The following is a 225463-nucleotide window of genomic DNA, read 5'->3' as shown; positions in this document are numbered from 1 at the left end:
ACCGCAACGCCGCGCTGTCGCTCGCGACCAACCTTGCGGTCGCTGCGCTGTTGCAGGCGCACCATACTGGGCTGTTCCGCGTGATGGCCGGGCCGGACGATCGCGCAGTGCAACGGCTGCGCAATGTCGCGCTGGGGCTTGGGTTGGAGTGGCCGGCCGCGCTGACGCTTCCGCAGTTCGTCGCGACGCTGTCTGCCGCCGAACCGGCGCAAGCCGCCTTCATGATTGCCGAGCGCCGCAGCGGGGGAGGGGCGACCTATACGCCGTACCGCGACGGCGTGGTCCCGTGGCACGCGGCGATGGCGGCGACCTATGCGCATGCGACGGCGCCGCTGCGCCGGCTGGCGGATCGCTATGTCGTGCGCGCCGCGCTGGCGATCGCCAACGGACAGCCAGTTCCCGAGGTGGTGACGCAGGCGTTCGAGACGCTCCCGCCGGTGATGGCGCGCGCCGATGCGATCGGCGGGCGGATCGACCGTGCGGTGATCGACCTGGCCGAGACGGCGGTGCTGCAGGGGCGCGAGGGCGAGATCTTCTCCGCGGTGATCGTCGATGCGGATGCGCACGGCGCGCGGATTCAGTTGTGCGATCTTGCGGTACTGACGAGCGTCAAGACCGAGGGCAAGCCGGGTGAGACGATCTCGGTGCGGCTGGTGGCGGCGGACACGACGGCGCGGACTTTGAACTTCGAGCGGGTTTCTTGAGGAAGATCTTTCACGCGAAGGCGCGAAGGCACGAAGAAAAGGCAGAAGATTCGTTCGCGCAGAGGCGCGGAGGACGCGGAGGCGGTGCGTTTGCCGCGGAGCGGCCTTCGTAAACTTGGGCTACGGAAGGGCGAGATGCCCGTGCCGAGTGCGCTGCCTCTCTGCGTCCTCCGCGCCTCTGCGCGAACAAACCCTTCTTCGCGCCTTCGCGTCTTCGCGTGAATCCTAAAAAACCGGCTCCTCACCCGGCTTCTCGGGCACATGAATCCCGCACTCGACCTTCTCCCACCCGCGCCAGCGGCCCGAGCGCGGGTCTTCGCCGGGAAGCACCTTGCTCGTGCACGGCGCACAGCCGATCGAGGGATAGCCTTCGGCTTCGAGCGGGTGGCGCGGGAGCTTGTGCTCCTCGAAATAGGCGTCGAGCTTGGCCTTGTCCCATGCCGCGAGCGGATTGAGCTTCAACCGGCCCTCATCCTCCTCGAAGCGCGGCATCGCCTGGCGCGTGCCCGCCTGGAAGCCCTTGCGGCCCGAGATCCAAGCATCGAATGGTGCCAAAGCCCGGCGCAGCGGCTCAACCTTGCGCAGGTCGCAGCAGCCGTCGGGGTCGTAATTCCAGCGCAAGCCCGTCGCATCCTTCGCCGCGAGCAGCCGCGGATCGGGACGAAACACGCGCAGATCGGTGAAACCGAGCGTCTCGGACAGTTCGTCGCGGTACGCGAGCGTCGCGCCGAAGATCTTCTGCGTGTTGAGGAAGATGACCGGAATGTCCTTGTCGACCTGCGAGATCAAGTGGAGCAGGACCGCGCTCTCCGCGCCGAACGACGAGACCGCCGCGACGCGCCCCTTGAGCTCACCCGTCAGCAACTCGCCGAGCATGTCGCGCGTGTCGACGCCGGCGAAGCGCGCTTCCATCGCCGCGGCATCGGCGGGGGAGAAGGGCGCGACGTCGATCAGGTCGAGCTTGCGCAGCGCGTTACCCATGCCGCCGCGCCCAGATCGGCACGCGGCCGTCGGCGGCCTTCTGATAGACGTTCTCGTAGCGCTTCAGCGAAGCCTCGAGCGTTGCCGGGTCGATTTCCGATTCGGGCGCGAAGCTGTCGAAGCCGCAGCGTTGCATCAGCGGCATCTGGTCGACCAGTACATCGCCCTGCGCGCGCAATTCGCCGGTATAACCCGCCTCGCGCAAAATTCGCGCCGACGAATAGCCCCTCCCATCGCGGAAGCTCGGGAAGCTCACCTCGATCAGCGCGATCCGGTCGAGATACGGCAGCAGCGCGCGCGCGTCATCGCCCGCCTCGAGCCGCACCGCGGTCGCGTTGGTCTGCGAGTCGAGAAACGCGTCGAGCGTCACTGCGGGTTCGTCGTGCTGGTTCTCAACCATAAAGCGCTTCCTTGAACGGCTCCATGCCGATGCGGCGATAGGTATCGAGGAAGCGTTCGCCGCCCTCGCGCTGCGCCAGATAGACGGTGGTGACCTTTTCGACGGCGTCGACCACGCCGTCCTCGTCGAAGCCGGGGCCGGTGATCTTGGCGAGGCTCACGTCCTCCGCGCCCGATCCGCCGAGCGAGAGCTGGTAATTTTCGACGCCCTTCTTGTCGACGCCGAGAATGCCGATGTGCCCGGCATGGTGATGCCCGCAGGCATTGATGCAGCCGCTGATCTTGACCTTCAACTCGCCGATGTCGCGCTGGCGGGCCGGATCGGCGAAACGCTCGGTGATCTTCTGCGCGAGCGGGATCGAGCGCGCATTGGCGAGGCTGCAATAATCGAGGCCGGGGCAGGCGATGATGTCGCTGATCAGGTCGAGATTGGCGGGTGCGAGGCCGGCCGCGTCGAGCTGCTGCCAGATCGTGTAGAGATCGGCCTTGCGGACGTGCGGCAGGACGATGTTCTGCGCGTGTGTCACGCGCAGTTCGTCGAAGCTGTAGCGCTCGGCGAGATCGGCCATCAGGTCGATCTGCTCGGCGGTCGCGTCGCCGGGGATGCCGCCGGTCGGCTTGAGGCTGATCGTGACGATCGCATAGCCCGGCTGCTTGTGCGCGGCGGTATTCTGGTCGACCCAGACCGCGAAATCGGGGTCGCTGCGGTCGATCGCGTCCGCTGCATCCGCTTCATACGCGGGGGGTGCGAAGAACGCAGTGATCCGGTCGAACTCGGCCTTGGGCGGATCGAGCCCGAGCGCCTTGACCGCGACGAACTCCTCCTCGACCTGGCGGCGATAGTCTTCGGGGCCGATCTCGTGGAGCAGGATCTTGATCCGCGCCTTGTAGATATTGTCGCGCCGACCGTAGCGATTGTAGACGCGCAGGCACGCCTCGAGATAGCTCAGCAGATCGTCGCTACCGACGAAATCGCGGATCTCGTGGCTGATCATCGGCGTACGGCCCATGCCGCCACCGACGAAGATCTTGCCGCCGAGCTCGCCGCCCTGGCGAACCATCTGGATGCCGATGTCGTGCAGCCGCATCGCCGCGCGATCCTCGTCGGCGCCGATCACCGCGATCTTGAACTTGCGCGGCAGATAGGTGAATTCGGGGTGGAAGGTGCTCCACTGGCGCAGCAGTTCGGCCCACACGCGCGGATCGGTCACTTCGTCCGCGGCGGCGCCGGCATATTGGTCCGACGAGATATTGCGGATGCAATTGCCGCTCGTCTGGATCGCGTGCATCTCGACCGTCGCGAGTTCGGCGAGGATGTCGGGCGCGTCCTCGAGCTTGATCCAGTTGAACTGGAGGTTCTGCCGCGTCGTGAAATGGCCGTAGCCGCGATCGTATTTGCGCGCGACATGGGCCAGCATGTGCATCTGGCGGCTGTCGAGCGTGCCGTACGGGATCGCGACGCGCAGCATATAGGCGTGGAGCTGCAGATAGAGCCCGTTCATCAGCCGCAGCGGCTTGAACTGGTCCTCGGTGATCTGGCCCGCAAGGCGGCGCTTCACCTGGTCGCGGAATTCCTCGACGCGGGTGTCGACCATCTGCTGGTCGTATTGGTCGTATTTGTACATCTCAGATTACCCAGCTTCCAGCCATCGGATCGGCCGGCTTCAACGTCAGATCGGCGCGCACCGTAGGACCGAGCGCGCGGATGCGGTCCTTGATGTGCGCGGGGCGGGGGCCGTCGGCGGTGAGCGTCGCGTCGATCACATAGGGGACGTTGACGCGGCGCGCGCCCTGCTCGGCATGCGCGATGCTCTCGCCCTGGTCGGCGACGTCGCACGCATCCTCGATGTGGCGCGACCAGCCCGAGCCGGTCCACCACACCACGTCGCCTGTCGGCAAATCATTCCCGGTCAACACTCTCACGCAACGGACTCCGCAATCTTGGCCCAGGCGCCGAGCTTATCCTCGGCGTCGGACAATTCGACGACTTCGCCGACGACGATGATCGCCGGGCTCGCCACTGTCTCGCGCGCGACCATCTGGCCGAGATCGGCGAGCAACGTCCGGATCGCGCGCGTGCCGCTGAGCGTCCCGCGCTCGAGCACCGCGACGGGCATTTCGGGGGCAACGCCATCGCGCATCAATTTGTCGGCGATGTCGTCGGCAGTGGCCACGCCCATATAGATGACGAGCGTACGGCCCTTGCCTGCCAATCCCGACCAGTCCTGGTCGGACAGCCCCTTGCACTGGCCCGCGACGAAGCTGACCGCGCTTGCATGGTTGCGATGGGTGAGCGGCAGCATCGCCTCAGCCGCGCAGCCGAGTGCGGCCGAGACGCCGGGGATCACCTCGACCGGCAGGCCGGCGGCGCGCACCGCTTCGACTTCCTCGCCGCCGCGCCCGAAGATGAACGAATCGCCGCCCTTCAGCCGTACGACGACCGCGCCGGCCTTCGCCTGCGCGACGATGAGCGCGTTGATCGCCTCTTGCGGCAGCGTGTGGCGCGCGCGCCGCTTGGCGACCGAGATGCGCTGCGCGCTGGCAGGCGCGAGATCGAGCACGCGCGGATCGATCAGCCCGTCATGCACCACGACATCGGCTTGGCCGAGTGCCGCAACCGCGCGGACGGTCAGCAGACCGGGGTCGCCGGGACCGGCGCCAACCAGGATAACGCGCCCGCGCGCGGTAGGATCGAGCAATATGGCCATCGTTGTCAGATGGGCTGGACCAGCGCGCGCTTCAATTCAAGCTTGCTTGGGGGCGGGGTAGCCAAACTTTTGCCGACCTCTCCGCTGGGGGATCACGCTTTGTCGTGCAACTCCTTGACGCGCCGCGCGAGTTTGGCGGCTTCGTCGATCAGCATCGCGGCGACTTCGGGCTCGCGTTCGCGGATCGCGATGGCCAGGCAGTTGTCCGACTCGAGTTTCAGTTTGCGCGCGCGGGGAGTGGGGCCATCGGCCACTTTGTCGTGTTTCACGCCAGGCCCAAAGCATTGGAACGCCTACGGTTCCACGGCTTTGCGACCAAAGGTGCCGCTCAGGCCAGCAACGCCCCCATTTCCGCGGCGAAGCGTTCGAACAGCGCCGCTATGGCCGGAGTGCCGATCGATCGGGGCTGCGGATCGATCGCGCACAGCGTCCCGAAGAATGTGCCGTCGGGCAGGCGAATCGGGAACGAGATATAGCTCTCGAACCCGGAGAGCATCGGCGTCGGGTGCGTCCGCCAATCGGGATTGCCCGACACCGTGTCGATGATCACGGCGCGCCCGCTTCCCCGGATCTCGTCGCAGATCGTGGTCTTCAGCGCGAGTTCCTCGCCCGCTTCGAGCCCGAACTCGATCCTGTCCACGACTTGGCAGGCGATCCACTGAGTATCGGTGACGCGCGCGACGGCGGCGAAGCCCATCGTGGTGATGTCGCAAATCCGCTCCAGCATCGCAGCGACCGCGGGATCCGCCCGCAACCGTTCGACGCGGAATGCGTCTTCACCCATCGCGTAACCCCACCCCGATGCTCGCGCGCGCCTGATCGGCTTCGCTCGATACCACAGGGTAGGCGCAATAGTCCGCCGCATAATAGGCACTCGGACGGTGGTTGCCCGACCAGCCGATGCCGCCAAACGGCGCCTTGGACGAGGCGCCGTTGGTCGGCTTGTTCCAGTTGACGATCCCGGCGCGCGCATTCGCCCAGAACTGGTCGTACAGCGCCGGGTCCTGGCTGAGCAGCGACGCCGACAGGCCATAGCGCGTGTTGTTCGCCTCGGTGATCGCATCTTCGAAACTGGTCTTGCGGATCACCTGGAGGATCGGCCCGAACAGCTCGATATCGGGCCGGTCGTTCATCTCGGTCGTGTCGATCAGCGCGGGGCGCAGGAAGGGACGGTTGGCGATCGGTCGTTCGAGATGCTGGATCGGGCGACCGCCGCGCATCATCAGTTCGAGAAAGCTTTCGGACAGCAGGTCGGCGCTGTCATTGTCGATCACCGGGCCCATGAACGGCGCCGGATTGGCGTGCGGCTCGTCGACGATGATCCGCTTCATCAGTTTGGTCACCTCGGCCATCAGCGGATCGTAGAGCTTCTGGTCGACGATCAGCCGGCGCGCGGCGGTGCAGCGCTGGCCCGCCGAAGTGAACGCCGATTGGACGACGACGACCGCGGCGGCGTGGAGATCGGGCGAATCCCACACGATGATTGGGTTGTTGCCGCCCATTTCGAGCGCGAGGATCTTCTCGGGGCGTGTCGCAAACGCGCGGTTGAGCGCGATGCCGGTGTGCGCCGATCCGGTGAACAGCAGCCCGTCGATCCCGTCATGCGCGGCGAGCGCCTTGCCCTCGGCCGCGCCGCCGATCAACAGGCGCAGGCAGCCCTCGGGAATCCCGCCGGCATGGAAGCAGCCGACGAGGAATTCGCCCGTCGCGGGGGTCTTTTCCGACGGCTTGAACACCACGGCATTGCCCGCGAGCAGCGCGGGGATGATGTGCCCATTGGGCAGATGCGCCGGGAAATTGTACGGCCCGAGCACCGCGAGCACGCCGTGCGGCTTGTGGCGCAGCGCCATGCGGCTGCCCATCTGCGCCTCGAGCCGGCGCTGCGGGGTGCGTTCGGCATAAGCCGTCACTGAGATATCGACCTTGGCGATGACCGAATCGACTTCGGTATGCGCTTCCCACAGCGGCTTGCCGGTTTCGCGCGCGATGATGTCGGCAAAGGCGTCGGCACGGGCGCGCACGACATTGGCGACGCGGCGCAGCGCCTCGACGCGATAGGCGAGCGGTTGCGCCGCCCAGCCGGCCCAGCTGGCGCGCGCGGCGGCGACTTCGGCATCGACATCGCCGATCGCGCCGCGCCAGAGCTCGGCGCCGGTGGCGGGTTCGTAGGAAAGGAGTTCTGACGACATTTATTGGGTCTTTGCCTGAGATTGCGATGGGAATCTACTCTTCTCCCTCTCCCCGTGTGGGAGAGGGAAGGGGCCCGCTCGCGTAGCGAGTGGGAAGGGTGAGGGGGACGTCGATGGCGCGGCCGCCGCTATACCCCCTCACCCTTCCGCGCCTGCGGGGCTCCCTCCCTCTCCCACAGGGGCAGAGGGGTTAGGCCAGCGCTTCGCCCATAGTGCGGATCTGCGTGACCTTGGCGTCGAACGGCGCCCAGTCGTCGCGCTGGTTGATCGCCGCCCAGATCGCCTCGACCTCGTCGATCAGCATCGCGCACGGCTCGCCGTGCCAATAGCGATGGTCGCGGCCTTTTCGCGGCGCATACGGCTCGAGCGCAGCGCGCAATTCGTCGAACGCCGCGCCGTCGGGCGCGAGGCCGCCGAACGCGTCGAAATAGAAGCGGTCAATCCCCAGGCCGCTCGTGCGCAACCCGCGCTCGATCGTCTGGACGAGCGCGCGGTCGCTCGTCGGATCGCGCGGCACGACGCCGAGCCGCCACAGGATCGCCGCCGAGACGGCACTCTGATAGCGCTCGGCAAAGGTATCGAGCACCGCGATCAGCGGCTCGGCCTCGACCAGCGCGCGCAGCGAGATCGCGAGTTGCGTCGCGTTCCAATGGATCGCCTCGGGCTGGCGGCCGAAGGCATAAAGCCCGGCATGGTCGAAATAGGCGGCGGTGAACGCGGGGTCCCAGGTTGGCGCGAAACGCCAAGGGCCGTAGTCGAAGCTTTCGCCCGTCACATTGATGTTGTCGGTGTTGAGCACGCCGTGGACGAAGCCCGCCGCCATGTAGCTGGCGGCAAGCGTCGCGGTGCGATCGACCACCAGATCGAGCAAGCGGACTGGCGCATCTTCGCCCGGTTCCTCGCCATACAAGTTGCGCAGCACATAGCCGACGAGCCGCTCCATCGCTTCGGCATCGCGCAGATAGGCGAGCCGCTGGAACGTGCCGATGCGGATATGCCCGTGGCTGAGCCGCACCATCACCGCCGAGCGGGTGGGCGAAGGCTCGTCGCCACGCTCGAGCGCTTCGCCGGTCTCGATCAGCGAGAAGGTGCGCGAGGTATTGACGCCAAAGGCTTCGAGCATCTCGGTTGCGAGCGCTTCGCGCATTCCGCCCTTGAGCGTGAGGCGTCCGTCGCCGAAGCGGCTCCACGGCGTCGTCCCCGAGCCCTTGGTGCCGAGGTCCATCAGCCGCCCATGATCGTCGCGTAGCTGCGCGAAGAGAAAGCCGCGGCCGTCGCCGATCTCGGGATTGTAGTTGCGGAACTGGTGGCCGTGATAGCGCAGCGCGAGCGGCTGATCGAGGCTGCCGGGGAGCGGATCGAACCGCCCGAAATGCCGCAGCCAGTCGGCGTCGCTCACGGTATCGAGCCCGACCTTGGCGGCGGCGCGATCGTTGCGGAAACGCAGCAGCGTCTGCGGAAAGTCGGCGGCGGCTACCGGATCGTAGAACCCGACGCCCAATTCGAGGATGGTGGTTTCGGGCCGAGAGTCTTGCGGGGGGATGCTCATGCGTGGATATGGAGGGCGCCGACCGCCCGACGCAACCCCGTGAAATTGGCCCCAGCCGCAGGACCAGACCATGTCGCCTTACGAAAATCGATATTGGTGGTCGAAGGACGGCGTCCGGCTGCATTGCCGCGATTATCCGGGGCCAGCCGATCGCCCGCCGATCCTCTGTCTGCCGGGCCTGACGCGCAACGCGCGCGATTATGACGCGCTCGCGCGTCGGCTCTCGCCCGCGTGGCGCGTGATCGCGATCGATCTGCGCGGGCGCGGTGAGAGCGGCTACGCCAAGGATCCGATGAGCTATGTCCCGCTCAGCTACGTCCAGGATGTCGAGGCGCTGCTCGGCGAGCTCGGTGTCGATCGCTACGTCGCGTTCGGCACGTCGCTCGGCGGGATCGTGTCGATGCTGCTCGCCGGTACCGGGCATGAGAGTGTCGCGGGCGTGCTGCTCAACGATGTCGGGCCCGACATCATGGCCGAGGGCTTGTCGCGGATCCGCGGCTATGTCGGCAAGTCGAACACCTGGCCGACCTGGCTCCACGCCGCGCGCGCGGTCGCCGAGGCGAATGGCGACGTCTATACCGGCTTCACGCTCGAGGATTGGCTGGAAATGGCCAAGCGGTTGTACCGGCTCAACAGCGCGGGGCGGATCGTGCTCGATTACGACATGAAGATCGCCGAGCCGTTCCGCGTGCCCGGCAACGAAGCCGGCCCCGACATGTGGCGCGCGCTCGCGGTGCTGAAGGACGTGCCGACGCTGATCGTGCGCGGTGCCGCGTCGGACGTGCTCTCCGCTGCGACCGCAGAGAAAATGGTCGCGGCGCTCGACCATGGCGAGCTTGTCACGATCGACCAAGTCGGTCATGCGCCGACCTTGGGCGAACCCGCCGCGGTGGCGGGAATCGATCGATTATTGTCACGGATCGCGGTCTAGTTTCCTCCCCTCCCTGGAAGGGAGGGGCTGGGGGTGGGGCGGCCTGAAGAGAGGTCCGCCGCCGCCGCGGGCCGACCCACCCCCGACCCCTCCTTTCCAGGGAGGGGAGAAGAAGACGCGGAACCGCGCGCACATCGGCGCGTCTGCATACGACATAACAGGAGCCCTGCATGAAGACCGTTACCGACGCGCATACCGCCGTGACCAGCCTGAAAGGCAAGCGCGTCGCCATCACCGGGGGCACCACCGGAATCGGTCGCGCGATCGCGGTTCTCCTCGCGGCCGAGGGTGCCAAGGTGTTCATTTGCGGGCGCAATCCCGAATATCTCGACGATGCGCTCGAGCGGATCCGCGAAGTCGGCGGCGAGGCCGACGGCGTCACCACCGAGCTGTCCGATCCCGAGAACGTGCTGAGCTTCTTCAAGCAGGCCAGCGACTATCTCGGCGGGATGGACTGCGCGGTCATCAACGCCGCGGTCGCTGCCGGTGGCCTCACGCAAATGAGCGAGCCAGAGCTGCGCTATGCGATCGCGGTCGATTTCACCGCCTATCTGCTCAGCGCGCACGCTGCGGTCGACAAGCTCGCAGGGCACGGCGACATCATCCTGATCGGCTCGATGAGCGCGCACGTGCTCGGGCCGAGCTCGACCGTCTATGCCGGGATCAAAGCGGGCATCGCGGCATTCTCCGAGGCGCTCCGCCGCGAACTCGGCCCCAAGGGGATCAAGGTCGGCTTGATCGAGCCCGGCAAGACCGGCTCGAACATGCAGCTCCCCGACATCACCCCCGAGGAGCAGCGCAAGATGATCCACGAGGAAACCTCGCTCCGCGCCGAGGACATTGCGGTCGGCGTGCACTATATGCTGACCCAGCCACGGCGGACCGTGATCCAACAGCTCGTGATTTCCCCGCGGGCGCAGGAGGGTGAATGACCTTTTCGCATGATGCGCTGATCTTCTCGCCCGGCGACGTCGATCTTTCCCGCTCGCCGCTGGCGGGGAAGGTCGATGCCGAGACCTATGTGCTCGGCGCGTTCAACCCGGGGATGACGCGGCTGCCGGGTGGCAATCTGTTGCTGATGGTGCGCGTCGCCGAGGCGCTCAAGACGCCGATCCACGACCAGCACATCCATGCGATCCGCTGGACCGAGCACAGCTATGCGCTCGATGCCTGGCCGCTCGAATACGTCGACACCGCCGACCCGCGCAAATTCATGATGCGCGGCGGCGGGTGGAAGGTGATGGCGCTGACTTCGCTGTCGTGGCTGCTGCCGGTCGAGATCAATGCCGACGGAACCAAGGTCGAGCAGGTCCATTACGACAAGGCGATCGCGCCGCGCGCGCCATACCAATGCTACGGCGTCGAGGATGCGCGGATCAGCAAGGTCGGTAATCGCTATCTGATGACGACCTGCTCGGTCAGCCCCGAGCGGCATGCGACGACGCTGTACAGCTCGGCCGACGCGCTCGACTGGAAGCTCGAGGGGATCGTGCTCGATCACCAGAACAAGGACATGCTGATCTTCGAAGGGCTGATCGGCGGCAAATATTATGCGCAGACGCGCCCGCTCGGCGATCTGTACTTCGCCTATCCGCCGGGGAGCGAGTGGCGTTCGGGGCCATCGATCAACCTCGCAAGCTCGCCCGATGCGCTCCACTGGAAGCCGTACGACAAGCCCGGCATCCGCCCGCACGCCAAGACGATGGCGACCGCGCGGATGGGCGGCGGCGCACCGCCGATCCTGACCGAGGAGGGTTGGCTAACGCTGTGGCACGGCGTCGAGCCGATGGGCGTGGTCGGCGTGTACCGCACCTATTGGTCGGTGCTCGATCGCGACGATCCGAGCGTTGTGCTGCGGACCTGCCATGATCCGCTGATCGAAGCCAACCCGGCGTTGACCGAGCCGATCAAGGATCTGATGTATCTCGACAATGTCGTGTTCACGACCGGGATCGCGGATGCCGGCGACCGCTATGTGGTGGCGAGTGGCGAGGCGGACCTCGGCTGCCGGATCACGCATATTGCGAAGAGCACGTTCGCCTGATTTGCCTCATTCCCCCTCCCGCTTGCGGGAGGGGCTAGGGGAGGGACCGACCTGGAACCTCCTGCGCTGCGCCCGCGGCACGTCCCTCCCCCAGCCCCTCCCGCAGGCGGGAGGGGAGCAAGAAGCAGGAGGGCGGTCTTGCTCCCCCACACCAACAGATGACGCCGCCGTCATTTCACGCTAACGCCGCGCGGAAATGAGCCGGCCCGTCAACATCCTGCACTTGCACTCGACCTTCTCGCTCGGCGGCAAGGAAGCACGTGCGGTGCGCCTGGTGAACGCGTTCGGCGACCGTGCACGCCACACGATCGTGTCGAGCATGGATGGCCAGTACAGCGCGCGAGACGCGATCGCCAAGGGCATCGATTACGAGATCGCGCAGAACCCGCCGCCGCTGACCGGCTCGCCCTCGGTCAAGCGCTACGAGGCGATCGCGGCGTACATGCGCCGCTTCGACCTCGTGCTGACCTACAATTGGGGCGCGATCGACGGGGCGATGGCGCGGCGCGTTTCGTCGAACGGCGTGCCGCCGCTGGTGCATCACGAAGACGGCTTCAACGCCGACGAGGCGAAAGGCCTCAAGGCCGAGCGCAATATCTATCGCCGCTTCGCGCTGACCAAGGCCGCCGCCTTGGTGGTGCCGTCCGAGACGCTCGAAACCATCGCGCTGAAGACGTGGAAGCAGCCGCGCGAGCGTGTCCACCGCATCGCCAACGGCATCGCCACCGCGCGCTACGCGATCCCGCCCAAGCCCAATGCGATCCCCGGCTTCAAGCGCAAGCCCGGCGAACTCGTGATCGGCACGCTCGCGGGTCTGCGCGAGGTCAAGAACCTCCCGCTGCTGGTGCGTGCGTTCGGCGGCATGTCGAGCCGCGCGCGCCTCATCATCGTGGGCGAGGGGCCCGAACGCCAGGCGATCCTCGATGCCGCCGAGCGGATGGGCGTGGCCGAGCAGCTCGTGATGCCCGGCTTCCTGCCCAACCCGCACGAGTATATCGGGCTGTTCGACATCATGGCGCTGTCGTCAAAGTCCGAGCAATTCCCGATCTGCGTGCTCGAAGGCATGGCGGCGGGGCTGCCGATCGTCTCGACCCCGGTCGGTGACGTACTCAAGATGGTCGCGCCCGAGAATAGCAGCTTCATCGAACGCCGCGACCAGGAAGTGCTGATCCGCGACGCACTCGAATCGCTCGCGCAGGCGACGCCCGAGGGTCGCAAGGGGCTCGGCGAGCTCAACCGGCGCAAGGCAGTCGCCGAGTATGACGAAGCAACGATGATCGCGCGCTATGCACAGCTCTATGGCAGCGTTATCGGACGTCCCGGGGCGTTCGGGGATTAGAGATTTGCCCGATCGGGCGTCCAAAGCGTATAACAGAACGTAAGTTAAGTCGGAGGCGGTCACGTTGTTCACTGGTTTGAAGCCCATCGTCTATGGCGGCCGCGAGGTCTGGCCGCTCGTCGAGGGCGGCAAGGGCGTCGCTGCGACCAATCATGCGAGCGCGGGCGCCTGGGCGGCGGCGGGCGGCATCGGCACGGTGTCGGCGGTCAATGCCGACAGCTATGACCCCGACGGCAAGATCATCCCGCAGGTCTACAAGGCGCTGACGCGGCGCGAGCGCCACGAAGAGCTGATCGAATACGCGATCGAGGGCGCGGTGCAGCAGGTCCGCAAGGCGTTCGACATTGCCGGCGGCAAGGGCGCGATCAACATCAACGTGCTGTGGGAAATGGGCGGCGCGCAGCGGATCCTGCACGGCGTGCTCGAACGCACGCGCGGGCTCGTCGCGGGTGTCACCTGCGGCGCCGGCATGCCGTACAAGCTGTCCGAGATCGCGGCGTCGTACGAAGTCAGCTACCTCCCGATCGTCAGCTCGGGCCGCGCCTTCCGCGCACTGTGGAAGCGCGCCTATTCGAAGGCAGCCGACTGGCTGTCGGCGGTGGTCTATGAGGATCCGTGGCTCGCGGGTGGGCATAACGGCCTGTCGAACGCCGAAGACCCGCTCATGCCGCAGGATCCGTATCCGCGCGTCAAGGCGCTGCGCGACACGATGCGCGAGGGCGGGATTCCCGATAGCGTGCCGATCGTGATGGCAGGCGGCGTCTGGTACTTGCGCGACTGGGCGAACTGGATCGACAACCCCGAGCTCGGCACGATCGCCTTCCAGTTCGGCACGCGGCCCTTGTTGACGCAGGAAAGCCCGATCCCCCAGGAGTGGAAGGCGCGGCTGACCAACATCCAGGAAGGCGAAGTGCTGTTGCATCGCTTCTCGCCGACCGGATTCTATTCGAGCGCGGTGCTCAACCCGTTCCTGCGCCATCTGCAGGAGCGGTCGGACCGCCAGATCGCCTTCTCGACGCAAAGTGCGGGCGATCACACCTATCAGCTCGACGTGGGCGTCAAGGGCAAGAACTTCTGGGTCACGCGCAACGACCTGCTGCGCGCGCGGCAGTGGTTCGGCGAAGGCTTCACCGACGCGCTCAAGACGCCCGACAACACGCTCGTCTTCGTAACCCCAGTCGACAAGGGCGTCATCCGCAAGGATCAGGCCGATTGCATGGGCTGCCTCAGCCAGTGTGCCTTCTCGTCCTGGTCGGACACCGAGACCAACTCGACCGGCCGGCTCGCCGATCCGCGCAGCTTCTGCATCCAGAAGACGCTGCAGGACATCGCGCATGGCGGCGATGTCGAGCAGAATCTGATGTTTGCGGGACATGGCGCGTATCAGTTCAAGCGCGATCCGTTCTACTCGAACGGCTTCGTCCCGACCGTCAAGCAGTTGGTCGATCGCATCCTCACCGGAGACTGATCCGGGTCAGAAACAAAATGCAACATACGGACTTTGCGAAATCTTTACGCCCGTCCGGCTATGGCTGGACGGGATGACAACGCCCGTATTCCTGACGATCGACACCGAAGTGATGTGGCGGCACCACAGCGATGGCCTCGCGAGTGCCGAGATCTTCGAGCGCTCGCTCGAGCCGGCCGGTGTCGGCGTCAGCTACAAGCTCGAGATGCTCGCGCAGCACGGGCTGAAGGCGTGCTTCTTCGTCGATCCGATGCCGGCGCTCACCTTCGGGCTCGCGCCGCTGCGCGGCATCGTCGAGAAGATCCTCGCCGCGGGGCAGGAGGTGCAGCTCCATCTCCACCCCAATTGGACGAGCGCGGTGTCGGGCGACGGCGGCGCAAGCGCATCGCGCTTCGAGCTCGCCGAATACAGTTTCGCCGAACAGCGCGCGTTGATCTCGGGCGCGACCGACTTGCTCACCGCGATCGGCGCGCCCAATCCGATTGCATTCCGCGCCGGGTCGTACAGCGCCAACGCCGACACGCTGCGCGCGCTCGCCGAGCTCGGTTTCAGCTATGACGCCAGCCACAATGGCGGCGAGCATCCGTGGCCGAGCGCGATCGACTTGCCCGCGCGCCACATCGCGCCGGTGCGGATCGACGGCGTGATCGAGATTCCCGTCACGGTGATCGAGGAGCGGCCCGGCGCGTTGCGCAACTTCCAGATCTGCGCGCTGTCGGTCGGCGAGATGCGCGCCGCGCTCGACCATGCCGAGCTCCATCGCCATGCCGCAGTGAACATCGTCAGCCACGGCTTCGAGCTCGCCAATCGCGCGGGGACGCGGCCCAACACGGTGCATGTCCGGCGCTTCGAAGCGCTGTGCGGCTTGCTCGCCGAGCGCGCCGAGGCGATGCCGACGGTGCATTTCGCCGATCGCCCCGCGCTCCGGCTCGAGCAGAACGACGTGCCGCTCGGCCCCGATCCGCTGCGCACGCGCTGGCGCCAGGCCGAGCAATTATGGTCGAACATGGTGGCCGAGCGCGCGGCGTGACGCCGCTTGCTGCGGAAGCGGTTCCGCTACGCTTCCAGATCGGCGCGCGCACGCTGGGCTCGATTGCGCGCCGGCTGGTGCGGTTTCCTTTGTCGCTCGACACGGTGCTCGACGGCCCGCTCCCGATCCTCCCGCCGCTCGCGCGCGGTGCCGATGGCTATGCCGTGACCTCGCTTCCGGAACACGGTCTCGCGTCGCTGCGCCGCGCGGCGGGCGGGATGATCGGCTATGTCCGGCAACGCTATCCGCGGCATTATGCCGACCTGACGATCGGCTTTGCGGCCTATCAAGCGGCGCTGTCGGGCAACACGCGCTCGGGGCTCAAGCGCAAGACCAAACGCGTGATCGCGCTGTCGGGCGGCGCGCTCGACGTCCGCCGCTTCCGCACCGCCGACGAACTCGGCGCCTTTCACGCAGTCGCGCGCGGGATCTCGCAGCGGACCTATCAGGAGCGCTTGCTCGGCGGCGGCTTGCCCGACGATCCGGCGTTCGTGCGCACGATGACCGCGCTCGCGGCGGCGGGCCAAGTGCGCGCCTGGCTGCTCTACATCGCAGGCGAGCCGGCGGCGTATCTCTACTGCCCGATCGAAGGCGGGACGGTCCGCTACGACCATGTCGGGCACGACCCGGCGTTCAACGATCTGTCGCCTGGCGGCGTGCTGATGCTCGAGGCGATGCGCGACCTCTATGCCGAGCCCGGCCTCACCCGTTTCGATTTCACCGAGGGCGACGGCCAGCACAAGCGCAGCTTCGCCACCGCCGGCGTGGCGTGCGTCGATGTGCTGCTGCTTCGCCCGACGCTCGCCAACCGCGCGACGATCGCCGCGCTCGAGGCGTTCGACCGGGGCGCGCTGTGGGCCAAGCACGGCGTGACGCGGCTGGGCCTCGAGCGGGTCGCGCGGCGGCTGCGGCGCTAGCGCACGCAGAGCGAGTGCGACGAACCGGGCTTGCTTGGCTCGATTGGCCTCGCGGTACTGGATGGCAGATTTTACGCCGCCGGGTGGGTCAGTTCCGACACTTTCAAAGCGAGGGATCGGTGCGGCACAAATCGAGTGTGCAAGACCGCGGCGGTGCGGTTGGCACGCCCTGCAAAGAGAAACGCCGCCCGCCTACTCCTTGAGCGGTCGCAGCTCTTTGATGAGATCGATCAACAGCCGCAGCCCGGTCGGCAAGTGCCGACGCCCCGAATAATAGACGTGGAAACCGCTCCCGACGGTCGTCCACTCCGTCAGCACCGGCTGCAAGGTCCCACGCTCGAGATGCGCGCGGAGAACCGCCTCGCTTGCATAAACGATCCCCGCGCCGCACAGCCCGAACGCGACGGCGGCGTGGCTTGAGTCGACCGTCAGCGGGCCGGGTGTCGCGATCGCGCAGTCATGACCGTCGCGCTCGAACTCCCAGTCATAGACCTGGTCGTTCCCCAGGCGGATGCCGACACAACGGTGGTTTCGCAGGTCTTGCGGGTCGGCCGGCGCACCGAAGCGCGCAAGATAGTCCGGGGATGCGGCGGCGACCCAGCGAAGCTCGGGCGACAGGCGCTGCGCAATCATGTCCTCGGGCACCGTGCCGCCATAGCGGATGCCGGCATCGAAACCGCTGCCGACGACATCGATCAGGCGATTGCTGATGCTGATGTCGATCGCGACGTCGGGATAGCGGTCGACGAAAATTGGCATGACCGGCTTGAGCAGCAGGTCGACCGCATCTTCGAGGACGTTGATCCTGACGCGGCCGGCGGGTGCGTCGCGATACCGGTCGAGGGTTTCGCCGGCGGCGGCAATGCTCTGCATCGGCGCTTCGATCGCCGCGCGGAGCTCTTCGCCGGCTGCGGTCAGCGCGACGCTGCGCGTCGTTCTGTTCAACAGTCGAACGCCGCGGCGACCCTCCAGCGCGGTGATCGCGTGGCTGAGGGCAGACGTGGTGACGCCCATCGCGAGGGCAGCGCGTCGGAAGCTCCCATGTTTGGCGATCGCCAGAAAATAGGGAAGTCCGCCAGGTCCGCTCGGCTCAGCTGCATCCCGACCTCCTACACCATTGTTGAACACTGTTCATCGTCTCGTTGCTGGCGAAGCCGCTAATTCGGGCGCTTCCCCCGCCCTATCTTGCCAGTCGTGACGGTCGTCGGTGTGACGATCGGCGGATCGAGAAGGCGGCACCCCCCATGAAGATCGGCCTTTTGCCGCTTCGCGGCGCTGCTGTCCGTCACCGCGCAGGCGCAACAAGGAGCGACCGACATGAGTATCGCACGCAAGGCGGAGCTGAAGACCGTCGACGGACCGGCCGCGTATTTCACCGGCACGGTCACCATCACCGGCCAGTTCCAGCGCGAGGCGCCATCGCGCGTGTCCGGGGCGATCGTCCATTTCGAGCCCGGTGCGCGGACCGCGTGGCACAGCCACCCCGCCGGCCAGACGCTGATCGTGACCGAGGGCGTCGGCTGGACGCAGATCGCGGATGGCCCAAAGCTCGAATTCCACGCGGGCGACATCCTGTGGTGTCCCGCCGACCACAAGCACTGGCACGGCGCGACCGTGGATCAGGCCATGACGCATATCGCCATCCAGGAAGCGGTCGACGGCACCCCGGTGACGTGGATGGAGCCCGTGACCGAGGCGGACTATCGCGCGCCGCTTGTCACGGAGTGAGATCGCGCCGCGAGTCATCATCGTCGCGCGCCCCCGACTGACTGCCCTCAGCACCGCCCCTAGAAAGGTTTCCCCATGTCCCACACACACCGTTTCCCCGGCAAGGTCGTCTTCATTACCGGTGCCGCCAGCGGCATCGGCCGTGCCACGGCCATCGCGTTTGCGGCGGAGGGCGCACGCGTCGCCATCCTCGACCGCACCGAAGACGGTCTTTCCGAAACCGCGGATGCCGTGCGAAGCGCCGGCGCCGACGCCTTGGTCATCGCGTGCGACGTGTCGCAGCCCGACCAGGTTGAGGCGGCCGTCGGCCGGGTGGTCGAGACCTTCGGCCGGCTCGACATCGCCTTCAACAATGCCGGTGTCGAGAACAAACCTGCGCCGGTCCACGAGATTTCGCTGAGCGAGTGGGACCGCATCCTCGACATCAACTTGCGCGGTACCTTCGTCTGCATGAAGCACGAGCTGGCGCAGATGGTGCGGCAGGGCAGCGGGGTCATCATCAACACGTCGTCGGGCGCTGGCGTCCGCGGAGTGGCGGGTGGCGCGTCCTACACCGCCTCTAAGCACGCGATCATCGGGCTGACCAAGGCCGCCGCGCTCGATTATGCCAAGCTGAATATCCGCGTGAACGCGATCCTGCCGGGCAATATCGAGACGCCGATGATGGACCGCTTTACCAACGGCGACAGCCAGAAGGCGATCGATCTCGAGCCGGTCGGGCGCCTCGGGAAGCCCGAGGAAATCGCCGATGCGGTGCTATGGATGAGCGCGGATCTCGGCGCGTTCGTGACCGGCGCGGCGATCTGCGTGGATGGTGGCTGGTCGCTATAAGGGGGGGCGGTGGCCGCGCACGCGCCAACACGGTGGCGGAGGCTCAGACATCGCCTGCGCGCCATCCGCCCCCTAGCGTATCCCCCCACCCACGTTAAACCGCCGCCATGCACCTGCGCGTCGAAGCCCTGATCCTCGCGATCCGCCATCACGGCGAACACGGCGCGATCGTGCGGGCGCTGACCGCCGAGCATGGCCTGCAAGCGGGCTATGTCCGCGGCGGGCGCTCGACGCGGATCCGGCCGATCCTGCAACCCGCCAACCGCGTCATCGGCGAATGGCGGGCGCGCACCGATGACCAGCTCGCGAGCCTCACGGTCGAGCTCGTCACCAGCCGCGCACCGCTCTACGCCGAGCCGCTGCCCGCGCTTGCGCTCGAATGGGTGACCACGCTCACCGCCGCCGCGCTCCCTGAGGCGCAGCCGTATCCGCGGCTCTATGCCGCGCTCGACGGGACGATCGGCGTGATCGCGGCGGCGCCCGCCGCGCGCGGCTGGGCGCTGGCGCTGGCGCGCTACGAACTGCTGGTGCTTGCCGAGCTCGGCTATGGGTTGGAGCGCGAGGCGCTGCCGCCCGCGCTGACCACGGGTGTCGCGCCGGAGTGGGACGAAATCTTCGAGGCGCTCAGGCTGACCGGCGGCGCGCTCGAGGCTTCGATCCTGGTCGATCGCCGCGCGGTGACGCTCGCCGCGCGCACGCGGCTGGTCGAGCGGCTGAAAAGGGCGGTTGCGTGACGCGTCGCGGCTCGGCATTGGCTGGGCAATTGAAGGGAACTGCACCTTGGCACTGATCGCGATCCTCGCCGGCGACGGCATCGGCCCCGAAGTCACCCACGAAGCCCGCCGCGTGCTCGAAGCGCTCGGCCTCGACCATCAGTTCGAACCCGGTCTCGTCGGCGGCGCGGCGTATCGCGCGCTCGGCCATCCGCTCCCGCCACAGACGCTCGAGCTCGCGCACCGCGCCGATGCGATCCTGTTCGGTGCGGTCGGCGATCCCGAGATGGACGGGCTCGAGCGCACGCTGCGTCCCGAACAGGCGATCCTGGGCTTGCGCAAGGCACTCGGCCTGTTCGCAAACTTGCGCCCCGCAACGATGTTCCCGGGGCTGGAGGACGCCTCGGCGCTGCGCCCCGAAGTCGCGCGCTCGATCGACATGGTGATCGTCCGCGAGCTGACCGGCGACGTCTATTTCGGCGACAAGGGCCGCGGCCACACCAAGATGGGCCTGCGCGAAGGCCATGACATGATGCGCTACGACGAGGCCGAAGTCGCCCGGATCGCGCGCGTCGGCTTCGAGATGGCCAAGCGCCGCAAGAAGATCCTGACCTCGGTCGACAAGGCCAACGTCCTCGAAACCTCGCAGCTGTGGCGCGAGATCGTCAACGAGGTCGCGCTCGATTATCCCGAGGTCAAGCTCACCCACATGTATGTCGACAACGCCGCGATGCAGCTGGTGCGCAACCCCGGCGCGTTCGACGTGGTGGTGACGGGCAATCTGTTCGGCGACATCCTCTCCGACCAGGCGAGCATGTGCGTCGGCTCGATCGGGATGCTCCCCTCGGCTTCGCTCAACGAATGGACCGGGACGTGCGGGCTGTACGAGCCGATCCACGGTTCGGCGCCCGACATTGCCGGGCAGGGCAAGGCCAATCCGTGCGCGGCGATCCTGTCGGCGGCGATGCTGCTGCGCCATTCGCTATCGGACGAGGCGTCGGCGCAGCGGATCGAGGCGGCGGTGATCGCGGCGATCGGCGCCGGCGCGCGGACGCCCGATCTCGGCGGCACCCATTCGACGAGCGCGATGGGCGATGCGGTGCTGGCCGCGCTGCAATGATCCCACGCCTCGAGCTCGCGGTCGTCATCCCGACGTTCAACGAGCTGCGCAACGTTCCGCTGCTGATCGCCAAGCTCGACGCGGCGCTCAGCGGGCGTGCGTGGGAGGCGATCTTCGTCGACGACGACAGCCCCGACGGCACCGCACAGGCGGCGCGCGAGCTCGGCCTGACCGACCCGCGCGTCCGCGTGATCCAGCGTTTCGGGCGGCGCGGGCTGTCCTCGGCGTGCATCGAGGGGATGTGCGCGACCGCTGCGCCCGTCGTCGCGGTGATCGACGGCGATCTGCAGCATGACGAGACGATCCTGCCCGCGATGCTCGACGCGCTGCAGGCCGATCCGGCGCTCGACGTGGTGATCGGCTCGCGCTTCGTCGCAGGCGGCGGGACGGGCGATTGGGACCAGGACCGCGTCAAGAAATCGGCGCTGGCGACGCGGCTGTCGCGGCGCGTGCTGAAAGCCGATCTGAGCGATCCGATGAGCGGCTTCTTCATGCTGCGCACGCAGATCGCGCGCGACCTGATCCCGCATCTCTCGGCGATCGGCTTCAAGATCCTGCTCGACATCATGACCGCGAGCCCGCGGCCGCTCAAATTCCTCGAACTACCCTACACCTTCCGGCTGCGCACCGAGGGCGAGAGCAAGCTCGATTACGTCGTCGCGATGGAATTCCTGATCGCGCTCTATGACCGGCTGTTCGGGCGGATCGTGCCGGTCCGCTTCGTGATGTTCACCGGCATCGGCGCACTCGGCGCGCTGGTGCATCTCGCCGTGCTCTACGCGCTCTACCGCAAGGCGGGGGTCGCGTTCGTGTCGGCGACGGTCGTCGCGGTGGTGCTGGCGATGACCTTCAACTTCTTCCTCAACAACGCGCTGACCTACCGCGAACGCCGCCTCAAGGGCGCGCGCGCGTTGCTCGACGGGTGGATCTCGTTCTGCCTGGTCTGCTCGGTCGGCGCGGCGGCGAATGTGGGGGTGGCGTTCTTCCTGTTCCGGATGGAGCATGGGACATGGGCCTTTTCGGCGGTCGCTGGGCTGCTCGTCGCGGCGGTGTGGAATTACGCGCTGTCGTCGCGGTTCGTGTGGGGGCGGTATTAGGGGGCTAGCTACGGCCCGCGTCCACTGGGGTGCGTGAGTGTCCGAAAGTGGTGGAAAGCTGCCGTTCGGCTGTGAGTGATCGCGCTTACAATGGCGGTCGAACGCTAGTTGCATTGCCTTCTGTAGATGTTACGATGTTACCTCCCTGAATGAGCTTGGCACAATTTCAGGATCGGCATCGTCTGGAGGAGATTCCAAAATGCGACGTCTATTGATCCTTCTGGCAGCTTGCTCATTGGGCGGCTGTAGCACCGAGAATCGCCATCTCACCGAAGTTTGGAATACATCAAATACCCGAATTGAGGTGCGCTATTCGGACGCGAAACAGCATATATTGCATCTTGCTTCTATCGATCCCGGAGAAAAAGCATCTCTAGCGCCTAACCGCCGTTTCGCCGACTTAGAGCGACTAGAGTTTTTTCAGGGGGGAAGAAAAATAACGGTTCCGGGTTGGAGAGATTACCATAGCAAATTGGGCTGCGCAGACCAGTGCAGGATCAAGTTTACACCCGATGGTCGCGTAGGCCTGCTGATCGATCCGAAAGACCGAGTTTAAGATAACCGCCGAATATCCGGAAGGGTCTGCATGTTGGTCGATTGCGACCGCCTCTGCCGTCCAATTCTGACCGGTGCGAATGACCGACTTTGGTCGATTCGCGCCCATCAGCTTTCCCGTCCGATAGCGGACGATCGGCTCTTGGGAGCGGTGATCGCGCTGGTGGCGCTCGAACAGCGATAGTTGGTGGATTGCTGCCAGTCCGCTTACGGGTCGCGCGAGCGTTCAGCCTTCTCCAGCGTAGTCGGTATCAGCCGTTGCATAAATCGGCGGAGCCGGGTCGGACGGACGTAGGCAACCGTCAGACCGATGCAGGTAACAAACCAGAGCATACCCCCAAGGGTCGCATGCCCAAACGCCGCGAACGCTAGGTAGATTGGTGAAACTACGGCTGCGAATATCAGCCCTACAATCCTTGGCCGCGACCAGTGAAACTCGCTGCCCGTATCTTTGACTTCGACCATTTTGCTACCTCGGACAAAGGCCGTTTTCGGTCGGCCTAGCATTGCCTATCTCGGCTGTCGAACGACCAACTTTGGTCGAAAGCGGACAAGGCGCTGTCCTACATCTGCTGTTCATGGTATGTACCAAGCTGCTCTTTGAAATCGTCGAACCCGGATCGCTGCATTAGCGCAGAAACGGAAACGATCGCGATCGTAAACATCACGTCTTGGGGTCAATCGAGTCAACCAACTTGCGCGCTGCCGACACCCGCTAGACCCAGCTCGGAAACCACGTCCATACCCGGAACGCGTTCGGGCCCCACAGCGGCAGCGCGGAGAGGATCGGGTAGAACACCGCGAACAGCGCGACGCATCCGCCGAGCACCGCCATGTCCCACTGTCGCCTGCGCCCGAAATGGTCGAGCGCGACGGAAAGCGCGATGCACAGGAAGATGCTCGGCAGATAGTAATAATAGAAGAAGCCGATCGACTTGGGGATGATGATCCACACGACATAGCTACCGATCCACAGCCCCGCCGCCGCAAGCAAGCGCAGGTCGCGCGCGCGCGCGCCGCGATACAGGCATGCCGCGACCGCGACGAGCCCGCCCCACAGCACGACCAGATTGCCGATCAGCAACACGCCGCGCTGCGCGCCGTCGGTGCGTTCGTAGAGATACCAGATCGGGCGGAGCATCAGCGGCCAGCTCCACCAGCGCGACTGATAGGTGTGCGATGGGAGCACTTGCGTCTGCTGGGCGTACATCGTCACCTGGAACGGCAGCAGCGTGCGCCAGGTCAGCGGATCGATCGTATAGAAGAAAGCCGGTGCGAAGGTCGCGCCATAGACGCCGATGCTGACGACTCCCAGCACCAGGATCGCCGGGATTGCCGCCATGCCACGCCAGTGGCGGTGCGTGCCGCCGGTGGGGCGGGCGTTGAGCGCAGCGAAGACCGAGCGCCCGCTGCGCCGTGCGTCGACCAGCCGCACGATGACGAAGCCGATCGCGGCATAGGCGACGAACGGCGCTGCGATCCATTTCGCGGCGACCGCGAGGCCGAGCAATGCGCTTCCCAGGATCCAGCGCGCCCAGGCGCCGCGCGCAGTCTCGGCGCGCATCGCCCATAACAGGCTGGCGATGCCGAGCAGCGTGAACGCCGCCATGAAGCCGTCGAGCATCGCGATCCGCGCCTCGACGAAGACGGTGAAGTTGAACAGCGCGAACAGCGCGGCGAACACCGCCGGCCGCACGCGCCCGAGCATCAGCCAGACGATCGCGAACACGCCGAGCACCGTCGCGGTCCCGGCGAGCGTCGAGAAGAAGCGCCACCCCAGGCTGTTGTCGCCGAGCAGCAGGATGCCGCCCGCGATGATCTCCTTGGCGAGCAGCGGATGCTCGATGTTGCGCGGCCCCGCCAGCGCGATCAGCGTGCGCGCGGCGGGGACGTAATGGACCTCGTCGAACATCAGCTTGGTCGGGATGGTGAGGCGATAGCTGAACAGCAGCTGCGCGAGCAGCGCGATCAGCGCGGCGGCGCGATACGGGCGGGGGTGTGCCGAGAGGGAGGGGGCTATGGAGGAAACGGCGCTCACCTGCGCATCTATCCCGCCGAACAGCGCGGCTTTCAAGCGCATAGGCCGGCACCCCATTGACGCGCGCCCCCCGCCACCGGCAAAGCAACGCCCATGAAACGTCGTACCGGCCAGGACCAGAGCATCACGCGCCAATGGCGCCCCGCCACCCAAGCCGTGCGCGGCGGCACCGCGCGCAGCGAGTTCGGGGAGACGTCCGAGGCGATCTTCCTCACCTCGGGCTATGCCTATGATTGCGCCGCCGACGCTGCCGCGCGCTTTGCCGGTGAGCAGGACGGCATGACCTATTCGCGGTTGCAGAACCCGACGGTCGAGATGCTCGAAGGCCGCATCGCCTTGCTCGAGGGGGCGGAAGCATGCCGCACCATGGCGACGGGTATGGCGGCGATGACCGCGGTGCTGCTGTGCCAGCTGCAGACCGGCGACCATGTCGTCGCCGGGCGCGCGGCGTTCGGGTCGTGCCGCTGGCTGGTCGATACGCTCCTGCCCAAGTTCGGGATCGAGACGACCGTCGTCGATGCGCGCGACCCGCAAGCGTTTGCGGATGCGGCGAAGGCGAATACCAAGGTGTTCTTCTTCGAAACGCCTGCCAACCCGACGATGGACATCGTCGATCTCAAAGCCGTGTGCGACATCGCGCGCGAACGCGGCATCACCTCGGTGGTCGACAATGCGTTCGCCACGCCCGCGCTGCAGCGGCCGATGGAATTCGGCGCCGACGTCACCGCGTATAGTGCGACCAAGATGATGGACGGGCAGGGGCGCGTGCTTGCAGGGGCCGTCTGCGGGACCGAGGATTTCATCACCAACACGCTGCTGCCCTTCACGCGCAACACCGGGCCGACGCTTAGCGCGTTCAATGCCTGGGTGGTGCTGAAAGGGCTCGAGACGCTCGACCTGCGCATTCGCCGGCAGAGCGAGAACAGCCTCAAGGTCGGTGCCTTCCTCGAGACGCGCGTGCCCCGCATGCTCCATCCGGGGCTGGCGAGCCACCCGCAGCATGCGCTCGCCATGGCGCAGATGGACGCGTGCGGGCCGATCTTCGCGTTCGAGGTGGCCGATCGTAAACAAGCGCATGCGCTGCTCGACGGCCTGCGCCTTGTCGACATCTCGAACAATATCGGCGATTCGCGCTCGCTGATGACGCATCCCGCGTCGACGACTCATTACGGCGTGTCCGAGGACAAGCGCCTCGAAATGGGCGTGACCGAGGGGCTGCTGCGCTTCAACGTCGGGCTCGAGGATCCGCAGGACGTGATCGAGGATCTCGACGGCGCCCTGACGGCGGCCGGCTTGTGAAGGCGCTGTTCCCGTACGTCGCCGAGACGCGCGGGGTCATCGTCCGCGTTGCGGTGAGCTTCCTGCCCGAGCAGTCCGAGCCCGCGCGCGGGCGGTGGTTCTGGGCGTATCATATCCGTATCGAGAATGCCGGCGCGATGGGCGTCCAGCTGCTGACGCGCCACTGGGCGATCACCGATGGGCGCGGCGCACGACACTCGGTCGAGGGCGAAGGCGTGATCGGCGAACAGCCGATGATCGCGCCGGGCGAGAGCTACGATTATGTCTCGGGCTGTCCGCTCTCGACGCCGACGGGGTCGATGCTCGGCAGCTATCGGATGATCGCCGAGGATGGCTCGGCATTCGATGTCGATATTCCTAAATTCGCGCTGCTTGCGCCGGCGGTGGGGGCGTGAAGCTCGCCAAGCATCGTCACCCCAGCGAAAGCTGGGGTCTCTGGGGCGAGGTGCGCGCGCGCTCCCGTGAGATGCCAGCTTTCGCTAGCATGACGGATGTGGGGCGTGGCATCGCATGAAACGCACGCACCTCCCACTCAACGGCTTGCGCGTGCTCGACGCCGCCGCGCGCCACCTGAGCTTCACGCGCGCCGCCGATGAACTCGCCGTCACCCCCGCCGCGGTCGGGCAGCAGATCCGCGCACTCGAGGATACGCTCGGGGTCGTGCTGTTCCGCCGCACCACCAAGGGGCTCGAACTGACGCCGGAAGGCGAGGCCGGGCTCGCGCCGCTCCGCCACGGCTTCCTCCAGTTCGAGGAGGCCGTCCGCGCGATGCAGGCGGGGCAGACGAGCAAGTCGCTGACGATCGCCGCGCCACGCGATCTGACCGAGAAATGGCTGATACCGCGGCTCGCCGATATCGCGCGCGGCGATGGCGAATTGCGCTTCGTGCTGATCTCCGCCGACGACATGATCGACTTCACCGAAGCCAATCTCGATCTTGCGATCCGCTGGGGCGATGGCCCGGGCGGGCATGAGGGCGAGGCGATCGCCTCGGCCGGAATGGTGACGGTCGAGGCGGCCGGCGGTGGCGTCGATACGCGGATCGCCTGGCCGGGCTGCGTCGACGACGAAGCGACTTCGCTCGTGCGGGTCGGCGACGCAGGCCTTGCGCTCGATGCCGCGGCGCAAGGGCTGGGGCGCGCGACCGTGCCCGAACTGCTCGCCGCTGCCGATCTGGCGAGCGGGCGCGTCGTCGCCTTGGGCGAGGCGAAGGCGTATCGGCTCGGCTATTGGCTCGTCGCGCCGACGCCGCAGTGGCGGCAGAAGAAGGTCAAGACGCTCGTCGCCGCGCTGACGGCATGACGCCGATCCCGGTCCTCGAAACCGCCCGGCTGCGCTTGCGCGAGCGCACCGTCGCAGACGCCGAAGCGCTGTTCGCGAGCTTCGCCGATCCCGAGCTGATGACCTATTGGTCGCACGGCCCGCACGTGTCGGTCGAGCAGACTCGCGCGAAGTTCGCTGAGTCGGACAATGGGTGGCGCGGCTGGGCGATCACGCTGCACGGCGACGATCGCGCGATCGGCTTCGTCGCGGCGGGCGAGAAGCGGCCGGGCGTGGTCGAGATCGGCTATATGCTGGCGCGCGACCAGTGGGGCAGCGGGATCGCACGCGAAGCGGTGCGCGCGGTGCTCGATCAGCTGTTCCGCGTCGAGCAGCAGCGCCGTGTGTTTGCCGATACTGACCCCGACAATACCGCCTCCAACGCGCTGCTCGAATCGCTCGGCTTCCAGCGCGAGGGACGGCTGCGCGCCGAATGGGAAACGCATATCGGGGTCCGCGACACGATCCTGTGGGGACTCCTCGCCAGCGAATGGACGAATCGATGACGCAAGACCCGGCCGCCGCGCCGCCGCCCGATCTCAACGACCCCGTACAGCGCGCCGCCTACAAGGCTGAGCTGCGGATGGTCGCGCGGCCGATCCGCTGGATGGGCGTCGCGCTCGCGGTCGCGGGCGCGCTGCTTGCGGCGTTGCGCGCACGCTATTGGCCGCAAGTGCCGATGATCCTGCCGCTGTTCCTGCTAGGCGTGGCAGCGCTGCATCTGCTCGCGGGGATCGTCGTGCGCGCGAAATACCATCAGGCGCGGATGCGGGGTTAACGCGGCTCCGCGTCGGATGGCGGGGCTTTGGCCGCAGGCTCGTCGCGCGACAGATCGAGGATCTCGATCTTGGGTATGGGTGAGCGCACGCGCATCCGCGAACCGACATAGGTCGTCCAGGTTGCGGTATAGGTATAACGCTCGACCCGCGGCGCCGATTGGATCCCGGCGCCGAGCGGTGCGTAGCGGCGTCCGTTGATCGCGGTCAGCACGGGCTTGATCCATTCACCTGACAGCTTCGGGCTCTGGCGCAGCACTTCGGCGGTGCTGACCTTGCCGTCGGCGCCGACCTCGAAGCCGATATCGACCCATTGCCCGTCGAAATCACCCATCGCCATCTTGCCGAGCGTCTCGCCGCTTCCGCTTTCCATTCCCGACAGATCGGGCTGCTTGATCTCGGGCGCATAGAGCAGCACCGGCGACGTCGCGCCGACCGCGAGCGCCCGGTAAATGTCGATCAGCCGGTCGATCGCGTCGGGGTCGCCATTCTTGACGCCGAGCTTGGCTTTCAGGAGCTTGGCCGCGCCGACAAAGGGCGCCGCCGCCGGATCGGTCAGCGCGACGACGGTATCGCACGCCTTGATCGCCGATACGTAATAGCCGTCGTTGCGCGTCCGCGAGATCGCGGAATAGGCACTCGCGACGCGCAGCAGCGCATAGCCCTCGACATGGCCAAGGTGGAGATCATGCGCCTGGCGCGCGACCTTCTTGTACATGTCGAGCGCGCTGTCGGATTGCCCGGTCTTGAGGAAGGCGTCGCCGAGTTCGACGCGCGCATCGAGCACGCGCGGATCGGTTTCGGGCAAGCCGGCCTTGAGCGCGCTGACGACGTCGAGCGCGCCCGAGCGATACGATTCTGCCTCGCCGAGATGCACCGCAACGCGCGAATTGGCGCGCAGCAGGTCTGAGACGGGGACGGGATAGGTCTTGGCAAACCGCTGGTTGCGGCCGATCGATTTGGCCATCACTGCGCGTGCAGCCTTGTAATCGCCCGCGACGAACTGCGTCTCGGCCACCGCGAGCGTGGCAGCGATATCGCGATCGGGCGGGCAGTGCTGCTCGAGGCAGCGCGCCAATCCGGCTTGCGCATCCTTGAGCGAAATTCCGGTGACCACGATGTCGGGGCCGGAGGTGGGAACGGGGGGCGCTTGCTGCGCCAGCACGGGTGCTGCGGAGGCGAGCGCGATGAGCGCGAGGATTTGCTGTCGAACCATTGCACCGTCGCCTCGCCTGTCTTGTGGAAGGCTATCGCTGGTCGCGCAGAAGGTCCATCCCGCGGGGCGCGGGAACTTTCTTATTTATCTGCCGCTTGCAGCGAGATCCACCGCCCTGCTGACCAATGCCACGAAGCGTGCATCGTCGACCGCCGCCGCGGGATCGTTCCAGCTTGCCGCCAGCGCATACCAGGCGCCCGCCTTGGACTGCAGCAACAGCGTCATCACGATCACTCCCGGCTCCGACCCGCCCTTGTAGCCGACATAGCCCCAGCGCGCCGCTTGCGCCGGGCCGACCCCGGGGTTGACGCCGAGGATCGCGCGAGCCTCCGCGCCGGGGCCGGTTTCGGTGTTGCGGCGGATCCAGTCCATCGTGCGAACGAGGTCGGCGGGGCTGGCGAACCATTCGATGTCGAGCATTACCGGTACGCCCCGCTGGAACATCCGCGGGTCGATCGCGCCCAGCGGCGTTGCGGCGATGTCCTTGGCGAGCAGCGCACGGCGTCCCGCTTCGTCGAGCGCCAGCCATCGCTTGCCGAGTGCTCCGCCCGGAATCCCCTTGAGCTTGAAGACGTCGAGTGTGCCGAGCAGCGGGCGATTGCGCGCAGCATGGCGCCAGCCGATCACCGGTAACATCGCCTCGACCTTCGCGCGGCCGAGCGCTGCGAGCAGGATGTCGGTCGCGCTGTTGTCGCTGACCGAGATCATCTTCTGCGCGAGTTCGCGCAGCGTGACCTTGGTGCCCGCAGGCTGCTGCGTATAAAACCCGCCGGGGAGCGGGGCGCCGTCGAGCGTGACGAGATCGTCCCACCGCCGTTCGCCCGCATTGGTTGCGCGGATCGCCTCCGACAGGATGGCGAGCTTGAACGCCGAGCCGATCGCGAAGTCGGTGTCCGGCTTGGTCGCTTGCATCACGCTCGGCGTGCCGTCGCCGAGTCGTGCGAGCGCGAACCCGGCGACGCCCGGCAGCGTGCCGATCGTCGCGACGATCTGGTCGAGCGATGCCTCGCGCGAGGTCGTGCCCGTGACGAGCAGGCCGGTGATGCGATGCGCCGCGCTCGGCTCGACCGTCATCGTCATCGCCACGCTTCCACGCGCATAGCGGACGGTGAGACTGGCTTTCTGCGGAGTCGCAGCAGTCAGCGACTCGATCGCCAGCGGCGCACCGAAGGCCTCCGACAATTGCTTGGCGATCGTGCGGATCTTCGCGTCGGGGATTTGCGCCAGGAAAGTCGGGTCGAACTCCGCCGCGGTGTCGCCGCCGCCGCCGAGGATCCCGAGCAGCGCCTGCGCGCGCGTGCGGAGCGGGTCGCTCGGCATGGTCGCCGCCGCCGGCGGGGTCTGCGCAACGGCGGGCGCACCCAGGCCCAAGACCGCTACCAGCAAAACGACCTTGCGAATCATCGTGTGTCCCCCGTCACATAGCCTGGATCGCAGCGTATCGCAGCGGTGCGGGGTCGGGAAGCCTCGCTCAGGCGTCGATCGCCGCTTCGTCGAGCCGCGCGGCATTTTCCTGGATGAAGGCGAAACGGTGCGCGGGGTTGGTGCCCATCAGCCGGTCGACCAGATCCTTGACGCCCGCACGCTCCTCATATTCCTGCGGCAGCGTGATCCGCAGCATCGCGCGCGACTTGGGATCCATCGTCGTTTCGCGCAGCTGCATCGGGTTCATCTCGCCGAGCCCCTTGAAGCGCCCGATCTCGACCTTCTTGCCCTTGAACTCGGTCCGCTCGAGCTTTTCGCGATGCGCATCGTCCATCGCGTAGAGGCTCTTGGTGCCCGAGGTGAGGCGGTAGAGCGGCGGCTGCGCGAGATAGACGTGCCCCGCGCGGACGATCTCGGGCATTTCCTGGAAGAAGAAGGTCATCAACAGCGTGGCGATATGCGCGCCGTCGACGTCTGCGTCGGTCATGATGACGACGCGTTCGTAGCGCAGGTTTTCAGCCACGCATGTCTTGCGCGTCCCGCAGCCGAGCGCCTGGATCAGATCGGCGATTTCCGAATTGCCCGCGATCTTGGCCATCGTCGCCGACGCCACGTTGAGGATCTTGCCGCGGATCGGCAGGATCGCCTGCGTCTTGCGATCGCGCGCCTGCTTGGCCGAGCCACCGGCCGAATCCCCCTCGACGATAAAGATCTCGGTGCCCTCGGGTCCGGCCGAGGCGCAGTCGGTGAGCTTGCCGGGCAGGCGGAGCTTGCGCGCGCTGGTCGCGGTCTTGCGCTTGACCTCGCGCTCGGCTTTGCGCGCGAGCCGCTCGTCCATCCGCTCGATGACATAGGTCAGCAGCGCCTTGCCGCGCTCCATATTGTTGCTGAGGAAATGGTCGAAATGGTCGCGCACCGCTTTTTCGACGAGCGGCGTCGCCTCGGGGCTCGAGAGCCGGTCCTTGGTCTGGCTCTGGAATTGCGGATCGCGGATGAAGACCGAGAGCATCAGCTCGCTGCCGGTCATGATGTCCTCGGCCGAGATTTCCTTGGCCTTCTTCTGCCCGACCAGCTCGCCGAACGCGCGGATGCCCTTGACGAGCGCGTTGCGCAGCCCCGCTTCGTGCGTGCCGCCATCGGGGGTCGGGATGGTGTTGCAATACCAGCTGTACGAGCCGTCGCTCCACAGCGGCCACGCGACAGCGCATTCGACGCGACCCGCCGCGCCGGGGAAATCCTGGCGCGTGACGAAGAAGTCGCTCGTCGCGCACTCGCGCGCGCCGACTTGTTCGCGCAAGTGATCGGCAAGGCCGCCGGGGAACTGGAACACCGCTTCGGCCGGCGTGTCGTCGCTGATCAGTTCGGGCGCGCACTTCCAGCGGATCTCGACGCCCGCGAACAGATACGCCTTCGAGCGCGCGAGCTTGTGCAGCCGCGCGGGCTTGAAGCTCATCTCGGGGCCGAAGATCTGCTCGTCGGGGATGAAGCTGACCATCGTGCCGCGCCGGTTGGGTGCCGCGCCGACATGCTCGATCGGCCCGAGCGTCTCGCCGCGCGAGAAACGCTGGCGGTAGAGCTCGCGGTTGCGCGCGACCTCGACGATCGTGTCCGACGACAGCGCATTGACGACGCTGACGCCGACGCCGTGCAGACCGCCCGACGTCGCATAGGCCTTGCCGTCGAACTTGCCGCCCGAGTGCAGCGTGGACAGGATCACTTCGAGCGCCGACTTGCCGGGAAATTTCGGATGCGGATCGACCGGGATGCCGCGGCCATTGTCGACGATGACCAGCCGGTTGCCCGGATGCAGCTCGATCTCGATCCGCGTGGCGTGCCCCGCGACGGCTTCGTCCATCGCATTGTCGAGCACTTCGGCGGCGAGATGGTGATAGGCGCGCTCGTCGGTGCCGCCGATATACATGCCCGGTCGGCGGCGGACGGGCTCCAACCCCTCGAGCACCTCGATCGAGGAGGCGTCGTAATCGGTCGGCTGGTGTTTGGGGGTGGCGGCGAACAGGTCTTCGGACATGTCCTTGCTATAGGACCGCGGTGGCACCGCTGCCAACCACTGCGTGATGGCGCGGTCGCAGCGGCCGGGTGTGATATTTTCGCATCAACATGACAGAATGTTCATGTCGATGCGGCCAAGCGCCGCGCTCGCACGTCTCTCCTGCGCTGAAGCAGCAACCCAGGAGTTTCCATGCGTACCAAGTCTCTTCTTTCCGCCGCCACCATGCTGGTTGCCGGCCTCGCTTTCGCCGCCCCCGCCCTGGCGCAGGAGGCCGATCCAAAGCCGTTCGACGGCCTGTATGTCGGCGGCACCGTCGGTTTCGACGCGCAGCCCAACGATGTCGGTTCGAGCATCCTGTTCGACCGCAACCGTGACGGCAATTTCAACGAGCTGGTAACGACCGCAGCTGGCGCGAATGCCTTCGCCCCGACCGCTGCGCAGCCCGGCGCCGGTTTTTGCAACGGTCGCGCGACCAGCACCGGCGCGCTGACCGGCTGCACCAACGACAAGGACAATATCAGCTATTCGGGCCGCATCGGCTTCGACAAGCAGTATGGCCATTTCGTGATCGGCGTCGTCGGCGAGTTCGGCAAGAGCCAGGTGCGTGACAGCGTCTCGGGCTTCAGCACGACGCCTGCCAGCTATGTCATGACGCGCAAGGTCGACTTCGACGCCAATGCCCGCCTGCGCGCCGGCTATGCGTTCGACAAGACGCTGTTCTATGCCACCGGTGGCGGCGCCTATGCCAAGACCAAGTCGAGCTTTGCCACGAGCAACACCGCCAATGCCTTCGCCGACAATGGCAGCCGGCATGACGCATGGGGCTTCGTCGCGGGCGGCGGCATCGAGCAGAAGCTCGGTCGTCACTTCTCGATCGGTCTCGAGTATCTGTACAACCAGTATAAGGACGATGAGTATCGCGTTCGTGTGACGCAGGGTACAGCGCCGGCGACCAATCCGTTTGTGCTCGCACCGAACACTGGCGGTACCGACTTCAAGCGCAGCGACGACAAGTTCCGCTGGCACAGCGTGCGTGCGACCGCGAACTTCCGCTTCTAGGAACCGCGACGCGTCACTCCGGGCGTTTCCCGGGGTGACGAACGCAAGCAAACAAAAAGGGGCGCCCGGCATCTGCCGGGCGCCCCTTTTTCGTAACGCTTCGCGTGCGTTCAGCGCGCGCGCGGGCCGCCGAACGGGAGCGGCGGGGCGGGGCGGCGATCGCGGCGCGGCAGCTGCGCCTGATACGCGTGGCCACAATGCCCGACGCAATAGGGGAAACCGGGGTTCACCTTCTCGCCGCAGAAGTGGAAGTCGGGTTCGCCCGGGTGGCCGATCGGCCATTTGCAGATCTTGTCGTTGAGATCGAGCAAGGTCGTCTTGCCCGCCATTTCGGCCGAGGGCTTGGCGGGTACGAGGCGGCGTGGCGGCGCGGGCGTGATCGGCGCTTGCTGCTCGCCGGGTGCCTGGCGCAGGAAGCCGCCGGGGCCGACCGAGCGCAGGATCGGGGGCGCGGGACGCACGACGACGGGGGCTGCGTCAGCCTCGTCGGTGTCGTCGTCGCTATCGGCCTCGACCGCGACCTCCTGTTCTTCAGCCTCGTCTTCGATCTCAGCGACCGGGGGCGCTGCGACGACCGCCGGGCGCGGGGCAGGCGGCGCTGGCTTGGGTGCGGGTGCGACCGGGGCCGCTGCCTTGGGCGGTGCTACTGGTGCGGGCGCGGGGGCCGGCGTCGGTGCGGGCGCGGCGGCGGTGGCGGCCGCTGGCTCGTTCGGCTTGACCGGCGAGGGACGCGACTGCAGGCCAAGGCGGTGCGCCTTGCCGATCACCGCGTTGCGGCTGACGCCACCGAGTTCCTCGGCGATCTGGCTTGCGGTCTGGCCTGCTTCCCAGCGCTTGCGCAGCGTATCGATGCGTTCGTCGGTCCAGCTCATTCAATTTTCCCAATCGTCATGCCGGGGTTGCGGGCGGCGGCGGCAGTCTTTAGCGACACCCCCATGAGCAGCCAGCCCCCAATCGGCGAAATTCGTACCCAAATGAACGCTCCCGGCGTTCCGGTCATCCGGAATGTCAATTGGGGCGGTCTTCGAACGCTCTATATCAAGGAGGTGCGCCGTTTCTTCAAGGTGCAGCTGCAGACGATCTGGGCGCCGGCGATCACGACGCTGCTGTTCCTGATCATTTTCACCGTCGCGACGGGCGGAAAGCGCCCGGTGATGGTCGGTGGGGTCGCGGTTCCCTTCGCTGATTTCATCGCGCCCGGGCTGATCGTGATGGGGATGCTACAGAACGCGTTCGCCAATGCGAGCTTCTCGCTGCTGGTCGGCAAGATCCAGGGGACGATCGTCGATTATCTGATGCCGCCGTTGTCGACCGCCGAGTTGCTCGTCGCGATGGTCGGTGGTGCGGTGACGCGCGCGATTTGCGTCGGGCTTGCCGTGTCGGTCGCGATGGCCTTGTGGCCGGGCGTCCATATCGTGCCCGTCCATCCGCTCGCGATCCTGTGGTTCGGGCTGCTCGGCTCGGCGTTCCTGGCGCTGGTCGGGGTGCTGACCTCGATCTGGGCGGAGAAGTTCGATCATGCCGCCGCCGTGCAGAATTTCGTGATCGCACCGCTGACGCTGCTGTCGGGCACCTTCTATTCAGTCGATACGCTCGCGCCCGCGTTCCGCGCGTTCAGCCATGTGAACCCCTTTTTCTACATCATCTCGGGCTTCCGCTACGGCTTCCTTGGCACCGCCGACTCGCCCGTGCTGGTCGGCGGCGCGGTGATCCTCGCGATCGACGTCGCGCTCGGGACGCTGTGCTACGCGCTGCTGCGCTCGGGCTGGAAGATCAAGAACTGAGGCGTTCCGTGTTGCGCGCGCTTGGCGTAGCGCGCGGGCAGAAGGAGTCGGTGATGCGGATCTGGTGCGCGCTGGGAATGGGGCTGCTCGTTGTGGCGTGCGGCAAGGCTGCGCCAAACGCCGTCCCGACGGCGGGGGCGGGGGCGGGGGCGACGGCGCAAGCCCCGCAGGCACCGCAAGTCCGCATCGCACAAGTCGGCGGGACGGTGTTTGCCGCAACCGTCAGCGGACCCGGCACGGTCGCCGCGCGCGCGGTCGAGGCGATGCCGGGGACCGCGGCACCGGGGGCGAAGGCCGCCAACGCCGGCTATGCCTTGCTCGCCACGCTGCCCTGGGCGGACGCGGCGCGCATCACGCTCGGCGCAAGCGCGCAAATCCGCTTTCCGGCATTCCACGGCGATGTCGTCGTCGGGCGCGTAATCCGGATCGCGCCGCCCAAGGCGGGCGCATCAGAGGTCGAAATCACCTTGCCGCGTGATTCGCGTTTCGCCGCTGGCCAGTCGGCAACCGCGCGAATTGTCGCGACGGGCGCTGGCACGACGATGCTCGCGGTCCCGCCGAGCGCGATCCTCGGTCCGCATACAGGCGCGGCGGCGGTCTATGTCGTCGATCTGGCGAGCGCGCGGGTGCAGCGGCGCGCGGTGACGCTCGGCGAACAGACGCCCGACGGCATCGGCGTAAGCGCCGGGCTGCAAAAGGGCGAGTGGGTCGCGCTGACGCGAGTCGATCAACTCGGCGACGGCATGAAGATCGCGCCGGTCGGCCCGTCGCAATAGCGTCTTCCCGGCCGATGCCGCGCGGTGTTGCGCTTGCGGCGGCATCTTCGTAAAACGGGATTCGGGCGACCGGTTGGGTCGCCCTTTTGCTTTTTCAGGAGACGGCCCGTGTCGACCCCCGCTTTGATGCCTGTGTACCCGCGGTGCGGCGTACGCCCGGTGCGAGGCGAAGGCTGCTATCTGTACGGCGAGCAAGGCGAGCAATATCTCGATTTCGCTGCCGGCATCGCGGTCAACGCGCTTGGCCACGGCCACCCCAAATTGGTTGAGGCGATTGCCAAGCAAGCAGCCACGCTGATGCACGTCTCCAATCTCTACGGTTCGCCGCAGGGCGAGCATCTCGCGCAGCGCATCGTCGAGCATTCGTTCGCCGACACGGTGTTCTTCACCAATTCGGGCACCGAAGCGGTCGAATGCGCGATCAAGACCGCGCGGCGCTATCACTATGCCAACGGCAATCCGCAGCGCACGACGCTGATCACCTTCAACAACGCTTTTCACGGGCGCACGATGGGGGCGATCTCGGCGACCAACCAGCCCAAGATGCGCGACGGCTTCGAACCGCTGCTGCCGGGCTTCGCCTATGCGCCGTTCAACGATCTCGAAGCGGCGCTCGCCCTGATCGACGATACGACGGCTGGCTTCATGGTCGAGACGATCCAGGGCGAGGGCGGCGTCTCGGCGTCGACGATCGAGTTCCTGCAAGGGCTGCGCAAGGCGTGCGACGAGCACGGCCTGCTGCTGGTGCTCGACGAGGTCCAGTGCGGCTATGGCCGGACCGGCAAGATGTGGGCGTATGAACATTACGGCATCACCCCTGACATCCTGTCCTCGGCCAAGGGCATCGCCGGCGGTTTCCCGCTCGGCGCGTGCCTCGCGACCGAGGAAGCCGCCAAGGGGATGGTATTCGGCACGCATGGCTCGACCTATGGCGGCAACCCGCTGGCGATGGCGGCGGGCGAGGCGATCCTCGACGTGATGCTCGAGCCGGGGTTCCTCGAGCATGTGACCGCGATGGGCGAGCGGTTGCGCGCCTCGGTCGAGCAGATGATGCCGAATTACGACCAGATCTTCGACAGCTTGCGCGGCAAGGGTCTGATGTTCGGGATCAAGCTCAAGGATGCCGTCGTCGCACGCGATTTCGTGGCGCATCTGCGCGATCATCACGGGCTGCTGACGGTCGCGGCGGGCGAGAACGTCGTCCGCGTCCTGCCGCCGCTGGTGATCGAGGACGCGCATATCGCCGAGTTCGTCCAGAAGCTGAGCGACGGCGCGCGCGATTTCACGCCCGTGGCGGTGGCGGCGTGAGCTAAAACTCCCTCTCCCTTTGGGAGAGGGAAGGGACCCGCTCGGCGCAGCCGGGTGGGAAGGGTGAGGGCAGCGCACGCCAACACCCTGTCCTCACCCTTCCGCGGCTTCGCCGCTCCCTCCCTCTCCCAGAGGGAGAGGGAATTAAGGATTTAGGATGCGTAACTTCCTCTCGCTTTCCGATGCCGGCCCTGACGGCGTGGCCGCGATGCTGGCCGATGCGCTCGACCGCAAGGCGGCGCGCGCCGGCCGGCCCAAGGGCAAGCCCGATGCCGACGCGCCGCTCGCCGGCCACACGCTCGCGATGGTGTTTGAAAAGAGCTCGACTCGTACGCGTGTGTCGTTCGACATGGCGATCCGCCAGCTCGGCGGCAGCTCGGTGATCCTCGACTCCGGCACCACGCAGCTTGGCCGCGGCGAGACCGTTGCCGACACCGCGCGCGTGCTGTCGGGCTATTGCGACGCGATCATGCTGCGTACCGACGATCACGCCAAGCTCGAGGAAATGGCACAGTATGCGACGATCCCCGTCATCAACGGCCTGACCGACGATTCGCATCCGTGCCAGATCATGGCCGACCTGCTGACGATTCTCGAGGCGGGCAAACCGCTCCCCGGGCTCAAGGTCGCCTGGCTCGGCGATGGCAACAACGTCCTCGCCTCGATCGTCGAGGCCGCCGGGCTGATGCAGTTCGACGTCGTCGCGGCGTGCCCGCAAGGGTTCCAGCCCGACGATGCCGTGATCGGCCGCGGCGCGGGGCGCGCGCGCGTCGTCTCGGACCCCGCCGAGGCGGTGGCGGGTGCCGATGTCGTCATCACCGATACCTGGATCTCGATGGGGCAGGCGCATGCCGACACCAAGCTCAAGGCGATGCTGCCGTATCAAGTCGACGCCGCGCTGATGGCGCAGGCCAATCCAGCAGCGGTGTTCCTCCACTGCCTCCCCGCGCATCGCGGCGAGGAGGTGACGCCCGAGGTGATCGACGGGCCGCAATCGTTGATCTGGCCCGAGGCGGAGAACCGGCTGCATGCGCAGAAATCGGTGCTGCGCTGGTGCTTCGGTCAGATCGGTTGAACCCGCGCTGAGCGTCCACCATATCCGTCATCCCGGCGAAAGCCGGGATCTCCTGGCTGTAGGGCGCTCCCGAGCCCCATGAGACCCCAGCGTTCGCTGGGGTGACGAAAGTTTGCGATGACCGATCCGATCACCACCGACACCGACCGCGCGCTCGGCTTCACCATCCCGCAGCGCCACGCGCGCGGTCGCATCGTGCGGCTCGGGCCGGTGCTCGACACCATCCTCGCCGCACACGCTTACCCGCCTGCGATCGAGGCGTTGCTCGCCGAGGCACTGACGCTCGCCGCGTTGATCGGCTCGACGCTCAAGGATGCCGGCGGTCAGCTGACGATGCAGGCGCAGACGCAGAACGGTATCGTCACGCTGCTGGTGTGCGATTATCGCGGCGGCGAACTGCGCGGCTATGTCCAATACGATGCCGAGCGGCTCGCCGCAGGGCCGGAAGAGCCGAGCCTGTTCGCGCTGTTCGGTGCAGGCTATCTCGCGATCACCTTCGACCAGGCGACGACGGGCGAGCGCTATCAGGGCATCGTCCCGCTCGACGGCAGCTCGCTGAGCGAAGCGGCCGAGCATTATTTCCTCCAGTCCGAGCAGATCCCGACGCTGGTGCGCGTTGGCGTCGGTCGCGCGGCGGACGGCAAGCGCGTCGCGGGCGGGCTGCTGCTCCAGCATCTCCCCGAGGGCGAGGATGGCCGCGAGCGGCTCCACACCCGGCTCGACCATCCCGAGTGGGAGCATGTCGCGATCCTGGGTGGGACGATGGCGGCCGACGAACTTGCCGACCCGGCGCTGCCGCTCGAGACGCTCGTCTGGCGCCTGTTCAACGAGGAGGAGGAAGTCCGCCTCCACGGCGAGACCGCGTTCGCGCGCGGCTGCCGCTGCTCGCCCGATTACATCGCGCAAGTGCTCGGCAAATTCCCGCCATCCGAGCAGCAGGCGATGGCCGATGAGAACGGCGTGATCTTCGTCGATTGCGCGTTTTGCGCGACCAAATTCCCCGTTCCCGCCGCGAGCGAGATCGTTACGTAAACGCATTGTAACAGGCCGGGTGTATCCCCAGATACGCGTCTGGAAGCGAGCCGGCCGTGCGGAGGCGCGCCGCCGGACAGGGATCGATACAATGCAAGTGCGAAACGTGGTGCGCGCGATGATTGCGGGCTTGGCAGCGACGGGCGGCTTGGCCGCCGCAGCGCCAGCGGGCGCGCCGACACTGGCCGCGCTGGCGCGGATCGAACCGGGTGAATGGCAGTTCAAGGCGCTCGATAGCGATGCGCCGCCGCGGTCGATCTGCATCGCCGATGCACGCCCGCTTATCCAGTTCGGGCATGGCAACGCGCAGTGCCAGCACAAAGTCCTGGTCGACGATGCCAATGTCGCGCGGGTGACCTATGTCTGCCCCGGGACCGGCCATGGGCAGACCAGCGTCAAGGTCGCGACGCAGCGCAATTTCAATCTCGAGACGCAGGGCATTCTGAGCGGTGCGCCGTTCGACGAGCAATATGAGGCGCGTCGCGTCGGCGACTGCGCGGCAGGTGTCGCGCGCCTTAAGTGATCGCGGTAAAGGTCTTTTCAATCTTTCGGCACTAGGACGGGTTCGTGCAATTCTTGTGAGCGCACGCTTTTCTCCCAATCGCCCAGAGATGGGCATCCCCTGGGCCGCCTAAGGGCGGCCCGTTTTTCTGACGGGGCTATACTTGCGTAATGCGAGGGCGAGGGGTACCCGCGGGAGATTATGACAAACGAAAACATTTCGGCAGCGCCTGCAGGCGCCGCACCGCTTGCGGTCGTCTTGGTCTCAGGCGGTCTTGATTCGATGGTCGCGGCGGCCTTTGCGCGCGAGGCGGGCTATCGGCTGCTCGCGCTGTCGGTCGATTATAACCAGCGGCATCGGCTCGAGCTCGCTTCGGCGCGGCGGATCGCGCATGTGCTCGGCGCCGAGCGACACGTCATGTTGCCGCTCGATCTCGCGGCGTTCGGCGGATCGGCGCTGACCGCCGATATCGACGTGCCCAAGGACGGCGTCCAGCCGGGGATCCCGGTGACCTATGTGCCGGCGCGCAACACGATCTTCCTCAGCCTTGCGCTCGGCTGGGCCGAAGCGGCGGGCGCGCGCGATCTGTTCATCGGCGTTAATGCGCTCGATTATTCGGGCTATCCCGATTGCCGTCCCGAATTCATCGCTGCGTTCGAGGGGCTTGCCGAACTTGCCACCAAGGCAGGCGTCGAGGGCAGCCCGTTCCGCATCCATGCGCCGTTACAGGACATGACCAAGGCCGACATCGTCCGCGAAGCGGCGCGGTTGAAGATCGATCCGGCGCTCAGCTGGTCGTGCTACGACCCCGCGCCGGGTGGGTTGCATTGCGGCGTGTGCGACAGCTGCCGGTTGCGCAAGAAGGGCTTCGCGGAAGCCGGGTTTCCCGATCCCACCGCCTACGCGGTCTGATCCGATGTCGTACGCGGTCAAGGAAATGTTCCTCACGCTGCAGGGCGAAGGCGTGCAGGCCGGGCGGCGCGCGGTGTTCGTCCGCTTTGCCGGGTGCAATCTGTGGTCGGGGCGCGAGCAGGACCGCGCGAGCGCGATTTGCCGCTTCTGCGATACCGATTTCGTCGGGACCGACGGCGCGGGCGGCGCGAAATTCGCCGATGCGGTCGAACTGGTCGCGGCGGTCGCGGACTTCTGGGGCGCTGACCCGGCGCATCGCTTCGTCGTGCTCACCGGCGGCGAGCCGATGCTGCAAGTCGACGATGCCTTGGTCGACACGCTCCACGCCGCGGGTTTCGAGATCGCAATCGAAAGCAACGGGACGCTCGCGGTACATCCCGGGATCGACTGGGTGTGCATCAGCCCCAAGGCCGGGAGCGAAGTTGTCCAGCGCAGCGGCGACGAATTGAAGCTCGTCTGGCCGCAGCCGGGCAGCGATGTCGCCGAGTTCGAAAGCTGGGACTTCGCGCATCATCTGATCCAACCGCTCGACAGCATCGCTGCCGAGGCCAATCACGCCGCCGCGATCGACCTCGTCATGGCGCGCCCGCAGTGGCGGCTGACGCTGCAGGCGCACAAGGCGCTGGGCCTGCGCTGAGGCAGGCCCCGACGCACCGCGTCAGCGGAACGTCGTCGAGAATTCCCCGCACTTGCGCTGGAGCCAGGTGCCGCGCTTGTCCCAGCACACGTCGTCGAGCCGCGGCAGCGACAGCCGCGTGTCGACGCGGACGCGGCGCGCGAAGCGTTCCTCGCCGAACGGGATGAGCGCATTGCGCAGCGAACTCATGTCGCGCACCGCCACCTTGTACAGCTCGCCGCGCGGTGCGTAAGCCGCATCGGTCGCGACGGCTGCCGCGGTCTGGCAGAAGCCGAGCTGCGCGTTGACCGTGGTGAACGCCGAATAGGTCTTCGTGCCATAGCGGTCCATCGCCGCCTGGCCGGGCTTGAGGCCCTTGTTTACGCGCGTGAAATATTTGGTCAGGATGTCGAGCGACTTCTTGAACTCGTCCTTATGATTGATCAGCGAGATGTTGTAATTCTCGACCGTCAACAGGCTCGGTTCGAACTGGCACTGCAGCGCCGCGACGTTGAGTGCCGAGCGCATGTTCCACACCAGGTTCGCCCGAACTTCCTCGTCGGTTGCACCCGGCAGCGTCGGCAGGCCGGGCTCGTCGCCGCGGATCGGTGGGCCACTGAAATCATGCGGTTTGAAAAAGAACTGTGCCGACGCAGGGGTGACGGCGAGGGCGGCGCCCGCGATTGCGGTGATCGCAGCCAGTTTACGCAACACGGTCATTGAAAGCCTCTCGTTAACGATGCTGCGATTACGGCTTTTTGACGCGCAACCCAACTCTTTTCGTTTCATCGCATGCCGATGCCCGGGCGTTCTGCGCTGGAATCGAAAGGGCCGCCCGGTTGCCCGGACGGCCCTCGCCATAATCGTTCCCTGACGGGAAGATTACATTGCGTTGGTGGTGGTCGTGGTCGTGGTGTTCGAGGTCATCATGGTGTCGTTTGCCATCATGCCTTCGTTGCCAGCGGCGTCGGTCGACGTCATCGTGTCGTTGGTCGTCGCGCCCATCGTGTCGGTCGAGTTCATGTCGGTGACCATCGTGTTGTCGGTCGTCGTCGTCTCGGTCTTCGGGGTGCATGCCGAAATCGCGATCGCCGCAACAGCGATCATCGAACCAGCAGCGACCTTGGAAATGAATGCACGCATTGGAAAGCTCCCTAGATAAATGGTTGGTTGGCCTCGAGACCTTTAATACCCAAACCGTGGTGGACATTAGTCCGGAAACGCCTGACCCTCAAGCCCAGTTTTGTTGCCTGATAGAATGAGTTTGCAGGAACGCTGCAAGGCGCAACGCCAAGGCTGCGTCAAAAGTTGCATAATCGGTCGGCCGGCCGAGCATCTCGGCGCTCGTCACCGCGAAGTCGGGGAGGCCGCAAGGCACGATCCCGCCGAAGTGCGCGAGGTTGGGCGAGAGGTTGACCGAAAAGCCGTGAAGCGTCACCCAGCGCCGAACGCGCACGCCAATCGCCCCGATCTTGGCCTCGACCGGGTCGCCGCCGAGCGGGCCAGCGATGTGCGTCCAGATGCCGACGCGGCCCGGCGCACGGAAGGCGGTGATGCCGAGATCGCCGAGCGTGTCGATCACCCAGCCTTCGAGACCGTGGACGAACTGGCGTACGTCACGCCCGCGCTTGTTGAGATCGAGCACGACATAGCCGATCCGCTGCCCGGGGCCGTGATAGGTGTAGCGCCCGCCGCGCCCGGTCTGCACCACCGGGAATTGCGGGTCGCGCAGTTCGCTCGGGTCGGCGCTCGTCCCGCCGGTGTAGACCGCAGGATGTTCGAGCAGCCAGATCAGCTCGCGCGCTCGGCCTTCGACCACCGCCGCGGCACGCGCCTCCATCTCGGCGAGCGCCTCGGCATAGGGGATCGGCGCGGGGGAAATGCGCCATTCGATGTCGTCGCGAAGATCGGTCACCTGCGCGATGTGGCCCGGCTGCAGGCCGGACGCAAGTGATTGGCAAGCGCGGCGGCGTCGGTCTAAGAGCGGGCGCGCGGTCGGGGCCGCGCGGTGAAGCGGGGAGGAACGACGTGAGCGTGACGATGAGCACCGTGTGGGATCGGACCACGGACTGCCTGAGCGAGCGCCGCGCCCCGATGCTGCCGATCGTGCTGCTCGGGCTGTTCGTGCCGCTGGCCCTGATCGGTACGCTGATGCCGCTGATGGGATCGAGCGGGCATGGCGGCGACCTGTTGCTCGGCATCATCGTCTTGCTGCTGTCGCTGCTGACGAGTTGGGCGGGGCTCGCGCTCACCGCGCTCTCACTCGATCCGGCGATTTCGCGCGTTGCCGCGGTGCAGGCCGCCAATCGCCGTTTCCTGCCCGTGCTCGGGATCGGGCTGGTGACGCTCGCGGTGGTCGTCGTGCTGGCGATGCCGATCGGGATCGTGCTTGGCCTGAGCGGGATGAACATGGCCGCGCTTTCTGCCGGCACGCTGCAGCCGGGCGACGTCAATGGCGGCGCGCTGGCGTTCGTCTCGCTCTACAGTGTTGTGCTGGCCGTGCTGCTGTTCTGGGCCTATGCGCGCTGCGTGGTGCTGGTGACCCCGATCGTGCTCGAGGAGCGGCGCGGATTGGGCGTCTATCGCCGGAGTTTTGATTTGACGCGGCATATCGCGTGGAAGGTGATCGGCGTGGTGATGCTGTACGGCGTGGTTTCGTGGGTCGCCTCGGCGGCGGCCAAGAGCGTATTCGGGACCGTGTTCGCGCTCGTCCTCGGCGGCGAGGGGACCGTCACGCTCGCCAGCATCCTGACGCAGATCGTCGTGGCGGGCGTCTCGACGCTGTTCTCGCTGCTCGCGGTGGTGTTCCTCGCCAAGCTGTATCTCGCCGCCCGCGAGGCGATCGTCGCGCGCTCATGAAGCTCGATGCTGCCGCCGTGCTGCGCGACGCCTGGGCGATGGCGAAGCGCGATCGCGACCTGTTGATCGCGGTCGGGGGCGTCTTCCTGCTGGTGCCGCGGGTGGCGCAAGTGATGTTCGTCGACCCGACCCCGCCGCTGCCTGCGTCGAGCTCGGATCCGGTCGCGCTGCAGGCGTGGCTCGATGCGGTCGCTCTGTGGTCGAGGCATAACGATCTGCTCGTGCTCGCGTTGACGCTGGCGTCGTTGTTCGGAACGCTGACGCTGCTGCTGCTCTATACCGATCGCGACCGCCCCGATGTCGCCGGCGCGTTGCGCAAGGCTTTGCCGCTGTTGCCGCGCTACATCCTGCTGGCGCTGGTGGTGACCTTCCCCGTCAACATCGCCTCGCTGCTGCTGATTCCGGGCCTGTATCTGAAAGGGCGGTTGATGCCGATCGGCCCGGCCTTCGTCGCCGAGCGGCCGCTCGGCGTGATCGCGGCGTGGCGGCGCAGCTTTGCGCTCACGCGCGGGCATGGCCTCACGCTGATGGCGTTTGCGTGCGTGCCGTTGATTGCGGGCGACGTGCTGGCGCTGCCGTTCGAATTGCTCGGCTCGGCGATGAACGGCGCGCCGATGGCCAACCCGGTCGTCGCTGCTGTGCTCGACGTGTGCAATGGCGGCGCGCGCAGCGTCGCGACGGTCGCCGCGATCCTGCTCGAGATCGCGCTCTACCGGCGGCTCAGAAGCGGAATCTGAGGCGCCGTCTCGGGCGGGAGATGCCCGGTGATGCGCGGATCGGCGAAGGTCTCGATCGTCCGCTGGATCGCGGTGAAGCCTTGCGCACGGTAGAAATTGAGCGCGCTCGGATGGTCGAGCGTGCAGGTGTGGAGCCAAACGCGCGCGATTCCCTTGGTCCAGGCGCGCGCGAGCGTTTCCGCCATCAGCCAGCGGCCAAAGCCCTGACCCGCAAGTTCGGGGATGAGCGCGAAGTACGAGATTTCGCATGTTGCGGGCTGGCGGAAGTCGAGCTCGACCATCCCCACTTCGATCCCCGCGGGATCGACCACGGCATAGATCGCAATGTCCGGATCATGAATGATCGCGCGCAGGTCGGCTTCGTCGATCACGAGGCGCGAGAACCATAGCCACGGCGCGCCGACGCGGCGGAACAGAACGCGGTAGCGATCGGGCGTCGGCGCCTCCCAGCGCGCGAGCCGTAGCCGCGAGGCGGGGAGGGGGCGCAGCGGCGGCTTGACCCGCATCTCGAGCGTCGTGACGATCGCCGCGACCTCTCCGTCGCGGACCGGGGTCAGCCCCATTGGCTCACGACCAGGTCGCGAGCGGCGGCAAGCTCATCAGGATCGCATCGATATTGCCGCCGGTCTTGAGCCCGAACAGCGTGCCGCGATCATAGACCAGGTTGAATTCGGCATAGCGCCCGCGCCATTCGAGCATCTGCGCCGCGTCGGCGGGCGTGAAGGGCAAGTTCATCCGCCGCCGCACGATCTTCGGGTATACGTCGAGAAACGCGCGGCCGAGATCCTGGATGAAAGCGAAATTGGCGGCGAAATTGCCCTCGAGATGGTCGCAGAAGATCCCGCCGACGCCGCGATGCACCTTGCGGTGCGGGATGTAGAAATAGTCCTCGGCCCATTTCGAATAGCGCTCGTAATAGTCCGCGCCGTGCGGGTCGCACGCGGCCTTCATCGCGGCGTGGAATTCGGCGGTGTCCTCGGGATAGGGCAAGGGCGGGTTGAGATCGGCGCCGCCGCCAAACCAGCGCTTAGTGGTCACGAGGAAGCGGCAGTTCATATGGACCGCGGGCACATGCGGGTTGGCCATGTGCGCGACCAGGCTGATGCCGGTCGCAAAGAAGCTCGGGTCTTCGGCCGCGCCGTGGATCGACTTGGCGAATTCGCCCTCGAACGCGCCACCGACGGTCGACACGTTGACGCCGACCTTTTCGAACACGCGTCCCTTCATCACGCCGCGCACCCCGCCGCCGCCGTCACCACCGCTCGGGTCGGTGCGGTCCCACGCGGTGTAGTCGAAATCGGCGTCCGAGCCGGCCTCGCGTTCGATCGCGACGAATTCGGCGCAGATCTGGTCGCGCAATTGCTCGAACCAAAGGCGGGCGGTGGTTTGTTCGGGGTCGAGTTGCATGCCGCTGTTGTGACGAGGGATCGCGCCCAAGTCGAGATGGCTTTCCACATCCTCCCCCGAGTTCCGGGGCAGATTTAGGCGGGCCAACCGCCGGTCTGGCGCAGCGCCTCGCTAAGCGCGATTCCCGCCGCCACCGCGATATTGAGTGAGCGCATTCCCGGTACCAGCGGGATCCGCACCGCAAGATCGGCCTGATCGTGCACCGCGTCGGGCACGCCGCTGCCCTCCGATCCCATCAGCAGCACGTCGTCGACGCGGAACGCTGCGGCGTCGAGCCGCACGCCGCCGCGCGTCGACAGCAGCACGATTCGCCCCGGCACCGTCGCGACGAACGCCTCCCAGTCGACATGTCGCCGCACCTCGACCAGTTCGGCATAATCCATCCCCGAGCGGGCGAGCGCCTTCTCGCTCCAAGTGAAGCCCGTCGGCTCGATCACGTCGACGCCGACGCCGAGACAGGCGCCGAGCCGGAAGATGGCGCCGACATTGCCGGCCATGTCGGGTTGATAAAGAGCAATACGCATGCCGCCCCGCTAGCACCCTTAAAATGCAGTTGGCAAAAGCTAGGCGGCCCGGCTAACAGAGCCCTCAAGCTTCCCCGATCGAGGGAAGCGTTCAGGCGTGCCTGTGGATCCGTCGTGCAGGGCGTCGTGTCAAAAATTGATCGCTCGACCGCGCGCAGTGGCGGGGGGCGAAGAACAAGGGCGAGTGGATGGCAAGCGGAAACACCCTGGACGTTCCCCTACACGAGGAACCGCACCATGACGGGGAGCCGCGACGTCGCGATTTCCTCAACATCGCGGCGGTTTCTGTCGCCGGCGTGGGCGCGCTCGCCATCGTCGTCCCCTTGATCAACCAGATGAACCCGTCGGCCGACGTGCTCGCGCTGGCGACGACCGAAGTCGATCTCAGCAAGGTCGAGGCCGGGCAGGGCGTCGTCGTGTCGTTCCGCAAGCAGCCACTCTTCGTCCGCAACCTGACGCCTGCGGAAATCTCCGCCGCCGACAAGGTCGACATCAAGTCGCTGCGCGACCCCGAAACGCTCGAGCAGCGCACGCGCGGTCAAAAGAACTGGCTGATTACGCTCGGCGTCTGCACGCATCTCGGCTGCATCCCGCAGGGCATCACCAGCGGCGAGGATCGCGGCCAGTTCGGCGGCTATTTCTGCCCGTGCCACGGGTCGCAATACGACACGGCGGCACGCATCCGCAAAGGCCCGGCACCGAAGAATCTGCTCGTGCCGGATTACAAATTCACGTCGCCAACGACGGTCGTGGTGGGTTGAGGATAGCGATATGAGTTTTCCCTGGGCCAAGCATTACGAACCCAAGAGCGGGTTCACCAAATGGATCGACCAGCGCTTGCCGCTCCCGCGGCTCGTCTACGGCGCGGTCGGTGCGGGCTATCCCGTGCCGCGCAACCTCAACTATTTCTGGAACTTCGGCGTGCTCGCCGGCGCGGCGCTGGCAATCCAGATCGTCACCGGCATCGTTCTCGCGATGCACTATGCGGCCAATGGCGGCGTGGCGTTCGATTCGGTCGAGCACATCATGCGCGACGTCAACGGCGGCTGGTTCCTGCGCTATGCGCACGCCAACGGCGCCTCGATGTTCTTCGTCGTGGTCTATATCCACATCTTCCGCGGCCTCTTCTACGGATCGTACAAGGCACCGCGCGAGATGATCTGGCTGCTCGGCGTCACGATCTTCCTGCTGATGATGGCGACCGCGTTCATGGGCTACGTCCTCCCCTGGGGGCAGATGAGCTTCTGGGGCGCGCAGGTCATCACCGGCTTCTTCTCGGCGATCCCGGTGGTCGGCGAGACGATCCGGATCTGGCTGCTCGGTGGATACGCCCCCGATGACGCGGCGCTCAACCGCTTCTTCTCGCTCCACTACCTGCTGCCGTTCGTGATCGCGGGCGTCATCATCCTGCACATCTGGGCGCTGCACATTCCCGGCTCGAACAACCCGACCGGCGTCGACGTGAAGGGCGAGCAGGACACCGTCCCGTTCCATCCGTATTACACTGCCAAGGACGGCTTCGGGCTCGGCGTGTTCCTGTTCATCTTCGCAGCGCTCTTGTTCTTCGCGCCCAACAGCCTTGGCCATCCGGACAACTATATCCCGGCAAACGCGCTGCAGACGCCGGCGCACATCGTCCCCGAATGGTATTTCTGGCCGTTCTACGCGATCCTGCGCTCGTTCACCGCGGATTTCCTGTTCATTCCGGCCAAGCTGCTCGGCGTGCTCGCGATGTTCGGCTCGATCCTGATCCTGTTCTTCCTGCCGTGGCTCGACAGCTCGCCGGTGCGGTCGTCCAACTATCGCCCGCTGTACCGCATCTTCTTCTGCGTCCTGGTGGTCGACGTGCTGGTGCTCGGCTGGGTCGGTGGATCGGAGATCTCGCCGTTCAAGGTCGCGCTCGGGCAGATCACCGCAGCCTATTATTTCGCACACTTCCTGATCATCCTGCCGATCGTCTCGCGCGCCGAGCGGCCGCAGCCATTGCCGAACTCGATCACCGAGGCGGTGCTGGCGAAAAAGGGTGGCACCAGTCCGGCTCATACCGCGCTCAGCGGTAGCCCGGTTCCGGCCGAATAAGGGGCATTCAGACCAATGGTTCGCGCAATCGCAATCCTCATCGGCGCCGGTATCGTCGCCTGCCTCGCCTGGGCGCTGTTTGGCACCGTCTCGGGCGCCATCACCGACCCGGCGCCCCCCACCGCGGTCGAGGAATTCCATCGCCATCCCAAGGACGTCGAGCTCGCCTCGAACGGCTTGCTCGGCACGTATAACGAGCGTCAGCTCCAGCGCGGCCTGCAGGTCTACAAGGAAGTCTGCTCGAACTGCCACTCGCTCAAGCACGTCGCGTTCCGCGACCTGACCCAGCTCGGCTATTCGGCAGGCCAAGTGAAGAAGTTCGCGGCGGACTGGGCGGTCAAGGCCAAGCAGTTCGACCCCAAGTCGGGCGACACGACCGAGCGTCCCAACACGCCGGCCGATTATTTCCCGGCGGTCTATTATCCCGGCACCGGCAACCCGCCAGATCTCTCGCTGATCACCAAGGCGCGGCATGAAGGCCCGGCCTATGTCTATTCGCTGCTGACGGGGTATCAGGATCAGCCGGCCGCGTTGCTCAAGCACTTCCCCGACGCGAAGGTGCCCGACGGCCTCTACTACAATCCGTATTTCGCGAACCTCAACCTCGCGATGCCGCCACCGCTGACGCAGGATGGGCAAGTCACCTATCTCGACGGCACCAAATCGACCGTCGACCAGAATGCCAAGGACGTCGCGGCATTCCTGACCTGGGCGGCCGAGCCAAACCTGCCGGCACGGCATGGCTATGGCCTCGCAGTCCTCGGCTTCCTGCTGCTGTTCTGCGTGCTTTCCTACGGCGCCTATCAGAACATCTGGCGCGACATTAAGCACTGATCCATACGTCGCCCCGGCGAAAGCCGGGGCCGCTGCGTTGACTCGCGGAACGCCTGGTTCGCGAACCGACATAACGGCCCCGGCCTCCGCCGGGGCGACGAGGAATTTTCGTGTCCGACAATGACGACCTCAAGGCGCTGATCCGGACGATCCCGGACTTCCCCAAGCCCGGCATCCAGTTTCGCGACATCACGACCTTGCTGCTCGACCCGCACGGCTTTGCGCAGGCGATCATGCGGATGGCGGCGACGACGCTCGGGCCGATCGATCTCGTCGCCGGGATCGAGGCACGCGGCTTCATCTTCGCCGCCGCACTCGCCCGCCCGCTAAACGCCGGCGTGCTGCTGATCCGCAAGGACGGAAAGCTGCCCGGCGCAACGATCGCCGAGGATTACGCGCTCGAATATGGGACCGACCGCATCGTGATGCATGCCGATGCGCTGGCACCTGGCAAGCGCGTGTTGCTGGTCGACGATCTCATCGCCACCGGTGGTACCGCGCGCGCCGCGCTGCGGCTGCTGCGCAAGGCAGGCGCGGTGGTCGAACAAGCGCAGTTCCTCGTGGATCTGCCCGATCTGGGCGGCGCCGATGCGTTGCGCGCCGACGGCGTTACGGTCGATTCGCTGATCGCCTTTCCCGGGCACTGAGCACCGGACAGGAACCAAGCACGGGCCGCCGGGTTGAGGATCAACCCCCGCGCCCCGCATGATGTCCGGCGCGTCGTCCAGCAGGAACGCGCCATGTCCTTTATCAAGCTAACCCTCGCCGCAGCCGCCCTTGTCACCGTCGGCGGCCTTTCGGGCTGTGTCGACGATTACGGTTATGGCGGCGTCCAGGTCGGCTACGGCGCAAGCGCGTGGGATCCCTATTATGGTGGCTACAGCGCCGATCCGTATTGGGGCTGGCAGGGCGACTATTATTATCCCGGCTCGGGCTATTACGTGTACGATCGCAACAATTACCGCCACCGCTGGAACGACCAGCAGCGTGGCTATTGGCAGGGGCGCTCGCAGCAGTGGCGTGGTGCGCGGCGCGAGATTCGCCCGATGTGGCGGGATTACGGCATCCAGGGGCGCCCGGGCGGCGGGTTCCGCGGGTCGCCAGGGCGCGGGCCACAGGGCGGTGGCGGCTATCACGGCGGCGGCAATCGCGGCGGTGGGCGTCACCGCTGATCGTCAGTCGTCCTTACTGAATCCGCCGCGTCGAACCATTACGCGGCGGGTCGGGTGCGAATGAGGCCGATCGAGACGAAGGTCATCACCGTGACATCGTCCTGGTTGAGCACGGTCATCCGGCTGCGATAGCTCCCCATCTCGGGCCGGCTCTGCGATGCGCGCTTGTCGAGGATTTCGGTTTCGCAGCGCAGCGTGTCGCCGGGATAAACGGGCTTGAGCCAGCGCAGTTCGTCGATCCCGGGCGAGCCGAGACCGGCTTGATCGTGTGCCTTGAGGTTCTCGACAACCATCGCCATCGTCATCGCACAGGTGTGCCACCCACTCGCCGACAGCCGGCCGAAATGCGTCTCGGCGGCGGCCGCATCGGAGAGGTGGAACGGCTGCGGATCATAGGCCTTGGCGAATGCGACGACCTCGTCGTGCAGCACTGCATACTGGCCGAACGACGCTTTGGTACCGACCACGATATCTTCGAAATATTGCATCGCGCGAGTGTCCGTCGCGCGCGCGTTGAAGGCAAGCGCTACTTGGCGAGCGCCGCGCGGAACGGCGCGTCGTCGCCGTCGAGTCCGGTCCCCGCGGGCAGGCCGAGCACATCGCGGATCAGCGGCGCGACATCGACATTGTCGAAACCGGGCAGCGTCCCGAGCGGCTTGATCGCCGGGCCGCTGGCGATGAACAGCGCGGCCATTTCGGGCGCGGTATTGTCGAAGCCGTGATTGCCGCCGGGCTTGGCATCGGGCTTCGGCTTACTCGCGGTGAGCGACCAGCCCGTCTCGGCCAGGCAGAAATAGGGCGGCACGCGCGGGTTGGCGCCGTAGTGCAGCCGCGCCGGGATCTCGCGCTTGCGCCAGCAATCGTAATGCGCGTGATGGCCGAGCAGCGCCCTTTCGAGCGCCGCCTCACGTCCCGGCACCGCATAGAGGCTGGCGAACGGCCCCGATTCGAACAGGCGATAGTCCGCCGGGTTGGCAATGCTGTCGAGCGCGATGGCGCGTGCCGGGCTGGTCGCCGCCATGCCGTGATCGGCGACGATTACCAGATTGGCAGGCTGGCCGAGCGCGCGCAGGCCCGAGACGAGCGCTCCGATCTGGGCGTCGACCTGCTTGACCGCTTCGGTCGTCTCGGGCGCGTCGGGGCCAAAGCTGTGGCCCGCACTATCGACGGTATCGAAATAGAGCGTGATGAAGCGCGGGCGCTGCGCCGCCGGACGGCGCAGCCAGTCGAGCACGCCCGCCACGCGCTGTTCGCCCGGCACCGCCTGGTCGAATGGCCACCAATCCTCGGGGCGCACCCCGCCATTGGTCGCGCCGTGACCCTTGAGTGTGCCGCCCCACGCGACGTTCGAACCCGGCCAGAACATCGTCGCGCTGCGCACTCCCCCGCGCTCGGCAGTGACCCAGAGCGGCTCGGCGGCGTTCCACCAGAAGGGGTCCTTCGAATCCTCCATCGTGAACTTCTCGCCCGGCCGCGCGACGTCCTCCATCGCGTTCGAGACGATGCCGTTGCGATCGGGCCGGAGGCCGGTGACGAGCGTCCAGTGATTCGGGAAGGTCTTGGAGGGGAAAGACGGCCGCATCGCCGCGCTGATCCCGCTTGCGGCGAGCGCATCGAGGTTCTGCGTCACCCCGCGGGTGCGGTAATCGGGGCGGAAGCCGTCGATCGAGACGAGGATCGTGACGGGCGTCCGCGCTTCCTCGCGCAGCGCGCTGGGGCGTGGTCCGGGGGCGGGCGCGGTGACGCAGGCCTGGAGAGCGGCGCACAGGGCGGCGGCAAAGATCTTGGTGGTAAAACGCATGTGCGATTCCCTGCGACACGATTGCGTCGGCGCTATGACAGGGTGCGCTGGGCGCGCCTAGCGGGCGCCGCCTGCTGTTCTCCCTTTTGATCCTCCTTCTTCCCCGGCGAAGGCCGGGGCCCAGTCGTGGAACGATGGCGAGAAAGCGCGGCGCTCGCTTGCGATCGGCTCGCTCCCGGACCCCGGCCTTCGCCGGGGAAGAGAAGAAGAAAAGGGGAAAGGGTAGACGAGAAGGGCAGGCGCGATGGTGCGCCTATCCCCCCAGCGAGACCTTGGCGAACAGGCTGACGCTCACCGGCATCTTGCCATACGCGGCGTCGAGCGCCGCCGGCTTGGCGAACACTCCGACCGAACCGCCGAGCGCGAGATCGAACGGCCCGACGAACGGCAGCCGATAGGCATAGCCCCCCTCGAGCTTGCCGACGCGGAACTTGCGGTCGTGCAGCGGGTCGGTCCGGTCAGGGAACAGCTCGTCATTTGCGACATTCTCCGCGCGCGCGAAGACCGTGTGGTGCCGGTCGATGTCCCAATTCGCCTCGGCGAGCCATGCGGTCAGCGTGCGCCCGGGCAACAGATGTTTGTTCGAGAAAGCGAGCAGCGCCGAGACGCCGTGCTGCGCATATTGCACGCTCGCGGTGGTGCGCGCTTCGTCGCGGTCGGGCTCGAGCTGTTCGGGGCTCTTGAGCCGGCCGTGGCTGACCTGCACCGCCCAGGCGGGCGAGGGGGTCCAGGTCGCGCGCACGCTCCACGAATCGAGGCTGGGGCGCTCGATGTTCCAGCGAAACTGGTCGGGCTCGCGTCCGCGAAACGCCGAGGCCTCGAGCTGCCAGCGCGGCGCGGCATAACCGAGCGTCACCACGCCGTAGCTGATATGCGTGCTGTCGAACCAATGGTGCGTGATCGGCGAGAGCGGCTGATAGGTCGCCGAGGTGCGGTGCATGAACGCCGACGGTCCGATCGCCGGCTCGGCGACGGGACCGCCATAGACGAACACGCTGCCGGGCCCGGCATCGACATCGAGCCGCGCCGACAGCTCCATGAAGAGGTCGTGCGGATGCTGGCGATCGGTCAGCTGGATCCTGCCGTCGGCGGTTTCGCCGGTGGCGAAGAGGTTGGGGTAGCCCTTCGCGCCCATCGCTGGTTCAAGGCTCATCATCGAGCGCAGCTGCAACCGCGCTCCGCCATAATCCCGCGCGGCGGAGAGCATCGCCATCGAGGTGACGAACGCTTCGTTCTCGCCGCGCGGCCCGCCCTGGTCGGTATAGACGCCCCAGGCATAGCCGTGGAGCATCAGCATCCAGTCGCCCGCCATGAAGTGCGACCCCCGCATCGCCCCATCGTTGCCGGGGTTGCGCGCGGTGCCCGAGCCTTCGGCATAGGCACCGTCGGGCGGGCCCATCGTCATGCCGGGCATGGCAGCCATGTCTTGGCCGGTGTGCTCGGTGTGGCCGACGTGGTCCGCGTGGTCGACCTGCCCTGTGGCGGCGGGGGCTGCCGGCGGCATCGCCATGCCAGGCATCGCCTCGGATGTCGGATCCGTGGCGGCATCCCCGGCTTGCTTCGCCGGCGACGGCCGGGGCGAAGGCGTGGAGGTGGGTGTCGGCGCGTGCTGCGCGTGATTTTCAGCCGCTCGCGACTGGGCCCCGGCCTTCGCCGGCGAAGCGGAAGGGGGGAGGGGGGGAGTGGCGGGAGCCGTGGCGGGCGTATGCACGGGTGAAGCGTCATGCTGATGCACCGGTGCCGGAACCGCGCGTTTCGGCTTCGGCTTGGCGGGCATCGGCATGTCCATCTTCATGCCGGGCATCATCTGCGCGAGCGCGCCCGTCGGCAGCAACGCCGCCACGGCACAGCCCGCGATCATCATCGATCGAGTCATTGTCGGTCCTCACGAACAAGAAAGCAAAGCGGGCACATGGCCCGCCGGTTCAGGCTTTCGAGCGCGGAGGGGGCAAAGCGGGCGGCGTGCCCGACGCCGGGTCGAACGCCGCGGCAACGATGCGCCGTGGCGGTGCGGCGGGTGCCAGCGGCGCGGTTACGCCGCGCGCGGCAAGGCTCGCGGGCGGGATGCAGCCGATGCACATGTGCGGGATGGTCGCATGGTCGTCGCGGACCGGCACGGCGTGGCCGGCATGATGCATCGCCGTGGCCTTCGGCGCGGGCGCGTCATGGCACGGCGCGCTCGCGAATGCCGGGAAGGCAAAGGCTGCCAAGAGCAGCGCAAGGATCAGGCGGGCGAACACGGGAACAGCGCTACGCCGTGTCCGCCCGCACGACAAGGTCAGACGTTGAAGCGGAAGTTGAGCACGTCGCCGTCATGGACGACATACTCCTTGCCTTCCTGACGCAGCTTGCCGGCATCGCGCGCGCCGGTTTCGCCGCCAAGCGCGACATAGTCGTCATAGGCGATCGTCTCGGCACGGATGAAGCCGCGCTCGAAATCGGTGTGGATCTCGCCCGCTGCCTGCGGGGCCTTGGCGCCGGCATGGACGGTCCAGGCGCGCGCTTCCTTCGGGCCGACGGTGAAGAAGGTGAACAGCTTGAGCAGCCGATAGCCCGCGACGATCACGCGCGTCAGGCCGGTCTCGGTCAGCCCGAGCTCGGCCAGGAACTCGCCGCGCTCTTCGGCGGCCATCGTCGCGATCTCGGCTTCGATCGCGGCGGAGACGACGACGGCTTCGGCGCCCTCGGCCTTGGCCTTTTCGAACACGCGCGCCGACTGGCTGTTGCCGTTGGCGGCGCTCGCTTCCTCGACGTTGCAGACATAGAGGACGGGCTTGGCGGTGAGCAGCCGCGCCTGGCTGAAGGCGCGCGTCTCGTCCTCGTCCTTCGGCACAGTCAACCGCGCGGGCTTGCCTTCGCGCAGCAGTTCGAGTGCTTGCCCCAGGACCGAGGCGGCGACCTTCGCCTCCTTGTCGCCCTGCGTCGCCTTTTTGAGCAAATTGGGGACGCGCTTTTCGAGGCTCTCGAGGTCCGACAGCATCAGCTCGGTCTCGACCGTCTCGGCATCGGCGATCGGATCGACCTTGCCCTCGACATGCGTGACGTCGTCATCCTCGAAGCAGCGTAGCACGTGGACGATCGCATCCACCTCGCGGATGTTGCCGAGGAACTGGTTGCCGAGCCCTTCGCCCTTCGACGCGCCGCGCACGAGCCCGGCAATGTCGACGAAGCCGAGCTGCGTCTCGATGATCTTGGCCGAGCCCGCGACCGCGGCGAGCTTGTCGAGCCGCGGATCGGGCACCGCGACGTTGCCGACGTTCGGCTCGATCGTGCAGAACGGATAGTTCGCCGCCTGCGCCGCCGCGGTCTGCGTCAGCGCGTTGAAGAGGGTGGACTTGCCGACATTGGGCAGCCCGACGATGCCACAGCGAAAACCCATGATATTCCTTGGTGTGCGATGATGTGCGTGAAAGCCCGCCCGATACGGCGTTGCGCCGCGAAAGACCAGCCTGTCGCACCATGAAGGCCCTTGATGAAGGCCCTTGCCGGGAACCCGCAAAGGCATAGGCTGTTGATTCTGGATCAAGTCGCTCGCTTGCCGAGTCGTACGTCGGAGTTTCTTGCTGGGGTCAATGCGATGCGCCGAAAGTCTCTGCAGAGCTGTTGTGTCACGATCCTGCTTTCGGGCGCAGTGCCGGGCGTTGCCAGTGCGGCCGACTTCGAATCGCACATCGTTTCGCTCGAGGATCCGGCGAGTACGCAAGGCCCCGCCGCTCTGCGCGGCACGACCGCTCATGCTCTCGTATCGATGTCCCCGCATATCGAAACGGGTGACCAGCCTGCGGTTTCCTACGATCTGCGGCTGGCGCGGGGCTATCAGGCGAACGCGGTGACGACGCTCAAACAGTCTCTGCGCGCGCGCGGCACCGGCATGAAGGACGCCTATGCGCATGGCGATCGTGGACTGCGGGTGTCGGTCGGATCGAGCTATCATATGCGGTACCGCGCTTCGGATGTCGGGCCGGGCGCCGCGGCAGGCACGGCCGCGCTGATGCGGCTCCCGGTCGGCGCGGTAAATTTGCGCGACGGCTATGAGAATTACGCGCCGGTCGCGATGCTTGGCTATGACGCCGCGGTCAGCGGGCGGATGAAGGTCGGGATCGAGGGTGGCATGATGGTCGGCCGCTCGACCGCGATGTACGCCGACGAGACGGTCCCGGGCCTGCGCGAGGAGAGCCATAGCGCGCGCAATCCGGTGGCGGATCTGGTGATGACCTACGCGTTTTGAACGCGGAGACCCCGCATGCGTCACCCCGGCCTCGTGCCGGGGTCTACCGTGCCGCGTGTGCTGAGGCGGCAGGATGCGCATCCCGGTGGACCCCGGGACAAGCCCGGGGTGACTGTTTAGGAGTTTCGAAGGGGATGGTCGGTCGGCTTAACGCCGCTTACCAGCGATAGTTGAAGCTGATGCTCACGCGTTCGGTCTTCGCGGTGCCAGGCGCGACCTCGTGGCGCAGCCAGCTTTCCCACAGCAATACGCTGCCCGCCTGCGGCTCGACATAGACGAAGGTCTTGAGCGCCTCGGCGACATCGGCGCGGCGGCGCGGGGCGGCCATCATCATCGGTAGCCGTGGATCCTCGAACTTGATCGCGCCCGCGCCCGGCGGGACGGCGATGTAGACCGTTCCCGAGATCACGCTGTGCGGGTGGATATGCCCCGAATGCGTGCCGCCAGGCTTCATCACATTGACCCACAAGCTGTCGAGCTTGAGCTTGCCGCCGTCGAGTTCGAAGCCACAGTCCTCTGCGAAGGCGGCGACATGCTTGTTGAGCAGCTTCACCAGGTCGGCGAACGCCGGGTCGCGCATCGGCAGGTCGTTGAGCGAGGCGTAGGAGGTGTAGCCGCGATAGCCATGCGCCTTCGACCAGCTCCGTCCGGCGCGATCATCCTCGGCGAGCGCGTGGCACGAGCGTTCGAGATCGGCGACCAGCGCCGCGTTCTTGAGCTTCGCCTCGTAGAGCGGGGTGGCGAACAGGCTGCGGGTCGAGGCATTCTTCATGCTGCGCCCTATCCTCCAGTGCGACGCCGTTGCCAAGGTGTCGGATGCACGTCTAGATTTCGCGCGTGACCTTTGCAGATCTCGTCGCGCCGCTCGACAGCGCCGTCTTCCAGTCGAGCTATTGGGGCGTGCAGCCCGTGCATATTCCCGCGCCGCCGGGCGGGCGGGACGCTCTGCTCGATTGGGCGCGCTTTGCCGAACTGCTCGGGGTCGGCGCGCACTGGACCGCGTCGAACCTCAAGCTGATCCTCAACAGCCGACCGATCGTCCCCGATTTCTACCTCGACGGCGATGCGACCATGCCGATCGAGGCGCGGCGGGTCGATCCGGCACGAGTCGACGTGTTCCTCGGCATGGGCGCCAGTCTGGTCGCCAACGATATCGAACGCATCGCGCCCGAAATCCGAGACTGGACGCAAATGCTGGGCGAGCAGTTCGCCGCGCTGACCAACGCGAACGTCTATTGCTCGTTCAAGGGCGTCCAGGCGTTCGCCACGCATTTTGACGTGCACGACGTGTTCGCGGTGCAGTGCGAGGGCGAGAAGGTGTGGCGGGTCTATCAGAACCGCGCCGACGCGCCGCTCGTCGCGCCGCACGGTGGCGAAGAGGTGCAGCGCCAGATCGACGCGGCGCGCGGGCCGTTGCTCGCCGAGGTGCGGATGCGGCCGGGCGACGTGCTGTATCTGCCGCGCGGCTGTTACCATGATGCCTTGGCGCAGGACGGCGCGTCGCTGCACGTCACCTTCGCGGTCGCGCCGTTGACGGGCATGACGCTGCTGCGCGTGCTCGAGACCGAGGCGCGGCGCGATCCGCAGTTCCGCGCGTATCTCGAGGATGCGCGGGTCGATGCGGGCCAGCCGCTCGGGGCGCAGTTGCACGCGCTGGCGACGCGGCTCGGCGAACTCGCCGCCAGTCCGCTGGTGCGTGATGCGGTGATCGACGCGCAGCGCGCGCGGATTCGGCCCATCCATGCCTTCACGCTGCCGCAGCGTCCCGCGCTCGAGTCCTATGCGCGGACGCAACGGCCAGCACGGATCGATTGGCGCGATAGCGGGATGGTCCTGCTCACGCAGAGCGGTGCGCATCCGCTCGGGACGTTCGGCGCGGTGGCGGAATATGCGCTGTCGCGGCCGGCCTTGTCGGCACAGGAATTGCGCGCGCGGTTCGCGCACGTGCCGGTGGCCGAGCATCAGGCGCTGATCGCCCTGCTGGTGCGCGAACGGCTGTTCGAACGCTACACGCCCGAGATGTGACAGCGCGGCGGGCGTTCAGCCCGCGAGGCGCACTGCGACGTCGCTCATGAATCGCCCGTCGTCGCCGCTGGCGAGCCACGGCGACTCGGCCGCGACCGCGCCGAGCATGTCGGCGAGCGGATCCATTTCGGCCTTCGCGTAATTGCCGAGCACGTACGGGCTGACTTTGTCTTTATGGCCGGGGTGGCCGATCCCGAGGCGGACGCGGCGGAAGGCGTTGCCGATATGCGCTTCGGTCGAGCGCAGGCCGTTGTGGCCAGCGGTGCCGCCGCCGGTCTTCACCTTGACGCGGAACGGGTCGAGGTCGAGCTCGTCGTGGAAGACGGTGACGTCGCCCTCGCCAAGCTTATAGAAGCGCATCGCCTCGCCGACGCTGCGACCGCTTTCGTTCATGAAGGTGGCGGGTTTCAGGAGCAGGATCTTTTGCGCGCCGATGCGGCCTTCCTGGGTCCAGCCCTGGAACGCCTTCTTGACCGCGCCGAAGCCGTGCATCTCGGCGATCGTGTCGAGCACCATGAAGCCGACATTGTGCCGGTTGAGCGCATATTGCGCGCCGGGATTGCCGAGACCAACCCAGATTTGCACGGCGAATGCCTACCTTTTCAAACGAACGGGGCAGCGAAAGCGTCTGCTTCCGCTGCCCCGATTGTGCGCATCCCGCAAGGTGACAGCGGCTGCTTACTCGGCCTTGTCGCCTTCGGCTTCGGCTTCAGCTTCGGCGGCTTCAGCTTCTGCTTCAGCCGACTGAGCTTCGGCAACGGCAGCCTCGAGCTCTTCGTCCTCGACGGTCGGGACCGTCGGCGGAACGATCGTCGCGATCGCGAAGTCGCGGTCGGCGATCGCCGGCGTCACGCCCTTGGGCAGCTTGACGTCCGAGATGTGGATCGAGGCACCGACGTCGAGACCTGCCAGCGAGATCGTGATCTCGGTGGGGATGTCGGCCGCGTCGCAGACCAGCTCGAGCTCGTGGCGCGTGATGTTGAGCACGCCGCCAGCCTTGGCGATACCGGGGGCATCGTCCTCGTCAGCGAACACGATCGGCACTTGCACGTGCACGGTGGTGTGCGCGCCGATGCGCAGGAAGTCGACATGCGTCGGACGATCGGTGACGGCGTCGAACGAGACGTCCTTCGGCAGGGTGCGGATCTGCTGGCCACCGGCGTCGACCATGACGACCGAATTCATGAAGTGACCCGTCATGAGGAGACGCATCAGCGCCTTTTCCTCGACGTGGATCGAGAGGGGTTCTTGCTTGTTGCCGTAGATCACGGCGGGGACGCGGCCTTCGCGACGAAGCAAACGGGAGGCTCCCTTGCCAACCTGTTCGCGCGTCTCGGCTGCGAGCTCCAATTGGTCGCTCATTGCATTACTCCGAAATACGGTTGTGGTGTTTCCGGCCAAGCCTCCAGGGATGACCCTGGCCGAAGCGCGGCGCTATAGGGGAGGCGGGGCTTAAGTGCAAGACGACGGTTCGGCGCTTCCGCCCCACACGTCACCCCAGCGAAAGCTGGGGTCTCCCGGAAGGCGCGCACCCGAAGAACCACGAGACCCCAGCTTGCGCTGGGGTGACGGGTGGAGGGTGAGCCTTCGCACGATATCGCCCGCCCGTTATCCTATTCGACCCGCTCGACCTTCAGTCCCCGCGCCTGCAGCATCGCAACGACCGACCCCGGCCCTACCAGATGCCCCGCGCCAACCGCGACGAACACCCGCCCCGGCCGCGCCAGCCGACGCACGATCGCGCTCGCCCAGCGGGCGTTGCGATCGGTCACCAGCGCCGCCCCCATCGCCGGATCGCGCTGTAACGGCGCGACATCGGCGGCGAGCCCCGCCGCATCGCCGTCCTTCCACGCGGTGCGCAGGGCGGCATCGCCCTTCGCCGCCGAAAGGGCGTCGCGCGCTGCAGCGATCAGCAGCGTCCGCTGCGACTCGGCGGGGAGGCGGTCGAACAGCCGCAATTGCCCCTCGCGGCTCTCCAGCGCACCGATCGCCTTGCCGGCGAATGCCCGCGTCAGCACCGCCTCGACGCCGTTGGCGGCGCCGGAGTCGGAGAGATGTCCGGCCCCGGCGGTGATCGTCAGCGCCGCCGCCCAGGTCTTCAACCGATCAAGCGTTTCCGGCGATTGCCCCGCGACCGCCATGCCACGCGCGAGCGTCGCGCGATCGGCCGCCGCCACCCGGTCTAGCACCGGCGGCAAACCCGGTTGCTCGGCCAGCGCCAGGAACTGCGCGCGCGCTGCGGCGTCGTCGCCGGGCGGCACTTCGAGGATCAGCGTGTCCGCCGCCGCGATCGCGCCCGCCACCGTGGGCGTCTGCCAGGCGACGCGGGGCGGCAGCGCGTGGATCGATCCGAACAGCCAGATCGTCGTATCGCGGTCCGCCACGCGCCATAGTGCCGGATGCGCGGGCGTTTCGGGCGCCTTCGCGCACGCGGCGAGCGCCAGGGCAAGTCCGATCGCAAGACCTGCGCGGATCAATAGCGGATCCGCGTCGCGACGATGCGATGCTTGGCGAGCTGCGCCTGGACGCTATCCTTGCCCGCGAGGTGCCCAGCGCCGACCGCGATGAACACCGTCCCCGGCGTCTTCATCCGCGAATCGATCCAGTCGGCCCAGCGCGCGTTGCGATCGACCAGCAGCACCTTGTAGAGATTCTTCTGCCCGGTCAGATCCTCGTTCATCAGCTTGCTCAAGCCCTCAGCGTCGCCGGCTTTCCATTTGTCGACCATTGCGTTGATCGTGGTGTCGAACTTGTCCAGGTCCTTCACGCTTTCGAGCAGGAAGGCGATCTGGTCGGCCTGTGGCAGATCGTGAAAATAGCCGAGCTGCTGTTCGAGCGTCTCGAGCCCGGTGACTGGCTTGCCCGCGGCCTTGGCGGCGGCGTCGAGCGCCATCTCGGCACCGTCGGCGGCGCTGTAGCCCGCCTTTTGCAGCGAGATTTGCGACATCGTCACCGCGGCGAACCACGGCTCGAAGCGATCGAGCGCGGCGGCGGGAACGCCGAGCTTGGCGAGCGCGGCGGCGTAGGCGGCGCGGCTCTTTTCGGGGAGCTTCTGCGTCAGCGTGGGGCCGGTCGGGTCCATCGCGAGAGGTCCGATCACCTTCTGCGCCTGCTCGGGCGTGGGCAACGGGATTTCGAGCACGAGCTGCCCGCTCGCGTCGAACGCCTTGCGCACCGCCGAATCGAACCAGCTGAGGTTCGGCTTGAGCGCATGGACCGTGCCGAACAAATAGATCGTCGTATCCTTGTCCTTCACCACCCAGAGCGCGGGGTCGGCGGGAACGGTGGCGACGGGCGCGGGCGCCGCCGGGGCAGGGGCAGGAGCTTGGGGCGCGGTGTTGGCGGCGAGCAGCAGTGCGGCGAGCGTGATCACCGTCTGCCCGAAATCGAGCGTCTTCATGGTTCGATCCTTCTTAAAGGTGTGGCGAGGTCAGCGCAGCTTGCGCCAGGCATAAGCGAGGCCGGTCGAGACCAGCACCGCGAGATACAGCGTCATCGCATCTGGGGCGGGGACGAGGCCGCCCTTCCAGAGGATCAGCCAGACGGGATAGGCCATCAGCAGCACGTTGGCGCCCATCGTCGCGGCCCAGTAATTGTCGAGCCGCTGGAGCTCGTCGATCGTGCGGTAATAGACGAGGCTGCCTGCCGTCACCGCGCCGATCAGCAGCGCCGCGGCAAGGATTGCGAACCACGCCGGCAGCGAGCCGCCGGTGGTTAGCGTCGCCTCGTGCGGCTCGATCAGCGCGGCAGTGAAACCGACCGCACCGCCGAGCACGCTGAGCACGGCGAAGGTGATGAACGTGCGGCGCGAGCGCGCGCGATCGGCGGCTTCGCCGGGGCCGATGTCATTCTGCGGCATGGCTATCTTCGGTCTGGTCATCGAAAATCTCCTCGATCGGCATTTCGAACAGGCGCGCCAGCTTGAACGCGAGCGGCAGCGACGGATCGTATTTGCCGGTTTCAATCGCGTTGACCGCCTGCCGCGATACGCCGAGCCGGCCGCCGAGCTCGGCCTGGCTCCAGTCGCGTTCGGCGCGCAGCACCTTCAAGCGGTTCTTCATATTGGTTTCCATCGGAGCCGCATCGTCAAGCGAGCGGCGAAGTCGGGCTTGCTGGATGATCGTACATCGGTCCCTCCATCATGCGACACTGACACTCTGTCAGCTGTCCTTGACTAAATGACAGTGAGTCGTGTCCATGTCAAGAAGCCCTTACAAAAGGTCAGTGCAGGCTGACCGGGGGCAGCAAAGCCCAACCCCTGGTTGAAATTCCCGTCGCCCTGCGCCAAAGCCCCCCCCGTGACCGACATCGTGACCGACAGACCCCTCAGCTTCCAGGGCATGATCCTCAAGCTCCACGAATACTGGAGCCAGCATGGCTGCCTCATCCTCCAGGCCTATGACATGGAGATGGGGGCGGGGACGTTCCACACCGCCACGACGCTGCGCGCGCTCGGCCCCAAGCCGTGGAACGCCGCCTTCGTCCAGCCGTGCCGCCGCCCCACCGACGGCCGCTATGGCGAGAACCCCAACCGGCTGCAGCATTACTATCAGTATCAGGTGATCCTGAAGCCGAGCCCGTCGAACCTGCAGGAGCTGTATCTCGGCAGCCTCGCGGCGATCGGCATCGACCCGCTGGTCCACGACATCCGCTTCGTCGAGGACGATTGGGAAAGTCCGACGCTCGGCGCGTGGGGCTTGGGCTGGGAAGTGTGGTGCGACGGGATGGAAGTCACCCAGTTCACCTATTTCCAGCAGATGGGCGGCTTCGACATGAAGCCCGTCGCGGGCGAGCTCACCTACGGGTTGGAGCGGCTCGCGATGTACGTGCAGAATGTCGACAACGTCTACGACCTGGCGTTCAACGATGCCGGCGTGACCTACGGCGAGGTGTTCCACGAGAATGAGGTCGAGATGTCGACCTGGAACTTCGAGGTCGCCGACACCGACAGCCTGTTCGACCAGTTCCGCAAGCATGTCGCCGAGTGCGAGAACAGCCTCGCCGCCAAGTTGCCGATCCCGGCCTACGAGCAAGCGATCAAGGCGAGCCACGTGTTCAACCTGCTCCAGGCGCGCGGGGTGATCTCGGTCGCCGAGCGCCAGGCCTATATGGGCCGCGTGCGCGATCTCGCGAAGGGCAGCTGCCAGGCGTGGATGGACAAGAATGCGGAGGGCTGGAAGGCCGAATATCCCGCGTGGAGTGCCGCGTGATGCTCGGCGCCGCAGGCACTCTGCCTCTTCCTTCGTCTCTCCGCGTCTCCGCGTCTCCGCGAGAACCAAATTTCTTGTTCACGCGGAGACGCGGAGACGCGGAGAAGAAGAGTTTCTTCGCGTCTTCGCGCCTGCGCGTTTCGATCGCTGACGGGGTGCGCGCATGACGGACTTTCTGCTGGAGCTGCGCTCCGAGGAAATCCCCGCGCGTATGCAGGACCGCGCGCGTGAGGATCTCGCCAAGCTCTTCACCGCCGAGCTCGCCAAGGCTGGCCTCCAGCCCGGCGCGCTGCAGACCTACGCCACCCCGCGCCGCCTGGTGCTGATCGCGCGCGATCTCCCCGCGCAGACCGCTGCCGTGTCGGAAGAGACCAAGGGCCCCAAGACCAGCGCGCCGCCGCAAGCGCTCGAAGGCTTCCTGCGCAAGACCGGCCTGACGCGCGAGCAGCTCGTCGAGCGCGACGGCATCCTGTTCGCGGTGATCGACAAGCCCGGCCGCGCCACCGCCGACGTGCTGGCAGCAGCGATCCCCGCGATCGTCCGCGCCTTCCCCTGGCCCAAGGCGATGCGTTGGGGGGCTGCCTCGACCACGATGGAATCGCTGCGCTGGGTTCGCCCGCTGCAGGGGATCGTCGCCTTGTTCGGCGACGGCGTGATCGACTGCGAGATCGCCGGCATCACCAGCGGTGCCGCGACCGTCGGGCATCGCTTCCACCATCCGCACGTCATCACGATCGGCAGTGCGAACGACTATGTCGAGAAACTCCGCGCCTGCCATGTGATCGTCGACCAGGCCGAACGCCGCCAGATCATCGCGCTCGGCGCGACGATGGCCGCGCGCAAGGCCGGGCTCGAGCTGGTGCAGGACGAGGGGCTGCTGAGCGAGAATGCTGGCCTCACCGAATGGCCGGTGCCGCTGCTCGGCCGCTTCGACGAGGCGTTCCTCGAGGTCCCGCCCGAGGTGATTCAGCTGACGGCGCGCGTGAACCAGAAGTATTTCGTGTGCCGCTCGGCCGACGGCGCCTTGGCGAACGCGTTCATCTGCACCGCCAATATCGACGCGGCCGATGGCGGCGCGAAGATCGTCGAGGGCAACCGCAAGGTGCTCGCGGCACGGCTGTCCGACGCGAAATTCTTCTACGAGACCGATCTCAAGGTGCCGCTCGAAGAGCAGGCGGCCAAGCTCGACCGGATCGTGTTCCACGAGAAGCTCGGCACGGTCGCCGACAAGGTCGACCGTGTCGCCAAGCTGGCGCGCTGGCTGGTGGAGGAGGGGATCGTCACCTCTTCTGCTCCCCTCCCGCTCGCGGGAGGGGCTGCGGGAGGGCCTGTTCCACTCGCCGACGCCGCCAGTGCTGACGGCCCCTCCCCTAACCCCTCCCGCAAGCGGGAGGGGGACCTGTCGCGCGCGGAACTGGCCGACCTCGCCGAGCGCGCCGCGCGCCTGTGCAAGGCCGATCTCGTCACCGGCATGGTCGGCGAATTCCCCGAGCTGCAGGGCTTGATGGGCGGCTATTACGCTGCCGCGCAAGGCGAGCACCCCGCCGTCGCCGCGGCGATCCGCGATCACTACAAGCCGGTCGGGCAGGGCGATGACGTCCCGACCGATCCGGTGACGGTGGCGGTGAGCTTGGCGGACAAGCTGGATACGATTTCTAAGTTTTTTGAAATAGGCGAATTGCCTACTGGTTCGAAGGACCCGTTTGCGCTCCGCCGAGCAGCGCTTGGCATTGCTCGCCTCATTCAGCAGAACCAAATTCGGATACAGTTGAGACCAATCTTGGCGGGCCAGGTCATGATTGGGGATGCTTCACCCGACATGCACGAGATTGTTCGCATAAGCTTTTGGTCGCAAACATGGGCTGAGATTCAACATGCCTATGCGTGGGGCCAGCCTCACAACGCGTATCCTGAACCGCTAGAAAGTCTTCCGGTAACGGTCGATGCGCTCCTCGACTTTTTCGCAGACCGCCTCAAAGTCCAGCAACGCGAAGCCGGCGTCCGGCATGACCTGATAGACGCGGTGTTCGCGCTCGGCGGCGAGGACGATCTCGTCCGCCTGCTCGCGCGCGTGCGGGCGTTGCAGGGGTTTGTCGGGACCGAGGATGGGGCGAACCTGCTCGCCGGGTACAAGCGCGCGGCGAATATCCTGAAGAAGGAGGGCTTCGGCACGTCCGCCCCGGCCGTCACCCCAGCGAAAGCTGGGGTCTCCGCGGCGGGCGCGCACCCGGAGAACCACGAGACCCCAGCGTTCGCTGGGGTGACGGTTGAAGAGAGCGCGGGTTCGCACACTGCACCGTCCTACACGCCAGAACCTGCCGAAACCGCACTCGCCACGGCGCTCGACGCGGCCGAACCGGCAGCCTCCGCAGCGATCGCGCGCGAGGATTTCGAAGCCGCGATGGCCGCGCTCGCGACGCTGCGCGCCCCGATCGACGCGTTCTTCGAAAGCGTCATCGTCAACGACCCCGAACCCGCCAAGCGCACGGCGCGGCTCGGGCTGCTTGATCGCGTTCGTGCTGCGGTGCACAACGTGGCCGACTTCTCGAAGATCGAGGGCTAGCCCCCGCGATGATGTGATCATACCGCGACTTTTGCCGACGCCTCCCCAGCGAAAACCCAGGCACTGAGTAGGGAATATCCATGACGTACGTATATCGGTTCGGCGGCGGCGTTTCGGACGGCGGCAAGGGCGATCGCAACCTGCTGGGGGGCAAGGGCGCGAACTTGGCCGAGATGGCGTCGATCGGCCTGCCGGTGCCGCCGGGCTTCACCATCTCGACCGATTTCTGCGCGGTCTATTACGACGAAGGCGGGCAGTTTCCGCAAGGCCTGCGCGACGAAGTCGCCACCGGGATCGCGCATATCGAGGGCGTGACGGGCAAGCGCTTCGGCAATGCCGCCGATCCGCTGCTCGTCTCGGTCCGCTCGGGCGCGCGCGCCTCGATGCCGGGCATGATGGACACCGTGCTCAACCTCGGCCTCAACGACCAGACCGTCGAGGGCCTCGCCACGACGAGCGGCGACGCGCGCTTCGCGTGGGACAGCTATCGCCGCTTCATCCAGATGTATTCGGACGTCGTGCTCGAGCTCGACCATGACGCGTTCGAGGAAGCGCTCGAAATCGCCAAGGAAGACCGCGGCTACTTCCTCGACACCGACCTCACCGCCGACGATCTGCGCACGCTGGTCGCCGAATATAAGGCGCTCGTTGAAAAGCAGTGGGGCAAGCCCTTCCCGCAGGACGTCCACGATCAGCTGTGGGGCGCCGTTGGCGCGGTGTTCGGCTCGTGGCAGTCCGAGCGCGCCAAGGTCTATCGCCGCCTGAACGACATCCCGGCATCGTGGGGCACCGCGGTCAACATCCAGGCGATGGTGTTCGGCAACATGGGCGACACCTCAGCAACGGGCGTCGCCTTCACGCGCGACCCCGCCAAGGGTGACCGCGCGTATTACGGCGAATTCCTGATCAACGCGCAGGGCGAGGACGTCGTCGCCGGCATCCGCACCCCGCAATACCTCACCACCGCGGCGCGTGAGGCGGCGGGTGCCAAGCCGCTGTCGATGGAAGAAGCGATGCCGGTGGTGTTCGCCGAGCTCGCCAAGGTGTTCGACCTGCTCGAGACGCATTACCGCGACATGCAGGACATCGAATTCACCGTGCAGCAGGGCAAGCTGTGGATGCTCCAGACGCGCTCGGGCAAGCGCACCGCCAAGGCCGCGCTCAAGATCGCGGTCGACATGGCCGAGGAAGGGCTGATCACGCGCGAGGAAGCCGTCCAGCGGATCGATCCTGCCGCGCTCGACCAGTTGCTCCACCCGACGCTCGACCCCAAGGCGCCGCGCGACGTGCTGACCAAGGGCCTGCCCGCATCGCCCGGCGCGGCATCGGGGCAAGCGGTGTTCGACAGCGACACCGCCGAGAAGCGCGCGAATGCTGGCGACTCGGTGATCCTGATCCGCACGGAGACCTCGCCTGAGGACATTCACGGCATGCACGCGGCGCGCGGCATCCTGACCGCGCGCGGCGGGATGACGAGCCACGCCGCCGTCGTCGCGCGCGGCATGGGGCGGCCGTGCGTTTCGGGCGCTGGCTCGATCTCGATCGACGCCAAGGCCGGCGTGATGAAGGTCGGCGACCGGACGATCCGCGAGGGCGATCTCGTCACGATCGACGGCACCACCGGCGAAGTGATGGCGGGCGAAGTGCCGACCGTGCAACCCGAACTGTCGGGCGACTTCGCCGCATTGATGGTGTGGGCCGACGGCGTGCGCCGCCTGAAAGTCCGCGCCAATGCCGAGACCCCGCTCGACGCCAAGGTCGCGCGCGAGTTCGGTGCCGAGGGCATTGGTCTGTGCCGCACCGAGCACATGTTCTTCGATGCGCAACGCATCACCGACGTGCGCCAGATGATCCTCGCCGAGGACGAAGCCGGCCGCCGCACCGCGCTCGACAAGCTGCTGCCCGCACAGCGCAGCGATTTCGTCCAGCTGTTCGAGGTGATGGCGGGCCTGCCCGTCACGATCCGCTTGCTCGATCCGCCGCTCCACGAATTCCTGCCGCACCAGGAAGCCGAATTCGCCGAGGTCGCGCGCTCGGCGGGGATCGATATCGACGTGCTCAAGCGTCGCGCTGCCGAGCTCCACGAGTTCAACCCGATGCTCGGCCATCGCGGCTGCCGCCTCGGCGTGACCTATCCTGAAATCTACGAGATGCAGGCGCGCGCGATCTTCGAGGCGGCGATCGAGGTCGCGGTCAAATCGGGCGCGGCACCGATCCCCGAGGTGATGATCCCGCTCGTCGGCACCGCGCGCGAGCTCGAGCTGATGAAGGCCGTGGTCGACAAGGCGGCGGAGGCCGTGTTCGCCGACAAGGGGCAACGCATCGAATATCTCGTCGGCACGATGATCGAGCTGCCGCGTGCCTGCCTGATGGCGGGTGAGATTGCCGAGATCGGCGAGTTCTTCTCGTTCGGCACCAACGATCTGACGCAGACCACTTTGGGCGTCAGCCGCGACGACGCCGCGCGCTTCCTCACCACCTATGTCGAGCGCGGCATCTACGCGCGCGACCCGTTCGTCTCGCTCGACGTCGAGGGCGTCGGGCAGCTGATCGGGATGGCGGCAGAGCGCGGTCGCGCGGCGCGCCCCGGCATCAAGCTCGGCATCTGCGGCGAGCATGGCGGTGACCCGGCGAGCATCGCGTTCTGCGAGGCGACCGGGCTCGACTACGTCTCGGCCTCGCCGTACCGCGTGCCGATCGCGCGGCTGGCAGCGGCGCAGGCGGCGCTGGCAAAACAGGGCTGAGCGGGCTCGGCCGCACCGCGTTGCGCGCCATGCTCCCGAAACCCTCCTCCGCATAGCGGGGGAGGGGCGCCGCCAGCCTTCTTCAGGCTGACGGTGGAGGCGGTACCTCACGCGCCTGCAGTGCGCCCGTTTCGACGTGTTCCCCCGGCGCATCCGCCGATCCGGCGCGAAGCGCCGCAGCCTGCGCGCGCCATTCGTCGCGCGCCATCAGCCCTGCGGGCAACGCGAGCCGCTGCTCGAGCGCGATCTCGTCGGCGGCCGAGAGCTTCTCGATATCCTCGAACCGCACCAAGCCGAGGCTGAACAGTCGCGTCGCAAGCAACGCGTCGATCCCGCGGATCCGCGTCAGATCCTCGCGCCCTGGGCGCGGATCGACTCTGGCGTGGGGGATGCCGTTGTCCGCTTTGACAACAGGCTCGTGGGGCGGCGCAACCGCCGCCGGCACGACCTCTGGTGCAACATCGTGCTTCGCGCCGCTCCGCAGCCGCGCGATCGCCTGCTCGGCGTCGGCATGGTCGGCGCGGAGCGACGCGAGTTCGTCCTTCAGGTCGGTCGCGCGCTGCTGTGCCGCGCGGAGCTTGTCCTCGGCATCGCGGTGATAGGCCGCGTAGCTGTCGGCCTGCGCCCGCGCGCGCCGCTTCCATTTGGCGGCATTCGGTGCGCTGGCAAACCCGATCAGCCACCCGCTCAACAGCACGATCGTCAATACGACGAACTGCTCCGATGTAGTAAACAGCATGGCCTGATCCCTCGACAGAACGTCGCGGGATAAAATGCCGGTAACCGCGTCGTGCGGCAAGGGCGCTTGCCGGCACCCCTGCCGCCGCGGTCGTCAGTGGTTGAACGCGTCGGAGATCGAGCAGGCCGCCGGGCCGAGAATGACGACGAACAGCGTCGGCAGGATGAACAGGATCAGCGGGATCGTCATGATCGCGGGGAGGCGAGCGGCCTTTTCCTCGGCGCGCATCATGCGTTCGTTGCGGAACTCGCCCGACAGCACGCGAAGCGCAGACGCCAGCGGCGTGCCGTATTTCTCGGTCTGGATCATCGTCGTGACGACGCCCTTGACCGCGTCGAGCTTGACGCGCTGGGCGAGGTTCTCGAACGCCTGGCGCCGTTCCGACAGGAAGCCGAGTTCGATCGCGGTGAGGGTGAATTCGTCGCCCAGTTCGGGATAGGCGCGGCCGAGTTCGCGCGCGACGCGGTTGAACGCGGCGTCGACGGTGAGTCCCGCTTCGGCACAGATCACCAGCAAGTCGAGCGCGTCGGGCAAGCCCTTCTGGATCGCCTGGGAGCGTTTGGTGACGAGATTGTTGAGGTAGATATCGGGCGCCTTGTACGACAGCACGAAGTTCATCGCGACCAGCGCGTACGCCTTCCACGGCGTCCAGCCGGCGAACATCTCGGTGCCGTACACGACATAGACGCCGAACACGCCCCAGGTGAGCGGCAGCATCAGCCGGCCGAAGATCACCGCGACGGCATATTCCTTCGAGCGGATGCCGGCCTGCATCAGCTTGACTTGCGCCGCCTTGACCTGGCTGTCCTGAAGCACCTTGAGGCCCGACAGCAGCGCCTTGATCCGGTCGGTCGTCTCGTTCTTGGTGACGAGCTTGGCGCGGCGCTTGGTCGAGGCGGTAATGCCCGCCTTCAACTGCTCGCGCCGGTCGTTGAGCGCCTTGACGCGCTTGGTCATCGGGTCGCGCGCAGTGGTCGCGGCATAGACCGCGAGCAGCACCATGAACGCCGCGATGCCGGCGAGGAAGGTCGCGACGGTGAAGACGTTGACGCCAAGGATGACGGGGCCAGCGGGATGATCGAGTGGGGTCATCGCATCAGATCTCGAAATTGACCATGCGGCTCATGATGAACGCGCCAAGCCCCATCCAGAGAAGCCCTCCGCCGCCGACGACCATCAGCCGCTGGTCGACGAAAAAGTTCTGCATGTAGCTGCCGTTGATCATCCAGATCATCCCGAACACGATGAACGGCAGCGATCCGACGATATAGGCCGACGCCTTCGACTCGGACGACATCGCCTTGATCTTCAACTTCATCTGACTGCGCATGCGCAGCACATTGGCGAGGTTGGCGAGCGTTTCGGCTAGATTGCCGCCCGTTTCGCGCTGGATCGCGATGGTGATGACGAAGAACTGGAATTCGGGCGTGCCGAGCCGGTCGGCGGTTTCCTGCAGCGCGGCGTCCATCGTCCGGCCGATCTTCATCTTGTCGGTGATGCTCTTGAACTCGACGCCGACCGGACCGTCGACCTCGGCGCCGACGACCGCGATCGTCTCGGTGATCGGCAGGCCCGAGCGCAGGCCGCGCACGAGCAGCTCGATCGCATCGGGAAACTTGCTGGTGAATTGCGCGATGCGGCGCTTGATGAAGAAGCCGACGACCATGTGCGGCACGCCACCCCCGATCACGACGCCGAGCAGCAGCCCGAGCAGCACCGGCAACCCGATGATCGACAGCAGGATCGTCACGCCCATCACGATGCCGATCGTCGCCATGCCGTATTGGCCGACGGTCCAGGTCTTGCCCGTCATCGCCAGCCGCTTCTTGAGCAGGGCAGGGCGGGGCAGGAAGCGCGCCGCAGCAGCATCCATCTTGGTGCCTTGCAGCGACGAGATGCGGCGCATCTGGGCGTCGACCAGCGTATTGGCCGAATCGCCGTGACGCGCGCGCATCGCCGCGACACGCCGCGTTCGAGCGCGTTCGGGCGAGGGGCCGGCAAAGGCGAACGCGACCAGCATCAGCATGATCAGCGCGCCGCCACCCAGCGAAAGAATGGGCATCAAGTCCATGAGCCTATCAAGCGCTCCGCTTCGTTACGACGGCGTTTACGGCGCCCCCAAAAACTGACCCAAAAACCGACATCGGCGTGGCTTCACGCCTTCTTCTTGCGCGACACCAGCGCCTTGAAGTCGAATTTGCCGACGAGCGAAGTGCCCTTGGCGGCAGGTTTCTTCTTGCCGCCGGTATCGATCGACTCGGCCGAATCGCCGACCGCCATCAATTTGGTCGCGAGGTCGATGATCGGCAGGATCGTCTTCGAACCCTTGCCCGCCTCGGCAAACGGCTTGCCGAGCTTGGCGGACTGCGCCGCGAGCTTTTGATCGAACACGATGCTGAAATCGATCTTGCGCTCGATCGACCCCTCGAAGTCCTTGCGGCTGATCTCGAGCTGCGCGACCGGCTGGACGCGGTTGGCGACGACCACGACTTGCGTCTGCGGCGCGTTGGACTTCATCCACGATAGCAGCCGGATCGTGTCGCGGGCGGCCGCCAGCGTCAGTTCGGTGACGATCACCGCGACTTGAATGTCCGAGATCAAGTGCGGATGCTGGACCAGCATGGTGCGCGGCAGATCGACCACGGTGCATTCGAACGCGGCGCGCATTTCCTCCTGCAACTGATAGAAGGCCGATCCGTCGGTCATCAGCGGCGAATTGATCGGCGCCTCGGCCGACAGCACCGACAGCCGCTCGCTCGATTTGACCATCGCGCGTTCGATGAACAGGCCGTCGATACGGCTGGGATTCTCGATCGCGTCGGTCAGGCCGCGGCCGGGCTCGAGATCGAGCGACAGCGCGCCGGTGCCGAAATGCACGTCGAGATCGAGCAACGCCGTGGTCCGCGCGCCCTTTTCGCTCAGCACCCAGGCGACCGAGGTCGCCAGGCTCGACGCGCCGACGCCGCCGCGCGCGCCGATAAACGCGGTCGAGATATGCGGACGCTCGGTCCCCGCCTCGACCGCTTTCGGCGCGTTGAGGATCGCCTGCGCGTTGGTGAAGGCCTCGCGCAGCATGTCGGGGTTGAGCGGCTTGAGCAGATAATCCTGGATCCCGCTGACGACGAGATCGCGATAGAGCCGGACGTCGTTGACCTGGCCCGCCGCGATCACGACGGTGCCGGGCTCGCACACTTCGGCGAGCGCATTGATGTCGTTGAGCGGGTCGCCGCTTTCGGAGAGATCGACGAACAGGATCTGCGGCGAGGCCGAGACCGAGAGCGATTGCACCGCGTTGCGCAGGCCGCCCTTGTTCACCTTTTCGGGCGCCCAGCCCATTTCGGTGACGATCGGCCGTAGCGTCTCGGCGGTGGTCTCGTCGCAGACATAAGCGGAGAAGGGATCGCGAAGACCCATCCGGCCGGGATTGAACGGTGCGTTCATTATTTGCCTCCGGCGCTTTCGGCCTTGATGGTGGTGCCGCCGGCGCCGCTCGGCGGGGCCTTGCGGAAGCTGTCGATCGCCTTTGCCGAAGCGGACTGATCGGCGACGCCGTTGCCCGTCTGGCCGAGCACGAGATCGGCTGGGTTGGCGATCATCGCAGCGAGCGTCGCGTTGCTCGCACAGCCATGATTCGAGGACGTGTTCGCCTCGAAATCGGTCGAGCTATCACGGCTGAAATCGGGGCAACCGGGCACGCTCGCCTTCATCCGCGTCACCACCACACGGACGGTGCCCGCGGTGATCGGCGCGTTGGTGACGGGCGCGTCGTCCGAGACGAGCAAGCCGTAATGCGCCACCTGGCGCGCCACCGCCTCGCGCACGCCAGCGCCGTAGGGGTTGGGATCGTCGATCGCGACTCGGTCGCCATAGCCGACGCGGAGCGAGGCCATCCAGCCGGCGAGACGCTGTTCTTCGCCGGGGGCTAGGTCACCGCCGCTGGTCGCGACGTCGAGTGCATAGTCGCTGCGGCTGACGACCGGCTGGTGGACCGATTCGAGCCCGCGATTCTGCGTGCCGGCGCATGCGCCGACGAGCAACGCGGGGGCGAGGGTGGTCGCGATCAAGAGACTGCGCTTGAACATGATCATGTTCCTCCGGCCTTAGTTGCTGAAACCGGGCGCGACATTGGCGCCCCTTTTGGGCTTGCCCGCGGGTGCGGGAAGAGCGGGCAGCGGTGCGCTGTCGCGATCACCCGGTGCCGAAGGCGCGCGCTGCGGCACTTGCAGCGCGGCCTGGAAGGCGGGCTGCAGCGGGTCGCGCGGGGCCATTGTCGGCTTGGGACGATCGCCGCCGGTGGTGCCGCTTCCCAACTGCCCCATGAACACGCGGCCGAGATCGGTCGGCGCCTTGTAGCCATCGGTCGGCAGGACGATGTCGGCGGCGTTGACCGGCTTGACCAGATACGGCGTGATCACGATCACCAGCTCGGTCTCGTTGCGCTGGAACGCGTTCGAGCGGAACAGCGCGCCGACGACGGGCATGTCGCCGAGCGCCGGCGCCTTGTCGATCGAGTTGTTGTGGTTGTTCGACAACAGCCCGGCGATCATCATGCTCTGGCCCGAGCCGAGCTCGACCGTCGTTTCGGCGCGGCGCGTCGTCAGCGCGGGGATGCTGACGCCCGACAGCGTGACCGCGCCTTGCGACGACAGCTGCGACACTTCGGGGCGAACGTGGAGCGAGATGCGCCCGTCGGAGAGCACCGTCGGCGTGTAGGACAGGCTGACGCCATATTGCTTGTAGTCGACCGACACCGCGCCGAGCCCCTGCGAGATCGGGATCGGGAATTCGCCGCCGGCCAGGAACGAGCCGGTCTCGCCCGAGATCACGGTGATGTTCGGATTGGCGAGCGTCGAGACTTGCCCGTCGCGTTCGCCCAGATCGAGCGAAGCGAGCAGATCCATGCCGAACGCGCGGCCCGCAATCCCGAGCGCAGTGCCCATGCCGGTCGCGGCCGGGAAGGCGAATTGCGTCTGGCCGGGCTTCAGGCCGCTCGCGATCAGCGTCGGATCGCCGGGCACGCCAGGGACGGTCGTGATGGATGCGGCGCGGCCTTGATTGAGGTTGAAGATCGCGCCGCTGCCGATCTGGCGGTTGGCGAGATTGACGCCGATATTCTTGACGAAGCTGCGGCTGACTTCGGCGATCCGCACTTGCAGATTGACTTGCAGCGGAGTCGCCGCGCGCAGCCGGTTGATCACGCCGATCTTGAGCCCGGTCTCGGCCCCTGGCACGACGCCGGGGTTGAGCAGGCCGCTCACCAGCCGCTGTGCCTGGGCGCTGTCCTCGGGCGAGGCGACGGTGCCGGTCAGCACCGCGATCTGGCCGACCGTGGTGACGCGGATGTCGCTGTCGGGCATGGCGAGCTTCACCATGCGGTCGATCGAGGTCAGGTTCTGGCTGACGCGGATGTTGGCGGCGTAGATCACAGCACCGCTCGCGCTCGTCGCGAAGATCGTCGACTCGCCGAAATCCTTGCCGAACAGATGGATCTGGTGCGGGTTGCTGACATAGACGTCGGCGACACCCGGGTTCGAGATCCACACGTCGCTGACGCTGGCGGGCAGATTGATCAACTCGCCCTGGCCGGTCGACAGCGTAACCTCGTTGGTCGGGCGGACGGTGCCCGTGGGGGCCGATCCGATATGCGTCACGGCGTGGCTGGCCGGGCGGGCGGGCGAGCCTCGCCGCGGTGGCTTGCCGCCTGCGGCGAGGAGCGGAGCGGGTGCGCTGGCGACCAGCGCTGTCAGGACCGTCGCCGAAACGGCGCGGTGCAGGAAGCCGAGGTTGCGCATCACTTCTTCCCCTCAACGGCGACATCGGTCACCGCATTGCCGCGAACGATATGGACCATCGGCCCGGCGCGTACCGCACCCCCCCCGGGAAAACCGCCGCTTGGAGCGACCATGCCAGGGGCCCCTGGAGCGCCGGCCTGGGCTACTTTTCCCGGAACCGAGCTGCGCTGGAAGCGCGAGACATCGGCACCCGTCGCCATCGTGCCGCCACCCGCCGAGGGCGAGGCCGCGATGCGCGTGAGCATCGCCTTTTCGGCCTTGGGGTCTTCGGGCATGGTGACGTTGCCGCTGGCGATCGCCTGTTCGAGATCGCTGTTGTTGTCGGCGATCGAGCGCAGCGACAGCGACAGCGAGCCGAGCGTCTGCGCGACGGCAATCTGTTCTGCGATCTTGGGCGTTGCCTCGATCGTCACGTTCGAGAACGTACGGACGACCGACTTGCCGTCTTCGCCGACGCCATTGTCGGTGCGCTGATCGGTGGCGAGCACGCGCAGGTTGCGCATGATCGTCTCGGCCGCCTTGAGCGGGGGACCATCACCGCCGCCGACGACGGCCTGCGTCAGTATCAGATCGATTCGGTCGCCCGGAAACACGAAGCCCGCGACGCTCGTCTGAGTCTGCACGGGTACGGTGACGGCGCGCATGCCAGGCCCGAGCGCTGCAGCGAGGAACCCGCGGTCGCCCGGCTTGACCAGCGCGCCTTGCGTCAGCGGCTGCCCGGCGGTGATCGCGTTGCGCACCACGGTGCCAAGCAGCGTACGCTGGTCAAAGCCGCCCTTCTTGATGAAATAGGCATTCTCGACGAGCTCCTTTGGCCAGGGCTGGAACTTCAGCGCGGTGGCATCGAGGATCGTGCCGACCGGCAGCGCCTTGGTCGCGACGAGCACTTCGGGCCCGTCGACCACTGGAGCGGCGACCACGGCATTGGCTTGCGGCGCCGAACTGCCGACGATCAGCGATCGCGCCATGAACGCGGTGATCGCAGCGACGATCAGCGCTCCCACCAGCAATAGGACCTTGCGACTATCCATCTCGAACCTTTCGAACGTGGGCAGTTGAGCCCGCGTTAAGCATTCACACCAAAGTGGTTAAAAAGCGGTTCACGAAGCGCGAACAAGGCGGCGATTGCGATCGCGACGCCATAGGGGATCTCGACCGGGGTGGTCCGACGCCGGAGACGATGCTCGATCATCACCACCGCGGTCAGCGCGCCGCCGACCAGCGACATCACGATCAGCATCCACACCAGCGGCACCAGCGGCAGCCACAAAGCGAGCGCACCGATCATCTTGACGTCGCCGCCGCCCATCCAGCCCAACTGGAATGTGGCGATGAACAGCGCGAACACGATCAACGCGAGCCCGAATTGCGCGGCCATGTCGGGCCACACCGCGAGCCCGCACGCCCACCAATAGAACGGCGCGAGCAGTGCGATCGCGGCGTTTTTCCAATTTGCGATCTCACGCGTGCGCGCGTCCTGGATCCCGGCCGAAACCAGGATCAGCGCCAATGTCGCCACCAACACGATCGAAAGAGTATCCCCACGCATGCGGGAAAGGCCTAGACGACAGGCCTTTCGAAACCGTAACCATGACCCATGGTTTCCCCCCAGCTGTATCGACGCGCGATTCCCGCCGCGGCGCGGATCACGCGCTGGACCGCGCCCGATGGCTGGGCGCTGCGCCGGTTCGACTGGCCAGCGAACGGGCCCGCGCGCGGGCGGATGCTGTTCCAGGGCGGGCGCGGCGACATCTTCGAAAAATATCTCGAGGCGTTCGCGCATTGGCAGGCGCAAGGCTGGTCGATCACCTCGTTCGACTGGCGCGGGCAGGGTGGCTCGGGCCGGCTGTCGCCCGATCCGCATGTCGGGCACGTCGACGATTTCCAGCTCTATATCGACGATTTCCGCGCGTTCTGGGCGGAATGGCGGGCCGAGCGTGCGGCTGGCACTGGCGGGCCGCATGTCGCGATCGGACATTCGATGGGCGGGCATTTGCTGCTGCGCGCGCTGGTCGAGGGTGCGGCGGAGCCCGATGCGGCGGTGCTGGTCGCGCCGATGCTGGGGCTACACAGCCCGCTCGGTGCGACGCTCGGCGAGCGCCTCGCGGTTCTGCTCGGCGGGATCGGCGATGCCGCGCGGCCGGCGTGGCGCGGCAATGAAAAGCCTGCGACGACCGAAACCCGCCAGGCGCTGCTGACGCACGATCAGGATCGCTACGAAGACGAGCTCTTCTGGCAGGCGAGCAAGCCAGATTTGCTGCTTGGCCCGCCGAGTTGGCGCTGGGTGATCGAGGCATTCCGCTCGACTCGACGGTTGCGCGCCGATTCGCGGTTGAAAACGCTCTCCGTGCCGCTGCTGTTCGTCGTGCCCGAGAACGACCAGCTCGTCGCGCCCAAGGCCGCTTACGGCGTCGCGGCAAAGCTGCCCGATGCGCAGATCGCGCGCTTCGGCGTGGAATCGGCGCACGAAATTCTCCGCGAGGTCGATGCGGTGCGCAATCGCGCGCTGGGCGCGATCGACGGCTTTCTGGCGGCGCGGGCGCCCGGGCCGCGCGCATGAAGCACTACGATGTCGCGATCGTCGGTGCGGGAATCGCGGGCGCGAGCCTTGCCGCCGCGATTGCGCCGTTCGTGTCGGTCGTGCTGCTCGAGGCCGAGGACGTGGCGGGCTATCACGCGACGGGGCGGTCGGCGGCGTTCTGGTCGGAAACCTATGGCGGCCCGGGGATCCAGCCGCTGACCACGGCGTCGGGGCCGGCGCTGCGGGCAGGTGGGTTCCTGCAGGATCTCGGGTCGCTCCATATCGGCCGCGCCGAGGATGCGCCCGCGATCGACGCGTTCCTCGCCGAATTCGCCGGGAGCGGCGTCGCGCTCGACCGAGTCGACCCGCACGCACTCGTTCTCGGCCTGCGTCCCGAATGGACGCTCGGCGTGCTCGAAGCGAGCAGCACGTACATCGACGTCGCCGCACTGCACGCCCATTATCTCGCCCAGGCCAAGCGCGCGGGTGCGACGCTGCTGGTCGCAGCACCGCTGCAAAGCGCCGAGCGGCGCAACGATTGCTGGGAAGTGCAGACCGGGGGCGGGCCGGTGAGCGCGCCGATCCTCGTCAACGCCGCGGGTGCCTGGGCCGATCAGGTCGCTGGGCGCGCCGGAGTCGCGCCGATCGGGATCACCGCGTACCGCCGCACCGTCGTGCAGCTCGCGACCGACCCGGCCGCACCCGAGACGTTGCCGCACATCGCCGACATTTCGGGAAGCTTCTACTTCAAGCCGGAAGCCGGCGGGCGGTTGTGGCTGAGCCCGCATGACGAGACCGAAGCGCTCCCCGGCGATGCCCAGCCCGAGGAACTCGACGTCGCGATCGCGATCGACCGGTTCGAGCATGTCGTCGACTGGACGATCACGCGCGTCGAGCGGCGCTGGGCGGGATTGCGCAGTTTCGCGCCCGATCGCTTGCCCGTTTATGGCTTCGCGGCCGAGTCGCCGGGCTTTTTCTGGTTTGCCGGGCAGGGCGGATTCGGCATCCAGACCGCGCCGGCCGCCGCCGCCCTGGCCGCTGCGCTGCTGCTCGGCAGGGAGCCCGATCCAAGCGTCGCGGGAATCGATCCCGCGCGATATGCTCCGGGTCGGTTCGTCGCGGTAGCGTAACGACCGAATTCGCGCTATGCCTGCGGCGCATCCGGGAGAGCGATGATGGCGCATAAGTTCGTGATCGAGCAGAACAAAGCCGGCGAGTACGTCGCCAAGTTCAAATACAATGCCGAGCTGATCTGGTGGACCGAAGGCTATTCGAGCAAGGCCGGCGCGAAGAACGCGATCGAGTCGGTGCTCAAGAACGGCCCGGGCGCGCCGGTCGAAGAGGCCTGAGGCCGAGGCCTTATCCGCGCCGCCCGGCGAGCACCGCGGCATCGCTTGCCAGCCGATCGGCGCGCTCATTGTCGGGGTGGCCGGCATGGCCCTTGACCCACACCCAGTCGATCCGGTGCGGCTTGGCGGCGTCGAGCAGCGCCTGCCACAGTTCGGCATTCTTGACGGGCTGCTTCGCGGCGGTCTTCCAGCCGTTCTTCTGCCAGCCCTTGATCCACTTGGTCAGCCCATCCATCACGTAGCGGCTGTCGGTCGACAGCGTGACGCGGCACGGGCGCTTGAGCGCGTTGAGCCCCTCGATCGCCGCCATCAGCTCCATGCGGTTGTTGGTGCTGGGATTTTCACCGCCCGACAGTTCCTTTTCGGTCGCGCCCGAACGAATCAGCGCACCCCAGCCGCCGGGGCCGGGATTGCCCTTGCACGCGCCATCGGTGGCGATTTCGACGCGGGTCATTTCGGCGGCAGTATCGGTCATGGGAAGAGGTCGTCCGTTCCATAGGTCTGGAAGCGCCGCAGATAGGCCAGCGGATCCTTGCGTGTCACCAGCGCATCGGCCGGGGTGTTGAGCCAATCCCACGCGCGCGACAGGAAGAAGCGCAGGCACGCGCCCTTGGCGAGCGTGCTGAGTTGGCCGCGTTCGGCATCCGACAGGCCAAAGCTCGCATCATAGCCGTCGATCAGCGCCGCGCCGACCGCGCGATCGACCGAGCGGCCCTCGGCATCGAACGACCAGGCGCTGTGTAGGATCGCGACGTCGAACGCGCGGATGTCGGTGCAGGCGAAATAGAAATCGATCAGCCCGCTGACCTGATCGCCGCGCATCAGCACGTTGTCGGGGAACAGGTCGGCGTGGATCGTCGCGGTCGGCAAGTCGCTCGGCCAGTCGCGCAGCACCGTGTCGAGCATCGCACTTGCCTCGGCGTGGAGCCCCGGCGCGATCGAATCGAGATCCGCGCCGCAGTGTTCGAGCAGCGGCTGCCACGTTGCGACGCCCATCGAATTGGGGCGCTCGCGCGTGAAATCGGCGAGCGCGGCGTGCATCCGGCCCATCGCCTGCCCGGCGGCAAACGCTTGCGCCGGGGTCGGGTGCGTCACCGATACGCCCGGCAGGAACTGGATCAGACAGGCAGGGCGCCCCTCCAGCATCTGAATCGCGGTGCCGTCGCGGTCCTTGATCGCAGGTGGTACCGGATTGCCGCTTGCGGCGAGATGATCGAGCAGATCCATGAAATAGGGCAGGTCGCCGCCTTCGACGCGCTTTTCGTAGAGCGTCAGGATGAAGCGGTCGGTCGTCGTGTCGACGAGATAGTTGGTGTTCTCGACCCCCTCGGCGATGCCCTTGGAGGAGACCAGCTCGCCGACGTCATAGCGCGCGAGGAAGGCGGCCAGCAGTTCGGCCGAGACGGGAGTGTAGACAGCCATCGGTCAGGCAGCGGCGGCGGCGTCGAGTTCGCGCGGCAGCTTGAAGATGATCGTCTCGCGCTTGGTCTCGACCTCTTGCTCGCTGACCGCATAGTGTTGGCCGAGCAGATCGACGAGTTCGCGCACCAGCAGTTCGGGGGCAGACGCACCGGCGGTGATGCCCAAAGTCTTGACGCCATCGAGGAAGCCGAAGTCGAGGTCGGCGGCGCGTTCGATCAGCCGCGCGGGCGTGCCCTCGCGCTCGGCGACTTCGACAAGCCGCACCGAATTGGACGAATTGGGCGCGCCGATCACCAGCACTGCGTCGCACGCATGCGCGATCGCCTTGACCGCAGTCTGGCGATTCGACGTGGCGTAGCAAATGTCCTCGCCGCGCGGCGAGAGCATCGACGGGAAGCGCCGCTGCAAGGTCGCGACCACTGCGGCGGTGTCGTCCATCGACAGCGTCGTCTGCGTCAGGAAGGCGAGGCTGTCGGGGTCGGCGGGGGCATAGGCCTCGGCATCGGCGACAGTCTCGATCAGCGACATCGATCCTTCGGGCACTTGGCCGAAGGTGCCGATGACTTCGGGATGCCCGGCATGGCCGATGAACACGATGTGCCGCCCCGCCTCGACCAGCCGCTCGGCCTGGCGATGCACGCGCGAGACGAGCGGGCACGTCGCATCGAGGAAGATCATGCCGCGTTCGGTCGCCTTGTCGGGGACCGCCTTGGGAACGCCGTGCGCCGAGAAAACGACGGGTACGCCCTCGGGCACTTCGTCCAATTCCTCGACGAACACCGCACCCTTGCCGCGCAGCATGTCGACGACGAAACGGTTGTGGACGATTTCGTGGCGGACATAGACCGGCGCGCCGTATTTCTCGATCGTCAGCTCGACGATCTGAATCGCTCGGTCGACCCCGGCACAAAAGCCTCGCGGGGCGGCGATGATCAAATCGAGTCTAGGCTTGGAAGCGGGCACCATCAGGCATGGAGCCTACGCGATTGCTTGCGCGGGCGGAAGGCGGTTCCTATGGTGAAGCGCCCTCTGTGCCGAGAATTCTCATCGGCCAGCGGATTCCTTTTGCATGAATAAGGTGCGTGCCCCCGTGACACTCCGGAAATCGACCATCGCCGCTCCAGTGTTCCTGCTGTCGGCGCTTTCGCTGCTCGCGGGGTGCAAAACGACGGGCGACTTCGACGAAACCGGCGGCATCACCGCGATCCGCAGCGCGTGCCCGAGCGTCGCTGTCCCAGCGCATACCGGCGACATCACGCTGTTCGACCCCGTCACCAGCCGCGATTCGAGCGCGATCGACGTGACTGCCGTGCTGACCAATGTGCGTTCGACGTGCGACGATACCGGCGCCGACGTGGTGACCACCGTCACCTTCTCGGTCGAGGGGCGACGCGTCCGTACCGAGGCGGCGCGCGACGTGACGCTGCCGTATTTCGTGACCGTGGTGCAGGGCGGCAACGCCGTCGTTGCCAAGCGCATCGGCCGTTCGGTGCTGCATTTCGACGCGGGCCAGGCGCGCGCCGTCGTCCAGGGGACGGGCACTGCGACGGTATCGCGCGCTGCGGCGACCCTCCCGGACGACGTCCGCAAGAAGCTGACCGAGAAGCGCAAGGCCGGCGGCGACGATGCTGCGGTCGATCCGCTGAGCCGCCCCGAAGTCCGCCAAGCGGTGCTCCGCGCGACCTTCGAGGCGCTGGTCGGATTCCAGCTGACCGACGATCAGCTGAAATATAACGCGACGCGGTGATCTGGCGCGTTGACTCGCTTGCTGCAGCGCGTCAAACCGAATTGGTCGATGCAGGGCAACTTGGATAGGCACGCGCGGGAGAGTGTTCGGGGGTCCGCAAGGATCAGCCGGGCCGCCGAAGGAGCAACCGCCCCGGAATCTCTCAGGCAACCGGACCGCGCGGGCTAACGACACTCTGGAAAGCGCTTCCGCCGCGTTGGTGGGGCCACCGAAGGGGTAAGCCTGCAATACGCAGGTCAAAGCTCTCAGGTATCCGTGACAGAGGGGGCGGTGTGGGTATCGGCGCAATCGCGTCGAGCCGCGCCGTAGTCCCAGCACGGAAGGCCCGACATGAGCGACACCGAGATTCCCGACGAGATCGCGACGCAGACGCTGCCGCTCGACGCATGGCACCGCGCGCAGGGCGGGCGGATGGTCGAATTCGCCGGCTATCACATGCCCGTCCAGTATGAAGGCATCATGGCCGAGCATCTGTGGGTGCGCGAATCGGCCGGGCTGTTCGACGTCAGCCATATGGGCCAACTCGTCTTCCGTGCAGAAGGTGGCGCCGATGTCGTCGCCGCGCTCGAAGCACTGCTCCCGGCCGATATTGCCGGGCTTGCCGAGAACAAGCAGCGCTACTCGCTGCTGCTCGCCGAGAATGGCGGCATTCTCGACGATCTGATGGTCACGCATCTGCCGCGCGAGAACCCGTTCGCCGCGGATGACGAAGCGGCCGAACCCGCCGAGCCCGCAGGCTGGTCGCCGCTCGACGCGTCGCCGACCGATCCCGACGCGCCGACCTTCTACATGGTCGTCAACGGCGCGACCAAGATCGACGATATCGCGCATCTGCTCGAATTCCTGCCCGATGGCATCGCGATCAACCATCTCGAGGAGCAGGCCTTGCTCGCGCTGCAGGGGCCCAAGGCGGCCGATGCGCTCGCGCGGCTGGTGCCGGGCGTCGAGGCGATGGTGTTCATGACCGCCGGCGCGTTCGACTGGAACGGCGTGCCGCTGTGGATCAGCCGCTCGGGCTATACCGGCGAGGACGGCTTCGAGATTTCGGTGCCGGGCGAGCATGTCGTCGCGCTTGCCGATGCGCTGATCGCCGAGCCCGAGGTCAAGCCGATCGGCCTTGGCGCACGTGATTCGCTGCGGCTCGAGGCAGGGCTGCCGCTTTACGGTCACGATCTCGATCCCGAGACGACGCCGGTCCAGGCCGATCTCGGCTTCGCGCTGTCGAAGCGTCGCCGCGAGGCGGGCGATTTCATGGGTGCCGAACCGATCCTCGCCGAGCGCGCCGCCGGTGCAACGACCAAGCGCGTCGGCCTGCTGATTGCCGGCCGCCAGCCGGTGCGCGAGGGCGCGACCGTCGTCGATGCCAGCGGCGCCGACATCGGCCGCGTCACCAGCGGCGGCTTCGCGCCGAGCGTCGGTGCGGCGATCGCGATGGCCTATGTTCCGGCCGAGCTCGCGACGCCAGGCACCACCGTTTCGCTGTCGCAGCGCGGGAAGGTCCACACCGCGACCGTCACCGCAATGCCCTTCATTCCCCACCGCTACGTTCGTGCAGGAGGCAAGTGATATGAGCCGTTATTTCACCGAAGACCATGAATGGGTCGATGTCGACGGCGATGTCGGCACCGTCGGTATCTCCGAATATGCGCAGAGCCAGCTCGGCGACATCGTGTTCGTCGACGTTCCCGAAGAGGGCAAGGCACTGACCAAGGGCGACGAAGCCGCCGTGGTCGAATCGGTCAAGGCCGCATCTGACGTCTATTCGCCGGTGTCGGGCACCGTGATCGAGGGCAATCCTGCGCTCACCGAGACGCCGGGCCTCGTCAACGAGGAGCCCGAGAGCGACGGCTGGTTCTTCAAGCTGACGCTGTCCGATCCGGACGAGCTGAGCGGCTTGATGGACGAGATCGCCTACGCGGCGTTCGTCGAGAAGCTTTAAGATGCGTCGCCCCGGCGAAGGCCGGGGCCGCTGGGTTGTCTTGCCCGGCGCGTAATCCAAACCTAGCGGCCCCGGCCTTCGCCGGGGCGACGGGAATTCTGATGCGCTACCTGCCCCTGACCCAAATCGATCGCGACGCGATGCTCGGCGTGATCGGCGTCGCGACGATCGACGATCTGTTCGTCGACGTGCCCGAAGCCGCTCGCCTCGAGGGCCCGATCCCCGGCCTGCCGATGCATGCGAGCGAGATGGCGGTCGAACGCCACATGACCGCGCTGTCGCGGAAAAACCTCACCGCGGGGGAGGTGCCCTTCTTCCTCGGCTGCGGCGCGTACAAGCATCATGTGCCCGCTTCGGTCGATCACCTGATCCAGCGCGGCGAGTTCCTCACCGCCTACACGCCGTACCAGCCCGAGATCGCGCAGGGCACGCTGCAGATGCTGTTCGAGTTCCAGACGCAGGTCGCGCGGCTGCTTGGCACCGATGTCGCCAACGCCTCGATGTACGACGGCTCTACCGCCTGCTGGGAGGCGATCGGCATGGCGCGGCGCATCACCAAGCGCGGCAAGGCGCTGCTCTCGTCGGGGCTCCACCCGCATTATGTCTCGGTCGCCAAGACGATGGCCAAGTTCACCGGCGATGCGCTTGAGACTTCGGCGCCGACGCTCGGGGCGGACACCGATATCGATGCGCTGATCGCGGCGATCGACACCGATACGTCGTGCGTCGTGGTGCAATATCCCGACATTCTCGGCCGCATCGCCGATCTGAAGCCGCTCGCCGATGCGTGCCATGCCAACAAGGCACTGCTGATCGCCGTCGTGACCGAGCCGGTCGCTTTGGGCGCGATCAAGGCCCCGGGTGAGATGGATGCCGATATCGTGGTGGGCGAGGGGCAGTCGCTCGGCGTCGGCCTGCAGTTCGGTGGGCCTTACGTTGGCCTGTTCGGCTGCAAGGAAAAGTACGTGCGCCAGATGCCGGGCCGGCTGTGCGGCGAGACGCTCGATGCCGACGGGCGCCGCGGCTTCGTGCTGACACTCAGCACGCGCGAGCAGCATATCCGCCGCGAGAAGGCGACGTCGAACATTTGCACCAATAGCGGGCTGTGCGCGCTGGCGTTCTCGATCCACATGACCTTGCTCGGCGAGGCAGGCCTGCGCCAGCTCGCGGCGATCAACCATGCGGGCGCTGTGGCGGCGGCCGAGCGGCTGTCGCAAGTGCCGGGCGTCGAGCTGGTGACGACGCACTTCTTCAACGAATTCACGCTGAAACTGTCCAAGGAAGCACGCCCGATCGTGCGCACGCTCGCCGATCGCGGGATCCTTGCGGGCGTGTCGCTCGGGCGGCTCTATCCGGGCGAGGATTCGCTGGCGAACGGTCTCGTCGTCGCCGTTACCGAGACGACCACCGCGGAGGACGTCGAAATCCTTGCCGCTGCGCTTCAGGAGGTACTGGCATGAGCATCAACGCAAGCGGATGGCGCCCCGAAGCGCCGATCTCGGGCGGTAAGGCTGCGCCCACGACCACCGGCAACAAGGCGCTGATGCTGGAGGAAGCGCTGATCTTCGAGATCGGCGATACGACGACCACAGGCGTCGACCTTGTCGAACCCATCGCCGCCACCTCGCGGCTGGGCGACCTCGCCCGTACCGCGCCGATCGGCCTTCCTGGTTTGTCCGAGCCCGAGACCGTCCGCCACTACACGCGCCTGTCGCGCCAGAATTACGGGATCGACCTCGGCTTCTTCCCGCTCGGCTCGTGCACGATGAAGCACAATCCGCGCCTCAACGAGAAGATGGCGCGGCTCCCTGGTTTCGCCGACATCCACCCGCTCGCGCCGGTGCAGAGCGTGCAGGGCGCGCTCGAGGTGATCCAGCAGCTCGCGCACTGGCTCGTCACGCTCACCGGCATGGACTCGGTCGCGATGAGCCCCAAGGCGGGCGCGCATGGCGAATTGTGCGGCGTGCTCGCGATCCGCGCCGCGCTCGAGGCGCGCGGGGAGGGGCATCGCAAGATCATCCTCGTCCCCGAGAGCGCGCACGGCACCAACCCGGCGACCGCGGCGTTCGCGGGCTATAGCGTCGAGGACATCCCCGCGACCGCCGACGGCCGCGTCGATACCGAGAAGCTGATCGCGCGACTCGGCCCCGACGTGGCGGGCGTGATGATTACCAACCCCAACACTTGCGGCCTGTTCGAGCGCGACATGCGCGTGATCTCGGACGCGGTGCATGCGGCGGGCGGTCTGGTCTATTGCGACGGCGCCAACTTCAATGCGATCGTCGGGCGCGTGCGTCCGGGCGATCTCGGCATCGATGCGATGCACATCAACCTGCACAAGACCTTCTCGACTCCGCATGGCGGCGGCGGGCCCGGCTCGGGGCCGGTGGTGTTCTCGAAGGCGCTCAGCCCCTTCGCGCCGCTGCCGTTCGTCGAGAAGACCGACGATGGCTTCCACCTCGTCGAGGAGGAAACTGCGGGCGAGCATCATGCCGGCGCATTCGGCCGGATGGTCGCGTTCCATGGGCAGATGGGGATGTTCACGCGCGCGCTGACCTACATCCTCAGCCACGGTGCCGATGGGCTGCGGCAGGTGTCGGAAGATGCGGTGCTCAACGCGAACTATATCCTGCGCAGCCTCGACGAGACGCTCGAGGCGCCGTTCGGTGGTGCGGGGCCGTGCATGCACGAGGCCTTGTTCTCGGATAATGGCCTTGCCGACGGCTTCTCGACGATAGACGTCGCCAAAGGGCTGATCGACGAGGGCTTCCACCCGATGACGATGTATTTCCCGCTCGTCGTCCACGGCGCGATGCTGATCGAGCCGACCGAGACCGAATCGAAGGCCGCGCTCGACCAGTTCATCGTGGCGCTCCGCTCGGTCGCCGAGCGGGCGAAGGCGGGTGACGTCAGCCTCAAGTCCGCGCCGCATTTCGCGCCGCGCAGCCGGCTCGACGAAACGCTGGCGGCGCGCAAGCCGATACTGGTATGGAAGGACCCGGGACTCGCGCAAGCCGCGGAATAACGGGGGGAATATATGCAGATGCATCAGGTTCAGGCCAGCTGGCAGCAATATGCCATCATGGCCGTGGTCTTCGTCATCGTCTTTGCGATCCGCGGACGGAGCCTGATGCGCGTGCGGCCGCTCAAGATCGAGCAATTATGGATCGTGCCGGCGGTCTATGCGCTGGTCGTGGCCTATCTGTTCGTCCGCTTCCCGCCGAGCGCGCTCGGTTGGGCCGTCTCGGCGCTCGGTCTGGTGGTCGGCGGGGCGATCGGCTGGCAGCGCGGCAAGACGATGCGGATCCATCTCGATCCAGCAACCGGGCTGCTGATGCAGAAGGGCTCGATCTGGGCGCTGGCGATCATCGTCGTGCTGATCGCGGTCAAGACCGTCGCGCAGGCCGAGGGCAGCGCGCTCCATTTCGACGTCAGCGTGCTGGTCGACGGGCTGGCGGCGCTGTCGCTCGGCATCTTCGCGGTGCAGCGGCTGGAGATGTACCTGCGCGCCAAACGCCTGCTCGAAGGCGCCCCCGCTTGAGCGAGCCGTGGATCCCGGCCGAGGCGGGCGTCGAAGCGCGGCGCCATGCGCCGGCAACCTTGCGCAACCGGATGACGATTGCGGACACGCTGCGCGGCGTGTTGCCGTTGTCGGGGAGCGTACTCGAGGTTGCCAGCGGATCGGGCGAGCATGCCGCCTATTTTGCGGGGGAGTTTCCCGCGCTCGACTGGCAGCCGAGCGATCCGGATGCGGATGCGCGCGTGTCGATCGCGGCGTGGTGCGAGGGGATCGAGAACGTCCTTCCGCCGCTCGAGATCGATGCGGCTGCCGCTATCTGGCCGGTCGATGGCGCCGATGCGGTGCTGTGCATCAACATGGTGCATATCAGCCCGTGGGAAGCGACGCTCGGGCTGATGGCGGGCGCGGCACGGCTGCTTCCGGCAGGAGCGCCGCTGATCCTGTATGGCCCGTTTCTCCAGTATGACGTGCCGACGGCGGAGAGCAATCTGGCGTTCGACGAGTCGCTCCGCGCGCGTGATCCGCGGTGGGGGATTCGCTCGGTCGATGCGGTACGCGAGGCCGCTGCGGGGTTCGTGCTCGAGCAGACGATAGCGATGCCCGCGAACAATCTGCTGCTGGTGTTTCGGCGCGTTGGTTAGCTAAGGCGCCCGTCCGGTCGCCCCGAGCGTGCGGAAAGCCTGCGCTCGACTCCCGCGCGCTCGCGCGGGGAGGGCAGGGCTTCGACAGGCTCAGCCCGAACGGAGGTGGGGCAAGCCGCTCGATGTCGCCATCGCCCCGCGCGCCCGGGGGTGACGCCGCCGCTTCTCCGCGCTATCCGCGCCAGCATGATCAAGCACGCACTCCCCGTCACCCGCGAGGCCGATTTTTCGGCCTGGTACCAGTCCGTCATCGCGGAGGCCGATCTCGCCGAGGAATCGGGCGTACGCGGCTGCATGGTCATCCGGCCGTGGGGCTATGGCATCTGGGAGCGCATCCAGCGCTTGCTCGATGACCGGATCAAGGCGACCGGTCACGAGAATTGCTATTTCCCGCTGTTCATCCCGCTCTCCTATTTCGAGAAGGAAGCCGATCACGTCGAGGGCTTCGCCAAGGAAATGGCGGTCGTCACGCATCACCGGCTGGTGAGCGACGGCAAGGGCGGGTTGATGCCCGACCCGACCGCGAAGCTCGAGGAACCGCTCGTCGTGCGCCCGACCTCGGAGACGGTGATCGGCGCAGCGTTCGCGCGCTGGGTCCAGTCGTGGCGCGACTTGCCGGTGCTGATTAACCAATGGGCCAATGTGGTGCGCTGGGAAATGCGCACGCGGATGTTCCTGCGCACCAGCGAGTTCCTTTGGCAGGAGGGACACACCGCGCACGCGACGGCTGAAGAGGCGCGCGAAGAGACGCTCAAGATGCTCGAAGTCTATCGCTCGTTCGCCGAGGATTGCCTCGCGCTGCCGGTGGTTGCGGGCGAAAAGCCCGAGAATGAGCGCTTCCCCGGCGCGGTGTCGACCTACAGCATCGAGGCGATGATGCAGGACGGCAAGGCGCTCCAGGCGGGTACTTCGCACTTCCTCGGCACCAATTTCGCGCAAGCGCAGGACATCAAGTTCCAGAATTCGGAAGGCGTGTTCGAGCTCGCCAACACGACGAGCTGGGGCGTGTCGACGCGGATGATCGGCGGCGTGATCATGGTCCACGGCGATGACGACGGTCTGCGCGTGCCGCCGCGGATCGCGCCGTGGCAGGTGGTGATCGTGCCGATGCTCCGCGAAAGCCCTGAGGATGCGGCGCTTATCGAGTACTGCAAGGCGCTCCAGGCCGAGCTTGCGCAGCAATCGGCGCTCGGCGAACCGGTGCGCGCGCTGCTCGACCTCAAGTTCGGCAAGGCCGCGACCAAGCGCTGGGGCTGGGTCAAGAAGGGCGCGCCGGTTATCATTGAAGTCGGCGGCCGCGACGTCGCAGGCGGCAACGTCTCCGTGGTCCGCCGAGACGAACTTTATCGCGAGGACGGGAAACTCAATAGCGTCGTTATTAGCCGTGCCGATTATGTAAACGAAGTATCTGCGATGCTGGAAAACATACAAGGCGGGTTGCACAGCGAGGCGCGTGCGCGGCTCGAGGCGAGCATCGTTCCGGGTGCCGATTTCGCAGCGCTCGAGACGCATTTCGCCGAGGGCGTGAAGAACCCGGGCTGGCTCGAAGTGCAATGGTCGAAGCCGACCGGCGCAGCGCTCGACGGTGTCGTCGAGCGGCTCAAGAAGCTCAAGCTCACCATCCGCAACGCGCCGATGGCGCAGGGCGCGATCGACGGCACTTGCGTCTTCACGGGCGAGCCTGCGGTCGAGCGGGTGCTGATCGGGCGGTCGTACTGAGGCTGCGGCGTCGCGAAGGAGTCAAATCCGGTTCCCCGGCGAAGGCCGGGGCCCAGTCGTGATGGCCAACGTCATCACGCGCAACGCCAGCGTTGACCGCCCGCAACTGGGCCCCGGCCTTCGCCGGGGAACCGCATCCTAGCGAGTCTAGAGCTTCTCGAACGAAGCCCCGACATGCGCCGCGCCGCGGGCTTCGGCGAGCTTGACCTGGCGGTGGCGCTCGGCGGCTGAGGCGCGCTTGGTTGCGTCGATCGTCTCGGCGCAGGCCGGGCAGGCGACGCCCTCCTCATAGAGCGACGAAAGGCGGTCCTCAGGGCTGACCGGCATCCGGCAGCCGCGGCACAGTGCGTGCGTTCCCGGTGCGAGGCCATGACCGACCGCGACGCGCTCGTCGAAGACGAAGCATTCGCCCTGCCAGCGGCTCTCGGCCTCTGGCACTTCCTCGAGATATTTCAGGATGCCGCCGTCGAGGTGATACACTTCGTCGAAGCCCTCGGCCTTGAGGAAGGCGGTCGATTTCTCGCAGCGGATGCCGCCGGTGCAGAACATCGCGATCTTCTTGCCCTCGAGCTCGGCGCGGTGCGCGCGCGCCCAGGCGGGGAAATCGCTGAAGCTTGCGGTGTCCGGGTCGATCGCGCCGGCGAAGGTGCCGACTTTCACTTCATACGCGTTGCGCGTGTCGATCACGACCGTGTCGGGCGAGTCGATCAGCGCGTTCCAGTCGGCGGGTTTGACATAGGTGCCGACGCCGCCGAGCGGGTCGATGTCGGGTTCGCCCATCGTCACGATCTCGCGCTTGAGGCGGACCTTGAGGCGGTGGAACGGCATCGTCTCCGCATGGCTGTATTTGGGGGTGAGCTCGGCGCAGTCGGGCAGGGTGCAGATGTGCGCGACAACCGCGGCGATGCCGGCTTCCGCGCCGGCGATCGTGCCGTTGATGCCTTCGTTCGCCAGCAGCAGGGTGCCGCGCACGCCGTTCGCGGCGCAGAGATCGAGCAGCGGCTGGCGGAGCGCCGCCGGATCGGGAAAGCGCGCGAAGCGGTAGAGCGCGGCGACGGTGATGGGGGAGGGGGCAGTCATGGCACGGCCCCTCTAACGCGTTTCAGGCATTAGGTGAACAACACCCATCCGTTCGCCCTAAGCCTGTCGAAGGGCCCTCGCCACAGGCAACGCGGGCCAGGGGAGGGCTGCCCTTCGACAAGCTCAGGGCGAACGGGTGGGGGAAGCAGGCCGGGTTACGCCGCCTTCAACGACTCCATGTCGATGACGAAGCGATACTTCACGTCGCTCTTGATCATCCGGTCATAGGCGGTGTCGATGTTCTGGATATCGATCATCTCGATATCAGCGGTCAGGCCGTGCTTGACGCAGAAATCGAGCATTTCCTGCGTCTCCTGGATCCCGCCGATCAGCGAGCCCGCGATCGAGCGACGCTTGAACACCATCGCGCCGATGCTCGGCGAGGGATGCGGCGTCTCGGGGACGCCGACCAGCGTCATCGTGCCGTCGCGCTTGAGCAGGTTGAGGAACGGGTCGAGATCGTGGCTTGCCGCAACGGTGTTGAGGATGAAGTCGAAGCTGTTGGCATGTTCGCCCATCGCGGCTTCGTCCTTCGACACGATCAGGTCGGTCGCGCCCAGCCGCTTGGCATCCTCGCGCTTGTTCGGCGAGGTGCTGAAGACATAGACGTCGGCGCCCATCGCCTTGGCGATCTTGACGCCCATGTGACCGAGCCCGCCGAGACCGACGATGCCGACCTTCTGGCCCGGACCGACCTTCCAGTGATGCAGCGGCGAGTACGTCGTGATGCCAGCGCACAGCAGCGGGGCGACGGCCGCGAGATCGGCCTCGTCATGCCCGACCTTGAGCACGAAATCCTGCTTCACGACGATATGGTCGGAATAGCCGCCGAAGGTGTAGCCGCCCGAGCGCGTGTCCGGCGCGTCGTAGGTGCCGACGAAACCCGTGGTCTCGCAATATTGCTCTTCGCCGTCGGTGCACGACGGGCAATAGCCGCAGCTGTCGACCATGCAGCCGACGCCGGCGAGATCGCCGACCGCGAACTTGGTGACGTCGCTGCCGACGGCCGAGACGCGGCCGACGATCTCATGCCCGGGAACGCACGGATAATTGACCGAGCCCCACTCGCCGCGCGCGGTGTGGAGGTCGGAATGGCAGACCCCGCAGAACAGGATGTCGATCGCGACGTCGTCGGCGAGCAGGTCGCGCCGCTCGAACGAGAAGGGCGCGAAGGGCGCGTCGGCGGATGGCGCCGCGAACGCGTGGGCGGTGGTGGTCATGGGGGAGTCCTCGGATTTGGAAACGGAATGTCGAGGCCCTCAAGATCGGGTTGTGTACCGCTCGTTACAAGGCGCCTTGCTGCACTGCGGCAGAAAAGAGCCGATCCCAATGCTCGGCAAAACGCGCCTGCGCGGCATCGGACAAGTGAAGCCCGAGCTTGCTGCGACGTTTGAGCACATCGTCGGGAGTGCGCGCCCATTCGCGGTCGTGGAGCCAGCGCGCCTCGACTTCGGTCAGGCCACCGCCGAGGTCCGGCCCGAGCTCGTCGGCGCTCGTCACGTCGGCCAGCAGCTCGGCCAGCATCGCGCCGTAGGCGTGCGCCATCCGCTCGGCGCGGGCATCGCCGAGGAACGGCCAGGTCGCGCGGACGCTCGCAAGAAAGGTGTCGAAATCGGCGATCGCGCCGCCGGGGAAAACGCGCGCACGGGTCACCGGGTGCGCGGTGAAGCCCATCGGCGTTGCGAGCTTCTCCATCGCTTCCTCGGCGAGATGGCGCGCGGTGGTGATCTTGCCGCCGAAGATCGAGAGCAGGGGCGGGCCATTGGTGTCGAGCTCGAGCACATAGTCGCGCGTCACCGCCTTCGCCTCGCTCGCGCCGTCGTCGTAGAGCGGGCGCACGCCCGACCAGGTCGAGGTGACGTCGGCGGGGGTGATCTGCTTGCTGAAGTGGAGGTTCACCGCGTCGCAGAGATAGGCGATCTCGGCATCGTCGATCTTGGCGTCCTCGGGCGCATCGACCGGGATGTCGGTCGTGCCGATCTCGGTGAACTCGCCCTGATAGGGGATGGCGAAGACGATGCGGCGGTCGGGCTGCTGGAGGATGTACGAATGCGTCCCCTCGAACAGCTTGGGGACGACGATATGGCTGCCCTTGACGAGTCGCACGCCCGACGCGGCGTTGACGCCGAGCTTGCCGAGCATTTGGTGGACCCACGGGCCTGCCGCGTTGACCATCGCGCGGGCGCTTACCGTACTGCCATCGGAGAGCGCGGCCTGCCACAGCCCATCCTCGCGCCGTGCCGACTCGACTGCGGTGCCGACTCGCACGTCGGCGCCGTTGGCGGCGGCATCGATCGCGTTGAGCACGGTCAGCCGCGCATCGTCGACGAACGCGTCCGAATAGACGAACCCTGTTGCAGCCCCCTTGAGCGGCGCGAGATAGGCGGTGTCGGTCTTGCGCAGCCCGCGCGAGCGCGCCAGCGTCATCTTGCCGCCGAGGAAATCGTAGAGGTAGAGCCCGAGCCGCACCATCCACCATGGCCGCACCGCATTGGTCTGCGGCAGCACGAAGCGCATCGGGTGGATGATGTGCGGTGCCGCCTTCACCAGCCGCTCGCGTTCGCGCAGCGCCTCGGCGACGAGCTTGAACTCGTAATATTCGAGATAGCGCAGGCCACCATGGATCAGCTTGGTCGAGGCCGACGAGGTATGCGCGGCAAGATCGTCGCGCTCGACCAGCAGCACGCTGAGCCCTAAGAGGGATGCTTCGCGCGCGATCGCGCAGCCGTTGATCCCGCCGCCGACGATGAGCAGGTCATAGGGTGATGGTGTCATGCGACTGGCCTTACCAGCATGATCGGCCCATCGGAAGCGCCGAAGATTGCAGCCGTGCGCGGTTGACCCAAACCGAGTCGCATTGTATGCGCAGCCCCGCTCGACCGGAGTTTTGCTCCGGGACGGTGCTTGAACATTGCTGGATGCATTCCAGGGCCCGGTGGCGGTTTCGCTGCCAACGGCCCTTTTTGTATTCCCCGAATTGTTCTGGGGGGGCGTCAAGGCTCCAGCAAAGTAACCAACAGTCAAGGTGAAGAGATTCAATGCCGACAATCAACCAGCTGGTCCGCAAGGGCCGCGATCCGCAGAAGGCCAAGTCCAAGGTCCCTGCAATGGAGCAGAACCCGCAGAAGCGCGGCGTTTGCACCCGCGTCTACACGACGACCCCGAAGAAGCCGAACTCGGCTCTGCGCAAGGTGGCCAAGGTTCGCCTGACCAACCAGCGCGAAGTCATCAGCTACATCCCGGGCGAGGGTCACAACCTGCAGGAGCACTCGGTCGTGCTGATCCGCGGCGGTCGCGTTCGCGATCTTCCCGGCGTGCGCTACCATGTCCTGCGCGGTGTCCTCGATACACAGGGTGTCAAGGATCGTCGCCAGTCGCGTTCCAAGTACGGCGCCAAGCGTCCGAAGTAAGCCGGTCGGCTTTTTAGCCGATCCCAGATGGCTGAAGTTTAGAAGGAAGAATTGAAATGGCACGTCGTCGTCGCCCAGAAAAGCGTATCATCCTCCCCGATCCTAAGTACGGTGATGAGGTCCTCTCGAAGTTCATGAACTCGGTTATGCTCGACGGTAAGAAGTCGGTCGCAGAACTGATCGTGTACGGCGCGATGGAAACCGTCGAAGCCCGTGCGAAGAAGGATCCCGTCGCGGTGTTCCATGACGCGCTCACCAACGTGAAGCCCGGCATCGAAGTCCGCAGCCGCCGTGTCGGTGGTGCGACCTATCAGGTCCCGGTCGAAGTGCGCCCCGAGCGCGCCCAGGCTCTGGCGATTCGCTGGTTGATCTCGGCTGCCCGTGCGCGCAGCGAGAACACCATGTCGGCCCGCCTCTCGGGTGAGCTGATGGACGCCGCCAACAACCGCGGCAACGCGGTCAAGAAGCGCGAAGACACGCACCGCATGGCCGAGGCCAACCGCGCGTTCTCGCACTACCGCTGGTAAGCTAGCGCTCGCTGCAATCGTAACCTATATCGTGGGGAGCCGGACCATCCGGCTCCCCACATCGCTAAGGAAGCACTGACATGGCCCGCAGCCATCCGCTCGAACGCTATCGCAACATCGGCATCATGGCGCACATCGACGCCGGCAAGACGACGACGACCGAGCGTATCCTCTATTACACCGGCAAGTCCTACAAGATCGGCGAAGTGCATGAAGGCACCGCGACGATGGATTGGATGGAGCAGGAGCAGGAGCGCGGGATCACGATCACGTCGGCTGCGACGACCTGCAAGTGGCGCGCCAGCGAAGGCAAGGGCGAAGAGCACCTGATCAACATCATCGACACCCCGGGCCACGTCGACTTCACGATCGAAGTCGAGCGTTCGCTCCGCGTGCTCGATGGCGCGGTTGCGTGCTTCGACGGCGTTGCCGGCGTCGAGCCGCAGTCCGAGACCGTGTGGCGTCAGGCCGAAAAGTACAAAGTGCCGCGGATGTGCTTCGTCAACAAGCTCGACCGTACCGGCGCCGATTTCTATTTCTGCGTCCAGTCGATCATCGATCGCCTCGGTGCGCGTCCAGCCGTGCTGTATCTCCCGATCGGCATGGAAGGCGGCTTCAAGGGCCTCGTCGATCTCGTCGAGAACCGTGCGATCATCTGGCTCGAAGAGAGCCTTGGCGCGAAGTTCGAATATGCCGAGATCCCCGAGGATCTCGCCGAGAAGGCCGCCAAGTATCGCAGCGACCTGATCGAAATGGCCGTCGAGCAGGACGACGCGCTGATGGAAGCGTATCTCGAGGGCAACGAGCCTTCGACCGCCGACCTGAAGAAGCTGATCCGCAAGGGCACGCTCAACTTCTCGTTCGTGCCGGTCGTTTGCGGTTCGGCGTTCAAGAACAAGGGCGTTCAGCCCTTGCTCGACGCCGTCGTCGACTATCTGCCTTCGCCGCTCGACGTTCCGGCCATCCAGGGCCTCAAGCTCGACGGCACGACCGTCGACGAGCGTCCTTCGTCGGACGAGGCACCCTTCTCGGCGCTCGCGTTCAAGATCATGAACGATCCGTTCGTGGGTACGCTGACCTTCGCGCGCATCTACTCGGGCAAGCTCGAGACTGCGTCGCAGGTCACGAACTCGGTCAAGGACAAGAAGGAAAAGGTCGGTCGCATGCTGCTGATGCATGCGAACGAGCGCGAGGACATCCAGGTGGCCTATGCCGGCGACATCGTCGCTCTCGCAGGCCTCAAGGACACCACGACGGGCGACACGCTCTGCGCGATGAACGCTCCGATCATCCTCGAGCGGATGGAATTCCCCGAGCCGGTGATCGAGCTCTCGGTCGAGCCCAAGACCAAGGCCGACCAGGAGAAGATGGGCGTCGCGCTCAATCGTCTCGCACGCGAAGATCCGTCGTTCCGCGTTTCGTCGGACGCCGAGTCGGGCCAGACCATCATCAAGGGCATGGGCGAGCTCCATCTCGAGATCCTGGTCGACCGCATGAAGCGCGAGTTCAAGGTTGAGGCAAACGTCGGCGCGCCGCAGGTGGCTTACCGTGAGTATCTCGGCAAGCCGGTCGACGTCGACTACACGCACAAGAAGCAGTCGGGTGGTACCGGCCAGTTCGGTCGCGTGAAGGTCAAGGTCACGCCGGGCGAGCGCGGTTCGGGCATCGTCTTCAAGGACGAGATCAAGGGCGGTAATATTCCGAAGGAATATATCCCGGCGATCGAGAAGGGCTTCCGCGAGACGGCGGCTACCGGTTCGCTGGTCGGCTTCCCGATCATCGATTTCGAAATCCTCGTCTATGACGGCGCCTACCATGACGTCGACTCGTCGGCGCTGGCGTTCGAAATCTGTGCGCGTGGCGCGATGCGTGAAGTCGCGCAGAAGGCCGGCATCAAGCTGCTCGAGCCGATCATGAAGGTCGAAGTCGTGACCCCGGAAGATTATCTGGGCGACGTCATCGGCGACATGAACAGCCGTCGTGGCCAGATCCAGGGCACCGATACGCGCGGCAACGCGCAGTCGGTGGACGCGATGGTCCCGCTGGCGAACATGTTCGGCTATGTGAACGCGCTCCGCTCGTTCACCCAGGGCCGCGCGAACTACTCGATGCAGTTCTCGCATTACGAAGAAGTCCCGGCCAACGTCGCGGACGAGGTCAAGGCAAAGCTGGCGTAATTGCAAGCCCTGGCGCCCGGTTGGGCGCTAGGGCTAGCGTATCCCGAAATAGGTCGCTATGGGCCCGCGTTCGCGTGGAGCTCTGAAGGCCGCGAGCGAATCAATAAGGTAGGAAATCATGGCGAAAGCAAAGTTCGAGCGGAACAAGCCGCATCTCAACATCGGCACGATCGGCCATGTCGATCATGGCAAGACGTCGCTCACGGCTGCGATCACCAAGGTGCTCGCCGAGACCGGTGGCGCCACGTTCACCAGCTATGCCAACATCGACAAGGCTCCCGAAGAGCGCGAGCGCGGCATCACCATCTCGACCGCACACGTCGAGTATGAGACGCTGGCACGTCACTACGCCCACGTCGATTGCCCGGGCCACGCCGATTATGTGAAGAACATGATCACCGGCGCGGCACAGATGGACGGCGCGATCCTCGTCGTTTCGGCGACCGACGGCCCGATGCCGCAGACCCGCGAGCACATCCTGCTCGCACGCCAGGTCGGCGTGCCGACGATGGTCGTGTTCATGAACAAGGTCGATCTCGTCGACGACGAGGAAATCCTCGAGCTGGTCGAGATGGAAATCCGCGAGCTTCTCTCGAAGTACGATTTCGACGGCGACAACATCCCCGTCATCCGCGGTTCGGCTGTTGCAGCCCTCAACGACACCACGCCTGAGATCGGCCATGACGCCGTCCTCAAGCTGATGGAAGCTGTCGACACGTACCTGCCGCAGCCCGAGCGTCCGCTCGACAAGCCGTTCATGATGCCGATCGAGGACGTGTTCTCGATCTCGGGTCGTGGTACGGTCGTCACCGGCCGCGTCGAGACCGGCATCGTCAAGGTTGGCGAGGAAGTCGAGATCGTCGGCATCAACGACACGCGCAAGACCACGGTCACGGGCGTCGAAATGTTCCGCAAGCTGCTCGACTCGGGTCAGGCTGGCGACAACATCGGCGCGCTGATCCGCGGCGTTGGCCGTGAAGAAGTCGAGCGTGGCCAGGTTCTCTGCAAGCCCGGCTCGATCAAGCCGCACACGGCGTTCTCGTCGGAAGTCTACGTGCTGTCGAAGGACGAGGGTGGCCGTCACACGCCGTTCTTCGCCAACTACCGCCCGCAGTTCTACTTCCGCACGACCGACGTCACCGGCACCGTCGAGCTGCCTGAGGGCACCGAAATGGTCATGCCTGGCGACAACATCGCGCTCGGCGTCAAGCTGATCGCACCGATCGCCATGGACGTCGGCCAGCGCTTCACGATCCGCGAAGGCGGCCGTACCGTTGGTTCGGGCATCGTCTCGGGCATTTCGGCCTAAATTTTCTAGCAATAGAAAAAAGTGCAGCCCGCGCCTCGATGAGAGGCGCGGGCTGTTGCTTTTTATGGAAGGGCCCTGTAGTGGCCCGCCTCCAGTTTTGGTTTTAATCAGTAGAGGCGGCCATTCAGCCGTCATCCCCGGCGCGAGATGCCGGGATGACGAATGGGTGAGTTGCCCCGCTCTTTCGCATCGGTAGGGACTATGGACAGCAATATCCGCATTCGTCTGAAGGCATTCGATCATCGCGTGCTCGACCAGGCTACCGGCGACATCGCCGACACTGCCCGCCGCACCGGCGCGCTCATCCGTGGCCCCATTCCGTTGCCGACGCGCATCGAGAAGTTCACGGTCAACCGCGGCCCGCACATCGACAAGAAGTCGCGCGAGCAGTTCGAGGTCCGTACCTACAAGCGCATGCTCGACATCGTTCAGCCGACCCCGCAGACGGTCGACGCGCTGATGAAGCTCGACCTCGCCGCAGGCGTTGACGTCGAGATCAAGCTGGCTTAAAGGCCGCTCCTCTACGAGATTCGGTTCCGCTTTCGGCGGCATCAAATAGACGGGATACCGCCGGATTTATCCGGGTCTGCGTCCCCCGACACGCTCCACCGCCAACGCGGGGAGCACCAGCCCGGGTCGGGGCCGCAGTATAAAATAAGTTTGGGCTGAGTACGCACCCTTCGGAATGGTCCGAGGGGTGCCTCTGCATTGAATGGAGCATTGATCATGCGCACTGGCGTGATCGCGAAAAAGATGGGGATGACCCGCTGGTTCCAAGACGACGGGCGCCATGTGCCCGTGACCGTTCTGGCACTGGAAAATCTTCAAGTTGTGGCCGTTCGCGAGGCCGATCGAGATGGGTATGTTGCAGTCCAGTTGGGCGCAGGTACCGCAAAAGCGAAGAATGTCGCCAAGCCGCAGCGCGGCCACTTCGGCAAGGCCGAAGTCGAGCCCAAGGCGAAGCTGGCGGAATTCCGCGTGAGCGATGATGCCGTGCTCGAAGTCGGCGCGACCATCTCTGCCGATCATTATGTTTCCGGCCAGATTGTCGATATCCAGGGCGTGACCCAGGGTAAGGGCTTCCAGGGCGGCATGAAGCGTTGGGGCTTCGGCGGTCTGCGTGCGACCCACGGCGTCTCGGTCTCGCACCGTTCGCTCGGTTCGACCGGTCAGCGCCAGGATCCGGGCAAGGTCTTCAAGAACAAGAAGATGGCCGGGCACATGGGCGACAAGAACCGCACCCAGCAGAACCTCGAAATCGTCTCGACCGACGTCGAGCGTGGCCTCATCTTCGTCAAGGGTTCGGTCCCTGGCTCGAAGGGCGGCTGGTTGCTGGTCAAGGATTCGGTCAAGGTCGCGCGTCACGCCGATGCGCCGTACCCCGCCGGCCTCCGCCAGGTTGCCAACACCAACGACACCGCTCCCGCCGAGACGCCTGCTGACGTCGCGACCGTGGACGCGACCGACGGCCAGGAGGGCTGATCATGAAGGTTACATCTCAGTCTTTCGACGGCGCAGCCGGCACGGAAGTCGAGCTCAACGACGAGGTCTTCGGTCTCGATCCGCGCGCCGACATCCTGCACCGCGTCGTCACCTGGCAGCTCGAGAAGCGCCGAGCGACCGCAAGCGGCACGCGTGAGCGTTCCGACGTTGCGCGTACCGGCAAGAAGTTCGGTCGCCAGAAGGGCGGCGGTACGGCACGTCACGGCGATCGCCGCGCTCCGATCTTCGTCGGCGGTGGTAAGGCGCACGGTCAGCGGACCCGCGACTTCAACCCTGGCCTGAACAAGAAGATCCGCGCGCTCGGTCTCAAGATGGCACTGTCGACGCATGCACAGGCCGGTACGCTGGTCGTCATGGACAGCCTTGGCGTTGCCGAGAACAAGACCAAGACGCTGATCGCGGATTGGGCAAAGCTCGGCACCGGCAAGACCGCGCTCGTCATCGACGGCGACATGGTCGACACGAGCTTCGCACTGGCTGCGGGCAACCTGCACACGATCAACGTGATGCCGGCGGCTGGCGCCAATGTGTACGATATCCTGAAGCACGACACGCTGGTCCTGACCCGCGCTGCCGTCGAAATGCTGGAGGCGCGCTTCAATGGCTAAGCCAAAAACCGGGATCGACGCACGTCATTACGACGTGATCGTTGCTCCGCACATCACCGAGAAGGCGACCTTGCTCTCCGAGCATAACGCCGTCGTGTTCAAGGTCACCAACGACGCGACCAAGCCGCAGATCAAGGCTGCAGTGGAAGCGCTGTTCGACGTGACCGTTCTGGGGGTCAACACGATCGTCCAGAAGGGCAAGACCAAGAAGTGGAAGGGCGCGCCCTACACCCGCTCCGACATCAAGAAGGCGATCGTGACGTTGAAGGACGGCCAGTCCATCGACGTGACGACGGGGATCTGATCCGATGGCACTGAAGCATTATAACCCGACGAGCCCGGCACGCCGCGGGCTCATCCTCGTCGACCGTTCGGCACTGCACAAGGGCGGCCCCGTCAAGGCGCTGACCGAAGGCAAGCGCAAGACCGGTGGCCGTAACAACAAGGGCCACATCACGTCGCGCGGCATCGCCGGCGGTCACAAGCAGCGCTACCGCATCATCGACTTCAAGCGCCGTAACTGGGGCGTCGATGGCGTGGTCGAGCGGATCGAATACGATCCCAACCGCACCGCGTTCATCGCGCTGATCAACTATGGTCAGACCGCCGATGGCAAGGAAAACGTTGCCTACATCATCGCGCCGCAGCGCTTGGCCGTCGGTGACAAGGTCATCGCGGACAAGAAGACCGACGTGAAGCCGGGCAACGCGATGGAGCTGGGCCAGATGCCGGTCGGCACGATCGTCCACAACGTCGAGATGAAGCCGGGCAAGGGCGGTCAGATCGCACGTTCGGCCGGCACCTATGTGCAGGTCGTCGGTCGCGACAAGGGCATGGTCATGGTCCGCCTCAACTCGGGCGAGCAGCGCTACCTCCATGCGAACTGCATGGCCACGGTCGGCGCCGTGTCGAACCCCGACAACGGCAACACCAACCTCGCCAAGGCAGGCCGCAGCCGCTGGTTGGGCATCCGCCCGCTGACGCGTGGTGTCGCCAAGAACCCGGTCGACCATCCGCACGGCGGTGGTGAAGGCCGTACCTCGGGTGGCCGTCATCCGGTTACGCCATGGGGCAAGCCGACCAAGGGTGCGCGCACCCGTCACAATAAGTCGACGGATAAGATGATCATCCGTTCGCGTCATTCGACGAAGAGGAAGGGCTAAGATGGCTCGCTCAGTCTGGAAGGGTCCCTTCGTGGACCTCCACCTGCTCAAGAAGGCAGAAACCGCGCAGGAAACCAATGCGCGCGGTGCGATCAAGACCTGGTCGCGTCGCTCGACGATCCTGCCGCAGTTCGTGGGCCTCACGTTCAGCGTCTATAACGGCCGCAAGTTCGTGCCGGTCTCGGTCAATGAGGACATGGTGGGCATGAAGCTCGGCGAGTTCGCGCCCACCCGTTACTTCCCCGGCCACGCCGCGGACAAGAAGGGCAAGCGCTAATGTCTAAGGCGAAATCCCCCCGCAAGGTCGGCGAGAAGGAAGCCCTCTCGGTCGGCACGCAGATCCGTGGTTCGGCGCAGAAGCTGGGTCTCGTTGCAGCGCTCATCCGCAACAAGCCGGTCGGCCAAGCGATGAACATCCTGCAATTCTCGACCAAGGGCATGGCAATCGAAGCGCGCAAGGTGCTGGCCTCGGCCATCGCCAACGCCGAGAACAACCATAACCTCGACGTCGACTCGCTCGTCGTCTCGGAAGCCTCGGTCGGCAAGTCGATCGTCATGAAGCGGTTCGCCACGCGCGGCCGCGGCAAGTCGACCCGCATCCTCAAGCCCTTCAGCCGCCTGCGCATCGTCGTTCGCGAAATGGAAGAAGAAGAAGCGTAATGGGTCAGAAATCGAACCCCATCGGTCTGCGCCTGCAGATCAACCGCACCTGGGACAGCCGCTGGTATGCCGAGGGCGCCGATTACGGTCGTCTTCTGCTCGAAGATCTCAAGATGCGTGCGTTCATCATGAAGACGCTGCCGCAGGCAGCGATCTCCAAGGTGGTGATCGACCGTCCGGCCAAGCTGTGCCGCGTCTCGATCTTCGCAGCACGCCCCGGCGTGATCATCGGCAAGAAGGGCGCAGACATTGAAAAGCTGCGCCGCCTGCTCGGCAAGATGACCACGTCCGACGTGAGCCTCAACATCGTCGAAATCCGCAAGCCGGAAGTCGATTCGAAGCTCGTCGCACAGGGCATTGCCGATCAGCTCGAGCGTCGTATCGCTTTCCGCCGCGCCATGAAGCGTGCGGTCCAGTCGGCGATGCGTCTCGGCGCCGAGGGCATCCGGATCAACTGCGGCGGCCGTCTCGGCGGTGCTGAAATCGCGCGTTCGGAATGGTATCGCGAAGGTCGCGTTCCGCTCCACACGCTGCGCGCCAACGTCGATTATGCCGAAGCGACTGCACACACCGCCTACGGCGTGTGCGGCGTGAAGGTCTGGATCTTCAAGGGCGAAATCCTGGGTCATGACCCGATGGCGACCGACCGGCTGATGATGGAAGCACAGACTTCCGGCGTCCGGCCTGATCCGCGCCGCTAAGGAATAGATCATGCTGCAACCGAAAAAGACCAAGTTTCGCAAGGCCTTCAAGGGCCGCATCCATGGCGACGCCAAGTCCGGCACGACCCTCAACTTCGGCTCGTACGGGCTGAAGGCGATGGAGCCGGACCGGATCACTGCACGCCAGATCGAGGCGGCTCGCCGCGCGATCACGCGTCACATCAAGCGCCAGGGGCGTTTGTGGATTCGCGTTTTCCCGGATCTTCCCGTCTCGGGCAAGCCTGCCGAAGTCCGCATGGGTAAGGGCAAGGGTTCGCCGGAATATTGGGCAGCTCGCGTAAAGCCGGGCCGCATCCTGTTCGAACTCGATGGCGTTCCGGGTGACATCGCCGCTATGGCGTTCAGCCGCGCAGCGATGAAGCTGCCGATCAAGGTGAAGGTCGTTGCCCGTCTCGGCGACACCTCGCATCTGGGAGTTGCATAAGATGGCAAAGCTCGACACGCGTCGTTCCGACCTGGTCGCCAAGACCGAAGACCAGCTGGGCGAAGAGCTCGGCAACCTGAAGCGTGAGGCGTTCAACCTCCGCTTCCAGGCGGCGACCAACCAGCTCGAAAAGTCGAGCCGGGTGAAGGAAGTCCGTCGCGACATCGCTCGCATCAAGACCCTGCAGTCGACGCGTTCGCGCGACGCTGCGGCAAAGTAAGGATTTAGACATGCCAAAGCGCGTGCTGACGGGGCTGATCGTCTCCGACAAGGGCGACAAGACGGTGGTCGTGAACGTGGAGCGCAAGGTCAAGCACGCGCTCTACGGCAAGATTATCCGTCGTACGAAGAAGTATCATGCTCACGATGAGGGCAATGAGTTCAAGCAGGGCGAAACCGTGCGGATCGAAGAGACCGCACCGATCTCCAAGCTGAAGACCTGGAAGGTGATCGATCGGGTTAACACCCACGCGACGCCTGAGCGGGTCGACGTCGACGCCTGACACCTCCGTCGCGGTCCCCCGGTGAGAGCCGGGGCCGCATGGAAAGGGTCAGGCAATGGTCGTGCTACCCCGGTATTGGGGTGACGACTGAGTTTAGGCGGCACCGGTCGGAATCGGTGCCTGGAATGAGAAGGAAGCGGATCCAATGATCCAGATGCAATCCAATCTCGAGGTCGCTGACAACAGCGGCGCGAAGCGGGTTATGTGCATCAAGGTGCTTGGGGGTTCCAAGCGTCGTGTTGCAGGCGTGGGCGACATCATCGTCGTCAGCGTCAAGGAAGCTGCCCCCCGTGGCCGCGTGAAGAAGGGCGACGTGCACCGTGCCGTCATCGTGCGTACGGCGAAGGACATTCGCCGGGCCGATGGCACCGTGATCCGCTTCGATTCGAACGCAGCCGTGCTGGTCAACAAGAACGAAGAGCCAATCGGCACGCGTATCTTTGGCCCAGTGGTGCGCGAGCTCCGCGGCAAGAAGCACATGAAGATCATCTCGCTCGCACCGGAGGTGCTGTAAAATGGCCGCCGCTAAGATCAAGAAGGGCGATCGCGTCATCGTCCTGTCGGGCCGTGACAAGGGCAAGACCGGCGAAGTCACGATGGCCATGCCGAAGGACGGCAAGGTCGTTGTCGCCGGCGTCAACGTCGCTGTGCGCCACACCAAGCCGAGCCAGGGCGACCCCGAGGGTGGCCTGAAGCGTTCGGAAGCACCGATGCACATTTCCAAGGTTGCGCATGTGACCGCCGACGGCAAGCCGACGCGCGTTCGCTTCGAGACCCAGGACGGCAAGAAGGTCCGCGTTGCGGTCAAGACCGGGGAGAAGATCAGTGGCTGATGCTGCAACCAAGCCCCGGATGAAGGGCATGTACGACGACAAGATCGTCGCTGCGATGACCGAGAAGTTCGGCTACAAGAACGCGATGGAAGTTCCGCGCATCGACAAGATCGTCCTGAACATGGGCGTTGGCGAAGCGACGCAGGACAAGAAGAAGGTCGACCAGGCAGCCCAGGAAATGGAGCTGATCGCCGGCCAGAAGCCCGTCGTCACCAAGGCCAAGAAGTCGATCGCACAGTTCAAGCTGCGCGAAGGCATGCCGATCGGCGTGAAGGTTACCCTTCGTCGTGAGCGCATGTACGAGTTCCTCGACCGTTTCATCACGATCGCGCTTCCGCGCGTTCGCGATTTCCGCGGGCTCAACCCCAAGTCGTTCGACGGACGCGGCAACTATGCCTGCGGCCTGAAGGAGCAGCTGGTGTTCCCGGAAATCAGCTACGACCGGATCGACAAGATTCGCGGCATGGACGTGATCGTCACGACCACGGCACGGACCGACGACGAAGCGCGCGAGCTGCTCCGCCTGTTCGGCTTCCCGTTCCCGCCGGAAGTCACTGAAGACGCGACCGAAAAGAAGGCGGCATAAGATGGCGAAGGTAAGTTCTGTCAACAAGAACGAGCGTCGCAAGATGCTCGTCAAGAAGTACGCCCCGAAGTACGCGGCGCTCAAGGCAATCGCTGGCGACAATTCGCTCAGCGACGGCGAGCGGATCGAAGCCCGTCTGAAGATGGCCGAGATTCCCCGCAACGGGAACCCGACGCGCATCCGCAACCGCTGCGAGCTGACGGGTCGTCCGCGCGCTTATTATCGCAAGTTCCGCCTCTGCCGTATTCAGCTGCGCGATCTGGCCAACAAGGGCCTGATCCCGGGCGTTACGAAGTCGAGCTGGTAAGGATCAACAGATGGCATTGACCGATCCCCTGGGTGATATGCTCACCCGCATCCGCAACGGCCAGCGCGCGCGCAAGGACTCCGTCCTGACGCCGGGCTCCAAGCTGCGGGCCCGCGTTCTCGACGTTCTCCAGCGCGAAGGCTACATCCGTGGCTATAGCGAAGAGCAGATGGGCCCTGCGGCCGGCATCCGCATCGAGCTGAAGTATTTCGAGGGCCAGCCTGCGATCAAGCACGTTGCCCGCGTTTCGAAGCCTGGCCGTCGCGTCTATTCGGCTTCGACCGAACTGCCGCGCGTCATGAATGGCCTCGGCATCACCATCGTCTCGACGCCTCGCGGCGTTCTGTCCGACGCCGAAGCGCGCGAACAGAATGTCGGCGGCGAAGTCCTCGCGGAGGTGTTCTGATATGAGCCGCATCGGTAAAAAGCCGGTCGCGATCCCCAGCGGCGTGACCGCGACGATCGAAGGCCAGCAGCTCACCGTGAAGGGGCCGAAGGGCACCCTCGCGATGCCGCTGCGCGAAGAGATCAGCTATGTGCTCGAAGAGGGTGGCGTTTCGGTCAACCCCGCAAACGAGACCAAGCGCGCTCGCGCGTTCTGGGGCATGCAGCGTACCCTCGTGCAGAACCTGATCACCGGCGTGTCGGACGGCTTCACCAAGAAGCTGCTGATCAACGGCGTTGGCTATCGTGCTGCGGCGCAGGGCAAGAACCTGAACCTCAAGCTCGGCTACAGCCACGACGTCAACATCGACGTGCCGGAGGGGATCGAAGTCAAGACCCCCGACAACACGACGATCGAGATCTCGGGTTCGGACAAGCAGAAGGTCGGCCAGCTGGCAGCTGAAATCCGTCGTTGGCGCAAGCCCGAGCCTTACAAGGGCAAGGGCATCAAGTACGACGGCGAGTTCATCTTCCGCAAGGAAGGGAAGAAGAAGTAATGTCGACCAAGGGTATGTCTCTCTTCGAGAAGCGGCGCCGCCGCAACCGCACCGCGCTTCGTGCACGGGGTTCGGGCCGTCCGCGGCTGTCGATCCACCGCTCGGGCCGCCACATCTATGCGCAGATCATCGACGACGCCAAGGGCGTGACGATCGCTGCCGCTTCGACGCTGGAAAAGGACGTGCGCGACACGTCCGGCGCCAACCTCGACGCAGCGACCGGTGTCGGCACGCGCATCGCCGAAGCCTGCAAGGCTGCTGGCGTGACGCAGGTCGTGTTCGACCGCGGTGGCTTCCTGTTCCACGGCCGGGTCAAGGCGCTGGCGACTGCCGCGCGTGAAGCCGGATTGGAGTTCTAATTATGGCTGACGACAACATTCCAAACGAAATCGCAGCGTCGCCCGACGGCGCACCGGTTCCGCAGCAGGAAGCGCCCCGTGGTCGCGGTGGTCCTGGTGGCAACCGTGGCGGCCCTGGCGGCGGTCGTGGTCCTGGCGGCGGTGCGAACCGTGGCGGCCGTGACAACCGTGGCGGTCGCGACAATCGCGGTCGTGGCGGCCCTGGCGCCGACGATGGCGGCGAAGAGCTGATCGAGAAGCTTGTTCACATCAACCGCGTCTCGAAGACGGTCAAGGGCGGCAAGCGCTTCGGCTTTGCAGCACTCGTCGTCGTCGGCGACGGCAAGGGCCGGGTCGGCTTCGGTCATGGCAAGGCGCGCGAAGTGCCGGAAGCCATCTCGAAGGCGACGGCTGCTGCCAAGAAGGCAATGGTCCGCGTTCCGCTCAAGGAAGGCCGCACGCTGCATCATGACGGCAACGGTCACTTCGGTGCCGGTCTCGTGACGCTGCGCTCGGCACCTGCCGGTACTGGCATCATCGCTGGTGGTCCGATGCGCGCCGTGTTCGAATCGCTCGGCGTCGCCGACGTCGTGACCAAGTCGGTCGGCACGTCGAACCCCTACAACATGATCCGGGCAACCTTCGAGGCGCTGACCTCGCAGGTTTCGCCGAAGTCGGTTGCACAGCGTCGCGGCAAGAAGATTGCCGACCTGCTGGGCCGTGGTGGATCCGAGACTGCCGAGGCCGATGCGGCCGCGGTTGTGGAGTAAGCGACATGGCAACCATCAAGATCACGCAGACCGGTTCGCCGATCCGCCGCGAAGCCGACCAGCGCGCAACGCTGATCGGCCTCGGCCTCAACAAGATGCACAAGACGCGTGAGCTCGAGGATACCCCCGAAGTCCGGGGCATGATCCGCAAGGTCGCGCACATGGTGAAGATCGAGGCGTAAGCCTCGATCTGAACTAGCCCTCTCCCGCCTTCGCGGGAGAGGGTTGGGTGAGGGTCTCCTACTTCTTCTGTTCCGAGCGGGCAGAAAAAGAAGGCCCTCACCGACTACGACTAGGCCCGCCTGAAGTAGGTGGACCAAGTCTCCGTTGCCTCTCCCGCATGCGGGAGAGGATACTGGGGACAGTCGGATATAGACAAACGCGGGGCAGGGGGCTAACGGCCCCCTTCTCCATTTTATCAGCGCGACAAAAGCGAAAGCGAGTGCACTCATGAAACTCAATGAAATCCGCGACAATCAGGGCGCGCGTAAATCCAAGATGCGTGTCGGCCGTGGTATCGGTTCGGGCAAGGGCAAGACTGCCGGTCGTGGCCAGAAGGGCCAGAAGAGCCGTGAAGGCGTCTCGATCGCAGGCTTCGAGGGCGGCCAGATGCCTCTCCACATGCGTCTGCCGAAGCGCGGCTTCAACAACATCTTCGCCAAGGACTATGCCGAGGTGAACCTCGGTGCGATCCAGGCTGCGGTCGACGCAGGCAAGATCGAAGCCGGCGCGACGCTCGACCATGACGCGCTCAAGGCCGTTGGCCTGGCGCGTGGCGGCAAGGACGGCGTCCGTCTGCTCGCCAAGGGCGAGATGACGGCTGTGCTCAGCTTCACCGTTGCCGGCGCGTCGAAGGGCGCGATCGAAGCGGTCGAGAAGCTCGGCGGCAAGGTCGACGTGATCCACGTCGTGCCCGCAGCTGAAAAGGCTGCCGCCAAGAAGGGCGTCAAGTATCGCGAGCGCAAGGCGCACAAGGAATCGTTCAAGGCCTGAACGTTTCGGGCCTGAATTTCCCAGGCTGACACCGACCTCCGTCATTCCCGCGAAAGCGGGAATCCCGCTTCTCCTTCTGGCGACGTTAGAAGAAGAGGCGGGGCCCCAGCTTTCGCGGGGGTGACGGGCGGGGAGGGCCGCCGGCAACGGGAAATATAACCGCAAGGTTAGACAAGCCCGTACGGGCCCCTATATGAGCGGCGGGGGGCGGTAACGCTTTCCGCCGTTTTTTGTTTCCTGACACCTGAGTTACCGGGACGATACGCAGCATGGCATCCGCAGCCGACCAGATGGCTTCCAGCATCAGCCTGTCGAAATTCGCACAGGCGACCGACCTCAAGAAGCGGCTGTGGTTCACCATCGGCGCGCTGATCGTGTTCCGCCTGCTAAGCTACGTGCCGCTGCCGGGGATCGACCCGACCGCGTTGACCGAGCTCGCGAATCGCACCAGCGGCGGCGTGCTCGATTTCTTCAACGCCTTCTCGGGCGGCTCGCTCAAGCGCGCCAGCCTGATCGCTTTGGGCGTCACCCCCTACATCACCGCTTCGATCGTGGTGCAGCTCGCGACCTCGCTGTCGCCGACGCTTGCCGCGATCAAGAAGGAAGGCGAGAGCGGGCGCAAGAAGCTCAACCAGTACACCCGCTACGGCACCGTCGCGCTGACGATCATCCAGGGGTATTTCCTTACGCTCGGCTTCCAGAGCCAGGGCGTGGTGGTCGATCCGGGCCCGATGTTCATCGTCGGCTCGATCGTCAGCCTCGTCGGCGGCACGATGTTCCTGATGTGGATCGGCGAGCAGATTACCGCGCGCGGGATCGGCAACGGGATGTCGCTGATCATCATGGCGGGCATCGTCGCCAACCTGCCGACGACGCTCTACAATCTCGCCCAGGGCGGCCGCGCCGGTAACCTCAACGGCTTCACGATCATCGCGATCGCAGTCGCGGTTGCGGGCCTGATCCTGTTCATCTGCTTCATGGAGCGCGCACAGCGCCGCATCCTGATCCAGTATCCCAAGCGCCAGACGCAGCGCGGGATGCAGTCGGACCGCAGCCATCTGCCGCTCAAGATCAACACCGCGGGCGTGATCCCGCCGATCTTCGCCTCGTCGCTGCTGCTGATGCCGCTGACGGTGATGCAGCTCGCGGGCAAGCAGACCGCCGGCGCCAAGGAAACCTGGTACGGTGACCTGGTCATCACGCTCAACCAGTATCTCCAGCACGGCAGCCTGGTCTACATGCTGCTCTACGGCGCCGGCATCGTGTTCTTCTCGTTCTTCTACACCGCCGTGGTGTTCAATCCGGAAGAGACCGCCGACAATCTCAAGCGGCATGGCGGGTTCATCCCCGGTATCCGTCCCGGCAAGAACACCGAGAATTATTTCGACTATGTGCTGACGCGGATCACCGTGATCGGGGCCGGCTATCTCGCGATCATCTGCCTGTTGCCCGAATATCTCGTGTCGGCGCTGGCGATCCCGTTCTACCTGGGTGGCACTAGCCTCCTGATCGTGGTCAACGTAACGATGGATACGGTGACGCAGATCCAGAGCCATTTGCTTGCGCATCAATATGGCGATCTGATCAAGAAGGCGAAGCTGAAGGGCGGGCGTCTGCGCTGAGCGCGACGCCGCCGAAGAGCGGGTCGAAGAGGGGATTGTAGCGTGGATATCATTCTGTTGGGGCCTCCGGGCGCGGGCAAGGGCACCCAGGCGAGCCATCTCGAGGCGACGCGCGGGATGATCCAGCTCTCGACCGGTGACATGCTGCGTGCGGCGGTCAAGTCGGGCAGCCCGGTGGGCTTGCAGGCAAAGGCCGTGATGGAAGCGGGCGAGCTCGTCTCCGACGCGATCGTCTCGGGTATCATCGATGAGAAGCTTGCGTCGCTCGATCCCGCGCAGGGCGTGATCTTCGACGGCTATCCGCGGACCGCGGCGCAGGCCGAACAGCTCGATACGATCCTCGAAGGCCGCGGCCGCTCGCTCGACAAGGTGATCGAGCTCGAGGTCAACGAGGACAAGCTGGTCGCGCGGATCGTCGGCCGGTACACCTGCGCGGTGTGCGGTGCGGGTTATCACGACCATTTCAAGCAGCCCAAGGTCGCCGAGACTTGCGACGTCTGCGGCAGCCACGACTTCAAGCGTCGTCCCGACGACAATGAAGACACCGTTCGCACGCGCATGGCCGAATATCGCGCCAAGACCGAGCCGATCATCCCGATCTACCAAGCACGCGGCCTGCTCGCGCGCGTCGACGGCATGGGCGAAATCGGTGCCGTGACGCACGCGATCGAAGCGATCCTCGACGCCGCCTGACCGCGGCGACCGCTTCGGTCCCCGATTCATTCCAAATGACGATTTCGTCACCTCGCCGTCACCGCCGTGGCAGCCGCGCGGCGCCATACGGTGTGCATCGCCGAGTGCATGCGGCGGGAAGATTTGACGAGATCGGCACTCGCACTCCCGGGAGTGTCGTTGGCTGGCGGAAGGCTTGCTTTCCGCCAGCCTCATTTCATTCTAGGCACGAGGAAACCGCCCGGAATGCCACCTATGTCGCGTAAAATCCTGATCGTCGAAGACGATGCCTCGACCGCCGCCTATCTCGCCAAGGGGTTGGGGGAGGCGGGCTATGTCGTGCAGACCTGCGGCGATGGTCGCGACGGGCTGTTCTTGGCGAGCGAAGGCATTTTCGACCTGATCGTGGCGGATCGCATGCTGCCCGGCCTCAACGGGCTGGCGATGCTCGGCGCGATCCGCGCCGCAGGCGTCGCGACCCCCGCCTTGATCCTCTCTGCGCTCGGCACCGTCGATGACCGTATCGATGGGCTGAACGCCGGCGCCGACGATTATCTCGTCAAACCCTTCTCGTTCGCCGAGCTGACCGCGCGGATCGACGCGATCTTCCGGCGTGTCGACCGCGGCGGCGCCGAGGGGCAGCCGACCAAGCTGTCGGTTGGGGACCTCGAGATCGACTTGCTCGCGCGCAGCGTCGTCCGGCAGGGGCGAACGATTGCGCTTGGCGCGCGCGAGTTCAACTTGCTCGAATATCTCGCGCGCCACGCCGGGCAGGTGGTGACGCGCACGATGATGCTCGAGAAGATCTGGAACTATCATTTCGACCCGGGATCGAACGTCGTCGACGTCCATATCGGGCGGTTGCGGCGCAAGCTCGAGGAAGGCTTTAGCGCGCCGATCCTGCATACCGTGCGCGGCGCGGGGTATCGGTTGTCGACCGAGCCTTGATCCGGCTTTCGGTCACCGCGCGGATCGCGCTGCTCGCGATCGGGCTGGCGCTGATCTCGAACCTCGTGCTCGTCGGGTTCGTGTGGAAGCTCGTCCATGACGACGCGATCGACGCGGTGCGGCGCGATACGATCGAGGAATCGGATGCGCTGGTCGCGGTCTATCGCACGGGCGGCCTGCCGGCGCTCGTGCGCGCGATCGAGGATGCGCAGGCGCCGAGCGATCCGACCAGGATCGTGATGGTGGTCGCCGCCGACGGTCGTCGGCTGGCGCAGGTCGGCCCCGCGATCGGGCATGTCGGGCGGGCACCTTCGATCGGTTTCCATATTGGGCAAGTCGGCGATTCGATGCCGTGGTCCGAACGCGAGGCCGGTTACGCCGTGCGCCAGATCGGGCCCAATCGGCTGGTCAGCGGGCATCTGCTCGACGATTGGGAGGCCGAACAGCGCGGCATCGAACGCGCGCTGGCCGCCGCGACGCTGCTGTCGCTCGCGCTGGGCGTCGGGGGCGGTCTCGTCGTCACGCGCTATGTCGGGCAGCGGCTCAACCGCGTCACCGACGTGATCGAGGGCGTCGCCGAGGGCGATCTGTCGCGCCGCGTTCCCAATGCGGCGAGTGGCGGGGACGCGTTCGACCGGCTCGCGCTGCGGCTCAACGCGATGCTCGACAAGACCGAACGGCTGATGACCGAATTGCGGATCGTCACCGACGGGCTCGCGCACGATCTCCGCTCGCCGCTCGCGCGGCTGCGCGCAAAGGCCGAGGCGGCGGTGTTGCAGGCCGACCCGGCGCAGCGCGAGGCGGCGATGGGCGGGCTGTTGATCGAGACCGACCTCGTGATGCGGATGCTGTCGACGATGATCGAGATTACGCGGGCCGAATCGGTGCCGCGCGACCGGCTCGCGCCGATCGATCCCGCCGCGTTGATGGAAGAAATCGCCGAATTGTACGCGCCAGTCGTCGAGGATGCAGGGATGCGCTTCGAGGCGGTGATCGAATCCGGCGCGCCACGCATCGTGCTGCACCGCGAATTGATGACGCAAGCGCTCGCCAATCTGATCGACAATGCGCTGCGCCACGCCGGAGCGGGCGGGGCGATCACCTTGCGGCTGGCGATCGCGGGGGGCGAGGCGCGCTTCCAGGTCGAGGATCGCGGACCCGGCATCGCCGAGGCAGACCGCGCGCAAGCGCTGCGTCGGTTCGGTCGACTCGACAGTGCGCGCAGTTTGCCGGGGGCGGGGTTGGGGATGGCGCTGGTCGAGGCGGTCGCGCGGTTGCACGACGGGCGGATCGCGCTCGGCGACAATGCGCCGGGTCTGGTCGCAGCAATCGTCGTGCCGGTGACGTTGTGATAACGGGCGGTTTTTGGTAAGAACGGCCATGGGTGCCGAGCAAGCCATTCGAGCCGCCGATGCTTCCGTGGAGGATGGCGATCCTGTTCGTCATCTGATCACCGTCGATGAATTTCTGATCTTGGACGAAGCGGGGGCTTTCGAAAATGTCGGACGCGTGCAGCTCATCGATGGTGAGATCTTCGTCATGAACGCGGTTCATCGCCCGCACGCCAAAGCGCAGCTCCGCATTCTGGTCGCAGTCGATGAGGCGGTTCGCGCCCTCGATACGAATCTGACAGCGTACGCTCCGGTATCGACCCACCTCGACGATCACAGCCTGCCCGAGCCTGATGTCGTCGTAGCAACGGTCGAAGACGATCGCTTCGTCTCGCGCGACTCGGTCCGGCTTGCGGTCGAAGTGTCGAGCAGTTCGCTGCAGTTCGACCTCGGACGAAAGGCCCGCCTGTATGCGCGGACGGGTGTACCCGAATATTGGGTCGTCGATGTCGTCGCTCGAAAGATTATCCGAATGGCGGGCCCGGAAAACGAAACCTACGCGCAGCGCGACGAGTTTGCATGGGGCGCTCCCGTGCCGTTTGCGACCATCCCCGATCTGCTCGTCGACACTACAGCGCTCGCTTGACAGCACCCGAGTCGGGGCTTACCGAGCCTCTATTCCGAAACACCGGTCTCCGGCGGCGCTGTTTGCGTGCGCCGGTGTCGTGCGTTACGGTATTCAACGCGTCGAGATGGGGTCTGCAGCCATGCAGCCCCGTGGAGCAGGAGAAAAAGTTCATGGCACGTATCGCCGGGGTCAACATCCCGACCAACAAGCGCGTCGTTATTGCGCTCACCTACATTCATGGCATTGGCAACACCAAGGCCAAGGAAATCGTCACCAAGCTGAACATCCCGATGACGGCGCGTGTGCAGGACCTGACCGATCAGGAAGTGCTCCACATCCGTGAGGCGATCGACGCTGACTACACCGTCGAAGGCGATCTGCGTCGCCAGGTTGCGATGAACATCAAGCGCCTGATGGATCTCGCCTGCTATCGCGGCCTGCGCCATCGCAAGGGCCTGCCGGTTCGTGGCCAGCGCACGCATACCAATGCGCGCACCCGCAAGGGCAAGGCTAAGCCGATCGCCGGTAAGAAGAAGTGAGCTTGAGCCGCGGGTGACCGCGGCTCGCTCCTCGTTCAGGATTTAGGATTTCAAAATGGCACGTGAACCACAGCGCATTAAGCGGCGCGAGCGCAAGAACATCACCTCGGGCGTCGCCCATGTGAACGCAAGCTTCAACAACACCATGATCACGATCACCGATGCCCAGGGCAACGCGATCTCGTGGTCGTCGGCCGGCGCAATGGGCTTCAAGGGCTCGCGCAAGTCGACTCCGTACGCAGCGCAGGTCGCTGCCGAAGACGCCGGCAAGAAGGCTGCCGAGCACGGCGTCCGTACGCTCGAAGTCGAAGTGAAGGGCCCGGGTTCGGGCCGTGAGTCGGCGCTTCGCGCGCTGCAGGCGGTCGGTTTCCAGATCACTTCGATCCGCGACGTGACTTCGATCCCGCACAACGGCGTGCGTCCTTCGAAGCGTCGTCGCGTCTGATTTCTCTCGGGCGTGCGCGGTTGATCGCGCTGCACGCCCGGGATTCGTAATTGGTCGGCATTGCGCAGTGCCGACCCAAAACCAAGGGATAGCCTATGTCCGTCAATGCAAAGAACTGGCAGGAACTGAAGAAGCCGTCCGGCCTCGAGAAGAAGTCCGGTGATGGCAAGCGCAAGGCAACCTTCGTCGCCGAGCCGCTGGAGCGTGGTTTCGGCCTGACGCTCGGCAACGCGCTGCGTCGCGTTCTGCTGTCGTCGCTGCAGGGGGCAGCGGTCACCTCGATCAAGATCGAGAACGTGCTGCACGAATTCTCGTCGCTTGCCGGCGTTCGCGAAGACGTGACCGATATCGTGCTCAACGTGAAGCAGATCGCTTTGCGCATGCAAGGCGAAGGGCCCAAGCGCCTCCAGCTCTCGGCAACGGGTCCAGGTGCGGTCACGGCTGGCGACATCGCGGTGACGGGCGACATCGAAGTGATGAACCCCAAGCTGGTGCTGTGCCACCTCGACGAGGGCGCGACGCTCAACATGGAATTCACCGCTGACGTCGGCAAGGGCTATGTCGCTGCCGTCGCCAACCGTCCGGCCGATGCGCCGATCGGCCTGATCCCGGTCGACGCGCTGTATTCGCCGGTCAAGCAGGTGAGCTACAAGGTCGAGAACACCCGCGTCGGGCAGGAGCTCGATTACGACAAGCTCACGCTGACGATCGAGACCGACGGCACGATCACGCCTGAGGACGCCGTTGGTTACGCAGGACGCATCCTGCAGGACCAGCTCGCGCTGTTCGTCCACTTCGACGATTCGTCGGTGACGCGTTCGGCTCCGATCGGTCACGCTGCTCCGGCGGCTGCGGCTGGCGAAGTGTCGGGCGACACGCAGCAGATCAACCGCTATTTGCTCAAGAAGGTCGACGAGCTCGAGCTTTCGGTGCGCAGCGCCAACTGCCTCAAGAACGACAACATCATCTATATCGGCGATCTGGTCCAGAAGACTGAAGCCGAGATGCTGCGCACGCCGAACTTCGGCCGCAAGTCGCTCAACGAGATCAAGGAAGTGCTGTCTTCGATGGGGCTCCGCCTCGGGATGGAAATCCCGGGTTGGCCGCCTGAGAACATCGAAGAGATGGCGAAGAAGCTCGAGCAGGAAATCATGGGCTGAGCCGCACAGGATTAGCGCACGCTAATTCTGAGACGGCGTAAGCCCGGCCGGCGTCGCTTGCGACGTCCGACGACGCGGTTTCGCCGCGGCGGGCGCGAGTAGAAGAAGACCCTCACCCAACCCTCTCCCATGAAGAATGGGAGAGGGCTACGGTCAGCAAGACGGCGATAGGTGGCGGCCATAACGGTCACCTGGTCTGGGGTACCTCACACGGCCCCCTAACGAACGAAGGAAATCACCATGCGTCATCGCGTAGGCGGTCGTAAACTGCAGCGTACCTCGGCACATCGCATTGCGTTGTTCCGCAACATGTCCGCTGCCCTTATCAAGCACGAGCAGATCACCACCACCGTCGCCAAGGCGAAGGAACTGCGCCCGTACATCGAGAAGCTGATCACGCTCGGCAAGAAGGGTGGTCTCAGCAACCGCCGCCTGGCGCACGCACGGCTGCTCGACGACGCGCAGCTGATCAAGCTGTTCGACGTTCTGGCGACGCGCTATGCCGATCGCAACGGCGGTTACACCCGCGTGATCAAGGCCGGCATCCGTATGTCGGACGCGTCGCCGATGGCGGTCATCGAATTCGTCGACCGCGACGTAAGCGCCAAGGGCCAGGATTCGGGCCCGGTGATCGTCGACGGCGAGTATGACGAGGCCGCATAAGCCTTAGTTGCTTTGCAGGTTGAGAAAGGAGTCGCGCTCGGTAGAGTGCGGCTCCTTTTTCCGTTTCGGAGCCCTACATGCGCTTGACCCTGCCGCTGATCGCTCTCGTTCTCGCGGCCCCCGTGCAACTACAGGCCCAGACCATGCAATATCCCGAGACCCGCCGTGTACCACAGGTCGACGAACAGTTCGGCGTCAAGGTCGCCGATCCGTATCGCTGGCTCGAGAACGACGTCCGCACCGATGCCGAGGTGGCGAAGTGGGTCGCCGACGAGAATGCCGTCACCAACGCCTATCTGGCGACGCTGCCGGGTCGCGACGTCTTTGCCGCACGGTTGAAGCAGCTGCTCGATTACGAGCGGTTCGGCGTGCCGGTGAAGAAGGGCGGTCGCTATTTCTATACGCGCAATGCCGGGCTGCAGAATCAGGCGGTGCTCTATGTACGCGACAGCGTCGATGGGGCGGGCCGGGTGCTGGTCGATCCCAACGGCTGGTCGAAGGACGGCGCGACGGCGCTCGCCGAATGGACCCCGTCGGAAGACGGCCACAAGCTGCTCTACGCGGTGCAGGACGGCGGCACCGACTGGCGTACCGTAAAGGTGCTCGACGTCGCGAGCGGCGGCATCAGCGACCAGATCGACTGGGTGAAGTTCTCGAGCCTGTTATGGGCGAAGGATGGATCGGGCTTCTATTATTCGCGCTTCGCCGCACCCGCCCAGGGCGCCAAGTTCCAGGCGCTCAACGAGAACCAGCAGGTCTATTTCCATAAGCTCGGCACGCCGCAAAGCGCCGACTCGCTGATCTACGCAACCCCCGATCGGCCCAAGATGGGCCATGGCGCGATCGTGACCGACGACGGCAAATGGCTCGTCATCACGACGCATGAGGGCACCGACAATCGCTACGAGATCACCGTGATCGATCTCACCGCGCCCAAGCTCGCGCCGCGCACGATCTTCAAGGGGCTGCAGAACCAGTGGAGCTTCGCGGGCAATGTCGGCGGCAATTTCTACTGGCTGACCAACAAGGATGCGCCGCGACTGCGGATCGTCGCGACCAACCTCTACGCGCGCTCGGCCGAAGTGCCCGAGCATGAGGTGGTGCCACAGGGCAAGGACGTGCTCGACGGCGCGTCGATCGTCGGCGGCAAGCTGCTGCTGTCCTACCTCGCCGACGTGAAGAGCGAGGTCCGTCGCTACACGCTCGACGGCAAGCCCGATGGCGTCGTGCCGCTCCCCGGGATCGGCGATGTCGGCGGCTTTGGCGGCGACCCCGACGATCCCGAGACCTTCTACGCCTTCACCAGCTTTGCCACGCCGACGACGATCTATCGCTACGATGTCAGCACGGGCAAGGCGACGCCGTGGGCGGCGCCCAAGGTCGCGTTCGATCCGTCGCGCTATGCGGTCGAGCAGCGTTTCTATGCGTCGAAGGACGGCACCAAGGTCCCGATGTTCATCGTCAAACGCAAGGACGTGACGGGCCCCGCGCCGACGCTGCTCTATGCGTATGGCGGCTTCAACATCTCGGTGACGCCGGCGTTTTCGGCGACGCGGATCGCGTGGCTCGAGCAGGGTGGGGTGTTCGCGGTCGCCAACATCCGCGGCGGCGGCGAATATGGCAAGCCGTGGCATGACGGCGGCCGGCTCGCCAACAAGCAGAACGTGTTCGACGATTTCATCGCGGCGGGCGAGTATCTGAAGGCACAGCATATCACCGGCGCGGATCAGCTCGTCATCCAGGGTGGCTCGAACGGCGGTCTGCTGGTCGGGGCGGTGACCAACCAGCGGCCCGATCTGTTCGCGGCGGCGCTGCCGGCCGTCGGCGTGATGGACATGCTGCGCTTCGATCGCTTCACCGCAGGGCGCTATTGGGTCGACGATTATGGCTATCCGTCGAAGGAAGCCGATTTCAAGACGCTCTATGCCTATTCGCCGTACCACAATATCCGGCCGGGCAAGCCGTATCCGGCGATTTTGGCCGAGACGGCTGATACCGACGACCGTGTCGTGCCGGGGCATACGTTCAAATATACGGCCGCGCTGCAGGCGGCCGACCTGGGGCCGAAGCCGCGGCTGGTGCGGATCGAGACGCGCGCGGGGCATGGCTCTGGCAAGCCGACCGACAAGGTGATTGCCGAGACGGCGGACGCGTGGGCGTTTGCGGCGAAGTGGACCGGGTTGCAGGTGAAGCCGGTAGAATAGCGCGCAAGCCCCTCCCCTTTAGGGGAGGGGTTGGGGTGGGGAAGTACTGGGCGCGCGGGTGCCCGTTACAGCCCCACCCCCAGCCCCTCCCCTGAAGGGGAGGGGAGCTCTGTCGCGCCCGCGTTTTCGCGCCACACCAGCAACTGGTGCCCGTCATGCACCCCCACGACGCGCAGCTCGGTGCCCGCCGCTAGCTCGAGCGGCACATCGAACGGGTAATATTGCGCCCCCCAATGCGACTTCGCATCGGGGCCAGGCCGGTTCTCGTAATCGACGACCTCGTCGAGCTGCAGCCGGATCCACTGCACGATCCCGCCGATCGGTCCGCCCTGTGCGACGAGTGTCGCCGCACCGTGATGCGGCTCGCGCGCCGCCTCGCCGGTAAAGTCGAACGACAGCAACGCCGCCGGATCGCTTTGCAACGTCAGCGTCGCATCGCTCACCGCAACGTTGCGCGGCACTTGCGTCAGCGCGTTGAAGCCGCCGAGGTCGAAGCCCGCCACCATCGTCATCCGGTGCTCCTCCGCCGCCGACCAGCTGCCGAGCGCGATCATCACGTCGCCGCCCGCCGGGATCATCTGCCCGCCCGGCGCGAGCAGCCGCGTCGCGGCGTCGGCGAGCGTCTTGAGCACACCCTCGGCCAGCAGATTGTTCGACACGATCTCCGAGACGATCACGTCGGCGCGGCCTTCGAGATCGGATTCAACGTCGAGCTCGGTCGAATTGCCCGTCACCACGCGCACGCGATCGGCAAATCCGTTCGTCGCGACGATCTGTCGCGCCATGTCGGCGATCGCGGGATTTTCCTCGCATGCGACGACGCGCCCGGCGCCGGCGCGCGCTGCCATCATCGAGAGCAGGCCGCTCCCTGCGCCGATGTCGAGAACATGCGTGCCCGGCGTCACCGCGCGGCGGATCGCGGCGTCGAACGCGGCGTTGCGTGGTTCGTCGCGCAGCATGTTGAAATGCCAGCGCGGGACGCTCTGGCCGATCAGTTGCTGCGTCCGCGCGGCGACCTCGACATCGTCGGGCTCGTGCGTGCGCGCTTGCATCGCAAGCGGGTAGACGCGCCCACGCAGGCCGATCTTCGCAGCGAGCCCGGCAAGCCCTGCGAGCTTGCGCCCGTCCTCGCCGGCGGCAACGACCATCGGCTCGAATCCGGCGCGCGCTGCGGCTTTTAAATAGGTGTCGGTCATTTCGTCCCCAAAACTCTTCCCCCACGGCGCGCATCTGCTATCTGGCGGCATGACCCATCCGACAGACTCGATCCTCATCGTCGATTTCGGCAGCCAGGTAACGCAATTGATCGCGCGACGCGTGCGGGAAGCCGGCGTCTACAGCGAGATCGCTCCCTTCACCACCGCAGAAGCGGCCTTTGCGCGAATGGCGCCCAAGGGCGTGATTCTGTCGGGCAGCCCGGCCTCGGTGCTCGACGAGGGGAGCCCGCGCATTCCGCAGGCGATTCTCGACAGCGGCGTGCCGATCATGGGGATCTGCTACGGCCAGCAGGTGCTGATGCAGCAGCTCGGCGGCAACGTCACGCTCGGCGAAAGCGGCGAGTTCGGCCACGCGGTGATCGAGATTACCGACGACTGCGTCCTCTTCGACGGCGTGTGGAAGACGGGCGAGAAGCACACCGTCTGGATGAGCCACGGCGACAAGGTCAGCGCGCTCGCCCCCGGCTTCCGCCCGGTCGCGGTCAGCCCCGGCTCGCCGATCGCGGTCGTCGCCGACGATTCGCGCAAATATTACGCGACGCAGTTCCACATGGAAGTCGCGCACACTCCCGACGGCGCCAAGCTGATCGCCAATTTCGCGCGCCACGTCTGTGGCCTCACCGGCGACTGGACGATGGCCGAGTTCCGCGCCGCCAAGGTCGCCCAGATCCGCGCGCAGGTCGGCAGCGGCCGGGTGATCTGCGGTCTGTCGGGTGGCGTCGATTCGGCGGTAGCTGCCGTGCTGATCCACGAAGCGATCGGCGAGCAGCTGACGTGCGTGTTCGTCGACCACGGCCTGATGCGCACCGGCGAGGCCGAGCAGGTCGTCAGCCTGTTTCGAAACAGCTACAACATCCCGCTTGTCCATGTGAACGCCGAGGAGACCTTCCTCGCGGGCCTGGCGGGCGAGACCGACCCCGAGAAGAAGCGCAAGTTCATCGGCGGCGCGTTCATTGATCTGTTCGAGGAAGAGGCGCGCAAGGTCGGCGGTGCCGATTTCCTCGCGCAGGGGACGCTCTACCCCGACGTGATCGAGAGCGTCAGCTTCACTGGCGGCCCATCGGTGACGATCAAGAGCCACCACAATGTCGGCGGGCTGCCCGAGCGGATGAACATGCAGCTCGTCGAACCCTTGCGCGAGCTGTTCAAGGACGAAGTCCGCGCGCTCGGCATGGAGCTTGGCCTGCCGCAGGCGTTCGTCGGGCGGCATCCCTTCCCGGGGCCGGGTCTCGCGATCCGCATTCCAGGCGAAGTGACCAAGGAACGCTGCGACATCCTGCGCAAGGCTGATGCGATCTATCTCGAGGAGATCCGCGCGGCGGGGCTGTACGACACGATCTGGCAGGCGTTCGCGGTGCTGCTGCCGGTGCGCAGCGTCGGCGTGATGGGCGATGGGCGCACCTACGACAACGTGCTGGCTCTCCGCGCCGTCACCTCGACCGACGGCATGACCGCCGAGGCGTTCCAGTTCCCCGGCGACTTCCTGCCGCGCGTCGCGACGCGAATCGTCAACGAGGTCAAGGGCATCAACCGCGTGACCTACGACTATACGAGCAAGCCGCCCGGCACGATCGAGTGGGAATAAGTCCCCGCAGCTGAGGGGTTTTGACCGCGCGATCGTGTCGCGGTCCGGGGGGGAAGCATTTTGACCGGTCTGTTTCGCAAGAAGATCATTCTCCACGGCGACGACCAGCCGGTCGAGGAGCGCATGGCGCGCACGCTGTCGTGGCCGCATCTCGTCGCGCTGGGCGTCGGCGCGATCGTCGGCACCGGAATCCTGACGCTGATCGGCGTGGGCGCCGATCGCGCCGGGCCTGCCGTGCTTCTGAGCTTCGCGATCGCGGGCGCGATCTGCGCGTGTGCCGCGCTCTGCTATGCCGAGATGGCGACGATGATCCCAGCCTCGGGCAGTGCCTATACCTATAGCTATGCCGTGCTCGGCGAGGTGATCGCCTGGGTGGTCGGGTGGAGCCTGATCCTCGAATATTCGCTCGTCGTGTCGACCGTCGCGGTCGGCTGGTCGGGCTATGCGGTGGGCTTCCTCCATGGTCTCGGCATCGACCTGCCCGATTGGGCGACGCACGGGCCGAGCATCGGCGGCGCGTTCGGGATCAACCTGCCCGCGGTCTTCATCATCGCGGTCGTGGCAGGGCTGCTGACGCTCGGCACGCGTGAAAGCGCGCGGATCAATACCGTGCTCGTGCTGGTCAAGATCGTCACGCTGGCGCTGTTCGTTGCGGTCGCGCTGCCGCATTTCGATCCGGCGAACCTCCATCCGTTCGCGCCCTATGGCTATGGTAGCGTCGCGGGCGATGGCGGCGTGAAGTATGGCGTGATGGGTGCCGCGGCGATCATCTTCTTCGCCTTTTACGGCTTCGATGCGATCTCGACCGCCGCCGAGGAAACGCGCAATCCCGAGCGCGACCTGGCGATCGGCATCATCGGATCGATGGTCGCGTGCACCGCGATCTACATGATCGTCGCCGCGGTCGCGGTCGGCGCGGTGCATTTTTCGGTGTTCGGCAAGAGCAGCGAGCCGCTCGCGCTGATCCTGCGCCAGATCGGGCAGGGCGGCGTCGCGACGATCGTCGCCGCCGCTGCCGCGATCGCGCTGCCGACCGTGCTGCTCGGCTTTCTCTACGGGCAGAGCCGGATCTTCCTCGTCATGGCGCGCGACGGCTTCCTGCCGCCCGCACTCGCACGGCTTTCGACGCGCGGCACGCCGGCGCGGATTACGCTGGTGACGGCTGTGTTCGTCAGCGTCATTGCCGCGCTGACCCCGCTCGACGTGATCGCCAGCCTCGCCAACGCGGGTACGCTGTGCGCGTTCGTCGCGGTCGCGGCGTGCGTGCTCGTGCTGCGCCGGCGTGACCCCGCCGCACGACGGCCGTTCCGCACTCCGCTCGCCTGGGTGGTCGCACCGCTCGCGATCCTCGGCTGCGTCTATCTGTTCACCAGCCTGCAGGTGGTGACGCAAATCTCGTTCCTCGCGTGGAACGCGGTCGGGCTGGCGGTCTATTTCGCTTATGGTCGTGCGCGCGCTACCGTTGCGCAATAAGGCATAGTCAGCGCCGGGCGGCGCGTTTATGTCGCCGCCAAAGGGAGCTTCCACTATGTCCGCGACCAAGCAAGGCGGCTCGAACTTCGTCGTCATCGCGGCGCTTGCCGCCAACCTCGGCATCGCGGTGGCGAAATTCGTCGCAGCGGCGTTCACCGGATCGTCGTCGATGCTGACCGAGGGCTTCCACTCGGTCGTCGACAGCTTCAACCAAGTGCTGCTGCTGTATGGCCAGCACCGCGGCAAGCGCCCGCCCGACGAGGCGCATCCGTTCGGCTATGGCCGCGAACTCTATTTCTGGAGCTTCGTCGTCGCGATCCTGATCTTCGGAGTCGGTGCGGGCGTCTCGATCTATGAAGGCTGGGAGCATTACAAGCATCCTGAACCGCTGCGCGATCCGCTGGTCAATTATATCGTGCTCGGCGTGTCGTTCGCGCTCGAGGGCGGGTCCTGGTTCTTCGCGATCCGCGAATTCGCCGCAGCCAATCGCGGCGTCAATTGGTGGAAGGCGGTGCGCCGGTCGAAGGATCCAGCAGGCTTCATCGTGCTGTTCGAGGATTCGGCGGCGATTGGCGGGCTGATCGTCGCTGGTGCCGGCGTGTTCCTGAGCCATGCCTATGGCGATCCGCGGATCGATGGCATTGCCTCGATCGTCATCGGCGTGCTGCTCGGCGTCGTCGCCGCGCTGCTCGCGCGCGAGGCCAAGGGCCTGCTGATCGGCGAGGGCGCCGACCCCGAGATCGTCGCCAAGGTCCACGCGATCGTCGATCGCCGGCCTCAGATCACCGCGGTCAACCATGTCCGCTCGATCCATACCGCGCCCGAAAGCATCTTCCTCGCGATCAGCGCCGACTTCGAGGATTCGCTGACGATGGGCGAGGCGGAGTTGCTGATCGAGGACATCGAGACCGAATTGAAGGCGGCCGAGCCCAAATTGTCGTCGATCTATATTCGCCCCGAACGCAAGGAAGACGCCGCGCGGCTGCCGGCGGCGCCGACGGACTGAGGACTCAGCGCGGCGCCGGGACGATCTCGACTACGTCGAGCAGCGATTCGAAGCGGGGGCGTGGCAGCACGAGGCGCCAGCGTTGCTCGCCGATCCGTTCGACATACCCGGCGAGATCGCGATTGACGTCCTGGCCGTAATTGAGCGGCCGGGTTTCGTCGCCGATCACCATCGTGCCGAGGAACACCGCGCGCGACGAGGAGTCGGGAAAGAGCAAGCCGACCGGGCGCTGTGGCCCGGACACCTTGTAGAGGCTCGACACCGCGCCATCGCGGGTGACGTGGCAATCGACCTCGGGATAGATCGTGATGTTGTGCATCGCGGTGCCGTTGGCGCCGAGCTTGTAGACCCGGCAGTGATACGCGCCGGGCGGTGGCGTCGCACCGGGTAATGCGCGGTCTGGGTCGAACAGCAAGGGATCGGCCGTCAGCGTCCCGGCATTGACGCTCGCCGACGCCTTGGCGAGCGCGGCGATCCACGCCTGGCGCCAGCCGCGCAGCCGCTCGCGATCGTTGGGGGTGGCGACGCGGCGCCAATCGGTGGTGTCGTGCGAGACGCCGATCAACGAGCGGGGCTCGATCCGCACTTCGATCGTCTTGTGCGCCCCGGCGCCGCATTGGCCGAACAGCGCGAACGGCAGCGTACACAACGTCGATCCCAAACCCCGGGCAAATCTCTTCAAGGCGACCATTCTTTCATTGCGACCGGTATAGCGCGCACAACTAACCACGGCGGTGCTAGGTTGCCAACCACGCGCCGCCGCCGCCGAAAAGCCCGATCAGGCGGCGGTCCAGCCGCCGTCGACCGAGAGATTGGCGCCGGTGATCGATTTTGCCTCTTCGCGGCAGAGGAACAGCGCGAGCGCTGCGACTTGATCGACGGTCACGAACTCCTTGGTCGGCTGCGCTTCGAGCAGGACGTCGTTCATTACCTGCTCCTTGGTCATGCCGCGCGCCTTCATCGTGTCGGGAATCTGCGCCTCGACCAGCGGCGTCCAGACATAGCCGGGCGAGATGCAGTTCACGGTGATCCCATAGGTCGCGGTTTCCAGCGCGATCGTCTTGGTCAGGCCGGCGAGGCCGTGCTTGGCCATGACATAGGCCGATTTGTTGGGGCTCGCGACGAGACTGTGCGCCGACGCGGTCGAGATGATGCGGCCCCATTTCTTGGCCTTCATCAGCGGGATGGCGGCCTGCATCATGTACCAGGCCGAGTTGAGGTTGATCTTGATGATCGCCTCGAACTTGTCGGCGGGGAAGTCCTCGATTTTGGCGACGTGCTGGATGCCGGCATTGTTGACGATGATGTCGGGCCCGCCGAGCTCGGCATGGCAGCGCGCGACCATCGCGGCGATCTCTTCGGGCTTGGTCATGTCGGCGGCGTCGTACAACGCCTTCGCACCACTCGCCGCCTCGAGCTTGGCGCGCTCGGTCTCGATCGCGGCGGCATCGCCGAAGCCGTTGATGACGACGCTCGCCCCCTCGGCGGCGAACAGCTTGGCATATTCAAGCCCGATGCCCGAGGTCGAGCCGGTAACGATGGCGGTCTTGCCCTTGAGGAACATGCGTATCTCCGTTTCGGTCAGGGTAGGGGCGTGCGGTGTACGGTCAAATCGAACGCGGCGCTCTTGCCGGTCTCGATATTCTCGGCGACGAGTTGCGCATGCGCCATCGTCTCGGCGACGGCTTCCTGCCCCGCCTCCCAATGTTCGCGCATCGTGCGGGCGGAAAACTCGAAATCGCGTCTGCCGCCCTCCCACGCATTGGCGCGGTAGATCAGGTGGACGAGATTGACCGGGTCCTCGTTCGATCGGTTGCGCAGCGCGACGACGTCGGGATCGTCGGCGAGTTCGGGCGGCAGCTTGGCGAGCACCTTGCGCGCGAGTTCGCGATCCTTGCGGACCTTCATCACTTGATCGGACACTTGCCGCGTCCGGCTCGAAAAGCGGATTTCCTTCTCGCGCGCCATCACGTCCATGATCGTGCGCGGGCGCTCGGTCGCGGCGGAGAAGAGATCGACCTGGAAGGCGAGCAATGCGCCGTCCTGATGATCGAGCACGTGCGTCAGCGGCGTGTTCGAGACGAGCCCGCCGTCCCACCACAGCCGCCCGTCGATTTCGACCGGCGGCAGGCCAGGCGGGAGCGCCCCCGACGCCATGATATGGCGCGCGTCGATCACGGTCTCGGTCGTGTCGAAATAGCTGAAATTGCCGCTCTCGACATCGACCGCGCCGACCGAGAGGCGGACCGGGCCATGGTTGAGCAGATCCCAATCGACCAGCGCGTCGAGCAAATCCTTGAGCGGCGCGGTGTCGTAGAAGCTCATCGCGCCGGGCGTGCCGGGCGCCGCGAACATCGGCGAGACAAGCCGCGGCTTGAAGAAGCCCGGCACGCCCGCCGCAAGCACGAAGCCCGCCGACCATTCGTGGAGGAATTCGCGGATCCGGTCGTCGGGGAAGATCGGGAAACTGGGCAAGGCCGAGGTGACCGTGTCCCAGAAGATATTCAGCCGCTCGACCCGCCGCTCGGGCGGATTGCCCGCGACGATCGCGGCGTTGATCGCGCCGATCGAGATGCCGGCAACCCAGTCGATCTCGATTCCGCTCGCCGCCAGCCCCTCGATCACGCCCGCCTGATAACTGCCCAGCGCGCCGCCGCCCTGCAGCACCAGCGCGACGCAATCGGGCAAGGGAAGGGCCTTCGCGCGACGTTTCGGCCGGGTCGGAGCTGCATCTGCCATGCGTCCGACATGCGCGTGTTGCCGGAGCGGATCAACGACAGTTTGATGAAAGCCGCGTCATGTGGCGGTCGATCGGGAGCAAGTGCTCCTTGCAACAAGCGCGCGCGCGAAGCATTCAGCATCGAGCGGCAACGACCCCGGGACTGATCCAATGCGCCTCGACGATTTCGACCCCAACATCAACGTCGAGGACCAGCGCGGTCAAGGCGGCAGCGGATTTGGCGGATTTGGCGGCGGCGGCGGTGGGGGCGGCTTGCTGCTCGGGCTGCTGCCGATGGTGTTCAGCCGCTTCGGCTGCGGCGGCGTCGCGATCCTGCTTGCCGTGCTGTTCTTCTTCGGCGGCGGGATGGGCATGCTCGGCGGTGGCGGAACGAGCCAGCGATCGGCGCCGACCGAACAGGTCGGGCAGCCGAGCTCCGGCAAGAGCGCGACCGCGAGCTGCACCACCGATGCGGCAAGCAAGGTTGCATGCAACGCCTTCAGCTCGGCCGACAAGACCTGGGCGTCGATCTTCCAGCGGGAAGGCAAGACCTTCCAGCAGCCGAAGCTGGTCTTCTTTGCCGGCAACGGACGCTCGGGCTGCGGTGCGGCGCAGAGCGCGATGGGGCCCTTTTATTGCCCGCGCGACCAGGGCGTGTATCTCGACACCAGCTTCTTCGACGAACTGGCCAATCGCTTCGGCGCGAAGGGCGATTTTGCGCAGGACTATGTCGTCGCGCATGAATTCGGCCATCACATCCAGAATTTGCTCGGCACGTCGGATCAAGTCGCGTCGATCCAGCAGCGTGGCAGCGCGCTCGAGGGCAACCAGGCCTCGGTCAAGCTCGAGCTACAGGCGGATTGCTATGCCGGCGTGTGGGCCGCGCAGAACAAGGATCGGCTCGACGCGGGCGATGTCGAGGAAGGCATGACCGCCGCACAGGCGATCGGCGACGATACGCTCCAGAAGCAGTCGCAGGGCCGCGTCGTGCCCAACAGCTTCACGCACGGCACCTCGGCGCAGCGCATGGCGTGGCTGCGCAAGGGCATGGATAGCGGCGACCCCGCGCAGTGCGACACCTTCTCGGGCGCGCTGTAACCGGACCAACAAAAAGCCCCTCTCCACTGGGGAGAGGGGCCGAGGAGCGGCGCGACGGAAGGGGGGCGGCTTCCGTGTCGTGCGCCACCTTTCGCGCGGCTGGCCCCGCTCCCGACCGGGAGCGGGGCGCCTCGCGTCAATAGGTCCGCGTGGTCTGGCCGAAGCCCTGCGTGCCCGTGGTGGTCTTGTCGTCGCTCTTTTCAGCGCGATGCGTGCCGTCTTCGTTGAAGAACGCCTGGTTGCGTTCTTCGTCACGCCAATGTGCCTTGGCGTCCTCGGCGGTCTTTGAGATCGTCACCTTGTCGGCGACCGACTGAAGCCAGCGCGACGGGATCGAGTGATGCCGGCCGCCGGCATCGGCGTCGTTCTTCGTCAGGATGATCCGGTCGCCGCGCACCTTGTCGACCGTGCCGACATGCGCGCCGTCCGAACCGACGACTTCCATATGCTCGGTGACCTGTGCGAGCGAGCCGCGCTGCGTCTGGCGCTGGGTGCGCCACGTGCCGAATTCGCTGTCGAACTTGCTGCGGTTTTCCTGGCGATATTCGTGATAGTCGCGGTCGAGCGCGTCGATCTGCGAGCGGCGCCAGTCGCTGTAATGGTCATCACTGGGATGGCCGGAGCGCTGCTCGTCATAGCGTGCGTCGAGATCGCGGCGGCGATTGGCTTCCTCGTCGCCGAACCACGAGCGGACTTCGTCACCGGCGCGGTCGAAGAAGCCGCGATCGTCATAGTCATAGCCCTGCGGCTGGCGCCCATAGCCCTGTTGGCCGCGACCCTGCTGGCCACGATCCTGCTGGAAGCGATCGTTGGTGGTGCCGCGGTACATGTCGGGACGGCCATAGTCGCGTGCGCCGTAGCGGTCGCCCTGATTGCCGTTCTGTCCGTAGCCGCTGCGGCCATCATTGTCCCGGCGGTATCCGCCCTGGCCCTGATAGCCCTGACCTTGATAGCCATAGTCGCGCCCGGACTGCGGCTGGGAGTCACGGCGGGCGTCGTCGTTATAGCGGTCGCGCTGGCCGAATTCGTCATAGGCGCCCCAGGGCTGGGCGTCGCGGCTGCCATAGCGATCGCGGTCGGCGCCGTAGGAATCGCGGTTGTTGGATTCGCGGCCATACCCTCGGCCCTGGTCGCGATCGTCATATCCACCCGAAGTGCTGCGGGGATAGCGTTCATAACCCATGATATCGTCCTCCTGAGACGGTGAACGCCGCGCCGCATGATCTGCTCGTGTCGGCGGGGCTGTTCAATACAGCGCAGGAGATCGCCATCCGTTCCGGGACTTAGCCGCGTTCGGGCCGCATGCGTCGCAGCCTGCATTCGCTTCGTCGCAAGGAAATTTCTGCCGACGAAGGCGGGCAGTTGCGTCGCTCAAAAAGCCTCGTTAAGGCGGCGTACCGCCCAGAAACACGGCGCGGGCGTGGTGCGGGGCTGTAGCTCAGATGGGAGAGCGCTGCAATCGCACTGCAGAGGCCAGCGGTTCGATTCCGCTCAGCTCCACCACGCCAGATGTTGCTCTCGATCAAATCCGCTCCGCGCTGCATCGCGGGCCTAGCCGCACTGCCTTCCTTCGGGCACGATGCGCCGCATGTCTGCTGCCAGCCACCTGACTCGTCCGCTCAAGGGCTTGATCGTCGGGCAAGTGCGCGCCGTGTTCAATGATGCGGCGCGGGGTGAAAAGCCCGTGCAGCGCCACGCGGACGCACTGTTTCCGCCCGATTCGGTGGCGTGGCGCGTCCATGGCGACGTCACCTCGATGATGGTCGGCGGGATCGCTGCGCTGCTGCTCCAGATGCTCCATCCCAAGGTGCTGGCCGGGGTGTGGGACCATTCGGGCTTTCGCGACGACATGCAGGGGCGGTTGCGCCGGACCGCGCGCTTCATCGCGGTCACCACCTTCGGCGCGCCCGACGATGCGCGCGCGCTGATCGCGCGCGTGCGGCAGATCCACGATCATATCGGCGGTACGTTGCCCGATGGTACGCCGTATCGCGCCGCCGATCCCGCATTGCTCGCCTGGGTGCATGTCTGCGAGGTGCTGAGCTTCCTCGATGGCTGGATCCGCTACGGCGAGCCGACCATGTCGCGCGCCGACCAGGACCGCTACGTCGCCGAGATGGCGCGCATCGCCGCGCCGCTCGGCGTCGATCCCGTGCCGCACAGCCGCGCCGAGGCCGAGGCGATCATGGCGGCGATGCGGCCCGAGCTGCAGGTCGATGCGCGCACGCGCGACGTGGCGAGCGTGCTGTTCGACCAGCCTGCGCCCTCGGTCGCGGCGGGCCCGTTCGCGTCGATCACCTTGCAGGCCGGGGTCGATCTGCTCCCCCGCTGGGCACGCGCGATGCATGGCCTCGCGCAGCCGAGCCTTGGCGTGCCGTTCCTGCGCGCCGGCACGTTCGGCGTCGCGAGCACGCTGCGCTGGGCATTCCGCGCATGAGCACGCCGATCCCCGCCGCCACGCTGGTGCTGTTCCGCGAAACGGGTGGCCCGGCGCCCGACCTTCTGTTCGTCGAGCGATCTCGCGCGATGGTGTTCGCGGGTGGGGCATTGGTGTTCCCGGGCGGGCGCGTCGATCCGGGAGATCGCGCGCTCGCGCTCGAGCTTGGCGGCGACCCCGACGATATGGCGGCGCGGATCGCCGCGATCCGCGAGACGATCGAGGAAGTCGGCGTTGCCGTCGGCATGTCGCCGATGGCGGGGGCGACGCTCGAGCGGCTGCGCGCCGCGCTGCATGACGGTGTCGCGTTCGGCGCGGTGCTCCACGACCTGTCGTTGACGCTCGATCCGTCGGCGCTGACCGGCTTTGCGCGGTGGCTGCCGGCGCACGCGGCGAGCCGGATCTTCGACACGCGCTTCTATCTCGCACGGCTGCCCGCGGAGTCGGCGGCCGCGGTGGTCGATGCGACCGAGAATGTCCGCACCTTCTGGGCGACCGCGCAGGATGTGCTTGACGATGCCGATGCGGGCCGCGCGACGATCATCTTCCCGACGCGGCGCAATCTCGAGCGGCTCGCGCAATTCGCGGATTTCGATGCCGCGGTGGCGGATGCCCATGCGCATGAAATCCGTACCGTGACACCGTGGAGCGAAACGCGCGATGGGCGCGAATATCTCTGCATTCCCGACGATCTCGGCTATCCCGTCACCGCCGAGCCGATGAGCGCGGCGGTTCGGGGGTAGCGTCGCGCCTCAGTGCGGAAGCGCGGTCGATTCGACCTTTTCGACCCATTTCGGATAGAAGGCCGGCTGGCGGTTCGACCAGCCCGATGCGGTCGCCGCCGCTTCGCTGATCGACTGGAGCAGCTTGCGCCGCAGATCGGGATGGAGATGCGGAAGCGCCGCCGCCGAGCAGAACGCGGCGGGCAGCCACGGCCGCACTTCGGCGCCGATCAGACGTTCGTACAGGAAGCGATACGCTGCGAAAGTGGTGAGCCGGCCCTGGCCGAGATCGAACGCGGTGACCGTCATCAACGGCGTCAGGAACGGTTCGATCGCGTCGAGCCCGGTATCGTCGGGAAGCAGCGCTCGGATCGCGGGGAGGCGGGTGTAGAGTCGGGCTTGCGCGCGAATGCTCGCGGTTTCGACGCCATCGCGCGACCAACGTTCGATCGCGTCTTCACGGTCGAGGCCGATGTCGAGCGAGCGACGCACGTAGCGCTGCGTCGCCGAGGCAAAGGTCGCAAATTCCTGCATTTCCGACAGCGTCATCGCGCCATTGGCCGGTTTCATTCGAGAGCCCATTTCCGTCACCCCACTCTAAAGTGCAGTCGAGTAACGTTGCGCCTCAAGGCCTTTCGCCATGGTTAACGCCGCACCGTCCCCGCCCATCAAGCGACCACGTTTCGTGATGCGACGCAACATATCTTATGATAGAAATGACTGATCAGAAGGATAAGTTCGCGATCTGCGGCGATCGCGCAACATCTGCGCGACCGCCGCTGGAGTTCAGTCGGCGTCGCTCGCGCGCTTGGCTTCGGCGTCCGAGTCATAGCCCGAAGACTTGGGCGCAGCGCCATTGTCGCCCGGCTGGGTGTTCGAGGGCGGATCCGATGCGTCCATCGACTCGTCGAGCGCATTGTCGAGGGCCGCATCGGGGCTGTCGGGATTGCGTTCGAGCCGCTTGGCGATCGACTCGTCCTGGCCAGCATTCTGCCGCGGATCGTGAATATCCTTGGCATCGTCGGGGTTGCCGGGCGCGACCGACAGGCTGTCGAGCGCTTTTTGATCAACCAGTTTGGTGTCTTCGGTCATCTTGGCTCTCCTGAATAGCAGAAAGCCCCAACACTCGAGCGCGCCGCGGTGTTCCCTCAGGACAGTTTCGTGACCGCAACATTCTGCCAGTTGAGCGTAGCGGTGCCGAACACGGTCATGAACGCGATATCGGTGGCATCGCGCCCCACCGCGACGCGGGCAAGGTCGGCGCACGATGCCATTCCGGTCGCGTCGATCAAATGCCAGCCGCCATCGATCCACAATTCTGCGACGGCGTGGAAGTCGGGCGGATCGACGCCGGGAGCATAGGCCGAGACGCAGCGCGCCGGGATGCCGCCAGCGCGCGCGAGCGCGACGAGCAAATGCGCATAATCCCGGCACACGCCGCGGCGTTCGGCAAAGGTCATCATCGCGGTGGTGGTGCCAGTCGATGTCCCACAGGCGTAGGTCAGATGATCGCCGACCCACTGCGTCAGCGCGATCGCGAGCGGCCCGGCCGCAAGACCCGGAAATTCCTGATGGACGAAGCCCTCGAGCCGGTCGGATTCGCAATAGCGGCTGGGGAGGAGATAGGGGATCGTCTCGCCCGGCATCAGGCGGATCGGCGTATCGCCAAGCGTCGCGAGGTCGATCGGCGTTCGGGCGATTTCGACGATCGCCTTGTATTCGGCGCGGAATGGACCGTCGCCGCGCGCCCAGCAGCGCTGGCCGATCCCGGCTTCGCCCGGCACCGCGCGGAGCGGGGTGTCGGTGTAGACTCGCATGTCCTGCAGTTCGAGCCGCTGGTCGATGCCTTTTGCGGCCTCGATCAGCAGCAGCACATCGGCCGCGCCATCGATCGTATAATCGAGCGTTACATCGATCCCGAGCCGCATGCTGGTCTTTCGCGCAAAAGAAAGGGCCCGACGGAGCGGTCCGCCGGGCCCTGTAAGATGGTATCCCTGATACGCTTAGTTGCGGTTGCCGAACAAGCGCAGGATGAACAGGAACATGTTGATGAAGTCGAGATAGAGGCTGAGCGCCGACATGATCGTCACGCGCTGTTCGTCCGACGTACCGGCGACCTGCGCGTAGAGGCTCTTGGTACGCTGCGTGTCGTAGGCGGTGAGGCCCGCGAAGAGCAGCACGCCGACCAGGCTGATCACGAAGCCGAGCGGGCCCGACTGCAGGAACATGTTGAGGATGCTCGCGACGAACAGGCCAACGACGCCCATGATGAGGAAGGTGCCGAACGCCGAGAGGTCCCGCTTGGTGGTGTAGCCGTAGAGGCTCAGCGCGCCGAACGAAGCCGCCGTCGCAAAGAACGCCTGCGCGATCGCGACGGGCGAGTAGACCAGGAAAATCGTCGAGAGCGACAGGCCCATCGCGACCGCGAAGCCCCAGAACATCGCCTGCAGCGTGCCGTTGGTCATGCGTGCCTGACCAAAGCTCATGCCGAACACGAAACCGAGCGGGGCGAGCGAGATGACCCACTTCAAGATGCCGGGGCCACCGAAGACCTGCGCGGCAAAGCCGCTGGCGACGAAGCCGAGCGCGACGATACCCGTCAGCAGCACGGCCGACGCCATGTAATTATAGACAGAGAGCATGTAGCGCCGCAGACCCGCGTCATACGCGTCGGTGCGCGTGGTCCCGGCCGTCTGGAATGCCGAGGCATTCGAACGGGGATCAGACCAGTTTGCCATTGCGAAAAGCTCCTAATGACCGGCCAAGTGCCGGATACCAGCAATATCGGCCTTCACCCGGACCATTTCAAGCGAATCCGCAGAGCGTGAGCGGTAGCGTTTTGTGGCAGCAGCACTTTGTTACAAACGCGCTTCCCCAGCGTGTGTGCGATCGTCCCGTCGCACACGCGCCGAGGACGTGCGAAAATCGCTTTCGTATTTCGGGTATGGTCTGCTAGGTCCATCGGCAGAGCAGAAAATGCCGAGAGGATCGATTGATGGCGACCATTCCGGGTTCCGCGCCGACGCGCGCGCCGGCCTATGCCTGGTATGTGCTCGGCATCCTTTTCCTCGTGTACGTGCTCAATTTCGTCGATCGGCAGATCATTTCGATCCTCGCCGAAGACATCAAACGCGATCTGCATTTGAAGGACGAGGATCTCGGCTTTCTGTACGGGACGGCGTTTGGCGTATTCTATTCGTTGTTCGGGATTCCGCTCGGGCGGCTCGCCGACAATTGGCACCGCGTCCGCTTGATGACGCTCGGGCTCGCCTTGTGGTCGGCGATGACCGCGTTTTCGGGGATGGCGCGCAGCGGCGGGATGTTGGCGACCGCGCGGATCGGCGTCGGCATCGGCGAGGCCACCGCCAGCCCGTCGGCCTATTCGCTGATCTCGGATTACTTCCCCAAGCGCCTGCGCGCGACCGCGCTCGCGATCTATTCGTCGGGCCTGTACGTCGGCGGCGGGCTGTCGCTCGGGATCGGCGGGCTGATCGTCCAGCGCTGGAACCACGCCTATCCCGATGGCGGACCGTTCGGGCTGCACGGCTGGCAGGCGGCGTTCATGATCGTCGGCATTCCGGGTCTGGTCCTCGCGCTCGTGATCGCGACCTTGCGGGAACCGATCCGCGGCGCGGTCGAAGGCCTGCCCGAGCCGCCGGCGCATCCCGCGCCGTTCAAGGAATTCCTCGCCGAGCTCGTCACGATCCTGCCACCGTTGACGCTGATCGGCGCGGCGATGGGCGGGGGCAGGGCGCTGCTGGTCAATCTGCTCGGGCTGGGCGTCGTGGTCGGCGCGGTGACGCTGTTGATCGCGTTCGGCGAGCCCTGGCCGCAATGGGTCGCGATCGGGATCGGCGCCTATGCGGTGTTTTCCTGGGCATGTGCGCTCAAGCGCCGCGATCCTCCGACCTTCCGCTTGATCGTCGGCAATCCCGCCTTCCTGTGCGTCGTCATCGCGTACGGCCTCAACGCCTTTGTCAGCTATGCGGTGAGCTTCTGGGCATCGCCCTATGTCCTGCGCACGCTGCACGAGACGCCGGCGATGGCGGGGCTGTTGGTCGGGTCGAGCGGGGCGCTCGGCGGGTTTCTCGGCGTGACGCTTGGCGGCATCGCGGCCGACCGCTTGCGGCGGCGCAACCCGGCGGGGCGGTTGATCGTCGTGCTGTTCGGGGCGACCGTCCCGCTGCCGTTCGTGATGCTGGCGTTCACCGCGACGTCGACGATGGTGTTCTATCCCGCGGTATTCCTGTCGGGGATCTGCGCCAGCACCGCGCTCGGCGCGGCGGGGGCGACGATGCAGGATCTCGTGTTGCCACGGATGCGCGGCACCGCGACGGGGACGTTCTTCATCGGCACCACGCTGCTCGGTCTGGCGATGGGGCCATATCTCGCTGGGCGGATCTCGACGCTGTCGGGGAGCCTCTCGACCGGCGTGCTGTCGCTGCTGCTCGTCGCGCCGATCACGATCGCCGCCGCCATCGGCGCGTACAAGCTTGTCCCGCGCGCCGAGGCCAATCGTGAGGCCTGGGCGCGCGCGGCAGGGGAAGCGATCTAACGGCTAGCTCGCGGCGAACACGCCGCAGGCGATCCGCCCGCCGCTATTGCCCGACGGGTCGGTCATCAGATCGTCGGGCTTGTCGTGAATGACGATCGCCGCGCCATCGGCATCGAGCAACGCCGCCATCGTCGCGGCGGGCAGCACCGCGCCGATCGTGCCGCGCCCGTTCGACCCAACGATCAGATTGGGCATGTCGCCCTCATGCGGGCCTTGCGGGTTCATCGACCCATGCTTTGCGCCAAGCGGATTGAAGTGGCCGCCGGCGGTGGCGAAATCGGGGGCGTCGCAGCGCCCGACGGTGTGGATATGCGCGCCGTGCGTGCCCGGCGGCAGGCCCTGCAGGTCGAGCGTCACACGCAGCCCGCCGGTGACCTCGGTCACCGTCGCGCGCCCGACATCGGCACCATCGGCGGTCCGCAGCATGGCGACCGCATGCGCGCCTTGCGCGATCGGCGCGCCGGTCTTGCCGGGGTGCTCGGTATTGCAGGCTGCCAGGCCCAGCAGGGCCGTCGTCGCGATCATCACCTTACGCATCGGATCCTCCTTGTTTCAGGGCTGCTTGCTGCGCGCGAACGCCGGGTTGCGCAACCGCGCACGACGTCGCCCACGAAAAAGGCCCGCGCGACAGGTGTCGCGCGGGCCATGAACGTGCGGTGCGGCGGTTTAGTTCGCTGCGCTCGTCCGGATATTGCCGTTGATGCCGTTCGGGAAGAACCCGCCACCGACCAAAGCCGACTTCGACAGATAGACGATGTTGAGCACCTGGCCCGTCGTCCGGCTGTAGGCGAGGCCGTTGGCATCGGTCGGCACGATGTTCGACTGGCTCGCGTCTGGGCCAGCGATGCCCTGATCGTCGTCGCTTGCGCCATCGAGGCTGTCGCGCGCATCGCTGATCTTGCCGGCCGCGGTGACGAGCGACGGCGTCGCCAGACCCTTGGCATAGAGCACCGTGCGGACGAGGCCGGCATGATAGGCCTCGGCCGCGAGGATCCCAGCGGCCGCCTCGAGATAGGTCTTGTTGGTGATCAGCGGCGACGCGCCCTTATAGGCCGACACGCCGACGTCTTCGAAGATGAAGGCGCCGAGCAGGAAGTTGACGTCGCTGGCATAGGGATCGAACGTGCCGGCGGTGTTGTCGATCGCGCCGCTCGCGTTGGTCGCGATCCCGGCAGCGCGCGCCGCCATGGTGAAGGCGCCATTGGCACCGCCGTCGATATTGATCGCCGGTTGCGCCACCGCTGCCGACCCAAGCGCCGAGCGCAGGAAGGTGACGTGCGCCGCTTCGTCGGCCGCGATTTCGCGGGCGTATTGGGCGACGACCGGGTCGGTGAAGGTGACCTGGCGGCCGCCGACGACGGCGCCCTGCGTTCCCGTGCCGGTCAAGGCCGACGCCGGGAGGCCCTGGCCGTACACCGCGTTCACATAGAATTGCGCCTCGAGATATTCGAGGTTCAACGCGAAGTTGAGCACGTCGAGATCGGTCTGCATGCTCGACGATGTCGTCGGCGTCGGCGTCGGGGTCGGGGTGGGCGTGGGTGTCGGGGTCGTGCTGTCGTTGCACGCTGCAAGCAAGGACAGGCCACCGGCCGCTACGGTCGCGGTTGCGGCGGTGCGCATGAAGTGACGACGCTCCTGGCGGCGGCGTTCACCGGCCTCGAGGACTTGCGCGAGTATGGTCTGATCGGTCATGTCGATATCTCCCCAAATGGGAACGGCGCGGCTTAGTTCGCGGCGCTCGTCTTGATGTTGCCATTCACGCCAGCCGGGAAGAACCCGCCCATCGTGACCGAAGCATTGTTCAGATAGACGATGTTGAGCACCTGGCCGGTGGTCCGGCTGAACGCGATGCCGTTACTGTCGAGCGGCACGATGTTCGATGCAGCGCCGCCGTTGATCGTCGTCGGGGAGATGCCTTGATCGAGGTCGGTCGCCCCGTCGAGCGAATCGCGGGCGTTCGAGATCGCATCGGCCGAAGTGCGCAGCGACGGCGTCGCAACGCCGCGCGCATAGAGCGCGGTGCGCACGAGTGCGGCATGATACGCCTCGACCGCGAGGATGCCGGCGGCCGCCTCGATATACGTCTTGGTGAGCAGCGGGGCAGCGCCCTTGTACGCGGTCACGCCGACGTCTTCGAAGATGAACGCGCCGAGCAGGAAGGCGTCGTCGTTCGCATAAGGATCGAACACCGAAGTCTGCGCGGTGCCGGCAGGGGCGGAGGCGATCAGGCCTGCGGCGCGGGCGGCCGAGCTGAATGCGCCGGTTGGCGTAATGCCGATGTCGATCGCGGGCTGCGCGACCGCCGAACTGCCGAGGGCTGTACGCAGGAAGGTCACGTGCGTGATTTCATCCGCCGCGATTTCCTTGGCATAGGCGGCGACGAGCGGGTCGGTGAAGACGACCTTGCGGCCACCGACCGCGGCACCTTGCGTACCGGTGCCGGTCAGCATCGATGGCGACAGGCCGACGCCGGTGACGGCCACGCTGTAGAACTGTGCCTCGAGATATTCGAGGTTGAGCGCGAAGTTGAGGATGTCGGGATCGGTCGGGGTGGTCGGGTCAGCTGCCGAGGCGCGGCTGCCCATCGACATCGCGCCGATGCCGGCGCCTGCGACGGCTGCGGCGCCAAAGGCAGTCTTGAAGAAATCACGGCGTTCGTTGCGGCGTTCGACACGCCGATCCAGAACGTCGATCAGTTGCTTGCTTACATCGTCGGTCATCGGTTCAGACCTCCCCTGCTGCGAGTGCATCGTCGAACCATGACCGCGACGTCTCCGTGGCGGACCTTGATCTGCGATGTCACCGCTTCGCCTACACACGACAGGACGCTAACCGCCGCGAGACCGCTTTGGCTGTTCTTGTCGGCGCAGGTACGAGAGCAGGCGTGCGTAAGACGCACGCGGCACGAACAAATTTGCAGTTAGTTGGGGCGTTGCCTGGTCAGAGGCCGATCTTGCGCGCGCGCTCGACCACGTTGGGGTCGAGGCTCAGCGCCAGCGCGCGGTCGCTCTCGGCTTTTACCGTATCGCCGCTCTTCGCCGCGACGAGGCTGCGCATGTACAGCGTCCAGGGGTTCTTGGGCGCGATCGCCAGGGCGGCGTCATAATCGGCGAGCGCCTGGCGGAGCTCACCGCGCCGCAGCCGGATCAGCCCGCGGCTGTCGAGGTACGACGGGTTTTTGGGCTGGATCCGGATCGCGGCGTTGCAGTCCGACAGCGCCTTGTCGGTCTCGGTCCCGAGCAAGCCGCGTGCCCAGCAGCGGCCGTTGAGCGCCGATGCGCGACCGCTGTCCTCCGGATGGCTGGCGAGCCATTGATCGTAATTGGCAAGCGCGGCGGTGGGTTCGTCGAGCCGGTCGTACAGGCTCGCAACGGCGAGCCGCTTGTCCGACGAGGGGGCGATCGCGCGATCGGCGGCTTTGACATCGTCGAGCACCTCGGCGCGTGGCGCGATCGAGACTTTCAGCCGCGCCCGCGCGATCCGAGCGTCCGGGTCGCTCGGCGCAAGCCGGATCGATTCGGCGAGATCGCCGAGCGCCGCGTCGCGCTGCCGATTGGCGAGCCGCGCCATCGCGCGCTGATAGAAATAGCGGCCCTCGGTCGGGGCGAGCGCGCACGCCTTGGAGAAATCGAGCAACGCCTCGGTAACGCGGTGGTTGGAAAACAAGACCGCGCCGCGCCGGCTATATTCCTCGGCGGTGGTCGGTTCGGGTGCGGTGTTGGTCAAGTCGAGCGCCTTGCCCTCGGCCGACATCGCGCCCTTCGGCGTCAGGTTGAACACCGGGCCACCCTCATAGGTGATGAACAGCGCGCGATTGGCGTTCGACACGAACATGCGGTGTGTCAGGAAGAAATCGGCACCGACCAGCATGTCGACATCCTGCATCCCGATCTCGGAGATGGTCAGGCGCGGCCGGCGGATCGCTTCGCCGCCAATGTCGATCGTGTCGAACGGCGCGAGCCACGCCGGCACCTGCCGCGCGCCGAGGCCACGGCTGAAGCCTGTCCGGATGACGCCGGGGGAGTCGGGCGTTACCCCCGCGCGCTTGGCCGCGGCGAGCGACACCAGCGAGCTTTGCGCACCACTGTCGAACATCGCGCGGATCTTGACGCCGTTGAGCAGGATCGTGCCAATCGTATGCGGTTTCCACGGCCCAGGCCCGGGTGCAGCGAGCGCGACCAACGTGGCGGGCTTGTCGCCTGCCCAATACGCCAGGTTGATCTTCGCGCAGCCGGTCGTCTTCATCAGGCGCACGACGCCGTGTGGCAGATCATATTCGACGTCGGCGAGCCCGAGAATGTTCTGGCCGAGCAGCCCGGCCGTCCCGGTGTCGCTGCCGGCGACGAAGAAATCGACCTTCGGCACCACGACGCCGCCGAGCGTGAAGTTCTTCGCAGTGATGAACCCTGCCGAGGAATCGCCGCCGATCCCGGTGATGCGGAAGGTGGGGGGCAGCGCCTGGACGCGCTCGCCGATTTCGGCGGCGTTGGCGCGCGAGATCGTGCTGTAGAACGCGCCGCTGTCGAGGATGAAGCGCGCGTCCTTGTCGCCGAACTTGGCGGACACCATCGGCGACCGGCCGTTCATCGTAACGGGAAGCTCGAGCATCTTGGCCATTTGACAGCGCGCCGGCGTGGCGGCGATGGCCGGCAGGGGTGCGATCAGCGCGGCTGTGGAAAGGATCAGGCGCAAGTGTCGCATCGATAGCCCCTCATGTCGCAGTCCCGCGCTGCCGTGCCGGAGTGAAAATCTCCAGTCTCCTCAACGCCAAGCCGGGATCCGGCCCGCCCGAGACGTAGCGCGCCCGGCGCCTGCGCGAATAGTGAAAAAACGCTCACGCGCCGAAGATTGCGCGCGTCGCGCCTGCGCGCGGCCGTCACGCCCTTCCCCAAGCGACACCTCGCTGCTATCGGCCTCCCGACTCTCGCATTCGCATAGTCGGTCGCGCCCGCGCGGAACCTCCAAGGTTTCGCCTCCCCGCCGCGGCCTGACGCAAAGGGAAGGACCCGCTGCTTATGACCGCCATCGGCCAGGATACCCTCGGTACACGCACCACGCTCGACGTGGGTGGCGTGCACTACGACTATTACAGCCTCGCCGCTGCGGCCGAGAAGCTCGGTGACATCAGCCGTCTGCCCTTCTCGATGAAGGTGTTGCTCGAGAATCTGCTGCGCTTCGAGGACGGCAAGACCGTCACCACCGAGGATCTCCAGGCGATCATCGACTGGCAGCAGGAGCGCAAGTCCGACCGCGAAGTCCAGTATCGCCCCGCGCGCGTGCTGATGCAGGATTTCACCGGCGTGCCTTGCGTCGTCGATCTCGCGGCGATGCGCGATGCGATCACCAAGCTCGGTGGCGACGCCGCCAAGATCAACCCGCTCGTGCCGGTCCATCTCGTGATCGATCACTCGGTGATGGTCGACGAGTTCGGCACGCCCAAGGCGTTCGAGGATAACGTCGAGCTCGAGTACCAGCGCAACAACGAGCGCTACGAGTTCCTGAAGTGGGGCTCGAAGGCGCTCGACAACTTCAAGGTCGTGCCCCCCGGCACCGGCATCTGCCACCAGGTCAATCTCGAGAACCTCGCCCAGACGGTGTGGTCCTCGGTCGCGCCCGACGGCAAGACGATCGCGTACCCCGACACCTGCGTCGGCACCGACAGCCACACGACGATGGTCAACGGCCTCGGCGTGCTCGGCTGGGGCGTCGGCGGGATCGAGGCCGAGGCCGCGATGCTCGGCCAGCCGGTGTCGATGCTGATCCCCGAAGTCGTCGGCTTCAAGCTCCACGGCTCGCTCGCCGAGGGCATTACGGCCACGGATCTTGTGCTCACCGTCACGCAGATGCTGCGCGCCAAGGGCGTGGTCGGCCGCTTCGTCGAGTTCTATGGTCCGGGCCTCGACGCGCTGTCGCTCGCCGATCGCGCGACGATCGCCAACATGGCACCCGAATATGGCGCGACGTGCGGCTTCTTCCCGATCGATGACGCGACGCTCACCTATCTGCGCCTGACCGGCCGCAGCGAGGAAAACATCGCGCTGGTCGAGGCCTATGCCAAGGCACAGGGCATGTGGCGTCTGGCCGATGCGCCCGACCCCGTCTTCACCGACACGCTCGAGCTCGACATGGCGAACGTCGTGCCGTCGCTCGCCGGTCCGAAGCGCCCGCAGGACAAGGTCATCCTCACCGAGGTCGACGACACGTTCAACGCCGACCTGGCGAAGATCTATCATCATTCGACCGCCAAGCGCGTTCCGGTCGAAGGCCGTGACCATGACATCGGCGACGGCGACGTGGTGATCGCCGCGATCACCAGCTGCACCAACACGTCGAACCCGTCGGTGCTCGTCGCCGCCGGCCTCGTCGCGCGGAAAGCCAATGCGTTCGGTCTCAAGCCCAAGCCGTGGGTAAAGACCTCGCTGGCGCCGGGTTCGCAGGTCGTCACCGACTATCTCGACAAGGCCGGGCTGACCGAAGACCTCAACGCGGTCGGCTTCAACCTCGTCGGCTATGGCTGCACCACCTGCATCGGCAATTCGGGCCCGCTCGCACCCGCCATCTCGGCAGCGATCAACGGCAACGACATCGTCGCCGCCTCGGTGCTGTCGGGCAACCGCAACTTCGAGGGCCGCGTCTCGCCCGACGTGCGCGCCAATTTCCTCGCCTCGCCGCCGCTCGTCGTCGCCTATGCGCTCAAGGGCACGGTGACCGAAGACTTCACCACCACCCCGATCGGCCAGGCGACCGACGGCACCGACGTCTATCTCAAGGACATCTGGCCGACCAACGCCGAAGTCCGCGACGTGATGGACGCGAACATCGACCGCGGCATGTTCCAGTCGCGCTATGCGAGCGTCTTCCTCGGCGACAAGAAGTGGCAGGCGATCGCGATCGAAGGGTCGGACACCTATGCCTGGCCGCCGGCATCGACCTACATCGCCAACCCGCCGTACTTCGAGGGCATGTCGATGACCCCGGCGCCGGTGCAGGACATCATCGAGGCGCGTCCGCTCGCGATCCTCGGCGATTCGATCACCACCGACCACATCTCGCCGGCCGGCTCGATCAAGGCGGATTCGCCTGCAGGCGCGTGGCTGATGGAGCGGCAGGTCACCCGCGCCGACTTCAACTCGTACGGCGCGCGTCGCGGCAACGATAACGTGATGGTCCGCGGTACCTTCGCCAACATCCGCATCAAGAACGAGATGGTCCCCGGCGTCGAGGGCGGCATGTCCTCGTACAAGGGCGAGACGATGCCGATCTATGACGCGGCGATGCGCTTCAAGGCCGACGGCGTTCCGCTGATCGTCATCGCGGGCAAGGAATATGGCACCGGCTCGTCGCGCGATTGGGCGGCGAAGGGCACCAATTTGCTCGGCGTGCGCGTCGTCATCACCGAGAGCTTCGAGCGCATCCACCGCTCGAACCTCGTCGGCATGGGCGTGTTGCCGCTGCAGTTCGCCGAAGGTGTCGATCGCAAGACGTTGAACCTGGATGGCTCCGAGAGCTTCACCATCATGAAGGTCTCGGAAATCCGTCCGCGCCAGGACGTCGAGGTCACGATGACCCGCGCCGACGGCACGGTCGAGACGTTCATGACGAAGTGCCGGATCGATACCGTCAACGAGCTGGAATATTTCCTCAACGGCGGCATCCTGCAGTACGTGCTGCGCAAGCTCGCGGCCTGATCTGCGGGGATTGAAGAGGGGACGGGTGGCGCTGCCGCCCGTACCTTTTTTGTGTCTGGGGTTTAGAAATTCCCTCTCCCTGCGGGAGAGGGAAGGGGCCCGCTCGGCGAAGCCGGGTGGGAAGGGTGAGGACAGCGCGCTCCAGCGATGGGTGCTGCCCTCACCCGACCTCGCTTCGCTCGGCCACCCTCTCCCGAAGGGAGAGGGGTAGAAACAGGAAATGCCCGCCGCGCACGAGGCGCGGCGGGCATCCTTTCCTCCCCAGGAAACTCTCAAAGCCATTCAAACTGTGGCGCTTTTTACAAGCCTGCTCACCAGTCGTGGCGCCACTAGGAGCGATTGCGTGCCAACCGCCAGCGGGATTCGGCTGCGGTATCGGTAAAGGCGTGACCAATCCTGACGCAAACTCGCGTGATCTTGTAAAGATGTGACAGTTAGGGTCATGTACGCCCGCGACTCCGCCGGAGCGCCGAGCAGATCCGAGGACGTGTCATGGCCGATCGCAAACTCTTCGCTGGCCACGCCATCCGCCGCTTGCGGCGCCAGGCGGGGCTGACCCAGGCGGCGATGGCCGAGGTGCTGACGATTTCGCCGAGCTACCTCAACCTGGTCGAGAAGAACCAGCGCCCGTTGTCGGGATCGCTGATCGTCAAGCTCGCCGAGAGTTTCGACTTCGATCCGCGCGCGCTCGCGGCAGGCGAGCCCGGTGGGGGCGAGGCCGCGCTCAGGCGGCGACTTGCCGATCCGATGTTCGCCGATCTCGAAATCGACCGCAACGAACTCGAGGAATGGCTCGCCGGCGCACCCGGCGGTGCCGAAGCCTTTGCGCGTGCCTTCGACCGGATCGGCGCGGGCAGCGCGGCCGCGCCTGGCGCACTCGATTCGGTCGGCGAGGTGCGCCGCGAGATCGAACGCTGGCGCGGCTATTTTTCGGATCTCGACACGATCGCGGAGAAACTCGCCGACGAGCTGCGGCTTGGAGCCGGCGATCTCTACGGCGCGATCGCTGAGCGATTGCGCGTCAAGCACCAGTTGACGATCCGCGTGCTGCCGGTCGACGTGATGCCCGACCTGCTGCGCCGTACCGATCTCCACGCGCGGCAATTGCAGGTGTCGGAAATCCTCGACCCTGCGTCGCGCACGTTCGCCGTTGCCTATCAGCTCGCCGAGATCGAGGCGCGCAGCGAAATCGACGGGCTGGTCAAGGGCGCGGGCTTTACCGATCGCGCCGCGGAACGACTCTATCGCCGCCACCTCGCCAGCTATTTTGCCGCAGCGGTGATGATGCCGTACGCCCGCTTCCTGCGTGCGTGCGAGGCGACGGGATACGATATCGAGCTGCTCCAGCGCCGCTTCGGTGCCGGGTTCGAGCAAGTCGCGCACCGGCTGACGACGTTGCAGCGCGTGGGCGCGCGGGGGCTGCCGTTCTTCTTCGTGCGGATCGACCGCGCGGGGCAAGCGTCTAAGCGCTTTTCGGGCGCGAGTGCGTCGCCACTGGCGGAGGCCGAAGGGCGCTGCCCGTTGTGGCAGATTCACGCCGCGTTCGATCGGCCGGGCAAGCTCGTCGTGCAGCTCGTCGAGCTCGAGGATGGTGCGCGCTGGTTGACGCTCGCGCGGACGGTCGCGCCGCAGGGGCGTCGCTTCGGCGCGGTGGCGGCCGAGTTCGTCGTCGGGCTGGGCGTGGCGGCGGAGCATGCCGGGGCGCTGGCGATCGCGCGCGGGGTCGATCTCAAGGGGGAGGCGACCCCGATCGGCCTCGGGTGTCGCGCGTGCGGGCGCGGGCATTGTCCGCAGCGCTCGCTGCCGCCGGCGGGGCGTGCGCTGGTGCTCAACGATCGCGAGCGCGGGGTCAGCGCGTTTACCTTCGGCGGGGATTGAACGGGGATTTGCCGCCCGTGACGCCAGCGGTTAGAGTGTGCCGCTAACCGGAGTGAGATCGATGAACACGCAGCCGACTGCCTGACCATCCTGCCGCGCGAGCGCGGCCTCTCATTTCTGGAATTCTCGCGTGAAACGATTGGGAGACAAACTGTGCGTCGTGACCGGCGCAGGGCGCGGCATCGGCGCGGCGATCGCGCGCGCGTTCGCGGCCGAAGGCGCGCGCGTCGTGGTGACGGACAAGAATGGACCAAGTGCGCAGGCGCTTGCGGCAGAGCTCGGTCAGCCGTGGGCCTTGCTCGACGTTGCGGGCGAAGCGGATTGGGCGCGGTTCGCCGCCGCTTGGCCAGCGATCGACGTACTGGTCAACAATGCCGGCGTCACCGGGTTCGAGGACGGCGTTGCCGCGCATGATCCCGAACATGCCACGCTCGAGGATTGGCGGGCGGTCCACCACGTCAACCTCGACGGCACCTTCCTCGGCTGTCGCTATGCGATCGGCGCGATGCGGGCGACGGGGGCGGGGTCGATCATCAATATCTCTTCGCGTTCGGGGATGATCGGGATCCCGGCCGCGGCAGCCTATGCCTCGTCAAAGGCGGCGATCCGCAACCACAGCAAGACCGTGGCGCTCTATTGCGCGCAAGAGAAGCTGGCGATTCGGTGCAACTCGATCCACCCCGCGGCGATCCGCACGCCGATGTGGGATCCGATGCTGGGTGACGGGCCGGATCGTTCGGCGCGCGAGGCGGCGCTGGTCGCAGACACGCCGCTGCGCCGCTTCGGCGAGCCCGAGGAAGTTGCCGCACTCGCAGTGCTGCTGGCAAGCGATGAGGCGCGCTACATGACGGGGACCGAGTTGACGATCGACGGCGGCATTCTCGCCGGGTCGGCGGCAAGCCCAGTGCGATAGCAGATCGTCGGCGCAGTGTATAATTTACAATATCACACTGCGCTGACGGCGGGTTTGACAGGGTAACGCGGTAGTTAGTCGATTACCGGCTCACACAACTGTCAATTCATGTACCTATCTCGCCATACACACAGAGCGAGGGGCACCCCCATGACCTACCAGACCGACATCGCCCAGACCAAGAGCCTGATCCAGCGCTACAACGGCACGTGGGACGGCATCGACGCCGAGAGCGTCGCGCGGATGCGGGTGCAGAACCGGTTCCAGAGCGGGCTCGACATCGCGCGCTACACCGCCGCGATCATGCGCAAGGACATGGCGGCGTATGATGCCGACCCCGCGGCCTACACCCAGTCGCTCGGCTGCTGGCACGGCTTCATCGGCCAGCAGAAGATGATCAGCATCAAGAAGCATTTCGGCTCGACCGAGCGCCGCTATCTCTACCTCTCCGGCTGGATGATCGCCGCGTTGCGATCCGAATTCGGCCCGCTGCCCGATCAGTCGATGCACGAGAAGACCAGCGTTCCCGCGTTGATCGAGGAGCTCTACACCTTCCTGCGGCAGGCCGATGCGCGCGAGCTCGGCATGATGTTCCGCGATCTCGATGCGGCGCGCGCCAGCGGCAACCAAGTCGAGGAGCAGCGGCTGCTCAACGCGATCGATGGCTATCAGACGCATGTCGTGCCGATCATCGCCGATATCGACGCGGGCTTCGGCAATGCCGAGGCGACCTACCTGCTCGCCAAGAAGATGATCGAGGCGGGTGCGTGCGCGCTGCAGATCGAGAACCAGGTAAGCGATGAAAAGCAGTGCGGCCATCAGGACGGCAAGGTCACGGTGCCGCACGAGGACTTCCTCGCGAAGGTCCGCGCGTGCCGCTACGCCTTCCTCGAACTCGGCGTCGAGGACGGCATCATCGTGACGCGCACCGATTCGCTCGGCGCTGGGCTGACCAAGCAGATCGCGGTGTCGAAGGAGCCGGGCGATCTCGGCGACCAGTATAACAGCTACCTCGATTGCGAGGAGATCGACCCGGCGACCGCGCGCAACGGCGACGTCATCCTCAACCGCGACGGCAAGCTGCTGCGCCCGAAGCGGCTAGCCTCGAACCTGTTCCAGTTCCGCGCCGGCACCGGCGAGGACCGCTGCGTGATGGATTGCATCGCTTCGCTGCAGAACGGCGCCGACCTGCTGTGGATCGAGACCGAGAAGCCGCATATCGAGCAGATCGCGGGCATGGTCGACCGCGTTCGCGCGGTCATCCCCAACGCCAAGCTGGTCTACAACAATTCGCCGAGCTTCAACTGGACGCTCAACTTCCGTCAGCAGGTCTATGACGCCTGGGCGGGCGAGGGGAAGGATGTCTCGGCGTATGACCGGGCGCGGCTGATGTCGGTCGATTATGACGGGACCGAACTGGGCGACGAGGCCGACGAGCGGATCCGCACCTTCCAGAAGGACGCCGCCGCGCGTGCGGGGATCTTCCATCACCTGATCACGCTGCCGACCTATCACACCGCGGCGCTGTCGACCGACAATCTCGCCAAGGAGTATTTCGGCGATGCGGGGATGCTCGGCTATGTGAAGGGCGTCCAGCGCAAGGAAATCCGCGAGGGGATCGCCTGCGTCAAGCACCAGAACATGTCGGGCTCGGACATCGGCGACGATCACAAGGAGTATTTCGCGGGTGAGGCGGCGCTCAAGGCGGGCGGCGCGCACAATACGATGAACCAGTTTGCGGCCTGACGCAGCCGGCGGAGCGAAGCTCCGCCGCGCCCGCGGCAGGCCCGGCCGGCGGGGCCAGCAGCCCCGTCCGACGACGCGGCTTTGCCGCGGCGGGGTTTGAGCTCCCGCTCGGATTCGCCGCAGCTTCCGGCCGGTCCGGAACCAACAGCATCCATCGCGGCTTGTGCTGCGATGGATGTTGCGTTTCCGGCCTCAGCGCCTCGACTTGCCAGGGTGCGCGCACGGTGGCGGATCTACCTGACCTATTGGTGGCGACACGGGCGCTGGCCCGCGCTCGATGATCCGCGCACCTTCACCGAGTTGGTCCAAGTGCGCAAGCTGGCCGGCGCCGACCCCGCGATGGTGCGAATGGCGGACAAGCTGGTGGCGAAGACGATCGTGACCGAACGGCTCGGCGCCGACTGGGTCATCCCGACGCTGTGGCAGGGAACCGAACTACCCGAGGCACCGGCATGGCCCACGCCATTCGTCGTCAAGGCGCGGCACGGCTGCAACCAGACCGCCTTCGTCTTCGACGATAACGCCAACTGGGCCGATATCCGCCGGCGTGCGGCCGGATGGATGCGATCGACTTATGGATATTGGCTCGATGAGGATCTCTACGCGGGCATCCCACACGGGCTGATGGTCGAGCCGTTCATCGGCGCGCCGCCGGTGCTGCCGATCGACTATAAATTCTACGTGTTCGGTGGGCGCGTCCGCTACGTCCAGGTTCATCTCGGTCGCGGCGGACGGCATCGCTGGATCCTGTTCGACCGCCACTGGCAGCGCGTGTCGTCGACAAGCGCCGATCCCGACCCGACGCCGCCGGTCACGCTCGGCCAGATGATCATGGCCGCCGAGCGCCTGTCCGACGGGCGCGATTTCGTGCGGGTCGATCTCTACGAAATCGACGGGCGGCCGTTGTTCGGCGAAATGACCTTCTATCCGGGTTCGGGGCTCGATCCGTTCAGCCCCGTCGCGCTCGACGCCGAGCTTGGCGCGCACTGGCTGCGCGCCAAGCTTGCCATGCTCGAACCGCTACGCGCGGTTGCCTGACGCCTGGGCGTTCAGGCGCCCGCGACCGCCAAGCGCTCGATCTGCTCCGGGGTCAGCACGAGGTCCATCGATCCCAGCAATTCCTCGACCTGCGCGACACTCGTCGCGCTGGCGATCGGCGCGGTGACGGCGGGCTGTTCGGCGAGCCATTTGAGCGCGATCTGCGCGAGGCTCGCGCCGGTTTCCGCAGCGATCGCGTCCATCACGGCAAGGACGGCCGGTCCGCTGCCGTCGAGCAACGCCTGCATCCGTCCGCCGCGCACGCTCTTGCCGAAATCGTCGGCGCTGCGATATTTGCCCGTCAGGAAGCCCGAGGCGAGCCCGTAATAGGGCACCACGCCGATATTGTATTCGACGCAATACGCCTGGAGCTCGCCCTCGAACTTCTGGCGGCTGACGAGGTTATATTCGGGCTGGAGCACGTGATAATGCGGCAGCCCGTGCGCCTTGGCGGCATCGTTTGCCGATTTCAGCCGCGCGGCGTGGAAGTTCGATGCGCCGAGCGCGCGGATCTTGCCCGCGTCGATCAGCTTGCCGAACGCGGCGAGCGCGTCTTCCTGCGCGACCGCGTCGTCATCCTGATGTGCGAAATACAGGTCGATCGTCTCGACGCCGAGCCGCTTGAGCGAGGCGTCGCAGGCAGCGGCGATCCGGGCCGGCGCGAGCTTTTCGCCGCCTTCGCCCGGCAGCATGCCGACCTTGGTCGCGATCTGCACCTGGTCGCGCTTGCCCGATTGCTTGAGCCACGCACCGATCACGGTCTCGGACTCGCCGCCTTTGTGGCCGGGAACCCAGGCGGAATAGACGTCGGCGGTATCGATCATCGTGCCGCCACCCGCGACGAAAGCATCGAGCACGGCGAAGCTGGTCGCTTCGTCGGCGGTCCAGCCGAAGACGTTGCCGCCGAGCACGAGCGGGGCGATGCGGAGGTCTGTGGCACCCAGGCGGCGGAGTGTGGTCATTGCGGCTGGTCCTCGTTGCCGGGCGCGTCGTCGGTGACGATCACGGCGGCGTTGGTGTCGGGAGAATTGGCGTCGAGCGAAGCGGCCGCCTCGTCAAGCGCCTGGTCCTCGCCCGGCGGTGCGCCGGTCGAGGACGTACCGCGCGAGCAGGCGGCAAGCAGCAGCAACGAGACGAGCAGGGCGCGTCGCTTGGAACCGATGCGCATCAATCGCGGATGTCGTTGCCGAAGTCGGAAATTGCGGCCCCGGCGCGATCGGCGGCGCGGTCGGCCTTGTCGGACAGCCGGTCGGCCTTGTTGCTGAGGACAGCGCCGGCATTGTCGAGTCGCGTTTCGGCAGCACCCAGCGCCGCATCTGTATCGTCGACGGCCTTGGCGCCGGTCGCGTTTGCGTCGGCTGCAACGCTGTTGGCGGCTTCGCCGATATCGTTCTGCGCTTTGGGACTGCACGCGGCGAGGCCGATGGCGGCGACGATCGTGAGCGGCAGCAGGATGCGGGTCTTGATCATGATAGGTCCTTGGCTCCCAGCAGTGGGCGCACGCTAGAGGATGGGGTCGGGGGCTTCAACTCTGCGGACGGCATGTTGTTGCGCTGCCAGTCTCGGAATAGGGGCGTTCGAACCGCGTTGACCTCATATAAAGATATCTTTATATGTGATGCCACGATGACCATTGCCCTCGATATCTTTCGCGCGCTTGCCGACGCCACGCGGCTGCGGATCGTCGCCTTGTTGCGGACGATGGAGCTGTCGGTCGGCGAACTCGCGCAAGTGCTCGGGCAGAGCCAGCCGCGCGTTTCGCGGCACGTGAAAATCCTGTGCGACGCGGGGCTTGCCGAGCGGCGCAAGGAAGGCAGCTGGGTGTTCGTCGCGCTCGGCAGCGGCGCCACCGTCGGCCCGATCGCGACCGCGCTCGATGCGTGGGGCGAGATCGAGCCCGATCATTGGCGGGTCGCCGACGCCGCGCGGCTCGCCGCGGTGCGTGCCGATCGCGCGGCGTCGGCGGCAAGCTGGTTCGAGGCCAATGCCGGGCAGTGGGACGCGATTCGCTCGCTCCACATCGCCGAGAGCGAGGTCGAGGCGGCGATGTCGGCAGTGCTTGGCGACGCGCCGATCGGCCAGCTGATCGACATCGGGACCGGGACCGGGCGGATGCTCGAGCTGTTCGCGGGACGGGCAGGGCAAGCGCTCGGGATCGATCGCAGTTCCGAAATGCTGCGGCTCGCGCGCGCGAAACTGTCCGAGCGCGGGCTGAGCAATGCCGAACTGCGCCAGGCCGATCTCTATGCGCTGCCGCTCGGCGACGACGCGGCGGACGTCGCGATTGTCCACCACGTGCTGCACTTTGCGCAGCAACCCGGTGCGGCGATCGCCGAGGCCGCGCGCGTGTTGAAACCGGGGGGGCGCCTGCTGATCGCGGATTTCGCGGCGCACGACCGCGAGGATTTGCGCGCCAAGGATGCGCATACCCGCCTGGGCTTCGCGGACGATCAGATCGAAACGTGGTTCGCCGCGGCGGGGCTGGCGCCGGCCCGGATCGAGACGCTCGAGGGCGGGGAATTGACGGTCAAACTGTGGCTCGCCCGCAAGGTCGGCCAACGCGTAGCAGAGGTGAAGGCGGCATGACGGTTTCGGTAAAGCAGATGCAGGAGGCGCGGCTCGCGCTCGCAGCGCCGTTGTTCGCCGATATCGCGGGCGACGCGCGGGTGAGCTTCGAATTCTTCCCGCCCAAGACCGAGAAGATGGAGGAGACGCTGTGGGAGTCGGTTCAGACGCTCGCGCCGCTCGGCCCGCGCTTCGTCTCGGTTACGTACGGCGCGGGCGGCACGACGCGCGAACGGACGCATGCGACGGTCGCCCGGATCGCGCGCGAGACCGACATTCCGGCAGCGGCGCACCTCACTTGCGTCGATGCGACGCGCGAGGAGATCGACGCGATCGCCGACGAATATTGGAAGGCGGGGGTGCGCCACATCGTCGCGCTGCGCGGGGACTCGCCCGTCGCGGGTCAGAAGTTCCAGTCGCCGGTCGGTGGGTATGAGAATGCCGCGGCGCTCGTCGCGGGGCTGCGCAAGCTCCACCCGTTCGAGATTTCGGTCTCGGCCTATCCCGAATGCCATCCCGATTCGGCGAGCGAGGCGGCCGATCTCGACAATCTCAAGCGCAAGCTCGATGCCGGCGCGACGCGCGCGATCACGCAGTTCTTCCACGAGGCGGAGACCTTCTTCCGCTTCCGCGATGCCGCCGCCAAGGCTGGGATCGACGCCGAGATGGTTCCGGGGATCATGCCGATCATGAACTTCGGCGCGGTGCAGCGCATGTCGGCGATGTGCGGCACGGTGGTGCCCGACTGGATGGGGACGCTGTTCGACGGGCTCGACGATCGCCCCGCCGCGCGCCAGTTGGTATCGGCGACGATCGCGGCCGAGCTGTGCCGGCGCTTGTATGCGGGCGGGGTGCGCGACTTCCATTTCTACACGCTCAACCGGGCAGAGCTCAGCTACGCGATCTGCCATCTGCTCGGCATTCGCGGGCAGCCGGCACGGGTGGCGGCGCAAGCGGCGTAACGGATTTCCCCCCTCCCCTTCAGGGGAGGGGAAGGGGGTGGGGGATGTCTCGCCGAGCCATCGGCTTGCCGGACTTCCCCACCCCAACCCCTCCCCTAAAGGGGAGGGGCTTAGAAGGAATAAGATCATGACCACCCGCCAAACATTCCTCGCCGAAGCCGCCAAGCGAATCCTGATCACCGACGGCGCGTTCGGCACCGAGATCCAGAACTGGAAGCTCTCCGAAGCCGATTATGCAGGCACGCTCGGCCTCGCCAAGGACCAGAAGGGCAATAACGACATCCTCGCGCTGACCAAGCCCGAGGTGCCAGAAGCGATCCACCGCGCCTATTTCGAAGCCGGCGCCGATATCGCCGAGACCAACACCTTCTCGGCCAACCGCATCAGCCAGGCCGATTACGCCGCCGAGCATCTCGTGCGCGAGATCAACGTCGAGAGCGCCAAGCTCGCGCGCCGCCTCGCCGACGAGTTCCAGGCAAAGGACGGTCGGCCACGCTTCGTCGCGGGCGCGGTCGGGCCGACCAACAAGACGCTGTCGCTCAGCCCGGACGTCAACGATCCGGGCTTCCGCGAGATCGACTTCGATTATCTCAAGGACGTCTATCGCGAGCAGGTCGACGCGCTGCTCGAAGGCGGCGCCGATTTCATCCTGATCGAGACGGTGTTCGATACCTTGAACGCCAAGGCCGGAATCATGGCGGTGCTCGAAGCGGCCGACGCGCTCGCTCGCGACGTGCCGATCATGCTGTCGATGACGCTGACCGATCTTTCGGGGCGCAACCTGTCGGGGCACACCGTCGAGGCATTCTGGCACGCGGTGCGCCACGCCAAGCCAGTGACGATCGGGCTCAATTGCTCGTTCGGCGCCGAGCAGCTGCGGCCGCATGTGCGCACGCTGTCGGACATCTGCGATACGCTGATCATGGTGTATCCCAATGCCGGGCTGCCCAACGAGCTCGGTGAATATGACGAGCAGCCGTCGACCACCGCGGGGCTGGTGCGCGAATGGGCGGCGAACGCGCAGGTCAATGTGCTCGGCGGCTGCTGCGGATCGACCCCGGCGCATATCGCGGCGATCGCCAAGGCGGTCGGCGAGCTGCCCCCGCGCGCGCTGCCGGTGCCGCCGGTGGTGACGCGGTTGGCGGGGCTCGAGCCGATGACGATGGCGGCTTAGCCGCGAGCGAACTGCCTTCTTCCCCTCTCCCGTTTGCGGGAGAGGCCGGGTGAGGGCCTTCTTTTCCTACTACGTTTTCAATCGGGTCCTGCGTCGCGCAGAAGAAGACCCTCACCCCAACCCTCTCCCGCGAAACCGGGAGAGGGAGAAGCAGGCAAAATGACGATCGCGAACTCCTCCACCAATTTCGTCAATATCGGTGAGCGCACCAACGTCACCGGCTCGGCGCGCTTCAAGAAGCTCATCATGGCGGGCGATTACCCCGCCGCGGTCGAGGTCGCGCGCCAGCAGGTCGAGAGCGGCGCGCAGGTGCTCGACGTCAACATGGACGAGGGCCTGCTCGACGCCGAGTATGCGATGACGACCTTCCTCAAGCTGATCGCCGCCGAGCCCGACATCGCGCGCATCCCGTTCATGGTCGACAGCTCGAAATGGTCGGTGATCGAGGCGGGGTTGAAGTGCGTCTCGGGCAAGCCGATCGTCAATTCGATCAGCATGAAGGAAGGCGAGGACCAGTTCCTCGCCCAGGCGCGGAAAGTGATGAACTACGGCGCCGCGGTGGTGGTGATGGCGTTCGACACCGTCGGCCAGGCCGATACGCGCGCGCGGAAACTCGAGATCTGCGGCCGGGCGTACGACCTGCTGATGGGCATCGGCTTTCCGCCTGAGGACATCATCTTCGACCCCAACATCTTCGCGGTCGCGACGGGGATTGAGGAGCATAACAATTACGCGGTCGACTTCATCGAGGCGTGCCGCGACATCAAGGCGCGCTGCCCGCACGCGCATATCTCGGGCGGTCTCTCGAACCTGTCGTTCAGCTTCCGCGGCAACGAGCCGGTGCGCCGCGCGATGCACTCGGTGTTCCTCTATTACGCGATCCCCGCCGGGCTCGACATGGCGATCGTCAATGCGGGGCAGCTCGACATTTACGACCAGATCGACCCCAAGCTGCGCCAGGCGTGCGAGGACGTCATCCTCAATTCCGATGACGGCGCGACCGAGCGGCTGATCGCGATGGCCGAGAGCTTCAAGGGCACCGATGCCGTCGCCGAGAAGGCCGCTGCCGAATGGCGCAGCCTGCCGGTGACCAAGCGGCTCGAATATGCGCTGGTCAAGGGCATCGACGCGCATGTCGTCGACGATACCGAGGAATGTCGCCAGCAATTCGCGCGGCCGATCGAAGTGATCGAGGGCCCGCTGATGGACGGAATGAACGTCGTCGGCGACCTGTTCGGCTCGGGCAAGATGTTCCTGCCCCAGGTCGTGAAGAGCGCGCGCGTGATGAAGAAGGCGGTGGCGCATCTGCTCCCCTTCATCGAGGCGGCGAAGGAGCCCGGCGCGCGTGGCAAGGGCAAGATCATCATGGCGACCGTCAAGGGCGACGTGCATGACATCGGCAAGAACATCGTCGGCGTGGTGCTCCAGTGCAACGGCTTCGACGTGGTCGACATGGGCGTGATGGTGCCGTGGTCGGACATCCTCAAATCCGCCAAGGAGAATGACGCCGACATGATCGGGCTGTCGGGGCTGATCACGCCGTCGCTCGACGAGATGGTGACCGTTGCTGAGGAAATGAAGCGCGCGGGCATGACGATGCCGTTGCTGATCGGTGGCGCGACCACCTCGAAGGTCCATACCGCGCTGCGCATCGCGCCGGCCTATGATGGGCCGGTCGTGCATGTGCTCGACGCGAGCCGTGCGGTGGGTGTGGCGTCGACCTTGGTCAGCGACACAATCCGCGACGATTTCGTCCAGAAGACCGCCGACGAGTATGAAGCGGTGCGCATCGCGCGCGCCAACAAGGGGCAGAGCGAACTCATCCCGATCGAGGCGGCGCGCGCCAATGCCTTCCCGGCCGACATGGCGTTGAAGCCCGAAGCGCCGAAGCAGCCCGGCGTGCATGTGTTCGAGGATTGGGACCTCGCCGATCTGCGCGAATTGATCGACTGGACGCCGTTCTTCCGCGCATGGGAGCTGGCGGGGAATTACCCGGCGATCCTGACCGACGCGGTGGTTGGGGAGAGCGCGACGTCGCTGTTCGCCGATGCGCAGAAGATGCTCGACCAGATCATCGCTGAGAAATGGCTGACGGCAAAGGGTGTGGCGGGGCTGTGGCCGTGCCGGCGCGAGGGGGACGACGTGGTGATCTCCGCAAAGCCCCTCCCCTTCAGGGGAGGGGTTGGGGCGGAGCCGTCCCGCGCGTCCGCCGCCGACAGTCTCGGTGAGACCTCCCCCACCCCCAACCCCTCCCCTGAAGGGGAGGAGCTTGAAGACGTGAGGATGCCCTTCCTGCGCCAGCAGATCGCCAAGCGCGAGGGGCGCGCCAACATGTGTCTCGCCGATTTCATCGATCCAGCCGGCGACTGGATCGGCGGGTTCGCGGTCACCGCCGGCCACGGCATCGACGCGCACCTCGCGCGCTTCAAGGCGGATAACGACGACTATTCGGACATCCTGCTGAAAGCGCTCGCCGACCGTCTCGCCGAAGCCTTCGCCGAACGCCTCCACCAGCATGTCCGCACCGAATTGTGGGGCTATGCCGAGGGTGAGCAGCTCACCAACGAGGCGCTGATCCGCGAGCAATATCGCGGTATCCGCCCGGCACCGGGTTATCCGGCGTGTCCCGACCACAGCGAGAAGCCGATGCTGTTCGAGCTACTCGGCGCGACCGACGCGACCGGCATCACGCTGACCGAAAGCTTCGCGATGCTGCCGACCGCAGCGGTGTCGGGCTTCTATTTCGGCCATCCGCAGGCGGAGTATTTCGGTGTTGCGCGCGTCGGGCCCGACCAGCTCGAGGAATATGCCGAGCGGCGTGGTGTCGATCTGGCGACCGCGACCCGCTGGTTGCGGCCCAATCTGGACTGACCCAACGTCATGCCGGGCTTGATCCGGCATCCATGCGAGTCATCGCCCGTCTCGTATGGACCCCGGATCAAGTGCGGGGTGACGGCGCGAGGTTAACCCTCAATTAGCCTTCCCACCCGGGCTCCCCGCGGGCATCGTGCAGCGCAAAGGAGCCAGCCCCATGCGTCGCATTCTACCACTGCTCGCCATCGCGATCGCCGCACCCGCCGCCGCGCAGCAGCGCGCACCCTTCACGATCGAGGGGACGGGCCAAGGCTTCCAGACGATCGACGAGGCGGTGCAGTCGATCCGCATGGGCACCGCGACGATCCTGATCGCGCCCGGTGTCTATCATCAATGCACGATCCAGTCGGGCGGGCACATCACCTTCAAGGCGGTGACGCCGGGCACCGCGATCTTCGAGGGGACGGCGTGCGAGGACAAGGCGGCATTCGTGCTGCGCGGGCAAAGCTCGGTGGTCGACGGCATCGTCTTCCGCAAGATCGCAGTCGGCGACGGCAATGGCGCCGGGATCCGCAGCGAAGTCGGCGATCTCGTCGTGCGCAACTCGATGTTCCTCGACAATCAGGAGGGCATCCTCGGCGGCCAGCCCAGCGGGCAAAAGATCACGATCGACCATTCGACCTTCGCGGGTCTCGGGCAGTGCGACATCACGCCGAGCTGCTCGCACAGCATCTATCTCGCCAATCTCGGATCGGTGACCGTCACCAATTCGCGCTTCGAACGCGGCACCGGCGGGCATTACGTCAAGCTGCGGACGCCGCGCGTCACGATCACCGACAACAGCTTCGACGACACCAAGGGCAGCAAGACCAACTATATGATCGACCTGTCGCAAGGGGCGACCGGACTGATCGCGCGCAACACCTTCGTGCAGGGCGCGCACAAGGAGAATCACAGCGGGCTGATCGTCGTCTCGGCGGAGGCGAAGACCTACAGCGCGGCGGGCCTGCGGATCGAGGATAACGACGCGAGCCTCGCGCCGGGTGCGCCGACCAATCCGGCGTTCGTCGCCAATATGAGCGGGGATCAGCTTGCGATCGGCGCGAATCGGCTTGGGGCTGGGATCCGATCGTACGAAGTGCGGTGAATATCTCCCTCTCCCTTTGGGAGAGGGAAGGGGCCCGCTCGGCGCAGCCGAGCGGGAAGGGTGAGGGCAGCTATTCTAGCCTGCCCTCACCGGACCTCGCTGCGCTCGGCCACCAGCATCGGGTAAACAGCGCCCCGCGCTGTTTAGGTCATGCCGGGGGCATGACCGACCCGATGCTCCCGGTGGGAGAGGGATTTTAGCGGCAGGGCGCTCCGCCGGCATTCAGATCCAGGCACCGCCCATCCACCTTCGGTGCGGTCAGCGGCAACCCGATCTGGTGCGCGAGCGTCGGCGCGATATCGACCGTCTCGACGCCACCGGTATGTTCGAACCTGCTCATCCCCTTGCGCCAGAACAGGATCGGGACGCGGCGATCGTAATCGTACGGGCTGCCATGCGTCGCCACATAGCCGCCCGCCGCGCTCGGGATCGGCGTGACGCGCGGCTGGAGGAAGACGAGCAAATCGCCCGACCGCCCGGCCCGGAACGACGCACGCGCCCGCTCGAGCATGGTCCACTTCTCGGGCGGTCCCTTGGGGCTCGGCGTAGCGCGGATTTGTGCGGCGGTGAACACCTCGGCGACTTGCGGTGACGCCTTGTAATAGGCAATCGCCGCGGCCTTGACCGCCTTGTGCTGCGCGGTCGTCAGATCCTTGGCGATATAGACGTCGCCATTGGGGATGTCGCCGAACAGCACCGGCTTGGCGATGCCGAGCTTGGTCGCGATCTCTTTCCCAGCGATCGCGGGGGCGAGCATCACCTTGGCGCGCTGCGCGGCAGGCAGCCCGGCATCGACTTCGCGTTCGGGAAGGTCGTTGCCGCCATGGTCCGCGGTGAGCACGACTTCATAATCGACCCCGGTCGAATCGAGCATTTGGAAGAACGAGCCGAGCGTCGCATCGAGCTGCTGGAGCTGGATGCACATCTCGGCGCCTTCGGTGCCATAAGTGTGGCCGATATAATCGGTCGCCGAGGCGCCGACGTCGATGATGTCGGTGGTCGGCCCTTGCCCGAGCTTCATGTCCTGCACGAGCCCCGCCGCCAGCGCGACGATCGCGCCGTCGAACGCGGGCGAGGCGCGGAACGCCGAAGCGCTCCCCGCGGCGCGCTCGAAATGTCCTGCGCCGACGGTCTTGCCGCCACCGAGTTGCACCGCGCGATCGTGCGGCTTGCAGACCTCGGGCACGTCGAGCGCGGCTTGCGGCGCGGCGATGTTCGCGGCGGTCGCGGCATTGGCACGCGAGACGACCGCGGGGGTGGCGCGGCCGGCATAGCTGACGAATGCCTTGCCGTTCCACCACCAGAGTTCGTCGACGTTGTGGCCGCCCATCATCACCGCAGCGCGATCCTTGCCCGCGACCGAGACGACGCGGATTGCCGGATTGGCGGCCTTCATCCGTTCGCCGAGCGTGGGGACGAGCAGGTGCTTGTCGGACACGGTGTACTGGCCGTCGTGCGTCGTGCCGGCAACGCTCTCGTCCTCGGCGCAATAGACCACCTTGTCGGCGCGCGCGACGCTGAGGTCGGTCCAGTTGTTGGCGATGATGCCGGTATGTTCGGGGCGCAAACCGGTCAGGATCGTCGAATGGCCGGGGCAGGTCTCGGTCGCGGCGTGGCTCTGATAGCCGCTCGGGAAGACGCCACCCTGCTGCAGCCGCGCGAAGCCGCCGGTGAAGGACTTGCGATATTCGTCGAACAGGTCGGCGGAGAATTGGTCGACCGAGACGACCACGATCAGCTTCGGTGCGCTCGCGGGCGGGGTGAACGGCGCGGGTTCCTTTGCCGAGAGCGGGGCCGAGAGCAGCGCGAGCGCCATCGCCACGAGGGAAGCCTGTCGTTTCATCGGTGATCTCCGCGCCATATACTTGACCCCGCGCGAGCTATGCCCTTGGTGCGCGTGACCTACAAGGATGTGCGAATGCGCTGGTTTCATTTCGGCTTGATGACGGTTCTGGCGATGCTGACGGCAAGCGCGGCGCAAGCTGATGGCGGCCCGATCGGCGCGCCGGGCGCGCATCACCTCGCGATCACGCTGGTGGCGGAGAGCACGACGCCGGCGGCGGGGTCGACCGTCACGGTCGCGCTGGCGACGATGCCCGAGGCTGGCTGGCATGGCTATTGGGAAAATCCCGGCGATGCGGGCTTCCCGGCCAAGCTCGAATGGAAACTGCCCAAGGGGGTGACCGCAAGCGATCCGGTCTATCCGGTGCCGGGGCGGCTCGTCGTCGCCGATCTGATGAACTATGTGTTCGAGAAGCCCTATGCGCCGCTCGTCACGCTGAAGGTACCAGCTGGCATCGCCGCCGGGACCGCGCTGCCGATCACGCTCCACACCACCTATCTCGTCTGCTCGGCGACGGTATGCGTGCCTGAAGCCGCCGATCTGTCGCTTTCGCTGACCGTTGGCGACGGCGCGATCGCGCCCGACACGCAGGCGCGCTTCGACGCGTGGCGCCGGGCGGTGCCCAAGCCGCTCGATGCGAAGGGTATCTTCCAGGCAAGCGACGGTCGCATCCGCATCGCGATCCCTTACCCGGCGGGTGCCGCGCTCAAGGATGCCTATTTCTATCCGGTCACGACCGGGCTGCTCGATTACAACGCGCCGCAGACGGTTAGCCAGGATGGCGACCGGCTGATCGTCGAAACCAAGGCGGGCGCGACGGGCGGGGCAGGGCCGCTCGTGGGCGTGCTGCAGATCGGCGCGCAGCAGGGGCTGCGCGTGACCGCCAATGCCGGCACCGTCGCCGCGACCGCGGCCACATCGACCGGCGCACCTGCCGGCGGCGTGCTGATGGCGACGCTGATCGCCTTTGCCGGCGCGATGCTTGGCGGGTTGATCCTCAACATCATGCCGTGCGTCTTCCCGATCCTAAGCCTCAAGGCGCTGAGCCTCGCGCGGGGCCATCTCGACGAGGGCGCGGCGCGGCGTGAGGCGCTGGCCTATACCGGCGGCGTCGTCGCGGTGTGCGTCGGCCTGGGCGCGGCGATCCTCGCGTTGCGCGCTGGAGGCACCGCGGTCGGTTGGGCGTTCCAGCTGCAGGATCCGCGCGCGATCGTCGTGCTGCTGCTGCTGACGGTGGCGCTGTCGCTCAACCTTGGCGGGTTGTTCGAGATCCCGACGCCGCAATTCGTCAACCGCTCGGGCGGGGCGGGCGGCGCGTTCGCGACCGGTGCGCTCGCGGCGTTCATCGCGACGCCGTGCACCGGGCCGTTCATGGGCGCGGCGCTGGGCGCTGCGCTCGTGCTGCCGTGGCCGGCGGCGCTGGCGGTGTTTGCCGGGCTCGGGCTCGGGCTTGCGATCCCGTTCCTCGCGCTCGGCTTCGTGCCAGCGCTGCGCAAGCGGCTGCCCAAGCCCGGTGCGTGGATGGAGACCTTCCGTCACATCCTGTCGGTGCCGATGTGGCTGACCGCGCTCGCGCTCGCCTGGGTGCTCGGGCGGCAGGCGGGGGTCAACGGGTTGATCCTTGGGCTCGGCGCGGCGCTGTTTGCAGGCTTTGCGTTGTGGATCGGCGGTCGCCGCCAGGCACGCGGGCTGGCGTTCGGCTGGGTCGCGCTGATCGCATTGCTCGTCGTCACGATCGGCGGCGCGGCGCTCGTGTCGCGCGCGCCGGCGCAGGCGGCGGTCGCCGAGGCGGGTAGCGAGCCCTTCACCGAAGCGCGGCTCGACGCGTTGCGCAAGGCGGGGCGACCGGTGTTCGTCTATTTCACCGCCGACTGGTGCCTGACGTGCAAGGTCAACGAGAAGGCCGCGATCGAGACCGATGCGACGCGCAAAAGCTTTGCCGATCACAAGGTCGCGGTGCTGCTCGGCGACTGGACCAATGGCGATGCGACGATGGGCCGCTTCATCGAGGCGCATAACCGCGCGGGGGTGCCGCTATACCTGTATTATGCGCCGGGCGCGGCCGAACCGCGCGTTCTCCCGCAAGTGCTGACGCCGGGGATATTGGCGGCGTTATGATCGCGCGCGCGCTTGCCGGCTTCGCCGCGCTGGTCCTCGGGGCAGGCGCGGCGAGCGCGCAGAACCCACCCGCCTGGTCGCGACCGACAGCGCCATTCCACATTGCCGGGCCGGTCTGGTATGTCGGGACCGAGGGGCTCGGCGTCTATGCGATCGTCACGCGCGCGGGAACGATCCTTGTCAGCGGCCCACTCGCGCAGAGCGCCGGTCTGGTCGAGCGCAATCTCGCGACGATCGGCGTGCAGCCACGCCAGATCAAATGGATCCTCAATTCGCACGCGCATTTCGACCATGCCGCTGCGTTCGCCGAACTGCGCCGCTGGAGTGGCGCCAAGCTCGTCGCCTCGGCCGGCGATGCCTCCGCGCTGCGCCGTGGCCGACACGAAGCCGACAATGCGAACGGCCACACCCGCTTTGCGCCGGTTCCGGTCGACCGAATCGTCCGCGATGGCGAGCAAGTCCGCGTCGGGACCGTCGCGCTGACCGCGGTGCTGACACCGGGACATACGCCGGGCTGCACGACGTGGACGATCCCGGTAGTCGAGCGGGGGCGGCGCTTGAACGTCGTATTTCCGTGCAGCGTGACCGTGGCGGGCAATCGCCTGATCGCCAATCGCGCCTATCCCGGCATCGTCGCCGATTATCGCCGCAGCTTTGATCGGCTGGCGACGCTGCCCGCCGACATCGTGCTGCCGATGCACCCCGATCAGGTCGATCTGCTCGGACAGGCCAGGCGCCACGACGCCGGCGCGGTGGACGCCTTCGTCGATCCCAGCGCGCTCCCGCATTTGGTGGCGGAAGCGCGGCGCGATTTTGCCAGTGCGCTGGCGCAGGAACGCGCGCGCTAGACAGCAGATTTCTTTTCGGCAGCGCTTGTGCGGCGCAACAATCCATCGCAGCATGGAACCCAAGACGTATTTGGGGGCTTTACCTTCTCGATGGGGACACGACCGGCGTTTGATGAAATCATGGGGCAGGCAGGGTCGACGACCCCGCGGGACGAACTTGCCGCCTTGGGCGCCTGGATCGAGACCACCCCCGACGCCGAGCTTCGCCGGCGCCAGCAATCGGCCGAGGCAACTTTCCGTCAATTGGGCATTACCTTCGCCGTCTACGGCGAGAGCGATGCGAGCGAGCGGATCATCCCGTTCGACATCGTCCCGCGCATCTTCCTTGCCGACGAATGGGAGCGCCTCTCGGTCGGCCTCGTCCAGCGTGTCGAGGCGATCAACGCCTTCCTCCACGATATTTACGGCGAGCGCCGGATCCTTGCCGAAGGCGTGCTGCCGCCCGACCTGATCTTCGGCAATCCGCAGTTCCGTCCCGAGATCGCCGGCATCCGCCCGCCGCACGACATCTGGGCGCATATCTGCGGGATCGATCTGGTGCGCACGGGACCCGACGATTTCTTCGTGCTCGAGGACAATGCGCGGACCCCGTCGGGGGTAAGCTACATGCTCGAGAACCGCGAAGCGATGCTGCGGCTATGCCCCGAGCTGTTCCGCGATTTCCACGTCGCGGCGGTCGATTCCTACCCCGATCGCTTGCTCGAGACGATGAAGTCGGTCGCGCCGGTCGGCGTCGCCGCGCCAGTCTGCGTCGTGCTGACGCCTGGACACTATAATTCGGCCTATTACGAGCACAGCTTCCTCGCCGATTCGATGGGGATCGAGCTGGTCGAGGCGGCCGATCTCGTCGTCGATGATGACGTCGTGTGGATGCGCACGATTGCGGGGCGCGTGAAGGTCGATGTCATCTATCGCCGGATCGACGACGATTATCTCGACCCGCTCGTTTTCCGGCCGGATTCGATGCTCGGCGTGCCGGGGCTGATCGCGGCCTATGCCGCCGGCAACGTCGCGTTGCTCAACGCGCCGGGCAACGGCATCGCCGACGACAAGGCGATCTATTCGTACATGCCCGAGATCGTGAAATTCTATTCGGGCGGTGACGCGAAGCTGCCCAATGTCGAGACATGGCGCTGCCGCGAGCCGCAAGCGCTGAAATATGTGCTCGAAAGATTGCCCGAGCTGGTGGTGAAGCTGGTCGACGGGTCGGGCGGATACGGTATGCTCGTCGGCCCGACCGCGACCAAGGCCGAGATCGAGAGCTTCCGCGCCGCGCTGATCGCCGAGCCGCACCGCTACATCGCGCAGCCCACGCTGGCGCTGTCGACGGTACCGACGCTTGCCGCGGCAGGCCTGGCGCCGCGCCATGTCGATTTCCGGCCGTTCGTGCTGACGGGCTCGAAGGGCGTCCAGGTCGTTCCCGGCGGGCTGACGCGCGTCGCGCTGAAAGAGGGATCGCTGGTAGTCAATTCATCGCAGGGCGGTGGTACCAAGGACAGCTTCGTCCTGATGGACAATGGCGCGGGCGCGCAACCGTCCCACCCGCTCCAGTCGCAGACGCAATCGCAGGAGCAAGTCTCGTGAGCGGCGCGCTGCGGTCCTCGCCATGCCGCGGAGCATCGCGATGCTGAGCCGCACTGCATCGTCGCTGTACTGGCTCGGCCGTTATGTCGAGCGGACCGACTTCATCGCGCGGCTCGTCGAAGCGACCGTCAGGCTCGACGTCCTCTCACCGCGCCCGGCGGGCGAGGCGGCGTGGGCATCGGCGCTGGCGGTGACCGAGACCGACCAGGCCTTCGCCAAAACCGGCAGGGACATCTCGCAAAGCTCGGTCGCGCGCTTCCTCACCGTCGACACCAGCCATCCGGGATCGATCGTCCGCGCCCTCGACATGGCGCGCAACAATGCGCGCGCGGTGCGCACCGCGCTGACCAAGGAGGCCTGGACCGCGATCAACGGCGCCTGGCTGATCTTCGACAATCGCTCGAGCCCCGGCGGCGCGATGGCGACGCTCAACCTGGTCGAGGCGGTAAAGGCCGAGACGCGCGGGTTCGAGGGCGCGGTGCACCGCATGCTGCGCAACCAGACGACGTGGTTCATCCGCCTGGGCCAGGCGATCGAACGTGCCGACAACACCGCACGGCTGCTCGACGTCAAATATCATATCCTGCTGCCCAAGGGCGAGTCGGTCGGCGGTGTGGTCGATCGCGACCAATGGACGACGATCCTGCAGACGGTGTCCGCAGTCACCGCGTATCGCTGGCTCTATTCGGAAGGGTTGAAGCCGGCGAACGTCATCGACTTGCTGATCGCACGCTCCGAACTGCCGCGCAGCCTCGCCGCCTCGGTCGAAGAAGCCGTCGAGATCCTCAATTTGCTCGCCAAGCGTACCGGCCTGCACGGCGAGGCCGACCGGATGGCGCGCACCCGCCAGCAACGCTTGGCTCGCACCAAATCGGGCGAAGTGATCGCGCGCGGGCTGCACCAATATCTGCAGGGCTTCATCGCCGAGAACGACAATCTCCACATGGCCGTCGGCCGCCAGTTCAAGTTCAGCTGATGCGGCTCGCGATCGATCACCGCACGACGTATCGCTTCACCAACCCGCAGGCGCGGCTGACCCAACTGCTTCGGTTGACCCCGGAAGATACGCACGACCAGTCGGTCGCAGGGTGGAACTTGCACGTCGATTGCGATGCACGGCTGCGCTATGGGCGCGACGGTTTCGGCAACCGCACGACGATGCTGTATGTCGAGGGACCGCTCGACAGCATCGAGATCCATGTCTCGGGCGAGGTGCTGACCAACCGCTCGCACGGGATCGTGCATGGCGGGCACGAGCCGTTGCCGCCCGAACTGTTCCTGCGCGAGACCGCGCTGACCAAGCCCAATGCCGAGATCATCAGCTTTTCAAGCGCGATCAGCGAGACCGATCCGGTCGCGCGGCTGCATGCGCTCAATCTGGCGGTGCACAGGCGCTTCGCGCTGTGTCGCGGGCGTCCGGTCGCAGGTCGCACCGCAATCGAGGCGTTCGCCGAAGGGAAGGTCAGCGCGCGCGATCTGGCGCAGGTGTTCGTCACCGCGGCGCGGACGCTCGGCGTGCCGGCGCGTTATGTCTCGGGCTACAGCCCGTCGTGTATCGAGATCGGGGATGGTCGCCCCGCGCCGCACGGCTGGGCCGAGGCGCATGTGGCAGGGCTCGGGTGGGTAGCGTTCGATCCGTGCACGGGCCTCTGCGCCGACGAAGCCTATGCGCGCGTGGCCGTCGCGCTCGATTCGGCGGGGGCCGCACCCGTCGCCGGATCCCGGCTGGGCGAGGGCGACGAGGTGCTCGACGTCGACCTCCATGTGGATCGTGCGGCGGGGCAGTAACCCCGCGATCGGATCAGCGCGTCGTGACCATCTGCTCGGCCATGATCGCGTATTTCTCGGCGGGCGGCGAATAGACCGCATCCTCGTCGACCAGCAGCCCCCAGCCTTGCGGGCCGAGCACTTCGATCGGACGATAGCGGATCTTGTACGCCATCCGCGGCGAGCCCTTCACCCAATAGCCGAGATAGACATAGGGCAGCCCGACGGCACGCGCGCGCAGGATGTGATCCATGATGATCATGTTGCCGAGCCCCGGGCGATCGGTGCTGTCGGAGTCGAAGAAGCTGTAGATCATCGACAGCCCGTCAGAATGCTGATCGGTGAGGCATGCACCGATCAGCTTTCCGCGCTCGCCGTGGAGCGACGGCTCGCGATATTCGACGATGAAGCTGTTGACGGGCGAATGCTCGACCATGTCGGCATAATCGCCTTCGTCCATTTCGGCCATGCCGCCGCCGGGATGCCGCGAGGCGAGATAGCGGCGCAGCAGCTGGAATTGCTCGTCGGTCGCCCACGGCCGGCACGCCGAGACTTCGAGGTCAGCATTCTTGCGCAACTGCTTGCGCTGCGTTGCATTCGCCTCGAAGTCCGAAACGACGACGCGGACTGAGACGCACGCGGTGCAGCCCGAGCAGCTCGGGCGATACGCGACCGACTGGCTGCGGCGAAAGCCGATCCGGCCAAGCGCATCGTTAAGATCGCTCGCTTGCTCGCCGCGCAACTCGGTAAACACCTTCCGCTCCTGGCGACCGGGCAGATACGGGCAGGGCGACGGGCTGGTGACGAAGAATCGTGGAAAGCGGAATGGCGCTGTCACCGCAGAGGGTCCCTTGAATAAGCGTGTCCTGCCGCCCCAGCGGCCAGTTCGCACCGCCGTTATGAATCTTCCCGAACGTGATGAAAAGCGGCTTTACCAATATTGGTGGTTAATGCCGCATTTGCTGAATCGATTCAGCGCGCTGGCAATAAAATGCACCGATCCGGGCCCCTGCGATAGAGTCGCGGGACTCGGTTGGCCGCACGCCAGATTCGTTTCGTCACGCGAGTTCGACGGTACTCACTTCATAGCCCCCGGCGCGCAAAGCGGCGATGAGCCGGTCGAGATGCGCGCGGTCGCGCGTCTCGCATTCGACATCGGTGATCAGGCCCTTGGCGGGGAGCGTCGTGAAGACCCGCTGATGATAGATCTCGATGATGTTGACGCGTTCGGCATCGAAGATCCGCGCGACGTTGAACAACGCGCCGGGCTGATCCTGCAGCCGGATCCGCAACCGCGCGAGCCGGCCCGAGCGCGCGAGATCGCGCAGCAGGACGTTGGCGAGCAGCCGCGTGTCGATATTGCCGCCGCACAGCACGACGCCGACGGTCTTGCCGGCGAAGCGCTCGGGATGCTGGAGCAGCGCGGCGAGGCCGGCTGCGCCCGCACCCTCGACCACGGTCTTCTCGATCTGCAGCAACAGGCTGACCGCGCGTTCAAGATTGCGCTCGCTGACCAGCACGATGTCGTCGACCAGCGCCTTGACCATGCCCGAAGTGATCCCGCCGGGCTCCTTCACCGCGATGCCCTCGGCGAGCGTATCGCCCGCGCACGGCATTGCGGTGCCGTTGATGCGGTTGAACATCGACGGGAACAGCTCGGCCTCGACGCCGACGACTTCGATCGGATGGTCGGCCGCCGCAGCGACCACCGCCATGCCCGAGATCAGGCCGCCACCACCGATCGGGGTGAGGAAGGTGTCGATGCTCGGCACATCCTGCAGCATCTCGATCGCGCACGTGCCCTGGCCGGCGATCACGCGGACGTCGTCGAACGGATGGACGAAGGTCAGCCCGCGCTCGCCTTCGAGCTCGCGGGCGTGCGCATAGGCCGCGTCGAACGTGTCGCCGAACAGCACGACGGTCGCGCCGTGGCCCTCGGTCTGCGTCACCTTCACGGTCGGCGTGTTGGTCGGCATCACGATCGTCGCCGGGATGCCGAGGCGATTGGCGTGATAGGCGAGGCCCTGCGCATGGTTTCCGGCCGACGCCGCGATCACGCCGCTCGTGCCCGCGGGCAGCTGCAGCAGCGTGTTGAGCGCGCCGCGCTCCTTGTATGCCGCGGTGAATTGCAGGTTCTCGAACTTGAGATAGACCGTCGCCCCGGTCAGCTCGGACAGCGTCTTGCTGATGAACGTCGGCGTCCGCACGATCTGATCGGCGATCCGTGCGTGCGCCGCCTGGACATCGGCGAGGGTGACGGGGAGGGTTTCGGGCGCGGGGCGGGGATGAGTAGCCATGCCGCCGCCTAGACCATCTGGCGCGACGAAGGAACATTGCTTATCGCATTGCGCATGCAGACCAAGTCCTTCGCCCGTCGCGCCGCATTCGTCCTTGCGGCGCTCTCGCTCCCGAGTGCTGCCTTTGCCGATGGGTTGATCGACAATGTCACCGGCATCACGCTCGACAAGGACGGCAAGGTCCTGCGCTTCACCGGCCTGCTGATCTCGCCCGAGGGCAAGGTCGTCAGGCTGCTCGCCGACAGCGAGAAGCGCCCGGTCAAATTGGATTGGCGCGCCGACGAACATGGCAAGGTGCTGCTCCCCGGTTTCATCGACGCGCATGGGCATGTCATGGAATTGGGCTTCCGCGCGCTCGAGCTCGATCTGTCGGGCACCAAGTCGCTCGACGAGGCCAAGGCGCGGATCGCGGCTTACGCCGCCGCCAACCCCGAGAAGAAGTGGATCATCGGCGGGGGCTGGAACCAAGAGGTGTGGGCGCTCGGCCGCTTCCCGACCGCGGCCGATCTCGACGCGGTGGTCAGCGATCGCCCGGTCTGGCTCGCGCGCGCCGACGGGCATGCCAGCTGGGGCAACAGCGCCGCGCTGAAGGCAGCGGGCGTCACGGCCAAGTCGGTCGCCCCCGCGGGCGGGCGGATCGAGAAGACCGGCCCGTTACCGAGCGGCGTGTTCGTCGATGCGGCGCAATCGCTGGTCGAGAAGGTCGTGCCGCAGCCGCAGCCCAAGGAGCGCGACGTCGCCTTCCTCAAGGCGCAAGAGATCCTGATGTCCTACGGCATCACCGCGACCGCCGACATGGGCACGAGCATGGATGACTGGCTGGCGTATCGCCGCACCGGCGACGCGGGCAATCTGCGCGTGCGGATCATGAGCTATGGCATGGGGGTCGACACCGCGGTGCGGATCGGCGGCGCCGGGCCGACGCCGTGGCTCTATGGCGATCGGCTGCGGATGGGCGGGGTCAAGCTCTACGCCGATGGCGCGCTCGGGTCGCGCGGCGCTTGGCTCAAGAAGCCGTATAGCGATGCGCCGGGGCAAACGGGGGCGGGGTTCATGTCCGACGACGTGATCCGCAACTATATGAGCCGCGCCGCGCTCGACCATTACCAAGTCGCGGTCCATGCGATCGGCGACCGCGCCAATGCCGAAGTGCTCTCGGCGATCGAGGACATGGCGGATACGTACAAGGGCGATCGCCGCTGGCGGATCGAACATGCGCAGATCGTCGATCCGGTCGATCTGCCGCGCTTCGGCAAGAACGGCATCATCGCCTCGATGCAGCCGACGCACCAGACGAGCGACCGCGCGATGGCCGAGGCGCGGCTCGGGCCCGATCGGCTCATCGGCGCCTATGCGTGGAACTCGATGCTGAAGAACGGTGCGACGCTCGCCTTCGGGTCGGACTATCCGGTCGAAAAGCCCGATCCGTTCGCCGGCTGGGCGGCGGCGTTCACGCGGCAGGATGCCGATGGGCAGCCGTTCGGCGGTTGGCGCCCCGAAGAGCGCATCACGCGCGAGCAGGCGTGGTGGGCGTTCACTGGGGGCGCGGCCTATGCCGGCTTTGCCGAGGACAAGTTCGGGCGCCTGGGCGTCGGGCAACGCGCCGATTTCATCATCGTCGACCGCGACCCGCTGCTCGCTTCGCCAACCGAATTGCGCGCGACCAAGGTCGAGCAGACCTGGATCGGCGGCGCCAAGGCATGGAGCCGCAAGTAAAGAAAAGGCCGCGACGTCCCCCGATGTCGCGGCCTGTCTCCCGCCGCAGCGGGAGCGGTAAACTGTTGGGCGATCAGGCGACGGCCGCGGGTGCCATCATCTCGTCGGCCTCGCGCAGCACATAGCCGCGACCCCACACGGTCTCGATGTAATTCTCGCCTTCGCAGGCGAGCGACAGCTTCTTGCGCAGCTTGCAGATGAAGACGTCGATGATCTTGAGCTCGGGTTCGTCCATCCCGCCATAGAGGTGGTTGAGGAACATTTCCTTGGTCAGCGTCGTGCCCTTGCGCAGCGAAAGCAGCTCGAGCATCGCATATTCCTTGCCGGTCAGATGGACGCGGCTGCCGTCAACTTCGACCGTCTTGGCGTCGAGATTGACCGCAAGCTTGCCGGTGCGGATGACCGACTGGCTATGGCCCTTCGAGCGGCGCACGACGGCGTGGATGCGCGCGGTGAGTTCTTCGCGGTGGAACGGCTTGGTGACGTAATCGTCGGCGCCGAAGCCGAAGCTGCGGACCTTGCTGTCCATCTCGTTGATCCCCGACAGGATCAGCACCGGCGTCTGGACGCGCGCGACGCGGAGCTTCTTGAGCACGTCATAGCCGTGCATGTCGGGCAAATTGAGGTCGAGCAAGATGATGTCGTAATCGTAGAGCTTGCCGAGATCCAAGCCTTCCTCGCCGAGGTCGGTCTTGTAGACGTTGAAGCCTTCGGCGGTCAGCATGAGCTCGATCGCCTTGGCGGTCGTCGGCTCGTCCTCGATCAACAATACGCGCATCTGGCGGTCCCCATTGCTTACCAGACGATCGGAGCTCCCTGCGGCCCGATATGCCTGACACAAACCATTAACCTGATCAGTGATGAAGGCAAAAGGTTAATTTCGCATTAATCGGCCTGAATCCGCGATTCGCGGGGTGATTCGGCGCCGTCTGTTAGGTCCTCGCCGAGCACCTCGCGCAGATACAGGCTGCGCACGAGCGAAAATCCGACCACCAGCAGTCCCGCCGAAAAGAAGAGCCCGAACAGCCCGAACACGAACCCGATCGCAATGATCGAGAACACCGTGATCGCGGGCGGGATGTCGATCACGCGGCTTTGGACATAGGGCGTGACGAAGTTGGTCTGGATCACGCGGACGATCGCATAGGTGATCAGCGTGCCCATCAGCGGCGCCGTTCCCGCGGTCGCGGCAAGCCCGAGTGCGGGGAGCATTGCAGCGGTAGGCCCCACATAGGGAATGAATTCGCTAAGGCCCGCGAGCAGCCCGAGCGCCCACGCCGAGGGCACGCCAGCGATCCACAGCCCCGTGCCGACGAGCAGCCCCATCGAGGTCATCCCGATCAGCTCGGCGCGCAGCCACAGCCGCAGCGTCGTGCCGACATCGACCAGCGCATCGGCAAACGCCGGTCGGACCGATGGCGGCGCGAGCAGCAACGCGCCGCGCTGATAGACGTCCGGGTCGGCGGAGAAGAACAGGGCGCCGACGAGGAGGAGGATGCAGTTGAGCAACAGCTGGCCACTGCCGCTCAGCAGGCCACCGATGTCGCTGGCGACGCGCGATCCGGCGAATGCCGCCTTGACTGCTTCGACGATCTTCGCACCGACCGGCGATTGCGACATCCAGTGCGAAAGCTGGTCGAGCAGATGCGGCAATTGCGAGACGAGCTGGTTGATCTGCTGCGCGAATTCGACGCCGAACAGCCACCCGAGAAACCCGATCACCGCGAGCACCGTGGTCACGGCAAGCGGCATCGTCGCGCGTTGCGGGACAACCCTGCCATAGAGCTCGGCAATCGCGCGGATGGCGACCGCGCCGAGCATCGAGCCGAACGCGAGGATCAGCAGATTGCCCGCACGCCACACCGCCGCAGTGAGCGCGACGATCAGAATGACGATCAGGACACGGCGGATGAACCGGGCGTCGTCGGCATCGGGGGCAAGGCGCTTCACCCTTCGCGAACGCAAGGGTTGCGAACTTTCTCCGTCAAAAAGTCCATCAGCGCCTCGACGCGCGCGGGCCGCAGCGCACTTGGCGGGGTCACTAGGTGCAGCGCGATCGGCGGTCCGTGCCAGTCGGCGAGCACGACCTCGAGCTTCCCCGAGGCAAGGTCGGGACCGACAATGAAGTCGGGGAGCAAGCCGATGCCGAGTCCAGCGCGGAGCGCCGGGAGCAGCGCGTCGCCGCTGTTCGCCGATAGCGGGCCTCTGGGCCGCACGGCAGCTTCTGCACCACCAGGGCCGAAGAAGCGCCACGGTCCGGTGACGTTGGTATAGCCGAAACACGCATGTTCGCCGAGTTGCGCGGGATGGGTCGGTCGGCCCTCTCGCGCGAAATACTCAGGCGAGCCGACGATATGGATGGCGATCGGCCCAAGCCGACGCGCGCGCAGCGAACTGTCGGGCAGGTCGGCGATGCGCAGCGCGATATCGAACCCCTCGGCAACGATATCGACCTTGGCGTCGGACAGGATCAGCTCGATCTCGATGCCGGGATGGAGCAGGAGGAACTCGGCAACGAGCGGCGCGACGATCGCGAGGCCGAGCGTCATCGGTGCGCTCAACCGTACCAGCCCGGTCGGGGTCGTCGCGGCATCGTGCGCGGCTTCCTCGGCGGCGATCGCCTCGGCGAGAATCCGGGCGGCATGTTCCGCCAGGCCCTTGCCGGTCTCGGTCAAGGTCAGCCGGCGCGACGTGCGGTGGAACAGGGATTGCCCGAGATGCGCCTCGAGCCGCGTCACCGCTTTCGACACCGTCGCCTTCGAAACGCCGATCGAATCGGCGGCTCCACTGAAGGAGCGGTGTTCGACCACACTGGCGAAAATCGCCCAGGCTTCGAGATCGGGAAGACGCATTTGGTACCAGGCTCCAGGCGACGCGTTTCCTTACATGTCGAAACGATCGGTTTCCAGTGTTTCCATTTACCGCGCAATCCAAACGCCTATCTTGGTGCCAACGCAATTCCTTCGGGAGATCCGCAATGATCGAGAGACGTTCGTTCGAGAGCCTCGGCCATGCCGAGCATGGCTGGCTCAACGCCCGCCACCATTTTTCCTTCGCCAATTATTACGAGCCCGCCCGCATGGGCTGGGGTGCGATCCGCGTGTGGAACGACGACGAGATCGCCGCGAACAGCGGCTTCCCGCCGCATCCGCACCGCGACATGGAAATCGTCACCTATGTCCGCAAGGGCGCGATCACGCACAAGGATTCGATGGGCAATGAAGGCCGCACCGGGGCGGGTGACGTCCAGGTGATGAGCGCGGGGACCGGCGTGCGCCATGCCGAATACAATCTCGAGCCCGAGCAGACGACGATCTTCCAGATCTGGATCGAGCCGAGCCGCAAGGGCGGATCGCCGAGCTGGGGCGCAAAGCCTTTCCCGAAGGACGATCGTTCGGGGCAGTTCGTGACGCTGGCGAGCGGCTTTGCCGAAGACACCGATGCGCTGCCGATCCGTGCCGACGCACGCGTGCTCGCAGCACTCGTGCGGGCTGGCGAGACGATCACGCACGAAGTCGGCCCCGGGCGGCACGCGTATCTCGTGCCCGCGACGGGATCGGTCGAGATCGACGGCCAGACCTTCAAGGCGCGCGATGGCGCGGCGATGGATGGCGGGCAGACCGTGACGATCACCGCGCTCGAGGATTCCGAGTTGGTGCTCGTCGACAGCGAGTAACCGCGTATCCCCCTCCCGCTTGCGGGAGGGGTTAGGGGAGGGGCGTGCCTCGGGCGCTACCCTTTCCTTTTCAGACTTCCCTCCCCCACCCCCTCCCGCAAGCGGGAGGGGCGCAAGTAAAAGAAGGATCTCACAATGACCAAAGTTCTCGTGCTGTATTACTCGTCCTACGGCCATATCGAGCAGATGGCCGACGCCGTCGCCGAAGGCGCGCGCGCCGGTGGTGCCGAGGTCGACATCCGCCGCGTCGCCGAAACTGCGCCGCAAGCGGTGATCGAAGCGGCGCACTTCAAGACCGATACCGCGCACGAAGTGATCTCCGGCCCCGACGCGCTCGCTGACTATGACGCGATCATCGTCGGCGCACCGACGCGCTTTGGTCGCATGCCGAGCCAGATGGCGTCGTTCTGGGATACCACCGGCGGGCTGTGGTTCGGCGGCAAGCTGATCGGCAAGGTCGGCGGTGCGTTCACCTCGACCGCGAGCCAGCATGGCGGGCAGGAGACGACGCTGTTCTCGATCATCACGAACCTGATGCATCACGGCATGACGATCGTTGGCCTCGACTACGGCTTCCAGGGCATGACCGGCGTCAAGGAAGTGGTCGGCGGCACGCCGTATGGCGCATCGACGATCGCCGATGGTGACGGCAGCCGCCAGCCGCATGCCGAAGAGCTCGCCGGCGCGCGCTATCAGGGCAAGCGGATCGCCGAGACGGCGGCCAAGCTCAAAGCCTGAACCATTTGCGCCTCCGCCGCTCGACCGGAGCGATGATCGGCGGAGGCAGCAATTGCGGGAGCATGACGGGTGGCGGCACCGACGGTGGCTTGAGCCAGAGGTCGGATATGTCGGTCACCCGCGGGCTCGCCGGGTAGCGCGCGCGCGCGCGGCCGACCGCCAGGCGTGCGCGCGTCGCGCCAGGCACCTTCAGATTGGCGCCGACCCAGCGCCAATGCCACGGCTCCCACGTGACGCCTTGCGCATTGCCGATCGGGAACGACAGTTCGAAACCGAAGTCGGGCGCGTGGCTGATTAACCAGCGACCCGCGGGGGTCGTCGCGATGCAACTGTCGACATCGGCGCATCCCGCCGACGGCCGGATCGCAAAGTCGATCGCATAGCCCGTTGCGTGTTCGCTGAACCCCGGCGGCGCGACGGTCAGCGCCCGCATCGCCGGGTCGCCGCAATGGCCGCGTCGGCGATTGTGGCAAAAGACCGCGCGCTGGTGCGCAATCGAGCGGAAGCACGACAGGCCGCGGAGCGTCTTGCCTACGCTGGGTGTCAGCGCGGCGGCGGTCAGCATCCGCGCAAGGTCGGGCGCGGCATCGCGATTGATCACGCAAGGCTGGCCGACCGCGAAACCGGGCGGCGCCGCAACCAGATCGCCGCTTGCGACTTCAGGATAGGGCAGGTGGCCAAGCATGCGTCCGTCGGCCATCGCGGCGGGAAGATCGCCGGGATAAAGGCTAGCCGGAACAGCCGTTTGCGCGAGCGTGGGGGAAGCCGCCCACGGCGCCAGCGCGATCCCCATCGCCCAAGTTCGCATCGCTCGCACGGCGCGGGCTCTGGCATGTCGGCGCTTGCGGTGGCAAGGGGGTGGGATGCTAGCCAATCATGTTCTTTTTCTCGACGGCGAGGCGCTTGTCATCGACAAGCCCGCCGGTCTCCCGGTCGATCGTCCGCGCGATGGGTCGCTCTCCCTCGAAAACCATCTCGACGGGCTGACCTTCGCGTTCAAGCGCTGGCCGGTGCCGGTGCATCGGCTCGATCGCGACACGTCGGGCTGCCTGCTGCTGTCGCGCAATCCCAAGGCGCATGCCCGCCTGCAACAGGCGTTCGAGCAGGGTCTCGTGCGCAAGCGCTATCTCGCGGTGCTCGAGGGTGTGGTCGAGGGTGAGAGCGGGCTGATTGATCTCGCGCTTGCGAAGGTCAGCACCGAAGAGACCGGCTGGCGGATGGTCGGCGATCCGCTCGGCGCCAAGGGCAGCAAGGCATCGCGGACCGCGTGGCGCGTGCTGTCGATCAAGGACGGGCGCAGCTTCGTCGAGTTCATCCCCGAGACCGGCCGAACGCACCAGATCCGCGTCCATGCCGCCGAGGCGCTCGGCGCGGCGGTGGTCGGCGATCCGATCTACGGCAACGGGACCAAGGCGAACGGCGCCGCAACGCTGCTCCACGCCGCCGAACTGATGGTGCCACGGGCGGGCAAGGAGCCGATCATCGCCAAGGCGCCGCTCCCTGAGCGCTTCATCGCGGCGGGATTTACCGAAGCTGATGCCGCGCCCGCGCAATAGCGCTTTCCTCGCGTGACCTGACCGACTAAGCCCCGCGCTCCCCGGGGGGCCGCTAATGCGCGGCTGAGAGGTGGGCTGCAGCCCACGACCCGCTGAACCTGATCCGGTTGATACCGGCGTAGGGAGGGCTGGCGGCAGACTCCGTTACCCCTCCGTGTAGGAGTGACGACGGATGACGCGCAGGCTTTCCATGACCGACGGCATCGCACGCGGCGCGCTCGGCTTCGCGCTGCTGTCGAGCGCGATGCTCGCGGTCCCGGCGTTTGCCGAGGACAAGGATCCGCCCGGCGATATCGTCGTCACCGGCCATCCCGATCCCGAAGGCCTGCTACCCGACCAGCACGCGCCCAAGGCGCAAAGCGCGATCTCGGCCGATTTCATCACCAAGCAAGCGCCCACGCTCAACGCGTTCCAACTCATCGGCCTGCTGCCCGGCGCGAACGTCTCGTCGAGCGACCCCTACGGCTTGTCGACCAGCTCGAGCCTGACGCTGCGCGGGCTCGGGCAGGACGAGATCGGCGTGCTGCTCGAAGGCGCGCCGCAGAACGACATCGGTTATTATTACGCCTATCCGGCGCAATTCGCCGATGCCGAGAATCTCAAGCAGATCACGCTCGCGCAAGGTGCGGTCGATCTCGATTCGCCGACCGTCGGCGGGGCGGGGGGGCTGCTGTCGCTGACGCTCGACGATCCCAAGGCGAGCCCGCAAGCGCTCGTCAATCTCTCGCTCGGATCGTACGCCGCGCGGCGCGCCTTCGTGCGGGTCGATACCGGCACGATCGGCCGGACCGGGCTCAAGGCGTTCGTGTCCTATTCGAACATCCGCGCCGACAATTGGCGCGGGGCGGGGTTCGACACGCGCCAGCATGTCGACGCCAAGCTGCTCAACGAATGGGGCAACGGCAACCGCGCGAGCCTCGCCGTGTCGTTCAACGATGCCAATTCCTCGACCTATCCCAGCCCGACGCTCGCCGACTGGAAGGCTGAGGGGCGGGGGTTCAACTACGATCGCAAGTATAGCGCCGGGAATACGAATTACTGGCGGCTTCACCGCGCGCCGTTCCGCAACGTCTATCTCGCGGCGCCGCTGCATCTGGCGCTCAGCGACCGGCTGACGCTCGACACGACGAGCTATCTCCAGTTCGGTTATGGCAATTCGCCCTACGGCACGGCGCTCTCGACCACCGGCAATTTCCTCGGCACCGAGGGGCTGGGGCCGGTCGCGCTGCCCGGCGCGGTCGATGGCGCGGCGACCGTGCTCGGCAATTATACCGGCGACCAGTTCCGCGGCGGCACCGTCGCCAAGCTCACGCTTGCCGCCGGGGCGCACCGGATCACCGCTGGCCTGTGGTTCGATTACGGCAAGGATCGCGTGCTGCAGACCTATGGCGCGGTGCGCGCGGACGGGCGTCCGGTCGACCCATGGGGCTATCAGGAGACGGCGATCCGCACTGCCGATGGCCGCTTGCTCGCCTATGAGGATCAGCGCACGCTCACGGTGACCAAGGGCTTCTTCCTCGCCGACAGCATTACGCTCACCCCGCGGCTGACCATCGACGTCGGGTTCAAGGGCGTCGACTTGCTCCGCAATGGGCGCAATTATTTGCCCGGCCCGCAATCGGCGGTGCGCCGCGACAGCTTTGCCGCGCTGCCGCGTGCGGCGGTCCATTATCAACTCGACGACCGGCAGCAGTTGTTCGCCAACGTCACCACCAACTTCCGCGGCCCCAACGAATTCACGCTCTACAACAGCTATTATGGCGGTGAACTCAGCACGCAGGGGACGAACGCGCTCAAGAACGAATATTCGGTCTCGCAGGAGCTCGGCTATCGCTACATCGGGCCGAGCCTGTCGGCGTCGGTGACCGCCTTCCATTACCATTTCCGCAATCGCCAGCTTGGTACGCTGGTCGATGTCGGCGGCGCGCAGGTCAATTCGACGCTCAACGCCGGCAGCCAGACGTCTTACGGCGTCGATGGTGAGATCGACTACCGCCCCGCCGCGGGGGTGAGCCTCTACGTCTCGGGCGAATATCTGCGCGCGCGGCTCGACAACGACCTGCCGGTCGGCGCGGATTTTCTGCCGACGCGCGGCAAGCATGCGGTGTCGAGCCCGACCTTTCAGGCGGGGCTCGGCGGGACGTATGACGACGGCCGCTTCTTCGGCAGCAGCGCGCTGAAATATGTCGCGCGCCAATATGCCACCTTCGTCAATGACGAGAGCATCCCCGGCTATGCGACCCTCGACCTGTCGGTCGGCGTGCATCTGGCCGAGTGGCTCGACGGCAAGCGTACCGATCTGCGGCTCAATGCGATCAACGTCACCAATCCGCGCGTGCTGTCGGGCGTGGCGGCGGTGACCCCCAACGCGCGCGACACGATCGGGCGTCGCGGCAGCCTCATCGCCGGGGCGGCGCCGGCTTATTATGTCGGGAGCGGCGCGGCGCTGATCGCGACGCTGTCGCGCGTGTTCTGAGGCAATGGCCGCGAGCGCCCCGCATCTCGTCCACGGCATAGGCACCACGCTCAAGCCGCCGACCTGGCCTGCCATCACGCATGATAACGCGGCTGCCGCGCTTGCGCGCTTCCCTGTCGCCGGGCAGCTCGAAGCGCTCGAATGGCATTCGCCGCGGCCCTTCTCGGCGGCGGCGCGGGTCCGCACGACGCGCGGCGTGTTCGTGCTCAAGCGGCACCATCCGGCGGTGCGGACGCCTGCCGGCCTGGCGGAGGAGCACGCCTTCATCGCGCATCTCGCCGCGGCCGGGATACCGGTGCCCGAAATCCTGCTGACCGACGCCGGGACGAGCGCGATTGCCGTCGGCGACTGGACCTATGAGCTGCACCGCCAAGGCGCGGGGCTCGACCTGTACCGCGAGCGGCTTTCCTGGACGCCATTTTTCTCCGCCTCGCACGCGCATGCGGCAGGTGCGTCGCTCGCACGGCTACACGCAGCATCGCGCGGTTTCGCAGCGCCGGCGCGCGCGGTGCAGCCCTTGGTGGCGAGCTTCAATATTCTTCCCAGCACCGATCCGTTGGCGGCCACCGAGGCCTATGTCGCGGCGCGGCCGGCGCTAGCGGCATTCCTCGAACCGCGCGACTGGCGGCCGGCGGTGGCGCGACTGTTTGCCGAGCTCGGCCAGGGTGTGCCGGCAGCGCTGGCGGGGCGCGAGGCGCTGTGGACGCATAACGACTGGCATCCCTCGAACGTGCTGTGGAACGCGGACGGGCAGGTGGAGACGGTGTTCGACTTCGGTCTCGCCGACCGCACCTGCGCGGTGCACGATCTCGCGACCGCAATCGAGCGCACTGCGATCGACTGGTTGGAGCTGGGGCAGGGGAGAGACGCGACGATCGGCGATCCCGAAACCGCGCAAGCGCTGCTCGCGGGGTATGCGACGGTGATCCCGCTCGACCGCGGTGAGGTGGCGGCGCTGCTGCGCGTGCTGCCGCTCGTCCATTTCGAATTCGCGCTGTCCGAGATCGACTATTTCGCGGGTGTCGTCGGCGATGCCGAGCAGGCGAGTGTGGCGTGGGACCAGTATCTGCTCGGCCACGCCGACTGGTTCACCGCGCCACACGGACAAGCTTTCCTGAATACCATCGAGCACGGGCCACTCGGCTGATGTCCGCGCTCGAGATCGTCGCTGTCATCGTCAGCTTTCTGGGGATCTGGCTTACCGCCGTGCGGCGGATGCTGTGCTGGCCGATCAACCTGCTGGCCTGTGCGCTCTACTTCAAGCTGTTCCTCGACGTTCGGCTCTATGCCGACATGGTGCTGCAAGCGCTGTTCGGCATCGCCATCGTGTATGGCTGGATCGTCTGGGCGCGCGGCAAGGAAGATGATGGCGACGTCGTGGTCGAGCCGCTGCGCTCGGGGCCTGCGGCAATCGCGCTTGCGGCGGGCGCGATCGGGGCGGTCACGATCGGGTGGGGCACGAGCCACTATACCGATGCGGCACTCCCGTGGATCGACTCCGCGCTGAGCAGCTTCAGCCTCGTCGCGCAATATTGGACGGCACGGCGGCATCGCGAAAGCTGGTTGCTGTGGGTCGCGGTCGACGTGATCTATGTCGGCATGTTCGTGTTCAAGGGGCTGATGCTTACCGCCGGCCTCTATGCCGCGATGATCGTCCTGGCAGGGCTTGGCTATCGCCGCTGGCGGACCGCGCAGCGCGTTTGACGCTGCGACGGCGGGTAGTTCTTACCTAGCGCATGGCGCAAAAATACTAGGAACCGCGCATCGACCTCGCCGTTATATGGGTCCGATCCGAGCACAATTCGGTGGGGTGCGATGCCGGGCAAGGGATGTTCCCTGCGTTCGGCGCCACGCCGCGGTTGCGGATTTCTTCTTCGGACAAGGAGCGAGAAAATGAACAAGGACGAATTCCAGGGCGGTGCACGCTATATCGGCGGCAAGATCGAAAAGGCCGTTGGCGACACCGTCAACAGCCGCGACTGGCAAGTCGATGGCGTTGTCGATCAGGTCGCTGGTGGCGCGCAGAACCTCTACGGTCGTGCAAAGTCGGCGATCGGCGACGTCGTCGACGGCGCCCCTGAGCTCGCCGACAAGATCGGCAGCGAGGCGCGGGTCGCCGGTGATCGTGCGCTGGACGCCGCCAAGCGCGGTGCGCGGACGGCGCAGGACTCAGTCAAGCAGGCACCCGTGCTCTGGGCGCTCGGCGCGGCAGCGCTCGGCTACGGCCTCGCGTGGCTCGTGCACGGCCAGCGCGACTGATCGCGTGACCGTGGCCCCGGCCCTCAAGTCGCTGCGAGACTCCGCGGATCTGCGCCATTTGCGCCAGATCATCGCGGGGCTCGACGAAGGCGTCATCCTGGTCGACCCCGACCAATCGATCCTGTGGGCCAACGAAGCGGCGCTCGGGATGCACGGGGTCGACTCGGTGGAGGCGCTCGGGGCCACAGTCGACGATTATCGCCAGCGCTTCCAGCTGCGCTATCGCAACAACCACCGCTTGCGCGGCGCCGATTATCCGATCGAGCGCGTGGTTGCGGGCGAGGCCTTTTCCGAGGTCGTCGTCGAGGTCGCGGTCGCAGGCGAGGCCGAGCCGCGCTGGGTCCACCAAGTGCGCAGCCTGGTGCTGACCAACGCCGAGGACGAGCCCGAATGTCTCGTCCTGGTGATCCAGGACGTCTCGGCACGCTTCGAGGCGGAGGATCGGTTCGAACAGTCGTTCAACGCCAATCCGGCACCGGCGGTCATCTGCCGGCTGAACGACCTGCGCTTCGTGAAGGTCAATCAGGGCTTTCTCGACATGACCGGGCACGACCGCGACACCGTGCTCGCAAAGACGGTCTACGACATCGACGTTCTGGCGCGCGCCGAGAAGCGCGATCTCGGCAAGGAGCGGCTCGCCGAGGGGCGGACCATCCCGCAGATGGAGGCCGAACTCGACTTGCCCACTGGCGAGACGAAGCTCGTCATCGTCGCCGGGCAGCCGATCGACATGGGCGATCAACCGTGCATGCTGTTCACCTTCGCCGATCTCGAACCGCGTCGGAAAGCCGAAAACGCGCTGCGGCAGAGCGAGGAGCGCTTCACGCGGACCTTCTCGCTTGCGCCCGTGGCGCTCGCGATCGGTGCGCTTGACGGGCATCGGCTGTGCGACGTCAACGCGGCCTTCACCGCGCTGACGGGCTATGCCGCCGACGAGATTATCGGGCGTCCGCTCGGCGAAGTCGGCTTGTGGGAGACCCCGGCGCTGCAACACGCGCTCGAGGGGGAGATCGATGCGGGGCATGCGCTGCGCGATCGCGAAGTGCGGATCCGTTTGAAGGACGGCGCGGTCATCGACGGTATCGTTTCGACCGAACCGATCCTGCTGCGTGACGAAGCATGCGTGCTGTGGGCGATGCGCGACATCAGCACGCGCAAGGCGTCCGAACGCGAACTGGTCGGCGCGATCGAGGCGGTGATGAAGGATACCAGCTGGCTGAGCCGCTCGATCATGGAGAAGCTGGCGCGGATCCGCGCGCCGCAGGCCGAGCCGAGCGGAGTTGGGCTCGATGAGCTGACGCAGCGCGAGCGCGAGGTGCTGGCGTTGATCTGTCGCGGGCTCGACGACAAGTCGATCGCGCGGACGCTCGATCTGTCGGGCAATACCGTGCGCAACCATGTCGCGCGGATTTATGCCAAGATCGGCGTCAATCGCCGCAACGCCGCTGCGGCATGGGCACGCGCGCGCGGCTTCGATGGCGACTCGATGTCGACATCGTCGACGAACGAACCGTCCGAACGGGAGGTGGCAGCATGACGCAGCGCCGCGACAAGGGCCGCGCCCGCCAGGCGAAGGGCTCGGTCCAGGAAGCGATCGGCAAGATCATCGGCGACGCCGATGTCGAACGGCAGGGGCGGCGCGAAAGCGAAGCCGGAGCCGATCAGGCCCGGGGCGAAAGCCCCATGATTAAGGACGGCGACGACTGACGCCGGTCTGGCAATTTTCTACCAACAGGAGTGACTATGGCTACCAATCTGACACCCGGCTTCGTGCCGGTTGACGACGCGCGTCTGGTGAAGACGCCGACGCGCATTTCGTGGGGTGCAATCTTCGCCGGCGTCGTGCTGGCGATCGCGATCCAGCTCGTGCTCGGCATTCTTGGCACGGGGATCGGGCTCAGCCTCGTCAATCCGGTCGAGGGCACGACACCAGGGGCGACCGGCTTCGGCATCGGCGCCGGATTGTACTGGATCGTTACGACCGTGATCGCGCTGGGTGCCGGCGGCTATGCAGCGGCACGCGTCGCTGGCGTGCACGATCGCTTTGATGGTCTGGTCCACGGCCTGGTCGTCTGGGGCGTCACCCTGATCCTGACGCTGTATCTGCTCACGTCGGCGGTCGGCGGGATCATCGGCGGCGCGTTCCGCACCGTCGGCGCGGTTGCAGGCGCAGCCGGTAGCGGGATCGGTGCGGCGGCTCCCAAGGTTGCCGACGTGGCTGGCGTCGATACGTCCGACGTCCGCAACGAAGCCGCTGCCTATCTGTCGACCGCACCGTCCGACCCGGCGCAGATGACGCCCGAGCAGGCGCAGAAGGAAATCGCCAAGCAGCTGCCCGCGCTCGCCCGCGGTGGCACCGACGGCGCGCAGGCCGAGAGCCGAATCGTCGACATCGTCGCCGCCCAGCGCAAGATCAGCCGTCCCGAGGCACAGGCCCAGGTGACGCAAGCCAAGGCGCAATTCGTCAAGACCAAGAACGACGCGATCAGTACCGCCAAGTCGGCGACCGACACCGCCGCCGGTGTGGCCGCGGGGACGTCGTTCATGCTGGTGATCGCGCTGCTGATCGGCGCCGGTGCCGCCGGCTTCGGGGCGACCACGGCCACGCGCCGCCGCCTTTAACTCTCGTGCAGTGCCGCCCGGATCCAGGGCGGCATTATCGTTACGCGACGTGTCCTGCGGCTCGGTCTTCAGCCGAATGCCGCAGGACACCGACCAGACGGACACACATGCGCAGGGCGATCGGCCAGCGCCTACCCCGCCGCAAGCCGTCGGCATCGATCCGACCTGTCTGGCAATCTATTGCGGCAGCATCGCGCGCTTGCTCGCGCCGCCGCATGGCCGCACCGATCGCTGCGCAAGGCAGCGATACAGCATGACCAGGATCGGCGCCGCGAGAGCGCGATGCGGCCCTGGTAGAATGCCGGGCGCGAAACGCAGCTTCGCCAGCTGTTTACCTGTCAAAGGCGCCCGCATATACGACGCCAGCGTCAGCGTTCGGTCCGGAGTCACGGCGCGACACCTACCGAGAGAGGATTTCTTGATGACGCTTCGTGTCGCCGCCATGCCCTTGCTGCTCGTCGCCGCCACCGCGTCCGCCCAAGTCGCCGCCCCACCGCCGCCCGCGAAGGTCGCACCGGTCGCCGGGACGCCGGTGCTGCCCGCGTGGACCAAGCCCGCGATCCGCGGCGCGTGGAACGATGCGAAGCGCGCTCCCGATGCGCGTGCAAAGGCGCTGGTTTCGGCAATGACACGCGACGAGAAGCTCACCCTGGTGTTCGGCTATTTCGGGACGGATTTTCCGATCTTCCTCTATAAGGCTCCGGTCGAGGCGCATGCCGGCTCGGCCGGCTATGTCCCCGCGATCGCGCGGCTCGGCATTCCGGCGCAGCATCAAACCGACGCCGGCGTCGGTGTCGCGACGCAGGGAGGTGCCGCGGTCAAGCGCGAGCGGACCGCTTTGCCGTCGAACCTGGCGATCGCCGCGAGCTGGGACGTTGCGATCGCGCATGCCGGCGGCGCGATGATCGGTGACGAAGCGCGCCGTTCGGGCTTCAATGTCATGCTGGCGGGCGGCGTCGATCTGCTGCGCGAGCCGCGCAACGGCCGCAATTTCGAATATGGCGGCGAGGATCCGCTGCTCGCCGGGACGATCGTTGCCGAGCAAGTGCGCGGTATCCAGTCGAACCACGTCGTCTCGACGATCAAGCATTATGCGTTCAACGATCAGGAAACCGATCGCAACGCCGGCAATTCGATCATCGCGCACAGCGCGGCGCGCGTGTCCGACCTGCTCGCCTTCCAGCTGGCGATCGAGCGCGCCGATCCGGGGTCGATCATGTGTTCGTACAACCGCGTCGACGGCGCCTATGCCTGCGAGAATAGCTGGCTGCTGACCGATGTCCTGCGCACCGACTGGGGCTTCAAGGGCTATGTGATGAGCGATTGGGGGGCGACACACAGCACCGCGCCCGCCGCCAATGCCGGGCTCGACCAGGATTCGGGCTTTCCCTTCGACACCCAGCCCTTCTTCGGCGCGCCGCTGCGCCAGGCGCTCGATAGCGGAGCGGTGACGCCCGCGCGGCTCGACGTGATGACGCACCGGATCCTGCGCGCGATGTTCGCGCAAGGGCTGTTCGAGCGTCCGGTTAGCGAACAGCCGATCGATCTTCCCGCGCACGCCGCCGTCACGCGCGCCGCAGCGGAGGCGGGCGCGGTGTTGCTCAAGAATGACGGTGACATGCTCCCGCTCGCCGCGACCGCAAAGCGGATCGTCGTGATCGGCGGCCATGCCGACAAGGGGGTGCTCGCAGGCGGGGGATCCTCGCTCGTCTATCCGGTCGGCGGCAATGCCGTGCCGGGGCTGCTGCCAAAGACCTGGCCCGGCCCGATCATGTATTATCCCTCGTCGCCGCTCGACGAGATCAAGCGCCGCGCGCCGGGCGCGGAGGTCGCCTTTGCCGATGGCAGCGATCCCGCGGCGGCAGCGGCTCTGGCGCGCGGCGCCGATGTCGTGATCGTCTTTGCAACGCAGTGGCAGGGCGAATCGTTCGACGTGCCGATGGCGCTCGACGGCGCGCAGGATGCGCTGATCGACGCGGTCGGCGCGGCCAATTCCAAGACGGTCGTCGTGCTCGAAACCGGCAGCCAGGTCGCGATGCCGTGGCTCGGCAAGGTCGGAGCGGTGCTCGAGGCGTGGTATCCCGGCACTGCCGGCGGTGCGGCGATCGCCAATCTGCTGTTCGGCACGACCAATCCGTCGGGGCGCTTGCCGATGACCTTTGCGAGCAGTGTCGATCAGTTGCCCGATCCGGCCAAGCCGCACGCCGGCGACGTCGTCTACAAAGAGGGCGCGACGGTCGGTTACAAATGGTTCGACGCGAAGGCGATCACGCCGCTTTTCGCCTTCGGCCACGGTCTGTCCTATACGCGCTTCGCCACCGACGGGCTGACCGCGACCGCCGCCAACGGCGCGCTGACCGCCAGCTTCACGGTGCGCAACACCGGTGCGCGTGCTGGCGCGACGGTGCCGCAAATCTATATCGCGCCGGTCGCGGGTGGATGGGAAGCGCCCAAGCGGCTCGGTGGCTTCACCAAGGTCGCGCTGGCACCCGGCGCGCGCCAGACGGTGGCGGTGACGGTCGATCCACGCTTGCTCGCGACGTGGGACGAAGCCGGACATCAGTGGCGGATCGCGGGTGGTCGCTACAAGGTGATGCTCGCCGACTCGGCGACCGACATTCGCCAGACCGTGACGGTGAGCCTGCCAGCGCGGACCATGCCGGCGACATGGCGCGCGCGGTAAGCGGCGTCCCCTGTTCTCTCTCGGCCCCCACCGGGGCTCGACGGATGCAGCCCGAGCGGCAGCTGTTCCTCACCCGCCGTCGATGACGTGGGCTTGGCCTGTCGGGAGGGCCGACTCGAAGCGCGCCAGGCCGAGCGCCAGCGCGGCGATCTCGGCGCGCGCGGTCGGCATCGCGGGTGTCGCGCAGCCGTTGGCGAAGCGAGCGGGGATCGACCGTCCCCGGTTCGATCGCATTGCCGCGAAGCGCGGCTTGAGCCCGTGGATACCAATGAAATCCCATCGCTCGACATATTCCCCGGCGGGCGCTGACGCAGTGTCGGCCGCTGCGGCCACAGCGACGAACCTTCGGCAGGCGGCGGGCAATCTGCCTCAACACGAATCGCACGGGCAAGCGGGCTCCAACCTTGGGGACGATGCGCGAGAGCCTGCCACCCCGACTGACAGATACGCCGGCGTGCCGGTGTCGTTGCGGGAATGTAACCGAATCAGCCTTTTAAGGTAATCTTTAGGTCTGGCGGTGCAGGGAAATGGATCACAGGAGCTTTGTTTGTGCCTCAGGAAATTGCGTTCGAATCCCTTTCCCTCACGACCCTAGACGGAATGAGCGACGTCGAACGCGATGCCTTGCCGTTCGGGATCGTCGGGTTCCCTGCGGATACGACGGTACAGGTCTATAACGCCACCGAGGCACGCCTTTCGGGGCTCGACCGTGCCAGCGTCATGGGCGTCCCGTTCTTCGAGGCGGTCGCGCAGTGCATGAACAACTTCATGGTTGCGCAGCGGTTCGAGGAAGAGCCTGAAATCGACGACATCGTGCCCTATGTCCTGACGCTGCGCATGCGGCCGACCAAGGTGCGGCTGCGCCTACTGGCCTCGCCCGAAGCGGCGCGCCGCTACGTTCTCATCGAACGCTAGGAACCGCCATGACCGAGCGGTCGAGTGAAGAGCAGCTGCTCGAGTTCCTTTACGCATGCCCGGTCGGCCTGCTCGAATGCGACATGGCGGGCGAGATCGGGATGATGAATCCGCACGCCATGCAGCATCTGCTGCCGTTGGCGGGCCCGCGCGATGCCGGCAATCTGTTTTCGGCGTTGGAACAGCACGCCCCCGAGCTGCGCAGCATCGCTGCCGCGTTCGCCCCCGCGACTGGACGCGTCTGCGACGGCCATCGCATCTTCGTCGAGCTCGGATGTGCGCGGCGTACTACCCCGCGCAAGGTGCTGGCGTGCACGATGGTAAAACTTGCGCCCGATCGGCTGATGGTGACGCTGACCGATATCAGCCAGCAAGTCGTGCAGGAACAACGGCTTCGCCAAGCGGATACGTGGTTCGCAACGCTGCTGAATGGGATCAACGATTATGCGGCGCTGACCGTCCGGCCGGACGGTGAGGTCATCACTGGCGATTCCGGCTTCACGCGCCAGACGGGATACGATCTTGCCGCGGTGATCGGTCAAAAACTCGGCGACGTGCTGAAGACCGATACGACCGGCGGGGACTTGCGTCTGGACGAGCAACTGGTGGTCGCCGAGCGGGATGGCTGGCACCTGCAGGAAGGCTGGCAGCAGCGTGCCAATGGCGAGCGCTATTGGTGCCAGCGTCTGGTGGTCGCGCGCTCGCGCGATGACGAAACGGGCCCGATCGGCTTTTCCGTGATCCTGCGCGACGTGCCGCGGCGCGAAGCGGCGGCAGAGGATCTGCGACGCGTGCTGACTCGCGACCATCTCACCGGCGCCGCCAACCGGCGGCATTTCAGCCACGCAATGGAACGCGAGCAGACGCGGTGGCGCGACCTGCGGCATTCGCTGTCGCTGATCATGCTCGATCTCGATCATTTCAAGGCGATCAACGACACTTACGGGCATCCCGTCGGTGACATCATGTTGCGCCGCGTCGCGGAGGCGTGCGCGCCGTTGCTCCCGCCGCGTGGCGTATTCGCGCGGCTTGGGGGCGAGGAATTCGCTGCGTTGCTGCCACGGTACGATGGGGAACAGGCAATCGGGCTCGCCGAGGACCTGCGCGCGGCCATCGCCGCAATCGAGGTCGAGACGGCGGGCACGATATTGACGCTGACAGCCAGCTTCGGCTGCGCGACGCTGGATGAAGCGGATGGTTCGATCGACGCGCTGATCGCGCTGGCGGACAAGCGGCTGTATGCGGCCAAACGCGGCGGACGCAATCAGGTGTTCCAACCACAAGCCGCTGCAGCGTGAGCAGCGTCGAACTGCGCCGCTCCGCCGTGCATCGCATCGCGTGTGCCGCTGTGGCCGCCGAAGTGCGGCGGATCCGGGAAACGGTTTTGCCACCGCTTGTCGAGGGGATCTGGCCCGAGGCGATGGCGATCGACGAGGCGGGGCTTGGGCTCGACTCGCTCGAGCAGCTCGGCGCGCTCGGCGCGTTGGCGGAGATGTTCGATCTCGACGATAGCCTGCTCGATGAGGCTCCACCGAGCACCGTCGGCGCGTGGATCGACTGGATCATGGCCGGGCAGGCGGCGGCGGACAGCAACATGACGGTCAGGACGTCGGGTTCTACCGGCGAGCAGCGGCCGTGCGTCCATGCCACGTCCGATCTGCTCGACGAGGCGGCGTGGCTTGCGGCGCGGTTTGCCGATCGGCGGCGCATCGTCGCGCTGGTTCCCGCAAACCATCTGTACGGCATCGTCTGGACCGCATTGGTGCCAAGCGTACTGGGCGTTCCGATCGTCGTGCGTACGCTCGGCGCGCCGCTCGGCCTCGTCGCCGGCGATCTCGTCGTCGCGGTGCCCGAACAGTGGCAGGCGGCGCTGCGCCTGATCCGCCGTTTCCCCGATGACGTGGTTGGCGTCAGTTCGGCAGGCGTGCTCGACGGATCGGTTGCCGATGCGCTCCGGGCGGCGGGGCTGGCGCGCCTGGTGGACGTCTATGGCGCATCGGAGACCAGCGCCATCGCGATCCGCGAAGTGCCGGCAGTGCGTTATGACTTGTTGCCGCGGTGGCGCCTGGTGCCGCACGGCGCGGACGACTGGCAGCTCAGCGACCGCGCTGGTGTGATCACGGACTTGCCCGATCACGTCGAGCGAACGGGCGATCGCGCCTTTCGGCTGCTCGGTCGGCGGGATGGCGCCGTGCAAGTCGCAGGACATAATGTCTGGCCGGCCCGCGTCATCGAAGCGTTGAGATCGGTCGATGGAGTGGCGGAGGCGGCCGTCCGGCTTAGCGCAGCCGGGCGGCTCAAGGCCTTCATCGTGCCGCGCGATCGGCAAGATCCTGTCACCCTCGGCGTCCTCCTCGAGCAGGTTGCGGCGGAGCAACTGACGGTTCACGAACGGCCCAAGAGCTTCCGTTTCGGGGCGGCGCTGCCCCGCAACGCGATGGGTAAATTGGAAGATTGGGCATGAACGACGGTGAAGTCGGCATCGGCGCTGCCGCGTATCCCGCCAAGGCGGCTTGCGCGGGTTGCAAGACGAGCAAGCCATTGAAGACGCAGATCACCATGGCCTTCCAGCCGATCGTCGACATCGCGAGCGGATCGGTCTTCGCCTATGAGGCGCTGGTACGGGGCATCGCCGGCCAATCCGCGGCCGAGGTGATCGCGAGTGTCGAGCCGGACGTGATCTACAAGTTCGACCAGACCTGCCGCGTCAAGGCAATCGAGCTCGCCGGGGGTCTGTTCGCGCCCGACAGCGCAACGAAGCTCTCGATCAACTTCATGCCCAATGCCGTGTACGAGCCGAACGCCTGTATCCGGGCATCGCTCGCGGCAGCGCGGCGTGTCGGGTTCGATCCCGCGCGGTTGATGTTCGAATTCACCGAAGACGAGCGGATGCGCGATGTCACCCACGTCCGTAGGATCATCGAGGCCTATCGCGCGCGCGGCTTCACCACCGCGATCGATGATTTCGGTGCCGGTTATGCTGGCCTCGGCTTGCTCGCCGATCTTCGCCCGGACATGCTGAAGCTCGACATGGCGCTCATCCGCGGGATCGATTCCTCGATGGCGCGGCAGACGATCGTCGCGGGCGTCGCTCGCATGGCCGAAGCGCTCGGTATCGGTTGCATCGCCGAGGGGATCGAGACGGCCGCGGAATTGCAGACGCTGAAGACGATCGGGATCCGCCTTGCCCAGGGCTATCTGCTCGGCCGGCCTGCAATCGAGGCGCTTCCGCCCAGCTACCTGGTGCCGCCGCGTGGGGTGCTCGCGTTGGAGGACGCGAGGAGTACCCTCAACCGAGCATGGCCTTGGTCTGCACCGGTGCCCGAAGCGAGCGCGGCTAGGGTTTTGCCCGCCGCGCCGTCAGAACCTTTACCGGTGCTATCGGCACTTCGCCCTTGAATGCGCCACGCTGCGTGGCGGTTGGCGAGACGGGCGCGTCCATGATGCCGACGATCACGTCCATCCCCTCCACGACGTGGCCGAACGCCGCATAGCCAAGATTGTCCGCGGGCTGCCCCCGCCCGGCGTCGAGCGAATGCGTCTGATCGCCGATGCTGATCGTGAATTCGCCGCCGCCGGTGCCCGGCGCGCGGCGGGCGAGCGAGATTTCGCCGTCGGTGTGGTGAAGGCCGGTCTGTGTCGTCGGCTCGTGGGCAATTGGCGGGAGCAAGCGCTTGGGGTCACTGTTCGCCCCGAATTGCACGAAACCAAAATGATCGGCGGCCCTCACCGCGCGGTAGAATTCGGTGCCGTCGAGCTTCTTCTGTTCGACGTATTTGAGGAAATTGCCGGCGGTGATCGGCGCTTTCACGGTCTCGAGTTCGATCACGATCCGTCCCGCACTGGTCTCCAGCGCGACGCGCGGCAGCATCGGGGATGGCGCGGCAACCGGCACCGGTGCGGCCGCCGGCCCCTGCGCCATTGTCGGGGCGCCAACAGCCACCAGCAGTGCGGCGAGACAGGCCTTCATCGCATTTCCTTCTATCTAATAAGGCGTATCGAATAGCGTCCGTCCGTCGTCCCGGCCACTTCCGATGACGAATCCCGGTGGCGGCAAATGGAACAGCGGCACGCCTCTCGCTTTGTGGGGCAAAGTGCGTCCAACTGGCGAGGCGATGGATCGGCTCAACTCGGCGCGGCGCGAAGCGGGCTTCCGGGCTTCCACGCCGGCGCGGTCGGCTGATCCGCGACGCGAGCCGCGAGCGTGTAGAAGAACCGGTTGAAGTCCGCGGCCGCCTGCCAGTCGATCGGCTGGTCGAGATCGTCCTGCGGCTTGTGATAGCCGGTCTTGTACCAGCGGCGGTAGATGCGCTCGCTCTCGGTGCCCGGGCGGTAGCCGAAGACGAACGCGGTCGCCGGAATGCCGGCCTGGAGGAAAGGCCATTGGTCGGCGCGGCGCAGCAGATTGCGCTCGGGCTCCGGATCGGGCTGGACGGCGATCTGCATGCCGGCGGCGACCGCGCGCGCATCGTCGCCGAGCGTGGTGTCCGTGAGCGCGTGTACCGTCAGCAGCCGAAGCGGGAAGATCGGGCGCAATTGGTCGAGGTTGATATCGGCGGCGATGTCGGCGATCGGTACCGTCGGATGCGCGACGAACCAGCGCGCGCCGAGTAGGCCCTTTTCCTCGCCGGTGAAAGCGGCGAACACCACTGGCCGCCGAAACCCGGACTGGTGCCGCCGCTCGGCCAAGCGGATCAGCAGCGCGACATAAGCGGCGTCGTCGAGCGTGCCGTTGTAGATGCGGTCGCCGGCGACGGGTTCGCCGGGGCCGTAGCCGTCGAGATGCGCCGACAGAACGATCGTCTGCGCGGCAAGCGCGGCATCGGTGCCGGGCAAGCGTGCAAGCACATTGGGCGCGCTGATCGCACGCTCCGCCAGTCGGAAATCGGCGCGGAAGCGGCCGGGGGTGTCGAAGGCGGGCAGGCGGGCGCCCGCGCTCCCCGCCGCGATCAGCTGCGCGGCATCGTGGCCGGCCCCTGCGATCATACGGCCGAGCGCATCGGCATTGAGGATGAAACGGGCGATCCCCGGCGCCTCGGGCGCGCTGCCGCGGAGCCACACCGTGCGCGCATAGGCGAACGGCCAGCGCGGCGGCTCCACCGCGAAGCCGGGATCGGCGATGGTGACGAGCGCCATGGCACCCGCCGTCTTCACCGCGGCGGCGCGATCGGCATCCGTAGGCAGGCCGGCCCGGTGGGTCCCGTGACAGATCACCACCTTGCCGCGCACATCGCCGAGCGTACCCGCCGCGCAATAGCCGCGATACGCGATCGCAGCGTCGAACCGCGTCGGCATGCTCGGATAAGGGTTCGCCATGATGTCGTGCAGGAACCGCAGCGGCCGGGAATCAATGCGCACCGTCGCCTGTTCGATCGACAACGCCTGCATCGGCACGCGCTGGAAATAGCTGCCATTCTCGCCGGCGGGCGCGAGCCCCGCGGCCGCGAACCGCGCCGCCACCATCGTCGCGGCGCGCTCGTAAGCGGCCGAGCCAGTGTCGCGCCCCGCCATCGCATCGCCCGAAAGCGCCGCGGTCGTCGCCCACCAGGCGCGCGTGTCGGGATCGACCGGCAGAGGTCGGGACGCTCCGGTCAGGAACAGGCAAAGCGGGATCACCGCGCGGAAGGGCTTGAGCATAGCGGTGAAGCTGCCCAAAACGCGGCGCCGCGGCAAGGTGTACCGGTGCTCGACATCCACGTCGCCCCCGCCGACGCCCGAACCGAGGTCTTCGTGCGCCACGCGCGTGATCGCGACGTTGGAGCGCGGCGTGCCACCCCGAGGGAACCTCGGTCGACCTACGGGGCGTCCCCGGCATCCTGCGCTGTGACGGCAGCACGTCCTGACCCTAGTCGCGAACGCCGGATCAGTGTAGCCGGAAGGCAAGAGTCCCGGGGCGAGTGCTGTGCTCACGCCGGACGATCGAGCTTCGGAGTGACCGACATACCACGCAAGACAAATTACGACTTCGAGCGCCGCGAGCGGGAAAAGACCAAAGCGGCCGAGACGGCGAAGAAGGCGCAAGCCAAGGCGGACAAGCGGGCCGTCGATCAGGCAACGCCGGATGCCGATGAATGAGGACGTCCTCAGGACGGCTGAAGCTGCGATGAAAACGTCCGACCTCAGTCTTGCGCAGCTCGGCTGGAAAGCGTTCTTCAGCGAGCAGGTCTCTCTCGAGGAGAGCCGCAGTTTTCAGCCTGCCCGGGTGATTTCGGTTCACCGCGGAAGGGTGAGCGTTGCGGGTGAGGGGCTCGAAGACTCGATCCCCTCCAGTCTGCCCGTGGCAGGGGGCGCGGAGGACAGGCCGACCGTGGGCGACTGGCTGCTGGTCGACCGGAACAGCCGAACCATCGCGCGCATCCTGGCGCGGACGAGCCTTTTCAAGCGGCCTGCCCCCGGGGATGAGCGCCGGGTGCAGCTCATCGCCGCGAATGTCGACACGCTTTTCATCGTCACGGCGTGCAAGCAGGACTTCAACATCGCGCGGTTGGAACGCTATCTGGTGCTCGCGCGCGAGGTGGGTGTTCGTCCCGTCGTGGTCCTGACGAAGGCCGATCTATCGCCTGCGCCCGAGCTGTTGGTCGATGCAGCGCGTGCGCTCCAGTCGGGATTGCAGGTGGAACTCGTCGACGGGCGAGATCCGGCGAGCGTGGCTCGCCTGGCAGACTATTGCGGCGTCGGACAGACCGTCGCGCTGGTGGGATCATCGGGTGTCGGCAAGTCCACGCTCGTAAAGACGTTGACGGGATCGAGCAGCATCGCAACCCAGGCGGTCCGTGAGGATGACGGCAAGGGCCGCCACACGACGACGGTCCGCGAGATGTATCGCCTCGCCAATGGCGCGAACGAAGGTGGCTGGCTGGTGGACACGCCCGGCATGCGCGAGCTCCAGATGTCCGAAGTGAGCACTGGAGTGACCGAGGTCTTTGACGATGTCACGAACGTGGCGCTCGAATGCCGGTTCTCGAACTGCACGCATATCGCGGAGCCCGGATGCGCTATCAACGCCGCGATGGCGGCGGGAGAGCTCGATCCCGCCCGCGTTGCCCGGTGGCGCAAGCTCGCGCACGAGGATGCGGCCAACAGCGGTGCCGCGGCCGCGCGCCGCTCCCGACCTGGAAACGCTGCAAACAGGCGATGACGCTTTCGGGCATGCCCGCTACCCCGCCGCGTAAGCGAGACCCCGTTCGAGCCCGCGCAGTTCGGCGAGGCCCCGCATGCGGCCAAGCAACGAGTAACCCGGGTTGGTGATCCGCGCGAGATCATCGAGCATCTGATGACCGTGGTCTGGCCGCATCGGGATGCTGCGGTGTTCGCGCACCGACAAGCGATGCACTGCCGCGACGATCGCTGCCATCGCGGCGTCGCCGCCGAGATGCTCGGCCTCGTGGAACGCGCCGTCGGGCTCGCGCTGGACCGAGCGGAGATGCAGGAAACCGATGCGATCGCCGAGCCGATCGACCATTCCGGGCAAATCGTTGTCGGCGCGAACCCCGAGCGACCCCGTGCACAGGCACAGCCCGTTAGACCGGTTCGGTACGCGCGCGAAGAGGTTGGCGATGTCGGCTTCGGTGCTGACGACGCGCGGCAGGCCGAAGATCGGGAAGGGTGGGTCATCGGGATGGACGACCAGGCGGATGCCCAGCGCATCCGCGGTCGGACACACCGCCGCCAGGAACGCGACATGATGGTCGCGCAGCGTGGCGGCGTCGATGTCGGCATAGGTTTCGATCGCGCGCAGGAAGGCAGGCGAGGTGAAGCCTTCCTCGCTGCCCGGCAGCCCGGCAATGATCGTCCGTTCGAGCTCGCGGCGCGCGGCCTCATCCATCGTCGCATAGCGCTGCTCGGCCGCAGCGCAGGTCGCCGCGTCGTAGCTCTCGGCCGCCCCCGGCCGCTGCAGGATGAACAGATCGTAGGCGGCGAGCGCGACCAGCTCGAAACGCAGCGCGCGCGCGCCGTCGGGCAATTCCCAGCCGAGGTCGGTGCGCGTCCAATCGAGCAGCGGCATGAAATTATAGGTCACGACGTCGATGCCGCAGGCCGCGAGGTTGGTCAGGCTCTGACAATATTGCGCGATCAGGCGATCCCACTCGGGTGAGCGCGTCTTGATCCCTTCGTCGACCGGCAGGCTCTCGACCACGCGCCAGTCGAGCCCGGCGGCGCGCACCATAGCCTTGCGCGCGGCGATCGCGTCGCGCTCCCACACCGCGCCATTGGGCACTTCGTGGAGCGCGGTCACCACTTCGGTCGCGCCCGCTTGCCGAATGGCGCGCAACTGCACCGGATCGTTCGGACCGAACCAGCGCATGGTCTGTGTCATTAACACGAATTAGCCTTTCTGCATTTCAACGGGTGCGCGCGGCTTGGCGCGCAACAGGCTCCACAGCACTGCGGCTGCGAGAAGATCGAGCGCCGCCAAGGCGGCAAAGAGCGGGTCATAGCCGAATGCGTCCGCGCTTTGCCCAATGAGCAGCGTGAACAGCATGCCGCCGATCCACGCGGAGGTACCGGCCATCCCGCTCGCGGTGCCGACCGTCCGGCTGTCGAACATGTCGGCGCACAGCGTGATCAGCGCGCCGCTCAGCATTTGATGCGCAAAGCCACCGACGCAGAATAGGATGATCGCGACGCCGGGGGATCCCGCAAGGCCGATGCACGCCGGCCCGATCATGCACAGCGCGCCGACCGTCATCGTCACCTTGCGCGACGCGACCAGCGGCACGCCGCGCTTCATCAACCAGGTCGGCAGCACGCCCGCGGCAAGGCTGCCGAAGTCGGCGGCGAGGAAGGGCATCCACGCCCACAGTGCAATGCTCTTGAGATCGAGGTGCCATACCGACACGAGATAGAGCGGGATAAAGAAGTTGAAGGTCTGCCACGCCGGTTCCGCGAGGAAGCGCGGCACGGCGATACCCCAGAAGGCGCGGCTTCGCAGCAGGTCCTTGCGCGTCGCGGGCTTGGCGCTGACATCCTCGTCGCGCGCCGCGGTGATCGCCGCGCGTTCGGCCGGGCTCACGCGCGGATGGTCGGCCGGGCTGCGATAGCTCCAATACCATAGCAACGCCCATATCAGGCTGAGCCCACCGGTGACGATGAAGGCGGCCTGCCAGTTCCAGGCGAGGATGCAGAAGGCGACCAGCGGCGGCGCGATCATGTTGCCGACGCTGGTGCCCATCTGGAACACGCTGGTCGCAAGCGGACGTTCGCGCGGGGGGAACCACTCCGACACGGTCTTGGCGCCCGCCGGGATGGCCGCCGCCTCGCTCGCGCCGAGCAGCGCGCGGAACACGGCGAGGCTCGGCCAGCCGGTCGCCAGCGCGTGCGCCATGTTGGCGAGCGCCCAGCCGAGCGCGAAGAGGAAGAAGCCGAGCCGCGTGCCGAGCGCATCGAGCACGCCGCCCGCGACGGTCTGCATGATCGTGTAGCTCGCCTGGAAAGCGAGCACGACCCAGCTGTAATCCTCGGTCGTCATGCCGAATTCGGTCTTCAGACGCGGTGCCGCGACCGACAGCGTCGAGCGCGCGAGATAGTTGAGGATCGTCCCCAGCGTGACGAGCCCGATCAGCTTCCAGCGGAGCGGTACGTCGCGCCAACCGCGACCGGCGATCCTCAATGCCATGCCGCAATCCTCCGCTGGCGGGTCGGCGCGATCATCGCAGGATCTCGATTGCCGAGACGATCGCGTCGCCAGTGCGCGGCACGAACGCCAGGTCGAGCTTGCCGCCGCGGACGGTGACGGTCGCGGTGCGGGTCAGCGCCTTGGCCGATCCGCCGGCGGTGCGCGCTATGTCGAGCCCCTGGACGATCGTGCGCCCGTTGGCGGTGACGTCGAACACGCGAGCGCCGGGTGCCAGCGACGGTTCGACGAAGGTCAGCGCGACGCGATACTGCCCGTCGGGGAGCGGGACCGCATAGCTGAAGCGGCCCTCGCGATAGGTCGCAGCGACGGCGGCGTCCTGCGCTCCGGCGATCACGGCTGCGACGGCGGGCTTGCCGTAATCGGCCGGCTTGGTCAGCGTGCCGGCCTTGCCGCCGGTGAAGAAGGCATCCGATCCGAACCGCTGCGTCGCCTTCGCCGCGACGATCGCGCCGGCGTCGATCCGCACGTTGGCGGCGGCGTCGGGCGACAGCGTCCAGGTGAGGCTATCCTCTACGGTGCCGCCCCGTGCGACGAGCGCGTTGTTGCCGGCCGTGAGCGCGACGTTTTGCCACACGCAGATCCGGTCGGGGCAATCGCTGCGTTGCCCGAGCGAGCGCCCGTTGAGCAACAGATCGGTCGTCGCGGCATTGCTGTAGACGCGCACGTCGGTCACCCGATAGGCGCGATCGGAATAGCGTCGGCCGGTGATGTGGACCGTCGGCGTCGCGCTCCAATTCGCCTTGTAGAAATAATAGGCGTCCTTGCGGATCGCGCGGTCGTAGGTGACGAGCCCCTTGGTGTTGATGTCCTGCGCGTCGCCCTCGGCACGGATCGTCGTCGCGAAATCGAACGCGTTCCACAGGAAGGTGCCCCACAGATACGGACGCGCCTTGAGCGCGCGCCATGCCTCCTCGTGGACATAGCTCTCATATTCCTCGGGCTGCGTGACGCCGCGTGAATCGATCGGGCCGCCCAAGACATCGTCGCTGTGGATGCTGGTCGCGCCACCTGCGCCATATTCGGTGACCGACAGCGGCTGCTGCGGCCGCTTGGCGTGGAGCATGTCGAGATGCGGGCCGAGATCGCCGGGCACGCCGAAATACCAGCCGAAATAGCGATTGGCGCCGCCGAGATCGGCGGCGGTGGCGGTGGTCGGGATCGCGACCCCCTGATCGAACAGCCGCCCCTCACAGCACGTGGCGAGCGCGGTGGGGCGGCTCGGATCCTCGCGATGCGTGAGATCCTGCAGCGTCTTGAGCAACGGCATCGGATCGGGCGTCTTGCCGTCGGGGAAGCCGGTCAGGAAGGCCGGGAAGGAATTGCCGAAATCGACTTCATTGGCGATGCCCCAGGTGACCACCGAGGGATGGTTGCCGTTCTGGCGGATCAGCTCGCGCATCTGTTGCTGCGCATTGTCGACCAGCGCGGCGCGCGGCTCGAGCTCGCCGCGCCGAGTCCAGGCGGACACCAGCGGAATCTCGTCCCACAACAACAGGCCGTAGCGATCGGCGAGATCGTGGATCGTCTGGCCATGCTGGTAATGCGTCAGGCGGATCGCGTTGACCCCCATCTCGCGCAGGATCGCCACGTCGGCGGCGACGTCGGCGGCGTCGATCGCCCAGCCTTTGCCCTCGTGATCCTGATGGTAGCCGACGCCGCGAAGCTGGACGTGCTTGCCGTTGAGGAACAGCCCCGCCTCGGGGTCGATCCGGATCGTGCGGATCCCGAACGGCTGGCGGACGCGATCGAGCAGACGGCCGCGCGCGTCCGTCACATCGACGGCGAGGGTGTAGAGATAGGGATCCTCGACGCCCTGCCACAGATGCGGATTGGCGACGGTGAGCTTCAGTGCCGCTTCCTGCGTCGTCGACGCGGCGAGCGTTTGCGCGGTCTGCAGCGACGCCGCCACGCGGCCGTTCGTGTCGATCAGGCTGGCGGTGATGCGGACCGCGCCCGAACGGCGGCTCGCATTGGCGATGCGCGTCCGCACATCGACCTGCGCGGTGGCCGCCGTGGCGGCGGTGGTGGCCGCGGACACGCCCGAGCCGCCGAAATCGGCCAAGTCGATATGGATCGGATCGACCGCAATCAGCCGCACCGGGCGATAAAGGCCACCATGGACGAAGAAGTCGCCGGTCAGCGGCAGGATGTCGGCGGTCGTCGCGTCCTTGCCGCCGGGCGCGCTATTGTCGGTCCGCACCACGAGCACGTTGTCGCCCGAGGCGCGCAGTGCATCGGTGGCGTCGAGCCGGAAGCGCGAGAAGCCGCCGGCATGGTCGCCGAGTTTGGTGCCGTTGAGCCATACGCTCGCGGTACGGCTGGCGGCGTCGAATTCGAGCCAGATGCGCTTGCCGCGCATTGCCGCGGGGACGGCGAAGCGCTGGCGATACCAGCCGAGCCCCTGTGTCTTGTTGATCGTATCGGCGCGGTTGATGTGGCTTTGCGGATCGGGGCGATAGAAGCCGACGCGGTTCCACGTGTGCGGCACTGCAACCGACTGCCAGTCAGCATCGTCGAACCCGGGGGTGGTCACCGCCTCGGGCGCATCGCCCTGGTGGAACCGCCAGCCGGTCGCCAGCGTGCTGGCAACCCGGGCATCGCTCGCTGCCGCTTCCGCCGCGATGGCCGGGGCGGACGCCATCATCAGTGCGGTCGCAGAGACAAGCGTTGCGGCGGCGATCCCGCGCATAAGACGGTCGTTCATGGTTTTCGCTCTCCTATCCGACCATCGATATCATTGCCGATGCGGTCTTACCAGATGGTGTGCTGTGCCAGTCGCAACTTTCTACCTCGCCGAAAAGGAAATGCGCGGAAGCCCGCAAAATGAGGATAATCCGGGTAATTTGTGGCAGAACCTGACGGTGATCTAACCACATCACGTTTTAACTAACCGTCAGGTGTAGCTAATTGGCTAGACCAGACTGCGGCTATGCGGTGTCTTTTGAGGGTGAGGATTTATGCGCAAGGGTAGCGTTTGGCTCGGTGGCGTAGCGGCAGTGGCACTCGCCACTCCGTTTCGGCGCCAGCGAGCCGCGCGGCAACGGCGCCCGTGCCCCACTCGCGACAGCGCGGTCGCTCCCCAAGTGGCGACGACAGCGCCCGTCGCCAAAGGCACTCTGACCGACATCGTCGTTACCGCGCAGAAGCGCGAACAGGCTATTCAGGACGTGCCGGTCGCCGTCACCGCGATCTCGGACGGCACGCCGATCAACCGCAACGTCGCTACCGTGACCGACCTCACGCGCCTCGCGCCGAGCCTGACCGCCCTTACCGGCGCTGTACCGACCAAAACTTCGCTCGACATCGGCATCGACGACGCCGTGGATGATTGCGATCTGATGCGTGCCGTCACCTTCTGCATCAGGATGACTCAGCGCTCTATGCGATTGGCGCTGCTGCCAAGCGTTTGGCTTCTTCGCCTCGGATGGCGAGCAGATACATCACCGGCGTGACGATCCGGCTGAGGAAGGTCGAGCTGATCAGCCCGCCGATGATCACCCACGCCAGCGGTGAATACAACGACGATCCCCCGAGCGCCAACGGGAGCAAGCCGCCGATGGCGGTGACGGAGGTCAGCAGCACCGGGAGGAAGCGGATCTCGCCCGCCTTCTCGATCGCTTCCCGGAGCGGCATCCCGCGTGCGCGCAGTTGCGTGGTGAAATCGACCAGCAGGATCGAATTCTTGATCTCGATCCCGATCAACGCGACGAAGCCGATGATCGCGAGGAACGACAGCGAATTGCCCGTCAACAGCATCGCCACCAGCCCGCCGACGGTGCCGAGCGGAATGACCCCCGCCACCACCATCGTCTCGCGGAAACGCCCGAATTCGAGCACCAGCACGCCGAAAATCCCGAAGGTCGCGAGCAGGATGATCGGCCCAAGCCCGGAGAAATTGCGCCGCGCCGCCTCCGCCTCGCCACCGATGCCGAAGCTGTAGCCCGCTGGCAGGTCGATCTTTGCCAGCCGTTGCGTCACCGCAGTGTTGAGGTTGGAGGTCAACACGCCCGGCTGGTTGTATGCGGTGATCGTGACGGTGCGCTGCAATTTGTAGCGCGTGATCAGCGGCGGCACGCTCTTCAGCTTGGGGGATGCGATCTCGAGCAAGGGGATGCTGCCGCCGGCGAGTGTCGGCACATAGATGCTCGAAAGCGCCGAGACCGGCTGGTTCGTCGCCATCGGGAGGCGGACGGTGACGGGCCAGGTATCGCCTTCATTGTCGCGCAACCGGCTCGCTTGCTCGCCGCTGATCGCGAGCCGAACCGCACGCCGCGCTTCGCCCGGCGCAACGCCGAGCAGACTGGCCTTCGCGGCATCGAGCCCGAGATCCATGTCGACCCGGTCGAACGCAAAGGGATTGTCGATATCCCGCAAGCCCCGAATTTGTGTCAGCGCCGCACCGACCCGGTCGGACAGCGTTTTCAGAACCGCGAGATCGGGTCCGCTGATCCGCACCGCGACGGGGGCTTCGACCGGCGGGCCATTTTCGAAATTGACCAAGGTCACGCGCGCGTCGGGATAGGCGGCGAGTGTGGTGCGCAGGCGTTTCAACAGCTTGGGGCTTTCACGCACGTCCCAATCCTGCATCGTCACGAAGATATCGCCGTAGCGCGCACGCTCCTCGCGCGGGAAGATGTTGTAGAAGATTTGCGGATTGCCGCGCCCGGCGTTTTCCATGACGTTGGCCACCACCCGCTCGCGCCGGAGGATCGCCGCGACCTGCGCCACGGCGCGGTCGGTCGCGGTGATCGTGCTGCCCTCGGGCGTTTCGACGCGAACGATGAAATACGGCGTCTCGGCGGCGGGAAACAGGCTGAAGCCTAGCACCGGGACGAGCGCGAACGCACCGACACACACTGCCATCGCCGCCCAGAACCACGTGCGCGGCCGATCGAGCGCGCGGTGCAGGATCGGCGCGTAAATGCGGTGGATCCCCGCCATGATCCAGCGCAGGAGCGCATTGCCCGCGCCGGCGTGCGGGCGCAGCAGTTTGCTCGCGACGAATGGGATGATCGTCAGCGACACGAGCAGCGAACTCGCCACCGTGACGAGCACCGCCATCGGCAACCCGCGCACGAAATCGCCGGCCCCCTCGGGCAGGAAGGTCAGGGGCAGGAAGGCGAAGAGCAGCACGCCGGTTGCGCCCATCACTGCCGCCGTGATTTCGTTGGTGCCGTTGATCGCGGCATCGGTTGGCGTGTCGCCGTCGCGCAGATGGCGCTCGATATTCTCGGTCACCACGATCGAATCGTCGACCAGCAGCCCGAGCGAGATGATGAAGCCCGAAATGCTGATCTGGTTGAGCGAATAGCCGAGCAGGGCAAGCAGCAGCACGCCCATCGCCAGGCTCAAGGGTATCGAGATCGCAACGATCAGCGACGGGCGGAACCCGAGCGGCAGGATCGTCACCAGCACCAGCGCCAGCGCGATCGCGAAATCGCGCGCGAGTTGTGCCAGTTTGCGCTGGATGTCGTTGCTCTGGTCGAAGCCGATCTCGAGCTTCAGATCGGGCGGCAATTGCGTGCGGACTCTGCCGATCGCCGCAACGAGATCGTTGCGCAACGTCCCCGCATCGGCCTCATCCTTTTGCCGCACGGTCACGAACAAGGCGCGGTGTCCGTTGAAGCGCGCGATATGCGTCTGCTCGGCCTCGCTCCAATCGACGGTCGCGATGTCGCCGACGCGCACCAGCCGACCATCACCCGCGCGTACCGGGACCGCGCGGATCGCCTCGACATCACGGTAGGCGCCGCCCGCATCGAGATTGTAGCGCCGACCTGCAGCGTTCAGCGTGCCGGCCGGCAAATCGACCCCGCCCTGCTGGATCGCGGTGGCAACAGCGGAGGCAGGGATGCGGGCCTCGGCCAGCCGCCCCGCATCGATCGCGACGCGCACCTCGGGGCTGGCCGCGCCGTCGATGCTGGTCGAGCGCACGCCGCGAACGACGTTCAGCCGGTCGCGCATGTCCTCGGCGAACTTTGCCATGCGGCGCCAGCTCGCGGTGTCGCTGACCAAGGCGAGCTGCAACACCCCCGCCTCGGTCGTACGCGGACGGCGGAAGGCGATGCGTTGAATCCCCTGTGGCAAGCGGTCGCGCACCGATTGCACTTCGCGCACGACGCGGTCGAGCGATTGTTCGGCGTCGGTGCCATGTTCGAAATTGACCGAGATGACCGCCGTGCCATCGGTACTGGTCGAGCGAATCTCGTCGATCTTGTCGAGGCCCTGCAGCACGTCCTCGAGCGGCTTGGCGATGGTCTCCTCCATATCGGCGGCGTCGGCCCCGGGGAGGATGACCGTCACCACCACGGTCGGGATCGGAAAATGCGGATCGACCGAGCGCGGAATTGCGAGGAACGCGGATACGCCCAGCAATGCGAGCAGCACGAAGGCGACCAACGTCACCTGCCAGCGCCGCACCGCAAAGGCGGTCAGGTTCATCGGGCGGGGCCGAGCGGCGCGACCTTCATGCCGTCGGTCAGCCGGTCGACGCGCGACAGCGCGACCCATTCGCCGGGCTTGATGCCGCCGGTCACGCCAATGCCCGCGTCATTCGCCTCGCCAATGTGGATCTTGCGCAAATGCACCCGCGACGTGGCGAGATCGACGACATAGACCAGCGCCTCGCCAGCGCGCGGGCCGAACACGGCGCTCGGCGGCACCGCGAGCGTGGTCGCACCGACGCCGTTTGCGGTGATCCTGGCATTGCCGATCTGGCCCGACCGCAAGCGCTTGTCGTCGGGCAGCGCGATCTCGACCGCGAAGGTGCCGGTCGCCCGATCGGCGCGCCCCGCGATTTCGATCACGCACCCGACGATCACAGCATCGTCGAGCGCGGCAAGCGTGGTTTGCGCCGCCGCGCCGAGCGTGAGACGCGCGGCGTCCCGGTCCGACACCGGCAAACGCAGCACATAGCCGCTCGCTTCCTCGCCGATCACCAGCACTGGCGTGCCCGCGGCAACGACTTGCCCCGGCTCGGCGAGCCGCGCGAGCACGGTGCCGGGGCCGGGCGCGGCGATCGTCGCATTCGCGCGCTGGAACCCCGCCGCACGGACTTGCGCCTCGGCCGCGAGCAGCGCGGCGCGTGCGCTTTCGAGGCGTGGCCGCGTGATCCAGCCTTGCTGCATCAATCCGTCGCTCCGCGCATATTCCGCGCGCGCGCGCTCGCGCTCGGCGGTCGCGCGTGTCAGATCGGCGGCGACCGTCGTGGTATCGAGCGCGGCGAGGATCTGCCCGCGCCGAACGGTGTCGCCTTCATTGACGCCGAGCCGCGCGATCCGGCCCGCGCTGGTGAAGCCGAGCGAGGTCTCGCGGCGAAGTGCCACGGTGCCGACCCCGGCAACGGTCGGCGCAATCGCGGTGCCACCGATTTGTGCAATCCGCACCTGCGGGAGCTGCGGGACATCGTTTTCGACGGCTCGAGTCCCACACGCACTCACCACGGCACACAGGACAAGGCCGATCAACCTTCGCGTGTAAGCCCCAGGTGCCCGATGCAGTCCCGCGCGGTTCGTCGTCAGACAAAAAATCAATCGTCTCCTTTGCCGCAAGTGGGCGATAGGAAAAAATAATCGATCAGAATCAGTAATATGCTAAAAACTAGATCTATATTTATGAAGTGACGCTGAGGGCCGCAAATCCTGCGAAAGATACGACGGTTTTATCCGATCAGTCTATCTCTGATTGAGACGAATTTGAATATAGGTCGGGTCATTGCCAACCATGAAACGCGCTTGCGCGAAGTCGGGAGGTTTCATCCAGACTTTAAGATTGTTGCTCCAGCCAAGCCCTTCCTTGGGCAGTACGCCGAGCGTCATATCGAGCTTCTGGTTGCTGTTTTCATCATGAAAGGCGGTGATCGCGGCCGGGCCGGTTTCGACGCCTTGGAAGACGCAGGTTGCCGTTCTGCCCGATAGTGTCCCGATGATCCGCTTGGCTGCCAGTTCGGGCTGGCGGGGAAAGCCCTGGGCCGAGCGGAACAGCGTGCAGTGCATCTGGCCGCTTCCGGTTTTCAGGTTTGATATCGTCACGACGATGCTGGAACGCGCGGGCTCTTGCGCTGCACCTGTACACGGTGCGGTTGCGGTGGCGGCTGCGACAGCGAGCAAAGCAAAGTTTTTCATCTTCATGACTCTTTCCTAGTCTCAGGGCGAGTGTTGCGCTGCCGGTGGAGGGAGTCCGGCTTGCCGCGCGTGTCGAGGATCACCGCACCCAGAAACAGGGCCATGCCGGCAAGCGCAGTCGTCGCCCCCAGCTTGAACACCCAATCCAAGTCCGAACCCAGCGCGCGGAGAGCGTGGGCGAGGGGTAGCACCAGCCCGCCGCAACCCGACATCAGGAGATTGAGGAACGACCAGCGCGGCCGGGCTGGCGAATGGCGGTAATAGCCCCCCATCAAGGCGAGCGTGACCCAGCCGAGCAAGTTGAGATGCGCGTGTGCGGCGATCAGGGTATAGTCATCCCTCAGGCCCATCAGCGCGCCGACGCCCATGCCGCCCAGGCCGCACAGTGCTGCCAAGCAGAAGAAATATTGCGAGATGCGGCGCTGTCCGCCGTCAGTGTTCGATGGCATCGTTACCGCCCTCCATCGGACAAGAAATAGATCGCCTGTTCCGGGCAGACGGCTTCGCACATGCGGCAGCCGCGGCAGGCGGACGGATCGACCAGCACGGCCTGTTGCCAGCCATGCGCATAGCCCTTTAGGATTCCCCGCAGCGAAAGCCCTTGCCGTTCGACCTTGGGCAGCGGTGCCACCACAAGCGCGTCCCATGGGCATGCAGGCACGCAAGCGGCTTTGCCTTCGCAGCGGTTGCGGTCGATGATCGGCCGGTGCGCGCTTGGGTCCGCGTTCGGGTCAGTCATGGACCAGCCCCCGCCGTTCGGCTTTCAAAACGCGGCGATAAGCCAGTTTGTTAACCATCAACACATCCTTGCTGCTGGAGTCACGGTCGAGACGATAGCCACCCTTGGACAGGAGATCGAACGCTGTGCGGCGTGCCTTGCTGGCGGTCAGGTATGTCGCAATCAACTGCGCCTGCCACTCGAAGACGCGCCAGTGCGCGCCGATGGGATGGATCAATCCAACGAAGAAGAGCGTCGGTTCATCTCGATGGAAGATCTGCCGCCGCAGCGCGCTTTTACGCTCCGGGTCAGTCGGCTGATGCTTGGGATCGAGGAAAGGGAAATCGGCGCGATACCCGGTACTGCACACGATCAAGTCGATGGCATCGCGGTTTCCATCTGCAAAGGCGACGTGTCCGTCATCAAGCGCCGCCACCGGCCCGCGATGGATGATGTCGCCGATCGCGTAGAAGGTATAGACTCGCTGATCCATGGTGGGCGGTGGCGGGCTGTCATCTATTGTGTACGGTGGGATCCCTAATTTGGCATTTGTCGCGCCGGAAACGCGAAGCACCGTTTCGGACATCAGCGCGATCATTCGAAACATGCTGGTCAATGGTAAGCGCGCCAGCAGCGCACCGATCAACGGCGGCGGCGACTCCATCATCGCTTCGGTGGGGTGACCCATGAAAAACCGGGGTGTGCAAATGAAGCCGCGGCGCGTGCTATGGTAGACGGCTTTCGCGACAGCCGCAGCGTCGCACAGCACATCCATGGCGGATTGGCCCGCACCGATCACGAGCACGCGCTTCCCGGCGACCGTCTCGGGGCCGGTATAGTCTTTCGAATGGAGGATTCGCCCGGCAAACGGGCCGTTGAGGTCCGGCATCCGCGGGGTGTCGTGGTGGCCGCTGGCGACGATCAAATGGCTGAACCGGCCTTGCGTGCCGTCGGCAAAATGCAGCTGCCAGCCGCCCGCGTTGCGGCGTGCGCTTTCAAGCGCGCGTCCGCACTGGACATGATCGCGCAAGCCGCACGATTCCGCATAGTCTTGCAGATAGGACAGTACGAGATCGTGGCGCGGATAGGTCGGAAAGGCGTCGGGCATCGGCTGATCCGAGAAAGCCTGTGCCGATTTGGGCGAAACAAGGTGCGTGTTGCGCGCGACGCCGCTGCCACTGTCGGCGTGCCACAACCCGCCAATATCCTGCCGCCGTTCGAATACGGTGATCGCCACATTGGCATCCAGCAGCGCCTTGGCGGCGGCCAGCCCGGCGGCACCCGCACCGACGATAGCCACATGTCGCTCGGTCTCGGGGCTGTGCAGGTCGGCGCGCGCGACCTGCGCGCCGGCGAGCGCCGATTCTTCGACCGCGCGCCGTCCAGAAAGGAGGATTGCCTCCAGGACGCCAAACGCCAGCGCCGTCATCCACGCGCCATGGATCATCGGGACGGCCGCAATCTCGATCATCACGCCGAGCCAGTTGGGATGGCGCACCACCGCATAGATGCCGCCGGTCTCCGCTGCCTCGCCTGGCTTCACGATCGTCGGCAACGTCCAGCGCGACCCGAGGCGGACCATCGCCAAAACGCGCAGGCCGAGCGCGATCAAGGCCATGCAGATCGCCACACGGCCGATCGAGCGATCAAAGGCGCGGTTCAGCCAGTGCACTTCCGCGAGCATCGCGACGATCCAGCCGCACCTGAGCGCAATGTTGGCCCGGCCGATCCCGCTAGCATCGACATTGACCGCGCCGTGCGCCAGCCGACGCACGACATTATGTCGGCTATACAAAGCCAACCCGATGAGCTGGGCCGCCGTCACTGCAACCACGACGTCGAACAGGGCAAGCGGCGCCATGGCGGTCAGTGCCAGTGGACTAGCGTGGCTTCTTGCGAGAATCCTGGACCCATCGCGACGAGCAGCCCGTTGCGGTTCGTGGGTCGGTCGCCGCCGCGCATGATGCGATCCAGCATGACCAATACGGTGGCCGAAGAGATGTTGCCCAAGTCCCGAAGGATATCGCGGCTCGGGCGCATCATCGCTTCCGACAGCTTGAACGCGTGTTCTGCGGCGTCCATGATTTTGGGACCGCCGGGGTGAAGCGTCCAATGGTCGATATCTGCGACGGCCAGATTGGATTCAGCCAGCATCGGCAGGATGACATCGGCCAACGCCTCCCCGACAAAGGTCTTGACCTCGGGCCGCAGGATGTTGCGCATGCCTTCGTCGATATAGTCCAGCCCCATGATGTGCGCCGTATCCGGCACCCAGTTTGAGCGATTGTCGATGACGGACAGCACGGCCCGGTCGGCCAGTGGATGTTCATCTCCCACCAGCATCACTGCACCCGACCCGTCACCAAACAGCGCCGCCGTGACAATCGCCATGACGATTTCGCCATAGAGCTGAGGCTCGCCTTCCAGGCGCGTAATCATCTTCTGAAGATCCGCTTGAACCGAACCCTGCCAGAGGCCGGATGACAGTTCGCAAGATATCAGGATCGCCGCCTCGTCGGGATGACCCGCGAGATAGTCTGCCACGCGATTGATGCCGGCAACTCCCGCCATGCACCCAAGGCCGGCTAGCGGCATCCGCCGCGTGCTTCTTCCGAAATCGATCCGGTTCATCAGCCGGGCTTCAATGCTGGGGACGGCGGGCGTCAGGGTGACGGAAGCGATCAGCGAAATGTCGCGCGGGCAAAGTCCGGTATCGGCGAGCAATGTTCGGACGTTCGTCTCGGAATGGGCCACGCATGCCTCGACTGCGCTAGCGGCCGAATGCGCGATGGTCGGCGGCGCGCAGAAATTGCTGACGCTGAATTCAAAATGCCGTCCGTCGACGCGCACGTTGGCAAAAAGACTTGCGACAAGCTGCCGTGAGAAATCGAGATTGTGCTTGTCGAGGAACGCCACAATCGTTTCGGCGAGTTCCGCCTGAGTGTAATAGGTCGCTGGGAGAGAACTGGCGGACGCGACGATATGCGCCTTAGGTCGGGTGGGCGGCTTCAGCATGAAAGAACCTCCTCGGGTGGGGACGTATCTGCTTGATCCAGGAGGTGGTTCTGCACGGCGGCGATGCGGCTGATCCCGGCTAAGGCTGCGTCGGTCGCCACGCCAAAATCCACCAGACATGCAATCTCCGTCACGCCGATCGCGCGGAGCGCGTCGGCGCGGTCGGCGCACTCCTGCGGAGTTCCACACAGCGAGTGCGTCCGCACATAGCGTTCGAAGGCGAATTCGATGACTCGGTCCCGATCGGCATCGCTCAGTTCGTCAAATGCCGGAAATTGCTGTTTCCACAAATCGGTCGAGTCGCGCAGATACCCGAGCAGCGGCTGACGGACGGCGCGACGCACACCCTCCCGGCTCTCGCCGACATAGGTATGCAACATCAGCGTGACCTGCCCAGGCCCGGCATGCCCGGCTTTCTCGCGTGCCTCGCGGTAGCATGTGATTTTTTCGGCTAGCTCGGCTATGGTCTGAAACAGCAGCGCGGTCAGGACGTTGGCGCCCAGCTCGCCGGCTTGTCGAAAGCGGTCGATCGACCCCGAGCATGTCAGCCAGAGCCCGAAACCATCCTGTACCGGCCTGGGAAAAGTTCGGACATCGGCCACCCCACCGATACCGTTGCGGCGCGTTTGCGGGGTTCCTGCCCAGAGCGACGAAACGATTTCGATCCCGTCGTGCAAATTTGCCAGGCGGCCGGCAAAGGCGTCTGGCATCAAAACGAAATCGTTCGGGTTCCAGCCCTGGCCGAACCCGAGATCGACTCGCCCGTCGGACAGATTGTCGACAACCGCCCATTCCTCGGCGATCCGGATCGGATCGTTGAGCGGCAGAATGACGCTGCCCGCACGAATGCGCAGCCGGCTGGTGACCGCGGCCACTGCCGCGCCGACCACCGCCGGGTTCGGGAAAGCGCCGCCAAAGCGGTGGAAATGGCGTTCCGGCAACCAGACGGCCAAGAGCCCTTCTCGATCGGCCACTCGGCAGGCGTCCATCAGATAGCTGTAAATCCCGTCGGGACTTTTGACGCCATCGCTGGCGAAGAACATGAGGCTGAACCGCATGGTCGTGCCGCTGCTCACGCGTTTTCGATCAACTGTCCGACGCCCCGGATAGAGACGCCGTCGAAATAATGCTCGACCTCAATTTCGACCCCGAATTTTGCGCTGATTTCGTGGGTCAATTGCAGTTGCGAAAGCGAATCGATCCCCATGTCGATAATCGGCGTGTCGCACCGCACCAGATCCCGGTCGATCTTGAGATTGCGCGCCACCAATTCGAGCAGCCACGCCTCGGTTTCTGACCGGGGGTGTATCGCCGCGTCTGCATCTGCCGCCAGAAGTTCGGTCGTCGTACCAGGGAGTGCCAAACGGTCATCAAAGGTCAGGCAATCGAATTCCCCGTCGGCGTGCATGTCTCTTGCGCGCGACCGTTGAACCTTGCCGCTGCTTGTCCGGGGCAGCGCGCGGGGCCGGACCAGTCCGACCGCAATACCGGCTAGCTGGAATTCAGACGAAAGCGCGCTGCGCATCGCCGCGACAATGTCTGCCGAGTCTATTTTGCTCAGCATTTCGCGCCGGATTTCGGCAATAAGAATGATATCCAGCGGGTTGGACGGCTCAGCTTGGAAGGCGATAACACCGCTTGGCTCGATCGCGGGATGCGAGCGCCACGCGGCTTCTTCCAGATCCTGCGGATGATAATTGAGCCCGCGCACGATGATCAGGTCCTTGATGCGCCCGGTGACGAACAACTGGCCATCCGAGACGAAGCCGAGGTCTCCGGTCCGCAGATAGCGCTTGGGCTCGCCGTCGTGGTTGTTCAGCATGGCGAACGGCTGGGGCTGGTCGGGCGCGTCTGCGGCATTCGCGGCCCAATAGCCCGGTGTGACGCTCGGTCCCGACACCCAGATTTCCCCGCAGCGGTTCTGCGGCAATCGCTCTCCCGTCGCCGGATCGGCGATCACCAGATCATGCCCCGAGATAACGCTGCCACAGCTCACAAAGGGCTGAATTCCAGCGGCGCTGCGCGTCCTAAACACCACGCGCCCGTGTTTGAGATCGGTCTTGTCGACGTAACGGACAGCTGCCTGATCTTGCACCGACACGCCCGTTACCATCAACGCGCTTTCGGCCAGGCCGTAACAGGGGAGGAACGCCTTGCGGCTGAACCCGCACTCCGCGAATTTCTCGCAAAAGGCTTCGAGGACTCCGCTCCTGACCGGCTCCGCCCCGTTGGTCGCGACGTGCCATCCCGACAGGTCGAGATCGGCGGTCACGGCTGGGCCAATTCGGTCAACGCAATGTTGATAGGCGAAATTCGGCCCGCCGCTATAGCGCGCTTTCGTGTCGACAATGGCCTGAAGCCAACGGGCCGGATTGCGCACGAACTCGGTCGGCGCCATGAAGTATAGGGTAACGCCGGAATACAGCGATCCCAACACCATGCCGATCAAACCCATGTCATGGTACATGGGCAGCCAGCTGACGGCTGTTTCGCCGGAAGTTGCACCCATATGGCTGGTGATGGCCGCGACATTGGCCAGCAGGTTCGCATGGGTCAGGACCACGCCCTTTGGCGCGCTGGTCGATCCCGACGTATATTGCAGCAGCGCGATTTCGTGTGGCGTCGCGACCCATTCCCCGACATCGGCGCCGAACTCTGTATCGACGGCGACGAGCCGGTCTGGCGATAGCGAAAGTCCCCCGAATTTGGAGACAATTCGGTGGTGCACCGCCGTGCTGGCCAGCACCCACGACGCCTCGCAATGCGTGATGATGCGCCGAGCGGTCAAAGCATCGCGTTGCGGCGGATAAGCGGGAACCGGGATCGCGCCTATCCACTGGCAAGCCAGAAAGCTGGCGATGAAATCTAGGCTGGAGGGAAAGAGCAGAACAACCCGCTCGCCGTGCCGTACGCCAATCGACTGGAGACCGGCACCGATGGACCCAGCACGCGAGCGGAGCGCTCCATAGGACAGCGCGCCAGCCACCTGACCATCCTGCAAATGGACGAAGGCGCGCGTATCCGGCCGCTCTTCCGCCAGGATCCTCAACCGCTCGAGGATGGTCTGTGCAACCGTAACGCCCCTAGCGGGCGTCGACAGCGACGGTGCAGGAATGATGGCGGTGCGCATCACGTCTGCATCGCGTTAGCGTTGCTAGCGAACCCGCCGATCGCGACGGTTTGCCAAATTTCTGGTAACGTCTGGCGACGCGCGCGCGGCAATTCGATGTTATGTTGCCTGCGGCGATCCACCGCCTCGGTGATGGAGCAGAGGGTATCCCAATTTTCGGGAATGTCGGGCCGAGTACTATAATTACAAAACGCCGTAAAAATATAAGAGTTCTTCATACCCCCTCCCGACTAAATAAATTACGGCAATAGAGATTCATAAATATGGGTTTACATCAAATACGATTTATAAATTTGTATAATTCAAATAAATGTATTTGATCGTTCGTAGTAATTAAAAGAAGCATATGCATATTCTGATTGATGAGCAATAATTCTAGGTAATCAATGTAGGTAACTAAGGCGATTCTGGTTATAATTCGTACGCCTTCGAGCCAAAATGGATTTTTATAGCGGCTGGTGACCCTGTCGGCGTCCCTTCGGCATAACGAAGCCGGTTTCGGCATTCGTCGGGCGGAAACAGATCGACACGGTGACCGATGCGGTCCCAGCGTCCGGAGCGATTTTTTGCCTTGGAGATGGCCATTTCGATCGGGTTCAGACCGGGTGAGTAGCGCGGGAGGAAGCGCGACGTCGCGCCTTTGTCGGCGATGATCGGTGCGGTCTCGGTCTCCTTACGGCTCGAAACGCGGAGGCATCTGACGATGTCACCGCCTTGGAGCGCGGGAACCAGATACTGCCAGGCGTAGTCCAGCAAGACCGCCCGGCTCATCGGTTGACCGACGATCAGCAGTGTCACGATGCCCTTGCGGTCGAGCCCGGCAAGACGGCCGTGATCCTCCGATCGCCAACGAGCGCGAAGCCATTGATGCGCTGCCCTTTGCGCACCTGGCCCTAGCTAGTATCGGAGCATGCTGATCGTGACGCCTGTTTCGTCGCGGAAGATCAGCCGCCTACCGGCAATCATCGACGCAACGTCGCGCCCTACGGTGCGGGCATCTGCCGCATCAGACCGGAACTGCTCCCGTCGTGGACGCCTTTCGCCAATTCCGCGCTGCGTATGAAACCGGCTGAGCCGCTCGGCATCGGCCGCGACGCAGCACCCGCCGCCGCCCTTCGGTCGACGCCCGCGGAGCGCTGGCGCAGCACCTATGCCGGAGACCGTCGAGTGTTTGACCCTGATCGAAGAAGGGCAACCAATCGTCCAGATAGGCCCGAGGCAGTCCAGTCGCGCCGACACAAAGGGTGAAACCAAAACGCGGATGCGGATCTCGCCGCACCGTCACAAGGCCCAACGATTTTGGTTTGGCGATGGTGACCCCTACGGGAATCGAACCCGTGCTTCAGCCGTGAAAGGGCCGCGTCCTAACCGCTAGACGAAGGGGCCATGCCGGCGTCGCCGGTTGGTTGGAGGCGGTTAGGGAAACTCGCCGCGCCGGTCAAGCCATCTCTTGCACGAAATCGCCTCAATCGGCCCAGGCCGCGTCGTCGATGTGCAATTCGGCGGCCGGCCGCGAGCCCCAATCGTCGATCTTGGCGCGGCCCGCGAGCCACAGGCGGCGGTGCGGCGCGGCGCCGAGCAGCGCCTGGCCGAGCGCGGTGTCGGCCTGGCGGAAGGCGACGGCCTTGAGCGACCCCCCGCCATCGCCCGCGACGATCGCGCGGACATGGCCGTTGCCGACGACATCGGCCTTGATGATCCGCACCGGCCCGGCGACGACGCGCGGCTGCGGCCAGCCCATGCCGTAGGGACCGCCGAGCTCCATCGCGGTGACGAGATCAGGGGTGACCCCGCCCGCGGTCAGCACTGCGTCGAGCAGCAGCGCGCGGTCGCCCATCGCGCGCGCGACCGCGGCTTCGAGTCGCTCGCTGAGGAAGGCCGCGAAGGCATCGACGTGCTCCTCGGCGATCGTCAGCCCGGCGGCCATCGCGTGACCGCCACCCGCGACGAGCAGGCCTTGCTCCTTCGCCGCAAGCACCGCCGCACCGAGGTCAACGCCGCTGATCGAGCGGCCCGAACCCTTGCCGAGTCCCGCATCGTCGAGCGCGATGACAAGGGCAGGGCGGCCGTATTTCTCCTTCAAGCGTCCCGCGACGATGCCGATCACGCCGGGGTGCCAGCCATGCCCTGCGACGACGAGCACCGCGCGGTTGCTCTGATTGAGCGCGATGAGTTCGGCGGCTTCCTGGACGATGCCTTCGATCGCGCGGCGTTCCTCGTTCAAGCGGTCGAGCTCGACCGCGATTCGCTCGGCCTCGGCCGGGTCGCGCGTCGTGAGCAAGCGGACGCCGAGATCGGACTTGCCGACGCGTCCGCCCGCGTTGATCCGCGGGCCGAGCGCGAAGCCCAGATCGGTGCTGGTCGGCGCGCGCGTCAGGCGCGACGCGGTGATCAGCGCATTGAGCCCGATGTTGCGGCGCTGCGCCATCACCTTAAGCCCCTGCGCCACGAAGGCGCGGTTGAGCCCGCGCAGGGCGGCGACGTCGGCGACGGTGCCGAGCGCGACGAGATCGAGCAGGTCGAGCAATTTGGGTTCGGGGCGATCGGCGAAATAGCCGCGGCCGCGCAGCGTGCGGATCAACGCCGCGCCGAGCAGGAACGCGACGCCGACCGCGGCGAGATGGCCGTGCTCGGCGCCCTCGGTCTCATCGAGCCGGTTGGGATTGACGAGCGCGTGCGCGTGCGGGAGCGCGGCGGCGCATTTGTGGTGATCGACCACCAGCACGTCGACGCCGGCATCGCGCGCGGTGGCGAGCGCGTCGAACGCCTGCGCGCCGCAATCGACGGTGACGATCAGCGTCGCGCCTTCGTCCTTGAGGCGCACCAGAGCGGCGCCGGTCGGGCCATAGCCTTCCCGCATCCGGTCGGGGATGTAGGGCCGCGCCTCGAGCCCGAGATCGCGCAGCAGCAGGATCATCAGCGCCGCCGACGTCGCGCCGTCGACGTCGTAATCGCCGAAGATCGCGAGCTGCTCGCCCGCCTGCACCGCATCGGCGAGCCGGTCGGCGGCGCGGTCCATGTCGCGAAAGATCGAGGGGTCGGGCATGAAGCCGCGGATGCTCGGCGCCTTGTGCGCGTCGAGCGCGTCGCGCGGGCAGCCGCGCGCGAGCAGCAATTGCGTAACGAGATCGTCGGGCGCGAAACCGGGATCGCGCGCGTCGGTCTCGAGCATGCGCCAGCGCCAGGGCTGGCCGAGGATCGAATGGCTGATGTTGAGGACGGTGTTCATTGCCCGCCCTCCTACGCGCTTGGCGGAGGAGCGCAAAGCGGAGCGGTCAGCGCAAAGGCTGGGGTCAGGCCTTGATCCACTTCCCCTCGCGAAACCATTTGGTCACGATGTACTTGGTCCCGCTCACCACGGGCATGCCCTCATGGAGCGTCTCGGTGTTGCGGCTGCCGTCGCGGTTCATGTTGTTCCAGGCGAGTAGCAGGCCTTTCTTCGGTCCGACGCGGATGCCGATCTGCGGGAACCAGGTCGCGCCGCCCTCCTCGACATGGTTGAGATAGATCATCGCGGTCCAGGTGCGTTGCCCGCCGGTCTCGATCATCTGCGGCCAATAGGCCTGCTTTTCGTTGAAATAATCGAAATGCGCGCGGAAATGCTGGCCGACGGCGTAGCGTTGGCCCTGCATCGTCTCGCCTTGCACCGGATCGATCCCGAGCAGGTGCGCGATCGCCTCGTCGGTCGGGCGGACGTCGGGCGACCAGCGGTCCATGTCGCAGCTTTCGCTCGTGCGGAACTCCTGGATGTTCTCCTCGGCGAGCACGGTCGAGCGGCGCTTGTTGGCGTCGATCATCGCGACGAGCGCGTCGCAGGTGGCGGCGTCGAGGAAATCGGGGTGCTGATAGATTTGCGCGCCGTCGACCGCGAAGCGCTTGACCGCGGGATTGGCATCGAGCCGCGCCCCGACGGTTTCGCCGAACTGGCGGCGCAGCGGCGAGGCGCCGTTGGGTTTCCTTGCAAAAAGAGCCATGCGCGCGACTTTGCCGCGGGCGGCTCAAAAAACAAGGGGTCCGCAAGCGGCGTGCCTGCGGACCCCGAGGTCGGTCTTCCGGGCCTTACCAGAAGATGTCGTACACCGTGTCGACGACATAGCCGGTGCGGATGTCGACCAGCAGCGCGTCGTTGTAATAGCGCACCCAGCGATACGGACCGTAGGCCGGCGGCAGGCGGTAGTAATCGGCGTCTTCGATCCAGTAATTCTGGTTGAACAGCACCGAACTCAGCGAGAAGCCGACCGAGAAGCGACGATACCCGCCCGACCAGCCCGACGGCGCATAGTAGCGCGGGAGGCGATAGAGATTGCGGTTCTGGGTGCGATAGCTGTTGTAATTGTAGCGGTTGTCGCGCCGCCAATCGCGGTTCCACCCGCCGCGATTGTCATTGCGGTCATAGCCGCCGCCATATCCGACGCCACTGCCACGATTGTAGCCACGATCGCCGAAGCGCCCGTCATTGCCGCGGAAATCGCCACGATCATTGCCGCGGAAATCCCCGCCGCGCTGCTGCCCGTCGAACGCAGGGCGCCCGTCGCGTGGGCCACCTTCGAAACCGGGGCGTCCATCGCGCTGGCCGCGGTTGAAATCCGGGCGGCCGTCGCGCTGACCACCGTTGACGTCGGGGCGACCATCGCGCTGCCCGCGGTTGAAATCCGGACGACCGTCGCGCTGGCCGCCGTTGAAATCGGGGCGGCCCTCGCGTTGCTCGCGCTCGAAGCCCGGGCGGCCGTCGCGCTGCCCGCCGGGAAAACCGGGCTGGCCGGCTTGCACCTGCGGCGGGACAGCTTGCGGCTGGCCGCGATACTCGCCGCGTCCGCCGAAGTCGCGCCCACCGCCGCCCTGGCGATCGGGGCGCTCCTGCTGTGGCTGCTGCTGGGGCTGTGGCTGAGCCTGGACCGGTGCCTGGACCTGAACCGGCTGCTGCACCTGGCCTTGCGGGCGCTGCCAGTTCATGCGGCCTTCGGCACCCGGCATGGCCTGGCGCTCGGGGCGGCCTTCGCCCTGTCCCTCCTGCAGGCCGCGCCGCCCTTGACCGTCGCCGCGGTTTGGCCGATCGCCAGCATCCTGCGCCATCGCGGTGGCGGGGATCAACGCAGAAGCCGCCATGATCGCGGCGAGCAAAGACTTGCGCATCGATACTTCCTTATCTTCGTCCGGAAAGCATTTCCGGTCGTTAAACGCGGTATACTCTGCGCGCGATGAGCCGTGGCTGAATTGCGATGACAGCGTTGCGAAAGCTTTGGCTCATCTTGGCGGGGTCAGTGCTGGAACTTCGCGCGCTGCGTCGGCGGGCGTGATGGCAGGGCGCGGCGGTGCAGCAATCGTCTCGTCGCCGCGCTGGACGCTGGCGGCGAGCAGGATCGCCTCGACCAGTCGTGGATAAATGCCGCAGCGGCACAGATTGGTGATCCCGGCGCGAATATCGTCCTCGCTCGGGTTGCGATTCTTCTTCAGCAGAGCCGATGCGGCCATGATGATACCGGGGATACAGAAACCGCATTGCGTGACGTTCTTGTCGAGGAACGCCATTTGCACCGGGTGCGTGCGATCACGCGACAGGCCCTCGATCGTGGTGACATAGCTCCCCTCGATCGCGCCGATCGTCCGCTGGCACGATCGCACCGCCTCGCCGTCGATATCGACGGTGCAGGCACCGCAGTCGCCGGTGCCGCAACCATATTTGGTGCCGGTCAGGTTCGATGCATCGCGCAGCGCCCAGAGCAGCGGGGTGTTGGGATCGATCCGATACTGCACCGGCTGGTTGTTGACGGTGAAGCGCGTCATGCGTGGCCTCCACGGCGGTGGCGCAGGCGTGGGGCAGGGGCGAGTGGCCGGGACATGCGACGACCATGCCCGCGCGCGACCGGCCCGGCAAGCACGCGGCGAACACCGCGAAACGCGCCGTTTCCGGCTGCGCGATTGTCGGCGCGGCGCCCGCGCCCGATATAGCGGGGATGAAACTTCCAACGCTCTTCATTCCGCATGGCGGTGGCCCGTGCTTCTTCATGGATCCAGCCGGCGGGTTGCCCGACCCGATGTGGCGCCCGATGCAGGCGTATCTTGCCGGATTGATCGCATCGCTGCCCGAGCGACCGCGCGCGATCCTGCTCGTGTCGGGACATTGGGAAACTCCCGAACTCGCGATCAACACCGGCGACGGGCATCCGCTCGATTACGACTATTTCGGCTTCCCGCCGCATACCTATCGGCTCGACTGGCCGTCGCACGGCGATCCTGCGCTCGCGCAGCGCGTGAGCGCGCTGCTCGCCGACGCAGGGATTGCGCATCACGGCGAGGAGCGCGGCTGGGACCACGGCGTGTTCATCCCGATGATGGTTGCGGTGCCAGATGCCGACATCCCGCTCGTCCAGCTCTCATTGCGCGCCGATCTCGATCCGGCGGGACATATCGCGATCGGGCGAGCGCTCGCACCGCTGCGCGACGAAGGCGTGCTGATCGTCGGATCGGGGATGAGCTTCCACAATCTGCGCGCGCGCGGGCCCCAGGTCACGCCGATCGCCGCGGCCTGGGATGTCGCACTGACCGCGGCGGTGACCGATCCCGATCCGGTGGCGCGCGCCGCGCGCGTCGCCGCCTGGAACACGCTGCCCAACGCCCGCTTCGCGCATCCCGAGGCCGAGCATCTGCTGCCGCTGATGGTCGCGCTCGGTGCTGGCGGTGAGGATGCGGCGATCTGCGATTACCGCGATGTCGTGATGGGGTGGGCGGTGTCGGGCTATCGCTTCGGATGAAGCGTGCGGGGCGGCGTTGCGCCGCCCCGCGATGATCAGGCGGGCTTCGCGCCGGGCGTGCCGCACTTGGCGAACTTGCCGTTCAACCGGCACTTGGTCGCGACCGGCTTGGCGGGCGGGCACTTCATGAAGCGGCCCTTGGCGTCCTTGCACGGCGCCGCCATGACGGGTGTCGAGGCGAGCGAAAGCGTAGCAGCGACAAGCAGGATCTTGAGCATTCTTGGTCTCCACACGGTAAGGCCTGACCGAGGTTAGGCGCGTGCCCGTGGGAGGCAAGAGTTCTATAACAGGTTATTGATTAGATTGGCTTTGCTGTGAGGATCAAGCGCGCCAGCCGGTGTCGATCTTGTCGACCAGTCGCACCATCGCCGCGAAATCGGCAGCGCCCGCGCCGCCCGGGACTTGCGCCATGTGCAGATCGCGCTGGTGAACCGCCACGACGTCGGGCGTCACTTCGATCGGCGTTCCCATCGACATTGTGGCGATCTGGATCTCGCACGCGCGCTGGAGCGACCAATGCTTGATGAACGCCTCGGGTAGCGTCTTGCCCATCACCAGGATGCCGTGATTCTTGAGCAGCATCACGCGCTTGTTGCCGAGATGCTCGAGCAGCCGCGCGCCTTCCTCGTCGCGGACCGTCACGCCCTCGAAGTCGTGATAGGCGATCTGCCCGGCGAAGTTGCACGCGTAGAAATTGGTCGCGCGCAGCCCGCCCTCGAGCGAACTGACCGCCATTCCCGCGGTGGTGTGGGTGTGCATGATGCAATGCGCGTCGGGCAAGTGGCGGTGGAACAGCGCGTGCTGGACGAAGCCCGCGCGGTTGACGGGGTAGGGGCTGTCGTCGAGCTTGTTGCCGTCGATGTCGATCTTGACGAGGCTCGATGCCGTCACCTCGCTGAAGTGCAGCCCGAACGGGTTGATCAGGAAGGCGCCGTCCTCGCCCGGGATCTTCAGCGTGATGTGGTTGTAGATCATCTCGGACCAGCCGAGCATCGCGAAGACCCGGTAACAGGCGGCGAGCTCCTGGCGCGCTTCCCATTCGGCTTCGGACATCTCCACGCGGTCGACAGCGGCGGTAGCCATGGCGGACTCTCCTGATCCGGATTGTTCTAGGCGCCGGGTATCGCATGGCATTCTGCGGATTGCCAGACCGGGCGTCGGCGGGGCAAGGGATGCTACGAGAGAGACTGGCGGCGAAAGCGGCCGATTAGGGGATCGCATATGCACATAGAGGCCGCCACGACGCCGCACGGCACCGACGAAATCGCCACCAAGGGGATCAACGCGCCCGACCTGCAGGTCTTCGTGTTCGCCCTGTTCTTCATCTTCGGCGGCATCACCAGCCTCAACGACGTGATCATCCCCAAGCTCAAGGACCTGTTCACGCTGAGCTATGCGCAGGCGCTGCTCGTGCAATCGGCGTTTTTCGCGGCCTATTTCGTCTTCTCGATCCCCGCCGCGGCGATCGTGCGCAAGGCAGGCTATATGCGCTCGGCCTCGATCGGGTTGCTGACGATGACCGCGGGCTGCCTGCTGTTCGTGCCGGCATCGCAGTCGGGCACCTTCGCGGTATTCCTGCTCGCGCTGTTCGTGCTCGCGGCGGGGATCACGATGGTGCAAGTCGTCGCCAACCCGCTGATCTCGCTGCTCGGGCCGCCCAAGACCGCGTCGAGCCGGTTGACCTTCGCGCAGGCGTTCAACTCGCTCGGCACGACGATCTTCCCGTATGTCGGCTCGATCGTGATCCTCGGCTCGCTCGCGAGGATCGATCCCAAGACGCTGACCGGCGCTGCGCTCGACGCCTATCGCACCGCTGAGACGCAGACCGTCGTGCACACCTATATCGGGCTCGCGGTGGCGCTGGTGATCGTCGCGGCCGTCGTGTGGACGCGCCGCAACCGGCTGCAGACCGCGGTCGATGACCAGGGCAGCATCGTCAAGGCGTTCGGGCTGCTCCGCCTGCCGCGCTTTGGTTTCGGCACGCTGTGCATCTTCCTCTATGTCGGCGCCGAAGTTGCGATCGGCTCGCTGATCGTCAGCTATCTGACGCAGGCCGATACGCTGGCGCTCGGTGCCGAGGCGGCGGGCAAGCATGTGCCGTTCTACTGGGGCGGCGCGCTGGTCGGGCGCTTCATCGGGGCAGCCGTGCTGCGCTACGTCTCGCCGGGCAAGGTGCTCGCCGGCGTCGCGATCGCCGGGATCGCGCTGATCGCGCTGTCGACGCACACCACCGGGCTCGTCTCGGGCTGGTCGCTGCTCGCGATCGGGCTGACCAATTCGATCATGTTCCCGACGATCTTCAGCCTGGCGAGCGAAGGCCTCGGCAAGCGTGCGGCCGAGGGGTCGGGCGTGCTGGCGATGGCGATCGTCGGTGGCGCGATCATCCCGCCGCTGACCGGCCTGATCGCCGATCAGAGCGGGCTGCGCTTCGCCATGATCCTGCCCGCGGCCTGCTATGCGATCATCGCCTGCTACGGCGTCTTCGCGCGCAAGCCGGTGGTCGCTTAACCGAGCAGCGCCTCGATCTCGGCCGGAGCGAAGCCCGCTTCGGCCAGGATCGCGGCGCCGTCCTGCGCGCCAGCCATGCGCGGGGCCACGGTTTCGCTGACCGAATAGCGCGGGGCGGGGGCGGGCTGCGTCACGCCGCCCGCGGTCACGAATGCACCGCGGGAGACGTTGTGCGGATGCGCGGCGGCTTCCTCGAACCCCAGCACGGGCGCGACGCACGCCTCGTGCCCCTCGAACGCCGCGACCCATGCGTCGCGGCTGCGCTGCTTGAAGCGATACGCCAGTTCCTGCTTGAGCCGCGGCCAGACGGCCGGCGCAAATTGCGCGTCCCATTCGGCGCCGTCGAGGTGCATCACGCGGCGCAGCGCGGCGTAGAATTGCGGTTCGATCGCGCCGACCGCGATCCACTTGCCGTCGGCGGTCTCATAGGTGTCGTAGAAATGCGCGCCGCCGTCGAGCAAATGGGTGCCGCGCGCGCCACTCCACTGGCCCATGCCGCGAAACCCCCAGATCATGCTGGCGAGCACCGCCGATCCTTCGGTCATCGCGCAATCGACGACCTGACCCGTGCCGCTCGCCTGCGCCTGCAGGATCGCGGCGAGCATCCCGAACGCGAGCATCATCCCGCCACCGCCGAAATCGCCTGCAAGGTTGATCGGCGCGGTCGGCTTGCGGCCTGCTTCGCCGAGTGCGTGGAGCGTGCCCGAGATCGCGATATAATCGATGTCGTGGCCGGGTTCGTGGGCGAGCGGGCCGCTTTGCCCCCAGCCGGTCATGCGGCCATAGACGAGCCGCGGATTGTCGCCGATCAGCACGTCGGGCCCAAGGCCGAGGCGCTCCATCACGCCCGGGCGGAAGCCCTCGATCAGCCCGTCGCACGTCCCCGCCAGGCGGCGCACCGCCGCGACCGCTTCGGGCTGCTTGAGATCGAGCGCAATCGTCCGGCGCGAGCGGAGTAGCGGGTCGCGCGTCGGATCGGTCAGCCCCGGCGGGCCGGGACGTTCCACGCGGATCACCTCGGCGCCGTGGTCGGCCAGCATCATTCCACAGAACGGGCCGGGCCCGATCCCCGCCATTTCGAGGATCCGCAGGCCGGCGAGGGGGGCTGATGCTTGGCCGTTCATCCTATCCTCCGTCAGTCCCGCAAAGGCGGGAATTCCGCTTCTTCCCGCCGCTAGAAGAAGCGGGACCCCCGCTTGCGCGGGGGTGACGGGAAGGGCGGTATCCCATCAGAACGCGGCGATCCCCGTGATCGCGCGACCGAGGATCAGCGCATGGACGTCGTGCGCGCCCTCGTACGTGTTGACCGTTTCCAGGTTCATCATGTGGCGCATGACCTGATATTCGCCCGAAATGCCGTTGCCGCCATGCATGTCGCGGCTCATCCGTGCGATGTCGAGCGCCTTACCGACATTGTTGCGCTTGACGATCGAGATCATCTCGGGCGCGAACTTGCCCGCGTCCATCAGGCGGCCGACGCGGAGCGACGCCTGTAGCCCGAGCGCGATCTCGGTCTCCATGTCCGCGAGTTTCTTCTGGTAGAGCTGGCGCCCGGCGAGCGGGGTGCCGAACTGGTTGCGGTCGAGCCCGTACTGGCGTGCGGCATGGAAGCAGAATTCGGCAGCGCCGAGCGCGCCCCAGCTGATCCCGTAGCGCGCACGGTTGAGGCAGCCGAATGGACCCTTCAGCCCCTGGACGTCGGGAAGCAAGGCATCCTCTGACAGCTCGATCTCGTCCATCAAGATCATGCCGGTGATCGAGGCGCGCAGCGACAGCTTGCCCTCGATCTTGGGCGTGGCGAGGCCCTTGGCGCCCTTTTCGACGATGAAACCACGAATGCCGTCGCCGTGCGCTTCGGACTTCGCCCAGATGACGAACACGTCGGCGATCGGCGAATTGGAGATCCAGGTCTTGGCGCCCGACAGCAGATAGCCGCCGTCGATCTTCTTCGCGCGCGTCGTCATGCTGCCGGGGTCCGATCCGGCATCGGGTTCGGTCAGGCCGAAGCAGCCGATCCATTCGCCGCTCGCCAGCTTTGGCAGATACTTCCGCTTCTGCGCTTCCGAACCATAAGCGAAGATCGGGTACATCACGAGGCTCGACTGCACCGACATCATCGAGCGATAGCCCGAATCGATCCGCTCGACCTCGCGCGCGACGAGGCCATAGGCGACGTAGGACGCGCCGACGCCGCCATATTCCTCGGGAACGGTCGGGCCGAGCAGGCCTTGCGCACCCATCTCGCGGAAGATCTCGGGATCGGTGGTTTCGTTCTGGAAGGCGTCGACGATGCGCGGGGCGAGCTTGTCCTGCGCATAGGCGCGCGCAGAGTCGCGGATCATCCGCTCGTCATCTTCTAACTGATCGTCGAGGAAGAAGGGGTCTGCCCAATCGAAACGCGCCATGTCGGCCATGTCAGGTCCTTTGATTTCCACGTCGCCCCGGCGGAAGCCGGGGCCGCTGGATTATGACGCGAAGATCGTGCCCCAAACCCAGCGGCCCCGGCCTGCGCCGGGGTGACGACTATTGTTGTAAGATCCGGTCGTCGAACAAGCCGAACGCCAGGGTCGAGGCATAATATCCGATCGAGCGCTCGCGTGTCATCGTATGTGCCCATTTGCGCATGTCGAACGCCGCATTCTGCATCGCCATCAGCGCCTGCGCGGCGATCAGCGGATCGACCGGGCGGATCGAACCCTCGGCGATGCCGTCGCTCATCGTGCCCGCGAAGCGGCGCGCGATACGGTTCGAACGGTCGACCATCTGCGTGCGCGATTCGCTCGGCAGGCCCGACAGCGCCGTGGTGCGCAGCAGTGGCCCACGTTCGGAAAACTGGACGTCGAGCAAGGTCGCGATCGTCCCCGACAGCCGCCCCCAATGGCTCCCGCCGCGCTCGTCGGCGAGCCGCTGCGCGTCGGCGACGGTATCGAGGCTGCGCTTGTAGCACGCGAGCACCAGATCGTCCTTGGCATCGAGATGGTGGTAGAAGCTGCCCTTGGTGACGTTGAGCTCGGACGCGATCTTCTGGACCGAGGCACCGCGATAGCCGAGCTGGTTGATCAACCGCGTCGCCGCCAGCAGGAACGCCTCGCGCCCGGGCTCGGGCTCGTCATGCGCGAGGTCGATCAGCTCGGGGTCCCAGGTCGCTTTCGGCCCGGCGATGCCGTGGGCAAACACGTCCATCAGCCGTTCCTCGATCCGCGGATATTGATCGGGATCGTAGCGCGTCAGCCAGATCGGCAGCCAGAAGGTGTTCTCGAGCAGCACATGCGCGCGCCCGCCGTGGAGATCGGTCTGCGCGCGGTTGGCGGCGGGGCCCCACAGGCTGCGCGTCTTGCGGAACACTTCGCGCCAGCCCGCCATCAGCCGGCCGAGCACGGGCTCCTCCATCGCGCGCAGATCCGACAGGATCGCGAACGCGGTCTCTTCGCCGCGCTGGATCCGGGTGAGCCGGATCATGTTGAGCGAGAGGTATTTTGCGACGCGCGCTTGCGGCGTCGGCTCGAGCAGCGATTCGTCGAGCATCGCCAGCAGCTTTTCGAGCGTGTACTCGAAGCAGGCGGCGGCGAGGTCTTCCTTGCGCTTGAAATAATAGGTCACGCTCGTCGTGTTGAGCCCGACACGGCGCGCGACATCGGCGAAGGTCATGCCCTTG

224 protein-coding genes, 2 tRNA genes, 1 pseudogene and 2 riboswitches (2 of these 229 cut by a window edge) are annotated in these 225463 nt (G+C 66.2%); of the genes and pseudogenes, 129 read left to right on the top strand and 98 right to left on the bottom strand.

Going from position 1 to position 225463, the window contains the following annotated elements; genetic code table 11:
* Nucleotides 1-704 carry the 3' portion of an RNB domain-containing ribonuclease gene (locus IE187_RS05695; protein WP_189675402.1) on the top strand. The gene continues 679 nt to the left of window position 1, outside the view, so the window shows 704 of its 1383 coding nt (coding positions 680-1383); its start codon lies off the left edge, out of view; its stop codon occupies nt 702-704.
* Between the two features lie 225 nt (nt 705-929).
* Here the strand turns inward: IE187_RS05695 and IE187_RS05690 are convergent, their stop codons facing one another.
* The 9 genes from IE187_RS05690 to IE187_RS05650 form a co-directional block, all read right to left on the bottom strand.
* Nucleotides 930-1685, bottom strand: coding sequence for a phosphoadenylyl-sulfate reductase (locus tag IE187_RS05690; protein WP_189675401.1), 756 nt, complete (start codon nt 1683-1685; stop codon nt 930-932).
* Entirely contained in the window at nt 1678-2085 is a 408-nt protein-coding gene (locus tag IE187_RS05685) for a DUF934 domain-containing protein (RefSeq protein WP_133189809.1), read from the bottom strand. The genes IE187_RS05690 and IE187_RS05685 overlap by 8 nt, the downstream gene beginning before the upstream one ends.
* Nucleotides 2078-3709 carry a nitrite/sulfite reductase gene (locus IE187_RS05680; RefSeq protein ID WP_189675400.1) on the bottom strand — a complete coding sequence of 544 codons (1632 nt, stop codon included), beginning with the start codon at nt 3707-3709 and terminating at the stop codon, nt 2078-2080. Before IE187_RS05680 ends, IE187_RS05685 begins: the two co-directional genes overlap by 8 nt.
* A gap of 1 nt (nt 3710) precedes the next feature.
* A complete protein-coding gene (locus IE187_RS05675) occupies nt 3711-4007 on the bottom strand; it encodes a DUF2849 domain-containing protein (protein ID WP_133189805.1) in 297 nt (98 codons plus the stop codon).
* Nucleotides 4004-4792, bottom strand: a complete 789-nt coding sequence (gene cobA / locus IE187_RS05670; RefSeq protein ID WP_189675399.1) for a uroporphyrinogen-III C-methyltransferase — start codon at nt 4790-4792, stop codon at nt 4004-4006. The genes IE187_RS05675 and cobA overlap by 4 nt, the downstream gene beginning before the upstream one ends.
* A 92-nt stretch (nt 4793-4884) precedes the next feature.
* Nucleotides 4885-5046: a hypothetical protein gene (locus IE187_RS05665; RefSeq protein ID WP_189675398.1), complete on the bottom strand. Its 162-nt coding sequence runs from the start codon at nt 5044-5046 to the stop codon at nt 4885-4887.
* 74 nt (nt 5047-5120) lie between these two features.
* Nucleotides 5121-5576: a GAF domain-containing protein gene (locus IE187_RS05660; protein ID WP_189675397.1), complete on the bottom strand. Its 456-nt coding sequence runs from the start codon at nt 5574-5576 to the stop codon at nt 5121-5123.
* Nucleotides 5569-6981, bottom strand: coding sequence for a succinylglutamate-semialdehyde dehydrogenase (gene astD / locus IE187_RS05655; RefSeq protein WP_133189799.1), 1413 nt, complete (start codon nt 6979-6981; stop codon nt 5569-5571). Before astD ends, IE187_RS05660 begins: the two co-directional genes overlap by 8 nt.
* Before the next feature lie 190 nt (nt 6982-7171).
* Nucleotides 7172-8530, bottom strand: a complete 1359-nt coding sequence (locus IE187_RS05650; protein ID WP_189675396.1) for a protein adenylyltransferase SelO family protein — start codon at nt 8528-8530, stop codon at nt 7172-7174.
* 70 nt (nt 8531-8600) lie between these two features.
* Here IE187_RS05650 and IE187_RS05645 point away from each other — a divergent pair, with 70 nt between their 5' ends.
* From IE187_RS05645 to IE187_RS05615, 7 genes are all read left to right on the top strand, one after another.
* Nucleotides 8601-9461 (top strand): alpha/beta fold hydrolase, encoded by an 861-nt coding sequence (locus IE187_RS05645; RefSeq protein WP_189675395.1) that lies wholly within the window; start codon nt 8601-8603, stop codon nt 9459-9461.
* Nucleotides 9462-9631: 170 nt separating this feature from the next.
* Nucleotides 9632-10393, top strand: a complete 762-nt coding sequence (locus tag IE187_RS05640) for an SDR family oxidoreductase (RefSeq protein ID WP_189675394.1) — start codon at nt 9632-9634, stop codon at nt 10391-10393.
* A complete protein-coding gene (locus tag IE187_RS05635) occupies nt 10390-11505 on the top strand; it encodes a glycoside hydrolase family 130 protein (RefSeq protein WP_189675393.1) in 1116 nt (371 codons plus the stop codon). Before IE187_RS05640 ends, IE187_RS05635 begins: the two co-directional genes overlap by 4 nt.
* Before the next feature lie 196 nt (nt 11506-11701).
* Nucleotides 11702-12844, top strand: coding sequence for a glycosyltransferase family 4 protein (locus tag IE187_RS05630; RefSeq protein WP_189675392.1), 1143 nt, complete (start codon nt 11702-11704; stop codon nt 12842-12844).
* A 64-nt stretch (nt 12845-12908) separates the two neighbouring features.
* Nucleotides 12909-14312 (top strand): NAD(P)H-dependent flavin oxidoreductase, encoded by a 1404-nt coding sequence (locus tag IE187_RS05625; RefSeq protein WP_189675391.1) that lies wholly within the window; start codon nt 12909-12911, stop codon nt 14310-14312.
* 73 nt (nt 14313-14385) lie between these two features.
* Nucleotides 14386-15342, top strand: a complete 957-nt coding sequence (locus tag IE187_RS05620; RefSeq protein WP_189675390.1) for a polysaccharide deacetylase family protein — start codon at nt 14386-14388, stop codon at nt 15340-15342.
* Nucleotides 15339-16259, top strand: coding sequence for a GNAT family N-acetyltransferase (locus tag IE187_RS05615; protein WP_229839237.1), 921 nt, complete (start codon nt 15339-15341; stop codon nt 16257-16259). Before IE187_RS05620 ends, IE187_RS05615 begins: the two co-directional genes overlap by 4 nt.
* Nucleotides 16260-16451: 192 nt before the next feature.
* On the opposite strand, the gene IE187_RS05610 is transcribed toward IE187_RS05615, so the two are convergent.
* Together IE187_RS05610 and IE187_RS21265 are read right to left on the bottom strand one after the other, a co-directional pair.
* Entirely contained in the window at nt 16452-17204 is a 753-nt protein-coding gene (locus IE187_RS05610; protein ID WP_229839273.1) for a LysR substrate-binding domain-containing protein, read from the bottom strand.
* Between the two features lie 15 nt (nt 17205-17219).
* Nucleotides 17220-17273 (bottom strand): annotated as a pseudogene (locus IE187_RS21265) (hypothetical protein); the annotation flags it as partial.
* A 303-nt stretch (nt 17274-17576) separates the two neighbouring features.
* On the opposite strand from IE187_RS21265, the gene IE187_RS05605 reads away from it, so the two are divergent.
* The 5 genes from IE187_RS05605 to IE187_RS05585 all read left to right on the top strand — a co-directional run bounded on the left by IE187_RS05605 (nt 17577) and on the right by IE187_RS05585 (nt 21748).
* Complete coding sequence (locus IE187_RS05605; RefSeq protein WP_189675388.1) at nt 17577-17987, top strand: (R)-mandelonitrile lyase; 411 nt, start codon at nt 17577-17579, stop codon at nt 17985-17987.
* Nucleotides 17988-18062: 75 nt separating this feature from the next.
* Nucleotides 18063-18818, top strand: a complete 756-nt coding sequence (locus IE187_RS05600) for an SDR family NAD(P)-dependent oxidoreductase (RefSeq protein WP_189675387.1) — start codon at nt 18063-18065, stop codon at nt 18816-18818.
* Nucleotides 18819-18925: 107 nt separating this feature from the next.
* Complete coding sequence (recO, locus tag IE187_RS05595) at nt 18926-19552, top strand: DNA repair protein RecO (RefSeq protein WP_189675386.1); 627 nt, start codon at nt 18926-18928, stop codon at nt 19550-19552.
* 46 nt (nt 19553-19598) lie between these two features.
* Nucleotides 19599-20651 carry a 3-isopropylmalate dehydrogenase gene (leuB, locus tag IE187_RS05590; RefSeq protein WP_133189773.1) on the top strand — a complete coding sequence of 351 codons (1053 nt, stop codon included), beginning with the start codon at nt 19599-19601 and terminating at the stop codon, nt 20649-20651.
* Entirely contained in the window at nt 20648-21748 is a 1101-nt protein-coding gene (locus IE187_RS05585; RefSeq protein WP_189675385.1) for a glycosyltransferase, read from the top strand. Before leuB ends, IE187_RS05585 begins: the two co-directional genes overlap by 4 nt.
* A gap of 1270 nt (nt 21749-23018) precedes the next feature.
* On the opposite strand, the gene IE187_RS05580 is transcribed toward IE187_RS05585, so the two are convergent.
* Entirely contained in the window at nt 23019-24377 is a 1359-nt protein-coding gene (locus IE187_RS05580; protein ID WP_229839272.1) for a phospholipid carrier-dependent glycosyltransferase, read from the bottom strand.
* Between the two features lie 57 nt (nt 24378-24434).
* On the opposite strand from IE187_RS05580, the gene IE187_RS05575 reads away from it, so the two are divergent.
* From IE187_RS05575 to IE187_RS05555, 5 genes are all read left to right on the top strand, one after another.
* On the top strand, nt 24435-25640 hold the full coding sequence (locus IE187_RS05575; protein ID WP_133189769.1) for a trans-sulfuration enzyme family protein: 1206 nt from the start codon (nt 24435-24437) through the stop codon (nt 25638-25640).
* Nucleotides 25637-26035, top strand: coding sequence for a Co2+/Mg2+ efflux facilitator ApaG/CorD (gene apaG / locus IE187_RS05570; protein WP_133189767.1), 399 nt, complete (start codon nt 25637-25639; stop codon nt 26033-26035). The genes IE187_RS05575 and apaG overlap by 4 nt, the downstream gene beginning before the upstream one ends.
* A gap of 115 nt (nt 26036-26150) precedes the next feature.
* Entirely contained in the window at nt 26151-26942 is a 792-nt protein-coding gene (locus IE187_RS05565; RefSeq protein WP_189675383.1) for a LysR family transcriptional regulator, read from the top strand.
* Nucleotides 26939-27466, top strand: a complete 528-nt coding sequence (locus IE187_RS05560; RefSeq protein ID WP_189675382.1) for a GNAT family N-acetyltransferase — start codon at nt 26939-26941, stop codon at nt 27464-27466. The genes IE187_RS05565 and IE187_RS05560 overlap by 4 nt, the downstream gene beginning before the upstream one ends.
* Nucleotides 27463-27738 carry a hypothetical protein gene (locus IE187_RS05555; RefSeq protein ID WP_133189761.1) on the top strand — a complete coding sequence of 92 codons (276 nt, stop codon included), beginning with the start codon at nt 27463-27465 and terminating at the stop codon, nt 27736-27738. The genes IE187_RS05560 and IE187_RS05555 overlap by 4 nt, the downstream gene beginning before the upstream one ends.
* Here IE187_RS05555 and IE187_RS05550 read toward each other — a convergent pair.
* From IE187_RS05550 to parE, 3 genes are all read right to left on the bottom strand, one after another.
* Nucleotides 27735-28952 carry a tetratricopeptide repeat protein gene (locus IE187_RS05550; RefSeq protein WP_189675381.1) on the bottom strand — a complete coding sequence of 406 codons (1218 nt, stop codon included), beginning with the start codon at nt 28950-28952 and terminating at the stop codon, nt 27735-27737. The two genes, IE187_RS05555 and IE187_RS05550, sit on opposite strands and share 4 nt — an antisense overlap.
* An 84-nt stretch (nt 28953-29036) precedes the next feature.
* Nucleotides 29037-30356 carry a serine hydrolase gene (locus tag IE187_RS05545; protein ID WP_189675380.1) on the bottom strand — a complete coding sequence of 440 codons (1320 nt, stop codon included), beginning with the start codon at nt 30354-30356 and terminating at the stop codon, nt 29037-29039.
* A 67-nt stretch (nt 30357-30423) separates the two neighbouring features.
* Nucleotides 30424-32406, bottom strand: coding sequence for a DNA topoisomerase IV subunit B (parE, locus tag IE187_RS05540; protein WP_189675379.1), 1983 nt, complete (start codon nt 32404-32406; stop codon nt 30424-30426).
* Between the two features lie 171 nt (nt 32407-32577).
* On the opposite strand from parE, the gene IE187_RS05535 reads away from it, so the two are divergent.
* Nucleotides 32578-33447, top strand: coding sequence for an outer membrane protein (locus IE187_RS05535; RefSeq protein WP_189675378.1), 870 nt, complete (start codon nt 32578-32580; stop codon nt 33445-33447).
* Between the two features lie 110 nt (nt 33448-33557).
* Here IE187_RS05535 and IE187_RS05530 read toward each other — a convergent pair whose 3' ends face one another.
* The gene (locus IE187_RS05530; protein ID WP_189675377.1) at nt 33558-34319 is read right to left on the bottom strand and encodes a GcrA family cell cycle regulator; all 762 of its coding nucleotides are present in this window, start codon (nt 34317-34319) and stop codon (nt 33558-33560) included.
* Between the two features lie 63 nt (nt 34320-34382).
* On the opposite strand from IE187_RS05530, the gene IE187_RS05525 reads away from it, so the two are divergent.
* The 8 genes from IE187_RS05525 to queE all read left to right on the top strand — a co-directional run bounded on the left by IE187_RS05525 (nt 34383) and on the right by queE (nt 41473).
* Nucleotides 34383-35231 (top strand): ABC transporter permease, encoded by an 849-nt coding sequence (locus tag IE187_RS05525; RefSeq protein WP_133189749.1) that lies wholly within the window; start codon nt 34383-34385, stop codon nt 35229-35231.
* 53 nt (nt 35232-35284) lie between these two features.
* Nucleotides 35285-36007 carry an efflux RND transporter periplasmic adaptor subunit gene (locus IE187_RS05520; RefSeq protein ID WP_189675376.1) on the top strand — a complete coding sequence of 241 codons (723 nt, stop codon included), beginning with the start codon at nt 35285-35287 and terminating at the stop codon, nt 36005-36007.
* A gap of 108 nt (nt 36008-36115) precedes the next feature.
* On the top strand, nt 36116-37315 hold the full coding sequence (locus IE187_RS05515) for an aspartate aminotransferase family protein (RefSeq protein ID WP_189675375.1): 1200 nt from the start codon (nt 36116-36118) through the stop codon (nt 37313-37315).
* A 157-nt stretch (nt 37316-37472) separates the two neighbouring features.
* Nucleotides 37473-38390, top strand: coding sequence for an ornithine carbamoyltransferase (gene argF, locus IE187_RS05510; RefSeq protein ID WP_133189743.1), 918 nt, complete (start codon nt 37473-37475; stop codon nt 38388-38390).
* A gap of 117 nt (nt 38391-38507) precedes the next feature.
* The gene (gene hslO / locus IE187_RS05505; protein WP_189675374.1) at nt 38508-39422 is read left to right on the top strand and encodes an Hsp33 family molecular chaperone HslO; all 915 of its coding nucleotides are present in this window, start codon (nt 38508-38510) and stop codon (nt 39420-39422) included.
* A gap of 91 nt (nt 39423-39513) precedes the next feature.
* Nucleotides 39514-39945, top strand: a complete 432-nt coding sequence (locus tag IE187_RS05500) for a DUF3617 domain-containing protein (protein WP_133189739.1) — start codon at nt 39514-39516, stop codon at nt 39943-39945.
* A 180-nt stretch (nt 39946-40125) separates the two neighbouring features.
* Complete coding sequence (gene queC / locus IE187_RS05495; protein WP_133189737.1) at nt 40126-40836, top strand: 7-cyano-7-deazaguanine synthase QueC; 711 nt, start codon at nt 40126-40128, stop codon at nt 40834-40836.
* Between the two features lie 4 nt (nt 40837-40840).
* Nucleotides 40841-41473, top strand: coding sequence for a 7-carboxy-7-deazaguanine synthase (queE, locus tag IE187_RS05490; protein WP_189675373.1), 633 nt, complete (start codon nt 40841-40843; stop codon nt 41471-41473).
* A 21-nt stretch (nt 41474-41494) separates the two neighbouring features.
* On the opposite strand, the gene IE187_RS05485 is transcribed toward queE, so the two are convergent.
* From IE187_RS05485 to lipB, 3 genes are all read right to left on the bottom strand, one after another.
* Nucleotides 41495-42172: a hypothetical protein gene (locus IE187_RS05485; RefSeq protein ID WP_133189733.1), complete on the bottom strand. Its 678-nt coding sequence runs from the start codon at nt 42170-42172 to the stop codon at nt 41495-41497.
* A gap of 162 nt (nt 42173-42334) precedes the next feature.
* Nucleotides 42335-42595: a hypothetical protein gene (locus tag IE187_RS05480; RefSeq protein WP_189675372.1), complete on the bottom strand. Its 261-nt coding sequence runs from the start codon at nt 42593-42595 to the stop codon at nt 42335-42337.
* Nucleotides 42596-42683: 88 nt separating this feature from the next.
* On the bottom strand, nt 42684-43367 hold the full coding sequence (lipB, locus tag IE187_RS05475) for a lipoyl(octanoyl) transferase LipB (protein WP_189675371.1): 684 nt from the start codon (nt 43365-43367) through the stop codon (nt 42684-42686).
* 125 nt (nt 43368-43492) lie between these two features.
* Between lipB and IE187_RS05470 the strand changes: the two genes are divergently transcribed.
* The gene (locus tag IE187_RS05470) at nt 43493-44311 is read left to right on the top strand and encodes a DUF7847 domain-containing protein (RefSeq protein WP_229839271.1); all 819 of its coding nucleotides are present in this window, start codon (nt 43493-43495) and stop codon (nt 44309-44311) included.
* Nucleotides 44308-45048, top strand: a complete 741-nt coding sequence (locus tag IE187_RS05465) for a hypothetical protein (protein WP_189675369.1) — start codon at nt 44308-44310, stop codon at nt 45046-45048. Before IE187_RS05470 ends, IE187_RS05465 begins: the two co-directional genes overlap by 4 nt.
* Here the strand turns inward: IE187_RS05465 and IE187_RS05460 are convergent.
* The 3 genes from IE187_RS05460 to IE187_RS05450 form a co-directional block, all read right to left on the bottom strand.
* Nucleotides 45021-45611, bottom strand: a complete 591-nt coding sequence (locus IE187_RS05460; RefSeq protein WP_189675368.1) for a GNAT family N-acetyltransferase — start codon at nt 45609-45611, stop codon at nt 45021-45023. The genes IE187_RS05465 and IE187_RS05460 overlap by 28 nt on opposite strands.
* 4 nt (nt 45612-45615) lie before the next feature.
* Nucleotides 45616-46455 carry an oxygen-dependent coproporphyrinogen oxidase gene (gene hemF, locus IE187_RS05455; protein ID WP_189675367.1) on the bottom strand — a complete coding sequence of 280 codons (840 nt, stop codon included), beginning with the start codon at nt 46453-46455 and terminating at the stop codon, nt 45616-45618.
* A gap of 74 nt (nt 46456-46529) precedes the next feature.
* Nucleotides 46530-46979 carry a tRNA (cytidine(34)-2'-O)-methyltransferase gene (locus IE187_RS05450; protein WP_189675366.1) on the bottom strand — a complete coding sequence of 150 codons (450 nt, stop codon included), beginning with the start codon at nt 46977-46979 and terminating at the stop codon, nt 46530-46532.
* Nucleotides 46980-47167: 188 nt separating this feature from the next.
* Between IE187_RS05450 and petA the strand changes: the two genes are divergently transcribed.
* The 5 genes from petA (at nt 47168) to IE187_RS05425 (ending at nt 51064) form a co-directional block, all read left to right on the top strand.
* On the top strand, nt 47168-47740 hold the full coding sequence (gene petA, locus IE187_RS05445; RefSeq protein ID WP_133189719.1) for a ubiquinol-cytochrome c reductase iron-sulfur subunit: 573 nt from the start codon (nt 47168-47170) through the stop codon (nt 47738-47740).
* 10 nt (nt 47741-47750) lie between these two features.
* A complete protein-coding gene (locus IE187_RS05440) occupies nt 47751-49058 on the top strand; it encodes a cytochrome b (protein WP_189675365.1) in 1308 nt (435 codons plus the stop codon).
* Between the two features lie 15 nt (nt 49059-49073).
* Nucleotides 49074-49892 (top strand): cytochrome c1, encoded by an 819-nt coding sequence (locus IE187_RS05435; protein ID WP_133189715.1) that lies wholly within the window; start codon nt 49074-49076, stop codon nt 49890-49892.
* A gap of 110 nt (nt 49893-50002) precedes the next feature.
* Nucleotides 50003-50539, top strand: a complete 537-nt coding sequence (locus tag IE187_RS05430; RefSeq protein ID WP_189675364.1) for an adenine phosphoribosyltransferase — start codon at nt 50003-50005, stop codon at nt 50537-50539.
* Between the two features lie 93 nt (nt 50540-50632).
* Nucleotides 50633-51064, top strand: a complete 432-nt coding sequence (locus tag IE187_RS05425) for a hypothetical protein (protein ID WP_189675363.1) — start codon at nt 50633-50635, stop codon at nt 51062-51064.
* Nucleotides 51065-51102: 38 nt separating this feature from the next.
* On the opposite strand, the gene IE187_RS05420 is transcribed toward IE187_RS05425, so the two are convergent.
* The 5 genes from IE187_RS05420 to ychF form a co-directional block, all read right to left on the bottom strand.
* The gene (locus IE187_RS05420) at nt 51103-51552 is read right to left on the bottom strand and encodes a MaoC family dehydratase (RefSeq protein ID WP_189675362.1); all 450 of its coding nucleotides are present in this window, start codon (nt 51550-51552) and stop codon (nt 51103-51105) included.
* A 38-nt stretch (nt 51553-51590) separates the two neighbouring features.
* Complete coding sequence (locus IE187_RS05415) at nt 51591-52865, bottom strand: alkaline phosphatase family protein (RefSeq protein ID WP_189675361.1); 1275 nt, start codon at nt 52863-52865, stop codon at nt 51591-51593.
* Between the two features lie 253 nt (nt 52866-53118).
* Nucleotides 53119-54741, bottom strand: a complete 1623-nt coding sequence (locus IE187_RS05410; protein WP_189675360.1) for a hypothetical protein — start codon at nt 54739-54741, stop codon at nt 53119-53121.
* Nucleotides 54742-54790: 49 nt separating this feature from the next.
* Nucleotides 54791-55105 carry a hypothetical protein gene (locus tag IE187_RS05405; RefSeq protein ID WP_229839236.1) on the bottom strand — a complete coding sequence of 105 codons (315 nt, stop codon included), beginning with the start codon at nt 55103-55105 and terminating at the stop codon, nt 54791-54793.
* A gap of 38 nt (nt 55106-55143) precedes the next feature.
* A complete protein-coding gene (gene ychF, locus IE187_RS05400; protein WP_189675359.1) occupies nt 55144-56244 on the bottom strand; it encodes a redox-regulated ATPase YchF in 1101 nt (366 codons plus the stop codon).
* A 198-nt stretch (nt 56245-56442) separates the two neighbouring features.
* Here ychF and IE187_RS05395 point away from each other — a divergent pair, with 198 nt between their 5' ends.
* A complete protein-coding gene (locus IE187_RS05395) occupies nt 56443-57093 on the top strand; it encodes a hypothetical protein (RefSeq protein ID WP_189675358.1) in 651 nt (216 codons plus the stop codon).
* 157 nt (nt 57094-57250) lie between these two features.
* On the opposite strand, the gene IE187_RS05390 is transcribed toward IE187_RS05395, so the two are convergent.
* Nucleotides 57251-57865: a TIGR02466 family protein gene (locus tag IE187_RS05390; protein ID WP_189675357.1), complete on the bottom strand. Its 615-nt coding sequence runs from the start codon at nt 57863-57865 to the stop codon at nt 57251-57253.
* 65 nt (nt 57866-57930) lie between these two features.
* Here IE187_RS05390 and IE187_RS05385 point away from each other — a divergent pair, with 65 nt between their 5' ends.
* Complete coding sequence (locus IE187_RS05385) at nt 57931-59118, top strand: JmjC domain-containing protein (RefSeq protein ID WP_189675356.1); 1188 nt, start codon at nt 57931-57933, stop codon at nt 59116-59118.
* Between the two features lie 15 nt (nt 59119-59133).
* Here IE187_RS05385 and pth read toward each other — a convergent pair whose 3' ends face one another.
* The 6 genes from pth to IE187_RS05355 form a co-directional block, all read right to left on the bottom strand.
* Nucleotides 59134-59703, bottom strand: coding sequence for an aminoacyl-tRNA hydrolase (pth, locus tag IE187_RS05380; protein WP_189675355.1), 570 nt, complete (start codon nt 59701-59703; stop codon nt 59134-59136).
* 93 nt (nt 59704-59796) lie between these two features.
* A complete protein-coding gene (locus tag IE187_RS05375; RefSeq protein ID WP_189675354.1) occupies nt 59797-60480 on the bottom strand; it encodes a 50S ribosomal protein L25/general stress protein Ctc in 684 nt (227 codons plus the stop codon).
* A gap of 251 nt (nt 60481-60731) precedes the next feature.
* Nucleotides 60732-61595: a TraB/GumN family protein gene (locus IE187_RS05370; RefSeq protein ID WP_189675353.1), complete on the bottom strand. Its 864-nt coding sequence runs from the start codon at nt 61593-61595 to the stop codon at nt 60732-60734.
* Nucleotides 61592-62518: a TraB/GumN family protein gene (locus IE187_RS05365; RefSeq protein ID WP_189675352.1), complete on the bottom strand. Its 927-nt coding sequence runs from the start codon at nt 62516-62518 to the stop codon at nt 61592-61594. Before IE187_RS05365 ends, IE187_RS05370 begins: the two co-directional genes overlap by 4 nt.
* Before the next feature lie 30 nt (nt 62519-62548).
* Nucleotides 62549-62998: a hypothetical protein gene (locus IE187_RS05360; RefSeq protein WP_189675351.1), complete on the bottom strand. Its 450-nt coding sequence runs from the start codon at nt 62996-62998 to the stop codon at nt 62549-62551.
* Entirely contained in the window at nt 62964-63179 is a 216-nt protein-coding gene (locus IE187_RS05355; RefSeq protein ID WP_133189689.1) for a helix-turn-helix transcriptional regulator, read from the bottom strand. Before IE187_RS05355 ends, IE187_RS05360 begins: the two co-directional genes overlap by 35 nt.
* A 279-nt stretch (nt 63180-63458) precedes the next feature.
* Here IE187_RS05355 and IE187_RS05350 point away from each other — a divergent pair, with 279 nt between their 5' ends.
* The 3 genes from IE187_RS05350 (at nt 63459) to ppdK (ending at nt 69635) form a co-directional block, all read left to right on the top strand.
* Nucleotides 63459-64328 (top strand): glycine--tRNA ligase subunit alpha, encoded by an 870-nt coding sequence (locus IE187_RS05350; protein ID WP_133192043.1) that lies wholly within the window; start codon nt 63459-63461, stop codon nt 64326-64328.
* A 163-nt stretch (nt 64329-64491) separates the two neighbouring features.
* A complete protein-coding gene (gene glyS / locus IE187_RS05345; RefSeq protein ID WP_189675350.1) occupies nt 64492-66891 on the top strand; it encodes a glycine--tRNA ligase subunit beta in 2400 nt (799 codons plus the stop codon).
* An 80-nt stretch (nt 66892-66971) separates the two neighbouring features.
* Nucleotides 66972-69635 carry a pyruvate, phosphate dikinase gene (ppdK, locus tag IE187_RS05340; RefSeq protein ID WP_189675349.1) on the top strand — a complete coding sequence of 888 codons (2664 nt, stop codon included), beginning with the start codon at nt 66972-66974 and terminating at the stop codon, nt 69633-69635.
* Nucleotides 69636-69717: 82 nt separating this feature from the next.
* Here the strand turns inward: ppdK and IE187_RS05335 are convergent, their stop codons facing one another.
* The 8 genes from IE187_RS05335 to IE187_RS05300 form a co-directional block, all read right to left on the bottom strand.
* Complete coding sequence (locus IE187_RS05335) at nt 69718-70374, bottom strand: helix-hairpin-helix domain-containing protein (protein ID WP_189675348.1); 657 nt, start codon at nt 70372-70374, stop codon at nt 69718-69720.
* 93 nt (nt 70375-70467) lie between these two features.
* Complete coding sequence (locus IE187_RS05330) at nt 70468-71466, bottom strand: type II secretion system F family protein (protein WP_133189683.1); 999 nt, start codon at nt 71464-71466, stop codon at nt 70468-70470.
* Between the two features lie 4 nt (nt 71467-71470).
* Nucleotides 71471-72445, bottom strand: coding sequence for a type II secretion system F family protein (locus IE187_RS05325; protein ID WP_189675347.1), 975 nt, complete (start codon nt 72443-72445; stop codon nt 71471-71473).
* Nucleotides 72446-72528: 83 nt separating this feature from the next.
* Complete coding sequence (locus IE187_RS05320) at nt 72529-73815, bottom strand: P-loop NTPase family protein (protein WP_133189679.1); 1287 nt, start codon at nt 73813-73815, stop codon at nt 72529-72531.
* Nucleotides 73815-74456, bottom strand: coding sequence for a CpaD family pilus assembly protein (locus IE187_RS05315; RefSeq protein WP_133189677.1), 642 nt, complete (start codon nt 74454-74456; stop codon nt 73815-73817). The genes IE187_RS05320 and IE187_RS05315 overlap by 1 nt, the downstream gene beginning before the upstream one ends.
* Before the next feature lie 18 nt (nt 74457-74474).
* Nucleotides 74475-76166, bottom strand: a complete 1692-nt coding sequence (locus IE187_RS05310; RefSeq protein ID WP_189675346.1) for a type II and III secretion system protein family protein — start codon at nt 76164-76166, stop codon at nt 74475-74477.
* Nucleotides 76166-77197 carry a Flp pilus assembly protein CpaB gene (gene cpaB, locus IE187_RS05305; RefSeq protein ID WP_189675345.1) on the bottom strand — a complete coding sequence of 344 codons (1032 nt, stop codon included), beginning with the start codon at nt 77195-77197 and terminating at the stop codon, nt 76166-76168. The genes IE187_RS05310 and cpaB overlap by 1 nt, the downstream gene beginning before the upstream one ends.
* 35 nt (nt 77198-77232) lie before the next feature.
* Nucleotides 77233-77715: an A24 family peptidase gene (locus IE187_RS05300; protein ID WP_189675344.1), complete on the bottom strand. Its 483-nt coding sequence runs from the start codon at nt 77713-77715 to the stop codon at nt 77233-77235.
* Nucleotides 77716-77763: 48 nt separating this feature from the next.
* On the opposite strand from IE187_RS05300, the gene IE187_RS05295 reads away from it, so the two are divergent.
* Genes IE187_RS05295 through IE187_RS05285 form a run of 3 tightly spaced genes read left to right on the top strand, consistent with a single transcriptional unit; the run spans nt 77764 to nt 80036 of the window.
* A complete protein-coding gene (locus tag IE187_RS05295; protein WP_189675343.1) occupies nt 77764-78726 on the top strand; it encodes an alpha/beta fold hydrolase in 963 nt (320 codons plus the stop codon).
* On the top strand, nt 78723-79817 hold the full coding sequence (locus tag IE187_RS05290) for an NAD(P)/FAD-dependent oxidoreductase (RefSeq protein ID WP_189675342.1): 1095 nt from the start codon (nt 78723-78725) through the stop codon (nt 79815-79817). Before IE187_RS05295 ends, IE187_RS05290 begins: the two co-directional genes overlap by 4 nt.
* Nucleotides 79818-79862: 45 nt before the next feature.
* Nucleotides 79863-80036, top strand: a complete 174-nt coding sequence (locus IE187_RS05285) for a YegP family protein (RefSeq protein ID WP_189675341.1) — start codon at nt 79863-79865, stop codon at nt 80034-80036.
* Between the two features lie 10 nt (nt 80037-80046).
* Here IE187_RS05285 and rnhA read toward each other — a convergent pair whose 3' ends face one another.
* Genes rnhA through ispH form a run of 3 tightly spaced genes read right to left on the bottom strand, consistent with a single transcriptional unit; the run spans nt 80047 to nt 82424 of the window.
* Complete coding sequence (rnhA, locus tag IE187_RS05280) at nt 80047-80511, bottom strand: ribonuclease HI (protein WP_133189665.1); 465 nt, start codon at nt 80509-80511, stop codon at nt 80047-80049.
* Nucleotides 80508-81458, bottom strand: coding sequence for a homoserine kinase (gene thrB, locus IE187_RS05275; protein ID WP_189675340.1), 951 nt, complete (start codon nt 81456-81458; stop codon nt 80508-80510). Before thrB ends, rnhA begins: the two co-directional genes overlap by 4 nt.
* A 3-nt stretch (nt 81459-81461) precedes the next feature.
* Nucleotides 81462-82424: a 4-hydroxy-3-methylbut-2-enyl diphosphate reductase gene (gene ispH, locus IE187_RS05270; protein ID WP_133189661.1), complete on the bottom strand. Its 963-nt coding sequence runs from the start codon at nt 82422-82424 to the stop codon at nt 81462-81464.
* A gap of 103 nt (nt 82425-82527) precedes the next feature.
* Here ispH and IE187_RS05265 point away from each other — a divergent pair, with 103 nt between their 5' ends.
* From IE187_RS05265 to IE187_RS05230, 8 genes are all read left to right on the top strand, one after another.
* Nucleotides 82528-83205: a hypothetical protein gene (locus tag IE187_RS05265; protein WP_229839234.1), complete on the top strand. Its 678-nt coding sequence runs from the start codon at nt 82528-82530 to the stop codon at nt 83203-83205.
* A 65-nt stretch (nt 83206-83270) separates the two neighbouring features.
* Nucleotides 83271-83373: riboswitch (glycine riboswitch) on the top strand.
* A 162-nt stretch (nt 83374-83535) separates the two neighbouring features.
* Complete coding sequence (gene gcvT / locus IE187_RS05260; protein ID WP_189675339.1) at nt 83536-84771, top strand: glycine cleavage system aminomethyltransferase GcvT; 1236 nt, start codon at nt 83536-83538, stop codon at nt 84769-84771.
* 1 nt (nt 84772) lies between these two features.
* On the top strand, nt 84773-85144 hold the full coding sequence (gene gcvH, locus IE187_RS05255) for a glycine cleavage system protein GcvH (RefSeq protein WP_133189657.1): 372 nt from the start codon (nt 84773-84775) through the stop codon (nt 85142-85144).
* Between the two features lie 101 nt (nt 85145-85245).
* The gene (gene gcvPA / locus IE187_RS05250; RefSeq protein ID WP_133189655.1) at nt 85246-86604 is read left to right on the top strand and encodes an aminomethyl-transferring glycine dehydrogenase subunit GcvPA; all 1359 of its coding nucleotides are present in this window, start codon (nt 85246-85248) and stop codon (nt 86602-86604) included.
* A complete protein-coding gene (gene gcvPB / locus IE187_RS05245) occupies nt 86601-88169 on the top strand; it encodes an aminomethyl-transferring glycine dehydrogenase subunit GcvPB (RefSeq protein ID WP_189675338.1) in 1569 nt (522 codons plus the stop codon). The genes gcvPA and gcvPB overlap by 4 nt, the downstream gene beginning before the upstream one ends.
* 12 nt (nt 88170-88181) lie before the next feature.
* Nucleotides 88182-88685, top strand: a complete 504-nt coding sequence (locus tag IE187_RS05240; RefSeq protein WP_133189651.1) for a CcdC protein domain-containing protein — start codon at nt 88182-88184, stop codon at nt 88683-88685.
* Nucleotides 88682-89305: a DUF938 domain-containing protein gene (locus IE187_RS05235; protein WP_189675337.1), complete on the top strand. Its 624-nt coding sequence runs from the start codon at nt 88682-88684 to the stop codon at nt 89303-89305. The genes IE187_RS05240 and IE187_RS05235 overlap by 4 nt, the downstream gene beginning before the upstream one ends.
* A gap of 186 nt (nt 89306-89491) precedes the next feature.
* Nucleotides 89492-91024 (top strand): aminoacyl--tRNA ligase-related protein, encoded by a 1533-nt coding sequence (locus tag IE187_RS05230; RefSeq protein ID WP_189675336.1) that lies wholly within the window; start codon nt 89492-89494, stop codon nt 91022-91024.
* A gap of 147 nt (nt 91025-91171) precedes the next feature.
* Here IE187_RS05230 and trhO read toward each other — a convergent pair whose 3' ends face one another.
* The 3 genes from trhO to glpD all read right to left on the bottom strand — a co-directional run bounded on the left by trhO (nt 91172) and on the right by glpD (nt 94879).
* A complete protein-coding gene (gene trhO, locus IE187_RS05225) occupies nt 91172-92104 on the bottom strand; it encodes an oxygen-dependent tRNA uridine(34) hydroxylase TrhO (protein ID WP_189675335.1) in 933 nt (310 codons plus the stop codon).
* A gap of 155 nt (nt 92105-92259) precedes the next feature.
* On the bottom strand, nt 92260-93324 hold the full coding sequence (locus IE187_RS05220) for an NAD(P)-dependent alcohol dehydrogenase (protein ID WP_189675334.1): 1065 nt from the start codon (nt 93322-93324) through the stop codon (nt 92260-92262).
* A gap of 64 nt (nt 93325-93388) precedes the next feature.
* Entirely contained in the window at nt 93389-94879 is a 1491-nt protein-coding gene (glpD, locus tag IE187_RS05215) for a glycerol-3-phosphate dehydrogenase (protein ID WP_189675333.1), read from the bottom strand.
* Nucleotides 94880-95142: 263 nt separating this feature from the next.
* On the opposite strand from glpD, the gene rpsL reads away from it, so the two are divergent.
* The 35 genes from rpsL to IE187_RS05040 all read left to right on the top strand — a co-directional run bounded on the left by rpsL (nt 95143) and on the right by IE187_RS05040 (nt 120090).
* The gene (rpsL, locus tag IE187_RS05210) at nt 95143-95514 is read left to right on the top strand and encodes a 30S ribosomal protein S12 (protein ID WP_019516007.1); all 372 of its coding nucleotides are present in this window, start codon (nt 95143-95145) and stop codon (nt 95512-95514) included.
* 56 nt (nt 95515-95570) lie between these two features.
* Entirely contained in the window at nt 95571-96041 is a 471-nt protein-coding gene (gene rpsG / locus IE187_RS05205) for a 30S ribosomal protein S7 (RefSeq protein WP_133189639.1), read from the top strand.
* Nucleotides 96042-96121: 80 nt separating this feature from the next.
* Complete coding sequence (fusA, locus tag IE187_RS05200) at nt 96122-98218, top strand: elongation factor G (RefSeq protein WP_189675332.1); 2097 nt, start codon at nt 96122-96124, stop codon at nt 98216-98218.
* Nucleotides 98219-98336: 118 nt separating this feature from the next.
* On the top strand, nt 98337-99527 hold the full coding sequence (gene tuf, locus IE187_RS05195; RefSeq protein WP_010185493.1) for an elongation factor Tu: 1191 nt from the start codon (nt 98337-98339) through the stop codon (nt 99525-99527).
* A gap of 201 nt (nt 99528-99728) precedes the next feature.
* A complete protein-coding gene (gene rpsJ, locus IE187_RS05190; protein WP_007406109.1) occupies nt 99729-100037 on the top strand; it encodes a 30S ribosomal protein S10 in 309 nt (102 codons plus the stop codon).
* A gap of 216 nt (nt 100038-100253) precedes the next feature.
* The gene (rplC, locus tag IE187_RS05185; RefSeq protein WP_010185494.1) at nt 100254-101009 is read left to right on the top strand and encodes a 50S ribosomal protein L3; all 756 of its coding nucleotides are present in this window, start codon (nt 100254-100256) and stop codon (nt 101007-101009) included.
* A 2-nt stretch (nt 101010-101011) separates the two neighbouring features.
* On the top strand, nt 101012-101638 hold the full coding sequence (gene rplD, locus IE187_RS05180; RefSeq protein WP_133189635.1) for a 50S ribosomal protein L4: 627 nt from the start codon (nt 101012-101014) through the stop codon (nt 101636-101638).
* On the top strand, nt 101631-101942 hold the full coding sequence (locus IE187_RS05175; RefSeq protein ID WP_010185496.1) for a 50S ribosomal protein L23: 312 nt from the start codon (nt 101631-101633) through the stop codon (nt 101940-101942). Before rplD ends, IE187_RS05175 begins: the two co-directional genes overlap by 8 nt.
* Nucleotides 101943-101946: 4 nt before the next feature.
* Nucleotides 101947-102801, top strand: a complete 855-nt coding sequence (rplB, locus tag IE187_RS05170; protein WP_133189631.1) for a 50S ribosomal protein L2 — start codon at nt 101947-101949, stop codon at nt 102799-102801.
* 1 nt (nt 102802) lies between these two features.
* Complete coding sequence (rpsS, locus tag IE187_RS05165) at nt 102803-103078, top strand: 30S ribosomal protein S19 (RefSeq protein WP_010164582.1); 276 nt, start codon at nt 102803-102805, stop codon at nt 103076-103078.
* Entirely contained in the window at nt 103078-103461 is a 384-nt protein-coding gene (gene rplV, locus IE187_RS05160; RefSeq protein WP_189675331.1) for a 50S ribosomal protein L22, read from the top strand. The genes rpsS and rplV overlap by 1 nt, the downstream gene beginning before the upstream one ends.
* Nucleotides 103461-104162, top strand: a complete 702-nt coding sequence (rpsC, locus tag IE187_RS05155) for a 30S ribosomal protein S3 (protein WP_010185499.1) — start codon at nt 103461-103463, stop codon at nt 104160-104162. The genes rplV and rpsC overlap by 1 nt, the downstream gene beginning before the upstream one ends.
* A 10-nt stretch (nt 104163-104172) precedes the next feature.
* Nucleotides 104173-104607 (top strand): 50S ribosomal protein L16, encoded by a 435-nt coding sequence (gene rplP / locus IE187_RS05150; protein WP_010185500.1) that lies wholly within the window; start codon nt 104173-104175, stop codon nt 104605-104607.
* Nucleotide 104608: 1 nt separating this feature from the next.
* Nucleotides 104609-104827 (top strand): 50S ribosomal protein L29, encoded by a 219-nt coding sequence (gene rpmC / locus IE187_RS05145; RefSeq protein ID WP_133189629.1) that lies wholly within the window; start codon nt 104609-104611, stop codon nt 104825-104827.
* A 10-nt stretch (nt 104828-104837) separates the two neighbouring features.
* Nucleotides 104838-105110, top strand: a complete 273-nt coding sequence (rpsQ, locus tag IE187_RS05140; protein WP_010185503.1) for a 30S ribosomal protein S17 — start codon at nt 104838-104840, stop codon at nt 105108-105110.
* 145 nt (nt 105111-105255) lie between these two features.
* Nucleotides 105256-105624: a 50S ribosomal protein L14 gene (gene rplN / locus IE187_RS05135; RefSeq protein WP_010164574.1), complete on the top strand. Its 369-nt coding sequence runs from the start codon at nt 105256-105258 to the stop codon at nt 105622-105624.
* A gap of 1 nt (nt 105625) precedes the next feature.
* Nucleotides 105626-105943: a 50S ribosomal protein L24 gene (gene rplX / locus IE187_RS05130; RefSeq protein ID WP_133189627.1), complete on the top strand. Its 318-nt coding sequence runs from the start codon at nt 105626-105628 to the stop codon at nt 105941-105943.
* Nucleotides 105936-106529 carry a 50S ribosomal protein L5 gene (rplE, locus tag IE187_RS05125; RefSeq protein ID WP_029625217.1) on the top strand — a complete coding sequence of 198 codons (594 nt, stop codon included), beginning with the start codon at nt 105936-105938 and terminating at the stop codon, nt 106527-106529. The genes rplX and rplE overlap by 8 nt, the downstream gene beginning before the upstream one ends.
* A gap of 1 nt (nt 106530) precedes the next feature.
* Nucleotides 106531-106836: a 30S ribosomal protein S14 gene (gene rpsN / locus IE187_RS05120; RefSeq protein ID WP_010185506.1), complete on the top strand. Its 306-nt coding sequence runs from the start codon at nt 106531-106533 to the stop codon at nt 106834-106836.
* Between the two features lie 10 nt (nt 106837-106846).
* Nucleotides 106847-107242 carry a 30S ribosomal protein S8 gene (gene rpsH, locus IE187_RS05115; RefSeq protein WP_010185507.1) on the top strand — a complete coding sequence of 132 codons (396 nt, stop codon included), beginning with the start codon at nt 106847-106849 and terminating at the stop codon, nt 107240-107242.
* 1 nt (nt 107243) lies between these two features.
* On the top strand, nt 107244-107777 hold the full coding sequence (rplF, locus tag IE187_RS05110; RefSeq protein WP_010185508.1) for a 50S ribosomal protein L6: 534 nt from the start codon (nt 107244-107246) through the stop codon (nt 107775-107777).
* The gene (gene rplR / locus IE187_RS05105; protein WP_010185509.1) at nt 107777-108136 is read left to right on the top strand and encodes a 50S ribosomal protein L18; all 360 of its coding nucleotides are present in this window, start codon (nt 107777-107779) and stop codon (nt 108134-108136) included. The genes rplF and rplR overlap by 1 nt, the downstream gene beginning before the upstream one ends.
* Nucleotides 108137-108138: 2 nt before the next feature.
* Complete coding sequence (gene rpsE / locus IE187_RS05100) at nt 108139-108885, top strand: 30S ribosomal protein S5 (RefSeq protein WP_133189625.1); 747 nt, start codon at nt 108139-108141, stop codon at nt 108883-108885.
* Nucleotides 108886-108890: 5 nt separating this feature from the next.
* Nucleotides 108891-109067 carry a 50S ribosomal protein L30 gene (gene rpmD / locus IE187_RS05095; RefSeq protein WP_010164564.1) on the top strand — a complete coding sequence of 59 codons (177 nt, stop codon included), beginning with the start codon at nt 108891-108893 and terminating at the stop codon, nt 109065-109067.
* A 268-nt stretch (nt 109068-109335) separates the two neighbouring features.
* Nucleotides 109336-109878, top strand: coding sequence for a 50S ribosomal protein L15 (gene rplO / locus IE187_RS05090; protein ID WP_189675330.1), 543 nt, complete (start codon nt 109336-109338; stop codon nt 109876-109878).
* A 269-nt stretch (nt 109879-110147) separates the two neighbouring features.
* Nucleotides 110148-111500 (top strand): preprotein translocase subunit SecY, encoded by a 1353-nt coding sequence (gene secY, locus IE187_RS05085; protein WP_133189623.1) that lies wholly within the window; start codon nt 110148-110150, stop codon nt 111498-111500.
* Nucleotides 111501-111542: 42 nt separating this feature from the next.
* Entirely contained in the window at nt 111543-112193 is a 651-nt protein-coding gene (locus tag IE187_RS05080) for an adenylate kinase (protein ID WP_189675329.1), read from the top strand.
* Between the two features lie 234 nt (nt 112194-112427).
* Complete coding sequence (locus IE187_RS05075) at nt 112428-113120, top strand: response regulator transcription factor (RefSeq protein WP_189675328.1); 693 nt, start codon at nt 112428-112430, stop codon at nt 113118-113120.
* On the top strand, nt 113117-114472 hold the full coding sequence (locus tag IE187_RS05070) for a sensor histidine kinase (RefSeq protein WP_189675327.1): 1356 nt from the start codon (nt 113117-113119) through the stop codon (nt 114470-114472). The genes IE187_RS05075 and IE187_RS05070 overlap by 4 nt, the downstream gene beginning before the upstream one ends.
* Before the next feature lie 28 nt (nt 114473-114500).
* Nucleotides 114501-115097, top strand: coding sequence for a Uma2 family endonuclease (locus tag IE187_RS05065; protein ID WP_189675326.1), 597 nt, complete (start codon nt 114501-114503; stop codon nt 115095-115097).
* A 152-nt stretch (nt 115098-115249) separates the two neighbouring features.
* A complete protein-coding gene (rpsM, locus tag IE187_RS05060) occupies nt 115250-115618 on the top strand; it encodes a 30S ribosomal protein S13 (RefSeq protein ID WP_010185518.1) in 369 nt (122 codons plus the stop codon).
* A 55-nt stretch (nt 115619-115673) separates the two neighbouring features.
* Nucleotides 115674-116063 carry a 30S ribosomal protein S11 gene (rpsK, locus tag IE187_RS05055; protein ID WP_010164557.1) on the top strand — a complete coding sequence of 130 codons (390 nt, stop codon included), beginning with the start codon at nt 115674-115676 and terminating at the stop codon, nt 116061-116063.
* 95 nt (nt 116064-116158) lie between these two features.
* A complete protein-coding gene (locus IE187_RS05050) occupies nt 116159-117223 on the top strand; it encodes a DNA-directed RNA polymerase subunit alpha (RefSeq protein WP_133189613.1) in 1065 nt (354 codons plus the stop codon).
* 240 nt (nt 117224-117463) lie between these two features.
* Nucleotides 117464-117886: a 50S ribosomal protein L17 gene (gene rplQ / locus IE187_RS05045; RefSeq protein ID WP_133189611.1), complete on the top strand. Its 423-nt coding sequence runs from the start codon at nt 117464-117466 to the stop codon at nt 117884-117886.
* A gap of 77 nt (nt 117887-117963) precedes the next feature.
* Nucleotides 117964-120090, top strand: a complete 2127-nt coding sequence (locus IE187_RS05040; protein ID WP_189675325.1) for a prolyl oligopeptidase family serine peptidase — start codon at nt 117964-117966, stop codon at nt 120088-120090.
* A gap of 65 nt (nt 120091-120155) precedes the next feature.
* On the opposite strand, the gene IE187_RS05035 is transcribed toward IE187_RS05040, so the two are convergent.
* A complete protein-coding gene (locus tag IE187_RS05035) occupies nt 120156-121286 on the bottom strand; it encodes a class I SAM-dependent methyltransferase (protein ID WP_189675324.1) in 1131 nt (376 codons plus the stop codon).
* Between the two features lie 49 nt (nt 121287-121335).
* Between IE187_RS05035 and guaA the strand changes: the two genes are divergently transcribed.
* From guaA to IE187_RS05020, 3 genes are all read left to right on the top strand, one after another.
* The gene (gene guaA, locus IE187_RS05030; protein ID WP_189675323.1) at nt 121336-122892 is read left to right on the top strand and encodes a glutamine-hydrolyzing GMP synthase; all 1557 of its coding nucleotides are present in this window, start codon (nt 121336-121338) and stop codon (nt 122890-122892) included.
* Nucleotides 122893-123015: 123 nt separating this feature from the next.
* Complete coding sequence (locus IE187_RS05025) at nt 123016-124365, top strand: amino acid permease (RefSeq protein ID WP_229839270.1); 1350 nt, start codon at nt 123016-123018, stop codon at nt 124363-124365.
* Nucleotides 124366-124420: 55 nt separating this feature from the next.
* The gene (locus tag IE187_RS05020; RefSeq protein ID WP_133189601.1) at nt 124421-125371 is read left to right on the top strand and encodes a cation diffusion facilitator family transporter; all 951 of its coding nucleotides are present in this window, start codon (nt 124421-124423) and stop codon (nt 125369-125371) included.
* A gap of 4 nt (nt 125372-125375) precedes the next feature.
* On the opposite strand, the gene IE187_RS05015 is transcribed toward IE187_RS05020, so the two are convergent.
* From IE187_RS05015 to IE187_RS05005, 3 genes are all read right to left on the bottom strand, one after another.
* Complete coding sequence (locus IE187_RS05015; protein WP_229839233.1) at nt 125376-126053, bottom strand: DUF4893 domain-containing protein; 678 nt, start codon at nt 126051-126053, stop codon at nt 125376-125378.
* Between the two features lie 96 nt (nt 126054-126149).
* Nucleotides 126150-126935, bottom strand: coding sequence for a 3-hydroxybutyrate dehydrogenase (locus IE187_RS05010; RefSeq protein WP_189675322.1), 786 nt, complete (start codon nt 126933-126935; stop codon nt 126150-126152).
* Between the two features lie 17 nt (nt 126936-126952).
* Nucleotides 126953-128110: a patatin-like phospholipase family protein gene (locus tag IE187_RS05005; protein WP_189675321.1), complete on the bottom strand. Its 1158-nt coding sequence runs from the start codon at nt 128108-128110 to the stop codon at nt 126953-126955.
* A gap of 151 nt (nt 128111-128261) precedes the next feature.
* Between IE187_RS05005 and ypfJ the strand changes: the two genes are divergently transcribed.
* Entirely contained in the window at nt 128262-129188 is a 927-nt protein-coding gene (gene ypfJ / locus IE187_RS05000; protein WP_189675320.1) for a KPN_02809 family neutral zinc metallopeptidase, read from the top strand.
* 136 nt (nt 129189-129324) lie between these two features.
* On the opposite strand, the gene IE187_RS04995 is transcribed toward ypfJ, so the two are convergent.
* Entirely contained in the window at nt 129325-130371 is a 1047-nt protein-coding gene (locus tag IE187_RS04995; protein WP_189675319.1) for a DUF2171 domain-containing protein, read from the bottom strand.
* A gap of 244 nt (nt 130372-130615) precedes the next feature.
* Here IE187_RS04995 and IE187_RS04990 point away from each other — a divergent pair.
* From IE187_RS04990 to IE187_RS04980, 3 genes are all read left to right on the top strand, one after another.
* Nucleotides 130616-130691 (top strand) — tRNA-Ala (locus IE187_RS04990).
* Nucleotides 130692-130776: 85 nt separating this feature from the next.
* Nucleotides 130777-131625, top strand: coding sequence for an oxygenase MpaB family protein (locus IE187_RS04985; RefSeq protein WP_189675318.1), 849 nt, complete (start codon nt 130777-130779; stop codon nt 131623-131625).
* Nucleotides 131622-132368, top strand: a complete 747-nt coding sequence (locus IE187_RS04980) for an NUDIX hydrolase (RefSeq protein ID WP_189675317.1) — start codon at nt 131622-131624, stop codon at nt 132366-132368. Before IE187_RS04985 ends, IE187_RS04980 begins: the two co-directional genes overlap by 4 nt.
* Nucleotides 132369-132377: 9 nt before the next feature.
* Here the strand turns inward: IE187_RS04980 and IE187_RS04975 are convergent, their stop codons facing one another.
* The 4 genes from IE187_RS04975 to IE187_RS04960 all read right to left on the bottom strand — a co-directional run bounded on the left by IE187_RS04975 (nt 132378) and on the right by IE187_RS04960 (nt 135085).
* On the bottom strand, nt 132378-132917 hold the full coding sequence (locus tag IE187_RS04975; RefSeq protein ID WP_438810915.1) for a hypothetical protein: 540 nt from the start codon (nt 132915-132917) through the stop codon (nt 132378-132380).
* Between the two features lie 216 nt (nt 132918-133133).
* Nucleotides 133134-133439 (bottom strand): hypothetical protein, encoded by a 306-nt coding sequence (locus IE187_RS04970; protein ID WP_133189583.1) that lies wholly within the window; start codon nt 133437-133439, stop codon nt 133134-133136.
* A 56-nt stretch (nt 133440-133495) separates the two neighbouring features.
* Nucleotides 133496-134275, bottom strand: a complete 780-nt coding sequence (locus IE187_RS04965; RefSeq protein ID WP_189675315.1) for a transglutaminase-like domain-containing protein — start codon at nt 134273-134275, stop codon at nt 133496-133498.
* Nucleotides 134276-134350: 75 nt separating this feature from the next.
* Nucleotides 134351-135085, bottom strand: coding sequence for a Bax inhibitor-1/YccA family protein (locus IE187_RS04960; protein ID WP_133189579.1), 735 nt, complete (start codon nt 135083-135085; stop codon nt 134351-134353).
* 257 nt (nt 135086-135342) lie between these two features.
* Here IE187_RS04960 and IE187_RS04955 point away from each other — a divergent pair, with 257 nt between their 5' ends.
* Nucleotides 135343-136902, top strand: coding sequence for a spinster family MFS transporter (locus tag IE187_RS04955; RefSeq protein ID WP_133189577.1), 1560 nt, complete (start codon nt 135343-135345; stop codon nt 136900-136902).
* 3 nt (nt 136903-136905) lie between these two features.
* On the opposite strand, the gene IE187_RS04950 is transcribed toward IE187_RS04955, so the two are convergent.
* The 4 genes from IE187_RS04950 to IE187_RS04935 form a co-directional block, all read right to left on the bottom strand.
* Nucleotides 136906-137439 (bottom strand): superoxide dismutase family protein, encoded by a 534-nt coding sequence (locus IE187_RS04950; RefSeq protein WP_189675314.1) that lies wholly within the window; start codon nt 137437-137439, stop codon nt 136906-136908.
* A gap of 129 nt (nt 137440-137568) precedes the next feature.
* On the bottom strand, nt 137569-138594 hold the full coding sequence (locus IE187_RS04945) for a ferritin-like domain-containing protein (RefSeq protein WP_189675313.1): 1026 nt from the start codon (nt 138592-138594) through the stop codon (nt 137569-137571).
* Nucleotides 138595-138626: 32 nt separating this feature from the next.
* Nucleotides 138627-139622 carry a ferritin-like domain-containing protein gene (locus IE187_RS04940; protein ID WP_133189571.1) on the bottom strand — a complete coding sequence of 332 codons (996 nt, stop codon included), beginning with the start codon at nt 139620-139622 and terminating at the stop codon, nt 138627-138629.
* 220 nt (nt 139623-139842) lie between these two features.
* Nucleotides 139843-141603 (bottom strand): retropepsin-like aspartic protease, encoded by a 1761-nt coding sequence (locus IE187_RS04935; protein ID WP_189675312.1) that lies wholly within the window; start codon nt 141601-141603, stop codon nt 139843-139845.
* Nucleotides 141604-141917: 314 nt separating this feature from the next.
* Here IE187_RS04935 and acnA point away from each other — a divergent pair, with 314 nt between their 5' ends.
* The 5 genes from acnA (at nt 141918) to IE187_RS04910 (ending at nt 150165) form a co-directional block, all read left to right on the top strand.
* On the top strand, nt 141918-144590 hold the full coding sequence (gene acnA / locus IE187_RS04930; RefSeq protein WP_133189569.1) for an aconitate hydratase AcnA: 2673 nt from the start codon (nt 141918-141920) through the stop codon (nt 144588-144590).
* Nucleotides 144591-145082: 492 nt separating this feature from the next.
* A complete protein-coding gene (locus IE187_RS04925; protein WP_133189567.1) occupies nt 145083-146468 on the top strand; it encodes a helix-turn-helix domain-containing protein in 1386 nt (461 codons plus the stop codon).
* Between the two features lie 130 nt (nt 146469-146598).
* On the top strand, nt 146599-147381 hold the full coding sequence (locus IE187_RS04920; RefSeq protein WP_189675311.1) for an SDR family oxidoreductase: 783 nt from the start codon (nt 146599-146601) through the stop codon (nt 147379-147381).
* Nucleotides 147382-147531: 150 nt separating this feature from the next.
* A complete protein-coding gene (locus IE187_RS04915) occupies nt 147532-149127 on the top strand; it encodes an isocitrate lyase (RefSeq protein WP_189675310.1) in 1596 nt (531 codons plus the stop codon).
* A gap of 213 nt (nt 149128-149340) precedes the next feature.
* Nucleotides 149341-150165: an ATP-grasp fold amidoligase family protein gene (locus IE187_RS04910; protein WP_229839232.1), complete on the top strand. Its 825-nt coding sequence runs from the start codon at nt 149341-149343 to the stop codon at nt 150163-150165.
* A gap of 11 nt (nt 150166-150176) precedes the next feature.
* Here IE187_RS04910 and IE187_RS04905 read toward each other — a convergent pair whose 3' ends face one another.
* The 3 genes from IE187_RS04905 to IE187_RS04895 are packed head-to-tail and all read right to left on the bottom strand — an operon-like array spanning nt 150177 to nt 151635.
* Nucleotides 150177-151127 carry an aldo/keto reductase gene (locus IE187_RS04905; protein WP_189675308.1) on the bottom strand — a complete coding sequence of 317 codons (951 nt, stop codon included), beginning with the start codon at nt 151125-151127 and terminating at the stop codon, nt 150177-150179.
* Nucleotides 151124-151333, bottom strand: coding sequence for a hypothetical protein (locus tag IE187_RS04900; RefSeq protein WP_189675307.1), 210 nt, complete (start codon nt 151331-151333; stop codon nt 151124-151126). The genes IE187_RS04905 and IE187_RS04900 overlap by 4 nt, the downstream gene beginning before the upstream one ends.
* Nucleotides 151333-151635 (bottom strand): hypothetical protein, encoded by a 303-nt coding sequence (locus IE187_RS04895; protein ID WP_133189555.1) that lies wholly within the window; start codon nt 151633-151635, stop codon nt 151333-151335. The genes IE187_RS04900 and IE187_RS04895 overlap by 1 nt, the downstream gene beginning before the upstream one ends.
* 156 nt (nt 151636-151791) lie before the next feature.
* Here IE187_RS04895 and IE187_RS04890 point away from each other — a divergent pair, with 156 nt between their 5' ends.
* From IE187_RS04890 to IE187_RS04870, 5 genes are all read left to right on the top strand, one after another.
* Entirely contained in the window at nt 151792-152751 is a 960-nt protein-coding gene (locus IE187_RS04890) for an ArsR/SmtB family transcription factor (protein WP_189675306.1), read from the top strand.
* Nucleotides 152748-153692 carry a methylenetetrahydrofolate reductase [NAD(P)H] gene (metF, locus tag IE187_RS04885; protein WP_189675305.1) on the top strand — a complete coding sequence of 315 codons (945 nt, stop codon included), beginning with the start codon at nt 152748-152750 and terminating at the stop codon, nt 153690-153692. The genes IE187_RS04890 and metF overlap by 4 nt, the downstream gene beginning before the upstream one ends.
* Nucleotides 153693-153819: 127 nt before the next feature.
* The gene (locus IE187_RS04880) at nt 153820-154866 is read left to right on the top strand and encodes a homocysteine S-methyltransferase family protein (protein WP_189675304.1); all 1047 of its coding nucleotides are present in this window, start codon (nt 153820-153822) and stop codon (nt 154864-154866) included.
* A 159-nt stretch (nt 154867-155025) separates the two neighbouring features.
* The gene (gene metH / locus IE187_RS04875) at nt 155026-157737 is read left to right on the top strand and encodes a methionine synthase (RefSeq protein WP_189675303.1); all 2712 of its coding nucleotides are present in this window, start codon (nt 155026-155028) and stop codon (nt 157735-157737) included.
* Between the two features lie 160 nt (nt 157738-157897).
* Nucleotides 157898-158827, top strand: coding sequence for a right-handed parallel beta-helix repeat-containing protein (locus IE187_RS04870; RefSeq protein ID WP_133189547.1), 930 nt, complete (start codon nt 157898-157900; stop codon nt 158825-158827).
* A gap of 196 nt (nt 158828-159023) precedes the next feature.
* Here the strand turns inward: IE187_RS04870 and IE187_RS04865 are convergent, their stop codons facing one another.
* Nucleotides 159024-160670 (bottom strand): alkaline phosphatase family protein, encoded by a 1647-nt coding sequence (locus tag IE187_RS04865; protein ID WP_229839231.1) that lies wholly within the window; start codon nt 160668-160670, stop codon nt 159024-159026.
* 75 nt (nt 160671-160745) lie between these two features.
* Between IE187_RS04865 and IE187_RS04860 the strand changes: the two genes are divergently transcribed.
* From IE187_RS04860 to IE187_RS04840, 5 genes are all read left to right on the top strand, one after another.
* Entirely contained in the window at nt 160746-162788 is a 2043-nt protein-coding gene (locus tag IE187_RS04860) for a protein-disulfide reductase DsbD family protein (protein WP_189675302.1), read from the top strand.
* Nucleotides 162785-163636, top strand: coding sequence for a subclass B3 metallo-beta-lactamase (bla, locus tag IE187_RS04855; RefSeq protein ID WP_189675301.1), 852 nt, complete (start codon nt 162785-162787; stop codon nt 163634-163636). Before IE187_RS04860 ends, bla begins: the two co-directional genes overlap by 4 nt.
* A 90-nt stretch (nt 163637-163726) precedes the next feature.
* Nucleotides 163727-165220, top strand: a complete 1494-nt coding sequence (locus IE187_RS04850) for a circularly permuted type 2 ATP-grasp protein (RefSeq protein ID WP_189675300.1) — start codon at nt 163727-163729, stop codon at nt 165218-165220.
* A gap of 40 nt (nt 165221-165260) precedes the next feature.
* The gene (locus IE187_RS04845) at nt 165261-166196 is read left to right on the top strand and encodes an alpha-E domain-containing protein (RefSeq protein ID WP_189675299.1); all 936 of its coding nucleotides are present in this window, start codon (nt 165261-165263) and stop codon (nt 166194-166196) included.
* Entirely contained in the window at nt 166196-167008 is an 813-nt protein-coding gene (locus tag IE187_RS04840) for a transglutaminase family protein (RefSeq protein WP_189675298.1), read from the top strand. Before IE187_RS04845 ends, IE187_RS04840 begins: the two co-directional genes overlap by 1 nt.
* 13 nt (nt 167009-167021) lie before the next feature.
* Here the strand turns inward: IE187_RS04840 and IE187_RS04835 are convergent, their stop codons facing one another.
* Nucleotides 167022-167825, bottom strand: coding sequence for an arginyltransferase (locus tag IE187_RS04835; RefSeq protein ID WP_189675297.1), 804 nt, complete (start codon nt 167823-167825; stop codon nt 167022-167024).
* Between the two features lie 220 nt (nt 167826-168045).
* Nucleotides 168046-169284: a threonine ammonia-lyase gene (locus IE187_RS04830; protein ID WP_133189530.1), complete on the bottom strand. Its 1239-nt coding sequence runs from the start codon at nt 169282-169284 to the stop codon at nt 168046-168048.
* A gap of 54 nt (nt 169285-169338) precedes the next feature.
* Here IE187_RS04830 and IE187_RS04825 point away from each other — a divergent pair, with 54 nt between their 5' ends.
* Nucleotides 169339-171000: an amidohydrolase gene (locus IE187_RS04825; protein WP_189675296.1), complete on the top strand. Its 1662-nt coding sequence runs from the start codon at nt 169339-169341 to the stop codon at nt 170998-171000.
* Nucleotides 171001-171073: 73 nt separating this feature from the next.
* Here IE187_RS04825 and ctrA read toward each other — a convergent pair whose 3' ends face one another.
* From ctrA to IE187_RS04810, 3 genes are all read right to left on the bottom strand, one after another.
* Nucleotides 171074-171778 (bottom strand): response regulator transcription factor CtrA, encoded by a 705-nt coding sequence (ctrA, locus tag IE187_RS04820; RefSeq protein ID WP_133189526.1) that lies wholly within the window; start codon nt 171776-171778, stop codon nt 171074-171076.
* A 107-nt stretch (nt 171779-171885) separates the two neighbouring features.
* Nucleotides 171886-172950: an AI-2E family transporter gene (locus tag IE187_RS04815; RefSeq protein WP_189675295.1), complete on the bottom strand. Its 1065-nt coding sequence runs from the start codon at nt 172948-172950 to the stop codon at nt 171886-171888.
* Nucleotides 172947-173852, bottom strand: coding sequence for a LysR family transcriptional regulator (locus IE187_RS04810; protein ID WP_133189522.1), 906 nt, complete (start codon nt 173850-173852; stop codon nt 172947-172949). The genes IE187_RS04815 and IE187_RS04810 overlap by 4 nt, the downstream gene beginning before the upstream one ends.
* Before the next feature lie 125 nt (nt 173853-173977).
* Here IE187_RS04810 and IE187_RS04805 point away from each other — a divergent pair, with 125 nt between their 5' ends.
* Nucleotides 173978-174676, top strand: a complete 699-nt coding sequence (locus tag IE187_RS04805; RefSeq protein ID WP_189675294.1) for a pirin family protein — start codon at nt 173978-173980, stop codon at nt 174674-174676.
* A 135-nt stretch (nt 174677-174811) separates the two neighbouring features.
* Nucleotides 174812-175414, top strand: a complete 603-nt coding sequence (gene wrbA, locus IE187_RS04800; RefSeq protein ID WP_133189518.1) for an NAD(P)H:quinone oxidoreductase — start codon at nt 174812-174814, stop codon at nt 175412-175414.
* Here the strand turns inward: wrbA and IE187_RS04795 are convergent.
* Nucleotides 175404-176222, bottom strand: coding sequence for a M15 family metallopeptidase (locus IE187_RS04795; RefSeq protein ID WP_229839269.1), 819 nt, complete (start codon nt 176220-176222; stop codon nt 175404-175406). The two genes, wrbA and IE187_RS04795, sit on opposite strands and share 11 nt — an antisense overlap.
* Nucleotides 176223-176277: 55 nt before the next feature.
* Between IE187_RS04795 and IE187_RS04790 the strand changes: the two genes are divergently transcribed.
* The 9 genes from IE187_RS04790 to IE187_RS04750 all read left to right on the top strand — a co-directional run bounded on the left by IE187_RS04790 (nt 176278) and on the right by IE187_RS04750 (nt 187010).
* Nucleotides 176278-176970: an RluA family pseudouridine synthase gene (locus IE187_RS04790; protein WP_133189514.1), complete on the top strand. Its 693-nt coding sequence runs from the start codon at nt 176278-176280 to the stop codon at nt 176968-176970.
* A gap of 32 nt (nt 176971-177002) precedes the next feature.
* Nucleotides 177003-177112, top strand: a riboswitch (TPP riboswitch).
* 48 nt (nt 177113-177160) lie between these two features.
* Nucleotides 177161-179446: a TonB-dependent receptor gene (locus IE187_RS04785; RefSeq protein WP_229839230.1), complete on the top strand. Its 2286-nt coding sequence runs from the start codon at nt 177161-177163 to the stop codon at nt 179444-179446.
* A 4-nt stretch (nt 179447-179450) separates the two neighbouring features.
* The gene (locus tag IE187_RS04780; RefSeq protein ID WP_189675292.1) at nt 179451-180593 is read left to right on the top strand and encodes a phosphotransferase enzyme family protein; all 1143 of its coding nucleotides are present in this window, start codon (nt 179451-179453) and stop codon (nt 180591-180593) included.
* Nucleotides 180593-181150, top strand: coding sequence for a nicotinamide riboside transporter PnuC (pnuC, locus tag IE187_RS04775; RefSeq protein WP_189675291.1), 558 nt, complete (start codon nt 180593-180595; stop codon nt 181148-181150). The genes IE187_RS04780 and pnuC overlap by 1 nt, the downstream gene beginning before the upstream one ends.
* Before the next feature lie 189 nt (nt 181151-181339).
* Nucleotides 181340-181705: a CsbD family protein gene (locus tag IE187_RS04770; RefSeq protein ID WP_133189506.1), complete on the top strand. Its 366-nt coding sequence runs from the start codon at nt 181340-181342 to the stop codon at nt 181703-181705.
* A gap of 4 nt (nt 181706-181709) precedes the next feature.
* On the top strand, nt 181710-183242 hold the full coding sequence (locus tag IE187_RS04765; RefSeq protein ID WP_189675290.1) for a PAS domain S-box protein: 1533 nt from the start codon (nt 181710-181712) through the stop codon (nt 183240-183242).
* Nucleotides 183239-183412, top strand: a complete 174-nt coding sequence (locus tag IE187_RS04760; protein ID WP_189675289.1) for a CsbD family protein — start codon at nt 183239-183241, stop codon at nt 183410-183412. The genes IE187_RS04765 and IE187_RS04760 overlap by 4 nt, the downstream gene beginning before the upstream one ends.
* A 36-nt stretch (nt 183413-183448) precedes the next feature.
* Nucleotides 183449-184327 carry a hypothetical protein gene (locus IE187_RS04755; RefSeq protein ID WP_189675288.1) on the top strand — a complete coding sequence of 293 codons (879 nt, stop codon included), beginning with the start codon at nt 183449-183451 and terminating at the stop codon, nt 184325-184327.
* A 421-nt stretch (nt 184328-184748) separates the two neighbouring features.
* Nucleotides 184749-187010 (top strand): glycoside hydrolase family 3 C-terminal domain-containing protein, encoded by a 2262-nt coding sequence (locus IE187_RS04750; protein ID WP_189675287.1) that lies wholly within the window; start codon nt 184749-184751, stop codon nt 187008-187010.
* 69 nt (nt 187011-187079) lie between these two features.
* Here the strand turns inward: IE187_RS04750 and IE187_RS21260 are convergent, their stop codons facing one another.
* Nucleotides 187080-187343 carry a hypothetical protein gene (locus IE187_RS21260; protein WP_229839229.1) on the bottom strand — a complete coding sequence of 88 codons (264 nt, stop codon included), beginning with the start codon at nt 187341-187343 and terminating at the stop codon, nt 187080-187082.
* A gap of 267 nt (nt 187344-187610) precedes the next feature.
* Between IE187_RS21260 and IE187_RS04740 the strand changes: the two genes are divergently transcribed.
* The 4 genes from IE187_RS04740 to IE187_RS04725 are packed head-to-tail and all read left to right on the top strand — an operon-like array spanning nt 187611 to nt 191324.
* On the top strand, nt 187611-187925 hold the full coding sequence (locus IE187_RS04740; protein WP_189675286.1) for a phosphonate transporter: 315 nt from the start codon (nt 187611-187613) through the stop codon (nt 187923-187925).
* Between the two features lie 8 nt (nt 187926-187933).
* Nucleotides 187934-189223 carry a sensor domain-containing diguanylate cyclase gene (locus IE187_RS04735; RefSeq protein ID WP_189675285.1) on the top strand — a complete coding sequence of 430 codons (1290 nt, stop codon included), beginning with the start codon at nt 187934-187936 and terminating at the stop codon, nt 189221-189223.
* Entirely contained in the window at nt 189220-190389 is a 1170-nt protein-coding gene (locus IE187_RS04730) for an AMP-binding protein (protein WP_189675284.1), read from the top strand. The genes IE187_RS04735 and IE187_RS04730 overlap by 4 nt, the downstream gene beginning before the upstream one ends.
* Nucleotides 190386-191324, top strand: a complete 939-nt coding sequence (locus IE187_RS04725; protein ID WP_229839228.1) for an EAL domain-containing protein — start codon at nt 190386-190388, stop codon at nt 191322-191324. The genes IE187_RS04730 and IE187_RS04725 overlap by 4 nt, the downstream gene beginning before the upstream one ends.
* Here the strand turns inward: IE187_RS04725 and IE187_RS04720 are convergent.
* Together IE187_RS04720 and IE187_RS04715 are read right to left on the bottom strand one after the other, a co-directional pair.
* The gene (locus IE187_RS04720; protein ID WP_189675593.1) at nt 191263-191847 is read right to left on the bottom strand and encodes a peptidylprolyl isomerase; all 585 of its coding nucleotides are present in this window, start codon (nt 191845-191847) and stop codon (nt 191263-191265) included. The genes IE187_RS04725 and IE187_RS04720 overlap by 62 nt on opposite strands.
* 203 nt (nt 191848-192050) lie before the next feature.
* A complete protein-coding gene (locus tag IE187_RS04715) occupies nt 192051-193664 on the bottom strand; it encodes a M28 family peptidase (protein ID WP_229839227.1) in 1614 nt (537 codons plus the stop codon).
* A gap of 192 nt (nt 193665-193856) precedes the next feature.
* On the opposite strand from IE187_RS04715, the gene IE187_RS04710 reads away from it, so the two are divergent.
* Together IE187_RS04710 and rsgA are read left to right on the top strand one after the other, a co-directional pair.
* Nucleotides 193857-194000, top strand: a complete 144-nt coding sequence (locus IE187_RS04710; protein WP_165954417.1) for a hypothetical protein — start codon at nt 193857-193859, stop codon at nt 193998-194000.
* Nucleotides 193987-195063, top strand: coding sequence for a ribosome small subunit-dependent GTPase A (gene rsgA / locus IE187_RS04705; RefSeq protein WP_229839226.1), 1077 nt, complete (start codon nt 193987-193989; stop codon nt 195061-195063). The genes IE187_RS04710 and rsgA overlap by 14 nt, the downstream gene beginning before the upstream one ends.
* 18 nt (nt 195064-195081) lie before the next feature.
* Here rsgA and uxuA read toward each other — a convergent pair whose 3' ends face one another.
* From uxuA to IE187_RS04690, 3 genes are read right to left on the bottom strand one after another with little or no spacing between them, the layout of a single operon-like run.
* A complete protein-coding gene (gene uxuA / locus IE187_RS04700) occupies nt 195082-196242 on the bottom strand; it encodes a mannonate dehydratase (RefSeq protein WP_189675283.1) in 1161 nt (386 codons plus the stop codon).
* Between the two features lie 9 nt (nt 196243-196251).
* Nucleotides 196252-197541, bottom strand: coding sequence for an MFS transporter (locus tag IE187_RS04695; RefSeq protein ID WP_189675282.1), 1290 nt, complete (start codon nt 197539-197541; stop codon nt 196252-196254).
* Nucleotides 197542-197572: 31 nt separating this feature from the next.
* Nucleotides 197573-200266, bottom strand: coding sequence for a glycoside hydrolase family 2 TIM barrel-domain containing protein (locus IE187_RS04690; protein ID WP_229839225.1), 2694 nt, complete (start codon nt 200264-200266; stop codon nt 197573-197575).
* A 379-nt stretch (nt 200267-200645) separates the two neighbouring features.
* On the opposite strand from IE187_RS04690, the gene IE187_RS04685 reads away from it, so the two are divergent.
* Nucleotides 200646-201014, top strand: coding sequence for a hypothetical protein (locus IE187_RS04685; protein WP_189675281.1), 369 nt, complete (start codon nt 200646-200648; stop codon nt 201012-201014).
* Here IE187_RS04685 and IE187_RS04680 read toward each other — a convergent pair.
* The 16 genes from IE187_RS04680 to IE187_RS04605 all read right to left on the bottom strand — a co-directional run bounded on the left by IE187_RS04680 (nt 200941) and on the right by IE187_RS04605 (nt 218332).
* Complete coding sequence (locus IE187_RS04680) at nt 200941-204003, bottom strand: efflux RND transporter permease subunit (protein WP_189675280.1); 3063 nt, start codon at nt 204001-204003, stop codon at nt 200941-200943. The two genes, IE187_RS04685 and IE187_RS04680, sit on opposite strands and share 74 nt — an antisense overlap.
* Complete coding sequence (locus IE187_RS04675) at nt 204000-204947, bottom strand: efflux RND transporter periplasmic adaptor subunit (protein WP_189675279.1); 948 nt, start codon at nt 204945-204947, stop codon at nt 204000-204002. Before IE187_RS04675 ends, IE187_RS04680 begins: the two co-directional genes overlap by 4 nt.
* A gap of 288 nt (nt 204948-205235) precedes the next feature.
* Complete coding sequence (locus IE187_RS04670) at nt 205236-205691, bottom strand: DUF2141 domain-containing protein (RefSeq protein ID WP_189675278.1); 456 nt, start codon at nt 205689-205691, stop codon at nt 205236-205238.
* A complete protein-coding gene (locus IE187_RS04665) occupies nt 205688-206134 on the bottom strand; it encodes a hypothetical protein (RefSeq protein WP_189675277.1) in 447 nt (148 codons plus the stop codon). The genes IE187_RS04670 and IE187_RS04665 overlap by 4 nt, the downstream gene beginning before the upstream one ends.
* 2 nt (nt 206135-206136) lie before the next feature.
* Entirely contained in the window at nt 206137-206424 is a 288-nt protein-coding gene (locus IE187_RS04660) for a 4Fe-4S dicluster domain-containing protein (RefSeq protein ID WP_189675276.1), read from the bottom strand.
* Nucleotides 206417-208264: an isoprenylcysteine carboxylmethyltransferase family protein gene (locus tag IE187_RS04655; protein WP_189675275.1), complete on the bottom strand. Its 1848-nt coding sequence runs from the start codon at nt 208262-208264 to the stop codon at nt 206417-206419. The genes IE187_RS04660 and IE187_RS04655 overlap by 8 nt, the downstream gene beginning before the upstream one ends.
* Nucleotides 208265-208269: 5 nt before the next feature.
* Complete coding sequence (locus IE187_RS04650) at nt 208270-209418, bottom strand: type III polyketide synthase (protein WP_165954496.1); 1149 nt, start codon at nt 209416-209418, stop codon at nt 208270-208272.
* A complete protein-coding gene (locus IE187_RS04645) occupies nt 209412-210494 on the bottom strand; it encodes a MupA/Atu3671 family FMN-dependent luciferase-like monooxygenase (RefSeq protein WP_189675274.1) in 1083 nt (360 codons plus the stop codon). The genes IE187_RS04650 and IE187_RS04645 overlap by 7 nt, the downstream gene beginning before the upstream one ends.
* A complete protein-coding gene (locus tag IE187_RS04640; protein WP_189675273.1) occupies nt 210491-212548 on the bottom strand; it encodes an AMP-binding protein in 2058 nt (685 codons plus the stop codon). The genes IE187_RS04645 and IE187_RS04640 overlap by 4 nt, the downstream gene beginning before the upstream one ends.
* A complete protein-coding gene (locus tag IE187_RS04635) occupies nt 212548-212766 on the bottom strand; it encodes a hypothetical protein (protein ID WP_189675272.1) in 219 nt (72 codons plus the stop codon). The genes IE187_RS04640 and IE187_RS04635 overlap by 1 nt, the downstream gene beginning before the upstream one ends.
* 193 nt (nt 212767-212959) lie before the next feature.
* Nucleotides 212960-213346 carry a hypothetical protein gene (locus IE187_RS04630; protein WP_189675271.1) on the bottom strand — a complete coding sequence of 129 codons (387 nt, stop codon included), beginning with the start codon at nt 213344-213346 and terminating at the stop codon, nt 212960-212962.
* A gap of 513 nt (nt 213347-213859) precedes the next feature.
* Nucleotides 213860-213934: transfer RNA gene (locus tag IE187_RS04625), tRNA-Glu, on the bottom strand.
* 79 nt (nt 213935-214013) lie between these two features.
* Complete coding sequence (recJ, locus tag IE187_RS04620) at nt 214014-215777, bottom strand: single-stranded-DNA-specific exonuclease RecJ (protein ID WP_189675270.1); 1764 nt, start codon at nt 215775-215777, stop codon at nt 214014-214016.
* 64 nt (nt 215778-215841) lie between these two features.
* The gene (locus IE187_RS04615) at nt 215842-216522 is read right to left on the bottom strand and encodes a prolyl hydroxylase family protein (RefSeq protein ID WP_189675269.1); all 681 of its coding nucleotides are present in this window, start codon (nt 216520-216522) and stop codon (nt 215842-215844) included.
* Nucleotides 216523-216607: 85 nt separating this feature from the next.
* Complete coding sequence (locus IE187_RS04610) at nt 216608-217681, bottom strand: RcnB family protein (protein WP_189675268.1); 1074 nt, start codon at nt 217679-217681, stop codon at nt 216608-216610.
* A 111-nt stretch (nt 217682-217792) separates the two neighbouring features.
* A complete protein-coding gene (locus IE187_RS04605) occupies nt 217793-218332 on the bottom strand; it encodes a (2Fe-2S)-binding protein (RefSeq protein ID WP_133189456.1) in 540 nt (179 codons plus the stop codon).
* Nucleotides 218333-218502: 170 nt separating this feature from the next.
* Between IE187_RS04605 and IE187_RS04600 the strand changes: the two genes are divergently transcribed.
* Nucleotides 218503-219300, top strand: coding sequence for a DODA-type extradiol aromatic ring-opening family dioxygenase (locus tag IE187_RS04600; RefSeq protein WP_189675589.1), 798 nt, complete (start codon nt 218503-218505; stop codon nt 219298-219300).
* A gap of 35 nt (nt 219301-219335) precedes the next feature.
* Here the strand turns inward: IE187_RS04600 and IE187_RS04595 are convergent, their stop codons facing one another.
* Together IE187_RS04595 and IE187_RS04590 are read right to left on the bottom strand one after the other, a co-directional pair.
* Nucleotides 219336-219518 (bottom strand): hypothetical protein, encoded by a 183-nt coding sequence (locus tag IE187_RS04595; RefSeq protein ID WP_133189452.1) that lies wholly within the window; start codon nt 219516-219518, stop codon nt 219336-219338.
* A gap of 103 nt (nt 219519-219621) precedes the next feature.
* The gene (locus IE187_RS04590) at nt 219622-220383 is read right to left on the bottom strand and encodes a class II aldolase/adducin family protein (protein ID WP_189675267.1); all 762 of its coding nucleotides are present in this window, start codon (nt 220381-220383) and stop codon (nt 219622-219624) included.
* Between the two features lie 138 nt (nt 220384-220521).
* On the opposite strand from IE187_RS04590, the gene IE187_RS04585 reads away from it, so the two are divergent.
* Nucleotides 220522-221808 carry a sugar MFS transporter gene (locus IE187_RS04585; RefSeq protein ID WP_133189448.1) on the top strand — a complete coding sequence of 429 codons (1287 nt, stop codon included), beginning with the start codon at nt 220522-220524 and terminating at the stop codon, nt 221806-221808.
* Here the strand turns inward: IE187_RS04585 and IE187_RS04580 are convergent.
* The 3 genes from IE187_RS04580 to IE187_RS04570 all read right to left on the bottom strand — a co-directional run.
* A complete protein-coding gene (locus IE187_RS04580) occupies nt 221805-222932 on the bottom strand; it encodes a CaiB/BaiF CoA transferase family protein (protein WP_189675266.1) in 1128 nt (375 codons plus the stop codon). The two genes, IE187_RS04585 and IE187_RS04580, sit on opposite strands and share 4 nt — an antisense overlap.
* Nucleotides 222933-223037: 105 nt before the next feature.
* Nucleotides 223038-224222 (bottom strand): acyl-CoA dehydrogenase, encoded by a 1185-nt coding sequence (locus tag IE187_RS04575; RefSeq protein WP_133189444.1) that lies wholly within the window; start codon nt 224220-224222, stop codon nt 223038-223040.
* 109 nt (nt 224223-224331) lie between these two features.
* Nucleotides 224332-225463 carry the 3' portion of a TetR/AcrR family transcriptional regulator gene (locus IE187_RS04570; RefSeq protein WP_189675265.1) on the bottom strand. It continues 125 nt past the right edge of the window, so 1132 of the gene's 1257 nt are visible here — the last part of the coding sequence; its start codon lies beyond the right edge, outside the window — the gene reads right to left on this strand; the stop codon is at nt 224332-224334.

Source organism: Sphingomonas glacialis (assembly GCF_014653575.1).
Taxonomy (GTDB): Bacteria; Pseudomonadota; Alphaproteobacteria; order Sphingomonadales; family Sphingomonadaceae; genus Sphingomonas; species Sphingomonas glacialis.
This window is presented reverse-complemented; position numbering and strand designations above follow the sequence as displayed.

Coding starts and splice junctions, on each gene's coding strand:
- IE187_RS05690 (WP_189675401.1), bottom strand. CDS start 1,685: ATGGGTAACGCGCTGCGCAAGCTCGACCTGATCGACGTCGCGCCCTTC.
- IE187_RS05685 (WP_133189809.1), bottom strand. CDS start 2,085: ATGGTTGAGAACCAGCACGACGAACCCGCAGTGACGCTCGACGCGTTT.
- IE187_RS05680 (WP_189675400.1), bottom strand. CDS start 3,709: ATGTACAAATACGACCAATACGACCAGCAGATGGTCGACACCCGCGTC.
- cobA (WP_189675399.1), bottom strand. CDS start 4,792: ATGGCCATATTGCTCGATCCTACCGCGCGCGGGCGCGTTATCCTGGTT.
- IE187_RS05660 (WP_189675397.1), bottom strand. CDS start 5,576: ATGGGTGAAGACGCATTCCGCGTCGAACGGTTGCGGGCGGATCCCGCG.
- astD (WP_133189799.1), bottom strand. CDS start 6,981: ATGTCGTCAGAACTCCTTTCCTACGAACCCGCCACCGGCGCCGAGCTC.
- IE187_RS05650 (WP_189675396.1), bottom strand. CDS start 8,530: ATGAGCATCCCCCCGCAAGACTCTCGGCCCGAAACCACCATCCTCGAA.
- IE187_RS05645 (WP_189675395.1), top strand. CDS start 8,601: ATGTCGCCTTACGAAAATCGATATTGGTGGTCGAAGGACGGCGTCCGG.
- IE187_RS05640 (WP_189675394.1), top strand. CDS start 9,632: ATGAAGACCGTTACCGACGCGCATACCGCCGTGACCAGCCTGAAAGGC.
- IE187_RS05635 (WP_189675393.1), top strand. CDS start 10,390: ATGACCTTTTCGCATGATGCGCTGATCTTCTCGCCCGGCGACGTCGAT.
- IE187_RS05630 (WP_189675392.1), top strand. CDS start 11,702: ATGAGCCGGCCCGTCAACATCCTGCACTTGCACTCGACCTTCTCGCTC.
- IE187_RS05620 (WP_189675390.1), top strand. CDS start 14,386: ATGACAACGCCCGTATTCCTGACGATCGACACCGAAGTGATGTGGCGG.
- IE187_RS05605 (WP_189675388.1), top strand. CDS start 17,577: ATGAGTATCGCACGCAAGGCGGAGCTGAAGACCGTCGACGGACCGGCC.
- IE187_RS05600 (WP_189675387.1), top strand. CDS start 18,063: ATGTCCCACACACACCGTTTCCCCGGCAAGGTCGTCTTCATTACCGGT.
- recO (WP_189675386.1), top strand. CDS start 18,926: ATGCACCTGCGCGTCGAAGCCCTGATCCTCGCGATCCGCCATCACGGC.
- IE187_RS05585 (WP_189675385.1), top strand. CDS start 20,648: ATGATCCCACGCCTCGAGCTCGCGGTCGTCATCCCGACGTTCAACGAG.
- IE187_RS05575 (WP_133189769.1), top strand. CDS start 24,435: ATGAAACGTCGTACCGGCCAGGACCAGAGCATCACGCGCCAATGGCGC.
- IE187_RS05565 (WP_189675383.1), top strand. CDS start 26,151: ATGAAACGCACGCACCTCCCACTCAACGGCTTGCGCGTGCTCGACGCC.
- IE187_RS05560 (WP_189675382.1), top strand. CDS start 26,939: ATGACGCCGATCCCGGTCCTCGAAACCGCCCGGCTGCGCTTGCGCGAG.
- IE187_RS05555 (WP_133189761.1), top strand. CDS start 27,463: ATGACGCAAGACCCGGCCGCCGCGCCGCCGCCCGATCTCAACGACCCC.
- IE187_RS05550 (WP_189675381.1), bottom strand. CDS start 28,952: ATGGTTCGACAGCAAATCCTCGCGCTCATCGCGCTCGCCTCCGCAGCA.
- IE187_RS05545 (WP_189675380.1), bottom strand. CDS start 30,356: ATGATTCGCAAGGTCGTTTTGCTGGTAGCGGTCTTGGGCCTGGGTGCG.
- parE (WP_189675379.1), bottom strand. CDS start 32,406: ATGTCCGAAGACCTGTTCGCCGCCACCCCCAAACACCAGCCGACCGAT.
- IE187_RS05535 (WP_189675378.1), top strand. CDS start 32,578: ATGCGTACCAAGTCTCTTCTTTCCGCCGCCACCATGCTGGTTGCCGGC.
- IE187_RS05530 (WP_189675377.1), bottom strand. CDS start 34,319: ATGAGCTGGACCGACGAACGCATCGATACGCTGCGCAAGCGCTGGGAA.
- IE187_RS05525 (WP_133189749.1), top strand. CDS start 34,383: ATGAGCAGCCAGCCCCCAATCGGCGAAATTCGTACCCAAATGAACGCT.
- IE187_RS05520 (WP_189675376.1), top strand. CDS start 35,285: ATGCGGATCTGGTGCGCGCTGGGAATGGGGCTGCTCGTTGTGGCGTGC.
- argF (WP_133189743.1), top strand. CDS start 37,473: ATGCGTAACTTCCTCTCGCTTTCCGATGCCGGCCCTGACGGCGTGGCC.
- hslO (WP_189675374.1), top strand. CDS start 38,508: ATGACCGATCCGATCACCACCGACACCGACCGCGCGCTCGGCTTCACC.
- IE187_RS05500 (WP_133189739.1), top strand. CDS start 39,514: ATGCAAGTGCGAAACGTGGTGCGCGCGATGATTGCGGGCTTGGCAGCG.
- queC (WP_133189737.1), top strand. CDS start 40,126: ATGACAAACGAAAACATTTCGGCAGCGCCTGCAGGCGCCGCACCGCTT.
- queE (WP_189675373.1), top strand. CDS start 40,841: ATGTCGTACGCGGTCAAGGAAATGTTCCTCACGCTGCAGGGCGAAGGC.
- IE187_RS05485 (WP_133189733.1), bottom strand. CDS start 42,172: ATGACCGTGTTGCGTAAACTGGCTGCGATCACCGCAATCGCGGGCGCC.
- IE187_RS05480 (WP_189675372.1), bottom strand. CDS start 42,595: ATGCGTGCATTCATTTCCAAGGTCGCTGCTGGTTCGATGATCGCTGTT.
- IE187_RS05470 (WP_229839271.1), top strand. CDS start 43,493: ATGAGCACCGTGTGGGATCGGACCACGGACTGCCTGAGCGAGCGCCGC.
- IE187_RS05465 (WP_189675369.1), top strand. CDS start 44,308: ATGAAGCTCGATGCTGCCGCCGTGCTGCGCGACGCCTGGGCGATGGCG.
- IE187_RS05460 (WP_189675368.1), bottom strand. CDS start 45,611: ATGGGGCTGACCCCGGTCCGCGACGGAGAGGTCGCGGCGATCGTCACG.
- hemF (WP_189675367.1), bottom strand. CDS start 46,455: ATGCAACTCGACCCCGAACAAACCACCGCCCGCCTTTGGTTCGAGCAA.
- IE187_RS05450 (WP_189675366.1), bottom strand. CDS start 46,979: ATGCGTATTGCTCTTTATCAACCCGACATGGCCGGCAATGTCGGCGCC.
- petA (WP_133189719.1), top strand. CDS start 47,168: ATGGCAAGCGGAAACACCCTGGACGTTCCCCTACACGAGGAACCGCAC.
- IE187_RS05440 (WP_189675365.1), top strand. CDS start 47,751: ATGAGTTTTCCCTGGGCCAAGCATTACGAACCCAAGAGCGGGTTCACC.
- IE187_RS05435 (WP_133189715.1), top strand. CDS start 49,074: ATGGTTCGCGCAATCGCAATCCTCATCGGCGCCGGTATCGTCGCCTGC.
- IE187_RS05425 (WP_189675363.1), top strand. CDS start 50,633: ATGTCCTTTATCAAGCTAACCCTCGCCGCAGCCGCCCTTGTCACCGTC.
- IE187_RS05420 (WP_189675362.1), bottom strand. CDS start 51,552: ATGCAATATTTCGAAGATATCGTGGTCGGTACCAAAGCGTCGTTCGGC.
- IE187_RS05415 (WP_189675361.1), bottom strand. CDS start 52,865: ATGCGTTTTACCACCAAGATCTTTGCCGCCGCCCTGTGCGCCGCTCTC.
- IE187_RS05410 (WP_189675360.1), bottom strand. CDS start 54,741: ATGACTCGATCGATGATGATCGCGGGCTGTGCCGTGGCGGCGTTGCTG.
- ychF (WP_189675359.1), bottom strand. CDS start 56,244: ATGGGTTTTCGCTGTGGCATCGTCGGGCTGCCCAATGTCGGCAAGTCC.
- IE187_RS05395 (WP_189675358.1), top strand. CDS start 56,443: ATGCGCCGAAAGTCTCTGCAGAGCTGTTGTGTCACGATCCTGCTTTCG.
- IE187_RS05390 (WP_189675357.1), bottom strand. CDS start 57,865: ATGAAGAATGCCTCGACCCGCAGCCTGTTCGCCACCCCGCTCTACGAG.
- IE187_RS05375 (WP_189675354.1), bottom strand. CDS start 60,480: ATGAGCGACCAATTGGAGCTCGCAGCCGAGACGCGCGAACAGGTTGGC.
- IE187_RS05365 (WP_189675352.1), bottom strand. CDS start 62,518: ATGAAGACGCTCGATTTCGGGCAGACGGTGATCACGCTCGCCGCACTG.
- IE187_RS05360 (WP_189675351.1), bottom strand. CDS start 62,998: ATGACCAGACCGAAGATAGCCATGCCGCAGAATGACATCGGCCCCGGC.
- IE187_RS05355 (WP_133189689.1), bottom strand. CDS start 63,179: ATGAAGAACCGCTTGAAGGTGCTGCGCGCCGAACGCGACTGGAGCCAG.
- IE187_RS05350 (WP_133192043.1), top strand. CDS start 63,459: ATGATCCTCAAGCTCCACGAATACTGGAGCCAGCATGGCTGCCTCATC.
- glyS (WP_189675350.1), top strand. CDS start 64,492: ATGACGGACTTTCTGCTGGAGCTGCGCTCCGAGGAAATCCCCGCGCGT.
- ppdK (WP_189675349.1), top strand. CDS start 66,972: ATGACGTACGTATATCGGTTCGGCGGCGGCGTTTCGGACGGCGGCAAG.
- IE187_RS05335 (WP_189675348.1), bottom strand. CDS start 70,374: ATGCTGTTTACTACATCGGAGCAGTTCGTCGTATTGACGATCGTGCTG.
- IE187_RS05330 (WP_133189683.1), bottom strand. CDS start 71,466: ATGACCCCACTCGATCATCCCGCTGGCCCCGTCATCCTTGGCGTCAAC.
- IE187_RS05325 (WP_189675347.1), bottom strand. CDS start 72,445: ATGGACTTGATGCCCATTCTTTCGCTGGGTGGCGGCGCGCTGATCATG.
- IE187_RS05320 (WP_133189679.1), bottom strand. CDS start 73,815: ATGAACGCACCGTTCAATCCCGGCCGGATGGGTCTTCGCGATCCCTTC.
- IE187_RS05315 (WP_133189677.1), bottom strand. CDS start 74,456: ATGTTCAAGCGCAGTCTCTTGATCGCGACCACCCTCGCCCCCGCGTTG.
- IE187_RS05310 (WP_189675346.1), bottom strand. CDS start 76,166: ATGCGCAACCTCGGCTTCCTGCACCGCGCCGTTTCGGCGACGGTCCTG.
- cpaB (WP_189675345.1), bottom strand. CDS start 77,197: ATGGATAGTCGCAAGGTCCTATTGCTGGTGGGAGCGCTGATCGTCGCT.
- IE187_RS05300 (WP_189675344.1), bottom strand. CDS start 77,715: ATGCGTGGGGATACTCTTTCGATCGTGTTGGTGGCGACATTGGCGCTG.
- IE187_RS05295 (WP_189675343.1), top strand. CDS start 77,764: ATGGTTTCCCCCCAGCTGTATCGACGCGCGATTCCCGCCGCGGCGCGG.
- IE187_RS05290 (WP_189675342.1), top strand. CDS start 78,723: ATGAAGCACTACGATGTCGCGATCGTCGGTGCGGGAATCGCGGGCGCG.
- IE187_RS05285 (WP_189675341.1), top strand. CDS start 79,863: ATGGCGCATAAGTTCGTGATCGAGCAGAACAAAGCCGGCGAGTACGTC.
- rnhA (WP_133189665.1), bottom strand. CDS start 80,511: ATGACCGATACTGCCGCCGAAATGACCCGCGTCGAAATCGCCACCGAT.
- thrB (WP_189675340.1), bottom strand. CDS start 81,458: ATGGCTGTCTACACTCCCGTCTCGGCCGAACTGCTGGCCGCCTTCCTC.
- ispH (WP_133189661.1), bottom strand. CDS start 82,424: ATGGTGCCCGCTTCCAAGCCTAGACTCGATTTGATCATCGCCGCCCCG.
- IE187_RS05265 (WP_229839234.1), top strand. CDS start 82,528: ATGAATAAGGTGCGTGCCCCCGTGACACTCCGGAAATCGACCATCGCC.
- gcvT (WP_189675339.1), top strand. CDS start 83,536: ATGAGCGACACCGAGATTCCCGACGAGATCGCGACGCAGACGCTGCCG.
- gcvH (WP_133189657.1), top strand. CDS start 84,773: ATGAGCCGTTATTTCACCGAAGACCATGAATGGGTCGATGTCGACGGC.
- gcvPA (WP_133189655.1), top strand. CDS start 85,246: ATGCGCTACCTGCCCCTGACCCAAATCGATCGCGACGCGATGCTCGGC.
- gcvPB (WP_189675338.1), top strand. CDS start 86,601: ATGAGCATCAACGCAAGCGGATGGCGCCCCGAAGCGCCGATCTCGGGC.
- IE187_RS05240 (WP_133189651.1), top strand. CDS start 88,182: ATGCAGATGCATCAGGTTCAGGCCAGCTGGCAGCAATATGCCATCATG.
- IE187_RS05230 (WP_189675336.1), top strand. CDS start 89,492: ATGATCAAGCACGCACTCCCCGTCACCCGCGAGGCCGATTTTTCGGCC.
- trhO (WP_189675335.1), bottom strand. CDS start 92,104: ATGACTGCCCCCTCCCCCATCACCGTCGCCGCGCTCTACCGCTTCGCG.
- IE187_RS05220 (WP_189675334.1), bottom strand. CDS start 93,324: ATGACCACCACCGCCCACGCGTTCGCGGCGCCATCCGCCGACGCGCCC.
- glpD (WP_189675333.1), bottom strand. CDS start 94,879: ATGACACCATCACCCTATGACCTGCTCATCGTCGGCGGCGGGATCAAC.
- rpsL (WP_019516007.1), top strand. CDS start 95,143: ATGCCGACAATCAACCAGCTGGTCCGCAAGGGCCGCGATCCGCAGAAG.
- rpsG (WP_133189639.1), top strand. CDS start 95,571: ATGGCACGTCGTCGTCGCCCAGAAAAGCGTATCATCCTCCCCGATCCT.
- fusA (WP_189675332.1), top strand. CDS start 96,122: ATGGCCCGCAGCCATCCGCTCGAACGCTATCGCAACATCGGCATCATG.
- tuf (WP_010185493.1), top strand. CDS start 98,337: ATGGCGAAAGCAAAGTTCGAGCGGAACAAGCCGCATCTCAACATCGGC.
- rpsJ (WP_007406109.1), top strand. CDS start 99,729: ATGGACAGCAATATCCGCATTCGTCTGAAGGCATTCGATCATCGCGTG.
- rplC (WP_010185494.1), top strand. CDS start 100,254: ATGCGCACTGGCGTGATCGCGAAAAAGATGGGGATGACCCGCTGGTTC.
- rplD (WP_133189635.1), top strand. CDS start 101,012: ATGAAGGTTACATCTCAGTCTTTCGACGGCGCAGCCGGCACGGAAGTC.
- IE187_RS05175 (WP_010185496.1), top strand. CDS start 101,631: ATGGCTAAGCCAAAAACCGGGATCGACGCACGTCATTACGACGTGATC.
- rplB (WP_133189631.1), top strand. CDS start 101,947: ATGGCACTGAAGCATTATAACCCGACGAGCCCGGCACGCCGCGGGCTC.
- rpsS (WP_010164582.1), top strand. CDS start 102,803: ATGGCTCGCTCAGTCTGGAAGGGTCCCTTCGTGGACCTCCACCTGCTC.
- rplV (WP_189675331.1), top strand. CDS start 103,078: ATGTCTAAGGCGAAATCCCCCCGCAAGGTCGGCGAGAAGGAAGCCCTC.
- rpsC (WP_010185499.1), top strand. CDS start 103,461: ATGGGTCAGAAATCGAACCCCATCGGTCTGCGCCTGCAGATCAACCGC.
- rplP (WP_010185500.1), top strand. CDS start 104,173: ATGCTGCAACCGAAAAAGACCAAGTTTCGCAAGGCCTTCAAGGGCCGC.
- rpmC (WP_133189629.1), top strand. CDS start 104,609: ATGGCAAAGCTCGACACGCGTCGTTCCGACCTGGTCGCCAAGACCGAA.
- rpsQ (WP_010185503.1), top strand. CDS start 104,838: ATGCCAAAGCGCGTGCTGACGGGGCTGATCGTCTCCGACAAGGGCGAC.
- rplN (WP_010164574.1), top strand. CDS start 105,256: ATGATCCAGATGCAATCCAATCTCGAGGTCGCTGACAACAGCGGCGCG.
- rplX (WP_133189627.1), top strand. CDS start 105,626: ATGGCCGCCGCTAAGATCAAGAAGGGCGATCGCGTCATCGTCCTGTCG.
- rpsN (WP_010185506.1), top strand. CDS start 106,531: ATGGCGAAGGTAAGTTCTGTCAACAAGAACGAGCGTCGCAAGATGCTC.
- rpsH (WP_010185507.1), top strand. CDS start 106,847: ATGGCATTGACCGATCCCCTGGGTGATATGCTCACCCGCATCCGCAAC.
- rplF (WP_010185508.1), top strand. CDS start 107,244: ATGAGCCGCATCGGTAAAAAGCCGGTCGCGATCCCCAGCGGCGTGACC.
- rplR (WP_010185509.1), top strand. CDS start 107,777: ATGTCGACCAAGGGTATGTCTCTCTTCGAGAAGCGGCGCCGCCGCAAC.
- rpsE (WP_133189625.1), top strand. CDS start 108,139: ATGGCTGACGACAACATTCCAAACGAAATCGCAGCGTCGCCCGACGGC.
- rpmD (WP_010164564.1), top strand. CDS start 108,891: ATGGCAACCATCAAGATCACGCAGACCGGTTCGCCGATCCGCCGCGAA.
- rplO (WP_189675330.1), top strand. CDS start 109,336: ATGAAACTCAATGAAATCCGCGACAATCAGGGCGCGCGTAAATCCAAG.
- secY (WP_133189623.1), top strand. CDS start 110,148: ATGGCATCCGCAGCCGACCAGATGGCTTCCAGCATCAGCCTGTCGAAA.
- IE187_RS05075 (WP_189675328.1), top strand. CDS start 112,428: ATGTCGCGTAAAATCCTGATCGTCGAAGACGATGCCTCGACCGCCGCC.
- IE187_RS05065 (WP_189675326.1), top strand. CDS start 114,501: ATGGGTGCCGAGCAAGCCATTCGAGCCGCCGATGCTTCCGTGGAGGAT.
- rpsM (WP_010185518.1), top strand. CDS start 115,250: ATGGCACGTATCGCCGGGGTCAACATCCCGACCAACAAGCGCGTCGTT.
- rpsK (WP_010164557.1), top strand. CDS start 115,674: ATGGCACGTGAACCACAGCGCATTAAGCGGCGCGAGCGCAAGAACATC.
- IE187_RS05050 (WP_133189613.1), top strand. CDS start 116,159: ATGTCCGTCAATGCAAAGAACTGGCAGGAACTGAAGAAGCCGTCCGGC.
- rplQ (WP_133189611.1), top strand. CDS start 117,464: ATGCGTCATCGCGTAGGCGGTCGTAAACTGCAGCGTACCTCGGCACAT.
- IE187_RS05040 (WP_189675325.1), top strand. CDS start 117,964: ATGCGCTTGACCCTGCCGCTGATCGCTCTCGTTCTCGCGGCCCCCGTG.
- IE187_RS05035 (WP_189675324.1), bottom strand. CDS start 121,286: ATGACCGACACCTATTTAAAAGCCGCAGCGCGCGCCGGATTCGAGCCG.
- guaA (WP_189675323.1), top strand. CDS start 121,336: ATGACCCATCCGACAGACTCGATCCTCATCGTCGATTTCGGCAGCCAG.
- IE187_RS05025 (WP_229839270.1), top strand. CDS start 123,016: ATGGCGCGCACGCTGTCGTGGCCGCATCTCGTCGCGCTGGGCGTCGGC.
- IE187_RS05020 (WP_133189601.1), top strand. CDS start 124,421: ATGTCCGCGACCAAGCAAGGCGGCTCGAACTTCGTCGTCATCGCGGCG.
- IE187_RS05010 (WP_189675322.1), bottom strand. CDS start 126,935: ATGTTCCTCAAGGGCAAGACCGCCATCGTTACCGGCTCGACCTCGGGC.
- IE187_RS05005 (WP_189675321.1), bottom strand. CDS start 128,110: ATGGCAGATGCAGCTCCGACCCGGCCGAAACGTCGCGCGAAGGCCCTT.
- ypfJ (WP_189675320.1), top strand. CDS start 128,262: ATGCGCCTCGACGATTTCGACCCCAACATCAACGTCGAGGACCAGCGC.
- IE187_RS04995 (WP_189675319.1), bottom strand. CDS start 130,371: ATGGGTTATGAACGCTATCCCCGCAGCACTTCGGGTGGATATGACGAT.
- IE187_RS04985 (WP_189675318.1), top strand. CDS start 130,777: ATGTCTGCTGCCAGCCACCTGACTCGTCCGCTCAAGGGCTTGATCGTC.
- IE187_RS04980 (WP_189675317.1), top strand. CDS start 131,622: ATGAGCACGCCGATCCCCGCCGCCACGCTGGTGCTGTTCCGCGAAACG.
- IE187_RS04975 (WP_438810915.1), bottom strand. CDS start 132,917: ATGAAACCGGCCAATGGCGCGATGACGCTGTCGGAAATGCAGGAATTT.
- IE187_RS04970 (WP_133189583.1), bottom strand. CDS start 133,439: ATGACCGAAGACACCAAACTGGTTGATCAAAAAGCGCTCGACAGCCTG.
- IE187_RS04965 (WP_189675315.1), bottom strand. CDS start 134,275: ATGCGGCTCGGGATCGATGTAACGCTCGATTATACGATCGATGGCGCG.
- IE187_RS04960 (WP_133189579.1), bottom strand. CDS start 135,085: ATGGCAAACTGGTCTGATCCCCGTTCGAATGCCTCGGCATTCCAGACG.
- IE187_RS04955 (WP_133189577.1), top strand. CDS start 135,343: ATGGCGACCATTCCGGGTTCCGCGCCGACGCGCGCGCCGGCCTATGCC.
- IE187_RS04950 (WP_189675314.1), bottom strand. CDS start 137,439: ATGCGTAAGGTGATGATCGCGACGACGGCCCTGCTGGGCCTGGCAGCC.
- IE187_RS04945 (WP_189675313.1), bottom strand. CDS start 138,594: ATGACCGATCAGACCATACTCGCGCAAGTCCTCGAGGCCGGTGAACGC.
- IE187_RS04940 (WP_133189571.1), bottom strand. CDS start 139,622: ATGACCGACGATGTAAGCAAGCAACTGATCGACGTTCTGGATCGGCGT.
- IE187_RS04935 (WP_189675312.1), bottom strand. CDS start 141,603: ATGCGACACTTGCGCCTGATCCTTTCCACAGCCGCGCTGATCGCACCC.
- acnA (WP_133189569.1), top strand. CDS start 141,918: ATGACCGCCATCGGCCAGGATACCCTCGGTACACGCACCACGCTCGAC.
- IE187_RS04925 (WP_133189567.1), top strand. CDS start 145,083: ATGGCCGATCGCAAACTCTTCGCTGGCCACGCCATCCGCCGCTTGCGG.
- IE187_RS04915 (WP_189675310.1), top strand. CDS start 147,532: ATGACCTACCAGACCGACATCGCCCAGACCAAGAGCCTGATCCAGCGC.
- IE187_RS04905 (WP_189675308.1), bottom strand. CDS start 151,127: ATGACCACACTCCGCCGCCTGGGTGCCACAGACCTCCGCATCGCCCCG.
- IE187_RS04900 (WP_189675307.1), bottom strand. CDS start 151,333: ATGCGCATCGGTTCCAAGCGACGCGCCCTGCTCGTCTCGTTGCTGCTG.
- IE187_RS04895 (WP_133189555.1), bottom strand. CDS start 151,635: ATGATCAAGACCCGCATCCTGCTGCCGCTCACGATCGTCGCCGCCATC.
- IE187_RS04890 (WP_189675306.1), top strand. CDS start 151,792: ATGACCATTGCCCTCGATATCTTTCGCGCGCTTGCCGACGCCACGCGG.
- metF (WP_189675305.1), top strand. CDS start 152,748: ATGACGGTTTCGGTAAAGCAGATGCAGGAGGCGCGGCTCGCGCTCGCA.
- IE187_RS04880 (WP_189675304.1), top strand. CDS start 153,820: ATGACCACCCGCCAAACATTCCTCGCCGAAGCCGCCAAGCGAATCCTG.
- metH (WP_189675303.1), top strand. CDS start 155,026: ATGACGATCGCGAACTCCTCCACCAATTTCGTCAATATCGGTGAGCGC.
- IE187_RS04870 (WP_133189547.1), top strand. CDS start 157,898: ATGCGTCGCATTCTACCACTGCTCGCCATCGCGATCGCCGCACCCGCC.
- IE187_RS04865 (WP_229839231.1), bottom strand. CDS start 160,670: ATGAAACGACAGGCTTCCCTCGTGGCGATGGCGCTCGCGCTGCTCTCG.
- IE187_RS04860 (WP_189675302.1), top strand. CDS start 160,746: ATGCGCTGGTTTCATTTCGGCTTGATGACGGTTCTGGCGATGCTGACG.
- bla (WP_189675301.1), top strand. CDS start 162,785: ATGATCGCGCGCGCGCTTGCCGGCTTCGCCGCGCTGGTCCTCGGGGCA.
- IE187_RS04850 (WP_189675300.1), top strand. CDS start 163,727: ATGGGGACACGACCGGCGTTTGATGAAATCATGGGGCAGGCAGGGTCG.
- IE187_RS04845 (WP_189675299.1), top strand. CDS start 165,261: ATGCTGAGCCGCACTGCATCGTCGCTGTACTGGCTCGGCCGTTATGTC.
- IE187_RS04840 (WP_189675298.1), top strand. CDS start 166,196: ATGCGGCTCGCGATCGATCACCGCACGACGTATCGCTTCACCAACCCG.
- IE187_RS04830 (WP_133189530.1), bottom strand. CDS start 169,284: ATGGCTACTCATCCCCGCCCCGCGCCCGAAACCCTCCCCGTCACCCTC.
- IE187_RS04825 (WP_189675296.1), top strand. CDS start 169,339: ATGCAGACCAAGTCCTTCGCCCGTCGCGCCGCATTCGTCCTTGCGGCG.
- ctrA (WP_133189526.1), bottom strand. CDS start 171,778: ATGCGCGTATTGTTGATCGAGGACGAGCCGACGACCGCCAAGGCGATC.
- IE187_RS04810 (WP_133189522.1), bottom strand. CDS start 173,852: ATGCGTCTTCCCGATCTCGAAGCCTGGGCGATTTTCGCCAGTGTGGTC.
- IE187_RS04805 (WP_189675294.1), top strand. CDS start 173,978: ATGATCGAGAGACGTTCGTTCGAGAGCCTCGGCCATGCCGAGCATGGC.
- wrbA (WP_133189518.1), top strand. CDS start 174,812: ATGACCAAAGTTCTCGTGCTGTATTACTCGTCCTACGGCCATATCGAG.
- IE187_RS04795 (WP_229839269.1), bottom strand. CDS start 176,222: ATGCGAACTTGGGCGATGGGGATCGCGCTGGCGCCGTGGGCGGCTTCC.
- IE187_RS04790 (WP_133189514.1), top strand. CDS start 176,278: ATGCTAGCCAATCATGTTCTTTTTCTCGACGGCGAGGCGCTTGTCATC.
- IE187_RS04785 (WP_229839230.1), top strand. CDS start 177,161: ATGACCGACGGCATCGCACGCGGCGCGCTCGGCTTCGCGCTGCTGTCG.
- IE187_RS04780 (WP_189675292.1), top strand. CDS start 179,451: ATGGCCGCGAGCGCCCCGCATCTCGTCCACGGCATAGGCACCACGCTC.
- pnuC (WP_189675291.1), top strand. CDS start 180,593: ATGTCCGCGCTCGAGATCGTCGCTGTCATCGTCAGCTTTCTGGGGATC.
- IE187_RS04770 (WP_133189506.1), top strand. CDS start 181,340: ATGAACAAGGACGAATTCCAGGGCGGTGCACGCTATATCGGCGGCAAG.
- IE187_RS04760 (WP_189675289.1), top strand. CDS start 183,239: ATGACGCAGCGCCGCGACAAGGGCCGCGCCCGCCAGGCGAAGGGCTCG.
- IE187_RS04755 (WP_189675288.1), top strand. CDS start 183,449: ATGGCTACCAATCTGACACCCGGCTTCGTGCCGGTTGACGACGCGCGT.
- IE187_RS04750 (WP_189675287.1), top strand. CDS start 184,749: ATGACGCTTCGTGTCGCCGCCATGCCCTTGCTGCTCGTCGCCGCCACC.
- IE187_RS04740 (WP_189675286.1), top strand. CDS start 187,611: ATGAGCGACGTCGAACGCGATGCCTTGCCGTTCGGGATCGTCGGGTTC.
- IE187_RS04735 (WP_189675285.1), top strand. CDS start 187,934: ATGACCGAGCGGTCGAGTGAAGAGCAGCTGCTCGAGTTCCTTTACGCA.
- IE187_RS04725 (WP_229839228.1), top strand. CDS start 190,386: ATGAACGACGGTGAAGTCGGCATCGGCGCTGCCGCGTATCCCGCCAAG.
- IE187_RS04720 (WP_189675593.1), bottom strand. CDS start 191,847: ATGGCGCAGGGGCCGGCGGCCGCACCGGTGCCGGTTGCCGCGCCATCC.
- rsgA (WP_229839226.1), top strand. CDS start 193,987: ATGCCGATGAATGAGGACGTCCTCAGGACGGCTGAAGCTGCGATGAAA.
- uxuA (WP_189675283.1), bottom strand. CDS start 196,242: ATGACACAGACCATGCGCTGGTTCGGTCCGAACGATCCGGTGCAGTTG.
- IE187_RS04695 (WP_189675282.1), bottom strand. CDS start 197,541: ATGGCATTGAGGATCGCCGGTCGCGGTTGGCGCGACGTACCGCTCCGC.
- IE187_RS04690 (WP_229839225.1), bottom strand. CDS start 200,266: ATGAACGACCGTCTTATGCGCGGGATCGCCGCCGCAACGCTTGTCTCT.
- IE187_RS04680 (WP_189675280.1), bottom strand. CDS start 204,003: ATGAACCTGACCGCCTTTGCGGTGCGGCGCTGGCAGGTGACGTTGGTC.
- IE187_RS04670 (WP_189675278.1), bottom strand. CDS start 205,691: ATGAAGATGAAAAACTTTGCTTTGCTCGCTGTCGCAGCCGCCACCGCA.
- IE187_RS04665 (WP_189675277.1), bottom strand. CDS start 206,134: ATGCCATCGAACACTGACGGCGGACAGCGCCGCATCTCGCAATATTTC.
- IE187_RS04660 (WP_189675276.1), bottom strand. CDS start 206,424: ATGACTGACCCGAACGCGGACCCAAGCGCGCACCGGCCGATCATCGAC.
- IE187_RS04655 (WP_189675275.1), bottom strand. CDS start 208,264: ATGGCGCCGCTTGCCCTGTTCGACGTCGTGGTTGCAGTGACGGCGGCC.
- IE187_RS04650 (WP_165954496.1), bottom strand. CDS start 209,418: ATGCTGAAGCCGCCCACCCGACCTAAGGCGCATATCGTCGCGTCCGCC.
- IE187_RS04640 (WP_189675273.1), bottom strand. CDS start 212,548: ATGCGCACCGCCATCATTCCTGCACCGTCGCTGTCGACGCCCGCTAGG.
- IE187_RS04635 (WP_189675272.1), bottom strand. CDS start 212,766: ATGAAGAACTCTTATATTTTTACGGCGTTTTGTAATTATAGTACTCGG.
- recJ (WP_189675270.1), bottom strand. CDS start 215,777: ATGAACACCGTCCTCAACATCAGCCATTCGATCCTCGGCCAGCCCTGG.
- IE187_RS04615 (WP_189675269.1), bottom strand. CDS start 216,522: ATGGCTCTTTTTGCAAGGAAACCCAACGGCGCCTCGCCGCTGCGCCGC.
- IE187_RS04610 (WP_189675268.1), bottom strand. CDS start 217,681: ATGCGCAAGTCTTTGCTCGCCGCGATCATGGCGGCTTCTGCGTTGATC.
- IE187_RS04605 (WP_133189456.1), bottom strand. CDS start 218,332: ATGACGCGCTTCACCGTCAACAACCAGCCGGTGCAGTATCGGATCGAT.
- IE187_RS04600 (WP_189675589.1), top strand. CDS start 218,503: ATGAAACTTCCAACGCTCTTCATTCCGCATGGCGGTGGCCCGTGCTTC.
- IE187_RS04595 (WP_133189452.1), bottom strand. CDS start 219,518: ATGCTCAAGATCCTGCTTGTCGCTGCTACGCTTTCGCTCGCCTCGACA.
- IE187_RS04590 (WP_189675267.1), bottom strand. CDS start 220,383: ATGGCTACCGCCGCTGTCGACCGCGTGGAGATGTCCGAAGCCGAATGG.
- IE187_RS04585 (WP_133189448.1), top strand. CDS start 220,522: ATGCACATAGAGGCCGCCACGACGCCGCACGGCACCGACGAAATCGCC.
- IE187_RS04580 (WP_189675266.1), bottom strand. CDS start 222,932: ATGAACGGCCAAGCATCAGCCCCCCTCGCCGGCCTGCGGATCCTCGAA.
- IE187_RS04575 (WP_133189444.1), bottom strand. CDS start 224,222: ATGGCCGACATGGCGCGTTTCGATTGGGCAGACCCCTTCTTCCTCGAC.